The organism is uncultured Desulfobulbus sp. (assembly GCF_963662935.2).
Classification (GTDB): Bacteria; Desulfobacterota; Desulfobulbia; order Desulfobulbales; family Desulfobulbaceae; genus Desulfobulbus.
On the sequence record NZ_CAXXTL010000001.1, the window covers coordinates 1 to 230,686 of the forward strand.

The window sequence follows — 230,686 nt, forward strand, 5'->3', positions numbered from 1 at the left end:
AGAGGTTGTGCGGGCTTATATCCGCGAGCAAGAACAAGAAGACCATCGTGTCGAGCAACTACAACTATTCAGATAGTCGACCACCGAATGGTGGTCAGAGAATCTGTTGAATATACCGCTTTGAGCGGTTCACAATCTTTCAAGCCACCGGCTTTGCCGGTGGTCACTGACTTTTTAGCATTATTGAGCGAGATTGAATGCGTTGCAGCAAACCTCTCTGGCTCATTTTGCCACATTAATGCACCGCAATAATAACAACGGCCATTTTGTTTAAGATATGCATCAGAACGAAGTTTTTGGATTTTTGAAGACATGAGTAAGCTCCTGATAATTGAAATTATTAGAAGCCCGCTCTCTTTTGGGTGGGAGACTACGGGAACCAGTGCGGTTTGCAATCTGGCCGGAAAACGCTCCTTGTCTTGGAAGCGCACTATGGTACCACAGGATAAAGTTATGAGGTCATTGTGTCAATATCAATTTTGTAATTGACTGAAAAATATACGGCGATTCCTAAAATGATGACTTTGCAAGAGGTCTGTGAATATTTCCGAGTTGATAAGCGTGTTCTTCGCCGTTATCCGTTTTGAACGGATTGGAGGGGTACGCCTGGGGCCACGTTCTTGGAGATTTCCACGAAATGAGGTGTTGAAATATGGCGTACAAAAAACCGAACAGAAACAAGGACAAGTCCCCATAGATGGGACAGCGGTTCATCGGGAAAAGAAAGGAGAGAAAGTGTTTCGAAACCAAGAAAGAGGCTCTTCTGTGGGAGGTGGAGGACACAGGGAAGGTGCCAGTATTAAGGTTCCCCGCACGAAACGGTGCGTAAAACAGCTTAACAAATTTAAAAGCATGAGTTCTTTTAGGTAGATAAAGGCCGGCCAGCCAATAATCTATCTACAGAGGAACTCATGCTTGTTGAACAGATAATCAAACAGACGGTTGATTTGCAAGGTTTTCGAGTACATACGGTCACCAAAGACTCCGATGGAATAATCGCTGAAATTCGTCCTGATGCCCGCCACAGGGTGCGATGCGGGTCATGCGGACATCCTGCCGTCTACCGGGATCGGCGAGAGGTGCGATTCTTTCGCCACGTGCCTCTGTGGAATATACCTGTCTGGGTCAAATATGTACCTCGTCGGGTGTCTTGTTCTCGATGTGGAGGCGTCCGCACGGAGAAACTTCCCTGGGTGACGGGCAAGCAACGCTTTACTCTTGCCTACAGTTGCTACCTGGCCAAGTGGGCCGAGATGCTGCCCTGGTACTCTGTCGCCAAACTGTTCAGTTGTGCCTGGGGTACGGTTGCCACAGCAGTCAAAAGCGTAGTGAAATATGGCATGGAGCATCGCGATCTCAGCGGCATTACGCATATTGGTATTGATGAGATTTCGCGGAAAAAAGGTCATGTCTACCTCACCAATGTGTACGATCTCCGCTCAAAAACCTTGATCTGGAGCGGGGTTGAAAGAACCAAAGATACCTTGCGCAGCTTTTTCAACTACCTCGGGCCAGAGCGGACAAACAAACTCCAGGGCATCTGTTGCGATATGTGGAAGCCCTATGTCGAGGTGATCAAGGAATGTGCTCCGCAGGCAACTCTTGTTTTTGATAAATTTCATATCGTTCGCCACCTGATGGAAGCGGTTGATCAAGTCCGGCGAGATGAGATCCGAGAAAAAGGAAAGGAACACAAGGAGCTCATGAAGGACAGCCGGTATATCTGGCTTAAGAATCCTTGGAACCTTACGCCGAAGCAAAGGATCAGACTCAGCAGCCTTGAGCATATGAATCTGAAGATCAACAGGGCCTATCTCCTCAAAGAGCGCTTTCGAGATTTATGGTCCTATAAGACAAAAACCTGGGCCAGGAAGCACTTGAAGCAGTGGTTTTGGTGGGCAACGCATTCTCGCCTGGAACCCTTACGCGAGTTTGCCTGGATGGTCCGACGCCATGAAGAAAACATCCTGACCTGGTTCCACATGCCCATCAGCAACGGCACTGTCGAAGGGCTCAACAATAAAGCCAAAGTCGTCAGCCACAAGGCCTATGGGTTCAGAACAGCTGACCTCTTTATCTGCAACCTCTACCACTGTATGGGCAACTTACCGGCCATACCGCTCATGCACCGTTTCATGTGAGGAACCAGTATTAAAATTGATGACACCCACGGTATTTTTGGGTGAGTGGGCTGTCAAATACCTGGATTTTGTAAAAGAAAAACACTCTCAACGGATATACAATTCAAGAGTATTGTCTTGGTTCAACGGGAATAGGACTTTTGAGCTGTTCATGATAAACCATTATGAACGGAGGAAAGTCCATGCGAAAGAAACGTCACAACTACAGCCCTGAAGAGAAGGTAATCATCCTCAAGCGCCACCTGGTTGGCCGGGAAACGGTATCGGATCTCTGCGATGAATACCAACTGCAGCCGAATACATTCTACGGTTGGCAAAAGCAGTTTTTCGAAAAGGGAGCTGCTGCTTTTGCCCTAGAAAACAAAGACTCCAAGAAGGTACAAGAACAACGAATCCATCAGCTTGAAGATAAATTACGTCGGAAACACGAGGTTCTTTCCGAGTTACTGGAGGAGCATATCCAGTTAAAAAAAGAACTTGGGGAGCTCTGAATGGTAGCTGGGTTCCTCATGATACACGTGATACCGTTGTTGATTTCAGCAAGCATTGGAGCAAGAAAGCTGAAGTGGCCCTGCAAGAGATCATCGCTTGGCTGGCCGTTTCCAGGAGCAAGTTTTATGCATGGATCAAGCGGTACGGCAAGGCCAACGAACATAATGGGCTGATCCCCCGGGATTTCTGGCTTGAACCTTGGGAACGGGCAGCGATCGTCAATTTTGCTGTCAACAATTCCCTTGAGGGGTATCGGCGGTTGACGTTTATGCTACTGGATCAGGACATCGTTGCCGTCAGCCCCAGCAGCACCTGGCGAGTTCTAGGCCAGGCAGGGTTGCTGCAGAAATGGAACCGGAAGAAAAGCCTCAAGGGCACCGGCTTTGTGCAACCGCTCAGGCCCCATGACCATTGGCATGTGGACATTTCTTATATCAACATCTGCGGCACATTTTATTATTTGTGCAGCATTCTCGATGGATGCAGTCGTTTCATTGTCCACTGGGAGATCAGGGAACAGATGACGGAAATGGATGTGGAGATCATCCTGCAACGCGCCAAGGAGCACTTTCCCGAAGCCCGGCCAAGGATCATTTCAGATAACGGGCCACAATTTATTGCCAAGGATTTCAAAGAATTCATCCGTATCTCGGGAATGACGCATGTGCGGACATCGCCATATTATCCGCAGTCCAACGGCAAATTGGAACGGTTCCACGCAACCATCAAGGGGGAATGTATTCGTCCCGGTGTCCCGCTTTCCCTTGACGATGCCCGAAGAATGGTTGAAGGGTTTATCCATCACTACAACAACGTCAGGTTGCACAGCGCCATCGGATATATCGCGCCGATGGACAAATTGAACGGCAGAGAACAGGAAATATTCAAAGAGCGAGACAAAAAACTGGAAAAAGCCCGGGAACTGAGAAAGAAAAAACGACTTCGTGCCTACGGGCCAATCACCCCAAGGGGAGATAATACGGCTCCCCATAACCCCTTAATGCAAACAGCTTGAATGTCCATTTCCAACTGAGGCGGAACAGTATATGCGTTCAAAAAGTTTTTTGAATTGATTTCTAAAGATATCGAATGTGGGCATTTGACACTCTTTGATGCTCAAAAAGCGTTACAGCACCAGGCGAAAACCGGATCGGGAAATTCTGCCAACAAGGATTTGGCTCATTTTCGTACTGCTTGGAAATGGGGTGTTAAATATTTGGATATGCCGGATCGTAATGTTTTTCTCTCGATTGAAAGATTTCCATCTGAAAGATTTGACCGATATGTTCCTCCGCTTGATGATTTTTTGAAGGTTTATAATTCGGTTTCTGACGATCAAGATAAGCTGATGCTGTATTGCTTCTTGCAGACTGGTGCAAGGGCCAACGAGATGTGGCGTCTTACCTGGAACGATGTTGATTTTTCCAATGATCGAATCCGTTTGAGAAGTCGTAAAAACCGTCTTGCTGAATGGAAAAGTGACTGGATAAGCGTCAACAATGACCTTATGCAATGGCTGTTGCGTTACAAGAAGGCAACAAAAGGCGGATTCGGTGATTTTCTTTGGAAGTTTTTTTGCCTCGTCCGCAGAATTTGTGGGTAGCTCTTTGAAAATAAGCCCCAGAACCTGAGCCCCGCCGGAGGTGAAGGTGTGGGGCGCCTGTGAGGTGGTCGGGGTTTGTGAGACATCCTGAGGTGTGAAATAAGCAATGTTGCTTTTATTATACAGTTACAGGCCTCAGGCTGCCTTGCTCAATTGTTCGATTCGTTTTGAATAAGCCTCATTTGGAGTCTGCTTGTCAAGTGACGAATGTTTTCTTTTCTCATTATACCAGCCGAACCAGGAAGTCAGATCCTTGACAAGCTCAGTTCCCGTTTCGTATGACTTCAGGTAGATCCTTTCGTATTTCAGGGTGCGCCAAAGTCGCTCGATAAAGATATTGTCCTTGAATCGTCCTTTGCCGTCCATGCTGATTTTGACGTTCCAGGCCTTGAGGACTGAGGTGAACGCTTCGCTGGTGAATTGGCACCCCTGATCAGTATTGAATATCTCAGGAGCGCCATATTTAAAGAGAGCCTCTTTCAAAGCCTCAACGCAAAATCTGGTGTCCAGAGTGTTGGATAGTCGCCAGGCGAGAACCTTTCTGGTGGCCCAATCCATGATCGCGATCAGGTACATGAAACCCCGAGCCATAGGGATGTAGGTGATGTCAGTCGCCCACACCTGATCGGGCCTGTCAATGGTCACTCCCCGGAGCAGATAGGGATAGACCGGATGCTTCGGCTGTCGCCTGCTGGTGCCCGGCTTGGGAGCTAAAGACTCGATGCCCATGACCCGCATTAAGCGACGGACACGACCTCTTCCCACCACGAGTTCGGGAGTTGTGAGGTGATCAGCAAAGGAACGGCTCCCCATCCAGGGGTGCTCAATATAGAGTTTGTCTATCCGGGCCATCAGTTCCAAATCACCAACACGTAGACCGAAGCCAAGGCCGCGGTAATAGTTGGAACGAGGCAGTCCGAAAAGCTGGCAGCAACGCTGAACAGAAACTTCAGGATGTCCCATAGCGATCACCTGTTGTTTCTGCGCCCGGCCAAGTTCAGACCGGGCAGATTGGCTAAAAAATCGTTCTCAACCTTGAGCTTGCCGATCTGACGGTGGAGCTCGGCCACTTCGGCCTCATGGTTGACTTCTTTCTTCTTGCCCTTGCCAAAAAGCTCAGAAGCGTTCTTGGTCAGATCCTGCTTCCAGCGGGTGATCTGGGTCGGGTGAACCCGGTACTCAGTAGCCAGTTCAGCCAGAGTCTTGGACTCCGACAGTGCGGCCAGGGCTACTGTGGCCTTAAATTCTGCGCTGTGACGTGGACGATGAGGTGGGTTTGACATTGAACTTCTCCTTGCAAAATAGGTTGGTTCATTGCTTATACACCTGTCTCAATAATCGGCACCTCTTCACCTGTAGTTGGCGCGACTCCGGGCCACCGGCATTGGTGATAACGTTGCGGCCCCAAGCCGGCAGCAAGCCAATCTGCTCCAAGTGCGGTGAGAGGCGACCAGGGTACGACACCTTACGTGTCAGGACTTTTGCTTTTGTCCCATTATGGGCCATACCGGTTTTTTTTCTCTACGCTCCACGGCGGGTGCAGTGTCCAACCTGTGGCGTCAAAGTCGAAAAGTTGCCGTGGGCTGTGGGAAAAAGCCATCTTACAATCTCTTACGCCTGGTTTCTGGCCACTTGGTGCAAGCGATTGAGCTGGAAGGAAGTGGCCGAAGTCTTTAAAACCAGTTGGGACACTGTCTTCAGGTCGGTGGAAATGGCGGTCAACTGGGGCCTCGCACATCGTCAAATCAATGGGGTCACAGCCATTGGCATCGACGAGATCTGTTGGCGCAAACGCAAAGACAAGTTTGTCACCCTGGTGTATCAGCTTGACCAGGGGAAAAGACGCCTGCTTTGGATTGGCCCCGACCGTACATCCAAAACTTTCAGGGAATTTTTCGACTGGCTCGGCACGGCAAGGTCTCGGCAATTGCGGTTTATTTGTAGTGACATGTGGAAACCCTATCTGGCCGTTATTGCAGAAAAGGCAGCGGGTGCCGTCAATATCCTCGACCGGTTTCATATCATGAGTCACATGAGCAAGGCAATCGACGAGGTCAGGGCCAATGAGACCAAGGAACTGAAGAAAAACGGGAAAGAACCTCACCTGACAAAAAGCCGTTGGTGTCTATTAAAACGACCCGAAAACCTGACTGGGAAACAAATAGACCGGCTCAAGGATCTGCTCGCATGCAACCTCAGAACCGTCCGCGCCTACTTGCTCAAAGAGGATTTTCAGCGGTTCTGGGGCTACAGTTCTCCGGCTTGGGCTGGCAAGTTCCTTGATGCCTGGTGCACAAGAACCATGCGATCCAAAATCAAACCGATGAAGAAGGTCGCCAAAATGTTGAGAGCTCACCGTTCCCTCCTGCTCAACTGGTTTCGTGCAAAAAAAAATGCGATTGCCTTGGGCTGCGTGGAGGGTTTTAATAACAAGGCCAAGGTGGTCACGAAACGATCCTATGGATTTCGCACATACGACGGGCTAAAAATAGCTTTATATCATGGACTTGGTGATCTGCCGATTCCCAAGGCTACCCACAGATTCTGCGGAGGAACCGTTTTTTTCATGCCGAGGTGATAGAGACGTTGACCTTGCGCCTTCAGGTTATCGGTGATGTCCCGGAGACTTCTTCTGCCGGACATCTGCCCGATCAGCAGAGCCAGGAACTGACTCCACCGGTTGTAAGAGCGGAACTTCTGTCCTGCATGATGTACTTTGGCAAGAGCATCGAATTCATATCTCGGTACAAGTGCAATCAGTTGCTTCAGCGCGGTATCGCTATGGGCCATGGCTCGGATCTCATTGGTTTGTATGATCTTTTTCGCAAAATCATTATACCCCAAAGAGCTCTCTGAGCCTCTTTTTATTGATCATTTATGAGACAGCAGTGATCAAAAGTACATCAACTAAGGCGAGAACAAGGAGGTACAGCTATTTAACTCACTGCAAAAAGGTCACAATAAAAAACGTCTTCAAGGTTTGATGTAGGCGTAGCCATCCTGCTGCAGTTCGATCAGCGTCACCACCCCGGCCGGGACGATTTCGCAGCCTTCGATCAGATTGTCCGGGTCAACACTGAAGCGGTTGAGAGCATTGCGGCAGACCTTGAAGCTCACTCTGGCCTGCTGCAGCTGCCAGATCTCCTCGCGATACGGCGCACACTGCTCGGTTTGCAACAGGGTGACGGCCGGGCCGTTGAACAGGAGCACCAGGTCGGAATGCTTCTCCGGGATGGCGCGGAGCAGGTTGCCGACATTGGCCAAGGCGAGGCTGAAGGGTTTGACCTCGTCCAGATCGACGTGAAAGACGGCGCGATAGATCATGTGGGTTTCTCCATGCGTTCGGTGACGTGAAAAGCGGCATCAAACAACCGCTGGGTGTATTCCTGCTGCGGATCGGCGAAGATGGCGGCCGCCGGTCCGCTTTCGACGATGCGGCCATGGCGCATGACCGCCAACTGATCGGCCAGCGAGCGCACGGTCCGCAGGTCGTGGGTAATAAAAATGTAGGTCAACTTGTAGCGATCCTGCAGATCCTTCAACAATTCAAGGATCTGCTTCTGGATGGTCATATCCAGAGCACTGGTGGGTTCGTCGAGGATCAGCAGTTTAGGACGCAGGATGACAGCCCGGGCAATGGCAATGCGCTGGCGCTGGCCGCCGGAAAATTCGTGGGGAAAACGGCCGGCCAGGGCTGGATCAAGTTCGACGTCACACAGGGCCTGTTCCACCAAGGTTTGACGTTCTTCCTTGGTGCCGCCGAGGCCGTGCACCTGCAAACCCTCGGTGATGATCTGTTCGATGGTCATCCGTGGCGAGAGCGAGGAAAAGGGGTCCTGGAAGACGACCTGCAGTTCCTTGCGCAAGGAGCGGAACTGGCTGTTGGACAGATCAGAGAGGCAGTGGCTGGTGCCGGCGTCGGGGAAATAAAACACCTTGCCGTCGCAGCGGGTCAGGCCGAGCAGGCAGAGGGCCAGGGTCGACTTGCCCGAACCGGATTCGCCCACCAAGCCCAGCGTGGTGCCCTGGTTGAGGCTGAGGCTGACCCCGTCGACTGCTTTGATTACGGATTTGGTGCGCTTGAAAAAACCGCTCCACTTGGATTGCATGGTAAAGGCACAGGATATTTCCTTGAGCTCGATCAACTTCGGTCCACCGGGGCGGGTCGTCTGGACACCCTGGGGCACGGAGGCGAGCAGGTGGCGGGTGTAGTCTTCCCGAGGGTGGGTGAAGATATCGGTCACTGTCCCTTGTTCAACGATCCGGCCACCATGCATGATCGAAACCGTGCCGGCGATTTTGCGTACCATGGGCAGGTCGTGGGTGATGAGCAGCACCGACATGCCGTATTCGGCTTGAATATCACGGATGAGATGGAGGATCTGGTCCTGGATGGTGACATCAAGCGCTGTGGTCGGCTCGTCGGCGATCAGGAGTTTCGGCCTGCAGGCCAGGGCCATGGCGATGATCACCCGCTGGCGCTGGCCGCCGGACAACTGGTGTGGATAGCAGTTGATGCGGTACTCCGGGTTGTCTATACCGGTGCGTTCCAACAGTTGCAGGGCCCGCTCGTGGGCCTGGGCCTTATTTAGGGATTGGTGGAGCAGCAGCGGTTCCATTAACTGGTTGCCGATGGTGTAGACCGGGTTGAGCGAGGTCATCGGCTCCTGGAAGATCATGGCGATGCGGTTGCCGCGAATGGCCCGGATATCCTGTTTATTGAGGCCGGTCAGCTCCCGATCCTCGAAAACGATGGCACCGCTGCTCACCACCTGGTTGGTTTCCTCCAGCAGGCGGAGAATGGAGAGGGCGGTGACCGATTTGCCGGAACCCGATTCGCCGACCAGGGCATGAGTTTCGCCTTCCTCGATTCGCAGGTTGATGGTGTCCAGGACCGGGGACCGGTTGCCCTCGGCGTCAAAAAAGGTGAGGGAAAAGTTGTCGATGGTCAGTAAGGGGGCCATGGTTGTTCCGTCAAAAAAGTTGGGTAATGGCGGTACTCTACCCGAGGGGCGGCAGCAGGGCAACAGGAAGATGGCAGAGGCAATGGCGGTCGCTCTGCCTGGGCAAGAAGAGTAACATATTGAAAAAAAGAGAAAAGTTGGTGTGCATCCAGGAGGTGTGGTAGCCGAAGGCCTGTTTCCCGCCCGGTTGACGAGAACGAAAAACAGCTTTTCCATCTTCTTGCACTGCAAACTGCCCAGATTGCAACAGTCCGGATACTTTCACCTTTTGCTTTTTTCGCCCCCTTCAGGGGACAGCCCTGTTTTGGTGGGACCGGGATCGGTCTGGACTGGCTGGGCGGCGAGGGGCTGAACAACTCGGCTACAACTGTTGGATGAGTGCTGAGTTTTGAGGCGTTGGGATATCTGGCACCTGAAGTGAAGGAGAACGTGCCGAATCGATTTTGAGTGATAAAAACGGGAGAAGCGCGAGAATAGATGTATCAACGGTGTGTGATACATCTAATCTCGCGCTTCATTTATGGCAAAATATCCAATTGAATTTATAGGGTATTTTATGTGTATTGGTCGGGAAGAGAGGATTTGAACCTCCGACCCCAGCGTCCCGAACGCTGTGCTCTACCAGGCTGAGCCACTTCCCGAACCGTATAACGAATTTAAAAACATCGAGTACCAAGAAATGCGGCTACCATTTAGCACGGTTTTGCTTTTGTGTCTACCCCTTTTCCATACACTTCACAAAACGCTGCCGGACTAGCCGTGCAAGTCGAGCCTGTGTCCGCGATCGATTTTCAGGCTTGCTTTCGATGGGGCATGTCTACAAACAAAAACAGCTGGCCATTGGCCAGCTGTCCTCTCACCGGTGACGAAAGGTCGTTTTAGTTGACAGCGTCCGACAACTTGCTGCCCGGTTTGAACTTGGCGATCGTCTTGGCGGGGATTTCGATCAGAGCGCCGGTACGCGGATTTTTCGCCTTGCGTGCAGTGCGCTTGACAGTAGAAAATGTTCCGAAACCTATCAGGGTTACCTTGTCTCCTTTGGCCATTGCATCAGATACAGCCATAAGCATGCCGTTCAACGCCTTTTCAGCCGCGGCCTTGCTGATGTCTGCCGCCTCCGCCATGGATTCAACCAGTTCTTTTTTGTTCATTCTTCCCTCCCAGAGTTTTTAGCAGTGCCCAACAGCCAAGCGTTCACGCCCGACGCGGCATTTGTTAACAACGTCGAAACTAAAATAAAAAAAGAAATCTTTGTCAAAGGAAAAAAAAATGCTCATTCACTAGAAAGCCCAGTTGCACAAGCACTTTGTCGCTTATTGCGACTAGGCCGCCTACACTCTGCCCTCAAGATTCAATAGCACCTTTTTTACACCACGATCATTGAAAAATTGTAGTATTTCCAACCTTGTATCCGAGTTGGCGACAATATCGAAATTCTTTGTCGAGATTTCAAGACACACAACATCTTGATGAGAGCTGCTCAAACGAACCCGGCAACCAGGTAGGCCAAGCCGCCTTAATCCTTTTTCAAAAATTTCAATTCGCCGCAGTCGCTGACTGGTAATTTCCATCCCGACAGGGATTCGCGTTGCTAAACAAGAAGCAGACGGGCGATCCCAAGTGGTAAGACCAAGCTGTCGACTGAGACTGCGGACATCGATTTTATCAAACCCTGCTTCCACCAACGGCATCGTTACGCCTAATTCACGAATGGCACGGAGACCAGGTCGGTGGCCTTTGAGATCATCGGTGTTCGTGCCATCAATCAGGCAAGAAAATCCTCTGGTTTCCATGCGTTTACGGAATGTGGAATAAATCAAATGTTTACAGAGATAACAGCGGTCTTCTCCATTCATGACAAATTCTTTCCAATCAAGGGGGTGCAGCTGGACAAACTCTATTTCTACCCCCTGCGGATATCCATTTACCACCAGCCAGTTTTTCGCCAGCCAAATGTCTTCCTGTGCCAGCAACTCGGATCGGGCAAAAAGCACCAGCACATTACCTATGCCCAAAGTTTCGAGAGCACACTTCAACAAGAGCGAGCTGTCAACACCGCCGGAGAAGGCGAGGGCCACGCGACCACAGGACCGCAGTAAGGATTCAAGCTGTTCCACCTTGGCTTCAAGCTGCATTAGGAATTTCCTCGGCCTGCCCGACCATCACCCCAATCGGCTCCACCACACCGACTTGTTGGGAAAAATTTTTCAATCCTTGCAGTAGGGGTAAGGTTATGGTTTGACCTTTGGGAATGATCAGCACTCCATTTTTTGCCATCACATCTTTGGTGGCGACCATGCCAAGGCTGATCTGATTAACCAGCAAGCTGAGTTCCTGTTGTTCCCGCCTCTCTATTTTAAGACCAGAAATCGCCTCCAACATCTCATTATTATACACTTTTTTCTGATCTCGCATCAATTCGATCGCCGCTTGCCTCCCCATTCCACGAAACATGAGCCTGTCAAAATCGAGTGCCGCTTTCAGAACTTGACCGCCAACAAGGATTTCCTCAAATTCAGAACTGGCTATTTCATCAGTGTATTCATCAAATGGCTTGAGTTGCAGGCGAATCATTTTGGTCACATTCTCCAGGCGGGGTATTTTTTCCAACAGGGAAGCCCCTATCACCGGATGATTTTCATACATCTCTTTTTCTTCGGCGGTTAACTCCAGGCCGTTATAAATTTTATTCAATATATCGCCGGGAAGGGTGACACATCCTATCTGTGACATCATCGCGGCAATTTCGTATTGCCACAGATTAGGAAGGTTCAACACTTTCGCGATATTAACGACATAATCCTTGCATCGCAACCCCGCACTGAACGCCAAGGGATTGGCCACGGCCAGTAATTCCGAGAGAACCGTGACGCTGCCCATCAGTGTCTTTTGGAGCAACTCCTTTTCGGCGATGATGAGGCGATGTTGCCTCAAGGCAAGAGCAAGTGACGTGATAAACGTCGCCTGCGGGCAGGGTTTGGTGAGAAAACGAAAAATCTGCCCGTCATTGACGGCCTCCATGGCGGTTTCCTGGTCAGCGTTGCCGGTGAGCATCAAGCGAACCGTTTCCGGATAACTATCCTTGACTTTGCTTAACAACTCAACACCATTCATGCCGGGCATCCGCATGTCGGAAACGATGACGCTAAACGGCCCCTCCTCCTTGAGTATCCGTAAGGCTTCGTCGCCACTGCCGGCTGTCTGCAGGGTAAAACGATTGCGCAGTTGTCGTTGTATCGATTGAAGGATATTGGGTTCGTCATCGACAAAAAGGATCTTTTCCGTCGTCATATTCGAGACCTCATGATCGCATTTCACGGCAGATGTCAAGCCATTGCCCAAACTTTTCCCATAAACCGGCTTGTTCGAGATACACCTGATTGAGGACAGGTGGTGCGCCGACACTGCTCTTCGGATTGAGTTGATAGTAGATCACATCTGCCGCGTGAATGGCAACCGCCGGCGAAAAAGATGGCTCAGGATAGGCGTCAAGATGATGATGAAAAGCGATGGATTCCACCACTCCGCCGGGTAAACCCCATAACCCCATCAAGTAGCTCCCCACATTGCCATGATTGGCATTGAAGACCACCTGCTCGGCTTGACAGAGGGAAAGGCCTTGCTCAAGCGCCATGGCAACAGCACGTAAATAGTCGTCCTGCAGTGATGAGAATAAGAGCAATTTGCCCACGTCATGCATCATACCGGCAATGAACACTGTATCGACGAGTTGCTTGTTATCGGTTTCCATTGAGGCGATTTTTTTAGCAAAGGCTGCGGTCGTCACGCTATGGTCCCATAAGGCGCCTACTGAAAAGACCGCGGATGGTGTGGTTTTGAATTCCGAAAAAACACCCACCCCAAGAACGAGCGCCTTGACCGTGTCCAGCCCCAGCAAATTGACGGCATGAAGGATGCTATCCACGTTTTTGTACAAACCGAAGAAAGCGGAATTCACCAGCTGCAGGACCTTGGCGCTCATCGCCATATCCTTCTCAAGGATTGCCGCGACATCCCCGATTGCACACTCGGGGTTCATGAGTTTTTTTTGTAACTCAGCGTACACAGAGGGGAGGCTGGGAAGTTTCCCCAGGCTGGAGACCAGACTTTTCAATTGATCATTTTTCATTAAATCCTGCAGCGCACACGCTCTTGACAAGACAGCCTTGAGGGAATCAGGATCGACCGGTTTTGCCAGAAACTGATGGACAACGCCCACAGTCCTGAGAATTGCTTCTTCATCGGCGTGTCCGGTAAGCATGATACGAATAACGTGCGGATATTTCTCCTGCACGGCGGTCAGAAGCGACGCCCCATCCATACGCGGCATCCGCATGTCGGAGATGATCACGTCGATATGCTGACTGGCGAGTATATCTAAGGCCTCTTGGCCGTTCTCGGCGAAATGGAAGTCCATTTCTTGCCGCATGACCCGGAGCATTCTCTTGAGACCGGAAAGGATATTGGGTTCATCATCGACAAACAGAGCCGTTGTTTTCAAATGTCTCACTCCTTTAAGGTTTCTATGCATTGGGGCTTTCGCTCAGAGGCAGCCGAATGATAAAGGTGGTTCCCTCGCCCTCGGTCGAGACAAACTCGATCGTTCCACCGTGCTTGTTCACGATAATATCATGGCAAATGGTTAGGCCTTGTCCCGTTCCTCGCCCGACCTCCTTGGTGGTGAAAAAGGGATCAAAGATTTTGGTGCCAATGGCTTCAGGAATGCCGCCGCCGGTATCAGTCAGGGTGATCTCAATGGAATCATCAACTCGTCGTGACTCAATGGTTATTTTTCCTTTCACTCCATCCAGGCCTGCGCCGGTTTTATCTTTGATTGCATGGACAGCGTTGACAAGAAGATTGAGCATAACTTGCCCCATCTCATTGGGTAAACACGAAAAGAGCGGTAGGGTACGGTCGAGCTTCCGGTAGATATCAGCCACATATTTCCACTCATTGCTGGCGACCGTTATGGTGGTGTCAATGAGTTTATTGAGGTCTGTCGCCTGTTTTTCCTTGCATCCGGGATGGCTAAATTCCTTCATGGCGAGGACAATCGAACTGATCTTGGAGATGCCTTCCTTGGTTTGTTCAATGGCACGCGGTATTTCTTCTGCAAAATAGTCCCAGTCGGTTTGATTTTTCAGCTCATTGATCGTGTTTGCCAGTAATTCCGGCGATGCAGACACTTCTGGCAAGCTCAGGAGTTGATCGTATTTTTTTATGAGCGCATCAATTCCGGTAAAGGCTTCGTCTAGGAAATCGATATTGCTGCCAAGGTATTGCGCGGGTGTGTTGATCTCATGGGCAATACCTGCCGCCAACTGCCCAATGGAAGCCATTTTCTGCTCGCTGTTAAGCCGGGTCAGTAATTGCTCCCGCTCCTTTCGCTCCTCCATTCTCCGGGTGATGTCACGGACAATGGCCACGAACCTGCTTTTCTTGCCTTCCGGGGTGATATGCTGCAGAAACACCTCCACAGGCAAAAACGATCCATCTTTGCGTCTGTGTCGTGTTGTAAAGGTGAGTGTATCCTTGTTGGAAGCGTGCAAGGGAGAAAGCATCTCCTTGAATTGCGGCTCCGTCAAATCCGGCTTGATTGCCAGAGGCGTGAGCTGTTTCATTTCTGCCAACGTATACCCGATCTGATCCAGACCGCCTTGGTTGACATAGAAAAACAACAATGTATCTGGATCATACATAAAAACGGAATCTTGCACCTGGTCCAGCGTGATCTTGAACTCGTTGAGATCGGCCAGTGTTTTCTCTCGCTCCTGGTGCTCATGTCTTAGCTTGAGGGTGATTGCCGACAACCTTCTGTTCAGCAGAAAGACATGCATCATTGCCCCCAGGATGAGCACGAACAGACCCGTGCCGCCATAGACCCAATACCGGTACTGGTGGTACAACTGCCCTATGGTCACCGGTGGAGTATGGAGGAGATGCCGGTACGGCCCGGTTTTCAACTCCTGCAGACATTGATGCACCGGATAATAATCAAGGGGAATAGTCCAGCCTTGTATTCGTGCCGCGCGCGCCGCCGGGCTCGACGGGTCGATCTGCAGAAAGGCAAACATAACTCGCGCCGCCAGGTCATTATTCACATGATACACTTTTGCTAAAGCCCAGTGGGGATACAGTTCGGTCGTGCGGGCATAGGGGAAGGTGTCTTCCGTCTCTTTCTGGCCAATGATCGAATAGGCAGCAGCTGCAATCCTCCCGTCGTCTACCATTTCCTCAAGTGTGCCCGTACGGACCACTCCGGCATCAAATTTTCCCTGCAAAACTGCGGTAACAACACTTTGGCGCTGACCTAAAAATTCCAGCGCTGCAAAATCCTTAAAGGGATCAATTCCCGATTGCTTTAAAAGAAGCCAGGCTATTTGCCAGCCGCCAAAGGAGGCCTGATCAGACGCAGCAACGCGTTTCCCTTTGAGGTCAGCTACTGTTTTAATGTCATTCCGGCCGGACTTTGAGAAAATCACGCCCCCATATTGGCTGACAGAGGTTGGATCGCCAAGATCCTTGAGGGTGGCGATGCGAGATGCGCCGAAAATATATTCGAGATTGACATAGACAGCGGGATTGGTGACGGTGAAGTCAACTCGCCCCTCGAAAACTGCTTTTTCGATCTCATTATGCTCAAGGCACACCACACTGACGCCAAACTGGGGGAGGGCTTTTTGCAGATACTCACCGGTGGCGCGCCACCTATCAAAACACTGCTCCTTTCCGTCTATGGCGAGAATGCCGATATGGATGGTTGCAGGGTCATTGACCGTTGCCTGAAGCGTGGGAGTAAAAAGTAGGAATGCGCACAATGTCACAAGAAGACGGTGCAATAGAAGTGCATTGGTGGTCACAGCATTTCTCTTGGCAGGGAGATAATGAAAGTCTCGCTCTCGGAATGGCTCAAAAAATTCTCGACCGTCATGTCTAAGGGTGTGACAGCATGGGCAATCGGTAAGCCTTGACTGGTTCTGTAGTCTATCTTTTTGATGGTGAGAAAAGGGACATCAGCGGATTGAGTTGTTCATATTCTTGATTATCGCATGCAATTTGTTGAATGCAAGCAACTTTTCCGCCTTGTTTTCACTCCTCAATTCGGTCAACGCCTCACCGGAGCGAGCACAACCCCGGTAGTAGCGCCAAGACGTTTGCCGGCAGCTCTCAGCATTGATAACACTGAGTTATCTGATTATCGCGCTCCACTCTGAGCATGCAAAGGAACTGTCACTCTGCGACAAGTGCATTGGAGGGAACGGTAAGGCAGGAATCAATCGAGATAAAAGCGGGAGTGAAAAAGAAAGGCTCCTCACACAAATCTGTGCATGAGAGGAGAGGCGGCAAGTAGCCCATGCAGTGGTAGAGGTTGCATATATAGAGGTCAGTCGTTCGGAATCCGTGGGGACGAGATGGGTTCCTGAGCCATATCACGCCGGACTTCGCTGACAAGACATTGATACAATTCTTCTTTCCGATCTTGTTCTAACTCTGGGAACTCAACAGCGAACCGGTCCTCTGATAGCGAGACGACCTTAGCTTTCATGGCAAGGGATGACACCTCATGCTGTTCACGATATAGAGATATGGTCATGGACAATTCCTGATCAATGGCCAACGCTGTCGTTGCTCCCTGCACGGTACACCCGTTTGTCGAAATATCAACGAGCTGTCCTTTCTCGTTCTCCGAGGCTATCGAGTATTCGACATCGCGTCGATTGATCTGGAAACAGAGATCTTCCGGTTCAACTGGAACAAGAAGTGCCTTCTCGGCCTCTTGGAGAGTGGCCGCATACATCGGTTTATAGCTTTGAAATTTTGTTGCTATGGCAAGAAGCTGCTTGAACACGATGTTCGTGCCACCCACAATCCGAACGACTCTGCCCACCTTATTCACAACCAGATAATCCATGATCCTCTTAAAGATGGCGAGGCCGCTCAAGTGGCCGATGGTGCAGCGTGAAAGATCGGTAATCACGTCGAATCCAGGTTTCAGATCCGCGACGCAAAACCGGATATCAGTATACACTTTTTTCAGTTCAGTTTGAGTTGCGGTCGAGGCGATGGTGATACAAAGCCTATTTTTTTTCAGATCAGCCGTCACCTTGGATTGCAGTTTTTCGGCCATCGAATGGTACTCTTTTGAATTTAAACAGAAAAACTAAGCCTCCTCTTTATCCAATTATTGTATAGGGAATGTACTCTTCCCTCCAAGCAAATTCATCTTTTTTCTCCGCACCCCCTTCGTGCCAACCGAGGTCCTGAGCATGGAAGATCTTTGCCTGCTACTTCCGCTCGCCTGCTGAACATTCCTTATTAACCTGCCATGAAACCCACGCACCGCCTGCCGTATGCCCGACAGTAATAACAAGATAAGATCGGGATCAGTGACAGCGGCGGTGGTATGCCGGAAGCTATTGGGCATCGCATATTCGACCCGTTCTTTACCACCAAGAAGGTTGGTAAAGGGACCGGCCAGGGACTGGCCATCGCCCGCATCGTGGTAGTGGATAAGCACCAAGGTGCAATCCGTTTTGAATCAGTGGCTGGCCGGGGAACAACCTTTATTATCAAACTGCCGAATATCGAAGCAGCATCCACTTGCAGTTTTAGCTCACCTTGACTTCCTTTACCGTGGACATCGCTGTGGCGATAATGCCAGCGACGTCCGCTACATTGCTGGGCATAATGATCGTATTGTTTGTCTTGGCCAAGTTGCCGAATTGGGTGATGTACTGTTCGGCCAATCGCATGTTGAGCGCCTCAATACCGCCTTCTTCCTTGATGGTCGCGGCAACTTTATTGATACCCTCGGCCGTGGCTGTGGCGATGTACTCAATCCGTTTTGCATCCGCCTCGGCGATCAGCATGACCTGCGCCGCCTTACCGGAAGCCTCATTGATTTGCTTCTGCTTCTCGCCTTCGGACTGGTTGATCATGCTCTGCCGCAACCCTTCGGACGTGGCAATATCAGCCCGTTTCTGACGTTCAGCGGTCATTTGGGCCTCCATGGCCTGTTTCACCGATACTGGGGGCGTGATATCCTTGATCTCATAGCGAAGCACCTTGACTCCCCATGACATTGCCGCTTGGTCGATGGCATCGATCACCTCGGTGTTGATTTTGTCCCGCTCCTCAAAGGTTTTATCAAGATCGATTTTGCCGATGGCAGAGCGCAGGGTCGTCTGGGCGAGTTGCGTGGCAGCGCGGAGGTAATCGTCAATGCCGTAGGCAGCCTTGTGCGCGTCCTGGATTTCCAAATAAATAATGCCGTCCACCTCCACGCTCACATTGTCTTTGGTGATACAGATTTGTGCGGGGATATCAACGACCTGTTCTTTGAGACTGAAGACGTACGCGGCCCGATCAACAAAAGGGATAAGAATGTGGAAACCTGCTTCGAGTGTGCGGTCAAACTTGCCGAGACGCTCGATGATAAAGGCGCTCTTTTGAGGGACGATGACCGCACCTTTTACAAGCGTGATGATGACCAGGATCGCGACGGCGATAAGAGCAATGAGTGTTGGGGTCATAATGACGAATTCTCCTATGATTGTTCAAGATCTGGAAAGTAATGAAACATGACGGCTGTCCGAAAGAAGCACGGCCTTAAATAAGTAAGATGAAAAAAATGGCGGCAAATTTATTATTTAAAGATGATGGGCAATTCTGAGTTTAAGGCAAGACCTGTTGGCTTTGTCGACTCCAACGATTTCGGCTTCGGACCCAGCGGGGATACGCTCCTCCGAAATGGCGGTCCACATGGTGCCACGGTATCGCACCCGTGCTTCCTGCCCAGGTTCGATATCTTGATCTATTTTGATCCGTGTGCCGACGGACACGTTGCCAGTCTCATTGTTTTCTGAAACCTCGCTTCGGCCGACAAAGATGCGCATGGCTATTTTACGAAGAGTAACAAGCGAGGTCAAAGAGACGATTAAGAAGGCGATAAGCTGGGCGGTATAAGCATCCGGAGCGATGGCAGCCACAACCGCGGCACCCAAACAGCCCAACCCGAAAAAGATGATCACAAAGCCGGGAACGGCCAGTTCGGCGAGCATGATGGCGATGCCGGTTAAAAACCAGATCAGCCACGGGGAAAAATTGATGATCATGTGTTTGCTCCTTTCCATAACTGTGTTGGGTTACACGCATGTTGTAGATGTGTAACCCCTTTATTCGTCTCAAACAAGGTCAAAAACTCCGCTTCTAGGTGGATGACTCAGCCTTTTCATCCTGACTTGCTGGCTGTTGGAACGAAGTCGTTTTTTCTTTCTCAGCGCTTGAGCCTGTTCCAATTTTCTGCCCCGTTGTTCGATTTTTCAAGGTCTAAACGGTGAGATAAGAACTGTCCACATTTAACTTGAACAATACAGTGTCCATGGCTACGCTGTAAATATGCATACTCAGGCAGAAGTTGCGGTACGCGAAAAACTTGAATTGCCAGTCCCTCTCTTCGATAAGCAAACCAGTCGGTTATGGGCGGCGGCTGAAGCACAGGTCTTTGCCCGTAGTGGATTTTCACTTGTGGTAGGCGCGACAAATAACCGGTGTCAGGAGGTCTGAATCTATCGTGCCCAAGGGTTTGAAAATCCGTGTCTCCGTGACGCTGTTCATACTGCTTGCCGCGGCGACGGTGTTGACCTTTTTTGTCATCACCTCATTTTGGTTACGCGAATCTGCCTTGTCGCTGGCTCGCGAAAAAGAGTTGGAGTTGGCCTTGCTGGCGGAAAAGATGACCTTTCGCCACTTGGAACTCCCCGCGCAGGCCAGTTTTTTTGCTGACCTCGTAGCGGAAAGCCTCCGAAATACCGGTGCGGTTGCCGGTTGTTCGAAACCCGTTACCGGTGAAACAACCTGCAGAGGCAATGATCTGCCGGATCGTGAAAGTTTGAAGCAGGCAATGTCCACTGCCCACAATTCGGGAAATGGAGTCCGCACTTTGAGCGGTCTAACCTGGGTGGCTTGTGTCCCTGGAAAGAAGTATCTCGACATTGCCATGCGGCTGACCGGACCCGATCGGTCGACCGGCGTGGTAGCCCTGCGCTATTCACTTGAACCCCATTATAACAAGATCCGGGCCACGCAGCGGTATGTCGCCGGGTACCTTGGGGTCAATCTGATCGTTTTATTAATTATAGGTTTTTTTCGGTTCCGCCAGCGAATATTTCAGCCAGTGGAACATCTGATCCGGCTCACCGATTCCTACACCGATGAAAGCGGTGTGCCTTTTCTTGCATTGCAGGGCGGCGATGAGCTGGCGCAACTGGCCGGATCAATGCAGCAGATGCTGGGGCGCATTAAGACGGACCGGGAGAAGTTGCAACAGCATGTCGCTTCTCTTGAAAAAGCCAATCAGCAATTGATTGCCACCCGTGAGGAGATGGTGCGTACCGAAAAGCTGTCTTCGGTCGGCAGGCTGGCCGCCGGTTTGGCCCATGAAATCGGCAATCCGGTCGGCATTGTTCAGGGCTATCTTGGCCTGATCCAGCAACAGGACGTGAGTGAACAGGAAAAACAAGAATTCTGCGGCCGGGCGGAGCAGGAACTGCAGCGGATCAGTCAACTGGTCCGGCAACTCCTTGATCTTTCCCGGCCTGGCAGTGGCCTCAAAGAGAATGTCGATGCCCATCAAGTATTACATGAGGTGGTCGCTCTCCTCCGGCCTCAGCCTCTTATGGATGGTATTGATCTACGCACCCGGTTGGCATCAGAAGAATCTCTCGTTTTTGGTAATGCCGCCCAATTACTGCAAGTCTTTCTCAATTGCCTCATCAATGCCGCCGATGCTATCCATGCGGGGGAAACAAGCAGGGACAGCGTCATCGAAATTGCAACCGATTCCCTTAAAGACGAGACAGGCCGCATCATTCAGGTGACATTTTCAGACACCGGGGTCGGGTTTGGCCAAGAGGAACTAACCAACGCCTTTGATCCGTTTTTCACCACCAAGGAGCCGGGCAAGGGGACCGGACTGGGTTTGTCGGTTTCTTATGCTCTCATCAAGGCCATGGGCGGCAGGATAAGTCTGATGAACAGAGACAGCAGAGGTGCGGTAGTGACGATAGTCCTGCCCACGCTACAATCGGACAAAATTTCAAACTGATACCGTGAAATGCAAAGTAAACTCCGTGTTCTGATCATCGACGACGAGGAAAACATGCGGCACATGCTGTCGTCGGTTTTGGGCCGTCTGGGGTATGCCGTGCAATCGGCGGACAACGGTCGTTCCGGCCTCGATTTGTTAAAAAAAGAGGCCTTTGATGTTGTGTTGTGCGATATCAGAATGCCGGAGATGGATGGCATGGAGTTTCTCCGGCAGGCAGCCTCTGAGGGCATGACCGTCACCATTATCATGATGTCTGCTTTTGGTTCTCTGGACACGGCGATGGCCGCCTTACGGTTGGGGGCTTACGACTATATCTCCAAACCCTTCAAGGCCGACGAAATCGAACTGACCCTGCGCAAAGCTGAGGAGCGGGAAGGCTTGCGGCGGGATAATTGCAAACTTCGTCATCAGCTTGCCTCCATGGAAGGAGATTTTACTTTCGGTAAAATGGTGGCGAGAAGCAAATCAATGCAGGAGGTCTTTGCCCTTGCGGCCAAGGTGGCGCCGCATTCGACCACCGTGTTGATCACCGGAGAAAGCGGTACCGGGAAAGAGTTGGTTGCCCAAGGTATCCATCAGCTGAGCGGGCGGGATAAGGGGAGATTTGTGGCGGTCAACTGCGGCGGTCTTCCGGAAAATCTGATTGAAAGCGAATTGTTCGGCTACAAGAAAGGTGCCTTTACCGGCGCGGATAAAGATAAACAAGGGCTGTTTCTCGAGGCGGACGGCGGCACCCTGTTCCTCGATGAAATCGGCGAGTTGCCTTTGCCGCTGCAGGTGAAGCTGCTGCGGGTGCTGCAGGAAAACGAAATTCAGCCGATTGGGGCGGCCAAACCGCATAAAATCAATGTCCGTATTATTACCGCCACGGCCCGCGATTTGCCCCAAGAAATCAGCATGGGTCTTTTTCGCCAGGATCTGTTTTACCGGCTCAATGTGGTTCATGTCAGTTTACCGCCTCTTCGTGAACGAACGGGTGACATATCCTTGTTAAGCGAGTTCTTCCTCAAACGGTATGTTCGTCGGCTCGATTCTCCCGTGACAGGCATTGCGCCGGCCACCATGTCGCTCTTGCTCAACCACTCATGGCCGGGAAATGTCCGCGAGTTGGAGAATGTCATCGAGCGAGCGGTGGTTCTGGCGGAAAAAAGAGTGATCCTGCCGGAGAATTTGCCCTCAATGTTTGGTACGCGGCAGGGTGGTCGCCGGCTGGACGATTTTTTTGGCGGTTTTTCGATCAAGCAGGCGCAGAAGATTGTCGAAAGCTCCCTGATCAGGCGCGCCTTGGAAGCCACCGGCGGCAATAAATCCAAGGCGTCAGAGTTGTTGGAGATCAGCTATCCCTCCTTGCTCAGTAAGATTAAGGAGTATGGAATTGGTGACGTCTGTTGAGACATCGATTGGCAAATATTTTTTGTAATTTGCATTTTTTGTTAATTTTTTTTACAAACTTTTGTTGGGATGTGATTTTTTGCTCTGGCTGTCGCTTTGTCCCTATGCGCTATTTTCTTGTAGATAATAGAGTTGCTTCTTTTTCGACAAGCAGCTAGTTTTTGGCGTGGATTTTGTAAAAGATTTGGCGGAGGGTTCCTTATGAAAAAAACGCACCATCGGATATGTCATACTCAACAAGGGTTCACCCTGATTGAGCTCATGATCGTCGTGGCCATCGTCGGCATTCTAGGCGCTATTGCCATCCCCAGTTATTTGAGTTGGAAACCGGGATATGAATTCCGGGGCGCCGTCTCCAGGATTTCCAGTGATCTCAACAGGGCCAAGATGCGCGCCCTGGAAACCAGAAAGGAATGCCGGGTGATATTTTGCGGCACCTCGTATCAGATCGTTGACGGGAATCAGACCATGTTTTCCAACTGGAATGTCCCAGGGACTGCAACCGTACCAGGTTGTCCGATGACCGCCGCGCACGAGGCTGCATTCGAGGCTGCCAATCGTCGCGTCACCATAGTCTCCTTAACAGATTACCATCTAGGTGCCGGTGACGTGACCTCGACCGGCAATCCTATCTTTTCTCCCAAGGGCGTCGCAACAACATTGGCAACCGTTACGGTCAAGCACCCGAGGACAGCCGCCGAAGCTGATATTGCCACCAACATAACCGGAAGGGTCAGGGTGGAGTGGAAATGAAAACTTCAACAAAACAAGCTGGCTTCACTCTGGTGGAACTCATGATCGCCATGGTGATTTTTGGGGTGGTTCTTACCGGCGTGGTGCAAATGTTCACCAGTACCGGGCGTTATCATACCGCCCAGGAGATGATGGTTGATCTCTCCCAAGATTTGCGGGCCGTGAAGCAAATGATGGTTCAGGAACTCAGGGAAGCGGGTTGTAATCCCAATAACCCCCAGGTGACCATGGGGTTTCAAGTGGTCCCTCCTCCCCCTCTCGGCGCCAAAAGCATCATACATTTTACACGAGATATCGACAATGGGGATGGCGACGGTATAGCCGAACCGGATGGCGATGCTAACGATGCCAATGAAAATATCCGCTATTATCGGACAAATGACAACTGCACTGGTGCTGCAGGGGCAGTAATGGCTGCCGGTGTCAACAATCCGGGATGCCTGAGGCGAGACACCGGAGCACTTGGTGGCGGCCAGCCGGTCATTTCAAATGTAACCGAATTTCGACTTTTTTATTTTGATAGGAACGGCAATGGATTAACAGACGCACAACTCACGACCAAGGGAGACATGGAGGAGATTGATACCGTACGAGTCTTCATCCGGGCTCAGGTTGAATCCCCAACCAAGGTCAGCAGCGTCGAGGCTCAAACCCAGGAAATGGATTTCCGGGTGTTGATCAGGAACGGTTGAGCAATCCTTTTTTTCTTAACGATCTCTAAGGATACAGAAACATGCAGAACCCTTTCTCTAAAATGCGATCCCAGCAAGGTTTTACGCTGATCGAAGTTTTGATGGCCATGGTAATCCTCGGCATCGGGATCATGTCCATTGTGGCCCTGCAAACTCAGGACATGACCTTCAATAACAGCTCAAGGCGTCAGACCCAGGGCTCTACCTGGGCCATGGATAGAGTGGAGCGGTTAAGGAGTTTGCCCTATACCGATGCAGCCTTAAGTGTGGCTGGCAATCCACATACCGAAAACATACAAGTAGGTGGAAAAACGGTCTATTCATTGAGGTGGATCGTGAGCGATAACACGGCTAACGTACCGGACACCAAGAAGGTCGATGTAACCATTCAGTCAAATGGCCGTAATGTTTCGTCTCTCACCTTTATCCGAACTCTATCAGCAATTTAGACCAGAGAGCCTTTTATGCTTACTCGTATGCAATGGATGCCATCATCCCGGTTGCTCGGAAATGAGAATGGCACAGCAATCGTGACCGCGCTTCTTATCCTCATGCTCTTGACCTTTGTTGCTCTGACCGCAACCGATACCACGGTCAATGAGAAGGCCATGGTGCGTAACGAAGCAGTATTTGAACAGAATTTTGCTCAAGCGGAATCGGCCGCACTCGAGGGTTTGCAGAAGCTTGCCAGCAAGAAGAACGATGAGATGGAAGCTTTAGTTCCAAAAAGACTTAGCGGGACATCCGACAACAAAGATTTGTTGACGGATTCCGACAGTGATGAAGTTGCTGATATTATGGATGTACTTGATGTCAATGGCGACGGTGTTGTAGATAAAAATGACATTTATACTGATAGCAACGGGAATAAAAAATTTGATGCTGGCGAGGAATTGGCCACCGCTCAGTTTGAGCCGTCCAAGCAGGGCACCGAGGTTTTTCGTTCTGGTATGATGCTCCCCATAGCCATCGGCGACTCACTTAGTCTTACCACAGCAAAAAGTCGATTATATCGATACAACATGTTTGGCCTGGACGAAGAGCTCGGTGGTAAGGCAATGATAAAAATAGGCTACAAGAGAAGAATCGATCATTAATTGTCAGGATAATCAAGAGATAGGTGTTTTTATGAAAGTAGCTAGGTTCACGTCTCGTTTTCTCTGCACGTTGGTCCTTCTTCTCGGTGCAATAGCCGTTTGGACGCCCTTGGTCGAAGCCGCAGATTATGGCATCGCGGTGAGCAGTGTGGCTTCCATCAACGAAGGTACTGCTTCAGCCGAGGTTGTAACCGTCACCTTAAATCAAGCTGTTCAGGCTGGCGACACGGTGCTGGTTGACTGGCGGCTGGCGGCTGGAAGTGCCGTTTCCCCTGCTGATTATACAAATAACTCTGGGACGCTGTCATTTTCAGTTGGGGAGATCGAGAAAAAGATTTATCTCACCTCCATTGCGGATAGCTTGGTGGAGGGGGATGAAACGGTTGACATCGTACTCGAAAACCCCAGGTATGGGATGGGGAGCGGCACAATATCAGGTGGAACCGTTACAGAAACTGTCACCATTGTCAATACCGACGCTGCGGTATTGACGGTTGAGAGCAAGAGTGTGTCCGAGTCGGTAGGCACGGCCAGTTTTATCGTGACCTCAGACCTGGTGATCGCACCAGGTGCAACGGTGACGTTTGACTACGGGACGAGCAATGGTACGGCGACTTCAGGCAGTGATTACACAGCGACCACCGGGAGCGGTTCTATCACCAACGGCACAACGACAACAATCAGTGTGCCGATACTCCCCGACGTAATAGTGGAAGCGGATGAGGCATTTACGCTAAGCCTGAGCAATCCGAGTTCGAATGCCACCGTGGGTGGCAGTGGGACGGAGACGATAAAAAACGATGACGCTGCGGTCTTGACGGTTGAGAGCAAGAGTGTGTCCGAGTCGGTAGGCACGGCCAGTTTTACCGTGACCTCAGACCTGGTGATTGCGCCGGGTGCAACGGTGACGTTTGACTATGGAACGAGCAATGGTACGGCGACGTCAGGCAGTGATTACACGGCGACCACCGGGAGCGGTTCTATCACCAACGGCACAACGACGACAATCAGTGTGCCGATACTCCCCGATGCAGTAGTGGAAGCAGATGAGACCTTTACCCTAAGCCTGAGCAATCCGAGCTCGAATGCCACTGTGGGTGGCAGCGGGACGGAGACGATAACAAACGATGACGCGGCGGTCTTGACGGTTGAGAGCAAGAGTGTGTCCGAGTCGGTAGGCACGGCCAGTTTTATAGTGACCTCAGACCTGGTGATTGCGCCGGGTGCAACGGTGACGTTTGACTATGGAACGAGCAATGGTACGGCGACGTCAGGCAGTGATTACACGGCGACCACCGGGAGCGGTTCTATCACCAACGGAACGACGACAACAATCAGCGTACCGATACTTCCCGACGTAATAGTGGAAGCGGATGAGGCATTTACGCTAAGCCTGAGCAATCCGAGTTCGAATGCCACCGTGGGTGGCAGTGGGACGGAGACGATAACAAACGATGACGCGGCGGTCTTGACGGTTGAGAGCAAGAGTGTATCCGAGTCGGTGGGCACGGCCAGTTTTACCGTGACCTCAGACCTGGTGATTGCGCCAGGTGCAACGGTGACGTTTGACTATGGAACGAGCAATGGTACGGCGACTTCAGGCAGTGATTACACAGCGACCACGGGGAGCGGTTCTATCACCAACGGCACAACGACAACAATCAGCGTACCGATACTTCCCGACGTAATAGTGGAAGCGGATGAGGCATTTACGCTAAGCCTGAGCAATCCGAGTTCGAATGCCACCGTGGGTGGCAGTGGGACGGAGACGATAACAAACGATGACGCGGCGGTCTTGACGGTTGAGAGCAAGAGTGTATCCGAGTCGGTGGGCACGGCCAGTTTTACCGTGACCTCAGACCTGGTGATTGCGCCAGGTGCAACGGTGACGTTTGACTATGGAACGAGCAATGGTACGGCGACTTCAGGCAGTGATTACACAGCGACCACGGGGAGCGGTTCTATCACCAACGGCACAACGACAACAATCAGCGTACCGATACTTCCCGACGTAATAGTGGAAGCGGATGAGGCATTTACGCTAAGCCTGAGCAATCCGAGTTCGAATGCCACCGTGGGTGGCGGTGGGACGGAGACGATAACAAACGATGACGCGGCGGTCTTGACGGTTGAGAGCAAGAGTGTATCCGAGTCGGTGGGCACGGCCAGTTTTACCGTGACCTCAGACCTGGTGATTGCGCCAGGTGCAACGGTGACGTTTGACTATGGAACGAGCAATGGTACGGCGACTTCAGGCAGTGATTACACAGCGACCACGGGGAGCGGTTCTATCACCAACGGCACAACGACAACAATCAGCGTACCGATACTTCCCGACGTAATAGTGGAAGCGGATGAGGCATTTACGCTAAGCCTGAGCAATCCGAGTTCGAATGCCACTGTGGGTGGCAGTGGGACGGAGACGATCCTCAATGACGATTACGAAATAACCCTGACCTCCGGTGCGCAGGGTTCGGTCAGCACAACCTTCGGTCTTGGAGCTACTGCTCCCCCGAATGCGTCCGTCATCGTTACCCAAGGTGACCAACCTGTGTTTACCATCGCTTCTACAGATACCTGCTACCATATTGGTGGCGTACAGGTCAACGGGGTAGACATCCCGGGTGCGGTTGGAACAACAACCTATCCCTATACCTTTGCCCCGGTAACGGAAAACAAAACCATCAATGCTGATTTCGCCATTAACCAATATACGATCACGGCGACGGTTCTTGGTGGGCATGGGACATTGAGCCCCACCCAGACTGTTAGCTGCAACACGTCGGGTCAAGTGTATACCGCCACTGCGGATGCAGGATACACCATAACCTGGCTGAAGGTGAATGGGACGGACGTCACCGTCCCTGTTAATTCAACAACCATTTCCTATACCTTTAGTTCTGCCATTACAGCCAATCAAACCGTAGAGGTCGCTTTTTCCCAGCAGATTACTGTTCTGGAAGAGTCAGTGTTTGGGACTATCAACCCTGTAGGAGATGTGAATAATCTGCTGGGAGTTCCATACGGGAGCAATCAGATATTTGTTGCAACGGCGACCGATCCTTGCCCAAACGGTTTGACACATAATGGGAAGAAGCACCATATTTCGGATCTGATCGTTGATGGGGTTGTTGTTGCTGGAGCCGCCGGTCAGGATACCTATCCCCATACTTTTACCAATATCACGGAAAACCACACGATTGAGGCCCTTTTTACATCGTACGTCGATTTAACCGTCGGCGCTAACGGTCACGTGGAAACCAGTTCCGGCAATGTAAACGCCGGCACATCGGATTCCAAAGAGGTCAAAGCCCACGGATCGTTGGCGGTGAAGGCGGTCCCTGCTGCTGGTTTTTATATTTCTGACGTGAAGGTGAATGGTGTTTCCGTCGGCCATCCGGAGACGTATTCCTTTGAAGATATTATTGACAAAGATTCCACCTATGAAGTGACGTTTGGCATCAATAACTTCATTCTCGAGCCTGTTTCCCGTTTCAATACAATATTTAAAGAGGCGACCTTCTTAACGAAAGCGACGGCCCAAACCGTTGCATACGGCACGAGCGGTTCCTTCTTTGTGAGACTGAATGATGCAGCTCATGCGGTTTATGGTATTTTAGTTGATAATGTTACCTATCCGATACCAGCTTCTGGAGCGACGGTACCGTATGCTTCCTTTACCCTAATCAATAATGCGGCCACCTCCATGGAGGTGCGCTTTACCAATATAGTTGCCAACCATCGTCTTGAAGTGCAGGACTACGACACTAGCCCAATTTCCGATGTGCCGCTTGATGCCAAGCTGCGCCCAAAACCGGCATCTCTGATGTTTGTGTTGGACGATTCGGGCAGTATGGACTGGGAAGTCATCACCCCCGCGTCAACGGGCGACGGACTCTTTAGGGGCGATTACTATGTCTATTCGTATCCAAACGTCAGCAGGGCGCGTGTATATACTGATAACAGCCTAGAAGCCCATAACGAACAGCAATATTGGAAATCCCAATGGGCCGGCATGAACAAAATGTTTTATAACCCCGAGGTAGTGTATGTGCCTTGGCCGACGTTCACCGGGACTCCAAGTTCGCAACTTCCGGCGGTGGCTGCGGACGGCCTCGCCCATGCCAATACCTACCGGCCTCGTCTGCATCCATGGTACAGCCAGGATTGCACCGATGCTCTCAATCTGGCAAAAGGCCTTGCCGGTGATCTTTCGAATTGCAATAATGCAACTGACAATAATCATAATTTTCCCATGGATGATGTCTTTCTCCAGTTCGAGGAAATAACCAAGAGGATCATTGTCGACAACACTGATACCGCTTTTGCCAGAAGTGGAGATTGGAACGTCGCCACCCCCACCGGTCGATACGGAACGAACGCTCTGGTTAGAGCTGCCGGGGCGACGACGCCCGACACAGCCACATGGACCTTTACCCCGGTCGAGACTAAACAACACGAGGTTTTTGCCTGGTGGGCGGCTGCAACCAGTCGCAGCACGGCTGTGCCTTACACAGTCTCCTGTACCAACTGTGGTTCCAGTGGCACCACAATGAATGTTAACCAACAAAATAATGGCGGCCAATGGAACAAGCTTGGGGAATTCAATTTTGTGGCCGGAGAAACCGTTACGGTTCGGTTAGTCTCTCCAGGGACAAACGCAAACCTTAGCTGCGCGGACGCCGTCCGGATTAACCCCAAAGATGCCAATATCTCCATCATCAACGCCCATTACTACACTTGGAGCGATACCAACGGCAACGGCATTATCGATTTCACAGATGCCAACGGGAATAAACAAATCGATGAAGGGGAGACGGTACTTGAAGACATCTATCTGGTGAACCTGACCAATCCGATCGAATATTTCAAAGTGATCAATAACACACTGGTCGTGAGCGGAACCAATTTGTTGCGCGTCCCTGCAGCGTCCCTGCCGGCAACGGTCAAAACCTTTGTGCCACCCGCAGACCCAGATGCCTGGACAAAAGAACGGCAAAACTGGGCGGATTGGTTCTCCTATTACCGGAAACGGACATTGGCAGCGACCGGTGCAGTGGCGCAGGTTATCGACCGAATGGAAGAGGTGGAAATCGGCATCAGAACGATCAACTACAATAGTGGCGGTTACGAAGCAGGCGGTTACGGAATCAGTCAGGCGGTACTGCCGGTAAATGTTGCCGGGGTTGCCGATCAAACCAACCGGCTGCTGCAATTGCTCTATGGATTTCAAGTGCAGGCATACGGCACCCCTCTACAGCTTGGGCTGCAGGCTGTAGGTCGGTATTATGACGATACAGACGCGAGCAACGGTGGGATAGGAACCTCGCCTTACCATGCCAGAGAGGATGGTGACGAGTGCAAGCAAGTCTTCACGATTGTCATGACCGATGGGTATTGGAATGGAGGCAGCCCGGGCGTGGGCAATGTGGATAGTGGCAAAGGCATTCCCTATGCGGATACCTACTCGAACACCCTGGCTGACGTAGCCTCGTACTATTTCGATACGGATCTCTCCACGATGGACGATTTGGTGCCTGATGGTATTTATAATAATCAGCACATGGTCACCTATACCGTGGCATTCGGCGTGATTGGATCACTGAATCCCGCCGACTATGACTTCAACAAAGGCATCTATCCCACCTGGCCCAACCCGACAACAAATGATTTGCATAAGGTCGATGATCTCTGGCATACGGCGGTCAATGGCCGGGGCAAATTCATGAGTGCATCGCGGCCCGACCAGCTTGTCGACTCACTGCTCGATATCATGAATGATATCGGCACTCGTGTGGGATCTGGTTCATCGGTCTCTGTGAATGGCGATGAGATGTATGAATCGGTCAGCGGACAGACCCGAATGTTCCAGACCACCTATAACAGTGGAAACTGGCATGGAGATTTGAAAGCGTATCGGATTGACACAACAACGGGAGATGTTGTCAGCAGCGCCCCTGTCTGGTCTGCTGAAGCCAAGATGGCGACCAGATTGACAACGACCGGTTCCGGTCATGTCAGCAGGATAATAGCCTCATACAATGGAACTACTGGCATTCCGTTTCGCTGGTCGAATTTAACCCCACTTCAACAGCAACAGGTGGCGCCCTATTTCATAGCCTCGACAACTAGCGGGATGACAGGGGAGCATGTGGTAAATTATCTCCGTGGAGATAAAACTAACGAAACCACCGGCACTTTAGGAGAATTCAGAGTGCGCGATGCGGCGCACCCTCTGGGAGATTTCATCCATTCTCTGGCTCGGTTCCAAGACGATGTTCTCTATGTCGGCGGGAATGACGGTATGCTTCATGCTTTCCAGGCGACCGATACGGGAGGCGGCGAGGAGCTGTTTGCCTATGTGCCAAACCTTGTGTATCGCGACCTGCGAGAATTGGCTGACCCTGTGTATAGTCATAAATTTTATGTCGACAATACACCGGATACCCACAAAATGGGTGCGACCACGATGCTCGTCGGCGGATTAGGCAAGGGCGGCAAGGGGTATTATTGCCTCGATATCACCAATGCGAAGACCGCAATCACCAGTGAGGGCGATTTAGCTTCCCGTGTGAAGTGGGAGTATCCAGCGCCTCCGGCAACCTTGCTTTCCGGAACGACCTTCAGCTTTTCCAGCGGTACAGGCACAGGTGGAGATGACAGGATTTCCGATAGCCTCAAACGGTTTACTGCCGCCAATCAGTTTGTTGTCGGGAGGACCATCGCCGTTGTCGGCGCTAATTTTAACAATGGGCTGATCAGCGGAACCAATGACAAACTCTATAAAATAAAAAGGGTGGATGCTGCTGGTGCCTTCATCGAGGTGGAAGCCGGTAGTTTGGTAACCGGTTACGGGAACGGCAAGAATATCCTCATTACTAAATCAACCAGCGATACCGGTATGGGATACTCTTACAGCAAAGCTTTTTTTGTCGAGACCAACGACCTGTCAATAGGTACGGGAGACTTGAAGGGTTGGGTGGTCATCTTCGGCAACGGCTACGGCAGCGAGGATGGCACGGCTAGTTTTTATATTCTTAATCCGGCCGACGGGACAGTGTTGAAAAAAATTGATACTCATGTCGGACCGTTCAATGGACTATCAACGCCTAATGCCATCGATGTCAATAACGACCTGAGAACCGATTACGTGTATGCAGGTGATCTGCTCGGTAATATGTGGAAATTTGATTTGACCAGCACTGATCACACCAAATGGCAGGTCGCTTATTGCGACAACGCCAATGCAACGAACCATTGTCAGGATACGGTTGCCGGCATGATTCCCAAACCACTCTTTGCCGGTCTGGCCAATCAGCCTATCACTGCCGCACCCGATATCATGCGACACCAGAGCAAAGTCGGGTATATGGTAATTTTTGGTACCGGTAAGTACTTGGGGGAACCTGATCTTGCTTCCATGGATGTGCAATCGCTTTATGGAATCTGGGATTGGGCTCCGGATGCACTGGATGATGGCTATCAAGGAGTACGGGTCGATGTCGGCAGTGTCACTCCCAAAACTGCGACTTTGTCGAACTGGCCCGAAGTTGATATCTATGGCACCACTGTCCACACTCTGCTCAGGCAGGTGGCCTGGGTCGAAGGGGTGCTGACTGAGGATACCGACAAAGATAGTATCCTGGACGCTGGCGAGGATATCGATGGCGACGGTGTTTTGGATACCTATTCGTACTATCGTATTCCGTCAAACTACCCCGGTGATTGGTCGACTCAGAAAACCACTGAGCTTGAATCCGGGCATAGATACTTTAACAAGGATATCAATAAGGATGGCGTGGTTAATTCGAAGGATGTTGTGCCGAAGGGAAATGTTGGTTGGGTTTTCGACCTGCCAGGGAAGATCGATTTCCTCAAGGATAAACAGGATAACGACAAGGACGGCGTGGTCGATGAAACTGGCGAGAGAATTTTAGGCGAGCGGGTGGTCAACGATACCATCATCCGTGATGGCAGAGCAATCCTCATATCTTTTGGAGTGACCGGCTCCCGTTGCAATGCCGGTGCATACTCTTTCTTGAACGAACGTAACGCCCAAACCGGAGGAATGTTGTATTCGCCCGCATTCGATCTCAATGGCGACGGTAAGGTGAATGCAGATGATTATGTCAATATCCAGGCGCCTTATGACGCCAATAATGATGGTGTTATTGACTCAAACGATGTGATAGCCGGCATCCCTGGCGATATCGCCTACGACGGGAGACTATATAATCCCGCTATTCTCGGGCAAGATTCTTTGGGTAATAACGGCCAAGAGAAAAAATATTTCAGCACCTCTCAGGGGTCTATCATAGTCGTCGATGAAAAGGCTGAAAAACGAGGCATGTCTTTCTGGCAACAGATCGAATAGATGTGAAATTGGTGGAGAAAGATAAGGAGGCAGTATGAGAAAAATTAGTTTTCAGTTGTGTGCGGCCTGCGTGGCAGCCGGATTTCTACTGGCCGTGTCTTGGCAGTTGCGGATAGCGGCCGCCGAGGATGCAATGCCTTCAGATTTGCAACATGAAATCGAGTTTCAGATGACTAAAGGATGGGTCGACGCCGTTTCCGAGCAGGGGGTTGTAATCGATGATATGTCCCATTCCCTCTCTTCTCTGAAAGTTTTTGATCACAAAGGATTAGCCAAGGAACGGTCATCCTTGAAGCCAGGGCAGTACGTGGCTTTTATCCGGGAGGAGGATGGCACGAGAGTCTATTTACTTGAAGGTAAGGGCGACCGACCCGAACCGACTGAGTTGTCGACATCTTCCCGAACAGTAGAAACGAAAAAAGAGCCTTCCGTTCGGAAAGTGGATGGGGTCTGGAAGAATTGATAGATTCTCTTGCTTTCTAAAAAGATCAGTCACCCGGTCAACATATTGACCGGGTGACTTTTTCAAATCGATTTAGGCGAAGGGTTCCATCACTTTCCCTGATCATTCCTATGAGTTTTTTTTCTTGACTTCCGCTGTACTTCTATATAAATATCTGCCATGACTGAATGCTGGTTCAGTTTTTTCGCGTAGGACCGAATCCGGCACATCTAGTCGGAATTTATGCAGGTTAAATGTTCTCACAAGAATACAACCAGAGAGGGAAAAAAATTATGAGCTCAAAATTGGTAGCACCCCACGGTGGAAAAGGTCTTGTTTGCGCCTTGCTTGAGGGTGCCGCATGTGAAGCAGAGTTGAAAAAAGCCAAAGGCTTGAAGCAGGTTGAAGTTTCCGATCGCGCTAAAGGCGACCTCATCATGATGGGCATTGGCGGTTTTTCTCCGCTGTCCGGTTTCATGACCAAAGCTGATTGGAAGGGCGTTTGTGAGAGCTTCCAGATGGCTGATGGCACCTTCTGGCCGGTACCGATTACCCTGGACGTTAAAGCTGCCGTTGCCGCTGATGTTAAAGTAGGCGATGAGATTGCTCTGGTCAATAAAGGCGAGACCTACGCCACCATGAAGGTCACCGAGAAATTCGAGATGACCGAAGCCGACAAACGCTGGGAATGCGAGAAAGTATTCAAGGGCGAGGGCGAGGAGTCTGTAGGTGACAAGTTCTGGGAAATCGCACCGAAAGATCATCCCGGCGTTATCATGGTTTTTGCTCAGGGCGAATTCAACTTGGCCGGACCGGTTAAAGTTCTCTCTGAAGGCGAGTACAAAAAAGAGTACCCAGGTGTTTACCTGAAACCTGCTGAGACCCGCGCCATGTTCGACGAGCGTGGTTGGGCCAACGTTGCCGCTCTGCAGCTGCGTAACCCGATGCACCGCTCCCATGAGTATTTGGCCAAGATTGCAGTCGAAGTATGTGACGGTGTTATCATCCACAGCCTGATCGGTAACCTCAAGCCCGGCGACATCCCAGCCGATGTTCGTGTTGAAGCCATCAAGATTCTGATCGATAATTATTTCGTGAAAGAAAACGTCATCAACGCTGGTTATCCGCTGGACATGCGTTATGCCGGACCTCGCGAAGGCCTGCTTCATGCCACCTTCCGTCAGAACTACGGAGTCAACAACATGCTGATCGGTCGTGACCATGCTGGTGTTGGCGATTTCTACGGTCTATTCGAGGCACAGCAGATTTTTGATCGCATCCCCGTGACCGGTGATCCTTCCAAAGATCTGCTTTGCAAGCCGATGAAGATTGACTGGACCTTCTATTGCCACAAGTGCGACGGTATGGCCTCTCTGCGTACCTGTTGCCACACCAAAGACGACCGCGTTATCCTTTCCGGCACCAAGCTGCGTAAGGCTTTGTCCGACGGCCAGCCGGTTGTTGACCATTTCGGTCGCGAAGAGGTTCTGGTTCGCTTGAGAGCATACTATGCTAGCCTGACCACGAAAGTTGAAGTGAAGATGCAGGGTGCTGCTTCTGGCGCTGCCATGTAATTCTCGGCTCTACTGAGAAACTGTACTATCAAGGAGATGTCGCCTCGTGCGACATCTCCTTTTTTATTGGAAGTTGGAGGCCCTCTGTGCAACGCAGGTTGGACAGAGATGCCAATTGAACAAAAGCATGTTGCGAGGGAATGGTGGAACAAACGATTCAGGTAGGGCTGGGTGAGAGAAGTTACCCGATTACCATCGGCAAGGGGATCATCCGGCAGGTCGGTTCCTCTTTACAAACAGCCAAGGTTGCCAAACGCTACGGTATTATCAGTGACGACCGAGTGGGTGAGCTTTATGGCCCGCAGCTTCTGGAGTCCTTGCACCTTACCGGAATTGCCTGTGATTTATTTGTTTTTCCGCACGGAGAGGCCAGTAAGCACCTGCTCACCATAGGGCAGTTGGCCAGTACTCTTGCCGAAAAGGGCTTTGATCGTGGAGACGCCCTTATCGCTCTTGGCGGTGGGGTCACCGGCGATATTACCGGTTTTCTAGCCTCCATCTACATGCGCGGCATCCCTTTTGTTCAGATTCCGACCAGCCTGCTGGCCCAGGTAGACAGCTCGGTGGGTGGTAAAACCGGGGTCGATATTCCTCAGGGGAAAAATTTGATCGGCACATTTTATCAACCGCGTGCCGTCTTCATCGACACCGATGTGTTACAGACTTTGCCGAAAGAGGAGTTCCTCGGTGGCATGGCCGAAGTCATCAAATATGGAGCCTCCATAGATGCTGATTTCTTTACCTGGCTCGGGCAAAATAGGGAGGCTATCCTGGCGCTTGACCCTACGGTTATCGTACCGATGATTCGTCGTTGCTGTGAGATGAAAGCCTCGGTGGTGGAGCAGGATGAACGGGAAAGCGGTTTGCGCCGCATACTCAATTTTGGCCATACCATTGGGCATGCTGTGGAGGCTGCCTCCGGCTATCAACTCATCCATGGCTTTGCCGTTGCTATCGGTATGTGCGCTGTGGCCGAACTCGCTGTTCGTGGTGGCTATGCCGATCATGCGGTCGCTGATAGCATTGTTCAGATTCTGAGAACGTACAATTTGCCCACCGAAATTCCTCCCGGATTTGATCGGGAAACGCTGCGTAAATACCTCCTCAGCGACAAAAAAACCATTGGCGGCCGTGTCTTTTTCGTCTTGCCTGAGATTATCGGCAAGGTTCGTATCACCGATCAAGTTGAAGAGGCGGATATTGACGCGGTGCTGAGCAATCTGTACTCTTAAGTGCAACAGTACTTCGTTCTCATTTTTTTCCTGAGAGATGAACATTTTGTAAAAAAAACTCAGATTAATACTCGACATCTATGCCAATTTACGAATTTTTTTGCGACAAATGCAACACGATCTTTAATTTTTTCTCTAGTCGGCCAAATACAGAAAAACGCCCGGACTGCCCCAAGTGTGGTGAACATCATCTGCGAAAAATGATGTCCTCCTTTGCCACCATCGGCAAGGCGAAGGAGACAGTTGGAGACGATCCATTGGCTGGCCTTGACGAATCGAAGATGGAACAGGCTCTTGCCGGTCTGATGCGGGAGGCTGAGCACATCAATGAGGACGATCCCCGTCAGATGGCCAACTTGATGAGAAAGTTTGCCGACAAGACCGGCCTGAGCTTGGGAGCGCCGATGGAAGAGGCCATTGCCCGCATGGAAGCAGGGGATGACCCGGAGCAGATCGAGCGGGAGATGGGCGATTTAATGGACGGGGAAGAGCCGTTCAGTCTCGAGGCGATGAAGAAAAAGGTGCAATCCGGTTCCCGCCGCACCCCCCTTCGCGACGAGCGACTCTACGAATTATAGAAAATTCACTCTACAAATCCTCCAACAACCGGCGTCCTCTGATGTTGTCAGAGTTCGATTCGGTGTTGTTTCATTTTCTCCCACAGGTTTTTTCGGCTGATTCCTAAGGTGCCGGCTGCTCTGGTCCGATTCCCTCCGGAATGAGCGAGGGCGTTGACGATAAACTGCTTTTCGGCGGTGGCCATTGCCTCGCTCAGAAGCATGGCCGAGCCGTTGGCCAGTTGCCGCGCAGTTCGCAAGTCGGAGGGCAGATCATCCTGGGTAATGACCGGGCCAGGCGAAAGCACCGAAACCCGTTCGATAATATTTTTCAACTCCCGCACGTTGCCGGGAAAATCATAGCGCAGCAGGCACTGCATGGCTTCGTTCGACAACGACAAGACCATGCCGCGCTTCCGGCTGAATCCATGGAGAAAATGGTCGACCAGGAGCGAAATATCCTCAAGCCGTTCACGTAAGGCCGGAAGGTGCAAAGGGATAACGCTCAACCGGTAGAGCAGATCCTGGCGGAAAAGCCCCGCAGCCGCCTCCTTTTTTAGATCTTTGGCCGTGGAGCAGAGCAGTCGCACATCCACGCGGATCGTTCGCGTCCCCCCCAATCGTTCACACTCACCCTCCTCAATCACCCGCAGCAGTTTCGCCTGCAAACCCAGTGGCAGATCGCCGATTTCATCCAACAGCAAGGTGCCTCCGTCCGCGAGTTCAAAACGGCCCAGTCTTTTCGCATGGGCCCCGGTAAAAGCCCCTTTTTCGTGACCAAAAAATTCCGATTCCAGTAGGCCATCGGGAATGGCGGCGCAGTTAATGCGAATGTAGGGTTTGTCCGCTCTTGGGCTGGCCCGGTGCAGGGCGTTGGCCGCGAGTTCCTTGCCTGTACCCGATTCACCATTGATCAGGACCGTTGAGTCTGTCGGTCCGATTTGGTTGATCAGCGCGAAGATTTGGCGGATAGCCGCACTGTTGCCAATGATTTCCTGATGTTCCTGGCGGCAGCGATCCTCAAGCGAGGCGCAGCGGGCCCTTACGGTCTGCATTTCAAAGATGCGATTGATACGGATGATTAGATCGTCCATTTCAAAGGGCTTGAGGATGTAATCGGCGGCGCCATTGCGCAGGCAGGCAATGGCATCTTCAATCGAGCCGTAAGCGGTCATCATGAAGATGTCGATCAGGGGCGAATGACGCCGGGCGCGCTCCAGCAGTTCCATGCCACCCATGCCTGGCATGCGGATATCGGAGAGGATGAGATGATAATGTTTCTGCTCGAGGCGAGCCAAAGCTTCGCGGCCGTTGACCGCTGTGTCGACCTGCCACTGCTCACGGATCAGCCGGTCATAGACCGTGATCCGCATGATTTCATCGTCCTCAACCAGCAGTATTTGTTTCACGTTTTCAATCTCGCAGCGATGGGTTGTTGTTCTCGGAATTCAGACATTGACGGTCGATTGGCAAAGTGATGATGAAGGTGGAGCCCTTGCCCGGTTGACTCTGGACGTCGATTTGGCCGTTCAAGCGTTGCACCATGGCCAGGGTGACCGCAAGCCCCAGACCGGTCCCCTTGCCGACTTCCTTGGTGGTGAAAAAGGGATCAAAAATCCGGTCCAGTAGCTCCCTGGCAATGCCGATCCCGGTATCTTCGATGGTAAGCACCACCAATCTATTTTCCTCCCGGCTAGCGATATTGAGGTGGCCACCGTCCGGCATGGCCTGGGTGGCATTGAGGGCGATGTTCATCACAATCTGCTTGATGGCTTCACTGTCGATGCAACAGAGATTGTTGAAACGCAGGTCAAGATTGACCACGATGTCGCGCAACCTGTGACCCAGCAGTTCCAGGCAATCGAGGATGACCATATCAATATCGACCTGATGGATCTGCAAGGGTTCGACCCGGCCGTAGTTGAGCAACTGACGCATGGTCAGCTCGATTCGCTTGAGCCCCTTGTGGAGCAGGGGCAGGTACCGTTTCTGCAGATCCAGATTTTCCGGTTCTTCCTGCATCGATTTAACGCAATTGAGCATGCCGGCCAGAGGGTTATTGATTTCATGGGCGATACCGGCGGTCAGTTGCCCAAGAGCTGCCAGTTTTTCAGCACGGAACCCTTTCTCTCCAGCGGCGGCAAGGGCTTGTTGGGAAGCGGACAGCCGTTGGCAGAGAGCTCTGAAGCTGGTGCCAAGGCGGCCGATCTCATCCTTGGCCACTGGCAGATCCAGGGCTTCAACTGCCTGTTCGGGAAAAGCAGTCATGGCCTTTGCCAGTTGGTGCATCGGCCGGGCAACCAGCCGGTTGAACAGCAGCAGCATCACCGCTGCCGCAGTAAGCACGGAGAGCAGGCCAAGCAAGAAAATGGTTTGATTGTTTGTCTCGATGAAGGCGTCGGCCCAGGCAATGGGAATGGAAATGGAGAGTGCTCCCCGAATGTCACCCGGATGGTAGCCGTGTTCGCTGTGGCAGCTGAGGCAAGAGGTTTCCGTGATCAGCGGAGCGGCATAGCGCAGAACCCGGCCGTCGTTATTCCGGTCGATCGCCAGATGTTCGCTTTCCCCTTTGCTGAAGCTGTGCAGGCTCTCCTGCTCAAAGGCATCGGGAGCGTTGCCCGGATTGACCGGCCGCAGGCTGGTGACCCGGAACCAGCCCAGACCACTTCTGGCGGCGTACTCGGAAAGCTCGCGGGTGACCATGGCCGGGTTGCGTTTCACCAGCATCAAGCCGGTTTCCGTGGTCATCACCGGCTCATTGAGATAGACGTTGGGCCGGGTCGTTTCCGATTGCACTAAAAACAAGCCCTGATGATCGGCAACCCACTGTCTGGTTAGCAGGATTTGCTTGTACAGCATCCTGGCCTGCTGCTCGGCCTGTCCTATGACCAGCCGGTTCTGCAAATGGGAGGTGTAGATGAGTAGCAGTCCGTAGGACAGGGTCAGGATGGTAACAACGGCAAAGATGAATTTTCCCTTCAGTGTCATGGTCACCTCTGGAATAATTCCCAGGAGAGAGGTGCGCGGCTAGACGCCGACGCCCTTGTATGGCCGCACGGTAACATACTCCCTTTTGGATTGCTACCCTACGGTAACGTTTTTCCAGTCTTCTTTCTGTAATAGTCTGAAAGTATGCATATTAATCTTTGGAATAGATGTTGCAAAATATCTTGGGAGAATATCTGTCCTTATCGTGGAATGCCCAGAGCAAGCGAACCATCAGGAGGAACAACGTGAAGAGAAATGCACTATTGCTGTCCCGATGCCTACTCACCCTGCTGGTGCTGGCGGGGTGCTGCACCTTGGCCCTGGCCGCTGAAAAAAAGGGAAAACATCCGAAATTATCTGAGCAGGAAAAATATATTGCCTGTGATCAGTGTCATGCAGAGAACACACCGGATCTGCACAAAGAATGGTTCGACTCGCGTCATGGCGTGGCTATGGTCAAATGTTACCAGTGTCACGGTACCTTTGAGACCTTTCGGGTAACGCCCAAACGTCAAGTTTGCGCCGTCTGTCATGAGAACATGATGAAGAAATGTCCGCAAAATAAGGCCTGCTGGCAGTGTCATCTGCCGCATACCTTTAAAGCAAAGAAGTGAGGGTGGGGGCGGACAGGGGATATGCACAGATCCTGCCCGGATCTGCCGGATCATGCGAAGGCGGCACGCGGCAGCAAAAGTCGGGCGACTAACTTTATTGAGGAGATGGTCAGTATGGCTCAGACACGACGAGATTTTATGAAGAAAACGGCGGCGCTCTCCGCAGCCTCCTATGTGGGCATGCAACTGCCAGCAGATTGGCAGACTGGTGCCCTGGCTGAAGAAGCCGAAGCCTGGCATCGAGGAACCTGCCGTCTCTGCGGTGTCGGCTGCCGCGTGGAACTCGGCGTCAAGAACGGCGTGCCCTTTGGATTGCGTGGGGTAGCCGAATCACGCACCAACTTCGGCTACCTCTGCATGAAGGGTATGCACTTCTGGAAATGCATTGGCCACAAGGACCGGTTGAAAAAACCCCTGTACCGGGCGAAGAAGTCCGAAGCCTTCAAGGAGATCAGCTGGGACAAGGCCCTGGATATTGCGGCTGAGCGTTTTGCGTCAGCAGTCAAGCAACACGGCAGCAATGCCGTGGCCTACTATGGTTCAGGCCAGTGCCTCACCGAAGAGACTTACCTCTTTCAGAAGATCATGCGTGGTGGGCTCAAGACCAACAACGTCGAGGGCAATCCCCGCCTCTGCATGGCCAGCGCGGTCGGCGGCTACATGACCTCCTTCGGAGCCGACGAGCCCATCGGCGGCTATGCGGATCTCGAAAAGGCGCATTGCTTCTTCATCATCGGTTCCAACACCGCCGAGGCGCATCCGGTCCTGTTTCGCCGGATCATGCGGCGCAAATTGGACAATCCTGAGGTAAAGATTATCAATGCCGATCCGCGCGTCTCCCAGACTTCGCGCATCGCCGACAAACATCTGCAGTTCAAGCCGGGCACCGACCTCTCATTGCTCAACGCCATGGCCAAGGTGATCATCGACGAGAAACTTTATGACCAGCAGTTTCTCACCAATTATGCGGTGTTCAAGCAGGGGAAGGAGGGGAAGGATGCCAGCTTCGACGAATTAACCCAGTTTCTCGCTCCCTACACCCCGGAGGCGGCGGCCAAGACCTGCGGTGGCAGCATCACTGCCGACGATATCCGCCAGGTGGCCCGCTGGTTCGCCACCTCCAAGGGGACGGTCAGCCTGTGGTGCATGGGCATCAACCAGCGCAAACAGGGCGTCTGGGCCAACAATCTGATCCACAATCTTCACATCCTCACCGGCCAGCTGCTCAAGGAAGGCGCCGATTCCCTTTCCCTGACCGGTCAGCCCAATGCCTGCGGCGGCGTCCGCGAGGCCGGGGGACTGTGTCATATCCTGCCCGGACACCGGCCAGTGGAAAAAGAAAAGATGCGCAATCAGGTGGAAGAGGCCTGGGGTATCCCGTTGGGCCGCATTCCGGCCGATCCGGGGCTGCACACCATGGACCTCTTCACGGCCGTCAACAACGGCAAGGTCAAGGCCCTCTGGGTCAATTGCACCAGCCCGGCCCAGAGTTTGCCCAATTGCGATCTTTACAACAAAGGGCTGGCCGACGATGACTGCTTCATCGTCTGCACCGATATCTTCAAGACGCGTACCACCGAGTTCGCCAATCTCATCCTGCCGACTGCCTTCCATTTCGAGAAGACCGGCGTCTACGGCTGCACCGAGCGGCGTTCCCAACTGACCCGCAAGGCGGTCAAAGCGCCGGGAGAGGCCAAGCCCGAGGTCTGGATCGCCCGTGAATGGGCCAAACGGTTAGCGGTCAAATTGGACGATCCGGTCATCGCCCAATGCGTCAAACCCTTTGAAGGACTGGAAGAGGATTTTGCCCTGCCCAAGGCAATTTGGGAGGAGTACACCCAGGAATTGACCAAGAATCGCGATAACGACCTGCGCGGCGCCACCTACGCGGTGATGTCACGGATGGCCGACGGCCCTCAGTGGCCGGCGCCCACCGAGGAGTTCGCCCTTACCGGCGGCACGGTGAAAAAGTTCGTCAAGGGCATGGATCCCATGGCAGACAGCGAATCGAAAAACGAGCTGCCCTACCAGTTCTACGGTCCGGCCCACGAGGACCGTAAGCTCTGGATCTGGCTGCGGCCCCAGGCCGATCCCTCGGAGATCCCGGACGCGGAGTATCCGTTCTATCTTTCCACCGGTCGGATCATCGACCATTGGCACACCATGTCTATGACCGGCCGGATTCCGGAACTGCTCCGGGCCAATCCCTATGCCTATGTCGAGGTCAACCCTAAGGATGCGGACAAACTCGGCATCAAGCCGGGCGATATGGTCGAAATCAAATCCCGGCGCGGCGTCAATGTGCTGCCGGCCAAGGTCTACGAGGGACCGATCGAGGGCATGGTTTTTGCCTACTGGCACGACCAGGAGCAGACGCGGATGATCAACAAGGTGACTAAGGACGACTACGACCCCGCCTCCAAGGAACCGGAGTTTAAAATCTGCGCGGTCACCATCAAGCGTATTTCAGGGCCGCAGCCGCTCAAACCGTTCATCGTCTGAACTTGGCGGCCGGATGGAGTGACCGATCCGGCCTGCCGTCCGCCCCTGCGGTGAGGCGGAAAGGAAAGGGTTGTTTCTGTCCTTTCCGCCTTTTTTGTTGTTGGATGATCAACAGACCATGAAAAGGAGAAATCTTCGATGCCGATTGGCGGAGTAGTCATCTCGACCCGGCCAGGTGATCTGGAAGAGGTACGGAAGCAGCTTGCCAACCTGGCGGGCGTGGAAATCCATGGGGCGGATGAACGGGGGAATATTGTTGCCGTGTTCGATACCCGGACCAGTGAGGAGATGGAACGGCTGATGGAGGCGGTCAACGCCTGTCCCGTGGTCCTTCATGCCGGCTTGACCTATCTCAACATGGAAGATGTGCTGGGGGATACCGGGGCAGATCATCCTGCGGCATGTTCTGGCGAGCACGGGGCAGGGGAGTGAGACGCCGGAACCTCCTTAAACTGCTCGGCTCCTTGCTGGCCGCCTCGGTTTGTACTCGGGTGAAAGAAGGGTGCGCCGGATTGTTCCGCTCACCAGTCACCACCAACCGCTTGCGGCCGCCCGGAGCGGTTGCCGAGGAAAATTTTGCCGGCCGGTGCATTCGCTGCGGCCGCTGCGTGGAGAGCTGCCCCTACCGCTGTATCACCATGCTCGATATCCGTCAGGGCATTCATGCCGGCACGCCGCTGATCGCGGTGGAAGAGATTCCCTGCTATCTCTGCATGAAGTGCGTTGAGGTCTGTCCCACCGGCACTTTGAGCAAAATTCCGCAAGCGGCCACCCGGATGGGGACGGCGGTGATCAACAAATTCACCTGCGCCGCCTGGGCCGGAATCGCTCTGTGCCGGACCTGCTACGATGTCTGCCCCTTTAAAGGCCGGGCCATTGTCTTGCACGAATTGCTGCCTGCGGTGGCGAAAGAGGTCTGCACCGGCTGCGGCCTCTGCACCCACGCCTGCCCGGTCACCTCTACCAACGATTTAAAGGCGATTAACATCGAACCGCCGGCCAGCGGCAGACTCCCATGAACAGCCCGGAAGCCTCGTTCTTGGCAGCGCCGAACAAAGGATGGCGCTACTCCACGCTACGGCACCTTCTCCTGGCCGCTGCCTTTCTCCTCCTGCTCATCAACCCCCTGCTCAACTACTCTTGGGGCATTGCGTTTATTCAAGGATGGTATCAATCGTTGGGGATCGGCGAGTTGCGCCTGATTTCACCCCTGGAAGGACTGGAGAGCCTCCTGATCAGCCAGCAGGTGTATGTCCCGGCTCTGATTGCCATGGCCATCCCCCTGCTGATCGCCATTTTTCTCGGTAGGGTTTTCTGTTCCTGGGTTTGCCCGATCAGTTTTTTGGCTGAGTTGCTGGCTGGAATCAGGGGGCGCATCCAGAAAAAAGCCATACTCCGCGACCGGCTGATATTAGCCAGGCGACTGCTTTGGTTTGCCCTGATCAGCGAATTGCTTCTTTCCCTGATCCTCGGTGCACCCTTGTTTGTCTTTCTCTCTCCACCCGGTCTGGTGGGAAGGGAGATGATGATGGCCGTCTTTTTTCATAGCCTGGCATGGGAAGGGGTGCTGGTGATCGCGGTCCTGGCCCTGGAATTGGTGACGCGCCGATTTTACTGTCGCTATTTCTGCCCGTTGGGCGGGCTGCTGGCACTGCTGGGAATGGCCCGGAGGCTGGAGGTCCATCGGCGGACCGATAACTGCACTCATTGCGGCCGATGCGACCGCGCCTGTCCCTTGGGACTTGCACCCAGTATCGGCGAATCGCTCTCCCCTTACTGCTGGAACTGCGGCGTCTGCATCGACAGTTGCGATCATTCGGCCCTCCACTTCATTTGGCGGAGAGGGCTTAGGAGTAATGAAGCAGTCCGGGAAGTTGTTCCCCTTGCTGTGGATGTACATCGCGATGGGGGGGGCGCGAAGAGAATAAAATTGTTGACCTTGTGCGGAACTCTCGGGTTGTCGCGGCAAATTAAGCAAAGTCGGTCAGGCGATGGGTGCGGCCGATTTTGTTCCGCCAGTCGGCCGATATCCCCGCCTCCTCGGCATAATCGGGCCAGTGGGAAACCGCCTGGTGCACTTCTTCCAGGATCGTCTCGGCCCGGCCGCGCTTCATGGAAGCCGATTTGGCGCAGGTCCGAAAATCTTCCAAGGTGAAGTCGTCGCGCTTGCCGTTCACTGTCATCTGGTGGGTTGCCGTCCAGTGCCCGGTTGGCTGAAAGCTATAAGTCAGGTCAAAGGCCGGAGCCAGCGACCAGCTGCCGGTCTTGTCCATCAAAAAGGCGATGTTCTTGACATGATCGTCCTGGTTACGGGCCAGGATGTTGAAGGCCATCCGCCGGTACAACTCTTCGATGGAGTGCATCCCCATGCCCAGTTGTCGGATGACGAACAGGGCCTGCTCGTAGGAATAACCGCCCGCCAGGTTGAAATCGAAGTGTGCCAGGGCGCCGAGGGATTGCATGTGCATTTTTTCGCCGCCGGTGGAGCGGTCAAAACGTCGAGTCATGAAATGGGAGCGGCCGTTTTCCACAAGCAGCCTGCATTCGCTCATGGTGATGCCGGCATCCCTGGCCATCCGGTAATACGCATACTCAATGACGCCAAATCCTTTGGGATCTTCCAATTCCTTGTCCCGGTTGCCGGAAACGCCGTCGAATTTAAGCAACCAGTGCTCAAACCCCGGATCGGCCGGCACCTGCCCAGAACGAACCTCGTTGGTGGCCGGGTTCCAGGCAATGACCGCCTTGGCCCGCGCCCCTCCCGCCGAGGTGCCGACCCGGAGGATGTCCTTGAGGGCACCCGCTTTAACGTCCTCGGCAAAAGATCCGCTCAAGTCGGTGCGTTGGGTCAAGATGCTGGAGGCGAGCTCAACCAGGTGGTCGATACGGATGCGGCTAGCCTGCCGTGACCTGGGGCCAATCGTCGGGGCGTATTCGAGTGCACCCATGCCGCGGCTGCCGGTATAGCACAGACGTTCGACAGCATTGAAGGAATGGGGACTCCGGCCCTGGGTGGCTAGCCAGGCATCAATCAGGGCATGGCCGAACCGGTCCGGCAGGGAGTCGGCGAGCAGGCCAGGCAGGCCGGAAAAGGTTTCCGGGGCCAGGGCAGGGAAGGAATAGACGCGAGGTGCCAGCGGCATGGTCAGCGGCGCGATCTCAATGCCGCTGCGGGCAAAGGCCGGGTCGTACTCAAAGGAGGCTACTTGCGCACCTTCATCAAGGGCAACTGCGCCGATGGTGCGTCCCCAGAGCCGCACTTCAGCTACCGTGCTCATGTATCCTCACCCCATGTCCAGGGCTCGCCGCTCGACTTCGGGCTTTTCTTCGCAGAGGCTCGTTGCCGCTGTTTGCCTTTGAGCTTGAGCAAGTCGAGCGGCCGCGGTCCGGTTTCCGGGATCAGGGCGGCCAGGTTTTCGATAAGCCCCAGAACCCGGAAGATGCGGATCAGATTGGCGGTCTGGGTTGATAGCCCAGTCTCTATCCGTTCCACGGTACGCTTGGCGATTCCGGCTTGTTCCGCCAGCGCTGCCTGGGTCAATTCCAGTTCCACCCGCCGTCGGGCCAGGCTCCGGCCGATTCCCTGCAACACGGCTTCATCGCTCATGAATGTATTAATGGTCATTGTCGACTCCTTTGGCGAATTGTATCAATATTATAATTTTATTCGCCAAAAATTACGAATTAAAAGTAATATTTAAATTTGTTGTTAAATCACCAATTATGTCGAATTTAAAGGATTACATGTTTTAAATCGCCATTTTTGGCGAACTACTGTTTTTGTTGTTGGAGATCAGCATGAACTATTGCTTCCATGGCATATTAAGCTGCGTGACCCCTTTTGCTCCGATTACGGGAGAGTTAGATCCAAGGAATTAAACGCCGGTATTTTTCCATCATCATGGAAAAGTTTGACAACTGCCAAGGCTACCTTATATCCTGAATAAAAGGCTCCTTTTTCACCTCACCCTTTTGAGCGCTGAACAACCCGAATGGAGGTACCATGCTGAATCGATTTTCGGTCAAAGGAAGAATGTACTTGGTTATCTTTTCCATAGTTTTTTTGTTCAGCCTGATGATGTGGTTTGCGGTGACCAACAGTCACAAGGTCCGGGACATGGGATTGGCCAAAACTGGATCGGTGATGCTGGAGGACCAAAAGGCCAAGCTGCGGGTAGCTACCCATTCGGTGGCCCTTGCTGTTGGCCACGCCATCGAAAGTATAGCCGACAAACAACAGCAAGTTGACATTATCCGCAAACTCGTGGACGACATTCGTTTCGAGGAAGATCAATCCGGCTATTACTTTGTCTACGAGAACACGGTCAACGTGGCACTCCCTCCCGGCAAACCGAAGCAGGGTAAGGACCTGGGAGACCTCAAGGACAAAAACGGCATCTATTTCGTCAAGGAACTGATGGAACAGGCAGGCAAGGGCGGCGGATTTGTCCAGTACGTTTTTCCCAAGCCACCGGGGAACCAGGATACACCCAAGCTGGGGTATGCCGAGATGATCCCTGGAACGCGAATGTGGATCGGCACCGGGGTCTATATCGACAATATTGATACCTATGTTGAAGCCATGGCCGGCGAGATGAACAGCCAGGTCCGCTCATCTCTTCTAACCATGTCGGCGAGCGCGGGCACTGTTTTTGTGATTATTATTTCCGTCATCTTGGTCATTGCTTTCGGAATTGTTCGCCCTCTGCGTCATGTGGTCGAGAGCCTGAAAGATATCGCCCAGGGCGAAGGGGACCTGACCCGGCGGCTGGAGGTCAAAACTAAGGATGAGATCGGCGAATTGGGCATGGGTTTTAATATTTTTATCGAGAAATTGCAGGGGATTATCAAAGGCGTGGTTGCCAATAGCACTCAGGTAGAGGGGGCTTCCAACAGTTTAGCCAAGGTGGCCCGTGACATGTCGGAAAATGCCAGGGAGAGTTCGGAACGGAGCAATGCCGTTGCCGCCGCCACTGAGGAAATGACCACCAACCTCAACAATGTCGCCGCCGCCATGGAGCAGTCCTCCACCAATACCGCGATGGTCGCCAGCGCGGCGGAAGAAATGAACGCCACCATCAACGAAATTGCCGGCAACGCCGAACAGGCCAGGGTCATCTCCGAGCAGGCGGTGCGCAAAGCCGAGGTCGCCTCCGCCAAAATGACCGAACTCGGACAGGCCGCCCAGGCGATCAACAGGGTGACCGAGGCGATCACCGAAATCTCCGAACAAACCAACCTGCTGGCGCTCAATGCCACCATCGAGGCAGCCCGCGCCGGTGAGGCTGGCAAGGGCTTTGCGGTGGTTGCCAATGAAATCAAGGAACTGGCAAAACAGACCGCCGTTGCCACCCTTGATATCAAAGAACAAATCGCAGGGGTGCAGGGGACAGCCGGAGATACAATCAAGGAAATCAAGGAGATAACTGGGGTTATTGACAATGTTAACGCCATCGTGGCCACCATTGCTTCAGCAGTGACCGAACAGTCGGTTGCCACCGAGGAAATTGCCAAGAATATTGAACAGGCGAGTCAAGGACTGCAGGAGGTGAACGAAAACGTCAGTCAAAGCTCCCTGGTGGCCGACTCCATTGCCAAGGATATTGTTCAGGTCAATAATGCCTCGATCGAGATCTCAAAAAGCAGCGAGCACATTAAGGACAGTGCCGACGAAATGCTCAAGATGGCCCTTGAACTGAGCAAGTTGGTGGGTGTGTTTAAAATTTGAAGCGGCCCTGGACCTAATCACTGAAGCACTCAATGCGGGAAGCGGCCAGTATCGGCGATTCATGGAATTGGATTGACAAGCTCTCATTAATAAGGTGAGGCGGATGTACCTGAAAGCCTTGGGGCAAGCCCTGCCCCAAGGCTTTCGTCTAGTTACATCCAAAAGAGCCAAGTCCTCAATATCCTCATCTTATAACACCCCGCTGCAAGACCTGCCTTTGACTGTACCCCTTCATTGATCTCCTTCCAGCTTCTGGATCGATTCTTGCTACCACTATGTGGTCCATGTCTGTCACTTTAGGAACAGAAGGCAACAAGAAGCTGAGTTATTAATAAGGAGAAATGGTATGAAAATCGGCATGATCGGACTGGTTATCGTCATCTTGGCAATGGGGAGCGACAGCTACGCGGCTGCACGGTCAATCACAATGACGGCGACGCCGGCGAGTGTCATGGCTGGATCAACTGTAAATCTGCAGTGTACAGCTACCGGAGACTGGTTGTTTCCCCTGACGTCCGCCCGAGTCACCATTAAAAATCCTAGCGGCACGACCTTGGCCGCAGGCAAAACAATGGTAATCAACGGTGCTATAGCCAGTTACGGCTATACGACCCCTGCGGATGCCATCGAGGGTACTTGGAATTACAGTTGTGAAATTAGGGATCGCAGGACAAGTGTCACCAGATCCAGCAGCTTCACTGTCGCCAAAACACCTACACTGGTTATCGGCCCCATCCCGGCGCACAACACCATCACCAAGTATGAAGGTTCTGTAACATGTTTAAGTTGCCATGCCACGGAAGGCACGGAGATGGTGAATAGTTTACATGCCAAATGGAAAGCCCCGTCACTGGAACTGACTAATACCAAGGGTGAGGAACTTGGCAAGGCCAAAGGCGGCATCAATACTTTCTGCACCTATGCAATGTCGTCAAAAAGTGCCTGTTTTTCCTGCCATGTTCGTTCGGATGGCAATGCGCCGCATCCTGCTGAAGCAAAAGATGTCGATTGCCTGATGTGTCATAGCGACACCTATCAACGAAAATTTATCACCGATTCCAACAACACCCAGACGGTGACCAACATTTTAGGGCAAACCAAGACCTATGTCTTTGGCAAAGTCGACAGCTTGGGGAATTACATGATTGAGCCGGATTACAGCAAGATGCCGGCTGGAACCCTTATGGCCAATTTGGCACGAACTGTCCACTTGCCGACCAACAAATCGTGCCTGCGGTGTCATGCGACGGCTGGCGGCGGCGATTGGACAAAGCGCGGTGACATGGGGCTGAATTCGGTCAATCCGACCATTGACCAAGATGTTCACCTGTCGCAAAATGGAGCCAATTTAACCTGCGTTGATTGCCACTCTGCCTTGAATCATAAAATAGGCGGCCGCGGCATTGACTTGCGAGGAACAGAAGCTGGGCCTCCTACTTGCCAGGAATGCCATACTTCTGCGCCCCATACCGATGCTACGCTGAACAGGCATGCGGCCGGGCAGGTGAGCTGCCAGGTCTGTCACATCCGGGAATTTGCCAAGGGTGGCGCGACTGAAATGTCCCGAGATTGGAGAAAGCCGGTGTGGAATCAGGCATTCTGTTCGGGCCAGGGAGGATTTGTCGGCGAGGAGATCAAGAAATCTTTTGTCAAACCTGAATACGTCTGGTTTGACGGAACATCGTACGTTTACAACGTGGGCGAGACCATCAAGGCTGATGCCACTGGCGTGTATCACATGGCCAAGGCCAACGGTGCCCCCTTTGACGGCAAGTCGTCCATTGTTCCCATAAAGAGACATTTCTCGGTGATGCCTTTGCATGAAAGCGGCAAAATCGTCCCACCGGCTATTATGTGGATGTTCATGACCGGTAAATTCGATGTTGCTGTCCAGAAGGGTATGGAAGAGCAGGGCCTGACCGGCACTTACTCACTGGTTGAAACCGATGCTGAAATGTTGATTACCCACGGAGTTGAGCCGAAAGCAAAAGCGCCTTCTTGCATTGAATGCCACAACAATGCAGGCAACACCCCAGATGGCACCGGCATGGTTCCCTTTACCTCCTTGGGCTATCATACTGTCCCCAGTGCGGTGAAATCCTGCACCTTATGCCATGAGAAGAAAAGCCTCAGCTGGGCGTCAACCCATCAGACGCATAGAGGCGAGGTGTCCTGTTCAAGTTGCCATAGCAAAGAGCCGACCGGTTTGGTCAAAGCGCAGTCCACTCTGTGTAGCAGTTGCCATGAAAGAAAATCGTGGCAGGGTACGGAAAGCCATAAAAAACATTTGGAGAAGAACGTTAAATGCTCGACCTGTCATACGTTTAGCTGAAGGCAGAATAACGCGTTGTAAAAACATACAAGGTGCATCAACTTGCACGTTGATGCACCTTGTATGTTTCATTCCCACCTAAGCCGATGGTTTGAATTTACCCCCTCAAAGGGGGTACTCAACACCTATCCCCTGACTATTTTTCTCGAGCAGGCGACCCCTTCCCCATGGCCCGTTGCAACGGGCAGTCGGGACCGATCTCCCCACCCTCGCGGTAGGCGCGGAGCAGGTCGACCGAACGTTGGGCCAGCATCCGCCGCACCTGCCGCCGCTCCTCCTTGATCCGGGCGATTGCCATTGAATCATAGGCGGTAGTCCGGTGCCGCATCCAAGCGATGACTGCTTTTGCGGCGCGTTCTTCGATGGGGATCATCGCGGTGCGTGCTACTGTGCCGCTGCCCACGGGCACGGCATGGACGGTCACGGCCTTGGCTATGGCCTGTTCGAGTTCCAAGTAGTGCGGGGCAAAGGCAAGATAATCGCGCACCGCCTGAAAAAATTCGCCTTCGTATTCCGTCTGTTTCCGTTCCCGCCGCTGCTGGGCACCGGCCCGTTTCTTTTGATAGTCCTCGGTGGCACGTTGTGCCTCCACTTCCCGCCGCGCCTCGGCAATGATCATCGCCGGAGCCCAGATGCCCTTGGAGATCATCCTCCGCCCCATCCGTGCCTGCACTCGCCAGACCCCGGTCTTAGCCGTCACCTTGCGGGTCAATCCGGCATCTCCAGCCGGCAGAAACTCCCAGCCTTTGGGCGGTGTCAGTGCCTTGCCGTGGGTATCGATCAGGCTGCCGCCTGCTCCCTGTAACACAAGTTCGACTTTACCCTGGAGGACTGCTCCACCTCCAGACTCGATGCCGCCGAGAGGACCGGTTTGTCCATCCGCCTGTTCTTTTCCAGCCTGGGGTTGTTGATCTAACAGATTCATCAGTTACTGCATACTCCTTGAAAAAACAGCAGGGCGGTCGCAGCGGACCGCCCTGCGCTCTTGGTTCTATTCGTTGAGCGGGGTGGTCACTTCGTCTACTAGGGCGAAGATCGAACGGTAGGGGATGTGGCCATGGAGGGCCAAACCAACCTCGCAGGTTTTGCTGGTGGAATAGCCCGCCTCGCAGTCATGCACCTGATCCGCCAGGCCGTGGAGGGCCGATTGGTTCAATTCCGGGAAGTTGAAGCCCCGGTCGCCGGCAAAGCCGCAGCAGAAGATATTCTCCGGCACCACCACCTCGGTGGCGCAGAGCAAGGCCAGTTCCTTGAGTTTGGTGTCCAACCCCATCTTGCGGGTACTGCAGGTCGCATGGAGGGCGATTTTGGCATTCTTACGCTTGAAATTAAGCCGATCCTTGAGGAATTGGAGGACAAATTCCACCGGCTCAAAGAGCTGCAATCGTTTGTCGAGAGTGGCCCGCATCCGCATCAGGCAGGGGCTGGTGTCGCAGAGAATGGGGATCGCTCCATCCTGGGAGGCTTTGAGCAGGGCATCGCTCAACTCATCGGCCTTACGGTCGGCTTGCAGCCTGAATCCCTTGCTTTCAAAGGCCTGGCCACAGCAGAGGCTGTCGAGGTTTTCAGGCAGGATGACCGCGCAGCCTGCTTTTTTTAGTACGGAAAGGGTTTGCTGCGGCAGGCCGCGCCGTTCGGTTTCCTCCCGGGCTGGCCCCCCCATGGCCCGGCTGGCGCAACTGGGAAAATAGACCACGGATAAGGTTTGCCCAGCAGGTGCCGCTTCGGCCTTGATCTTAGGCGAACCGGTGGGCATGGCCCGGTTCCACTGCGGCACGACCCCGAGCGTCCCTTTATGCGCGGCTACGGTCACTGTCTCCATGAAGGGCGTGCCGGTGAGCTTATGCACCCGGTCGACCGTGTTGAGCACACCAGCCGCTGTTTTAGCCACCGGCTTAAAATGGTCGGCGGTCCAACAAGCCACAGCCGCCGCCAGTTGGCCATGTGCCTCTTCGCGCAGGGTCTTGATCATCTTGCCGGTATCGATGCCCACTGGACACAGCGTCGAACAGAGGCCGTCGGCGGCGCAGGTGTTCATGCCCTGATACCGGTACTCGCGCACCAATCCCTTCAATGGCGTTTCCCCTTTGCCCCCCGCCATCCTCCGGCTAATCTCCCGCCGGCCAACGATTCGTTGCCGGGGGGTGAAGGTCAGATTCTTCGAGGGGCAGATCGGCTCACAGAAGCCGCATTCGATGCACTTGTCCACCAACTCATGGGTCGGCGGCAAGGGCTTGAGATTTTTAACATGTGCTTCCAAATCGTTGTTAATGATCACGCCGGGATTGAGCAGCCCCTTGGGATCAAACAGCTGCTTGATTGTCTTCATCAGGCTGAAGGCGGCTTCGCCCCATTCTTTCTCGACAAAGGGGGCCATGTTACGGCCTGTGCCGTGCTCCGCCTTGAGCGACCCGTCGTATTTTTCCAGCACCATCTTGACCACATCGTCCATGAAATCGCGGTAGCGCACCACTTCGTCCTGAGTGGAGAAATCCTGGGTGAAGACGAAGTGGAGGTTGCCGGCCAGGGCATGGCCGAAGATGATGGCCTCGGTGTACTTGTAGCGCAGCAGCAGTTCCTGGAGATCGAGCGTGGCGTTGGCCAGGTGCTCGATGGGGAAGGCCACATCCTCAATGATGACCGTGGTGCCGGTGCGGCGGACCGCGCCCACCGCCGGGAACAGTCCCTTGCGGATCTTCCACAGCTGGTTGAATTCTGCTGGGATAGCAGTGAATTCGATGGGCCGCACCGTTTCCAGGCTCACCAGCGCCGTTTTGATCTGCTCGATCTGCCCAGCCAAAGTCTCGGCAGTTTCGGCTCTGGTTTCCACCAGGATGGCGGTGACACCCGGCGCTAATCCCTCAAGGAAATCGGGCATGCCCGGTTTACCGGTCACTGAGGCGAGACTCGCCCGATCCATCAGCTCAGCAGCGGACACCGGCTGTTGCTTCAAAATGATTGTCGCTTCACAGGCGGTGCGGATGTCCGGATAGAACAGCAGGCCGCTGGCCTTGTGGCGATGCTCGATCACTGTCTGGTAGACCACCTCAGCGATGAATCCGAGTGTCCCCTCCGAGCCGATCATCAGGTGCTGCATGATGTCGAAGGGGTCAGTGAAATCGACCAGGGCATTGAGGCTGTAGCCGGTGGTGTTCTTGATCTTGAACTTGTAGCGGATGCGCTCGGCCAATTCCCCATCGGCCAGAACCCGGTCGCGCAATGCGGCCAATCCTTCCAGCAGGGAACCGTGGCTGTGGTGGAAGGAGGCCCGGCTCTTGTCGTCGGCAGTGTCGACAACGGTGCCGTCGGCCAGAATGATGCGCATCGAGTCCAGGGTCCGGTAGCTATTCTGTTCGACGCCGCAGCACATGCCGCTAGCGTTGTTGGCCAGGATGCCGCCGATCTTGGCGCTGTCGATTGAGGCCGGGTCCGGGCCGATCTTGCGGTCGAATTCGGCGAGGATGCGGTTGGCGTGGCCGCCGATCATGCCTGGCTGCAACCTGATTTTGCCGGCATTGTCAAAAACCCGGTAGCCGTTCCAGCCCATGCCCATGCGGACTAAAATGGAATCGGTGATTGCCTGGCCGGAGAGGCTGGTGCCGGCCGCCCGGAAGGTGACCGGCAGCTCCAATGTGCCCGCTTCCCGCAGGATGCGTTGCACCTCCAGTTCGTTCTCGACATTGATGACGATTTTCGGAATAAGGCGGTAGAAGCTGGCGTCCGATCCGTAAGCGATGGTCCGGAGCGGGTCGGTAATGAGTCGTTCGGTTGGAATGGTGGTCTTGATCCTGCGAAAAAAGTCACGATATTTTCCTTTCAACATGGCGCACCTCCTCGGCTCGTTATTATGAGGGAATGATTATCAACCATACGGCATCCACAGCGAAAACGCCATGGGAAACAGGGAAGGGTTCATGCCTTCCGGATCGTTGACGGAGGGGGTCCTTTCAGCCGTTGGTTGGCCTTTTCCGCAGATCGGGAAGCAGGAGCGCCGCCACTCCCAAGAGAGGCAGCCAGGCACAGACCTGATACACCGAATCGATGCCGCGAATATCAGCGAGCTTGCCCAGGAGGGCTGCGCCGATCCCGGCCAACCCGAAGGCAAGACCGAAGAACAGGCCGGAGATCATCCCCACCTTGCCTGGAAACAACTCCTGGGCATAGACGACAATCGCCGGAAAGGCGGAGGCCATCAGTAGGCCGATGACAAAGATCAGGGGGCCGGTCCAGAACAGATTGGCATGGGGCAGGGCCAGGGCAAAGGGGGCGGTACCGAAGATCGACCACCAGATCACCTGTTTGCGGCCAATACGGTCGCCAATCGGTCCCCCGAGGATGGTGCCCAAGGCCACACCGAAGAGGAAAACGAACAGATGCAGTTGGGCCGACTGCACCGAAACCTGAAATTTATGCATCATGTAAAAGGTGAGATAGCTGTGCAGGCTGGTTGTATAAAAGAATTTGGAGAACATCAGCACCAGGAGAACGGCCACTGGCCAGGTCGCCGAAGGATGTCGCGTTGCCCCTCCAGCAGCCGGAAGGATCTTGAGCCGCTGTCGTTCCTGTTCCTGCTTCTTTTTATACCAGCCGCCGACCCGCCAGAGAATCATCATGGCCAAGAGGGCCACAAGCGAGAACCAGGCCAGGCTCTGCCGCCCTTGTGGGAGGACGATCAGGGCCGCAAGCAGTGGTCCGGCAGAGGTGCCGGCATTGCCGCCCACCTGGAAGATCGACTGCGCCAGGCCATACTGCCCGGCCGAGGCCATGCGCGCTACCCGGGAGGATTCCGGATGAAAGACCGACGAGCCTGCGCCGACCAGACCAACCGCAATCAATAGCAGGCCGTAACTGGGCGCCAGCGCCAGGGCAATCAATCCCAGCAGGGTGCAGCCCATGCCCCAGGTCAGGGAGTAGGGTTGGGGATGACGATCGGTATAGAAGCCAACCACCGGCTGCAGCAGGGAAGCCGACATCTGAAACGTCAGGGTGATCAGCCCGATCTGGGTGAAACTGAGTTGAAAGCTGTCCTTGAGCAGAGGGTAGATCGCCGGGATCAGCGACTGAATCAGGTCATTGAGAAAATGGGAAAAACTGATCGCCAACAGCACCTTGAGGCCAATGCGCTCCGGCCGGGCAGATGGTTGTTGATCGGTCTCGGCACGGCTTGCCATGAGTGCGTGCATCCTTGTAGCTTGAGGGGCTGGTTCCGATTCTACTCAGCCACCACGCCAGCCTTCGGAGGTTGTTGAGTTCCATGCAGATGTACCACACCCACCTCCTGTTTGCGCATAAAACCGAGCCTGTTCGTCAAACGGATCAGCACGTTGCCTGTGCCGGGGCGGCAAATCGGCAGGCGAAAACAGCATCAATCACATTCCCCTGATGCAACGACCACCTAGGAAAATAAAATAATGGCGGATGACCGATTGGTCAAAACTGGTTGTGCAGGCAGGCAATCTTGCCCAGAGAATTATCACTGTATCAAGTGTTAGCCCTCTGGTTCATCAGTTAACTAATACCCTCGGCACAGCTTCTCCCTTGCTCAATCTCAATCCGATTCCGCCCTTTCTTTTTGGCGGCATAAACCGCGTCATCGGCCGCCTTAAGGACTTGGTCAATTTCCGATTCCTGGCTGAATTCCGCCACGCCAAAACTCGCGGTTACCTCGATTTCTTCTCCGTTGGAAAAAAACGGGGCAACGGCAATGCGGCGGCGGATCTTTTCCGCCACCAGTCGTCCACGACACAGTTCGGTTTCAGGCAATAAGATGACAAACTCCTCCCCGCCCCAGCGGGCGATTGCATCCTGACTACGCAGCATGCTTTTCATGCGCACACCTGTTTCAACCAGAATACTGTCGCCAGCATCATGTCCTTTGGTGTCGTTGATTGATTTGAAGTGGTCCAGGTCAATGGCCAGTACCGTAAACGGGACCTGATTTCTCTGACTGCGGGAGATTTCATGCTCGAATCGCTCCATCATGGCCCGGCGGTTAAACAGTCGGGTCAGGGGATCAATGGTGGCTGCTTCCTGAAGGGCATGCTGGGCGATGATGCGTTGAGCGATTTCATGGCTCAATTTGTTGTTGACCTCACTTAAATCGGAGGTTCGCTGCTTCACCCGGATTTCAAGTTCGTCCTTGGACCGGCGCAGCGCTGTGAAGGCCTCGTGCTTCTTCAGTTCCGCAAGAGAAAGCGTGGCCGACATTTCATTAAAGGCCACCAGCAATTGATCGAGTTCGTCATTGGTGCGCAGTAGGATCTGCTCATCGAGTTTACCAGCGGCGATGGCCGTGCAACGGTCGATGGCCAATCGAATGGGCCCCGTGAAACGGGCAGCAAGATATTTGGCAAACAAAAAGGCGAGGACAATCGAGGCTATCAATGAGCAAAGTCCAGAAATCCTCAGATTTCTTGATTTGGTGTAGACTTTGTCAGCCCGCATGTCGACGCCCACCAAAAACTCACCTCGACTGTTTTTAATAGGCGCATATCCGGAAAGAAACGAGCCCCACTCGTCGGCAAGAATCTCCGTGTCAACGGAGACGCCGGTAAACCCCTTGACGAGGCTGGGAAGTTGCTGCGGATATTCTGTCCCAGGAAGGGCCTGCTTTTCTGTTTCATCCGAATCGACCACAAAGAGGATTTTCTCCCCCTCTTGCCGCATGACATACAAAAAAGCGATGTCGGGATTCATCCTCCTGAATGCCCGTAACTTTTGCAGAGTGTCGACATACGCAAGCTGAGAGACGTCCGAAGCGGTCAAAAGCGAGCGGAGCGTGTCGGCATCGATGGTCTGGCTGATCAGGGCGGCAGTGGCCTGGAGCCGCTCCTTCAATCCGTCCATCAGACTTTCGGCGGCACTGCCATAAAAGTAGGTACCGATGCTCCCGGACACCAGCAGCACCGCAAAAACATGACTCAGAAAGAGCTTAAGACGAATCGATTGTTTCAATGGCTAGTCTTCTCTGTTTGCGCGGCTTTGCCGTGGCCCAGGGGCAGTTCAACGATAAACACGGTTCCCGGACCGAAATGCTCGGATCTTTCGAAGTTTTCAGGCAGGTAGTCCGCCGTCGGAGGACTCAAGGCCGAGATGGTGCCGCCATGCTCCCTGATGATCCCAAAGGAGACGGAAAGCCCCAAACCTGTTCCCTTACCCACCTGTTTGGTGGTGAAGAACGGGTCAAACAGTTTGCTCAAATGTTCCTTTTTCACACCTTTGCCCGTGTCAGCCACGCTGACCTCGAGCCCGTTCCCGCGGGCGCCGCGCTTGGTTTGCACGAAGATGACCCCATTCTGACCAATGGCATCAGCGGCATTGTTGAGCAGATTCAGCCAGACTTGCTTGAGCCGTTCCTTGTCGCCGGTCAGAGGCGGGAGGCTATCATCGGGAGTGGAGGTTATTTTGATACGGTTCAAGAAAAAGGCATGCTCGACCAGTTGTATCACTTCCTGCAGGGATGCATTGATGTCCACCGTTTCCCTGACGGATTGAGAATGCCGCGAAAAGCCGAGGAGGTCAGCGACGATCTTCCGGCAGACCTTGGTCTGTTTTTCAATGATTTTCAAGTTTTCCAGCGGCTCTTCATCGTGAATGTCATCCATCAGCAATTGGGTATAGCCGAGGATAATACCGAGAGGCGTGTTGATCTCGTGGGCCACCCCCCCGGCTAGACGGCCGAGGTCTTCCATTTTCTGCGATTGGATCAACTGCTCCTGAAATTTCTTGAGCATGGAAATGTCTCGCGCGGTCAATAACAGACCCATGATGCTGCCGTCCTGATCATAGACCGGCACCTTAACGACATGAAACCACCTCTGCCCTTCGGGCCGTTTGAAGGTGATTTCCTTGGAGAGGGAGTGCCCCGTGATCAGGATCTGCTTGTCTTCGTGGAAATTCAGATCAGCCTGGCGCTCGGAAAAGAGATCGAAATCGGTCTTGCCGACTACTTCCTCTTCTTTGAGGCCAAGATGATCGCAGAACGCTTTGCCCGCGAATGTATAGGTCAGTTCCTTATCCTGTAGGGCAATGAAATCCGGGGTCACGTTCATGATGGTTTTGAGCAAGCCCTGCTGCCGGGCAATGGTCTTCTCCCGTTCGGTCAGCTCTTCAATATGATTTTTGATTGTAATGGCCATCACATCGAAGGCTTCGGCCAGATCCTGGAGTTCATCGCCAAAATTGTATTTGAACACTGGACACTGCCGGCAGCTCTCGATTTTGAGCGGATACTCCTTGCCCTGACAATGGGGACACAGGGTGCCGGCCAGGTACCAGCAGCGCCGCCCGGCATCACCGTAGGCCGGACATCCCTGCTTGCCGCATTCCATGATTTCCCAGCAGTTCTTTTCCAGAGAAAAGCCGGCTTGCACATTAAGATTGCCCTTGACGATTTCTTCCGCCGACTCTCTGAGCCGGTTGAGGCGGTAGGTGATCGTGCGGGCAAACCAGAGGGCCAGGACAATCCCTAAACTCACCACCCCCAGGGTGCTGATCAGGCTGATCAACCGTTGATGGTGAATTTGGGCGTCCATCTCACTTCGTGAGAGCCCCAGCCTGACACCGCCCAGATTCTTCTCCCCGAGGACGACTCTGGCGTTGAAGTCGTACACAAACCCTTGTTCGGTTGACAGGAGCAAGGGCTGGGGCAGTTGGCCGTTTGGATTAACCTGGAGAAGATCGGCAGGGAACCCGCCAGAAAAAGTATGGGACAGGATGTTGCCGCTGGTATCGGTCAGAAAAACATAAAGGATGTCGTCATACTGACTGTGGACATTGTCGATGAGGTTTTTCATCTGCAAGAAATCCATGGCCAGAAGGGGTTCTGCGAGGCGAAAGGCTAGGCCCGAGGTCAGGGCCATGCCCCTTTTTTTTCCTTCCTCAAGCAGGGCTTTTGAGGACATGGCGGAGAGGATCAGGCCGATGCTCAGGCCGCAGAAGACCAGCATCAGGGTCACACCCAGGGTGATTTTGGTCCTGAACCGCAGGCCATGGAGAACTTTCAACAGATACCTATTCAAGATCCAGCCCAACCTTTTTGCTCAGTTCCCGGACGGGGTCAAAGTCCCGGTCGTCGGAGGGGACAAAACCGATGAATTTTGCCGCATCAAGAATCGCCCGGTGGCGTGGATTATGCTGATAATCAAGTTTGAGCAGGGCGGCCCTGATTTTGTCGGCCGCCTCTTGAGGCATTCGTGGACTGTAAGCGTAGACCCAGCCCGGATACGATCTGGAGCTGGCAACCACCTTGATCTGATTGATGTCGATTTTGTTTTCCACCACCTTTAAGGAACCTTCACGGATTGAACCAAGGTCATGCAGCCCGGCATACACCCCCAGTATCACATTCTCCTGCCGGCCTCCGGCGAAGACCACCTCCTTGAAGTCACGAAGATTCAGTCCGTTATCGACAAAATGCCCAAGGGGAAACAGATACCCGCCGGCAGAGGACGGATCAACAGCCACCCACGACTTGCCCCGGCAATCCTTGATGGATTGGATGGCCTCGTTATCTTTACGGGCAATGATCTGACCACGGAATTCGGCGCGCCCGTCTTCCTCAATGATTCGGGCCATGGCCTTGGCACCGAAACGGTTAGCCAGCTTGACGTAAATAAAAGGGTTGGAAAACGAGATGTCGATCTTTCCCTGGCCGAACATGCTGATGTGATGGGTAAAGGTGTCCGGGAATACTTGCCGCATGGGCAGACCGGTCTGCTCGGCAAGATATTCCACCAGCCGGTGATGGCGTTGAAAAGATTCTGTATTCGAGTATTGGGGGAGGTAGGCGTAGGTTATTGCCGGCAATTGCGGCCTGAACGAAATTTCTTGGCGTTTATCCAGGGAGACTTTGACCGCCTCTTCGCCTTCCCCACAGGAGAAAAGGAGAAAGGCGGCTAGGAGCATAAAAAGGGAGAAGACGCTTTTAGGCATGGAGGCTGTTTGGTTGCAGTGCTCGATTCACAGCGTTTCTGGTCATACCCGTGTCCGGTCAAAGGTTGGGGGTGGATCTAGGAATCAACCACCACGGAGTAGACAGCATTCATACAAAAAAATTATACCCCGTTCTCAGGGGTGAACAAAGAATAAACCGATTGCCGAGAACATTCCGTCTCTGAAAGGAGGTGTACAGGTTTTAGCCGTACCCCAAGGCCTCTAAGTCAGCTTCGTTGAACCCGAGGAGATGGGCAATCTCGTGTACCACTGTGATCTCGATCTCCTCGAGCAGTTCTTCACGGCTGGTGCAAAAGGCCTCCAGAGGTTGCTGGAAGATAAAAATGGTGTCGGGATACAGCGGCGGATCGGCCAAGCTACGCTCGGTGAGCGGAACTCCCCAATAGATGCCAAACAACGGTTCATCGGGCGCCAGCCCCATCTCTTCCAGCATTTCGGTACTGGGTTGTTGTTTGACCGAGATCAGGATGTTCTCCATGCGTTTGCGAAGCTCTTCGGGGATGCGGGCGATGGCCTGTTCCACAATACGGGCAAAGGCTTCGGTGGAGAGTTTGGGGTGGCTGTTTTTCATTGTTTATGTCCTCACAGGGCCAAGATAAGGCCTTTATCGATACAGGGTAATAGAAACAATATCTAGGTTTTTTGTTCCCATCGAAACGCGGATGAGCCCAGTGCGCGATCGGCCCAACCACTGAGCGGGCCCGAAAAAAGCCGATATTGACGAAGGAAGTTTTCTTTTTCCCGAAATTATTTAATAAAATGCATCTCCAAATTTGATAATTCAGTTGCATCTCTTCTATAATGAAAAATACCCGGTTTTAAATGAGTCATTGCAGATTGATCGAGAGGCGTTCACCAGGGCTGGTTAGGCTGGAGCAGGCCACTTGATTACCCTTGTTCCGTTCCCCGTGTCTTTGGTTGAGAATAAGGAGTGAAATGCAGCAAAAGACAAAGGTTCCCACCGTTGGGTTCGCACCCATTGCGATGATGAATCGGTTGACCGGCTCGGTTGGTCCACCCGCCTTTCACCTTGTCCTGCCTGCGACCCGTCGTGTCGGAGGAATCCTGGGACTGACGTTCGTTCTGGTGGTTTTTCTGATGTCCGGAGGACCGGTCGTCGCCGCGCCGCAACCCAAGGTGCAGGTGCTGCTGCTCAATTCCTATCACCAGGGATTTCGCTGGACCGATGAACTCACCACTTCGATCGCCTCTACCTTGAGCGCCGGTTTGCCCGAGGTCGAGCTCCATATCGAATACATGGACACCAAGCGGCAATACGATGAGGCCATCATGGCCGTCATCCGGCAATCGTTGTCGTTGAAATACCGGGTCCAGCAGCCCGATGTCATCATCACCTCCGATGACGACGCCTTCAACTTCATTAAGCAGTTTCATGATGATCTTTTCCCCGGTGTTTCCGTCGTCTTTTGCGGAGTCAACAGTGTGCCCTCAGCGCTGCAGGCGCCCAAGGGTTTGTTTGCCGGTATTGTTGAAACCCTGGACATCAAGGATAACATCGGGCTGGCCCTGCATCTCTTTCCCCGCACTGCTGAGATTGTTTTTCTCAGCGACGGTACGCCGACTGGCCTCGGCACCCGCCAGATGGCGATCGAGGCTGAGCAAAGCTATCCCGGCGTGCGTTTCACCTATATGAATGGCGAAAATCTTGCGACCGAGGAGATGTTGACCCAGCTGATGGGGCTGGGCGAGGGCAGCGTGGTCCTTGCTCCAGCTTGGTACAAGGACGCTCGCGGCAAGGTCTTCGATAATATCGAGATTTACTCCCGAATCGCTGCGGCCTCGCCGGTGCCGGTCTTCATAACCTCCAGCGCTAACCTTGGTTTGGGCGTTTTCGGCGGCAAGGTTAACAGCGGCGCTGCCCAGGGGCATTATGCGGCGGACCTGGCCCTGCGCATCCTCCGAGGTCAGGTAATCGCGCGGGATATTCCGGTGGAAACCGGAAGCAGGAATAAGTACATGTTTGACAGCCGCCAATTGACTCGTTTCGGAATCGCGGAAAACGAGCTGCCCCTGGACAGCGTGGTTCTGTATCGGCCTTTTTCCTTTTATCAGACCTATCAATACCTGGTGTGGACAGTCGTCGCCGTCTTCGGTGTATTCACTGCGATGATTGTGGCCCTGCTGGCGAATGTCCAGCGATTGCGCGAGACCCGCTCCAGCCTAGCCCGCAGTGAGGAAAATCTGCGAATCACCCTGCATTCCATCGGCGATGCGGTTATCACCACCGATATCGGTGGCCGCATCACCCGCATGAACCCAGTTGCCGAAAACCTGACCGGATGGCCGTTCATCGAAGCGGCGGGCAAGCCGCTGGTCGAGGTGCTGCGGCTTATTGACGACGTTGCCAGGAAACCGCACCCCAACCCGGTGGACAAGGTCCTTGCGGTGGGGGCGATTGTCACTCTAGAGAAAAATACGCTCCTCCTGGCCAGGGACGGGACCGAATACCGCATCGCCGACTCCGGCGCTCCCATCCGCGACAGCAACGGCCAGGTGATGGGCATCGTCCTTGTGTTCCGCGACATCACCGAGGAATTTGCCCGCGAAAATCAGCACAACCAGAGCCGTAAACTGGAGGCCATCGGCCAGTTGGCCGGCGGCGTGGCCCATGACTTCAACAACATGCTAGGCGGTATTCTCGGCAGCGCCGAAATTCTGGGCATGCAGTTGGGCGCGGATAATCCTCAGCAGCGATATATAGATACCATCATCAGGGCCTGTGAAAATGCTGCCGGACTCACCCGCAAGCTGCTCGCCTTTTCACGCAAGGACGCCATGATATTTGCGCCCATGGACATCCATAGCGCTCTGGTCAACGCTCAGAGCCTCCTTGAGCACAGCCTGGACAAAAGCATCTCCATCGAGCGTTCTTACAAGGCCGGATCATCGATAGTCGAGGGTGATTCGTCACTGATTGAAAACTCGATTATCAACCTCTGTGTCAATGCAGCCCAGGCCATGGCAGGTGGCGGTGTCCTGACCTTGACCACCGATAACGTCGACTTGGATGAGGCCTTCTGTCAGAAGAGCCCCTTTGCCATTGAACCGGGTGCTTACGTGCAGATCGGCATTCAGGACACCGGTGTAGGTATGGAACCGGAACTGCTTAACCGCATCTTTGAGCCTTTTTTTACTACCAAGGGCGTCGGTCAGGGCACGGGACTCGGGCTGTCGGCTGTCTACGGTGCCATTAAGGAGCATCGCGGCTGCATAACGGTCTCCAGCGAGTTGGGGATAGGTTCACTCTTTACTCTGTACCTGCCGGTCGCAAAGGCTGCCCTCAGTACAACCACTGGGGTGGAAGACAGTGCGGAAAGCGGCAGCGGCTGCATCCTGGTGGTCGATGACGAGCAGATTATCCGCACCACCGCCGCTTTCATTCTTGAACAGCTCGGTTATCAGGTCCTTTTGGCCAAGGATGGCCAGGAGGGGCTGGAGCTGTATAAAAACCAAGGCATCCAGATCGACTTGGTCATCCTCGACATGATTATGCCGCGCATGGGCGGAGTCGCCTGCTTTAAGGAAATCCGTGCTTTCAATCCTGAGGCCAAGGTGCTTATTTCCTCAGGATTCACTCAGGAGGGGAGCATTGACGAGTTGTGGGAAGCCGGCATCATGGGCTTTGTCAGAAAACCGTATCATCGGGCTGAGTTGGCCCGGATTGTGGCCGATGCTCTGCGTCAATCCGCTCCAGGGAAGAAGTAATGGCCCCGTTCTATTGCTCACGATCAACCCGTTGCTAAATATCGAACCACCAAAAGGAGGACGGCACATGCTGAATTTCAAGAACATGAAGATCCGGAATAAATTGATCGCGACTTTCAGCCTGATCCTGCTGTTTATGGTCGGTATCGGTTGGATCGCCTATCAGGGGATGACCAAGATTGAGCGCAACTTGAACGACATTTTTTCGATCAGCCTGCCGAGCATTGATAAGCTCATCGAAGCGGATCGCGACATGCAGCAAATGCTGGTTGCGGAACGCTCGCTCATCTCAGCTGATCCTAAGGCGCCCATCTTTGTCACCCTGCAAAAAGACTATGAAAAAAATCTCAAACAGGTTTCTGAGCGATTCGACATTTTCAAAGGGTTGGTTGATTCTCCCGAGGAAAAGGAGCTTATCGCCAAGTTCGAACGCGATCGCGCCGCCTGGGAACCGGTTTCACGGCAGGTTGCTGAGGGCAGCAAATCCGGAGAGACCGAAGCCAGACGTCTGGCTCTGGAATTGTCGCTGGGCAAGGCGAATGAATTGTTTGAAACGACCAGGGGCAACTTGGACAAGCTGACCGATATCAGCCTGAAGAATGCTGAAAAAGCTCAGCAGGCAGCAGCCTCCAGCTACCGCCAAGCATTGATCACTCTCTTGGTGATTCTGATCGCCGCCGCCATTCTCTCGGCCTTCATGGCTGTTGTTCTGACCATGGCCATTGCCAAGCCCATCAATGCAGCGGTGGCCGGTCTGCAGGATATTGCCAAAGGCGAGGGTGACCTGACCAAACGGCTCTTGGTTCGTTCCAAAGATGAGATCGGCGAACTGGCCGTCTGGCAGAATGTCTTTATGGAAAAACTGCAGGGTATTATCGGCAAGATCAGCAACAATACCCAAGCACTGGAACTTTCTTCCAATGATCTTCTGGGGTTTGCTGATAAGCTTGCTGGCGGTGCGGGCGACACCTCCCGGCAAACCGAGAGTGTAGCCGCTGCTGCCGAGCAGATGAATGCCAACCTTACTAATGTTGCCGCCGCCATGGAAGAATCGACCACCAATATCGCCATGGTGGCCAGTGCCGCAGAGGAGATGACCTCAACCATCGGCGATATAGCCCATAATGTCGAACAGGCCAACCGTATAGCAGGCAGTGCGGTTGACCAAGCCGCCAAGACCGCCACCAAGATGGATGCCCTGGGCGATGCGGCTCAAGCCATCGGCAAGGTCACCGAGACTATCACCGAGATCTCGGAGCAAACCAATCTGCTGGCGCTTAACGCCACCATTGAAGCGGCCCGGGCCGGTGAGGCAGGTAAGGGCTTTGCGGTGGTCGCCAATGAGATCAAAGAATTGGCCAAACAGACAGCCGGGGCGACTCTGAACATTAAAGAGCAGATTGCCGGTGTTCAGCAGACCACCGCCGAAACAGTAGCCGATATCAGCGCCATTACCAAGGTCATTAACCAGGTAAGTACAATTGTCGGCTCCATTGCCGAAGCTGTCGCCGAGCAGGCTAAGGCCACCCAGGAGATTGCCACCAATATCTCCCAGGCCTCGCAGGGGCTTCAGGAGGTGAATGAGAACGTCAACCAGAGTTCGGCTGTCGCCACCTCCATTTCTCGCGAGATCGCGGGGGTTGGCGTCGCCTCCAGTGAAATCGCCGATAGCAGCAAAAAAGTTAAATCAAGCGCCGGTTCCCTGCAGAACCTGGCTGCCGAACTTAAGGGGGTCGTCAAGCAGTTTAAGATCTAAGCAGGCAAGAGAGCGAGGAAAACGGAAGAGAGGGAGAGGGGGAGATGGTGTTGAGTTGATCCTGCAGCACGGGAGCACCAATGAACGGGTGCTCCCGTTGCGTCAACGAGTTGTATCGGTGCCAGGAGCCAGAGCATTTTGTCCCCGGCCATCACTGCCCACCCCGTCAATCGCCGTTCTTGGCAGCATATGCTCCTCTGAACAGCATCTTCTTCATTGTGGTGGCGCTACGTCTTTTTTCCGGTCCCTTGGGGCGGCTGCATCCAGCACCTTGCGAACTTTTTGTGACATTTCAGCGATGGTAATCGGTTTCATCAATAACTCCTTTACTCCAAGGGCTGCGGCTTTTTCGCGCCCCATCATCTCGCTGTAGCCGCTGCAGATAATGATGGGTACCTCAGGATTGATCGCAATCATTTCTCTGGCAAGCTGTTCACCGCTCATCTGCGGCATTGTCAGGTCCGTGATGACCAGATCGTACGCTTCGTGATTGGTCCTGAACAATTCCACAGCTTCTGCGCTGCTCAGGCGAGAGGTCACTTGATACCCAAGACTTTCAAGGATCAACGTTGCTATTTCGACAATCATTTCTTCATCATCAACCAGAAGAATATGCTCGCTGCCGGTTGGATAGTTCTCCATGGTTCCCAGCACAACTTTTTCCACGAATTCTGTCGTTAACGGCAGGTAGACATTGATGGTCGTCCCTTTCCCCACTTCACTGTCGATTGTAATATCACCGTTGCGATCTTTGACGATGCCGTAAACGACGGCGAGTCCGAGACCTGTCCCTTTTCCCTGCGCCTTGGTGGTGAAATAGGGGTCGAAAATCTTTTCCCTGATAGCCGGATCGATGCCGCATCCCGTATCAGTAACGGAAAACAAGGCATATCGTCCCGGCGAGAGCGAGGTGTTGGCTACATCTTGTTTTTCCAGCACGGTTTCTTGCAGGCGAATGGAGATATCGCCCCCTGATTGTTCGACAGCGTGGTACGCGTTGATGATCAAATTCATCGCAATCTGATGCAATTGCGATGGATCCAAGAGAACTGTGGCGCAATCGTCTTGAATATCCTTCCTGATTGCAATAGTCGAAGGAATGGTTGATCGGCATAATTTGAACACCTCTTTGAGGATCGTCTGCATCCGAATCGGGATGATCTTGTGCTCCGACTGACGACTGAAGGCGAGGATCTGATTGACCAATTCCTTCGCTCGGAGGCCAGCTGTATACAGTCGATCAACATAACGCTGCTGAGGACTGTCCGGGGGGAGGTGGAGCCGCAACATCTCGCTGTAGCCGAGCATGGGTTGCAGGATATTATTAAAATCGTGGGCAATACCGCCGGCCAAGGTGCCGATGGCCTCTATTTTCTGCGATTGGTTGAGCCGAGCCTCAAGGCGGATTCGTTCCTCTGCGGCTCGTTTTTGTTCGGTGATATCCCGAATAATACCAACAATGAAGGGCTCACCGTTTTTATAGGTGTAGAGATTTTTTTTGGTAAGGATCGTATGCTTGTCCCCTAGGGCATCGGTGAAGGACTCCTCGTTGATGTTCTCCCGGCCGGTTGTCAGAACACGTTCATCCATTTCCTGGAAAACGTCGGCTTCTTCTTCCGGAAAATAGTCGTAATCGGTTTTTCCCAGAAGTTCACTGCGGGAACGGCCCATCAAGGTGCACATGGCGTTATTGACCAAGACCCATCGATGCTGCCTGTCCTTGACAAACATGGGATCGCCGAAGCTGTTGATGATTTCGTCCAGATAATTCCGCGACTCCTCCAGTGCCTCCTCCGCCCGTTTGCGGGTGGTGATATCAGTGATGAAGCCCTCTATGATATCAGGTTTTCCGGTCTCATCATATCGCAGGCGGGCACTGATGGAAACCCAGATTTTGAGGCCGTCCCGGCGATAGCACTGCACTTCAAACCCGAACGCCTTCTTGTGGTTTGCGATGGCTGTGAGCAGGATATCGCGGTCACTCGGGTCAACGTAGAATTGATGTCTGATGTCAGTTATGCTTTTGATGAGTTCTTCGGGCGAATCATACCCGAGGATATGCGCCAAGGCCGGGTTCGCGTTGAGAAAACGGCCGTCTTTCTCGAGGCTGCTTTGATAGAGCCCTTCAAGGGCGTGTTCAAAGATGCCCCGATATTTTTCCTCGCTTTCTCTCAAACCGTCCATGGAACTTCTGAGTTCATCGGTCATGAGGTTGAAGGTGCGGGCGAGAGCGCCGATCTCATCGCGGGAGGTCACCGGGACAACCTGGGTGAAGTCGCCGTCGATGATCTTTTCCGCGACTTCGGTCATCCGGCGGATAGGTCGGGTGATGGACCAAATGATGCACATGCAGAGTAAGCCGACCAGCACGGTAATGACGCAACCTGCAAACCCCATGATGCGCACCATCTGGATCCGGCCGTCTTTGAGCAGACTGCTGTAGGCCTGCAATTCATCCTCATAGACGCTCGTGCCGATGACCCAGTCCCAAGGCGCATAATAGGCGAGGCGGGCCACCTTCCAGCGAGGCACCAGCTCTCCCCGGTTTTGCCAGCGGTAGCGCACAGTGGTCATTTCCCCTGGTTTGAGCCGGGTCGCCTTGTTGATGATTTCCCGGATGACAAAGCGGCCGTCGCTATCCTGGTTTTCCCAGACATCCTCGCCGTCTCTTTCGCCTTTGTAGGAGATGATATACCGTCCGCGGTCTTCTCCGCCGCCGCCGAGAATATAGACGTAACCGGTCCTGCCGACACTGCTCTGCAGGATTGCCTGTCGTATGCGCGATGCCACGGTTTCCTGTTTGACGCCGACATACAGCATGCCCACCAAGTCGCCCAGGCTGTCATGTATCGGCTCGTAGGCTGTAAGATACCAATCGTTTACGACAAAGGCGCGGCCATGGTAAGCCGTGCCCTTAAGGATGGCGGAGATGACCGGATTCTTTGCGCCATCCGGACCGAAAGCAGGAATAAAGGTTCCTATGGCCCGTTCACGGACTGCCATCTTTACCGTGGTGGCTACGCGCAGCATATCGCCCTGCTCGTTCATCCGCTGGAAGATGGTGGCAGTTTCTCCGACCAGTTTGGTCACGGCATCAACAATCGGCGTCTTGACGGACAAATCCCGATTCGTGCCAATCCATTGTTCCCCGATAAGAAGCTTCGGTAAATCGATTTGAGTGGTGTCCTTGGTCAGCTGATTGATCGCCGTCCAGGTGATGGACTCTTGTGCCTGGCGCACTCCGCCAGCACCTGTCAAGAGGTGCCTGGCCACCTTGAGGCTGTTGTCAACCTGCAACTGAACGGCCTCATTTTCGGTGCGGACAAGGTTGTAAACACCTTGGGTGATGTGATCGAGGTCGGCATCAATTAAGGCATCGACCTCGCCTTGTGCCAGTGCGTTGTACTGGCCGCTTTGCCAGACGGAAAGGAGGACAAGAGCCGCCGCCGTAATAAAAACACTGCCCGCGCCCAACAGGGCAACCTTGACGCTCAGCTGCATATTTTGGAAAGGTTTAAACATATGTCCCGGGGTGGGGGTAATTTCAATGTATCGCTCTCTTCCGAGCTCTATGCAAACGTCGAACGAATGGTCATGGCAACAGGTTGTGAACCGGAATACAGATGATCCGTCCTTAAAGACTTAGCTGCCTTGCGCCAAGTCTCCAAGGATTATTCCCATGGTATGATTTTAGCTTTCAACTATATGCACAGTATAGGAGATGTGACCCGCGACCGTCTAGGTAAATTTACCTATTTGTCTTAGCGGTGCATTGGGAAACTTTCGGGGAAAATCGAAGGAATTGACTGCATTTTTCGACTCTTCTCAGGTCAGTGTGCGGAGGTGTTTTTTTCTGGAAGGAGAGAAGTAGGTTGCTTCGTGGCCATCTTTTGCGATCCCGGCGATATTGCAGCCTGCAATCTCCTGCTACCAATTTCCTCCCACCCTAGCCACGCCACAAAAGAACGTCCTTGACATATCCCATTCCTCACTATATATAGCCATATGTCAATATAGAAATATTCTTAATGATCTTTATGAAATTGTCCCTTCAGTCCAAACCGGATGTGGAGATTTAAACTCCTGGACGATTGGGAGTTGTTTGTCAAAGTTGCCGGAAAGTTGAGCCTAACCGTTACACTTAACCTATATAATCAAGATCACTGGAGTGTGAAAGCAATGCAAACAGGATGCGGGTGTACATGCAGTAGCGCAGGACCAAAGATGATATTTGCCTGTTCAGGGTGTGCTGATGTTGGAGAATTGGCGGACCAGGCGGCGCGAAAGTTGAGCCGCGAAGGAGTCGGCAAGATGTTCTGTCTGGCTGGTATTGGCGGCCGGGTCAGCGGCATTCTCAAGTCGGCTGAGGCAGCGCAATCCATTTTAGCCATCGATGGCTGCCCGCTTGATTGCACCCAAAAAACATTGGATCTGGCAGGGGTTGCCACAACTCAGCACCTGCGGTTGAGTGAACTCGGCTTTGAAAAAGGAAAAATCGAAGTGTCAACAGCTGCAATCGAGAAGGTGGTCGAACATGCAAAACGCTGTCTTTGAGCACAATGAGAGGGGGGTGAGAAGCTCTTGTATCCGGGATCTGTTCCCGGTTTTTGTGGTATTGACAGCCCTCAGCCTGCTGTTGACGACCTCAGCATCCCGGGTCCGGGCAGAGCAACTGCCGCAAGTGCCTGTTCCCGGCATGGTCACCATGGTGGATCTGGGAGCAGAAAAATGTATCCCCTGCAAGATGATGGCTCCGATCATCGAGGAGTTGGTCAAGGAATATCAGGGACGGGCTGCGGTGCTTTTTATCGATGTCTGGGAAAACCCCGATGCCGCTCCGAAATTCGGTGTACGGGCTATTCCCACCCAGATTTTCTACGATGCCCAAGGAAAAGAAATTTCCCGGCACGAGGGATTTATGGATAAGGCATCCATCGTTGCCGTCTTCCAGCAACAGGGGGTCAAGTAGGTCGTGGATCAGGTTTTTTTGACCATCAATGCGTGGATGAGCCAGGGTCTCTTGATACTAGAGAAGGCCCCCTGAGCACCCGGCGGACTATTCCGCTATAATGGGGGTATCAGCAACCCTTAGCAAGGAGGCCTTCTCATGCGATTGTACACCAAGCAACACAAGCATTACTGTGGAATCGACCTGCACACCAACAAAATGTACCTGTGCATCCTCAGCCAGGAAGGGGACATCCTGCTCCATCGCAACATCAAGACCGAGCCGGAAACCTTCCTCAAAACCATCGCCCCCTATCGGGATGATCTGGTGGTGTGCGCCGAGTGCATGTTCTCCTGGTACTGGCTGGCCGATCTCTGCGCCACGGAAAACATCCCCTTTATCCTCGGTCATGCGCTCTACATGCGAGCCATCCACGGCGGCAAAAGCAAGAACGACAAGATTGACTCCCAGAAGATCGCTGCCTTGCTCAGGGGCGGCCTCATTCCCATGGCCTACGTGTATCCCCAGCGGATGCGTGCCACTCGGGACCTGATGCGCCGGCGCAACCATCTCATGCGCAAGCGGGCCGAGCTCTTTGCCCACACCCAGAATACCGCCAGCCAGTACAACCTGCAGGTGCCTCTGGGCCGGATCGCCAAACCGCAAAACCGGGAAGGCTTGCTGGATCGGTTCGACGATCCCTCGGTGTGCATGTCCATGGCCGCCAATCTCGACATGATCGACGCCTATGACCGGGTGTTGGCCGTCCTCGAACAGGACATCATTGCCCACGCAAAGGAGCATGACCCGACTGCTTATGCCCTCTTGAAGAGCATCCCCGGCGTGGGCCGGATCAATGCCCTCAATCTGCTCTATGAGATCGAGGACATCAGCCGCTTTCCCAGGGTTCAGGATTTCGCCTCCTATTGCCGCCTGGTCACCTGCTCCAAGGAATCCAACGGCAAGAAATACGGCAGTGGCGGCAAGAAGATCGGCAACGCCCATCTCCGCTGGGCCTTTTCCTTGGCTGCGCAACTGTTCCTCAAAAGCAACGAACCGGGCCGGCAATTCCACGACAAGCTGGTGCGGAAACACGGCAAAGGCAAGGCGCTTTCCATCCTGGCGCACAAGCTCGGCCGAGCGGTCTATTTCATGCTGAAAAACCGGCAGGGGTTCAACATGCATACGTTCCTGGCCGTCTAATCGAGGGGACGGGCGAGCCCGACACCTAACTGGAGCTTTTTTCGAGCATATCCGCATGGCCCTCCGGAGCATATCCTCCGTCTGCCGTCAGCATTATGGGCCATGGTCTGCCGGTTGCACCGCAGCCAGAAGGCTTGATTGGCCGTCCGTCCCGCTCGTTGAACATCTGCTTGTTGATGTGGTTCTGCCCCTCACCCGAGCCCGGCTCTAACTCTGGCATGCCGCCGCATGACCAAGCCGTTTTGAATGGGACGGCACGAGGGTACGCGATTGTTTCTAGGACGCGACAACAAAATCCTTGCCGCAATCACCCGGCCTTCGTTCCCGGCGAGCCCGCGAATGGAACCCGGTCTCCGACGAGCAAGAGAGTGGCCCATTCTCGACCGGGTTCCATTCGCTCGTTGCTCTTGCCAGCATCGTCTTAACTGGCAAAGTGGTTGATCCTCGATAAGTGTTTGGCGCAGAGTCACTCTGTCGTCGAATATGAAACCCAAGTCAGGGCGCGCTTCATCGGGCAATTGGTCGGATTGTACCGACCACAGAGTGATAAGTTCATCGCTCCCGGATACCTTTATCCGTTGACAACCGGGGGCCTTCTAAGTGTTGGGTGGTCTTGGCTGTTTTCTCTGGGGCATGGTGAGTGTTCGGTGGTCTTGGCTGTTTTCTCTGGGGCATGGTGAGTGTTCTCTTCAGCCCCTGCCACCTGGCATCCATTCCGCTTATTGTCAGTTATGTGGCGGGGCAGAAGCAAATCATTGCCGGTCGCAAAGCGGTGCTCTATGCGGTGTTGTTCACCGTCGGCTTGTTTATCACCATCGCCGTCATCGGTTTTATCTGCGCACTCCTTGGCCGCATGCTCGGGGATGTCGGCCCCTATATGAGCATAGCCGTGGGAGCGATTCTGGTCTGGGTGGCACTCGATATTCTCGGGATAGCCTCCTGCTCGATGTCCAACGGCCAGCTCGCTAAAATTCAGGTCAAAGGCATGTTTGGCGCCTTTGTTCTAGGCTTGGCCTACGGCGTCCTCTCCGGCTCCTGCACCTTTGGCTTTATCGCTCCTATTCTTGCCATCATAACGGTGCAGCAGAAAATTGTCACCGGTGTGGTCTTTATTCTTCTGTTTGGCCTCGGCCACTGTATCCCGATCGCGGTGGCCGGAACCTCGACCGCTCTGGTGCAGCGGTTCCTGGACAACAATGCCTGGCAACGCAGCAGCACGCTCTTTCGCCGGCTGGCAGGGGTCTGTATTGGAGCGCTGGGCATCTATTTCATCAGTCAACCCCTGTTGGCTATCGTCTAACCATCCCATGATTGACCAAGAGGACGCATGAAACCATTGCTGCGCGTGATGAAAGCCTTGTCCGACCCTAACCGGGTCCGGGTGGTCAAGCTCCTGGAAGACCGGGCGCTGTGCGTCTGCGAGATCCAGAAAGTTTTGGGGCTGGCCCAACCCACGGTCTCCAGTCACATGAAAATTCTCGAGGACGCCGGGTTGGTCAATAAGGAGCGTCAGGGTACCTGGATGATCTACAGCCAGGCCGAAAACAGCGAATCCCCCTATGTGCGCACCATGCTGGGCGAGCTGCGCGGCTGGCTGGACGAGGATGTCCCGCTGCAAACCATGATCAAGGCCCTGCCTGAGGCGGCCTGCCTACGGGCTGCCACCTTGAAAAACTAAGGAACTACCATGGAACCCATCCAACCCTTCGGCTGTGGTTGCGGCAAACCTGCCGCCAAACAGTCCAACGCTCTTCCTGGTAATGGCTCATCCAGGATTAAGTTCGTTTTCCTGGGCACTCAGCCTTGGCCTCTGGTTTGCACTATACACAAATCTGCAGTCCTTTTCGGTTTTCTTCACCTATTCCCTGTTGGGCATTGAGCGGCCCAGTCGGCTCGGCGATGCCGTCCAGTTCTTCGTCTACGACACTCCTAAGGTGATGCTGCTGCTGACCTTGATTGTCTACGTGGTCGGAGTGCTCCGCTCATTTTTCACCCAGGAACGCACCCGCAAATACCTGGCAGGCAAGCGCGAATCTGCAGGCAATGTTATGGCCGCACTGCTGGGCATCGCCACTCCCTTTTGTTCCTGCTCGGCGGTGCCGCTGTTCCTAAGCTTCGTCCAGGCTGGGGTGCCGCTGGGAGTGACCTTCTCTTTTCTGATCTCCGCTCCCATGATCAACGAGATTGCCCTGGTGCAGCTCTACGGTCTTTTAGGCTGGAAGATCGCGGCCCTCTATCTGGGCACCGGCCTGTTGGTCGCCATTGTCGCCGGCTGGGTGATTGGCCGCCTCAAACTGGAGGCCTGGATGGAGGACTGGGGTCGGGAAATGCGGACCGGCGAAGCCTTGGTCTTCGAGCAGCAACTGACCTGGGCCGACCGGCTGGAGCAAGGGCGGGAGGCGGTGCGCGACATCGTCGGCAAGGTGTGGCTCTATGTGGTCGCGGGCATTGCGGTCGGGGCCTTGATCCACGGTTATGTACCGGAGGCTTTCATGGGCTCCATCATGGGCAAGCAGGCCTGGTGGTCGGTGCCGGCAGCGGTGGTGGTGGGTATTCCGATGTATTCCAATGCCGCCGGGATCGTGCCAGTCGTCGAGGCCCTGCTCGGCAAGGGTGCGGCCCTGGGCACAGTGCTGGCTTTCATGATGAGCGTCATTGCCTTGTCCCTGCCGGAGATGATTATCCTGCGCAAGGTGCTCAAGCCCCAATTGATTGCGGTGTTTGTGTTCGTGGTGGGCAGCGGGATTGTTTGTATCGGCTACCTGTTTAATATGATTGTGTAAAAAAGAGAGAACCTATGGAAGTCAAAGTATGCGGCCCAGGTTGCGCCTCCTGTGAAAAGACGCAAAAGATCGTTGAAGCGGCAGTCGCCGCCAAGGGCGTGGGCGCGGCCATCATCAAGGTGAAAGATTTTCAGGAGATCGCTAAGCTGGGGATCTTCTCAACGCCAGCGGTGGTCGTCAACGGCGTGGTCAAATGCGTCGGCCGGGTGCCGAAGCAGAGCGAGGTCGAGGAATGGCTGAGCTGATGCCGTTCGCCACCACAATTGTGCTTCTTTGATTGCACCGTTTTAAGAAATGATTATAAATTAAGCCAGGAAACAGGAATCATTCTCGTAAATGGCGGTCGTTTCCTCCGCCTCCAATCTCCTTGCGTGACAGGAGGTGCCTATCATGAAGACCAATACAGCATTTGCCCAAGGGCAACGTCATTTTCTTAGAGGCGAGTATGCCCGGAGCATTATGAGTTTTGGCACTGCCTTAAAATCCGGTATGGATGCGGTCAAAATCCATGTGCCGTTAGGGATGGCCTATTTCAAAAACGCCCAATTTCCCGAGGCGGTGGATGCGTTCAGCCATGCCTTGGAGCTTGATCCGAGGAACGACCATGTTTTGTTCCTGCGCGGCATGGCTTTGTTCAATAACGTCGAGTTAGACCGGGCGTTGGATGATTTCAATCTTGCCCTCCGCTTCAACCCCAGGCGTGCCGCGCCTTACATCGGTCGCAGTCTGGTTCTCCGAGCAATGCATCGGGATGCGGAAGCGGAATATGACCTGCAATCGGCCTTGGCTATCGGGATTGAGGTGGAACTCTTCATCCGCGAGTACTGTATCACTCCCCACTTGCATGGGCTGGCCCTCACCCTCTTTGACGTGGAAAAAGCGGCTTGGGGGCGTGAACTGCGGGCCGACAGATTAGGCCTCGCCCATTGACCTCCCGGAACGTGCACCTCAATAGAGAAGGCTCCCGAATGGGAGCCTTCTTTTATCCAGAGTCTGCCTGGAAGGGTTTTTGCCGGTTCCTTAAACCTTGCGTAACCGGCACATAAAGCTCCGGCTGGTGGAGGTGCCGGTGACCCGGCTACGCTTGTCGTCCTCGGTGAGAGCGTTCAGGTTGGCACGCGGATCGTAATCACCCCAGCCCCAGGCCAGCCGAACCATGCCGGGGCACACTGTGGTGGCAATGCGCGCCGTCATTTCGACTTCACCCTTGGGGGTTTCGATCCGTAGACGATCGCCCTCGGCAATATTCTGCCGCGCGGCGTCATCGGGGTGGAGGTCGACCATGCAGCCTGTCCCAGCCTTGAGCAAGGCAGGGATACGGCGAAATTGGGAATTGGTGAAACGAATATCGCGGCTACCGCTGATCCCCAGCAGGGGATAGTCTTCACTTTGGTCGGCAAAGCTGATCGGATTCTCGCCCAGTCCATTTTCGAAGGGTACGCCCGGAAAACCAGCCGCAGCGAGCTGGTTGGAAAAAAATTCGACCTTACCCGAGGGAGTCTTGAACGGCTGATCCCGGTATTTCTCGTAGCGCAACGCTTCAATTCGCAAACCCTGACCGTTGTCCCGGAGGTTCTCGACTGTGACTCCGGTAGGTTCCAACTGATAATCGATCGCCTCCTCCGCAGTCTGCCAGGGAAATTCGGCACTAAATCCGAGTCTTCGCCCCAACTCAAACACAATCTTCCAGTCCGGCCAGGAATCGCCGACCGGGGTGATGACAGCGTTCTGCAAAATAATCGGGTTGTTGCGGATGGAGGAGCGGTTGAGTTGGGTTTTTTCAAAACAGCTGGCTGCTGGAAGGATGACATCAGCCAATTGGGCAGTCTCGGTCATGAACAGATCGATCACCACCAAGGTCTCCACCTTGGTGAAGGCCTCCCGCGTCCGCTTTGAGTCAGCCATGGTCACCAGGGGGTTGCCGGATTGGACCACCACCATCTTCAGCGGATAGGGCGCCTCATCAAGGATGGCATCAACGACGCAGCCCTGCACCTGGTTGCCCCAGGTTTCGCTGAAGGTGTTGAATAGTGGGTATTGCTGGGTGATGGGGAGAACGCCTTCGGGGAGCCGATCTTTCATCTGGATGTTGCGTACCGCAATCGGTTGCGGCAACACATCGCCGCCCGGCTTGTCCAGATTACCGGTCAGGGCGCGGAGCATGGCAATCGCCCTGGTGGTATCGAAGACCTCCCGGTGCATATCCAGGCCGTTGCCATCGATGATGGCAGCAGGCTTGGTGGTGGCGTAGAGGTGAGCGACCTCACGGATCTGCTCGGCACTCAGCCAGAGCCTCTCAGCCACCTGGTCGGCGGGATATTGGGCCGCAACCTGTTGCAACGCAGCAAAGCCGACAGTGTAGCGTTCGACAAAGTCAGCATCATACAGATTTTCCTTGATGATCTCGTTGATCATGGCCATGGCGAGCAGACCGTCGTGACCGGGCTTGATCTGCAGCCAGATATCCGCCTTCCGGGCCAGCGCGGTCCGCACCGGATCAATGACGATCAGCTTCGCCCCGTGCTCCTTGGCCCAGTGGATTCCTTCGGCCGCACCCAGAGCGGTGTTGCCGTCATTTTTACCCCAGACGATGATGCATCGGGCGCTCTTGGCTTCTGGAAAGGCCATGGACCCGTAGGTGTAGGAATGGGCGAAATCGCGGGCCACAAAACAGATAGAGCCGTTGCCGATGGTATTGGGACTGCCAAAGAGATGCATCAGCCGGTTGGGATAATCCCAGGGCGCGCCCCAGTCGGCGGCCATGCCCCGCAGCCAGGCCACCGATTGCGGTCCAGACTCCTGCCGATGGCGGAAGAATTGCGCCGCCATCAAATCTAATGCCTCGTCCCAACCGGCTTCGCGGAAACCTGTACCGTCTTCTTTTTTAATCAGTGGCGTCGTCAACCGCGCGGGTGAATAGACGATATCAGCAGCAGCGGCCAGTTTGGCACAGGTCAAACGTTTATCCGGATCAAGAAAAGATTTGCGCCGGGCTCCGATCAGGCGGTTATACTGCACCTCGGCCTCGATGGGGCAGCAGGAGGAACAAAAACGGCACACGGTATCAACAATCATCGGCTTCTCCTATCGGCTGGCATGGACAAAACAACTGCGGATCAGTTCATAATGGTTGCTGTGGGTGCGGATCTTCCACCAGACACTGCCCGGTGCATCGACCTGCCATCCCGGCGCCAGTTCGCTTTGCCCGTTAGCCAGCAGTTCCGCCACATTGACCAGTCCCTTGCCCGCGAAGGTACCGTCGGCTTTGCCGCCCAGCCACTCCTTGACTGGCGCGGCCTCGGTGGACCAGGAAAAAGGATCGGAAAGCAAAAACTGAGCGTCCTTGTCGCGGGTCACCCGGTTCATTTCCCGCAGGTGCTGGATTGGTGAAGGCACCTTGTCCACCAGGTTGAGCGAGGAAAAGAGCGCCATCGATTTTTTTCTAAACGGCAGGGCCAGGGCATTGGCCACTACAAACTCGACCCGGTCGCTGCGCCAATCGTCAGGCAGGCGGATGGTGACTTCCCGGCGCAGCAGGCCTTCATCTTTCAGCGGCACAACCATGGAACGCTCACGCATCAACTGCCGGGCTGCCCGAATAAAGGCCAGCGAGGTATCGATGCCGACGGCAAAATCGCAGCGTGTGCTCATCTCAAAGGTAAACCGGCCCACCGCTCCCCCGGCATCGAGAGCAACACCCGCCTGGGGTTGGATCAATCCGGCCCAGGTGCTGTAGGCTTGCGAGGCGTTGTCATCGTCAAGCAGTTCCCCGTAATGGCTCCATAAATACGAAGAGACCACCTCGTCGGTTTCATACTTGTTGGTCGCCCGTTGGCTGTCGGCGGTGTGGGGATCGAGCAGGGCCACACCTTCGACAATGGGGAACAAGGCCGCGCAGTGCGAACACTTGAGTGTGCCGGTTTCGATATCGCCATCCTTTTCCTGGATGATATCGGCAACAAAGGCGTCTTCACGGGGCAGGCAGTGCGGACAAATGAGCAGTTCAAGGAGTTGTTTTTTCATATCTCTTCTGTTTGACAGGGAAGCAACAGTGCCACTACGTGAGAGTGAAAAATACGATAAAAAAGGATAACTAGCTAATTGGATAGAGATTATAGGTAGTTAAACTAACTTCCGAGCAATGGCGAGTCAACTCTTAATTGTGTTCGTAAGGCATTTTCTCTCAATTGAGACAAAGGGATCTTGGTCGGGCACATATATTTACAAGCAGGGCAGGATGGGCTAGGATGCGCTGTCAACCAAACCAGAATCTTTTTCAGGGAACAAACCATGAACAGACGGTTACCGGCGGAGTGGGAAGCGCAGGATGGGGTACTGCTCGCCTGGCCGCATGCGGACAGCGACTGGCGCGACGACCTGGCGGCCGTTGAAGCGGTCTTTGTCAATATTGCTCGAGAAATCAGCAGGTTCGAGCGGGTGCTGATCGTTGCGCCGAAAATCGAACCGGTCTTGGAACAGCTCATTCAGACCGGGGTCGACATGCAGCAGGTCAGCCTGTATTGGATGGGGACCAACGACACCTGGGCCCGGGACTTCGGCCCGATCACGGTGATAGAAGACGAGAGCCCGATGCTACTCGACTTCGGCTTCAACGCCTGGGGGCTGAAATTTGCCGCCGACCTGGACAACCAGATAACCGGTAACCTTGCCCGTGCTGGGGCATTCGGCCGGTGCGAAATCCGCATTCCCGGCCTGATTTTGGAAGGCGGCAGTATCGAAAGCGACGGCGCGGGTACGCTGCTGACCACCAGCCAGTGCCTGCTCAGTCCCAACCGCAATCCCCATCTTGCTCGCCAAGGCATCGAGCAGGTCCTCGGCGGACTGTTGGGTGTTACTCGTTTTTTGTGGCTGGAAAACGGCTACTTGGCCGGTGATGACACCGATTCGCATATTGACACACTGGCCCGCCTCTGCCCAAACGACACAATCGTCTATGTTCGGTGCGAGGATAAAAACGATGAACATTTTGCCGCATTGGCGGCCATGGAGAAGGAGTTGCGTACCTTCCGTACCGCCGAGGGGCACCCTTATCAACTCATCCCTCTGCCCTGGCCAAAAATCTGTTTCGACGCAGACGGCCAACGCCTGCCCGCAACCTATGCTAATTATCTGCTTATCAACGGCGCGGTGCTGGTTCCGACCTACCAGGATTCGCAGGATGCAGAGGCTCTTCGGATCATCGGCCAAGTTTTTCCCGAACGCAGGATTATCGGTATCGACTGCCGCCCCCTCATTGTTCAGCACGGTTCGCTCCACTGCGTGACCATGCAGATTCCCCAAGGAGTGCTGCCATGAACACCATCCGCGTTGGCCTGGTGCAGCAGCGTTGCACAAACGACCGCCAAGAGAACATCGATAAAAGTATTGCCGGCATCCGAGAGGCAAAAGCCCAGGGTGCCCGTTTGGTGGTCCTGCAGGAGTTGCACTTCGGCCCCTATTTTTGCCAGACCGAGGATACCGCCTGTTTTGATCTGGCCGAACTAATCCCCGGCCCATCCACCGAAGTGTTCGGATCACTGGCCAGGGAACTGGGACTGGTCATTGTCACCTCGCTCTTTGAGAGGCGGGCGCCGGGTCTTTACCACAACACCGCCGTGGTCCTGGAGGCAGACGGCAGTATCGCCGGCCGGTATCGCAAGATGCACATTCCTGACGACCCCTGCTATTACGAGAAATTCTATTTCACCCCCGGTGACCTCGGCTTCACCCCGATTGCCACCTCGGTCGGTTGTCTCGGGGTGCTGATTTGCTGGGACCAATGGTACCCGGAGGCGGCTCGGCTGATGGCTATGGCCGGGGCCGAGATGCTGATTTATCCCACGGCCATCGGCTTTGATCCCGCCGATGCCCCGGAGGAGCAGGCGCGTCAGCGCGAGGCCTGGGTGACCATCCAGCGCAGCCATGCCATCGCCAACGGTATCCCGGTGCTCAGTGTCAACCGGGTTGGCTTTGAGGCTGATCCTTCTGGGGTCGGATCCGGGGCTCAATTCTGGGGCAACAGTTTTGCCGCCGGCTGCCAGGGCGAGTTGCTCGCCGTGGCCGGTAACGACCAGGAGCAGGTGCTGATGGTTGAGCTGGACCGGCAGCGCAGTGAGGATGTCCGCCGCATCTGGCCCTATCTGCGCGACCGGCGGATCGATGCCTACACCGACCTGGTGCGCCGATACCGGGATTAGTCCGTAAGCACTGCCTGTACATTCGGCGCGGAGGAGGTCCGCTGTATCCTTCACGGCATGGCCGCCGTCCTCACCGCTGATCTGGCTAGCCTCTATCTGTTTAGCAAATAAAAGCCGGGGCGGCTCTATTGTTCGTCGCCTCATTCATTCCTTGGACAAGGCGACCCGTTTACCCTATAATTTGACGAATTGTTGTTGGTTTCCCTCGCTCAATAACGCACACAAGGAGAAAAGTATGAAACGGGTTGTAGTTACCGCCGCTCTGGTCGCGGCTATGTTTGGTGGATCGTCCGCTTGGTCGGCGGATGCGGAAAAGTGTAAGGACCATCCTTTGTTCACCCGGATGGCTAATTTTGAAATCCACGGGTGCGCGACCACCGAGTTTGATGCGGTTGGATTCCCTAAGCCTGAACTCAAGGAATGGAATAATCCGGAAGATTACTCCACTATCGAAGGCCGAATCCGCGCCATCAGCTACAAACTCAAAGAAGGCGCTACCCAGGTCAGTTCCCTACAGATCATCCGTAATTTCCAAAATGCCGTCAAAAAGGATGGTGGTGCGGTGCTCGGTGATTATGGACCTGAGGTCTATCCCATCTTGCCGCGGACCGCTGAAAAATTTTTAGCTGAATCCCCCAGCGGCACCTCATTTGACCGTTATACCATCATGACCCTGAACAAGGGCGGGAGCGAATTCTGGATCTACCTTTGCGCCAGCGAGTCCTATCAGGATTACATGCTGCTTATGGTTGAAAAGCAGGAGATGAAACAGGAAATCAGCGTCAACGAGCTCGAAAAACAGATCAACAAGGATGGATTCCTCACTTTTTACATCAATTTTGACACTGGCAAGGCGATCCTCAAACCGGAGAGCATCGGCAGTGTCGATCAAATCGCCGCCCTGCTCAAGGCATCGCCCTCGCTCAAGGTGAGCATCGAAGGCCACACCGATAACGTCGGTACTCCGGAGAGCAACAAAAAACTCAGTGAGGAACGGGCCAAAGCAGTGATGGATGCTGTGGTGACCAAAGGTATTGCCGCCGATCGGATGAGCGCCGTGGGGCGCGGCCAGGATGCACCTGTGGCTGACAACCGCAAGGAAGAAGGCCGGGCGCTTAACCGCAGGGTGGAAATGGTTAAAAAATAGAGGGTCCACCGCGTTCAAAGACCTTGAAACAATCATGGGCGGGGCGAAAACGTCCCGCTTTTTTTATCAGTTTTGCTTCGGCCAAAAAACGAGTATGGAGCTGCATGAAGCACTGGTTGCTTCGGCAGCGAGAGCCTCTCAACCTGATTGCCCGGCCGGAACGCCGTGGTACATATCCACTGATATGACGCTCGAAACGATCCGTTGCCCCAAATGTTCCCATGCGCAGACCAACCAGGTGGAGTGCGAGGCCTGCGGTCTGTTGTTTCGCAAATTTGAACAGGTACAGGCACGCGAGAAGGAAGAAAAAAGTGCACAAAGCGGGCAGTCAGGCTTAAAATCGGAGCGATCGGGTTCTGCTACGAAAATCGGTTCGGTCTTGGCCCTGGTGGTGGTAACCGCCGCCCTCACTTATGTCCTCGCCTCCAGCAACAGACCTGAGTCTGTGCCACCTCCTCCCACGCAGCCTGCGGAAACGGTGGTTGCAGAGAAAGTTACCCCAGATACGGCGGCTAAGCCTGCGCCGCAGCGTATCGAACAAACCCCGGCAATCAGCGCCGGCAGTCCCCTCGAGCAGGCGAAGAACGGCACCGTGGCCATTGAGACGCCTTGGGGGACGTTAGGATCGGGCTTTTTTCTCACCGATACCACCATCGTTACCAACAAGCATGTGGTTGTCCAGGATACCAGTCAATTGGATGAGTTCCGCCATAAAGTCAAAACCAGCCGTCAATTGATCACCCTTGAACAGGAATCGATTGTCGAGTTGCGCAACCGGTTGAACCGGATGGAAGACGGTCCGACTCGCCGTCAGTTGATCATCATCCTGCAGGAAAAGGAAAAGCTACTCACACGGGTCCTACCTATACAGAAAGAAGAAGAAGCTCGACTCAAGGAAATGGAACAGCCAAGATCGACCTCAGGCATCAAGGTCTTCCTCGCCGATGGCAGCGAGTACACCGCCCAATCCGTCCAGGTCAGCGCCAAACGCGACCTGGCTTTGTTGTCGCTTTATTCAGCCAAGGCAGTGGTGCTTAAAACCGCCGCCAAAGGCAGCGTTCTGCAGCAGGGGGACAAAGTTTTCACCATCGGCAATCCTTCGGGGTTGCGCAATACCGTCACCTCGGGCATTTTTTCCGGTTACCGCCAGGACAAGGAAACCGGCGAGGTCATACTCCAGACCGATGCGCCAATCAATCCCGGCAATAGTGGCGGTCCCTTGATTGACGCGCGTGGCCAGGTGTACGGCGTTAATTTTTTGAGATTACGGGACACCCAGGGCATCGGTTTTGCCATCCCCATCCAAGCGGTGTTCGAGGAGTTTTCGATCACCTCGCCAACGGGGCAGTAAAATATGGCGGGTACTTGCTCCGGTGGATCCGATCGTGTCGTCCACTCTTTTGGGTAGAGGTGGGCAGCAATAAAAGAGAGATGGGGTGTCGTTGAAGGATGTTACACGAAATAGACTCTGTTCAATCACTGGTATAAGGCTTATATTCTAAACATAAGTGATTCATTCCAGTAGAGAATAATGGGAGTTGGGCAGCTTCTTCCAGCTCCTGCAACCTAGAGGATGTTATCGTTCATGCAATTGGCTTTTGCCGCGCAGATGCGCGAACTCGACCGAAGAACCATTGAAGATATCGGCATACCCGGCATGGTCCTGATGGAAAATGCCGGCCGGGGCACGGTTGATCTGATGGAAAAAATCTTTGGGAAAGTAGCGGGGAAGACTGTGTGTATCTTCGCCGGACCAGGCAATAACGGCGGCGACGGGCTGGTTATTGCCCGAACGGTGCACGGCCTGGGTGCCTATCCTTTCGTTTTTTTTCTGCTCGATCCGGAACAGCTCAAAGGGGATGCCGCTCAGAACTTCGCCATTCTCAAGCGGTTGCATATTCCCTTTCAGGTTCTAGATTATTCCGAGAAAATGTTGACCTTGGTCGACACTGTTCTCACCTTGAACCGGATCCATCCTATCCACTGTCTGGTCGACGCTCTTTTTGGCACCGGCCTGGAGCGTGAGGTGGAAGGGCATTTTCTCGATGTGATCAACTGCCTCAACATTCTCCGGGAACGCCACCGGCTGCCGGTGGTCAGCGCCGACATTCCTTCGGGCCTCAGCAGTGACAATGGTGCTGTCTTAGGAGGCGCTGTTCAGGCAGATCTCACCGTGGCTTATGGCCTCCCCAAGCCCGGCCACTTTCACCACGGCGGCCCCTGCATTGGCCGCCTTGAGCAGGTCGACATCGGCATCCCCATCAAAGTGGTTGCTCAGATGAATTTGGACGGTTCAGTGCTGGACAGCAACATTGCCGGTCGGATGCAGCAACGGGCCAAGGCAGCGCACAAGGGGTCAAACGGGCACCTCCTCATTCTCGCCGGCTCCGAGGGCAAAACCGGTGCGGCCCTGCTCTGCGGCCGAGGCGCCCTGCATAGCGGCGCAGGCCTGGTGACTTTTGCGGTGCCTAGGGATCTCAACCCAATTTTCGAAATTGCCATCGCCGAATCCATGTCCGTTCCCCTGGTCGCCTCCCGCGGATTTTTCAGCGTTGACGATTATGAGCAGATTGCAAGCCTTGCCAAGGGAAAAAACGGTATTGTGCTTGGCCCCGGGATCGGCATAGAGAAGGCGACGGAGCAGCTGGTGCTTCGCCTCTACAGCGAAAACAGCAATCCGCAGGTGGTGGACGCCGACGCCTTGAACGTCCTCGCTGGGCATCCGGACATTCTCCGCAAACCAGCGGGTCCGAGAATTTTCACCCCCCACCCAGGGGAGATAGCCCGTCTGCTCGGTTTAACCATCGAGAAGGTTCAGGCGGATCGGCTGAAAGCGGCCCAATGGCTCAACGCAGAGGCCAACGCCGATTGGCCGCCGATGATCACCGTGCTCAAAGGGGCGGGCACGGTGGTGGCCGCAGCGAGCGGTCCCTGGGCGATCAATACCACCGGTAATCCGGGCATGGGGACCGGCGGCATGGGCGATGTGTTGGCGGGTATCATCGGGGGGTTACTGGTCCAGGGGCACGACCCCTGGAATGCCGCCTGCCTCGGAGTCTACCTCCATGGCTTGGCAGCTGATCGGATCGCCGCCTCCCAGCCTTACGGCTTCACTGCCTCGGAAGTGGCGCTGAGCCTGCCACAAGTGGTCGGAACTTCTCTCTTACAATCCAACAAGGAGACACTATGCTGAAAGCACAAGATATAATGACGCGCGAAGTGATCACGGTCAACGAAAACGCCACGGTGCGGGAACTGGCCGCACTCCTGCTTTCCCGCAGCATCAGCGGCGCCCCGGTGGTTGATGACGCGGGTAAGGTGATCGGCGTGGTCACCGAGAGTGATCTTATTTTCCAAAACAAGAAGGTGCATCTGCCCGCAGCCTTTGCCATCCTCGATGCCTTTGTCTTTCTGGAGCGTCCGGAAAAGATGGAGCAGGAACTCAAAAAGATGGCAGGGTCCAGGGTCGGCGACATCTGTTCGCGCAAACTGGTGGCGGTGACTCCGGAAACGGAGTTGGAGGAACTGGCGACCCTGATGGCGGAGAAGAAAATCCACACGCTGCCGGTCATGGCGGCAGGTAGCCTGGTAGGCGTGATCGGCAAGTCAGATATTATCCGGACGATTGCCCAGGGATTGTAGCGCTAAACGTTGTACAGCTGCCAGCAGTTGCGGCCTTTTTTCTTGGCCTCGTACATGGCGATGTCAGCGTGGCGGAGCATGGTCTCAGCATCGTCGCAGTCTTGGGGAAAGACCGAAATACCGATGCTGGCACCGATGAAACAGATGTGGTCGCCCGCCTCGATTGGCTCGTTGAGCGACTCGATGACCTTCTGTGCCACCAATGTGGCGCCTTCCAGGGTTTCGGTGCTCTCCAGGAGGATGACGAATTCGTCGCCGCCTAACCGGCAGACCGAATCCGAGGTTCGCAGAACGCTGCGCAAACGTTCAGCTACCTGGACTAAAACAATGTCGCCAACCCCGTGGCCGAACTGGTCGTTGATTGGCTTGAACCGATCCAGATCGATGAATAGCAGGCAGAGAATACGACCGTAGCGTTTGGATAGGGAAATGGCTTGGGGCAGGCGCCGCCGGAAATAGTTGCGATTGGGGAGGTTGGTGAGCGGATCGTGGTTGGCCATGTAGCGAATGAGTTCGGCCGCCTCCTGCCGCTCGGTGACGTCTTGAAAAACCAGAACACCGCCAACGAGCCGCTGCCCCTGGCGAATCGGGGTTGAACGAAAATCCACCGGGAAGCTGGTGCCGTCCTTGCGCAGCATCCTGGCCTCATCAAAACAGGTCGTGGCATTGATGTTGGGTTGCGCGAAAAAGGGACAGCAATCCTCGGAAAATTCCTCGCCGCCGGGCAGGGTGATTCTGAAAACCTTCCGGCAATCTCTCCCTTTGACCTCCTCGTTCTCGTACCCCAGCATTTTCAATGCGGCCGGGTTGATGTAGCTGATCCGTCCACTGTCATCGACACCACAGATGCCGTTGGCGGCGGCGTCAAGAATCATCTCATAGTTGCCCGACAGCAGTTCCAATTCCTGCTTGGCCCGGTGTGACCCCAGGATATAGCGGATACGATTTTTCAGCACCGGCCAGCGCAGGGGCTTACGGATATAATCGACGGCGCCGGCATTGTAGGAACGTTCTATACTTTTTTCGTCATCCAAAGCCGTCACCATCAGCACAGGAGGCGGATCGGCCATGGAGGAACGGATATGTTCGCAGACCCCTGGCCCATCGATACCCGGCATGGCAATATCGAGGATAACCAGATCAAACGACTGCTCCGCCAGTCTTTCCAACGCCGCATGACCATCTTCAGCCTCGATCACCGCATAGCCCTCGCTCTCCAGAAATTGGCGCATGAGCATGCGGATGACTTCGTCGTCATCGACAATCAGAATGTCAGGGGGGGAACCTGCCAGCAAAGATACCGTCATAACCAGAAAGAGGGGGGAAGAGGGAAAATGTCGTAACCGCCTTTTGCTATTGTATGAAAGACAGCGAGTTAATCAAGCTGTTCAGCAAAAAAATGTTTCACCCGGGCCACAGCCTGGACGATTTGGGTAAAAATTCGGTCAATTTGCTGGATATTGCCGCTCTTGCCCATGTGTTCCGCCAACAGGCAGAGCTGAGCCAGGTCCTCTGCCCCGAATTGGCTGCTGCTTCCTTTCATGGTGTGCGCCACCTTGTTGATGGCCTCGGCGTCCCTGGCCTGCACCGCCCTATCCAACTCGGTGACTCGCCGATCCAACGAACGAAGAAAAACCCCGACCACGGGGGTGATGTTGCCGACATGCTCACGCAAGCGTTGCAAAACCGCCGTATTGACAGCCATCTGGATTCCTGTCACTCCACCCTCGGCGTCGTTTTTGGCGAGTGATTTGGGAACAATGGACGGCCGCAGTTCCGGCAGCCAATGAGAGAGGACTGCTTGCAGTTTGTTGAAGTCCAGCGGTTTGATCAAGTAGTCGACCATACCCACCTCCTGGCACCGTTTTTGGGCAGCAAGGGTGGCATCGGCAGTGAGGGCAACAATGGGGGGCGCTTTCCGCTGATTGCTGGCAGCTTCCTCCTGGATGGCCATGGTCGCGACAAAACCGTCGACCACCGGCATCTGGCAGTCCATGAAAATCAAGTTAAACCGGTTCGTCCGGCATAGATCGACGGCCTCCTGCCCATTGCAGGCCATCATAATGTCAACGCGGGCATGGCGAAAGGTCTCGGCCATGACGATCCGGTTGGTTTCCTCGTCATCGACAATCAACAGGCGAAGAGTGTTCTCCCCTCCGGAGGAGGCAAGCGCGTCGATCTCCCCAAAAACCGGAAGGTGCTCCTCTGGTCCGATCTGCGCCGGGACCGCCTTGGATTCAGCAAAGCGTTTAACCGCTGGTAAAGGCACGGTGAACCAGAACGTGGCCCCTTTGCTATTGTCTGAACGGACACCAAGCTCACCACCCATAAGTTTGATCAGTCGGGCGCAGATCGAAAGCCCCAGGCCGCTGCCGCCATATCGACGGGTGGTGGAGCTGTCGACCTGGGTAAAAGGTTGAAAAAGCTTTCCTATCGATTCGGAGGGTATTCCCACCCCCGAATCCTCGACCTCGAATCTGAGCAAAGGCACTTTGCCGCCCGATTCTTCATTGCTCACCCGCAGGGCGATTGTGCCCTGTTCCGTGAATTTGACGGCATTACCGAGCAGATTCACCAGCACCTGACGCAAGCGATACGCATCACCCCGATATTGCAGGGACAAAGTCGGATCAATTTCGGCGGTGACGTTCAATCCCTTGCGCTTGCCGGTCACCTGATACAGTGAGATCAACTGGTCGAGCAAGGTTCGAAGGTCAAACGGCTCGATGTCCAACACCATCTTGTCCGCCTCGATCTTACTGAAATCGAGCAGGTTGTTGATCAATGTGAGGAGACTTGTCGCCGAGGTGCGAATAAGCTGGGCAAAATGCATCTGCCTGGGTTGCAGCTCGGTATCGAGTAGCAGTTCGCTGATTCCGATGACTCCATTCATCGGGGTGCGGATCTCATGGCTGATCATGGCGAGGAAATCGGATTTGGCCTGATTCGCGGAGTCGGCCTGCCGAGCCTTTTGCCGCAATTTCCGGTTTTCCCGATCTAACCGCTGCACTTCGGCTTCGAGTTCGGTAATTCGTGTCTGGAGAGGCGTCAGCTGATCCATATCTCAGGAGAAAAGGGAGAGTTGCCGGTGAGCCGGTTTTCGCTTCGCTGCCGGCCGGGATTCAGGCGGGGGCGAAAAAGAGGTTGACGGCAATTCGGCAAGCAGGGGTGAGGGCTGCCGGTTTTCAGCTCGACCACCGAAGACGGAGCGAGATTGACACCAGGTGAGGTAGAGCGTGGCGATGGCCCGAGTGATGCCGACATATAGCAGCCTGCGCTCTTCTTCCAGATGCTCAGCGTACGTAGCGGGTGCAAGTGGTAGGCGCGGCGTCAGCGGTACAAGATTTTCTTCCAATCCGGCGATAAACAACACGGTAAACTCGAGCCCCTTGGCGGCATGGAGAGTGGAGAGGGTCACCGCCTCGGCCCGCGCATCGTAGAGCACGGCATCACTAAACTTTTCGAGATGGGCGGCAAAGGCCGGAAGCGAACGATCAAAGGTCAGGGCCAGGTCACGCAAGCGCACCAGTTGGACATCCTGGGGATCGAGTCGGTAAGAGTCAATGAGGGTGCGTAAAACCGCTTCTAATGGTTGTTCTTGGGCAAGTGTCCGCAGCCGCGTATACAGAGAACGAAATTGTTCAAGGGCCGCGCCGGGGGGGCCTTCCAGTGCAATCGAGTCAAACAGCACCTCGTTTACTCCATGGGCGGATCGATGCAGTTGTGACTGCACCTTCCACAAGGAATTATTGCCAATCCCCTGCTCCCGGCCCAAGAGAAACAAGATGTGATTGGTTTCGGCCAGTCCGGCGAGCAGCAGCATCCAAGAATAAAGTAAGCGGCAATCACCTTTGGTGTAAAAGGCGTCGAGATCAACCAACTGAAAGGGGATGCCACGTTCAGTGAGCACCTTGCTGATGGCCTCGGCCTGGCGGGAGGTCCGGTAAAGAACGCCGATGTCGCGGAAGGAAACATGAGTCGTGCCGGTGTGATCGAACTGGTCCAGACTGCGATGCGAGGTCCCGCCCAGTTGCAATTCGATTTGGTCGGCGATGAAGGCCGCTTCCCGTTCAGGGTCCGCACATTCTAGCCGATGCATCTTTCCCGGTAGGTGGGCGCAGGGCTGCATCGCCGCGACTGGCAGGGGATGGGGATTCTGGCTGATGAGTTGTTCCGCGGCCCGAAGGATGGTCGCTCCGCTGCGGTAGTTGCGGACCAGTTGATGGACCTGGGGCTGCAACTCGCGGATAAACGTATGAAACCATTTCGGGTCTGATCCGCGGAATCCGTAGATTGCCTGATCGGGATCGCCGATGACAAAGACGGTCGACGTCTCGGCCAGCAGGGTGACCAGGGCATATTGGGCCTCGTTGACATCCTGAAATTCATCGACAAAAAGGTGGCCGGTGGCGGTGCGCACGGTGGCCGCGACTTCGCCCCCCCGACGCAGCAGTTCCACAGTGCGCGGCACCACGGCCTCGATGTCGATCAGACAACGCTCCTCCAGGGTCTGCAGATAACGGCTCGCCTCGGTCGAGAACACCGGATTGTGGGGCTGACGCATCAGAAGGGAGAGCTGACGTGAAAAGGCGACCCGTTCCTGTTCCTTCCAATCGGGGTATAATTCCGTGAGTATGGCGGCCCGTTCCTCGGGACCGGCTACGCCTAGGTCGGGTTGCAAACGCCGCAACTGGGTCAGGCAATAGCCGTGAAAGGTGGCGACCGTCACCGGTGAGCCGCATGCCGATGCCGCCTGCAACCGCTCCCGTACTTCCGCCGCCGCCTTGTTGGTAAAGGTAATCACCGTGCAAGGCAGGGGGGCAAGAGACGCTATCCGTTGCACCCGGCTGACCAGGGTGTGGGTCTTGCCGGTTCCCGGTCCTGCCTGCACCAGGATCAGGGGCGCTTCGCTGGCCACAATCCTCTGTTGCTCGCAATTGAGGCCCTTGATCGGTGCGACCGGCAAGGTTGTGTTGTTGCCTGGCAAGTCGATCCGGCTTCTTTCCTTGTTTTTTAGCCGCACTTTCCCCGCAACCGGCCCGAACAGGCTGCCTTGGCCGCAGAGGCTGGCGCGCTCACCCTCGGAAAAAACGGTGATGACGCCGAATTCTCCATCATAGCCCGCCCGGCGGATCACCTGGTTGCCCCGTATCCGGTCGATCGCTTCGGCCAGCAGAGAAAAGCCTTTGGTCCTGATTGCCTCGACCGGGGTGTCGAGAAGCAACCCAAATTCGGAGCCGAAAGCGTTGATCAGCCGGACATAACCCTCCACCGCTTTTTTGGTCGCCGGGCCACAGTCAAGCAGCTCGGCGACGATCTCCTGCAGGGGGATGAGGCTGTGGACCTGGGGACTGCCGGTGGGATAGACCGGTTCTGTCCGGTCGGCCAATGCCATCACCCGGTGCAGTACTCCGATGGTCAGGGGCTTACCGCAGACGGGGCAGAGACCGTTCACTTTTCGGGTTTCCGAAGGTTCCAGGCAGACCGCGCATTTACGGTGGCCGTCGCAGTGGTACTTGCCTTCCTCGGGGTAAAACTCGACGGTGGCGGTAAAGACCTGTTCCCCTGCGGCATTGACCGGGGAGCGGAGAGCCTCGCGCAGAGAAAAATAATCGAATCCGGTGGCAAAGAGGTTAGCTTCGCGTCCCAGTTTGCCGGGAGAATGGCAATCGGAGTTGGAAATGAGGGTGAACCGGTCCAGGCTCGAAATCAGCCGGTTCATCTCGGGGTCGGAGGAGAGGCCGGTTTCCAGGGCAAAGATGTGCTCGCTGAGATCGCCGAAGCACTCTTCAATGCGGTCAAACCCCGACTTGGAGCCGAACAGGGAAAACCAGGGTGTCCAGATGTGGGCTGGGACGAGAAAGCCCTGTGGCGCCTTTTCCAGCAGGATTTCGAGGAGGTCGCGCGAATTGAGGCCGAGAATCGGCCGGCCGTCGGAGGCGATGTTCCCGAGGGTAGCCAGAGTGGCGTTGATCTGCCGGACTGAGTCGAAATCAGGGGCATAGAGCAGGTTGTGCACCTTACGGACCTGACCGCCCCGTTTGTAGATGGAGCTGATTTCAGCGCTGAGAATAAAACGGATGGACTCGGGGTGGATGGCAGGCTGCATCCCTGGGGGCAACAAAGCGCGAAAGTCACGACCGGGTTCGGCTTTCAGCCGGAAAAAACCGGGTTCGGCTGGTTTAAGGCAGTCCTGGAGGTGGGCAAACCAGCCGGGGTGGGTGAAGTCGCCGGTCCCCACCACCCCGATGCCCTTGACCGCCGCCCAGGCCGCCAATCCATACAGATGGCTGGCCTTGCTTGTCGCCCGGGAATAGTGGGAATGGATGTGGAGATCGGCAATGTAGTTCACAAGGGCGCCCGCCAACCATAGAGATGATATTGCTTGATGTAGTCAAACACTGCCGGAGGCAGCATGGCCGGAACCTTACCCTGGGCCAGTTCTTCTCTGATCGAGGACGAGGAAACCGGCAGTTCGATATCGTCTAGATACTCCACCGTCCGTTCTCCCCGGCCGATCCACAGGCCATGCTGCGCGTCGAATTTGAAAGAGGCATCCAACGATCCGAGCGCCATGTCGACCTTGTCTGTGGTGATCCTATCCCGGTTGACTACAATTAGATTAACCAGGGCAAGGAGTTGGTCAATCCGGTGCCAATGGGGCAAATCAAGGAGCGAGTCGGCGCCGATGATCAAAAAAAAGCGGTGCCCACCCTGCGCCTTGATCAATGCCTCTACCGTATGGATGGTGTAGGAGGGAAGCGGCAGATTTTGTTCGACGCACGAGCAACGCAGGCACCCACTGTCCCCGGGGCATTCGGCCAGGGCCGCTTCGATCATGGCCACCCGATGGGCAAACGAGGCTGCTGGCTGTCGTTTATGCGGCGGGAGGGGCGCTGGTATGAACAGCAACCGATCGAGCCGGCAACGGTCGAGCACATGGCGGGCCAAATCAAGATGCCCCTGATGGACGGGATCAAAGGTGCCGCCGAACAGGCCGACGGCATGGCCTTCTTCAGACACAGACACGCTTCAGGCGCGGGTCTCACCCGCACCATAAACAATGAATTTTTTGGTGGTCAGTTCTTTCAAGCCCATGGGGCCGTAGGCGTGGAGCTTGGTGGTGGAGATGCCGATTTCCGCCCCCAGACCGAACTGGCCGCCGTCATTGAACCGGGTCGAGGCGTTGACCATCACCGCCGAGGCGTCTACCTCTCGGAGGAAACGCTGGCTGCGCTCGTACGAGCGGGTGAGAATAATTTCGGTGTGTTTGGAACCGTAACGGCCGATGTAGTCCATGGCCTCATCTATCCCGGCCACCACCTTGACCACCATGGCCAGATCAAGAAACTCGGTGCCCCAGTCGCTTTCCGCAGCTGGTTCGATCATCTCGCCGCCGAGCAGGAAACTGCTGGGGCAGCCGAGCAGACGCACCCCTTCCTTCTTGAGGGCTTGGGCCACTTTAGGGAGGAATTCGGCGGCGATTTCCCGGTGCACCAATAGCCCTTCCAGGGCATTGCAGGCACTGGGCCGCTGCACCTTGGCATTGAGGATGACCGGGATGGCCATGTCCTGATCGGCATCCTGGTCGACAAAGCAATGACAAACGCCCTTGTAATGTTTGAGCACCGGGATGCGTGATTTTTCGGTCACCGCCCGGATCAAACCTTCGCCGCCGCGCGGGATCACCAAATCGATATAAGCCTCCTGCTGGAGCAGGTAATCGATCCCTTCCCGGTCGGTGAAGGCCAGGACCTGGACGATGGCGGGGTCGGCCTTGTGTCTGGCCAAGACATCCTGCAGAATCTTGGCTAAAGCCAGATTGGAGCGCAGGGCCTCGGAGCCGCCGCGGAGAATGACCGCGTTGCCGGCCTTGAGGCAGAGGGCCGCGGAATCGATGGTCACATTGGGCCGGGATTCGTAAATCATCAGGATGACGCCGAGCGGCACCCGCATGCGGCCCACGGTGATGCCGCTGGGACGACGGCGCATCTCGCTGACCTCGCCGACCGGATCCTCCAGAGCGGCCACTTCGCGCAACCCTTGAACCATCTCGCCAATGACCTTTTCGGTGATCTGTAAACGATTGAGCATGGCGGCAGAGAGGCCTTTTTTTGCAGCATCGGCCAGATCCTTGGCGTTTTCGCTGATGATCACCTGCTGCTGGGCAACCAGTGCCTCGGCAACATCGAGGAGCATCTGGTTTTTAACCGAGGCGGGCAGGGCGCCGATGCTGCGAGTGGCGGCCTTGGCCTTTTTTACCATATCCAGGACTGCTGCTTCGATCTGTGCGTGTTCCATCCCCGTCTTCTCCTCTTCTCCGGCACTCGCCGGTTGGGACCGGCGGTTTTAGCTTTCCATCAGTACGTTACACCGCCCCACTATGACGCGAAGCACCTTGCTTGTAAAGTGACTTTATAACAGACCGTCCCGACCCATGACCACAAGGTTGTCGCGGTGAATGACCTCGTCGCTGTCCTTGCAGCCGAGGAGGGCGGCAATCTCAAGGGTCTTTTTTCCTTTAATCCGCTCAATGTCGGCGGCAGTGTAATTGCTCAGACCAGCGGCGATCATCGCGCCGCTGCGGTCGAGGCAGTGCACCGGAGCACCTACCGTAAAACTACCCCGAACCTCGGTGATTCCCGAGGGCAAAAGACTTTTACCCTGTTCGATCAGGGCGCGGCGGGCACCGTCATCGACCACTAGAAACCCCTGAGGCTTCAGCACATAGGCGATCCAGTGTTTGCGCCGGTTAATCTTGCCCTTGCCAGGGAGAAAAAAGGTGCCGACCAGTTCGCCACTGAACAGAGCCTGCAGGATTTCGGGATGCCGGCCCGGCCCGATAAAGGAGCAACCGCCGCAGGCCGCTACCATCTTGGCTGCCCGAATTTTGGCAATCATGCCGCCGGTACCGAGCAGGCTGGTGGATTGGCCCGCCATCCGTTCAATTTCCTTGGTTATACTGGCAACGGTGTAGATCGGGCGGGCCGAAGAATCCTCCGAGGGATGACCGGTATAGAGGCAGTCGACATCGGTGAGGATGATGAACATGTCAGCTCCGATCATGTTGGTCATCAGCGCCCCCAGAGTATCGTTGTCGGAAAAACGCAACTCTTCTGCTGAAACCGTGTCGTTTTCGTTGATGATAGGGACTACCCCGAACTCGAACAGGGTGAGGATGGTGTTGCGGACGTTGAGGTAGCGGCCCCGGTGGGAGAGGTCGGCATGGGTCAGTAGGACCTGGGCAACCGGCTGCTCGAAATCGGCAAAGGCCTGTTCATAGGCCTGCATCAGTAGACCTTGACCGGTGGCGGCCAGGGCCTGTTTGACCTTGAGTTCTTCGTGGGGAGTTTTGACGACGCCCAAACGCTTGCGCCCGGCGGCTACAGCGCCGGAGCTGACCAGGATCACTTCGCGGCCGGTGGATTGCAGGAAAGACACCTGGCGGGCAATGTTGCCGATGATTTTGAGATCGAGGCCATTGTCATCGGTGAGGACAGCGCTGCCAACCTTGAGCACCACCCGTTTGGCCTGATCAAAAAGGGTTTGACGGTAAAAAAGGCCGTCGTCCTTAGTCACCTGAAAGGTCATGGCGTACCTCCGCGCGCTGCTTCTCCAGCAGATCGGCGAGCAGCTCTTTGAGTGATTCCAGCCCATCACCCTCTTCTGCCGATATGGCGACTATCGGGAGATTGAGGCCTGTAAACTGCTGCTGCACTTCCGCCAGCCGCTCTTCGTCGACCAGATCGATTTTATTGAGCACCACCAGATGCTTGCGGTCGAGCAATTCACGCTTGTAGGCGGCCAGTTCCCGGGCCAGCACCTGGTAATCTTCGTAGGGTTGATCGTCGTCGCTGGAGACGTCAATCAGATGGAGCAGGATGGAGGTTCGTTCAATGTGGCGGAGAAATTGATGGCCTAGTCCCACGCCCTGATGTGCTCCTTCAACCAATCCAGGGATATCGGCAATGATGCAGGGGTCGGTGTATTCGAAATGCAGCACCCCCAATTGCGGCTCCAGGGTGGTGAAAGGGTAGGGGGCAATTTTGGGATTGGCTGCCGAGAGTTTCGACAAGAGGGTTGATTTGCCGGCATTGGGCAGACCGATTAGGCCAACATCAGCCAACAGCTTGAGTTCGATCACCAGCCAGCGTTCCTCTCCCGGCTTTCCAGGCGTGGCCTTGCGCGGCGCCCGGTTGGTGGAGGTGGCGAAGCGGGCGTTGCCGAGCCCGCCTTTGCCGCCCTCGGCTGCGCAAAAGACCTGCTCGGGCTCGATCAGATCAACATACACCGCCCCGGTTTCCGCGTCTTTGATGACTGAGCCGAGCGGTACCCGAACCTCACAATCCTTGCCGCCCCGGCCGTGCTTGTCGCTGCCTTGGCCGCCGACCCCTGACTCAGCTTTAAAGTGCGAATGATAGCGGAAGTCGATCAGTGAGTTGAGATTACGGTCAGCCACCAGGTAGACGTCGCCGCCTTTGCCGCCATCGCCGCCGTTGGGACCGCCCTTGGGGACATATTTTTCTCGCCGGAAACTGACGCAGCCGTTCCCGCCGTCGCCGGCCTTCACGTAAAATTTTGCTTCGTCGATAAAACCCATACTTTAATCCGGAGGTCATACAAGGGGGGATACTACGAAAAAACCCGGCATCAAGATATCTTGATGCCGGGTCCGCAACTTGACGAGCGGGCTGTGCCTCAAGGAGGCGCGAACATCCTCCCTGGCGGGAGGCGAACAGCCCTATTCGACAGGATAAACAGAAACTCGTTTTCGATCCTTGCCGAAATCTTCGTACTTGACTGTTCCATCAATTTTGGCAAACAGGGTGTAATCACGCCCGCAGCCGACGTTAGTTCCAGGGTGAATGACCGTTCCCAGTTGCCGGACCAGGATGCAGCCGGCAGTGACCACCTGCCCGCCAAACCGTTTTACCCCGCGTCGTTGTCCTGCACTGTCGCGGCCGTTGCGTGAACTGCCGCCTGCTTTTTTATGTGCCATGGTGTGTTCTCCAGAATATCAGTTTGTCACTTACGCTGAAATCGTCTCAATGGTCAGGGCGGTGTACATCTGACGATGCCCCTTTTTTACTTGATACCCTTGACGTTTTTTCTTCTTAAAGACGATGACCTTTTTATGCCGGCCTTGCTCAACGATCTTGGCGACCACTTTGGCGCCGTCGACCATGGGCTGGCCAATCTTAACGGTTTCACCCTCGACCACCAGAAGAACTTCCGACAACTCGACCGTATCGCCTACTTCGCCCGTTAGTTTTTCGACGCGAAGCGTGTCGCCGGCTTCTACCTGATACTGCTTGCCGCCGGTTCGAACTATTGCATACATGCGACTCCTCCTCACTATCCTCAAATTGAAAGCATCAATGGAAATACTTTATCGTAGAACGCGCCACTTAACCCGATTATGCCAAGCTCTGTCAAGAGGAATGTTCAGACCGGGGCCATTTCCTTCGGCTGACTGGAGCGATTTTACCGGCAGAAGCGGTATCCCAGCCTCTGTGCTGTTGCTTGGTCTAAGGAAAAGGATAATTTTTCCTAAACCGCCGTCTTCCCCTTGTCGGGCCGATGAAAAAATTATAGGGTAGGGTCAAAGTATCAACATCCCTCGCCTGATATTCCCATGGGAATAAGCGGGGAACTGTCATCCGTTCAACTTTTTTCAGGAGAAATCTGCCATGCAGAAAATGGAATGCCCTTGCGGTTATGTGTACGACCCGGCTGAAGGTGATTATGAAAACGGCGTAGCCGCCGGGACCGCCTTTGCCGATCTGCCAGATGAATGGGTCTGTCCCAAATGTGGCGCGGAAAAGGAGTATTTTTACGCTGTCGATTGATTTGCAAGCCACCGGCCACCAAGTTTAGGGTGACCGGTGGCTCTCCCCTCGCTCGTCTTCTCTTTTCCCACTCATGCCGCGCATCCCCTGACGAATTTTTCGTCGACAACTCCGGCACCCCCCGGAACAGGGCTTTGCCATTTTTCTCTTGTGCAAAGATGGTTGATACCATATCATCAATGATTCCGACAGGAAGAAACCCGTAATCCGTTTTCTCCACAAGGAGGTTTCCGCATGTCTTGCCCGCATCGTCTTGTTGTTGCCGCGCTGTTTGTTGTCCTTTCCTCGCTATGTTTCCTCGGTCCGGCCTACGCCGACTATTATGGAGAACCCGCTGACCTGGTGGATCGGTCGACCACAGTGTACAAAGGTTTTATGGCCGACCCCAACATGGAGTGGTTTCAACGCAATGTCGATCGGGCCAGAGGCATCTTCATTGTACCCCAGATGTTACGCGGTGGTTTTATCATCGGTGGATCAGGCGGCCGCGGTTTACTCCTGGCCCAAGATGCGACCACCGCCAAGTGGAGTTCTCCGGCTTTCTACAACATGGGATCGGTTTCCTTTGGGTTTCAAGCCGGGGCCGACGCCTCAGAAATTATCTTGCTGATCATGACCGACCGAGGACTGAACGCCATGCTGTCCACCGACTATAAAATCGGCGCTGATATAGCGGTGGCTGCTGGCCCGATAGGGGCTTCCGCCAAGGCGCAAACCGCCGACATTCTTGCCTTTGGCCGATCCCAGGGCCTGTACGGCGGGGTCAGCCTCGAGGGGGCGGCCATCTCGCCGATAGACGACTGGAACCGGCAATACTACGGCCAGCCGGTGCAGGTGTTCGACATCCTCATCAACCAAAAATGGAACAACCGCCAGGCCGATCCGTTGCGCCAACTCCTGCCCAAGCCTGGGCGCAATGTCCAACCGATCGGCAGATAGATCGACGGTGTTGCTACCATGACACCACAACGCGTTGAGCCTTAGCCTCATGGCTCAACAACCGATTTTCACCCTCCAGCGCCCGCAAACGGAGCAGCTTGTCGTTCAACTCGGCGGCGCCTGGACCCTGCACACCGATCCGCCCGCCCCAACTGAATTGCTTGCGGCGATGGACGGCACTCTCCTTCACCTGGCCTTTTCCTGCGAACAACTGGAAGACTGGGACACCCGATTGCTGATCTTTCTCAAAACCGTCATTACCGCTGCCCGGCAACACCAAGTCGAGATCGACTGCACCGGCTTGCCGCCAGGGGCTGAGCGGCTGCTGTTGCTCTCCGAGGCGGTTCCCGAAAAAACGACTTACTCGACTGCCGCTCACGATTTCTGGGTGACGCGGATCGGCCGCGCTGCCATCGGCCACTTCTCCCAGATTCGGGAGACGGCTACCTTCACCGGCGAAATCATCCTGGCCTTTGTCAGCCTCCTCGTTGGCAAATCTCCGTTTCGGGCCCGCGATTTTTTTTATTTTGTTCAGACCTGCGGGGCGGAATCGCTGCCGATCGTCAGCCTCATCTCCGTTCTGGTGGGCGTTATTCTCTCCTTCGTTGGCGCAGTGCAGTTGCAGATGTTCGGAGCGCAGATCTACGTGGCCAACCTGGTCGGGCTGGGTATGGTGCTGGAGATGGGCGCCCTGATGAGCGGGGTCATCGTCGCCGGTCGCATCGGCGCAGCCTATGCGGCCCAACTGGGCACCATGCAGGTCAACGAAGAAATCGACGCCCTGCGTACGATCGGTATCTCGCCGGTGGGTTTTCTGGTCCTGCCTCGGATGCTCGCCTTGATGCTCATGCTGCCGTTGCTCTGTGTCTATGCTGACATTATGGGCATTCTCGGCGGCTCGGTGATCGGGGTGACCATGCTCGATCTGTCGCTGGTGGAATATTTGGAACAGACCCGAAAGACCCTTCACCTCAGCCAGTGCGGCCAGGGTCTGATGAAGAGTTCGGTGTTCGGGGTGCTTATCGGTTACGCGGGCTGCCTGCGCGGCATGCAGTGCGGCCGCAGTGCCCTGGCCGTGGGTGAGGCCACCACTTCGGCGGTGGTGACCTCGATTGTTTTGATCGTGGTCTCGGACTCGATCATCACCTTCATCATCAACATGTAGCCTGATGCCATGACCGCCTCCACCCCGGCAATCACCGTTAAGGCGCTGACCATGGCCTACGGCAGTTTCGTTCTCCAGAGGGATCTGGACTTCACCATACCTCAGGGCGATATCTTCGTGATCATGGGGGGCAACGGCTGTGGCAAATCCACCCTGCTTCGCCACATGCTCGGCTTGAAAGCACCGGCGAGCGGCTCCATCTGGTACGGCGAGGAAAACTTCTGGGAACTCCCCGATGAAGGCCAAGCCAGGATTCTCCGCAAGACCGGCATCCTCTACCAGACCGGTGCCCTGTGGAGCTCGATGACGCTGGCCGAAAACATTGCCCTGCCGCTGTTGCACTATACCGACCTGCCGCCCGCGATCATCCTGGAGCTGGTGTCTTTCAAGCTGTCACTGGTCGGTTTGGCCGGATTTGAAGAATTCTATCCGGCCGAACTTTCCGGCGGCATGCGCAAACGGGCCTCTCTGGCCCGAGCGATCGCCCTTGATCCGGATATTCTTTTTTTTGACGAACCTTCGGCAGGGCTTGATCCGATCAGCGCCCGCATTCTTGACGAGTTGATCCTGGAACTCCGGGAAAGCCTGGGTGCAACACTGGTCGTGGTCACCCATGATCTGGCCTCGATCTACACCATCGCCACCAACTCGGTTTTCCTTGATGGTGACAGTAAAACCATGCTGGCAACAGGGGATCCCAAGACCTTGCTGCGGGAATGCACAGATGCAACGGTGCTCAATTTTCTCACCCGGGGGACCGGAAATCGGGAGGTCAGAACGGTTTGAGCAAAAAAGCCAATCCCACCATCGTCGGCGCCTTTGTATTGGTCGCCATCGTCCTGACGGTTGCGGCCATCATCGTTCTGGGTAAGATCAAACTCAAGGATGACAAATTGCGCTGTGTCGCCTTTTTCACCGGCTCCCTCTATGGCCTCGATATCGGTGCGCCGGTCACATTCCGAGGAGTCACCATCGGCCGAGTCAGTCAAATCCGGATCAATTTCGACAAAGAGCAAAACAACTATATCATTCCGGTGTACGTCGACATCGAACAGTCACCAGAACTGGATGGCAACCGGTCTGAAAGCCGGCAACCAGAAAATATTCGCAAAATGATGCAGGAGCTGATTGGTCAAGGATTGCGGGCGCAACTTAAAATCAGCAGCTTGCTGACCGCCAAACTCTATATTGACTTGGCCATTTATCCGAACACCGAGCTCCAGTTGCGCGGCAAAAACTCTGGCCTGATCGAAATTCCGACCATGCCCTCGGGCATGGAACAGATCACCCAGAAGCTGGAGAGTCTACCGCTCAATGAAATTCTCAATAAAACCGCCATCGCTCTCGACGGTATTAACAGCATCATTAACTCCAAGGAGACTAGGAACGTCCTGGGTTCTCTGGAATCCACCCTGGGGCGGCTCAACACCCTCCTAGGGCACGCTGATGCTGAATTTCCCGCCCTGGCCGCCGAATTGAAGAAAGGGCTGACCAATTTTGCCACGCTCTCTGTCACGGCCAACACCCTCCTGCACACTGCGGACAAGGAACTGCCGGGCATGAGCGCCGAGCTCAAACACCTCTTGACGGGCCTCAACGCCACAGCCGGCTCCTTAACAAAAACATTGAACAATGTCGAACAACTGACCGCGAAGGATTCCCTCCTTGCCTACCAGGTTGCCAGTTCTCTGCGGGAGATCGAACGGGCGGCCGCTTCCATCAGGCAACTGACCGATTACCTGCAGCAAAAACCCAATGCCCTGCTCTTCGGTCAGGGGGAGGACACACCATGAACTTCAGCCTGCCCGCCGCGAGTACCCTGTGGCCGCTTCTTGTCTGCGCTCTTTTGCTCAGCGGTTGCCTTGCGCCAACGACCACCAACACCCTCTACACCCTGCAACCGATCCGTCAGCAGCCCTTGGGGCGCGAATTCAGTGACTTCAAGGAGATTATCCTGCTCATGCCGGTCCAGCTAGCACCGCATCTCCAGGGACGCGGCCTGATCAATCAACGCTTTTCCGGTGAAGCCAGCGCCTCAGCCAACCACCTTTGGGCCGGACCGCTCGATCAGCAGATTGGGCAGCAGGTTGTATCCAATCTCAAGGATTTATTGGCCACCGACAATGTCGCCGTCTATCCCGGCCCGCGTTTTGGGGTCATCGGCTATCAATTGGAGGTTGAAATGAACGAGTTCAGCGGCAACGACGGCTCCTTCACGACCACCGCCGTCTACACCCTGAGCAACACCACCAATAAGGCCATCCTCCAGCGAAAAACATTTCGGCAGACGCAGCCCATCGACAAGCGAGATTATTCCGGCTATGTTACAAGCGCGTCCCAGGCAATTGCCGATCTGAGCAAAGAGGCCGCCACCGCCCTGCTGGCTGCTCGCCGCTCCCAACCCACACTTCCTGTACGCCCATGAAAACTGCTCGCGTTGCCCTGTTCGTTTATGTCCTGCTGGCCCTCACCCATCCGGCGACGGCTGATGTCTTATCCAAATGGCTCAACCAGACCGTTTATGTGCCCATCTATTCGCACATCTACGCCGATGACCGCTACCGCGACACCCCCTTTCTCCTGACCGCAACCCTCAGCATCCGCAACACCGATCCGAACCGGCCGTTCACCTTGAAGAAGGTGAGCTATTACGATTCCAACGGTGCGCTTCTCAAAGAGTACCTGGAGAAACCCACGACCATCGAACCACTGGGATCCACCCGGTATATCGTCCCGGAATCCGAGTCCAAAGGCGGCTCAGGTGCTAAATTTCTGGTGGAGTGGGAGGCCGGGTCCGCGGTTGTTGAACCAATCATCGAGTCCGTGATGATCGGCACCAAGATGCAGCAAGGCATCTCCTTTATCTCCACCGGCCGGGTGATCAAAGGGACCCCGGCTCGTTAAAGGAACGCGTAAATCTTGAGCAAAATTTTATTTTAGCAAAAGTGCGGTACAGCCCAAGCCCCTACCAAGGAATATCCATGTCTCGTTTGTCCCGCTCCCTACTCTTACTCGCTGCTGTCGTTGCCCTGAGCGGTTGCCATCCCGCCAAAACAAAGGGGCTGCTCGGCACTCTCATGGATTCGGACCACCTCAGGGTGGGGATTGCTGTAGATTCTCCGCCGCTGGCTTATAAACAAGACGATGTGATCACCGGCCTGGAAGCTCGATTTGCCGCCGGCCTGGCCACGTTTGCCGGTAGAAAGCTGAAATTGGTGGAGTTGCCGCGTGAAGGGTTGGCCAAGGCCCTGCTGGAAGGGAAGGTTGACATCGTTATGGCCGGAATGACCGAGACCGAAGTGCACAAGCAACAATTGGCGGCCACCAACCCATATCTGATCTCCGGCCAGGTTGCGCTTGTTCACCTTGATGATTTCAAACAGTTGGGCACCGGCCCTGCCAACCTCAGTGGGAAAAACGTGCGGCTCGGCGTTGTCGGTGACAGTTCCGGTGAAAACCTGATCCGGGGTCTCAAGCCCAAAGGCACTACCAACCGTTTTGCTGCAGCGCCCGAGGCCGTGCAGGCCTTGATTGCCGACACCATCGATGCCTTTATCTTTGATCTGCCCGCCAATTTCTATTACGCCTCGCTCTACGTCGACAAGGGGCTGACCCCCGGCGCCACGCCCATGACCCGCGAACCGCTGGTTTGGGCCGTTCTTCCCGACGATGTCGAGATGCGAAAGACAGCCAACGCCTATCTGGACGAGATCGAAAAAAGCGGCGCCCTCCAGATTATAATCGAACGCTCGATCCCCTTCTACCGCAACACCGCTTACAGCCCCAAGCTGTAACCTCCTGGCGGTGGGCTGATGCGAATGGCCGTGGGCGGCCCCGGACAACAAGAAGAGACTGCCTCGCTCAGCGGTCCGCTGATCAAGTCAGACCATAGCGCGGTCGAAAAAAAAGGGGTTAAGCACTTTGTGCAGTGCTTAACCCCTTGATTTTACTGGTCGGAACGAGAAGATTTGAACTTCCGGCCCCCTGAACCCCATGCACTTGCCACCATGTTTCTCCTCTGTTTTTCCCTTCCCGTAACGTTTCAAAAGTAATTGACTTGTCGATAAAATATTGCTATTTATCTGTTCATATCTATTCGCTGTTTTTTGCCTCAAATGGAAGCGATTTTGTACCCCATTTTGTACCCCGAATTTTAAAGAATAGACAGGTGATAGCATGGCACTCAGCGACCTCCAAATTAAGAAACTGACCCCTAAGGCAGAGCGTTTTGAAGTGGCGGATGGTAACGGGCTTTCCCTGCGAATCATGCCGACAGGGACCCGCTCATGGATTCTAAGATATATGGTCGACGGGAAAGCCCGTCGGCTCACCCTGGGAACATATCCCGCACTTTCGCTATCTGGTGCCCGTGAACAGGCAGCAAAGGAACACCTGAATATTCAACAGGGGATCGATCCCGTGGAGAAGAAAAAGGAAGCCAAGGCCACCAGGAAGGCGGCCCCCACTGTAACAGACCTCTTCAATGAATTTTGGGAGATTGAGTTGCAGCACAAGAAATCAGGGCAGGAACAAAAACGGCTCATTGTCAAAGACGCCTTGGCCGCCTGGGGAACCCGCAAGGCTGGGACCATCACCCGGCGGGATGCCGTTCTATTGGTGGATGATGTGCGGTTACGCGCACCCATTACGGCGAACCGCTTGCAAGGTGTCCTTGTGCGAATGTTCAACTTTGCCGCTGAGCGCGGTGTACTGGAACATTCCCCCTTGACCGGCATGAGGAAGAAGGCGGAACAGGCCCGGCAGCGTGTTTTGAACGATGAAGAGATAAAGCTCTTGTGGCAGGCCCTCGACCTCGACAACAAGACGATGGACGCTTACCGGGTAACAAAGCTGGCGTTAAAAATGATACTGCTTACCGGCCAGCGGCCCGGGGAAGTCTGCGGCATGACCTGGGCAGAGATCGACGCGGCAGGCTGCTGGAACATTCCCGGCGAACGGAGAAAGGGCAAGGACGCACAGAGCGTGCCGCTTACTGACATGGCCCTTAAGGTCATCGAGCAGGCCCGGGTATATTCCGGTCAAAGTCCGTTCGTGTTCACCAGCTCGTACAAGCCCACTGAACCCATGACTTCACATGCCCTTTCCAAGGCCATATTGAGACATTGGGAGAAGATTGGTATCGAAGTGTCTTTCACCCCGCATGATTTGCGCCGAACCCTACGCACCCGGCTTGCCGAGCTGGGAATCGACGACGTGACAGCCGAGCAGGTTCTAGGCCATAAGATTATGGGTATTGCCGGGGTTTACAACCGACATGGGTACGACAACGAGAAGCGCCAGGCCCTTGAGAAATGGGCGCGGAAGTTGCGGCAGATCGTCGGGATTGAAGAGCCGGAAACGGGTAAGGTTATCCCTCTTCGGCGGGCGGTGGGGTGATTGTTTTTAAATATTGATCCACGGATTTCTGGAATGATCCTTCACCAAAATATTGTTCATAATATTCAACAGACAATTTCTGACCATATTTTTCAAAAACCCTTAACACCTCTAACCCTTCACTTTGGTTATTTGCTGGGATAGCAAGAAAAGCATCAACTAGCCTCTTGTAATTCACCATTTTCCCCAGCGTGGTAAGTTCTCGCTGTGTGGTTTTATGCGCTGAAAGCATCTCATCCCAGGCGAGGCCTAATTTTCTTAAACGCTCGATTTCTTCTTCATAGCTTAAGTTCTTCACGCCATCCGGCAATTGTGGATTTCCACATAACCAATGGGCACTTACCCCCAAATACTCCCCCATTTTGACCACAAAGTTCTCCCGGAGCGGTTTGCTTCGACCGAAAACCTGCCCGACGTAAGCAGGCGTAAACCCGGTTTGCTTGCCGATACGGGTGAACACCCCATGCTGGCCCCATTCCCCACGCACGCGCAGTGCTTCGATTATTTTTTCGAGCACAATATTCTGATTTTCTTCATCATTTAAAAATTCAGGTAGTGTTTGCATGTTTTTTCGTTGCAATCCGTCTCAGTTTATCTTAGTTTTAAAACAGTCTCAGCTTAGATTTGTTTTTCATGTTGATTTTTTTTTACCCTATAGCGGCCAATGGCGCAATCTAAACCACAACACAAAGAGGAACCAAAAATGACCAAGACCATCACACACGAAGCAGTGGAACCGCAACAAAAGGGGTCCCGGGTATTACGCCGGGCAGCAGAACGCGGAAAGGCGACCCCGGCAGAATCAGACCGGATTGTCAGAAAGCCCGAGTTATTTGGTATCGTCGGCATGAGCGACACCAGCGTATGGAGGATGGAGGCGGCCGGCCAATTTCCCAAACGCCTTCGCCTTGGGGGGAGTGCCTGCGGCTGGTTGCTTTCCGAAATCAACGAGTGGCTTGCTGAGCGAGCAGCAGCGCGGGGTTGAACCATGACAGCAAAAACAAACAATGTCGATTCTGCATCAATTCAATCTTCAACAGCTCACCGCCAGCGGCAACGCATTCTTGAACATCTCAAGTATTCGACGTTGACCACCTTGCACGCAAGGGAACAGCTCGACATCATGCATCCTTCAATGCGTGTTCTCGAATTGAAACGGCGGGGCCACAACATCCGAACCGAATGGACAACCGAACATTCAGCCGGCGGGTCACGTCATCGTATCGCCCGGTACATCCTTGAGGCCGCTGCAGATGAATAAACCCTGCGGCGGTTCGCATCACCAGCCCCAAACAGAAACCCCTCGAGTCTCAAAGAGAACCCACCCGGACCTTGCATGGTCCGGCCGGGAAAAGGGGTTTTGGGTTTTTGATGAACTCCCGCAGTCTGATGCTTTCCGGACTCTCTCGAAGACGGAAAGCGACATTCTCCTTTTTATCCTGTCACGGCGAAAATATCCCAGCAAGAGAGCCAAGAAAGCCCCCCTTGATTTTTGGGCACCATTGAACGGCCATGACATGAGAATCCCCCAAGTTGCCATAATGGAATTTTTCGGCAGGATGAAGGAACCTCCGCCGGTATCAAGCACGATCACCAGGGCGATCAATAGCCTTATGCATCGTGGATTTCTGGAGCCTGTAACCATCGGTGGCCGGGGAAAGGGTGACATGAGTGTTTACCGGCTGACACATGATTGGCGAATCTGGAAAAAGGGAGATCCGCCAGTCTACACTAAGGCCGGGATGAGCAACGCAAAAGGGTTTTGCATTCCCGGCAGTGGGACGTTCTGCCCAGCTCGAAAATTAGAAAAGGGGTGCGAACTCGCATGAGAACCTTACATGCGAACTCGCACGAGAAGGACCATGAAATTCTATTCTTCTCATGCGAACTCGCAGTAGTAAGAAAATGGACGAAAACCAAGGCGGGGCAAAGGATTGCGGGCAGATTTGCACCTAAGTGCAAAAACACCCCTTACTACTGCGAACTCGCATGTACTTAATTTAAGCCATACCATGAAGATTTCCAGCAGGCCTTTCAACCCTTTCAATGGTGAGAAAATGAGGGTGAAAACGCGGGCGGCCCTTCATCGGTAAAAATTTGTTGAGAAGATTTGGCCGCAAGGATGGGAGAAAACGAGATGAACTACATCAATGAAACGAAGCTCGCCGGAACAGTAGACCGCATCCGCCCAATATCGACAAAGACCGGCGCTACCATGTGTGAAGTCATCCTGAAGATTCGCCAGGACCGGTTCAGGGTGACCGCTTTTAAGAATGTGGCTGAGTCCATCCTTTCCCGAATCAGTGCCGGGGATCGACTGAGCGTCACCGGTACGCTGTCGCCCTCGAGTTGGAAGGATGAGTCGACCGGCGAGTGGCGCAACTCTTTTGCTGTCCAGGCGTGGGCGGTGGAGATCGATGGTGAGAAGATCACTTATCAGCGAGAAGAGCGCCAAGGTGAACCCGCAAACCGAGACAAAGAGGCATTCACGGCGCAAGACGGCGATCCGTTTTGACAGCAAGAAATCTATCAACACCCAGTGCAACCGGGACAATCAATCAATAAGGAGATTTTGAACATGGAAGCAAAAATCGGTACCGCCATCGTAGATAGAAAATTCGACAACACCGATTTCCGTAACAGGCTTGACTTTGCCAAAAATGTGGCTTGGGGATTTGCAGCGGCAGAAAGGGAGGGAACCCCGCCCACAGATACGGCCCTTGATGTCTTGGGTTTCTTCTTGGCGGAGCTGCAGGAAGAGTTTGAACTGATAAGAACCGAAAAACAAGAGGTGTCGGCATGACAAACGAAACGGCTAGGGAGGCAGCACAAAAAGCCTATGACATCGTAAACGATCAAAAGTTCCTACTCGGGCTGATGAAAGACGCGGCCTTAGCTTTCCGTGACTTCCGAGACTGGGAAGGGGTGAAGGGTATAAGCGCCAGCATTGGCCACACTGAGGAAGCCCTTGCCACCGTCCTGGAAACCCTGAAACCATTAACCGAAAATAATCAACCAACTGGCGATCCCGCGCCCGGGCTAACCTCTTGAGGATATGATGGCAAAAAAAGAAGCCTTACCCCAACCTGAAGAAAAGCAGGAGGTGGCAAAATACGAACCGACAGCCCAAGAACGGGAAGCACGGGCGGCTTTGCGGAAAGCTATACGTTCAAAACTACCAGCACCAACAGTCAAAGTCACAGGAAACAAGTGGGAAGTTGACCACCCGGATTACATAACGGGCCTTGTTCAATTATCAAGCTCCATGGGGACCACTTCTTTTATTTTTGCCCATGGCATTGTGGATCAACTCATAAACGCCGCTTCACATGGGAAAGAAATAGACCAGAGCTCGGTGAATTTCGCCCTTGCGGTAATTGATGGGATCAAGCCGAAGGATGGGCTGGAAACCATGCTTGCGGCACAGATGGCAGCCGTTCACGCGGCAGTGATGACCCAAGCCCGGCGCATGGCCAATTCGGAAACCATCCCCCAGCAGGACAGCAACGAGCGGGCATTGAACAAGCTGGCCCGAACATTCACCACTCAAATGGAGACCTTGAAGCGATACCGCACCGGCGGCGAGCAGAAAGTGACCGTTCACCATGTGACAGTCAATGAGGGCGGCCAAGCGATCGTAGGGACTGTGGAGCGAGCCGGGGACAGGGGGGAGGGGTGAGTATGGAAAACAACCTTTACCCCATGCCACGGGCATTCTGCGGTGCAAAGACGCGCTCAGGAGGCTCATGCAGGCAACCCGCCATGCAGAACGGACGGTGTAGGCTCCACGGCGGCAAGAGCCTATCAGGCAAAGACCATGGCCGGTACAAGCACGGGCGGTTTACCAAGGCAGCGAAAGAAGAGAGGCGACGGCTTGCGGCGCTTCTGCGGGAAGTGAAAGGCACAATGAAGCTGTGTGATACTCAACAGCGAATCACGGACGAAATCGACAAATGCACAACCTTAAAAGGCCACCATACCCTTTCAAAGATCATCCTGGCGGCAAAGGAAAATTTGCTTTGAACAGCACCACAAAAACGAGAAGAGGTGAACAACTATGTCACAAACAGAAGTAATAAGAGAATTTTTAGTGCGGCTCGGATTCAAAGTCGATCAAAAAAGCCTTAACGATTTCTCATCCGGCGTCGAAGGCGCGACCAAGGCTGTCGAGGCGCTGGTGAGTACAGTTGTGGGAGCATCCCTTGCCATTGGTGCCGGGGTGACGGCGTTCGCCGCGGGCCTCGACCAGATGTATTTTTCATCCAAACGGGTGAACGAAAATATCTCCGACCTAAAAGCCTTTGGCAATGCGGCCAAGAATTTTGGTGTTGATGCGGGCGAAGCCGCGTCCAATATCGAGAGTTTTGCAGGGAAGATGCGGAACCAGCCGGGGTTTGAAAGCTGGTTGCAAAGCCTGGGAATCAACACCCGGAACAACGGGGTACTGCGAGACACCGCCGACCTGATGGTTGACTTGGGCCGGTCGCTCGAAAAGTACGATCCGTACATGCGCAAGCAGTTTTCCGATCAGGCCGGGCTGTCCGAGCGCATGATGCTCGGTTTAGTCAATCCTGAGTTTAAGGGAGAGTTCAACAAGCAGCGGGGCATGACCGGCGACCTGGACGAAGCAGGAGAAGCAGCACGCAAGTTCAACGTCGAACTGCAAGACCTCGAAAACACCATCAAGAAGGCGCTGTTGCCGGTCATGGTGAGCTTGACCAAGATCACGGGGGAACAGTTCGCCGACGCTTCCGGATGGGCGACAAAAAACGCTGACGGCCTTGCCAATGCGGCCAATGGTGTTGCTGAAGCAGTTGTAAACGCCGGGAAAATAATTATCCCCATCCTTGGGGCTATCTATGATCTTTTTAAGGGAATTTACGACATGGGGTACAAGACGGGTGAAGTAATCAATAACGCTTTGCCTACCGGGTGGGGCGACAAGATCGGAGAGGGTACGAACTGGTGGTTTGAGAAGTTGGGCATCGCCGACACTGTTTATGACATGGCAACCGGCAGCAAGACCGCCCCAGCCAATGCCGCCCCATCCAGGACCACCACGCAATCAGACAAGGCCGCTTACCTTGAGGGGCTGGACAAGAAATATGGGCTTCCCCCTGGCACCCTCTATAAATATTGGATGGCCGAATCTGCCGGTGGGCAGCGTATGCTTTCCCCCAAAGGGGCCGAGGGCCATTTCCAGTTTATGCCAGGAACAGCCAAGGAATACGGAGTCAATAACCCGTACAACTTTGAGGAGTCAGCCGATGGCGCGGGCCGGTATATCAGCAACCTGAAAAAGAAGTACGGCGGCGACATGCGCACGGCAGCGGCGGCGTGGAATTGGGGGCCGGGGAATGTTGACCGGTACGGCCTGGGCCACGCGCCATCTGAAACCAAAGGGTTTATGGACAAGGTGGCCGGTGGCGTGAACGTCAACCAGACCACCACCATCAACGTCAATGGCGCGGGCGATCCGGCAGCAGTCGGGCGAGAGGTGGCACGCCAGCAAAACTATGTAAATGCCGACATCCCTCGAAACATGAAAACAGCGGTGCAATAATGGAGAACAGCATGAGTGACCAGATTACCGTCACGTTGACCAAGGAGCAGGCCACGGCAATCAATGAATTTAGAAGAAAGACGGTGTTGGAGGTGGAAGATAAGCTGGCCTTTTTGGCCGATGTTTATAAAGAGTTGCCGGAAGGCTTTACACTGTCCGGGCCGGGGCAGGCGGGGCTTGGGTTTATACTCAGCGGAATGAGTGTGGAAGTATGCCAAGCCGAAGAAATTCTATGGCCGATCTTCAACCAATTGCCGGGAGGGAAGTGGCAACCAGCCAGCAACATATAACCGGGCGGGCCTTCTCGGAAACGGGTGAACCTTTTTTATTTTTGTGGCCATGTGGTATGATCCACACCATCAAAGCAACCCAAGTTCCTATTGCTCGATAGTAATAGGAACTTGGGCAGTACACTCCAAGGTAATTCCACTGAAATGAAAGGATCAGGCTAAAATGAAAAAAATATCAGCAATTTTTCTCACTTTCTTGTTAACCATCATTATTTGCAGCGCGGCTGTATCTGGTCAAAAACCGAAGATAGTTTACAAATACGACAACTTTGCTCAACCAACCGGAGTGAAGGCTATTATAGATATAGAAGAGACAGATACGCAGTGCGATCAAAGAATAGCGTTGATTACAGTTGAAGAGGTTCTCTATGAAGGATCGAGCGAACAGGTAGAAGGGTTCAGGGCAAAATTAAGTTCAGACAAAATTGATTATTTGTTTTCAATATACAACAACAAAGCTATTTATGAGAATCTCCCAAACGCTGCCAGAAGAGATGTTTTACAATTAATAAACAAAGGTTCAAATCTGTTGGTTGACTATCAGGTGTGTGGGAGTGGAGGTTTTTTTTCTGTTAGGAATATCTTCTCAGCCAGGTTTGTGAATAAATAAAAAGGCGGCAAAAAAATGATGGCCTCGTAAACCACCCGGAGTCACGCAGAAAATCCCCACCCCCCGACCGGCTTGCTGGCGGGGGATTTTTTTTTGTCCCAAGCGGGGACGATTTTGTACCCCATTTTGTACCCCGTCAAAACTAGAGCATAAAAAAAGGGCTACGAGAATATCGTAACCCTTTGATTTTACTGGTCGGAACGAGAAGATTTGAACTTCCGGCCCCCTGAACCCCATTCAGGTGCGCTACCAGGCTGCGCTACGTTCCGAAAAATGTGAAGAGTATGTAGCATTTAACACTATCAGCTGTCAACCCTTAGTTACGAATGTTTAGTCTGCCCCGGAGAGTCGCGTTAATATTTCTCGCAGTTCATGTTTAATCTGCAGGAGAATGGAGTCGTCCTTCGGCAAAGAGGCTTGGTAAGCTTTTTTCTCTAGTTCGCTCTGTGAATCCCTGTTCAGATTTTTGAGGTATTTTTTCGCACCGGAAATGGTATACCCTTCGTCATGGAGCAACCCCTTGATTCGAAGGAGGTTTTCCACGTCCTGCCGCCGGTACAACCGCTGCTTGGATTTGCCTCGAAACGGTTTGATCAACGAAAACTCCGATTCCCAGTACCGCAGCACATGAGTATCCACGCCTACCAGATGACTGACCTCGCCTATCCGGAAGTACACCTTGTCAGGTATCTGTGGGGAATCTGGAGTCGATCGTTTCACATCAAAGAGTTGACCTTGTCCACGTCGCTATACGCGTATTTACCCCTTAGCCACTGAACAGAAAAATGAATGTCGACGATCAAACCTAGTCTTTTCCTACTTGTTCAGGCGTTCGCGCAATCGTTTACTCGGTCTGAAGGAAACCATTTGCCGTTTGGTGATAGTCATAGACTCTCCCGTTCGCGGATTACGCCCGCGGCGCGGACTCTTATCGCGAACGGTCAAAGTGCCGAACTGCACTAACTTGATGGATTCACCGGCCACCATGGTGTTTTTCATGGTGGCGAAAACTGTATCGACGATTTCCGCAGCATTTCGCTGGGAAACGCCTAATTTTTCATTTACGGAAACAGCTAATTCTTTACGGGTTACATTCTTTTTTTTCATGTTTCATATCCTTCTCGATAACGGGCATTAAATTCAGCCATCAATGAATTGACAATTTTGTCATGTACCTTATCCACGGATTGATCGTCCAGCGTGTCGGTTGCAGAGCGATAGGTTACGGAAAGAGCAACGCTCTTGTGTCCTGCCTGGATCGGTTTGCCACGATATACATCAAAAATCTCAACTGATTCAAGATATTTCTGTTGCTGGGTTTGGATTGCACGCAGCAGATCGCCTGCTGGAAGAGTATCCGGTACAACCAGGCTGATATCACGTTTGACCGATGGATATTTTGGGAGGGCGGCAAATTGTTTTGGGGTCTTCTTAAGAATCAGCAACTGCTGGAGATCGATCTCCAGGAAGTAAACCGGTTGCTTGATACCGAAATTCTTGAGTATTTCAGGATGGACCGCACCTAGAGAACCTATCATATTTTCGCCGTCCCTGATAACAGCAGCACAAGCCGAATCGCAGTAGGGTTGCACATGGAGTTGGGCATCTCCGAAAAGCGATCCCCCATTGGTGCCGGTAACTCGAAGCACCTGGAAGAGATTGGCCACTGCGCCCTTGATATCGAAGAAATCTGCCTCTTGCTCGGAATAGTACAATGATTCCGCATCGGGATAGCGGTGGCCGCTGATAACCGCGCAGAGATGCATGTGCTCCTCCGGCAGGGTGTCTGCCTGATGCTGAAGAAAGATTTTTCCGGTCTCAAACAGGCGAATATCAGAGCGCTGAAAATTAATATTGCGGCGGACATTTTCCAGCAACCCGGGCAACAGCATGGAGCGCATGATTTCCTGCTCTTCCGAAAGCGGGTTAAGCAGCCGGGTAACCCGCCGCCGGGGGTCATCTTCGGCCAGCCTGCACCAGGTGAGATGCTGTTCGGCGACAAAGCTGTAGTTGATCGCCTCGAAAAAACCTTGCGCTGTCAGGATGCGAGCAACTTCCTGGCGCAAGACTCGCTGGTCATCTCGTTCAGGATAATCCATACGGATAAAGGGCTGTGAGGTGGGGATCTCATTGTAACCGATCAACCGGGCAACTTCTTCGATCAGGTCGATCTCGCGCTCAATATCGATGCGAAAACTCGGCACTTCGACTTGCAGGGTCGCGTCCTCAAGGGCAGCGACCTGAAACTCGATACTTTGCAGGTAACGAGCCACCTCCTCGCGGCTGATGCTCATCCCCAGCAGGCTGCACACGCGTTCGGTTCGCAGGTTGAGCCGCAGAGGCGTTTTATTTCCTGGGTAAACGTCAATACCGTCGGGATCTGCTTGGGCGCCGGTGTATTCGACAATCAGATTGACAGCGCGCTCAAGAGCACTATCGGCCAGGTTGGGATCAACGCCGCGCTCGAACCGGTATGAGGCTTCAGAAGGGATCCCGAGTTTTCGAGCTGTGCGTCGGATGGACACAGGGTTGAAGCAGGCTGATTCCAGCAAGATGGAAGTGGTCGCCTCGGTGATTTCTGTGGCTAGCCCGCCCATGACACCGGCGACAGCCACCGGACGTTCGGCATCGCAGATGAGCAGCATTTCGGGGTCGAGCTGCCGCTGGCTACTGTCAAGAGTGGTGAGGCTCGTCTCCTCTGCCGTTGGTCGCCGCACAATAATCTTGCTGCCAATGAGCGTAGTGAAATCAAAGGCGTGCAAGGGTTGCCCCGATTCGAGCATGACGTAGTTGGTGATATCAACAATGTTGTTGATCGGCCGCATACCAACAGCGTTCAGCCGTTGCTGCATCCACAGAGGAGAGGGCCCAATGGTGACATTGGTCAGCTTGCGGGCGGAATAACGGGAACAGAGGTCAGGAGCTTCGATAATGACTTCGTATCCGACATCTTTCCCGGTCAGTGGGGTGACCTGGGGGACGAGCGGCTTGAGCGTGCCGCCGGTGAAACTGCCAACTTCACGAGCGATGCCGCGCACACTGGCGCAATCGGAACGGTTGGGTGTCAGGTCGACTTCAATAACAGTATCGCGTAGGCCAAGGGCATCCACCAGGGGCAATCCCGCAGCCAATTGACCGTCAAGTTCAAGAAGTCCACCATGGTCATTGCTGAGTCCAAGTTCTCGTGCGGAACAGAGCATACCTGCGGAAGCGACACCCCTGACTTTGGATTTCTTTATTTTTGTACCGTCAGGCAGTTTGACGCCGGGTTGCGCAATCGCGGTCAGCATACCGGCGCGGACATTGGGGGCGCCACAAACCACTTGAATGATCTCCGCACCGGTATCAACGCAACAGACCGTGAGTTTATCCGCATCGGGATGCTTGCTGACCTCCGTGACCCGGGCCGTGGTGATCGGTTCAAGCTCAGCGAACAGCGTCTCAACACTATCGACTTCCAAACCCAGCATGGTGAGTTTATCGGCAATCTGGGCGGCGGTCAGCCCTGCGGTGGAGATAAATTGATTCAACCAACTCAATGTGAATTTCATGGAATCCTACCTGCGACAACGTGACGGTGATGTGGTGTCTGGTCGTACAAACTGCCGGTTGCCAAAGAAAACTTTGAGGGGCAATCGTCAATTATGAGCAGCATCATGCATGCAAAGAAAAAGAACGGTATCGCATAGAGTGCCGTTCTTGAGCAATTAACAGGCTGTTTCTTCCCGCTCGTTCACCAACGGAACGCAGTTGAGCGTGAAACGAGAGGATAGCCTTTTTAAAACTGGGAAAGAAAGCGAAGATCGTTCTCGTAATACAGACGAATATCGTCAATGCCGTATTTCAACATGGCGATGCGTTCGACACCAAGGCCGAAGGCAAAACCGGAGTAGACATCGGGATCGTATCCGACCATCTTCAAGACTTCTGGATCGATAAGGCCGGAGCCGAGGATTTCAAGCCAGCCTGTCCGTTTGCACACCCTGCAGCCCTTGCCGCCACAGATAACACACGCGATATCGACTTCGGCGCTGGGTTCGGTGAATGGAAAGAAACTCGGTCGGAAACGAAGCGCCAGTTCCCGTTCAAACATCTTATGGGTGAAACTGGTCAAGACTCCTTTGAGGTCGGCAAAAGAAACCTGCTTGTCGACAAGAAAGCCTTCAACCTGATGAAACATAGGGGTATGAGTGATGTCGGAATCGCAACGATACACCTTGCCCGGCGCAATGTATCGCAGCGGCGGATCCTGTCGCTCCATGATTCGCGCTTGCATAGGCGAGGTGTGGGTGCGCAGAAGGATCGAGTCCGTGACATAAAAGGTGTCATGCATGTCGCGGGCGGGATGATGTTTGGGGATATTGAGGGCTTCGAAGTTGTAATAGTCGGTTTCGACATCCGGCCCTTCGGCAACGGCAAAGCCGAGTCCCTCAAAAATCGAACAGATTTCCTCCATCACCTGGGTCACCGGATGCAGTTTGCCAAACGGTAGATATCGTCCAGGTAGGCTGTAATCGGTTGCACCGGCAACGGTCCCGGGCTGAGTTACGGTCAACTGTTCCCTTTTCTCTTCAAGCCGGGTCTCAATTTCCTGTTTGACATCATTGGCCAGTTGTCCCAGTCTCGGTCGGTCAACTGCTGCCACCTTGCCCAGTTGGCGCATGATGCCCGTCAGCAGACCCCCTTTCCGGCCGAGATATTTGACCCGGAAGGCTTCAAGTTGAACCGCGTCGGCAACGTTCCTTAATGCTTCTTCGGCTTCCTGCTTGAGCCTGAGCAGCTCTTGTTCCATGGTATCCAGAAATTAGGACGGCTGACCGGAAGCCCTGACCACGGCGGAAAAGGCGTTGGGGTCGACGATGGCGAGATTGGAAAGGACCTTGCGATCCAGCTCAATCGAATTCTTACTGAGACCGTTGATCAGGCGACTGTAGCTGATGCCGTTCTGTTTGGCAGCAGCATTGATGCGAGCAATCCACAATTGACGGAACTCGCGTTTTTTAACGCGGCGATCCCGGTAAGCGTAGCAGAGTGCCCGATCGACTGCTTCGGCGGCGGTTTTGAAAAGACGGTGTTTACCACCACGAAAACCTTTTGCCAGACTCAGCACTTTATTTCTTCTGCGGCGTGCTTTAAAACCGCGGGTTACACGAGGCATTGTTTTCTCCGTTCATACTAATGAGTTATGCGTCAACCTGATCAGGTCGAACAATCTTTCCGCTGCAGCGCGCCTTCCAGTCACGGGAAAGCACCTCGCGGCGGGCTAGTGGGGGTTTACATGTAGGGCAGCATCCGGCGGACGGCGCGTTGATCGACATCGGCAATCAAGGTCGATTTGCGCAGATTCCGTTTCCGTTTAGTGGATTTCTTGGTCAGTATGTGAGAGGAAAAAGCCTTGCTGCGACGGATTTTACCGCCACCGGTTGCTTTGAACCGTTTGGCGGCACCTCTGTTCGTTTTCATTTTCGGCATAATTGTGCTCCTTGCACCACACCGGACTGACGTTCTCCGGCACTCTTGGTTGTTAGAATACGTACTTTTGTTTTCTCAGGCTTTCGGACCAACAAACATAACGAGTTGCCGACCTTCCATTTTTGGTTCCTGAATTATTACACAGTCTTCACGCAGGGTGTCAGCAATTTTAGTCAAAGCGTCGAGACCAATGGTTTGCGCATAGATAATCTCGCGGCCCCGGAATCGCATGGTAACCTTGACCTTGTTTTTCTCTGCCAGAAATTCCTTGATCTTGCGGATTTTAAAGGCGAGATCGTGCTCATCGGTTTTGGGCCGGAATTTGATTTCCCTGGTTTCGATGACGGTCTGTTTTTGTTTGGCTTCCTGCTGCTTCTTTTTCAGCTCGTACCGGAATTTGTCAAAATTCATGATCCGGCAGACGGGCGGATCAGCTTTGTCGGAAACCTCGACCAGATCAAGTCCCTGCTCTTGGGCTGCTTCTAAGGCTGCCCTGGCGCTGACAACGCCGCGCTGTGTCCCATCGGAATCAACGAGTCGAACCTCACGGTAATCGATGTCCTCGTTGATTTTAATTTTCAGATCCTGCTGTGGGGAAAGTTTTCTGCTGCCTCGTTTTTTAATGTTCGTTCCTCCAGTTGGCTTTTTTCCGTTCAGGCAACATTCCGTTTGCACTTATCGACAACGAGATCGAAGAATGCTTCCGGGGTCATTGCCGGCAAATTCTGTCCGTCTCGCCTGCGCACGGTAACCGTTCCCTCTTCTTTTTCACGCTCACCAACGATGAGCATATAAGGAACCTTCATTAATTGCGCTTCACGGATCTTATAGTTCAATTTTTCATTTCTGACATCCTTTTCAATACGGACGCCGAGGGTGCGCAGCTGAGCATAAACTCGTTCGCAGTATTCGTTCTGGTCATCAGTGATGTTCATGATTCGGGCTTGCTCGGGTGCCAACCACAAAGGGAAGGCGCCGGCATAGTGCTCAATGAGCACACCGATAAAGCGCTCCAATGAGCCCATCAGGGCCCGGTGAATCATGATCGGCTGATGTTCGCCGCCATCGACGCCGGTATAGGTCATCTGGAACCGTTCCGGCAGATTAAAATCAACCTGAATAGTGGAACACTGCCAGGAGCGGCCTAACTGGTCTTTGATTTTGATGTCGATTTTGGGGCCGTAAAAAACGCCTTCACCTGGGTCGACCTGATAGGCCAGCCCTTTCTTTTCCAGGGCGTGTTTCAGGGCCTGGGTCGACAGTTCCCAATGATCGTCGGAACCGACATATTTTGCCGGCCGGGTGGAAAGATACACATCATACTGATCAAAGCCGAAGGTCTTGAGAATATGCAGGTTCAGATCGATGATGTTGAAAATTTCATCTTCCAGCTGCTCGGGACGGCAAAAGATGTGAGCATCGTCCTGGGTGAAGCCCCTGACCCGCATCAATCCATGCAGGGCGCCGGTCCGCTCGTAGCGGTACACCGTTCCCAGTTCGCACCAACGGATGGGGAATTCGCGGTAACTGTGCTTGTCGGCCCCATAGACGCCGATATGGAAGGGGCAATTCATCGGCTTTAACTGGTACATCACCTCGTCGATTTCCATGGCGGAATACATGTTCTCGCTATAAAAATCGAGGTGTCCCGAGGTCTTCCACAGGTCTTGCCGGGCTATGTGCGGGGTGTACAGCAACTGATAGCCGTTGCGGTAGTGCTCGTCCTTCCAGTAATCCTCGATCACCCGGCGGAGCTGAGCACCACGCGGTTGCCAGAGAATGAGTCCGGGGCCGATCTGGTCTTGGATGGTGAACAGGCCAAGTTGTTTGCCGAGCCTACGATGATCACGCTTGCGCGCCTCCTCGAGCCGGGTCAAATACTGCTGCAACTCTTTTTTATCAGCAAAGGCGGTCCCGTAGATCCGGGTCAGCATCTGCCGTTTTTCATCGCCCCGCCAGTAGGATCCGGCCACCCGCAGGAGCTTGAAGACCTTTATCCAGGAGGAGTCGGGCACATGTGGCCCTCGACATAGATCGACGAACGTACCGTGCGTGTAGAGGCTGACTGTTTCCGCCTCCATGTCTTGCAGGAGTTCAACCTTGTAGGGTTCGCCCAGTTGTTCGAAGAAACGAATGGCTTCCGCCTTTGTCATCTCCTGACGGACAAAAGGCAGGCGGGCCTCGGCGATTTCTGCCATTTTGTTTTCGATTTGTTCGAAATCTTCTGGTGAAAAAGGTTTATCCCGATCAAAATCGTAGTAAAAACCGTCCTCAATCGAGGGGCCGATAGCCACCTTAACCCGATCGCCGAAAACTTCTTTCACGGCTAAAGCCATGATGTGCGCCGTTGAATGCCGCAAAATCTCAACGCCTTCCTCGGATTGGACAGAGATTGGCGTAAAAATAATGTCGCTCATGATCGGCGTTGACAGGTCAAGCAATGAACCATTGACCTTCACGGCAACAGTCTGTTTGCGCTGCTTACCGGAAACCAGTTCCTTGAGCATTTCCGCCACGCGAGTTCCGCTCGGAAACGACTTACTTTCACCCTCTTGTACGGAAACTGATATCTCTGCCATTGGACCTGTAAAAAGGAAAGGCTAATGAGCAGAAGATCTCTTCTGCATCCTAGCCTTTGTAAAAAATTGGTAGGCACGGACGGGGTCGAACCGACGACATCTACCACGTCAAGGTAGCGCTCTCCCACTGAGCTACGCGCCTACAACACTTTGTTTGTCATTCGTAGCGAGGGACTATAAAGTATCCCGCGAAAAACCGCAAGTCTAATACCAGCAAACATAGAGAGTGTCAAGGAAAATCAAGCCAAATCCATGGGCCCTGATTGGCTGCGACCAGCACGCTTTGAACGTATTATTGCCTGGCTGATATTTTTTCTGTGATCTATTTATCCGATGTGGCGCCAATTTTTTATCCCTCTCTTAGAGGGGCGTGATTAGGTTCTTTTCGCCGTATCCGATCAAGCGGCGGAGATGGCGGCAATTTTACAAGAGTCAAGGCGGCTGGAAACCCGTTCAATGCAGCGATTTTTCGACAACTTCCCTGACGTCATCGGAGAGCGACTCTTGGTTGCCGATGCGCTCCAACTGCTGCCGCATCAACTGTTGCCGGGCGGCGTTGTAACGTCGCCACTGGGTCAGCGGGGTGATCATTCGTGAGGCGATCTGCGGATTGAGTTCATCAAGCAGACAGACCTGGTCACCGAGGAAGGTGTAGCCGGAGCCGTCGGCGGCATGAAACTGGCCGTGGTTGGTCGCACAGAAGGTGGCGATCAGCGAGCGGACCTTGTTGGGATTTTTGTAGGTAAAGCTGGGGTGCGTGGTCAGGACCTTAATCCGGTCGAGCGTACCGGGCAGCGTGCAACCTGCCTGAAGGATCAGCCATTTGTCCACCACCAGCGGATCGTACTGCCATTGGGTATGGAAATCGGCGAGCAAGGCGGTCCCCGCGTCGAGGTCGGCGTTGATCACGCAACTCAGCGCGGCAATGGAGTCGGTCATATTGTCCGCTTCGCGGTACTGCTGCAACCCTTTCTGCAACAGGCTGGGCTCGACGAAACCGTCCAGGTTGGGAGCGAGCAGGTAGGCGAGGCACCCGTTACGCAGAGCCCGTTTACCGGCATCGAAGGCGCTGTAGCGATAGGGGCCGGCGAGGCGGAGGGATTCATAGCGCTGGAGGAGGTCTTGACGCAAGGATTGGGCGATCAGGGCGCGGAACTGCTGCCGGACCGTAAAGATCGCTACCGGATCGATGACCTCCATCTGCTGGCCGATCCAGTTTTCCGAGGGCAGGACCAGGGCCATGGCAAGGAAGGCCGGATCGGAGTCCTGATCGAGCAGCAGATTGCGCAAGCCGCGCACCAGTTGTTCCTGGACGTCGATACTCTCGCCGCGCTGATGGCGCTCGATCTGTTCGAGGAGGTGATGGAGGGCCAGTTTTTGGCCAGCATCCCAGCGGTTGAAAGGGTCGGGATCGTGGGCCATCATGAGGCTCAGTTCCACGTCGGATTGTTCGAAAACAACCTTCACCGGTGCCGAAAAATCGCGAAGAAAGGAAACGGTCGGTCGAGCGGCAATCTGCGGGAAGACAAAGGCTTGCTTTTTTTCTGTTAGGATCAACACCTTGGTGCTTGAATTTTCTGAAGCGTCGAGAATCATCGAGTTGCCCGTCTCATCCAACAGACCCACAGCCAGGGGCATGAAGAAGGGTAATTTCTCCGCCGATTCCCGGGTGGGCGGGCAGGTCTGCACCACCTGCAGGGTCACCTGCTGCTGAGTGTGGTTATATTCGGCCGCAACCGTCAATTCTGGCGTTCCAGCTTGGCTGTACCAGCATTTGAACTGAGTCAAATCTTTACCCCAGGCAGTCTCCATGGCGGCGACGAAATCGTCGCAGGTCACGGCCTGGCCATCGTGGCGCTCGAAATAAAGATCCATACCCCGGCGGAAAGTCTTCGGCCCAAGCAAGGTGTGGAGCATGCGGATGACCTCGGCACCCTTGTTGTAGACCGTGAGGGTATAAAAATTGTTGATCTCGACAAAAGAGGGCGGCCGCACCGGGTGGGCCATGGGACCGCCATCCTCCCGAAACTGAAAGGAGCGGATGATGTTGGCATCCTGGATGCGCTTGACCGGCCGAGAGGTCATGTCGGCGGTGAACTCCTGGTCGCGGAAGACGGTTAAGCCTTCCTTGAGGCTTAATTGAAACCAGTCCCGGCAGGTGATGCGGTTGCCGGTCCAGTTATGGAAATACTCGTGGGCAATCACCGCCTCGATACCCTCGTAATCAACATCGGTGGCAGTTTCGGGAAGGGCCAGCACGTACTTGGAGTTGAAGACGTTGAGGCCTTTGTTTTCCATGGCGCCCATGTTGAAATCGTCAACCGCCACGATCATGTAGGTGTCGAGATCGTACTCGCGGCCGAAACGCTCCTCATCCCACTGCATCGCCTTTTGCAGGGAGCGCATGGCATGGTCGCATTTGCTTTGGTTGCGCTTTTCGACATAGATATGCAGGTCGACTTTCCGGCCGGAGTGGGTGGTGAACGTATCACTGATACGCACCAGATTGCCGGCCACCAAAGCAAAAAGGTAGCAGGGCTTGGGAAAGGGGTCGTGCCAGGTGGCAAAGTGGCGACCGTCGCCCAAGTCACCGCTGTCGATCAGGTTGCCGTTGGAGAGCAGCACCGGGCAGGCGGTCTTGTCGCCAATCACCGTGGTGGTGAACACGCTCATCACATCCGGGTGATCGGGAAAACAGGCGATGGTGCGGAATCCTTCCGGCTCGCATTGGGTGCAGTAGTTGCCTGAGGAGAGATACAAGCCCTCCAGGGCGGTGTTGCCGGCCGGATTGATGCGGGTCTCAATTTCGACCGAAAAGGGCGTGTCCGGCACCTGCGGGATTTCAAGCAGGCCGTCGGCGAAACGAAACTGTACCGGGGCAAGTTCAGTGCCGTCGAGCATGACTCGCACCAGTTCCAATTTCTTGGCGTTGAGCACCAGTGGTTGTTTGCCGCCGGTATTGGGGCGGCAGTGTAAGGTTGCCTGCACTCTGGTCGCCTGGGGTTCGAGCTCGACCCGCAAGTCAATACGATCTACCAGGTGAGTGGGAGGGGCGTAATCCTTGAGAAATGTCTCTTTCTTATGTGTTGTCACGGGAGAACCTTGGGGAGAAAAAAGATTAATCGAATAAGTCGGGTTCGAAAAAGAGGAACTGCACCTGGGGAAAGGCGGCTTTTAGGGCTTGTTCGCAGGTGTTGATATGGGCAATTAATTGTTGTTCCGAGCCGGCCGGGTGCATGCGGACCTTGACCGCTACCATGACGTCGTCGCCCAGTTGCAGGGTAAGGAAGTTAAGCACGGTTTCAACCTCGGGCCGCTCACCCAGCAGTGTGATCATCTCTTGCCTGATCCTCGGGTCCACCCCCTGGCCCACCAGCAGGGCTTTGGTTTCCAGGCCAATAAAAAAGGCGACGACCACCAGGAGCAGACCGATGACTATTGAACCCAGGGCGTCGAAAAGCGGATTGCCGGTGAGGATGGTTAAGATGATGGCAGCTGTGGCAAAGGTGAGGCCGAGCAGGGCGGCTAAATCCTCACCGAAAACCACCAGTAGCGCCGAATTGCGGGTCTCGCGGAACCAGCGAACAAAGGAGCGGCCGCCGCGTTCCTTGTTGACCTCGCGTACGCACCCCCAGAGGGACATGGACTCGGCCCCCAGGGAAAAGAGCAGGACCAGCAGGGCGATGAAGGGGGATTTCAGGGGTTCCGGATCGTGGAGTTTATGGTATCCTTCGTAAATGGAAAAAAGGCCGCCCATACTGAAAAGAATCAGGGCGACAATAAACGACCAGAAGTAGATTTCCTTGCCGTGACCCAAAGGGTAATCGGGCGAAGACGGTCGTTTGGCCCCACGGATGCCGAGTAGCAGCAGGCCCTGGTTGCCGGTGTCGGCCAGGGAATGGATGGCCTCGGCCAGCATGGCCCCCGATCCGGTGAACAGGGCGGCGGCCAGTTTGGCCAGGAAAATGGCGAAATTGGCCGCCAACGCGTAGAGGATGCTTTTTAATGAATCAGCGCCATGCGCCATGAAGGGCTCCTGGTGAAGAACCAGCGTAAACGGACAGCAAACAGTAACTGGGCCGAATTGTTCAATTGGCCAAAACTATCGTAAAGGCCTGATGAAAGCAAGCAGAAGAGCTCTTTCTTTCCCATTCTGGACGCCGCCGCTCTCTTGCAGAAGATGGATGTCTGGTGTTCCCTCTTGGCAATCCGGAGATTGATTCGGATGGGAAAAAGCACGGACATCCTGGTTGTTGGCGGCGGTCCCGGCGGTCTGGCCTGCGCGACCTTGCTGGCGCAACAGGGGGCCAAAGTGGTGCTGGTGGAACGAAAGCCTGTCATCGGTCCCAAGGTCTGTGCCGGCGGTATCACCTGGCACGGCCTGATTAAGCATGTCCCCACGCACCTGATCGAGCGGGAATTTCCCCGTCAGGTCATCGTCAGCCCCAGGCAGCGAATCGTGGTCGCCGAAAAGAATCCGATCATCGCCATCATCAACCGGGAACGGCTTGGGCAGTGGATGGCCGAGCAGGCTGAGGCGGCAGGCGTTACCCTCCTGGCCGGCACAAGGGTAGCGGGGTTTGAACATGGTCGGGCAACGCTGGAGCGGCCGGATGGGCAGCGCATGCGTTTGGGCTTTGGGCATCTGGTGGGCGCGGACGGATCGAACAGCCTGGTGCGCCGCGCTCTTGGCCTGCCGTCCACAGCCATGGGTATTGGCCTCAACTGCATGCTGCCCGGTCGCCACCCGCAAATGGAATGGCATCTGCACCCCGAACTGTTTGGTTCCGGTTATGGCTGGGTCTTTCCCCATAACGAGGTCTGTTCCATCGGTGCCTATGGTGAAACTCGGTTGTTTACCGCCCGGATGTTAAAACAGCGGCTCATCTGTTGGGCGGATCAACAGGGTTTCCGGCTTGATCTGCCCACCATCCGCGCCGGTCTGGTCAACTTTGATTATCGCGGCGTGCGCTTTGCCAACCAAACCTGGCTGATCGGAGATGCTGCCGGGTTGGCCTCCGGCCTCACCGGTGAAGGTATCTATCCGGCCCTGGTCTCCGGACTAGCGGTGGCCCGGATGATTCTCGACCCCCAGTATCCCGGCTATGAATTAAAGGCGCTCGCCAAAAAACACCGCCGGCATAGCCGGATTGTGGCGCTGGCGGGCAGGCATCAACGGCTGTGCGCGATGCTGATGGAGGTGCTGGTAATGCTTTTGCGCATGAAAGTCATTGATTTTCACAGTCTGGAAATGGCAGAGTAGGAGACTGTTGCCAGCCTGGTTCCCACTTCCCTTTTCCCATGGGACAGCATGACCACCAAACAAAAGCATATTCTGTACAATACAGTGTTTGTCGCGGGGTGCGCTGCGCTCCTGCTTTTCCTGCTCTACGCACCTCCCGAGACCACCACCCCGCTTCCCCACGACCAGAATCACGAGCGGTTCATGACTATGGGCAAAAAGGAGGCGGAGAAATTCTGCGAGAGCTGCCATGCGCCGGGGAAAGAAGCGCCACTGCCCGAGACCCATCCGCCTAAATACCGTTGCCTCTTCTGCCACAAGCGCAAATAAACACGCCTATGACCACTACGCAAGACGTCTATTACGTTTCCGGTTCCACTGCCATCCTCGCCGAGGATATGGGCAAGGCCCTGTTGGCTCAGTTTCAGGGAATCCGTTTCCGCGAGGAAAAAATTCCGTTTATCTACACCCCAGACGACGCCCGCAAGGCACTGGACCACATCCTGCAGCAGTCGGCAGGCAACCAGCCTCTGGTCTTTTGCACCATCATGGACCAGGAAACCAGGGATGTCTTCAATTGTCCGGAGGTCAAATTTTTCGACATCTTTCTCAATACCCTGGAACTGCTGGAAGGTGCTCTGGGCGCCAAGGCCCTGCGCGAGCCCGGTTATTCGCGCCATTTCACCATCTCCAAGATGGACAAGCGGGTTGACGCCATCCATTTTTCCCTGGAACACGACGACGGCACCAGACCGGCGGAGTACGACGATGCCGAGATTATTCTCATTGGTGTGTCTCGCTCGGGCAAGACGCCGGTCAGCATCTACCTAGCCACCCACATGGAGCTGAAGGCCGCGAATTTTCCTTTGACCGCTGACCATCTCGACAAGCACGAACTGCCCAAGGAGATTGTTCGCAACCGCAAGCGGGCCGTGGGGCTTACCTGCTCCCCCAATTACCTGCACAACATCAGGGAGAAGCGCTACGCCGGTTCCACCTATGCCAGTCTGGCCAACTGTACCCGTGAGTTGCAGCAGGCCAAGCAATTGTATATGCGCCATAACCTCAAGATCCTCAACGTGGAGGGCCGCTCCATTGAAGAACTCGCCGTCCAGGCAATCCAGGCCATCGGTCTGACCAAAAAAAATCAACCAAGGTTGCGGGCCCGGGATATCTCCGGACATTCCTCCTGAGCGCAAGGAGCGTTCCCCGGTTTATGAGCCTATTGACGGCGTTGTTGTTGAACAATGACATGTAATCGAACCTTATTTCGGGAGCTACTACTTATGGATCATCTCTTTCAGCCCCTCCAGGTCGGCCCGCTGACCTTGCCCAATCGCATCCTCATGGCGCCGCTCACCCGCTGCCGGGCGGATCGTGCTCATGTCCCCACCGCGCTCATGGCCGAGCATTATGCCCAGCGAGCGAGCGCCGGGTTGATCATTGCCGAGGCCACCATGGTGATGGAAGGCCACTGCGCCTTCCAGACCGAGCCTGGGATCTATAACCAAGCCCAGATTGCAGGCTGGCGCGCGGTGACCGAGGCTGTGCACACCAAGGGCGGCCGCATCTTTCTCCAGCTCTGGCATGGTGGCCGCGCCTGCCATCCGCTGCTCAATAACGGTGACCAGCCGGTATCGGCCAGTCCCCTGGCGATCACCAATGACATTACCCATACCTCGGAAGGAAAACAGAACTACGTGGTACCCCGCGAGCTGCGAGATGACGAGTTGCCCGGAATTGTCGAAGGGTTCAAGAACGCTGCGGTCAATGCCAAGGCGGCCGGTTTTGACGGCATCGAAATCCATGGCGCCAACGGTTACCTGCTCGATCAGTTCCTCCGCGACGGCTGTAACAAGCGCAACGGCCGGTATGGCGGCGCCATCGAAAACCGGGCCCGTCTGTTGCTGGAGGTGTTGGCAGCGGTGAGCGGTGTTTGGGGGAGCGATCGGGTGGGCCTGCGCCTGTCGCCGATCTCCAGTTTCAATAGCATGGGCGACAGCGACCCGGTGGCCTTGGCCTGTTGGCTGGCCGAACGCCTCAATGAGTGTCATCTGGCCTACCTGCATCTGATTCGCGGTGACGTTATGGGCGAGCTGCAGGGCGAGGTGCTGGCGCCGGTGCGGGAGCGCTACCAGGGCGTGCTGGTCGCCAATTTACGCTATACCGCTGCCGAGGCGACTACGGCCATTGGAGCTGGGCAGGTCGATGCCGTGGCCTTTGGCACCGCCTTTATCGCAAATCCCGATCTACCGGCGCGAATCAAGATTGGCGCACCGCTCAACGCCCCCGACCCCTCGACTTTTTATAAAGGGGGGCCGGTGGGATATACCGATTATCCTTTTCTGACAACTCCCTGAGATGGAAGAGGAAAAGAGAGCGCCCGCTTTTTCCTTGGCGGCACGGGCTCAGAGTTTTCGCTATGCCCTTGCCGGTTTTCCGGTCTTGCTGAGCACTCAGCACAATGCCCGGATTCACGCCGTCGCCACCATCTTGGTGGTGATCGCCGGCCTGATTGTTCGGGTCTCGCCGCTGGAATGGGCGCTCCTGTTTCTGGCGATTGGCATGGTCTGGGCCATGGAAGCCATGAATACCGCTCTTGAATTGCTCGCCGACGAAATCTCCCTGGAACAACGGCCACGGATCGGCAAAGCCAAGGATGTAGGGGCCTTTGGCGTGCTGGCGGCGGCAATTGTGGCGGTGCTGATCGGGATTTTTGTGTTTTTGCCCCATCTTTGGCCGTAACGGGAAGCATTTTTTTAGGCTGACCAGTGGACGCCGCACAGGGCAACCCATCAATAAACTCAAGCAGGAAGAGCAACGATGAAGACCACAAAACGGGATTTTAATCAGGCCGCCGCCACCTGGGATGAGCAGCCGCAGCGGGTCAAGCTGGCCGGAGATGTCGCCGATGCCATCATTCGGGAGGTGGAGCTCACCCGCGGCATGAACGTCTTGGATTTTGGCTGCGGCACCGGATTGCTGACGCTTCGATTGCAACAGTTTGTCCGGACCATCATCGGCGCCGACAGTTCCCAGGGGATGCTTGATGTCTTCAACGCTAAAATCGCGGCTGCCAAACTGGACAACGCTTGTTCCATGTTCTGTGATCTGGCCAAGGGTGATACGCTGAAAGGCACGTATCATCTGATCGTCAGCGCCATGACCCTGCACCATGTCAAGGAGATCGAACCACTCCTCGGCGCCTTTTATGCCGCCATGAACCCCGGCGGCATCCTTTGCCTTGCCGATCTCGATCTGGAGGAAGGGCGATTCCACGACGACAACACCGGCGTTTTTCATTTCGGGTTTGATCGGGCCGCATTGCGCGCCGCCCTGAGTAAGGCCGGATTTGTCGATGGATGCGACCTGACCGCTGCTGAAATCGTCAAACCGGTTGGCGACGGCACCGCCCAAAACTTTTCCGTCTTCCTCATGACTGCGAGAAAATAAAGAGCCAATGTGCGGTGGTTCTATCGCTTCTGCTTCAGGTTTTCGTTCTGGCCGGGAGGAACGAGAAAGGGTCGGAAATAGTGTAAAAGGGCGGCGATGGGCAGTCTTCTCAGAGTTTGGGCGGGAGGATGGTGCGCTCCAATTCCGGATGCCAGGCTTTCTCCTGATGGTTGAAGGTTCGGGCAACGACTTTGTCCGGGTAGAGATACAGGGAGTTGGTCCAGATGGTCTCGCGTTTCATGTCCGTGTTGTGGATGTTGGTGACCTGCCCGGCGTAGATATTGATGGGCGAGGCGTAGCTTTCTTCCGTCGGCGGCGTGTGGGTGTGACCGGAGACCCAGAGGAACACCTGCGGGTTGGCGGTGATGAGAGCGTGGATTGTTTCCGCCGGTTGGGCAATGGCATGGGGACGGTTGATGTACTGCTTGAAGGCGTGCTGGGTTCCTTGCAGTGGTCCGTGAAACACGATGATCGTCGGCGTTGCGGGATGACGGCCCAACTCCGCGCGCAACCAGCCGAGCTGCGGCTCACTCATCCCGGTGGCAAAGCTCTCGTGATCCGTGGAGAGGAAGATCAGCAAGTAACCACCGATCATCCGGCTGTAAAAGTGTTCGGCAAGACCGAAGGTCTCGCGAAAGAGTTTGAGCTTGGCTTCCCGGGTGGCGCTTGCAGCGCCTAGGTAGCCGCCGCCCCCCGGCCAGGAAGGGGTTTCGTAGATGACGTCGTGATTGCCGGCAACCGCTGCCAACGGCTTGTCCAGCTTGGCGAAAAACGCCCGTGCCGCCGCATACTCGGCCTCGGTGCCGTACTCGGCGCAGATGTCGCCGACGGCTATCACCAGATCAACATCCTTCCATGAGTTGATCGTCTTCCGGACACTTTTTTTATGAGCCAGATGCTGCCCCGGAAGATGGGGATCTCCCAGAATTACCAGGTGGTGGTAGGTCTTCTCCGCGACCTCCGGGCAAGACTGACTGCAACCATACAGGGTCACAACCAGAGCAAGGGCGGCCAGGAAAATTGATCGTCGAATTGTTCGTTGTTGCGTGCTCTTCATTCCATTCCCATCCCCCTGTGCTGTTGCATTCCTCCCCCCGCACCGTACTCTTCTCGCCTGCACCCGACAAGTGAAAGGAGAAGTTTTGCCTTACCTTGGTCGGAATCGAAATCGTCCTCACCCATCTCTCCAGTACGCAAAGTAGGGAAGACCAGAGAGGGGGTGGTCACTCTAGCTGTACGTTCATTGAGTTGAGCGGGTAACCTTGCCCCATGACTCTCCTTTGCTGGAGAGTTCTTTCATTCTCTCCGCAACACCTTTCCATGCAGCATCATTCTCCCCACCATTTCCCACAAAGACAGTGTGGCGCAAAGGTTGTTGGATTATTCCGCCTTGAATTGAGCATGAGTCTGTAGGAATTTTTACCTAAATTCGAGTGTATAAGAGAGCAAGTCTGTCTGTTTTATCCCTCGGCCCTTGCGCAAATTTTTTTTCTGGTTGCTCTCCCTGAAATCCGTTGCGGCACAATGATTTTGTCATTTTTACACGTTAATCCGACGAGATGAGTGGAAATTATTTTTTGCGGGAGAAGGAAAACCCTTGGTAGAAGAGCCCGGTGGAAATGGAGTCGCTCAAAGCGTCAACTTGCATTGTTGCAAGACTCGTCCTCTCGCTCCCGAGGGGATCGGCACATCATTTTCGTTGGCTCCCAATAGTCTCTGGCATTATCGAGTGAAGCCATGAAAAGGTAGGCGAATAATGGGTCAACTCAGAAATCAGCAAGATCGCCCCTGTGGTCATGCACCAAAAGGGACAAACCTGTGAGACTCCGCTTGCGCCAGGCTGAGCGTTTCAGCCTAATTCTCTGTCGCCGATTGCTCGCCCTCACCGTGCTGGTGGGCCCCATGGCTTCTTCGTGGCTACACGCTGCCACACCTATAGAAAGCGCCAGTCAGGAGTATCTGCGGCAGCAGGAACGTGAACGGCTCTTGCGGCAGCAACAGGAACAAGCACCCAACGTACGCCTGCAGGCACAAGCGCCACAAGAGGCGGGTCGTTTGCCCAGTGATGAATCGCCCAGCTTCATGATTGAACGCATTGTATTGACAGGCGACACCGCCGAACAATTTCAGTGGGCCTTGGCGTTTGCCGATCAAACCGCCGAAGGCGAAAGTGATCCCGCCCTGCAGCGCAGCCTGGGCACACGCGGCATCAACCTGGTAATGCGACGTATCCAGAATGCCATTGTAGGGCGCGGATTTGTCACTACCCGTGTGCTGGCCGAGGCCCAGGATTTGTCGACAGGTTCGCTTCAACTGACGGTGATTCCCGGTCGCATTCGCACCATTCGTTTCGCTGCAGAGAGCGATACGCGGGCCACAGGGTGGAATGCGGTGCCGGCCAACCCCGGTGATCTGCTCAATCTGCGCGATATCGAGCAGGCCCTGGAGAATTTTAAGCGAGTTCCCACGGTTGAGGCCGATATCCAGATCACGCCTGCCGAGGGCGATGAGGCACTCCCCGGCGAAAGCGACCTGGTCATTGCCTGGAAGCAGCGCTTCCCCCTCAGGTTGACCCTTTCCGCCGATGACTCTGGCACGAAAGCCACTGGCAAATATCAAGGCAGCACCACGCTTTCCGGGGATCATTTGCTGGCCCTGAACGACCTGCTGTATGTGAACCTCAATCACGATTTGGGCGGGGGGGGGGGGGGGGGGGGCCGGAGAAGGCGGTACCAATGGTTATGTCGCCCACTACTCGCTGCCGTTTGATGACTGGCTGCTCGGTTTCACCACCAGCCGCAACGACTATCGCCAATCAGTCGCGGGCGCCAATCAGACCTATCTGTACAGCGGCGAAAGCGAGAATAGCAATCTCAAACTCTCCCGTCTGGTGTATCGGGATGCCGTCCGCAAGACCACCGTCTCGTTGGGGGGATGGGAACGCTCTTCCAAGAATTTTATCGAGGATACCGAGGTGGAAGTCCAACGTCGCCGGATGGCGGGGTGGGAACTGGGTGTGAACCACCGCGAATTCATCGGCACCGCCACCCTGGATTTTACCATCAACTACCGGCGGGGCACAGGTGCCATGAATGCCTTGCCCGCTCCCGAGGAATCGTTCGACGAGGGAACATCCCGGCCCAAAATATTCACCGCAGACGCCCAACTGCGTAAACCGTTTGCGCTTGGTACCCAGCAGTTCCAGTATACTGCCAACTGGCGGGCGCAATGGAACGATACCCCATTGGTGCCGCAAGATCGCTTTGCCATCGGCGGGCGCTATACCGTGCGTGGTTTTGATGGGGAGAGCAGCCTTCTGGCCGACCGGGGCTGGCTGATTCGCAACGATCTGGGCTGGGCTCTCGGACAAAGCGGGCAGGAGCTCTATCTTGGCCTGGACTACGGCGAGGTGGGCGGGGCGAGCAGCGACTACCTGGTGGGCAAGCGGTTATGCGGCGCGGTGCTCGGTTTGCGGGGTGGGTTTATGGGAGGCACCTATGATCTTTTCATCGGCGAACCGCTCAGTCATCCCGATGGCTTCGAAACCGCCGATATTGTGACCGGTTTTATGTTGAGTTGGTCCTCTGATACGAAGCATGGATTTAATCGAATAAAGAAATCCTTGGCCTCCGGCCAAGGTCAGAGTTCATAGGCTTTGCCGCATGAACGACTCATTGCTATTACCCTGTTGAGTTGTCCCCACAACGCAACGGAGGAGAAGCAATGAGCCGTTTTCGGAAGTTATCACAAACGATATGGCACTGCCAGTATCATATAATCTTTGTCCCGAAGTACCGATTCCGAATATTGATTGGCGAAGTAGCGCAAGAAACTGAGCATTGTATACGAGCTTTTGTCGAGCAACAAAAAGGGGGAGGTGGTTGAGCTGAACATTCAAATTGACCATATCCATTTGCTTGTATTGGTTTCCCCGAAAGTTTCGATATCAAATTTTGTTGGAACGCTGAAGGGTCGAACAGCGATCCGAGTGTTTAACAAGTTTCGGAAGCTGAAGCAAAAACCCTATTGGGGTAATCATTTTTGGTCCAGAGGATATTGTGTTGATACCGTTGGACTCGATGAAGGGATGGTGCGGAAGTACATAAAGTATCAAGAAAAAGAAGAGCGTCGGCAAGAGCAACAAGGACGACTATTTTGACAAAGGATGGGGACAACTCCCTTTGCCCCTTTAAGAGGCAAAGCAATTTATCCCCTTTTAGGGGTTAATCAATACCGGCCCCTCCGGGGTCGGTTGTTTGTTAATATTTTCAAGTCGTTAGCGTGTTATCCGCTGGCGTGCGCCATGCTCGACCATGGATACTGGCGAAATTGACCAATAGAACCAAAAAGTTACGAAGACTGGCTCTCTATCGCCCCTTTAAATAGGGGTTCAGGGAGGCGCTGGGAACTGCTGACCAGATTCTAAAGCTGGAGGGTCCCTAACAAAAAAACCTTTTTCTCACTAGAGAAAAAGGGGTGCAGAAGATTCTTGTGACTAGAAAAAGGCGTCAGCCGTGATTCTTGTATTTGGAGCGAACATTGCCGGTCCGCCGTTTCATTAGGATAACAGCACCCGCAAAAATTCCAAGAAACAGGAGGAAACCTATCCCTAGGCCGATAAAAAAATTGCCCCAACTGTCATCGCCGCCTTTCGCGGGTAGAACAGACGCAGCCGCTTGCTGCCCTTCCGTTCCAACCGGGGCATTTGTATTGACGGTCTTGGACGCGGAGGTATCAAAGGTTACCGCAGTTGAAGCCGACCGAGGTTGCACCATTGCGGGTTTGGATGTCTCGCCTGCCAATTCAGGCTTGGGCGGGATAATGGTAAATCCTTTGGCCAACAGTTCGACGGCCTTGGCGTCACGAACTTTGCGATCCTTGCTGCCCATGACCAGCGTAATGATGCGCACGCCGCCTTTTTTGGCAGTAGCGGCGATGGAAAAACCGGCGGCCTGATAATACCCGGTCTTGAGACCGTCGCAACCGGCCACCTGGCCTAGGAGTTTGTTGTGGTTGCGCATAATAAACTTTTCGTCGCGAAAACCCTTGCTCTGGGTGCCGGTGTATTTCAAGGCCTCGGGTCGCTTGACCAGGGACCTGCAGAGGATCGCGAGATCACGGGCTGTGGTGACATCCGGTTCCTGTCCCTCCGAAGGCGGCAGACCGTGGACTGAATGAAACTTTGAATTTTTCATTCCTAATTCCTGGGCCTTCTGATTCATCAGGGCAACGAATCCCTCTTTGGAACCACCAATATGGGTGGCTAGGGCGACGGCGGCATCGTTGGCCGATTGCACCATCAGAGCATAAATCAGATCCTCCACTGGAAATTGTTCTTTGGGGTCGAGATAGACCTGGGAGCCGCCGGTTTTCATAGCCTCCGGAGTGACTTGGACCATTTCATCCAACTTCAAGGCACCCTGCTCGATTCGATCAAGAATAACATAAAGATCCATCAGCTTGAGCACGCTTGCCGGATAGACCTTGGCATCGGCATTGGCTTCAAAGAGCACCTTGCCGCTGTCAGCTTCGATCACCAAAGCGGAAACATACGGATCCTGCGTGATGGCGGTCAGGGGCGTGCGAGCAGCCAAGGCATGAGGAACGATGAAAAACAGGATGAAGACACAGAGGGAAAGACGTTTCATAATTTTCTCAGCTCCCGATCAATCGACCGTTATGGACATTCGATGAAAGAACGGTTCAGGCAGGTTGGATGGATGGTTAAAAAAAGGAAAAACAACAGGGGGCGCGACACTCGATCATACTCCCAGCGCATGCAAAGCTTTGGTCGGGTACAGTGTTCGTTTCCGTCAGTTGCTTGCTGTTTCTTCCTTGTTTCCTTAGGGATATGCCACCTAAATGTAGCTCAGTTATTACTGCCGAAGCGGTGGCCTGTCAAACATTTCTTCCCCTCTGAGAGAAACTTTAGAGGCCAACCATTCCTATCAAATGGAATAGGTTTTCCGCCCGAGAGTGTCACGGAGAAAGTCTTGTCGAGCGTCAAGGTTTGCGGTACAGTGGCCGCCTATTCTCAGGGCAGGGTGTAATTCCCTACCGGCGGTATGCCTGTTTGACAGGCGAGCCCGCGAGCGCCTGCTGGTTATCAGCAGGGTTAAGCAGATCCGGTGAAAGGCCGGAGCCGACGGTGACAGTCCGGATGGGAGAGAATACGGTTGAGGCAGAGTTCCCGTCGACGATCGTGACACCGGAGGTATGCGCACAGCTTGTAGGCTGTCTGCTCTCGTGTAGAGTTTCTTGTTGTCCGCTCGGTTGGACCGTGTGTACCCCTGCAAAAGGCCTAAGAACCGGCAAAGGGCCGGTTTGTTCCCGCATGCCCTGATTCTGGTCACTGATATTTTAGGAGACAACATGAATCAGATCCCAGATGTTTCACTCTTATCTCGCTTCGGCAATCCCCAGCAACGCGTGAAAACCGCCCTGACCGCCCTCGGCCGCGGGCACGGCATTCTTCTGGTCGATGATGAAGACCGGGAAAATGAAGGCGATCTCATTTTCGCCGCCGAACACCTGACCGCCGAACAGATGGCCCTGCTCATTCGCGAATGCAGCGGCATTGTCTGCCTCTGCCTGACCGATGAGCACATCCGCCGCCTTGAGTTACCGATGATGGTCAGCAACAACACCAGCCAAAACGGTACAGCCTTCACCGTGACCATCGAGGCAAAGGACGGTGTATCCACCGGTGTTTCCGCCCAGGACCGGGTCACCACCATCCGCACCGCTATCAACAAGCATGTTCGGCCTGCGGACTTGGCCCATCCTGGCCATGTCTTCCCCCTGCGCGCCCAACCGGGCGGTGTCCTCACCCGGCGCGGTCATACCGAAGGCACGGTGGACCTGATGCTGCTGGCAGGCCTCCAACCGGCGGGTGTCCTCTGCGAGTTGACCAACCCGGACGGTACCATGGCCCGGTTGCCAGAGGTGGTCGAGTTTGCTGAACGGCACGACATGCCCGTTCTTTCCATTGAGGATCTGGTCAGTTATCGCCAAACCCGGGAAGCGACCGCCTAAGATCGCCTGCCACGGGTGCCCTACCCAGTCTTCATAAACAAAGGCCAAGGAGAGCTCCTTGGCCTTTGTCCCTATCAAATCCCTTTACAATCAATATTATCCTTTCGGGGGATCGCCACCCATCAGGTAGCGGTGCATGGCCAGGGCCGCCATCTTGCCCTGACCCATGGCGCTGATCACCGTGGCCGCGCCAGAGACGATGTCGCCGCCGGCAAAGACGCCGGGCTTGGAGGTCATCATGGTCACCGGGTCGGTGGTGATGGTGCCCCACTTGCTGGTGTTGATCTCGGGCGCGGTCTGCGGCACCAGCGGATTGGGCTGATTGCCGATGGCCACGATCACGGTGTCTGCTGGAATGACAAACTCGCTACCCTTGATAGCCACCGGCCGCCGCCGACCCGAGGCGTCGGGCTCGCCGAGTTCCATCTGCAGACATTCAACCCCGGTAACCCGGTTCTGGGCGTCGGTGACGATTCGCACCGGGTTGGTGAGCAGATGAAACACCACGCCCTCTTCCTCGGCATGATGCACTTCCTCAGCTCGTGCCGGCATCTCGGCTTTGCTGCGACGATAGACAATGGTGGACTCGCCGCCCAAGCGCAAAGCGGTGCGCGCTGAATCCATGGCCACGTTGCCGCCGCCCACGGTCACCGCCCGGCGGGGCCGGATGGGCGAGGTGGCGAAACGGGGAAAATCGATCGCCCGCATCAGATTGGCGCGGGTAAGAAATTCGTTGGCGGAAAAGACGCCGATGGCGTTTTCATTGGGGATGCCGAGGAAGACCGGCAGTCCGGCGCCGGTGGCGATGAACACCGCGTCGAATGTTTCCATCAACTGGACGACGGTCTCGGTCTTGCCAATCACATAGTCGGTGTGAATGGTCACGCCCAGACGTTTGAGGTTATTGACCTCGTACTGGACGATCTCCTTGGGCAAACGAAACTGGGGAATGCCGTACATCAGCACCCCGCCGGCCAGATGCAAAGCCTCGAACATCACCACCTCATGGCCCCAGCGGGCCAGTTCGCCGGCCACGGTAATGCCTGCCGGCCCGGCCCCGACCACCGCCGCCCGCTTGCCCGTGGGCGCGGCCTTGACCGGATCGGGCACGCCGCCGTGCTTGCGGGCGTAATCGGCGGCAAATCGCTCCAGACGGCCGATAGCCACTGCCTCGCCCTTTTTGCCCAGGATGCAGCGCGCCTCGCACTGGCTCTCCTGCGGGCAGACCCTTCCGCAGACCGCAGGCAGGGCGGTTTGTTCCTTGAGCTTGAGCAAAGCGTCGATGAATTTTCCTTCAGCAATCAGCTTAATAAAGGCCGGAATGTGGATGTTGACCGGGCAGCCTTCGACGCAGCCGGGCTTCTTGCACTGGATGCAGCGCGAGGCTTCAAGCATGGCGGTTTCTTCGCTGTAGCCCCGGGGTACCTCCTCAAAATTAGTGCGGCGGCGGCGTGGGTCCTGCTCCGGCATGGGCTGGCGAGGCGTTTTCACCCGGCCTTTTTTGGGGGCTGCTTCAGTTTGTTCGGGCATAGGTTCTTGGGTCGTCATTAGCGGACACTCCGGAAAAACAATCGTTTGAGCGATTTTATCGATCTATCGGCCGCAACCACATCCGCCGCCGTGGCTGTGTTCATGGGGCTGGTGCATGAGCGCATTCAGATCCACGCTCTGCGACAGGGCCTGGACCTCTTCGCGGGCATAGGCGCTGCGCCGCGAGGCCAGTTCGTCCCAGTCCACGCCGTGGCCGTCAAAGATCGGGCCGTCGATGCAGGCAAAGCGGGTCTTGTCGCCCACGGAAACGCGGCAGGCGCCGCACATGCCGGTGCCGTCGACCATGATCGGGTTGAGGGCCACCAGGGTGGGAATGTTCAGGGTGCGGCTGATTTCCGTGACCATGCGCATCATGAAGGTGCAGCCAACGGCAATGAACTGGTCGACTGGTTCCTGGGCGGCAACCTGCATCAAAACTTCCTGAATGCCGCCGCGCACGCCTTCGGAGCCGTCCTTGGTGGCGATGATCAGCTGGTCGCAGACCGTGGCCAGTTCCTTTTGCATGTAGAGCAGGTAAGCGGACGAGGCCTCGATGGCGCAGATCACCCGGTTGCCGGCCTGACGCAGGGCCCGGGCCAGCGGGAAGATGGCGCCGATGCCGTAACAGCCGCCGCCGAGCAGCACTGTGCCTTTGTTTTCGATGGTCAGGGGCATGCCAAGGGGGCCGCTGACATGGGCGATCCTGTCGCCCGCCTTGAGCGACGCCAGCTCGCGGCTGGAACGGCCCACCTCTTCGATCACCAGCGAGATTGTGCCCTCGGCCGCATCCCAGTCCACCAGGGTAAAGGGCGAACGCTCCGAGGTTTCCTTGGTCATGAGAATGACGAACTGGCCGGGCAGGGAGAATTGGGCCACCTTCTCGGCTTTGACCTTGAAGAAATGCATGTTGGGGGCGATTTCCCGTTTCTCGATGATGGGGAAACCAGCGCCTGCGGTCTCTTCAATGGTCTCCGCCGGAGTTGTCGGCAGTCCAAAGGCGGCCAGCGCGGGCACGACGTCGGCAAGCAGATGGCCGCGAAACCGGGGCGTCAGATCGCGGACGTTCTGGCGCGGATCGCCGCTGACCGGCGCCGGCGCAGGATCGTCCGTGATCAGCGGGGTGACGGCCTCCACGCTCTCAAAGTCAAAACCCGTCAGGCCAAGGGCCTGGGCGAGATCGCAGACAATCCGCCATTCCGGCAGGGCGTCGCCGGGGGCCCGGCTGCTGATCGCCAGTTGTTTGACCGAGCCTGCGGCCGTGCGGAAGGTGCCGCCGGATTCGCTCAGGACCGCTGCGGGCAGGGCCACGCTGGCGCAATTGGAGGCCGGGGAGTGCAAACAATCGATAATCAGCAAAAAGGGAACTTTGGCCGTCACTTCCTGCGGCAGCAGGTTGCCGTTGGCAATCACGGCGCGCACGGTTCCGTCCTTCACCGCTGCGGCCAGGGCCTGCGCCTGCGGGTCGTCTTCGCCTGCCTCTGCGGGCAGAAGCACCATCCGGCCTTGCAGTTGCTCGGCCAATTGCGCGTACAGAAAACGGTCTTCGCGCGAGGTCGCGCTGCTGATCACCAGGGCAACGGCACCGGCGCAATCCTTCAACCCTTCGGCGGCTGCACCAATCGCGACCTGCCAGTCATAGGGAATCAGATCCTCGCCCTCCCGGACCAGGGGCCGGATCAGGCGTTGGTTGGATGCTACGATCTGGGCGACGCCGAAACGGCCCAGGGCGCATAGCCCGGCCTCTTTGTTGAACCCGGTCATGGTGTAAGCCAGCAGCTGGCCACCCTTGCTCTGGGCGACAACCGAACAGCCTTCGGAACAGAGGATGCAGGCAGAGGGCGTGTCGGCCTCGGCCTTGCCCTGCCAGCGGGCGAAGCGGTCGGTCAGGGTGCCGGTGGGGCAGATGTCGATGCAGGCGCCGCAGAAGGTGCAGCCGGAAAAGACGTGGCTCTTGTCAAAGGCCGTGCCGATCCGCGCCCATTTGCCCCGATTGATGATTGAAATTGCTGGCTTGCCGTGAATTTTCTCACAGATCCGCCAACACTTGCCGCAGAGCACGCACAGGTTGTAGTCGCGATCCATGAAGGGATCGTCGCGCTCCAGGTTGTAGGACGCGTACAGGGTGGGCAGGCTCAGTTCATTTTTTCCCGCACTCAGGGCCATGGTCCGCAGATCGCATTCGTCGCGGTTGGCGCAGAAGCCGCAGCGGGTGGAACGCGCCGCCTTGGTGACCTTGGGCCGGTACTGCTCGCAGGCCTCGCGGTGGATGCAGACCAGGCAGCTGTTGGGATGCCCGGAGAACATCAGCTCAAGGGTGCGGTTGCGGAGTTCGGTCAGCCGCGCCGATTGGGTGACGACCTGCATCCCCGGCGCGGCCGGGGTGGTGCAAGAGGTGGGAAAGCCGCGCACGCCGGCGATCTCGACAATGCACATCCGGCAGGCCCCGTAGGGATTGAGGTCCTTGTGGTCGCAGATGGTGGGAATGACGATGTCCGCCTTGCGTGCGGCCTGGAGGACCGTTGCGCCTTCTTCGACCTCGACCGGTTGGCCGTCAATGGTCAAACTGATGTTGCCCATGTAATCTCCTTGATAAAAAAACCGTTGGCTCCTAGGGCCCGGCGTTGTTTTGCCGGTGGTCAGGCGACCAGCACAGCCGCGAATTTGCAGGCCTGACGGCAGGAACCGCACTGGATGCAGAGCTCCTGGTCAATCGCGTGCGGCTGCTTTTTCTCGCCGCTGATTGCCGCCACCGGGCAGGCGCGCAGACAGGCGCCGCAACCGGTGCAGCGGGCCGGATCAATGTCGAAGCGGATCAGGGCCCGGCAGGCCCCGGCCGGACATTTTTTTTCGACAATGTGGGCCCGGTATTCGTCCTCGAAATACTGGAGCGTGGTCAGCACCGGATTGGCCGCCGTCTGGCCCAGGCCGCAGAGCGAGGCGTTTTTCATGGCGTCGCCGATCTTGCGCATGATCTCCAGCTGTTCGAGCGTGCCCCGTCCTTCGGTGATGGTGGTGAGCATCCGGAGCAAATGCTGGGTGCCCATGCGGCAGGGCACGCATTTGCCGCAGCTCTCGTTTTCGGTGAAGCTGAGGAAATAGCGCGCCATGTCGACCATGCAGGATTCTTCGTCGATCACGATCATGCCGCCGGAACCCATGATCGAGCCGACCTCGGCCAAGCGCTCGTAATCAACCGCCAGATCGATGAACTGGGCTGGGATGCATCCTCCCGAGGGGCCACCGGTCTGTACCGCCTTGAACTGCTTGCCGTCGAGCACGCCGCCGCCAATCTCGTCAATAATGGTGCGCAGGGAGATGCCCATGGGCACCTCAATCAGGCCGGTGCGGGTGATCTTGCCAGCCAGGGCAAAGGTCTTGGTGCCCCGGCTTTTTTCCGTGCCGTAGCCAGCATACCAAGCTGCGCCTTTTTCCATGATCGCGGACACCGCCGCCAGGGTTTCGACATTGTTGATGTTGGTCGGCTTGCCGAACAGGCCGGAAACAGCGGGAAAGGGCGGTTTAGAGAGCGGCATGCCGCGCTTGCCCTCAATGCTTTGCATCAGCGAGGTCTCTTCGCCGCAGACAAAAGCCCCGGCGCCTTTCTTGATTTTGATCTCAAAGCCAAAGCCCGAGCCCAGGATGTCGGCGCCCAGGAACCCGAGTTCGCGCATCTGACCGATGGCGGTCTGCAACCGTTCGATGGCCAGGGGATATTCGGCCCGGCAGTAGACGTAGCCAACGCTTGCGCCGATGGCGTAACCAGCGATCAGCAAGCCTTCCAGCACGGCGTGGGGGTCGCCTTCCAGCACCGAGCGGTCCATGAAGGCGCCTGGGTCGCCCTCGTCGGCGTTGCAGATTACGTATTTCTGTTCAGCCGCTGAATTGCGGGCAAAACCCCACTTGACCCCGGTGGGAAATCCTGCGCCGCCGCGCCCGCGCAATCCGGATCCTTTCATCTCCTCGATCACCTGATCCGGGCCCATGGCAAAGGCGCGGTTCATGCCCTGGTAGCCGCCGCGCGCCAGATAATGATCGATGTTGGTCGGGTCGATGACGCCGCAGTTGCGCAGCACAATCCGCACCTGGGGCTTGATCATCGGCAGGTCGGCAAAGGTCGGGACCGCTTCGTCGGCGCCGGTCATCACCGCCAGGGCCAGCGGCAGATAGACCTCGCCGCGCACCAGCTGCGCCTCGATCAGGGCGGCCGCATGTCGCGGTTCCACGCCCTGGTAGAGCACCCGCTTGCCGTCCCGGCCGCGAATCTCCACCATCACCTCGGCGTAGCACATGCCCAGACAGCCCACCTCAACCATGTCGACGGCCTCGGTCAAACCCTGTTTGGCCAGTTCGTCGGCAAACGCCTGCATCACCTCAAGCGATCCCGCCGCCCGGCCGCAGGTGGCCGAACCAACGAGGATGCGCAGCCGGTCCGGCTGCTCGAAGGTCTGCCAAGCGGCCTCGGCCTGTTGTTGTCGCGCTGCGAAACTCATTTCTTATCCTCAATGAGCTTGTTGGTTTTGGCGGCGGTCATCCGGCCATAGACCTTGTCGTCCACCACCACCACCGGGGCCAGGGCGCAGGAGCCAAAACAGGCCACCCGCTCCAGGCTGAATTGGCCGTCGTCGCTGGTCTGGCCAGGTTTCAGGCCGGTCGAACGGCTGATGGCGTCGAGAATCCGGTCGCTGCCGCGCACATGGCAGGCCGTGCCCTCGCACACCTTGATGTGGTGCAGACCGGGCGGCACAAACCGGAACTGGGCGTAAAAGGTGGCCACGCCGTAGACGTCGTTTTCGGAGAGTTCCAGATGGTCGGCAACCGCTTGCACCGCCTCGGGGGAGAGAAAATGAAACCGCTCCTGCACCTCCTGCAGCAAAGGAATGAGATTGTCTCGTTCTTGGCCGTAGTGGGCGAGGATGGCTTCCAGGGGGAATTGTTCAGACATTATGCGGGCTCCATGGCGGCATGTCGGGTAATTCGCTGTTGCATTTGGAAAAAACAGATAGACGGCCCTTTCCTTATCCTTGTGGGGAAAACTTGTCAAGAACGGAAAAAAGGGCAAGGGAAGAGCGCAAAGCAAACAGGCCGGAGCCGCAACTCTTTTGCCGCATGCCAACTCGCTCGCGGCACGATCCGGCCTCGTTTATGCCGCCAAGGTCTTTCGGGATGTGCGGCCAGACCGGCCGAAGGGCGGCTTGGGACCGCCACTCTTCCCAATTGCAAGTAAGTATAGTGTCCCCTGAATTTACGGATTCCACCCAAACTTCGTAGTTTTGATCGCCTAGACAACGGAGGGCATGAATCTCCTTGAGCCAAGTAGTGGCCAAATCACCACCGGCAGGAATACCGGAACTGACAGAGGCCCGAGCCCCGAGCACAAAGGCCAGGGCTCGGGCGGGCATGTGAGTCATGCAACCGCTTGATTTCGGTAATCAGGCCCTTGAGTGTCCACTCTTCACATGTTGTCAGCGCGGGTTCCAATGATTGTGGGAGTCAGCGCAAACCGTTCAAAGAACGCAACGATCCGATCTGGCGAAAAAAATCCCCAATTCTTTCTCCTACAACCCTACAGGGGTTCGGTCAACAAGATCTTGCCAGCAATAAAACTCCCCTACGAGCAAAGAAGACAGGGTGAAGTGAGAAAAAGCGAAGGGAGTCACAACACCTTGCAAGTCAGATGCAAGGCGAATAATGAATGGCCAGCCAGATTGAAGGTGATCGGGATCGGTCCTGGCAATCCGATTGCGGCGATTGTTTCATGGCAAATTCAACCCATCTACACATAGAGCATTTTGAACGGCATACCTGAGTCGGCTTCGGCAACTTTCATACATCGCGCCAAAAATCCGTTGATTTATCGATGAATAATCTTTTCAGCCAGCAGAGAAAGTTCAACCTTGTTATGACGAGGCGAATCCCTCGATTTGCAAAAACAGATGAACTGCCAAAAGATACATCAATAAATAATAGATAAAATGACTATCTACTTTTTACCCAATAATTATCCAGAAATGCAATGACAAATCATTGCACCCAGAAGAAAATGATTTTAAATTCGTCGTCAACAAAGCAAAAAAAAAGACAAAACAAGTAGTTCAATAAAACAAAATCAGGGAAGTCGAGAATGAGCATCCCGTCGCATACCCTTCCAAGCACCTTTGTTCTCGAATTAACCCGAGGCTGCAACAATCGTTGCCTGCACTGTTACAATGCCTGGCTCTCTCCTGAACTTCATTATCCGAGTTCTGGGCAAGGGGAGATGAGCATTGATGAGATCAAGTGGACGATTAAAAAGCTGCTCCAAGACCTCCCTGCAACAACCGTGGCGCTCAGCGGTGGAGAACCGACACTTCGCCCCGATTTCCCTGAAATAGTACACTTCATCAACTCTCTCGGCCTCTCGGCGCAAATCATCACCAACGGCACCAACCTCACGGAACCACTGGTAGAATCGACAGTGAGAGGAAATTCGTTCCAGATCTCTGTCCTGAGCCACCAACGCGAAGTGCATGACCGCATGACTGGGAACAACGGCGCATGGGACGCCATGATCGACGGCATGTCCAACGTCCACCTCGCCGGCGGACATCTGATCGCCGTCTTTGTCGCAACCCGCCAAAATTATCGTGATCTCGGACCGACCGTTCACCTTGCGATGATGCTCGGTGCCAACTCTTTTCTCTATAACAGAATCAATGTCGGTGCCGCCAATACACTCCATGCTGAGGCGCTCTTTCTGACTCCGGAAATGGTCGAAGAAAATCTGCAGACACTCAACGACATCGCTGCGGAAACCGGTTTCCCCATCTCAACCGGGGTCGTCATCGAGCCATGCATGGTCGACATCACACGTTATCCGCATGTTCGCTTTAACTGGTGCTCTCTCGCCGGCGAGAACTCCACCCTCATCGTCGACCCAGCCGGCAACTTTCGAATCTGCGAACACTCATCAACAATCCTTGGCAATATCAAACAGGATCCGATCCGCGACATCTATGAACATCATGCGTATGTGGAGAATTTCCGTACGGTATGGCCTGTTGAATGTCTCAGTTGCAGCCATCCATTGAAAGAATCGTGTCGCGGCGGATGCAAAGCGGCGGCAGAGCAGGCCTATGGCACCTTTTCACGCGTTGAACCCTTTGTGAAACCGATGCAATGAAAGTCACCCTGAGCTTGACCCACCGATGCAATCTGGCCTGCCGTTACTGTTATGCCGGCAACAGCCAAAAGCCGGACATGCCGTTAGCCACTGCAAAACAATGCATCGATGTCGCACTGGCACGGATACAGCCGGGTGAATCGCTCGATCTGGGGTTGTTTGGCGGCGAACCCTTGCTGCGGTTCGATCTGATCAAGGAAATCGTCGAATATATCCATCGTCGAGCCCTTCAGACATCCACGCCTGTTCGTATCGGCATCACCACTAACGGTACCTTGCTGTCTCCAGAGATCCTCGATTATTTCGCAGACCAAGGAATCAACCTGTGTTTCAGCATCGACGGGCCCCAGAAGATTCATGAGCGCAACCGTCTTTTTCGCAATGGCAACGGCAGCTTTGCAGAGGTTGTCCGCAACCTGGAGTTGGCCCTCAAACGGCTGCAAAAGGTTGAGGTCAATGCGGTTATTGGACCAGACACCCTTGCCGATGCGCCCGACAGCCTGGATTTTTTCATCCAAACGGGGGTGCCGGTGATCCATTTCAATCCGAACATCAAGGCAATTTGGCCGCACGAATCCTTTGCCCATTTCAAGGATGTCTACGACCGGATGGCCGAGCAGTACATAACCTGCTTCCGAAACGGCGAGGAGATCGCCTTAAATGTGATCGACAGCAAAGCCGTTCTTTTTGTGAAGGGCGGTTATTCGCCCAGCGACAAATGTGCAATGGGAGATGGCGAATGGGGGATAGCGCCGAGCGGGAACATCTATCCCTGCGAACGCTTTATCGGCGAGGACGACGATCACACCTTCTGTCTCGGGAACATTCAGAGCGGATGTGATCAAACGTTGCAAAACGCCTTACGAGGCAAACGGGGAAACCACCGGAACGATTGCACGACATGCAGGTACAATCGTTTTTGCATGAGTTGGTGCGGCTGCACCAACTGGTTCATGTCGGGAGCAAGCGATATGCCTGCTCCGGTCTTGTGCGCCATGGAGAAAGCGACGATTGAGGCGGCGCGACGTGTCTTCGAAACGCTCGTTCGAGAGAACAACGACCTGTTTGCGGACCATTTGTTCAACTATGTGAATGTCGGCGACCAACGATGCAGGGCCTGCCGAAAACGTGAAAAGCCGCTCCGTGATCAATTGGGGCACACAACCCTTTAGGAGGTAACTGTCATGACTGCACAAAAAACCATCACCTGGAAAGCGCAAGTCGAATTCACCGGCAAGCCGGAGGAGTTCGTGAAATTGTCAGAGGCGCTTTTCGCCGCAAATGCCAAAATAGATTTTGGCACCTTCAAACCAGGACCTGGCAATGGCTACGTCGCGCCACGTTTACTGGACGGCGCCGTGCTGGCTGGGTTAAAGGAAAGCAATTCCCAACGTATTGTGGGGCTCATCAACGGGGGCATTCGCACGCCGCATTTCCATGTTGGCAAAGAGATTGTCCTGGTGGATCGAACCCAGTTTAAAAACATCTTGGGTGAAATAGCCCGCGACGTGTTTGAACAGCGGGCACTCCAGAAGGATGACTATCTTGAAGCCATAGCTCCTCTGGTGGAACCCGAGGTCTAAACTTCAACAAGCAGTTCCTCTCGTCGTTTTGCATAGAATTTATGTGTTAACATTCCTTTCTGAAACGACGAGGAGCCTAGGAATTTCAAGCTAATAGAACACTGCCAACCAGACAGTAGGTTGATCGGGATCGGTCCAGGCCACCCGATGGAGGCAATGGGTGGGGATGTTGATCCAGTCGCCGGGTTGCAGGCGGCGGGGCCCGGGTTCGTCTTCAAAGTGGAGTTCGGCGGCGCCAGCAAGGAGCGTCACCCACTCATTCTCGTCCTGATCGTACCAGAAGCCGGGCGGGCTTGCCTGCCCGGTGGAGACGATCCGCTCGATCCGCACGGTACCAGAGGAGAGCAGTTGGTCAAAGCGTTCTTCCGGCCCTTTTGCCATATCACGATAGGCCAGCAAATTGCCTTGATCCATTCCCTTTCTCCCAAAACATTCTTCCGACTAGCCAGTTCCCTTCACTCCAGCCGGGCCACGTCGACCTCGACCGCCAGGGTGTGGGTGCCGCCGCCCATGAACACGCCCTTGACCGGGGCCACATCGCTGTAGTTGCGCCCCCATGCCAGGGTGAGGTGCGATTCGCCGGGTACGACGCAAGAAAAGGGGTCAGATCTATTTTTCTTTTAGAGCGCATTCTTTCGCGGACGACCCGGCCCTCTTGGCTCCAAACGTCTCCCCAGTTTCTCGGAAAGCTCTTAGGCAAAAGCCCCGTTCGCAATCAACTGGCCTCGCTGGACAGCCTCCCGAATACGTTGCAACTCCCACTCGGGTACGGTTTCCTTAAGCCAGGCGGCGTAGTTTTTCGCCCGCTGCACCAACAAATTCCCCATGCTCAGGTAAAACAGATCAAGGTCGAGCCATGGTTGGTGCGACCGACCTTTGCCGGACAACTTGACCAGCGGTAGTTTGCTGGGGCATCAACCATACCAGCTCGGAGCGGGTTCAACTCCACATAGCGACAACAGGCCAGCAAGTTCCTCGTCATGGATAAGGCTTAAAGTGGGTATGCAGTTTACTCAACCGGCCGCAACCTGTAGTATAGGTTCATGGACGCTACAATTCACCCAGTTGCCGGGGCTGACTACCCACGAACGTTTCAAGAATTTGATGACTGGTTTTGCAGCGAAGACAACTGCCTCCAATATATTGCTAAACTTCGATGGCCTCAAGGTTTCCGGTGCCCTGCCTGCGGGGTAGCACCTGAAAATCCATCCCTGATGGGGAGAGGCCTTTTCCTGTGCAGACAATGCAAACGCCAAACTTCCATTACTGCAGGAACATTGTTTCACCAGACTCACAAACCGCTTCGTATTTGGTTTCTCGCCGTGTGGTTTGTTACCAGTCAAAAGCACGGAACCAGCGCTCTTGGCCTGAAGCGAGTTCTTGGCCTTGGGAGCTACAACACTGCATGGGAGTGGCTACACAAACTGCGGCGAGGGATGGTTCGAGCTGGACGGGACAAGTTGCATGGACCTTTCGAAGTTGATGAAACCTATATAGGTGGAGTTGGAACACAAGCCAGAGGGCGTGGGGCTGAGAGAAAGACGATTGTTGCGATAGCCGCCGAAGTCCGAGGAAAAGGACCTGGCAGAATACGCATGGCTGTGGTGCCCGATGTTTCGTCGGAAAGTCTCCATGGATTCGTCTTGGACAACGTTCAGATTGGTTCCGAGGTCCGGACTGATGGTGGAGCGGATATAAAGGCTTGGATGACCGAGGATTTTTGCATAAAGCCATCAATATCTCGGCAAGTGGAGATCCTGCTTATGTCGTCATGCCAAGAGTTCATAGGGTGGCTTCTCTCTTTAGTCGCATGTGGATTGGAATTCACCAGAGGGTGCGATACGGTCATCACATCTGGCATATTACCTTGATGAATACACATTTCGATTCAATCGCCGAAAATCAAAGGCCCGAGGTTTACTGTTCTATCGCTTGATGGAACAGGCTGTAGATTGCGCCCCATCCCCCGAAAAGTCTTGGTTGGGGGAACAAATACAACAGATGGTGTGTAGTTGAGCAAACTGCATACCCACTAGGCTTAATTTGTACCGCCCCTCCCACAGCCATCTGCTTCGCTTTTCCATTCGATTGACGTAACGGGTCTGCCTGCCGGCCACTCGCTTCATGAGCCTGCCGAGATTGTCGGAGTCATCACCAGGGTCAATGACCATGTGTACATGGTTAGTCATCAGGCAGTATGCATTTTTTATTCGACTAAAACAAAGGGGCGCCGCAGTACAGCTGCAGCGCCCCTTACCATTTTCAGGGTTACTGCGATTCAGCCTTTCTTCACTTTGGGAATGAAGATTTGATCAGGATCGAGGACCTCATGAATAAAGTACAATTCATCGCGGGTCGGTGGTGGGGTCTCGCCCGCAACGCGCGAGATATCGAGATCAAACTGGCACAGCTCCTTGATCTCCGCCGGGGTCTTGCCGGGATGACAGGTGTCGAGGTACATGTGGCCGTCCTGCTCATCGAAGCGGAACACCCCGACGGTGCTGATGACGGCGGAAGGGCCACCGCGAAAGGCTGCGCCGTACAGTTCGCGCCGATGCACCCATTCGCCGCCTGGCCATTTCTTGACCCGCCAGCCGGGGCTGGTGATGTAGCTGACGTGCTCGACAAAACGCCGTTTCTCGTGGACCATGATAAACACCGTCCGCTTGGCGAACGAGTTGATGTCCGGGTTGCCGCCGCTGCCGGTAAGGCGGAGTTCGGGGTTGAGATAGTCGCCGATGCAGGTGGTGTTGAGATTGCCGTACTGGTCAACCTCGGCGCCGCCCAGAAAGCCCAGGTCAACATAGCCACGCTGGGCGATGCTGAAGGCGTCGAACAGCCCGGAGGAACGGCTCGCCCCAGATTCGCAGCGGGCGTCACCAACCGAGGTCGGCAGCTCCGGCGGCCTGCCGTCAAGTGTCCCGGCCTCGAAGATCAGTTTCAAATTCGGTGCATGGGTTTTCTGGGCCAGCATGATGGCTACCATTGGCAGACCGGTGCCGGCAAATACGATCTCGTGATCCTGAACCTCCCGTGAGGAGGCGCAACAGAGCAGATCGGCCAGATTATATTCTTCAGGCAATGCGTAATTGCTCATTTTTCTCCTCCCTTCTATTTGCGGGGTCTGTAGTTGAGGGCAGTGTTGGCCCGGAGATTCAGCATGCGCTCCCAGCCAAGTTTCTCTAGAAAGCCGATGTGATCAAGGCCGAAGATCCACTCTTTGGCAAAGGCGTCAAATCCTTCCTGAGTTCTAGTGTTCGCATAAAAATCTTTGAGAAAGGCGCCGTCGACGTCGTACTTACCGAACATGCCGGTGGGATGAGCGCCGAACGGGCATTCCAAGATGTGATCTACCTCAAAGGAGGTGATGGTGTTCTGGTCGGCGTTACGACGCAAATATTCTTCGGGCACAATCTCTTCCGCCATAACGATGGTGATGTCGGCGGCCCGGGCGACCTCGGGATCGGAGTATATCTGGCCGCCTACCCGCACCGTGCCTTCTTCTCCCACCTGCTGAACACAGAGGATAGCCACATCGACCTTGGCCGCCGGGATCAGCACCTGGGCACCGGCGTCGTAGAAAGGATCTTCGGTGAAGATGTATTTGTGTTTGGCGATGCGTTTACCGTCCCGCTTGCCGGCTTTACCGAGCATGTCGTACTCAGGATTGTGAATATCGGTACCGAGTGAGGTCTGGGTGATCGCATAGGGGGCGCCGGAGGCTGCGGCAGTGAAGCGAAACAGCATTTCGGCATGGCTGTAGTCCTCGACCAGAATCTCTTTCTTCCCAACTCGGCGTGACAGGTTAGCCCCGTACTTGCCGTAGAGTTCATGACCGACCCAGCAGGATTCCCAGATGTCGACGCAGCCGGCACCCACCAGAAACTCGGTTTGGGGACCACCGTTGACTTCGATTAGATGCAGACCGCGCTTCTGTTGGCGGATCAGTTCAAAAATGACGGCAAAAGGACGCCGCCAGATGGTAAAACCGGAAAAGGTCAGGCTGGAGCCGTTCTTGACGATCTCGGCCGCCTGCTGCAGGGTGATGCGTTTATCCGTGCTCATGTATTTCCTCCTTACGGTTCAGGCCGACAGTCCCCGGAGAATCTCGCGGGCGATGATCAGACGCTGGATTTCACTGGTTCCTTCGTAAATGGTGGTGATGCGGACATCGCGGGTATAGCGCTCAATGGGGAAATCCTGGGTGTAGCCGTAGCCGCCCAGCATCTGTAGGGCGCTGTAGCAGGCGCGGTTCGCGCTCTCGGTGGCGTACAACTTGGCCATAGAGGCTTCCTTGGCATACGGCTTGCCGTTTTCCTTGCGATGGGCGGCGCTCATCAGCAGCAAGCGGGCCGCTTCCAGCTCGGTGTAAGCATCGGCAATCATCCATTGAATAGCTTGAAAATTACTGATTTTTTGATTGAACTGGACACGCTCATTGGCATAGCGGGTGGCATGATCCATGGCCGCCAAACCAATACCGAGGCCAAGGGAGCCGATACCGATCCGCCCGCCTGCCAACTCGGCGACAGCGATGCGAAAACCGTCGTTGAGCTTGCCCATGAGCGCCGATGCCGGAATCCGGCAATTATCAAACACCAGTTCATTGGTGGCTGAGGCGTGCTGGCCCATCTTGTGCTCTTCCTTGCCGATGGTCAGGCCTGGAGTCCCGGCCTCGACCAGGAAGCAGCTGATGCCCTTGCCTTTGGGCGCTTCCTTATCGGTCACCGCCCAGACGACAAACACCCCTGCATAGGGAGCGCTGGTAATGAAGATTTTGGAGCCGTTGAGGACATAAAAGTCGCCGTCCTTGACTGCGGTGGTCCCCATGCCAGACGGATCAGAACCGGCGCAGTTTTCGGTGAGGCCGAAACTGCCGGCGGCATATTCACCCGAACAAATCTTGGGAATATACTTGGTTTTCTGCTCTTCGGTGCCGATGGCCTGGATAACCTCGCAGACCATATTGTTGACCGAAACCGTCACTGCTGTCGAGGCGCAGGCCCGGGCAATCTCGGTCATGGCCACGCTAAAGGCAATCACACCCGCCTCGGAGCCACCGTACTCTTCCTTGACGTTGAGCCCCATGAATCCCAGCTCGGCCAGCTTCTTCAGGTTGGTGAGCAAGGTAGCCCGATCTTTTTCCTGGTCAAGTTTGGCGGCAACCGGCTCCAGCTCAGCCCTGGCAAAGTCGCGGGCCGTCTCCTGGATCAGTTTTTGTTCCTCGGTTAAGTCTAAATCCATACCTACTCCTCTAATTTATAATGTCGTGTTCAGTGTGGCTGTTTGACCGATGACGGCAGCCTCTCTTGTCGCTGGTGCCGTCATCGGTCAAAAATCAATGTTCGTGGACGTAAAAGGGCCATTTATGGAAGAACCATTCGTTCCAGAGCAGGGGAATGATCCACCAGAAGTTCCAGATCAGGGATTCGCCGTGGGAAAACCGTTCCGCCAGTTCGGTCATGTGGTGGTTGCCCAACCCCCAGTGGCCGAAATTGCCATAGTAGAAAATCCAATAGAGGATTGCGGCAAACAAGAACACGCCGATGGTGCGGAAAAAGAAACCGCCCCAACTGTCGACATTGCTGCCCGGGGCCATGTCATCGAAATAATGGTGCCAGATGAGAAAGGGAATGAGGGTGAACCCGGCGATTTCCGCTGAATGAATCCAGAAAAATCGCTGTACTTCGGAGGCACCCTTAGCCGCCTCAAGATGGTGCAAGGTGTCGGCCGGGACCCAGAGCGGTATAAGTTCACGACAGAGCAGCGCAATGGCGTAGGCAGCGATAAAGGAGATGGCCGTGGAAACGAGACCCTTCCAGGGCTGCGGCAGGGTAATGGCGCTCCAGGGTTTCATCCGCCAGACATTGGGGGTCATGAACAGAATAACGATGGCCCACTCCCACCAGCCGAAAACCCAATGGACATGTGAGGTGCCCGCAATTTCAGTCCACCAGGATGGATTGAGCACCGCGCCGGGAAAAACCACGCCGAAAAAAGGCGCGATCAGCACCGCATAGCAGAAGAGCGTGATCATTGAGGCCCAGCCGATTTCCGCCAGTCCTTTGGCCGGTTGTTTGAGATCGGACGGCATGTGTGGCCATTTACCAAAAAAGATGGTGAACACCGGATAGGAGTAGAAGCCGATAAGAACAAAGCAGACCACAGCGATCTGCGCGAGTTTGCCCGAGGCCCCGGCTGCGGCCACTTTGGGCAGCTTGCCAGCCGCGTTCGCCGCCTCGAGTCCGTAATAGCTGAGGAAATTAAACCCGGTGCCAAGGACACGGTAGAAAAGCACATCAATCACAAACCAGACGATGACCAGGTTGGCGATGGTCATAATGACGCCGCGCAGGGGCTGGCCGATACTTTGGAATGGCCAATCGCCGAGAAACATGTGCTGCCACAGCCCGACGAGAATCATCATGGCAAGATACATGACAAACGGATACGGGAACCACCCAATCGGTCCGCGCGGATCGCTGAAAATAAACCATGTGATCATGGCCATGACGAAAAAAAAGCAAAATGAAATAATGCCGGTCAGGGGCTGGCCCCAACGTGGTTTTAATGCTCCCACTGCCATACTGTGTTCCTCCTTATTGGAATGATGTTGAACTCTCTTCTCTTCGTACAACGGGCGGGCAGTACTTCCTCTCCCCCGAGCCTGCCACCGCTGAAAGCCCTCCTTTTTGGTTGTATTGTTGATGAGTCTGTTTTCTTCATCAGAGATTGCTCCCCTTGATCGAAAGGACAGTAAAAAAATGTTTCTGCCAGAGAGACATTCGTTTTGTTCTTGCTTCTGTCATCTCGACCGTGGGAGAGATCTCAATCCCCCCAGAACTTCTGACTTCGGGCATTGCACGTCATCCATCCTTGCAATGTCAGGAGATCTGAATTCACCCTGCCTCTGTGTTGATCGAAAATGCGTACGTTCTACCGCTTGACAATCAAGGCCACGGCCTCGCCGCCGCCGAGGCAGAGCGAGACCAGACCGCGTTTTTTGTCCTGGCGAACCATCTCGTGCAACAGGGTCACCAGCAAACGGCAACCGCTGGCGCCGATGGGGTGCCCCAGGGCGACACTGCCACCGTTGACGTTAACCTTGGCTGGGTCAAGTTCAAGGGTTTTGAGCGCTGCCACGGTGGAGCCGCTGAAGGCCTCGTTGATTTCAAAAAGATCGATATCATCTTTGGTGATGCCTTCTTTTTCCAGGCATTTGGGCACGGCCCAGATCGGGGCCACCAGCACGTATTTCATATCGATGCCGTAGGAGGCTTGGGCGCCGATGATGGCCATGATGGTGCAGCCCAGAGTCTCAGCTTTTTCGCGGCTCATCACCACCACGGCGCATGCGCCGTCGCTGATGATCGAGGCGTTGCCAGCGGTGGTGACGCCGCCCGGCTTGAAGGCGGGTTTCATCTTGGCAAGCATCTCATAGGTGGTCTCCTGGGAGCATTCGTCCTGCCAGAAGACCTGAGGGTCGCCCTTTCTCTGCGGAATCTCCACGGCGACGATCTCTTCCTCGAATTTGCCGGCGGCCTGAGCAGCCAGGGTTCTCCGATACGATTCGGCGGCATAGTGGTCTTGATCCTCACGGCTGACCTGGTAGCGCTCGGAACACAGTTCGTTGGAAATGCCCATGTGAAAATCGTTGACGATATCCCACAACCCGTCATGGACCATGTGATCGTGCATGGTCGCATCGCCCATCCGGTAACCAAACCGTGCTTTTTTAAGGAAATACGGGGCCATGCTCATACACTCCATGCCGCCGGCGACAACAACATCGGCATCGCCGGTCTGCACGGCCTGCGCCGCCAGCATCACCGCTTTCAACCCGGAACCGCAGACCTTGTTGATGGTCAACGCCTCGACTTCCCAAGGCATGCCCGCCTGTACCGCCGCCTGCTTGGCCGGGTTCTGGCCGTAGCCGCAGGGCAGGACGATGCCCATGATTGTTTCGTTGACCTCTTCCTTGGCAATACCCGCCCGACGAACCGCTTCCTCAATGACAATGGCCCCCAATTTGGTAGCACCCATGGTCGCCAGGACACCGTTGAAGCTGCCCAACGGGGTCCGGACCGCACTGACAATCACTGCTTCTCGCATACCTTCTCTCCTTCTCTTCAACTCACATTTAGAATAATGAATGGATGGGAACGCCGGCTCTATTCACAGAGGGGGGTCTGTTTGCCGGCGCTCCATCCTCTTGGCAATTTATCTGTTTTTGAAAACCGGTTTTCTCTTTTCCATGTAGGCCATTACCCCTTCCTTCTGATCTTCGGTTGAAAAAAGAAAATCAAAACAGCGGGCCTCATAGGCTATTGCTGACTGTATATCCAAATTGCGGCCGCCGTTGACAGCAAGTTTAGCTGCTTTCAGGGCGGTTTGGGGTTGACTGGCAATTTTTAATGCCATGCCTTTCGCCTCATCCATCAGCGAAGCAGGCGCCACAACCTTGTTCAGTAAACCGACCCGATAAGCCTCCTGGGCATTAATATGGTCACCGGTGTACAATAATTCCTTGGCCTTAGCCAGGCCAATGAGACGCGGAAGTCTCTGGGTGCCACCACCCCCGGGAATCATCCCAATCTTGATCTCCGGTTGACCAAAGGTGGCGTTGTCGGCGGCAATCCTGAGATCACAGGCCAAGGCCAGTTCACAACCACCGCTCAAGGCAAATCCGCTGATGACCGCAACTACCGGCTTCTCCAGCTCCTCGATGCGATCGAAGACACCGTGCGCCTCCCGGAGAAATCGTCGCGCTTGGGCCAGCGTCGCCAACGCATTGATTTCCTGGAGGTCAAATCCGGCGGAGAAGCAGTGTTCGCCGCCGGTAAGAAGCACCACTTTGACGCCGTTATCCCTTTCCGCTTCGTCCAGTACCGCTGCCAACTCGCAGAACGTCTGACCGTTGAGCGCATTTAGGTTGTCGGGCCGATTCAACGTAATGGTGGCCAGGCCGCCTTCTTTCCGGAAATAAATTGTCTTGTATTTCATTTCTTCATTCTCGTGCAACTGGACCGAAACATTGGCAACAGTTGCTCCCCCTTGCCGGTCACATGGAAAAAATAAAGAAAAAATTGGCCATGCAAATGCGCGGACGGTGTACAAGCTCGAGGAGCAGGAGCGCGATTCTGGATACCGGATATCTGCATGTACTGTACCAGCCGGAACAACACATGCTATCGATTTGAAATTTGGTTATTTAAAAAAAAGAAGTGAAAAAGAGAACCGAAGCAGGTGCAGCAAATGATGCATCCGAATTCGTACATACGGGTGGAAAATGGAGACATATTCTGCAGCATCGGCAAAGAAACAGTATGTTAGATAAACTGAAGGATATCCTTCAGTTTATATTTCACTGCGCCATCAAGTTGGGAGAGTCTGGGAAAACAGAAAAAAAATGCGAAAATTGATCATAGAATCAGGGGTTGTCCCCCTCTTTCACCCAAACGAAACAGGTGAGCTTTGACTCGACGTCAACTCTCACAGTGCCATGATTTTAAACCGACGAGCAGGGCTGGGTGGCCGAGGACGACGCGGCCACCTAAGAAAACGTTCCGCGGCAAACTACTGGAATATCGTCATTTCACCGGGCTTGAGGGGGTCCGTTCTTTGATCAGGGTTGCGATCTCCTCACTGAGTCGACTGATATTGCCCCGCTGCGCTTTCACCCAGGCTTCATGACCACTATCTGCCGCCTGTTGGCTGAAGGTGCTGTGCCGGGTGATCGGTCTAGTTTTCCCTTTGGGGTCGATCAGGGTCCAGCGCACGCTCAGCTTGACCTCCTTGCCCAGTTCACCGTTCATTTCCAGGATATCAAGGAGCACCTGACAAGTTGGCTCAAGATGCTGATCTCCTGGAAAAATATACACCTGCTCCGTTCCGAGTCGACCAGCTAACTGTTCAAGCAGGGCACGGCCGAATTCCCGGTCAACCTCTCCTGCCCAGCGATGATATTCACTGAGCCGGTAGCGTCCCTCTATCCCGTCGGTGGCGATTTGCGATTTTTTGAGGACATCGGGGATGTTGACCGGGCCGACGCTTACGACCAACTGATCATGACGTTGCCCGGTTGTCTTCACACTCTCCGCCCCGAGCAGGCTGTAATAGGCAACTTGAGGCGGCGTAGCGGTGCAACCGATCAAGGCTGTGCTGAAAAGGGAAAACAGCACCGTACTCCGCAGGGATTGGGTCAACTTACTCATGGTTTTTTTCTCCTTCCTTACCGAAGATGATCGACTGCGGGCGGTTTTCTAAAGTATCGGCCAGATCACGAACCGCGCGAAGGGTCTCGCTCAGTTCTGTTAGGGCCTTTCGGGCATTGTAATTCAAAGGTGAATCCTTGCCGATGGCCTGCTGTAGGCCAATTAGGGTATTTTGCAGCTCCTTGATCGTTGCCTGCGCCTGGGGAGCAGTCTCCTTGTCGAGCTTTCCGGCCAAGTCACCCACTTGTTTCAGGGTGTTTCGCGCTTCCTTGAGCATCAGTTCCAGCTCGCCGCCGATCTTGTCAAACGGAACCCTGCCGAGGTTGGTGATGATTTTGTTCAAATTTTCCTGCAACTGCTCGAAGTTACCGGGGATGGTCGGCACCACCATGTACTCTCCACGTTGGGAAAGGGTGGCTTTCTGAGCAGTTGGAACAAAGACCAAATTCACCATGAGTTGCCCGGTCAGCAGGTTACCGCTTTGCAATTGGGCTCGCAAACCTTGCTGTTCGACCAGCAACTTCATAAAGCCAACACGATCATCGTTGACCGCCTTCTGCGCCTCCTCCCGATTAGTGACACCAATCCGTTCCGGCTCGATGGCGATGATTACCGGTACCTGGAACTTCTTGGTGCGGGGGTCGAAGACCAGATTGAGATCGACGACTTCTCCGATCTTGATGCCGTGAAGTTCCACCGGGGCACCGATACTGAGCCCCCGCACCGATTCATCGAACAGGAGCATCCAGTAATTGCGAACAGCGGAGAATTTTTTTTCCTGGATGTCGGCACGATCGGCATACAGATGGAATATTGTGTTTTCCTTTACCGCATCGCCGGCCGGCAAGTCCTTCGGCGTGTCGAAGGCAATGCCGCCACTGAGAATCGAAACCATCGACTGGGTGTCGACCTTGATTCCCTGGGCATTGAGGGTGACATCGAAGCCGCTGGCGTTCCAGAAACGGGCATTCTCCGTGACCCGGGTGTGATGCGGCGCCTCAATGAAGATTTTAAGATCCACCGCCTTGCCAGACGGATCAAAATTGTAGCTCACTACCTGCCCTACCGGGATCTGCCGGAAATAGACCGGGGACCCGATGTCGAGAGAACCAAGGGTGTCGGATTGCAGGTTGAAATGCCTTCCCGGCTGACCAACGGTCACCACCGGCGGGATCTCAAGACCGATGAAAGAATGAGCGGGCGAACCAGTCTTACTACCGTCAATGCCGATATACGCGCCGGAAAGCACTGTGCTCAGGCCAGAGACTGAGCCACCGCTGATCCGCGGGCGGACCACCCAGAACTTGGTCTGATCGGTCAGATAGGGCTCGCTGCCCTTGATCATTTTGGCCGTCACCACCACCTTGGAGGCATCCTCGTTCAAGGCAATCTGTTCGACCTGACCGATCTCGACATCTTTGAATTTAATTTTTGTTTTCCCGGCCTCCAGGCCATCGGCCGTGGTAAAGGTGATGGCAATGACCGGCCCTTTTTCACTGATTGCTTTAAAGGCCAGCCAGCCGCCAATCACCAACGCCACGATCGGCACGATCCAGACAAGAGAAAAACCCCGTTTCACCTGGATTTTGGCGGGTGTGGCATGGTGCTCGGCTTGTGAGCGGTCGGTCATATATCCTCCTCGATAACATCCCAAATAAGTCGTGGATCAAAACTTTCAGCGGCAAACATGGTGATGACCACCACGCTTGCGAAATAGACGGCGGCCGGACCGGCCTCTATGGTGGCAATAGCGCCGAGCTTGACCAGGGCTACCAGGATGGTCACCACGTAGATGTCGACCATCGACCAACGGCCGACCAGCTCGGTCAATCGGTACAGGGCTGTTCGGTCCTTGGGTCGCCAGGTTGAGCGAAAACGCACGCTGAGCACCAGGAAAATCAGAATACACAGTTTAACGAAGGGTACAAAGACGCTGGCGATAAAAATCACCATCGCAATCTCCCAGGAACCATTCTGCATGAAATAGATAACGCCGCTGATGATGGTGTCAGCCTGCTTGCTGCCCAGTGCGGAGGTGATGGTCATGGGCAGGACGTTGGCCGGAATATAGAGGATAATAGCTGCACAGACCAATGCCCAGGTGCGTGCCAGGCTGTTGGGTTTGCGCAGATGCAGATGGGCGCCGCAACGGGGGCAGAGAAGAGCGGCATGGGCATGCGGGATCTCGACCAGAAGGTGACAGTCATGGCAATTGACCAGGCCGAGCTGATAGGCGGTGGTGGCGATTTCTTTCATCGGCGGAGATCCAGACGGTCCCATAGCAGATGGGGGTCAAGGCAAGAAAAGGCGGCGGCCATAACAAAAATTAAAGCACCGAAGGAAAAAACCGAGATACCGGGAACAATGGTTGCCATATGACCAAGCTTGACCAGGGCGACCAGAATACCCATCATAAAAACCTCCATCATTCCCCAGGGCGCGACTTCCTGGACAAGGCGGAAAACCCGGGCAGCGCCCAAGGCTGGGCGGCGGCCCAATTTGAGCGGCAACAGAATATAGAGCAATCCAAGCATCTGAGCCAACGGCACCAGCACACAGGTGAGCAGAACAAGGATCGCCAACCCCTGTAATTCTTGTTTCCACAATTCACGAATACCGGTCAGCAGGGTCGTTTCCTGGATAAAGCCACCGCTTTTCATGGCCAGAAAGGGAAAACTGTTGGACAGCAGAAAAAGAACGAGCGCGGCAAGAGTCAACGACAGGGAACGGTCGATGCTGTTGGGATGGTGCCGGTACAAGACAGCCCCGCAGCGGCCGCAGAGCATGGTAGCATGGATATTCTCCGGTAAATGATTCAGCAAGTCGCAGTCGGGACAGGCCGTAATTATTTGCTTGCTCGGCTCGGAGAATTCGGTGGCAACTGTAGCGTTGTCAAGACGAGGAGCATCGTTGGCTGCTGCTTGCGGCAGCTCTGGGTCACGGGGTAAAGTCATTGATATTGCATCGAAAAACAAAAAAAGTTTCATCCATGAAATCGACCGGGGCCGGGCGGCTCGACTCTGTGGTGCTTGTTTTACTCTACTCATCCCCGTCTGCAACTTTTATTTTTTCACCGGCAGGATTTCGATTTCTCCAGCGATAATCGAGGGGTTGGGAGGATGTCCGGCACTTGTCCCGAGGGAACAATCGAGATATTTTTTTTATTCGCCTTCCTTGAACAGCTTGCGGCGAATTGTTGCGCACCGTTGCGCCTGGGGGGCAGTGGTTGATGGCTCGCCCATCGATTCGTTGCCCTCCATGCATTGAGCCGATTATCGATCCAATTCGAACAAGGCAAAGCTGCATCTTGGGTTCGATCGCAATCACGGCTTCCCAGTTATCGTTTTGCACTCGGTCAGGAGATGTTCGGCTACTACGTACTATTGATAAGTAAAAGCGGCCTCATAGTTACTTATGTATTCTAAATCAGGATGATAACATCGGTTTCAGCGGCGCCATTGGTGTGAACCGGAAGGAGGTTATTGATGCCGAATGAAAATCTTTGCCGGGATATCCCGTGTATGCTTGACATTCAAAGGAGCTTTCTGTATATAAAATGGTTTAAATTTTCAATCTTTCATCATTGATGCTTTTTATAAGGAGTTAAGAGTCCTCATGGCAAATCATAAATCAGCAGCAAAAAGAGATCGTCAGGCTAAAATGGCTCGTTTGCGGAACCGGATGAATAAATCCGCAATGAAGACCGCTATTCGTCAGGTGGAAGATGCCCTTACCGCAGGCTCAGAGGAACAGGCCAAAGCCGCTCTGAAGGCCGCCATCCCGGTGATTTGCAAGACCTCCACCAAGGGAACCATCCACAAAAAAACCGCTGCTCGTAAGGTGTCTCGCTTGACCAAAAGGGTCAACAAGATGCTGCCCCTTACCTAAGGTGAAACTTTTTTTTTATTTTAATTTACGGTAAGCCATGGCCGTGGGTGCATTTCTGCCTCCACGGCCTTTTTTTTCGAGTGAAGAATTGCGTTTCGGAAAAGAGCTGCACTCACAGAGTTCATCGGAGCATTCAGCGACCGTAACCGGAATTTGAGAAGATGCAGGCGCACCTGCGTCCATCTATCTTTGGCAAAGTGGCCGCAGCCTCACCTGAGCAAATCTATCCTCTTGCCATTGAAGCCCCACAGGTCTCTTTCATGTATTTTCCCGAGCCGCATACCTTTGCACAAATGATCGGTTCCTCCGATCTTGTTCCGGTTCATCGAACCATCATTGCCGATCTCGACACTCCGCTGACTATCTTCGCCAAGGTTGCCGGAGATGATCCTCATGCTTTTCTCTTTGAATCCATGGAGGGCGGTGAAAAATGGGGCCGTTATTCGTTTATCGGTCTCAGTCCGCTGCTCACTTTCACAAGTGTCCGTGATCTGGTGCGAATAGAATATCCCGGGCAGACCGGCGGTATCGAAGAACGCTCCGGTGTCAATCCCCTGGTTGAACTCAGAAAACTGCTTGCCTCGTTCTCGGTGAGCAATGCACCCGGCCTCCCAAGATTCTACGGTGGCGCTGTCGGCTTTCTTGGCTACGACATGGTGCGGTTTATGGAAAGGCTGCCGGACCGACATCCACCGCTTGATTTGCCCGACAGTTCTTTCATGGTACCCGGTATCGTCCTGATTCATGATGCGGTGCAGCAGAACCTGACCATTGTCTGCAATGTCTGGAAAAATGGTGATGACGACTCCGAGCTTCTCTACACCCAGGCCTGCCGGCGCATCGAAGAGATTATCGATCAGCTCAATGAACCCATCTCCCGCCATTTTGTCGCCCAAGACCAGCCGGTTGAGGCGCATCGGTTCTCTTCGAACATGGACGAGGCCAGCTTCGGCGCCATGATCGAGCAGGCCAAGGAATACATTCTCTCCGGGGATATCATTCAGGTGGTACTTTCCCAGCGGTTTCACACTCAATCCGCGCTCAAACCCTTTGCCCTCTACCGCGCCCTGCGGCACATCAATCCGAGCCCCTACCTTTTTTACCTCCGCCAGGGAGATATGGTGCAGATCGGCTCCTCGCCAGAGATTCTGGTGCGTTTGGAAGAGGGGAATATCGAGTTGCGCCCCATTGCCGGCACGAGAAAACGGGGCGCTACTCCGGAAGAAGATCAGACCATGGAACTGGAACTGCTGGCCGATCCCAAAGAACGGGCTGAGCACCTGATGCTGGTTGACCTGGGACGGAACGATGTCGGCCGGGTGGCTGAGTACGGTTCGGTGGTCGTCCGGGACCTGTTGGTAATCGAACGCTACAGTCATGTGATGCACATCGTTTCCGGGGTGCACGGCAAGTTGCTGGCAGGCCGGGATCAGTTCGATGTCATGGAGGCCTGCTTTCCGGCAGGCACCGTGAGCGGCGCCCCCAAGATTCGGGCCATGGAGATCATCGACGAACTCGAAGTCAGCCGCCGGGGCCCCTATGCCGGTGCGGTTGGTTATTTCGGCTTCTCCGGCAACATGGATTTCTGCATCACCATCCGCACCTTCATCTTCAATGGGCAAGATCTATGGATTCAGGCCGGCGCGGGTATCGTTGCCGATTCCGATCCGAAGAAAGAGTATGAGGAAACCATCAACAAGGCCATGGGCCTGCGCCGGGCGGTGGAGCTGGCGGAAAAGGGGTTTTAAGCCGTGATAGTCATCATCGACAACTACGATTCCTTCACCTATAACATCGTCCAAACTCTGGCTACTGCCCCTCCTTGGGCTGCGGCGGATTGGCAGGCCCCGGAAATTCTGGTCTTTCGCAACGATGCCATCACGATCGCCGAGATCGAGGCTCTTGGACCCGACCGGCTGCTGATTTCTCCCGGTCCCTGCACCCCCAAAGAGGCTGGTATCTCCATGGGGTCGATCCTTCATTTCAGTGGCCGCATTCCGGTCCTCGGGGTCTGTCTTGGTCACCAGTCGATCGGCGAAGCCTTCGGCGGCACGGTGATCCGGGCCACCCGGCTGATGCACGGCAAGACAAGTCCCATCCATCACGACAATCTTGGCGTTTTTACCGGGATGATCAACCCCTTCGACGGGATGCGCTACCATTCATTGGTGGTGGAAGAACCCTTGCCTGATTGCCTTGAGGCCTCCGCCCATACCGATCAGGGGGAACTGATGGGGCTCCGGCATAAAACCCTGCCAATCGAGGGCGTTCAGTTTCACCCCGAATCGATCATGACCGAGCCGGGCAATATCCTGCTGCATAATTTTCTCCGGCCTGAATATGAACACCTGCTCCGCCGCCGCCCATGATTTTTTTTGAGGAGAAGAGGTCGAACCATGATTAGAGAAGCTATCGCCAAGGTTGTCGCCCTTGAGCACCTGAGCGAACCGGAAATGATCGGGGTGATGCGGGAAATCATGAGCGGCGAGGCCACCACCGCTCAGATAGGTTCCTTCATCACCGCCCTGCGGATGAAGGGTGAAACCATTGATGAAATCGTCGGTGCGGTCAAGGTGATGCGAGAAAAGGCAACCTTCATCGACACTGGCGTCAATACCGCCGCCGGTGAGGTGCTGATGGACATCGTCGGTACCGGCGGCGATGGTTCTGGCAGTTTCAACGTCTCGACCACCACCAGCTTTGTGGTGGCTGCAGCTGGCATTCCGGTGGCCAAGCATGGCAACCGCGCCGTCTCCTCGCATTGCGGCAGCGCCGATGTGCTTGAGGCCTTGGGCGTTGATCTGAGTATGCCATCGGAAAAGGTGGCGGCCTGTGTTCGCCAGGTAGGCATCGGCTTTCTCTTTGCCCCCATGCTGCACGGTGCCATGAAGTATGCTATCGGTCCGCGACGCGAGATCGGCATTCGTACCCTGTTTAACATCCTCGGTCCGATGACCAACCCCGCCGGGGCTAATGTGCAACTGACCGGGGTCTTCTCCCGCGAACTGACCACGGTGCTGGCCGAAGTCTTGATGCGGCTGGGCATGAAGCGGGCCGTGGTTGTCTGGGGTGAAGGCAATCTCGACGAAATGACCATCACTGGAACCACGCACATTGCCGACGGCCATCAGGGTAAAGTGACTGTTTCAACGCTGACTCCGGAGGAGGTAGGCTTGCAGACGGCTGACTTTGCCGCCATCAAGGGGGGGAAGACTGCCGGGGAATCGGCCCTTCAGGTGCGGGCGGTCTTGGGCGGCGAGCCCGGCCCGAAACTGGACATGGTTCTACTCAATGCCGGTACGGCCCTGATGGCCGCCGGTTCAACTGAAAATATCCTCTCAGGTATCGCCCTGGCCAGGGAAATGATCGACTCGGGCGCGGCTTTGCACAAGCTGAAGCAGCTGGTCGACTTCAGCCGAACCTGATTGCGGACTACCCTATGATTCTCGATACCATTGTTGCTCGAAAATATGAGGAAGTCGCGGCCTTAAAAGAGCGAGGGCTCCCCATAATGGACCGGCCGGTTTCTCCGCCGCGTGGCTTTCTCCAGGCCCTGACCCGTGCCCCCGGTGTGGCCATCATAGCCGAGGCCAAAAAGGCTTCCCCGTCCAAAGGTGTTATTCAGCCCGATTTCGATCCGATCCGCATCGCGCTCAATTACCGCGAGGGTGGAGCGCACTGCCTTTCAGTGCTCACCGACGCCGATTTTTTTCAAGGATCGCTCGCCTACATTCCACTGGTCCGCGAAGCGGTTGAACTGCCGGTGCTGCGCAAGGATTTCATCATCGATCCCCTGCAGATACAGGAGGCCCGTGTCGTCGGGGCTGACGCGGTACTTCTCATTGCCGCCATTCTCGAAGTTGAGCAGTTGCGGGATTTTCGTTTGTTGGCCGAGTCTCTGGGTATGGATGTGCTGGTTGAGGTCCATGACGAACGGGAGTTGGACGACGCATTGGCCGCGGAGAGTCGGTTGATCGGCATCAACAATCGCAATCTTAATGATTTTTCGGTAAGTCTCGAAACCACCTTTCGTCTGCTGCAAAAGATGCCGCACGGCATTCCCGTGGTCAGCGAATCCGGGATCACCACAGTCGAGGATATGAAGCGATTGAAGGCAGCCGGGGTTAAAGCGGCCCTGATCGGCGAAAGCCTGATGCGGGCTGGACGGCAAGATCAGTTGTTGCGGGAATTTCTTGCCATATGAGTACGGGCCAGCGAATCCGAATCAAGATCTGCGGCACGACCCGCCTGGCGGACGCCCTCTGTGCCGTTGATGCTGGGGTCGATGCCCTGGGATTTATTTTTTACCAAAAAAGCCCCCGCGCCATTCAACCGCAGGCGGCAAGGGCGATCATCAAGCAACTACCGCCCTTTGTCGATGCGGTGGGGGTTTTTGTCGATGAAGAACTGCAGCGGGTTGCGGGAATCGTGCACGAGTGCTGTTTGGGCTATGTCCAACTGCACGGTTCGGAATCACCTGCCTACTGCAGGGAGTTGGCCACGCTCGTTGCCCCCTGTCAGATACTCAAAGCCATTCGGGTCGGAGAGCAGACCACGGCCGAGGATGTGGCTTTTTATCACAATTGCGTCCGGGGGTATCTCCTCGACACCTATCAGAAAAACAACGTGGGTGGCACGGGTCAGACCTTTGACTGGGCAATAATCGACCGCCTGCAGATCAAAAAAACCTTCCTCTTGGCCGGTGGCCTTGATATCGACAATATCCGTGCAGCTCTCGAGCGAGTCCGGCCCTACGGTGTCGATGCCAATTCAGGTTTGGAGGATGCGCCTGGCCTGAAAAACCACACTCTTATCCAACGGTTTATTACCACTGTCCGTGCCTTTGAAGCTGATGGCCCGTCATCTGGCCAGCAGTAAGGCATAACGGAACCCCTCCGCCTCCAACTGTTTCTCGTAGACCTTGGCCTTGGCCAGTGAGGTGCTGGCAAAGATCATCACCCGGTACAGATTCATGCCGGCTGCCGGATACTGCTGGATGATGACGTCGCGTCCTCGTTTGGCAAAGGCTTTGGCCAGCGTCCTGGCGTTTTCGATCTTGATGAAAGCCCCCACTTGCACATAGAAATTTCCCTTGTCAAAATCAGGGATTGGCGGCGCTTTAGGTGGCTTGGGCTTGGGCTTGGTTCCTTCCACCGGTTTTCCCGTAGCAGTCGCTATCATCGTCTCTTCTTCGACCGCCTGCGCGCCAAGGGCGACTATCTCTACCTTGGCGGTTCCCTTGCCGATAATGCCCAGGTCCTGTGCCCTAGTGTAGGTCAGGTCGATGATCCGCTCTTGCACAAAGGGTCCCCGGTCGTTAATCCGCACTACGGTTGATCGGCCGTTTTCCAGGTTTTTCACCAGCAGCATGGTGTCCATGGGCAGGGTCTTGTGGGCCGCTGTGTCGCCATACATGTTATAGGTTTCGCCATTGGAGGTCTTTCTGCCGTGGAATGGTTCACCATACCAGGAGGCGACCCCTTGTTCAGCATAGCCGACGGAAGAAGGAAGGGGATAATAGGTAATGCCTTTGATCACATAAGGCCGCTGTGTTGCCTTGCTTTTTGTTTTTTTCTTTCCTGTTTGGGGAGCGTCTTCCCGACCTTGGGGCTCCGGCGTTTTGGATGCGCAGCCAAAACTGAGGCATAGTAGCAGCGCAAGCACCACCACCGAGGCTGTTCGTGCCCGAAAAGGGAATACGTCCATGGAAAATTACTTGCCGTCGGAAGGGAGGAGGTGTTTGAACCGATCGAGGTAAAAGAGCCCCGCGTGGCCAGTGGTGTGCGGTGTGTAGGGGCGAAGTCCTGATCCTTGACCGCTGACGCTGTCAAAAGGAACCAGGCCGTCGGCTTCAACCATTGACAGGTGAAGGTCGAGAATCGGTCGAAAAACCTTGATGACGCCGTCCGTATCCTTTTGGATGATTATTTGCTCCCAGCGGCGTTGTCCATATCCTTGATACCAGATTCCCGGTCGCGACTCGCCGTTGAGGCCGTCGCGCATGGCCAACGGTAACTCTTTGGAAGATTGCAGGTTATGATCCAGCAGCGACTCGACCTCGGAACTACCCTGCACGGTCAGCCGCTCCCAGGGCTCGTATTCGGCAACCTTGGAGAGCAATAAATGGGTGGGTGCATCGTTGAAGCTCCATTGTCCATGGCAGACCTGACAGGCGACTTTTTGCCCGTATTGCCGGTGAGCCGGGTGTTGCAGCGACGGCACAACATGTTCCTTGCCGTCTGCCTTGGTGGTGAGAATCAACGATTTATCTCGGCTCCGGAGATTGGGTAAAGAGGGCGTCGGTTGTCCTGGTTGCCAGCCATGGCAGGTTCCGCAGGTGAGTGCAGCCTTTGGGCCATGGCCGCTGTTCCGATGGCAGTCAATACACAGGAAACCGTGCTGCTGGTGGATATCCCCAACCAGATCATGCGACTCAACCCCGTAGGGGCGAGGTATAATGTTCTGGCGAGTTTGGGTGGTGTAGGGGGTGCGGTATTCCCAGCTGAAATCATGTTCGTATCGGCCATGGTAATCGCTGCCCACATAGTTGCCGTAGTGACAGCTCAGGCATTGCTTGTCCGTGGGAGCACTAAAGGCGTGGCTTTGCATTTTGCCATCCTTGAATGCCAGGTGGCACGCGCTGCACCCTGTGCCATGGGTGACGGCGGTATAATCGTCACCTTTGGCATAAACATGGCAACGCAGACATCGGCGGCGGAGCATGTCGTCGGCCAGGGCAAGCGCAGTGGTGAACGAGGTGGCAACCGGGATTTCCCCCGGCACACTCAGGTGGTTCTCTGCTCCGAAATGGCGCCGGATTGTGTTGATTTTATTCTCAAGAGTGAAATGCAGGGAATGGGTGGCAGACGCTATCTGTTGGGGATGGCAGGAGCCGCAGGTTGCCGCCATTCGTTCCGGGTGACTCGGCTGGACGATAAGACCGGCATGGGACTTTTCGATTTGGCCTTCATTATCGACCCCTTTGTGGCAGGAAATACAGGTCAATTGGTGGGCCGGATCAAGCTTGATAGCATCATGACACCCCGTGCAGCCGACTTTTGCTGGGGGCGTGATCGCTGGCTGGGTTGCCTGCGGTTGCTGGGATTTGGGAAGCGCAGCCTCCTCTGTCCGGCAACCGCTTAGCAGCAGAAGAATCATGAGGAACGAGACGAAAGAGCAATTCATAATCTTGACACTGTACCATAAAATTGCTACATCAAGAAGCCTCAAACCGCATCCTGCGGGCGCAAAACCTGCCTCAATGCCGATATAGCTCAGTTTGGTAGAGCGGCTGATTCGTAATCAGTAGGTCAGCGGTTCAAGTCCGCTTATCGGCTCCAGTAAAAACAGGCACTTACCTTATTCAGGTAGGTGCCTTTTTTCGTCTGGCGACAATCTGGCGACAAATCAGTCGATAAATGGATAATATTTAAAGGTTAAATTAAAATATTTATTTTCAATTTATCCAAAATATTCCTTTGCACGGTTCATCGCATCTTCGATAGTCGGAAAATAATTGACATTAAAAGATCCATATCCGAAAGATATTATAAAGCCGTTGGCTATTTTATTTATGGTTATGTTATCTTTTTTTTGTGGTGTTTGAGACTCACCAGTTGATGTTCCTTCCATAAATTTAATTTAATTCTTAGGTCTCGGCTCGGCCGATTGGCTGTTTGAAGCAGACGCCTTCTGATATGGCATCCAATCCCATTGACCACCTTCCTGGCCGTTCTTCACGTTCTGGTTGAAAAAGAAACCAGTTGGGTTAAGAACACAGATGTCAATAATGCCAGCCTCGGCGTCTTTGACCGCGGTGATGATTGCCGCTCTGTCCTCTGGTTTATATTCTCCGTTTGGTGTGCCGTATGATTTGTAGTAGACGACACGTCCTACTGTTGGAATGATTGTTCCCATACATTTTTATTTAGGTTAATTATACACACAGTTTAGCATTTCCTAAAAATATGTGAAGTGGATAACATTATGGCTAAACTTAAAATAATTTACAAAATTATCTACCCGAACGGAAAAATTTACATCGGCAAGGATTTGGTGTTCAGCGCCAACTATTTTGGGAGCGCTAATAAAATGTTAATCGAAGAAGATTTTACGATAGAAGAGTTGCGAGACTTTACCATTCGTAAGCAGATTTTGTGGGAATCAGACAACGCCACCGACCAAGAGGTCAACCAGAGAGAGATTGAGTTTATCAACCAGTACCAGTCAAATGACCCTGCAATCGGATATAATCGGTGGCCGAGATACAAAGGCAATACATTCGCTGGCGACAAAATGGCGACAAAGAATATAGAAAATAGCCCAAAATAAGACAGGGGAAGGAAGAGAAAAGGAAGAATAATTTTCAACGAAATCAGTAATATAAAGACAAATCAACTACTTGCAAAAATAGCCTGTAGCTTATTCGTAATCAGTAGGTCAGCGGTTCAAGTCCGCTTATCGGCTCCAGTAATTTCAAGCAGTTGAAGATATGTGCGATCAGTAAAAAAAATTACTGGTCGCACATTGGTCGTAGCGTTCATTGGGCAGTGTTCCCTTTGAGATAGCTATTTTCCCATGTTTCAACCAAAGAAATCGGGTAGAGAACGTGTTTCCCGAATTTTATATACCTCGGACCAAAACCTTTTGTCCTCCAATTTTGCAGTGTACCAGGTGACATTCGTAATCTTTCGGCGAGTTCCTGAGATGTCAGGTGTGTTCGCGTAGAAAAATCTGTCTGTTGAAAGGTCTGCTGTTCTGCTTCTTGTTGTTCTATCATAATATACCCAATTGACTTTTAATAATTCGATAGTTGAATATTAATCTCCTCTCAAAATTTCACCATCGCAGTGCGTAATCTGATATTTTTCTTCAACGCTCCAGGTCAGGGTGAAGAGGTGCCGATTATTGAGACAGGTGTATAAGCAATGAACCAACCTATTTTGCAAGGAGAAGTTCAATGTCAAACCCACCTCATCGTCCACGTCACAGCGCAGAATTTAAGGCCACAGTAGCCCTGGCCGCACTGTCGGAGTCCAAGACTCTGGCTGAACTGGCTACTGAGTACCGGGTTCACCCGACCCAGATCACCCGCTGGAAGCAGGATCTGACCAAGAACGCTTCTGAGCTTTTTGGCAAGGGCAAGAAGAAAGAAGTCAACCATGAGGCCGAAGTGGCCGAGCTCCACCGTCAGATCGGCAAGCTCAAGGTTGAGAACGATTTTTTAGCCAATCTGCCCGGTCTGAACTTGGCCGGGCGCAGAAACAACAGGTGATCGCTATGGGACATCCTGAAGTTTCTGTTCAGCGTTGCTGCCAGCTTTTCGGACTGCCTCGTTCCAACTATTACCGCGGCCTTGGCTTCGGTCTACGTGTTGGTGATTTGGAACTGATGGCCCGGATAGACAAACTCTATATTGAGCACCCCTGGATGGGGAGCCGTTCCTTTGCTGATCACCTCACAACTCCCGAACTCGTGGTGGGAAGAGGTCGTGTCCGTCGCTTAATGCGGGTCATGGGCATCGAGTCTTTAGCTCCCAAGCCGGGCACCAGCAGGCGACAGCCGAAGCATCCGGTCTATCCCTATCTGCTCCGGGGAGTGACCATTGACAGGCCCGATCAGGTGTGGGCGACTGACATCACCTACATCCCTATGGCTCGGGGTTTCATGTACCTGATCGCGATCATGGATTGGGCCACCAGAAAGGTTCTCGCCTGGCGACTATCCAACACTCTGGACACCAGATTTTGCGTTGAGGCTTTGAAAGAGGCTCTCTGAAGAGGTGCCGATTATTGAGACAGGTGTATAAGCAATGAACCAACCTATTTTGCAAGGAGAAGTTCAATGTCAAACCCACCTCATCGTCCACGTCACAGCGCAGAATTTAAGGCCACAGTAGCCCTGGCCGCACTGTCGGAGTCCAAGACTCTGGCTGAACTGGCTACTGAGTACCGGGTTCACCCGACCCAGATCACCCGCTGGAAGCAGGATCTGACCAAGAACGCTTCTGAGCTTTTTGGCAAGGGCAAGAAGAAAGAAGTCAACCATGAGGCCGAAGTGGCCGAGCTCCACCGTCAGATCGGCAAGCTCAAGGTTGAGAACGATTTTTTAGCCAATCTGCCCGGTCTGAACTTGGCCGGGCGCAGAAACAACAGGTGATCGCTATGGGACATCCTGAAGTTTCTGTTCAGCGTTGCTGCCAGCTTTTCGGACTGCCTCGTTCCAACTATTACCGCGGCCTTGGCTTCGGTCTACGTGTTGGTGATTTGGAACTGATGGCCCGGATAGACAAACTCTATATTGAGCACCCCTGGATGGGGAGCCGTTCCTTTGCTGATCACCTCACAACTCCCGAACTCGTGGTGGGAAGAGGTCGTGTCCGTCGCTTAATGCGGGTCATGGGCATCGAGTCTTTAGCTCCCAAGCCGGGCACCAGCAGGCGACAGCCGAAGCATCCGGTCTATCCCTATCTGCTCCGGGGAGTGACCATTGACAGGCCCGATCAGGTGTGGGCGACTGACATCACCTACATCCCTATGGCTCGGGGTTTCATGTACCTGATCGCGATCATGGATTGGGCCACCAGAAAGGTTCTCGCCTGGCGACTATCCAACACTCTGGACACCAGATTTTGCGTTGAGGCTTTGAAAGAGGCTCTCTTTAAATATGGCGCTCCTGAGATATTCAATACTGATCAGGGGTGCCAATTCACCAGCGAAGCGTTCACCTCAGTCCTCAAGGCCTGGAACGTCAAAATCAGCATGGACGGCAAAGGACGATTCAAGGACAATATCTTTATCGAGCGACTTTGGCGCACCCTGAAATACGAAAGGATCTACCTGAAGTCATACGAAACGGGAACTGAGCTTGTCAAGGATCTGACTTCCTGGTTCGGCTGGTATAATGAGAAAAGAAAACATTCGTCACTTGACAAGCAGACTCCAAATGAGGCTTATTCAAAACGAATCGAACAATTGAGCAAGGCAGCCTGAGGCCTGTAACTGTATAATAAAAGCAACATTGCTTATTTCACACCTCAGGATGTCTCACAAACCCCGACCACCTCATGTTGATGTCTCCCTATTTCATCGAACCCAATCGGACGGATCCAATGCGTGAGCGCATGGATGCGTACGGGAAGGTAGTGGCACGACTGTCTGGCGAGTTCGATGCGATATTTGTCAATGTCCAGGTTGCATTTGATCGTTACCTTCAACACCGACCCACACAGTCTCTCTGTGATGACCGTGTGCATCCAAATAAAACCGGCCACATGATTATCGCAACGGCCTTTCTAACCATGATCGAATTCGACTGGAATTTGGCCAACACTTAGAAGGCCCCCGGTTGTCAACGGATAAAGGTATCCGGGAGCGATGAACTTATCACTCTGTGGTCGGTACAATCCGACCAATTGCCCGATGAAGCGCGCCCTGACTTGGGTTTCATATTCGACGACAGAGTGACTCTGCGCCAAACACTTATCGAGGATCAACCACTTTGCCAGTTAAGACGATGCTGGCAAGAGCAACGAGCGAATGGAACCCGGTCGAGAATGGGCCACTCTCTTGCTCGTCGGAGACCGGGTTCCATTCGCGGGCTCGCCGGGAACGAAGGCCGGGTGATTGCGGCAAGGATTTTGTTGTCGCGTCCTAGAAACAATCGCGTACCCTCGTGCCGTCCCATTCAAAACGGCTTGGTCATGCGGCGGCATGCCAGAGTTAGAGCCGGGCTCGGGTGAGGGGCAGAACCACATCAACAAGCAGATGTTCAACGAGCGGGACGGACGGCCAATCAAGCCTTCTGGCTGCGGTGCAACCGGCAGACCATGGCCCATAATGCTGACGGCAGACGGAGGATATGCTCCGGAGGGCCATGCGGATATGCTCGAAAAAAGCTCCAGTTAGGTGTCGGGCTCGCCCGTCCCCTCGATTAGACGGCCAGGAACGTATGCATGTTGAACCCCTGCCGGTTTTTCAGCATGAAATAGACCGCTCGGCCGAGCTTGTGCGCCAGGATGGAAAGCGCCTTGCCTTTGCCGTGTTTCCGCACCAGCTTGTCGTGGAATTGCCGGCCCGGTTCGTTGCTTTTGAGGAACAGTTGCGCAGCCAAGGAAAAGGCCCAGCGGAGATGGGCGTTGCCGATCTTCTTGCCGCCACTGCCGTATTTCTTGCCGTTGGATTCCTTGGAGCAGGTGACCAGGCGGCAATAGGAGGCGAAATCCTGAACCCTGGGAAAGCGGCTGATGTCCTCGATCTCATAGAGCAGATTGAGGGCATTGATCCGGCCCACGCCGGGGATGCTCTTCAAGAGGGCATAAGCAGTCGGGTCATGCTCCTTTGCGTGGGCAATGATGTCCTGTTCGAGGACGGCCAACACCCGGTCATAGGCGTCGATCATGTCGAGATTGGCGGCCATGGACATGCACACCGAGGGATCGTCGAACCGATCCAGCAAGCCTTCCCGGTTTTGCGGTTTGGCGATCCGGCCCAGAGGCACCTGCAGGTTGTACTGGCTGGCGGTATTCTGGGTGTGGGCAAAGAGCTCGGCCCGCTTGCGCATGAGATGGTTGCGCCGGCGCATCAGGTCCCGAGTGGCACGCATCCGCTGGGGATACACGTAGGCCATGGGAATGAGGCCGCCCCTGAGCAAGGCAGCGATCTTCTGGGAGTCAATCTTGTCGTTCTTGCTTTTGCCGCCGTGGATGGCTCGCATGTAGAGCGCATGACCGAGGATAAAGGGGATGTTTTCCGTGGCGCAGAGATCGGCCAGCCAGTACCAGGAGAACATGCACTCGGCGCACACCACCAGATCGTCCCGATAGGGGGCGATGGTTTTGAGGAAGGTTTCCGGCTCGGTCTTGATGTTGCGATGGAGCAGGATGTCCCCTTCCTGGCTGAGGATGCACAGGTACATTTTGTTGGTGTGCAGGTCGATTCCACAGTAATGCTTGTGTTGCTTGGTGTACAATCGCATGAGAAGGCCTCCTTGCTAAGGGTTGCTGATACCCCCATTATAGCGGAATAGTCCGCCGGGTGCTCAGGGGGCCTTCTCTAGTATCAAGCCGTAGGACCTTACGCGCTGAAACGCGCCGGTGATCAGCACATCTGTTCCGCCTCAGTTGGAAATGGACATTCAAGCTGTTTGCATTAAGGGGTTATGGGGAGCCGTATTATCTCCCCTTGGGGTGATTGGCCCGTAGGCACGAAGTCGTTTTTTCTTTCTCAGTTCCCGGGCTTTTTCCAGTTTTTTGTCTCGCTCTTTGAATATTTCCTGTTCTCTGCCGTTCAATTTGTCCATCGGCGCGATATATCCGATGGCGCTGTGCAACCTGACGTTGTTGTAGTGATGGATAAACCCTTCAACCATTCTTCGGGCATCGTCAAGGGAAAGCGGGACACCGGGACGAATACATTCCCCCTTGATGGTTGCGTGGAACCGTTCCAATTTGCCGTTGGACTGCGGATAATATGGCGATGTCCGCACATGCGTCATTCCCGAGATACGGATGAATTCTTTGAAATCCTTGGCAATAAATTGTGGCCCGTTATCTGAAATGATCCTTGGCCGGGCTTCGGGAAAGTGCTCCTTGGCGCGTTGCAGGATGATCTCCACATCCATTTCCGTCATCTGTTCCCTGATCTCCCAGTGGACAATGAAACGACTGCATCCATCGAGAATGCTGCACAAATAATAAAATGTGCCGCAGATGTTGATATAAGAAATGTCCACATGCCAATGGTCATGGGGCCTGAGCGGTTGCACAAAGCCGGTGCCCTTGAGGCTTTTCTTCCGGTTCCATTTCTGCAGCAACCCTGCCTGGCCTAGAACTCGCCAGGTGCTGCTGGGGCTGACGGCAACGATGTCCTGATCCAGTAGCATAAACGTCAACCGCCGATACCCCTCAAGGGGATTGTTGACAGCAAAATTGACGATCGCTGCCCGTTCCCAAGGTTCAAGCCAGAAATCCCGGGGGATCAGCCCATTATGTTCGTTGGCCTTGCCGTACCGCTTGATCCATGCATAAAACTTGCTCCTGGAAACGGCCAGCCAAGCGATGATCTCTTGCAGGGCCACTTCAGCTTTCTTGCTCCAATGCTTGCTGAAATCAACAACGGTATCACGTGTATCATGAGGAACCCAGCTACCATTCAGAGCTCCCCAAGTTCTTTTTTTAACTGGATATGCTCCTCCAGCAACTCGGAAAGAACTTCATGTTTCCGACGCAATTTATCTTCAAGCTGATGGATTCGTTGTTCTTGTACCTTCTTGGAGTCTTTGTTTTCTAGGGCAAAAGCAGCAGCTCCCTTTTCGAAAAACTGCTTTTGCCAACCGTAGAATGTATTCGGCTGCAGTTGGTATTCATCGCAGAGATCCGATACCGTTTCCCGGCCAACCAGGTGGCGCTTGAGGATGATTACCTTCTCTTCAGGGCTGTAGTTGTGACGTTTCTTTCGCATGGACTTTCCTCCGTTCATAATGGTTTATCATGAACAGCTCAAAAGTCCTATTCCCGTTGAACCAAGACACATCGTTCAGCGTCAAACTCTCTCTGTCTCACCTATCCAGAGCTTACCATCAGTTTTGACTGAGATTACAAAACCCAGCAGGTTGAAAATGCGAATTGCGCCTTCATCCTGAAAAGCTAATTATTACTAAGGGAAATGATTATGAAAGATAGAGACTATCTTGAACAAGCTGTCGAATTAATGGAACGAATAAAAAAAGGCGCATTTCTGACAGTTAAGGCGGACGGTATCGTCAATACCATGACAATTGGTTGGGCAACAATTGGATATATATGGCAAAGACCTGTTTTTATGATTGCCGTCAGAGATTCGAGATATACTTTCACATTGCTTGAAAAAACGGACAATTTTACCGTTACGATTCCATCTGGTGACGAACACAACAAGGCTGTTGCTTATTGTGGCACAAAATCAGGTAGAGATTTTGATAAGTTCAAAGAATGTAATTTACTACAAAAACAGGCAAAGTGTACGGAATCTCCCATTGTCGACATTCCCGGTATTCACTATGAATGCAAAATTGTCTACAAATCGGCAATGGATAACGCTTTTCTCGATAGTAAATTAGAGAAACTGTATCCAAAAAAAGATTACCATACGCTCTATTTCGGAGAAATTTTGGCCAGCTATGAAACTGAATAATAAAAAACAAGTTGTCTCGGGGGCAATCCCCGGCAAAACTCCTCACATGCAGAACTCTGCCAGAGAGGCTAACCATCTTAAATATGGGCACAATTGTTATAATTCAGCTTGACGCTAACGTATTCATTAATATCTACGGAAAGCAAGGCTGAATTGGAGGGGAGGAGAAGTTAGTTGAAGAGTTGGGGCGTACCTTTTCTTTTCCCGGTTATTTTGATTCATGGTCTCTGTAGCGCCGAGGTTGTAACTAGGCTGCCGGATACTAACAACAAGGTTATTGCTCTGACCTTCGATGCCTGTGAAACTAGAACTCCTTCATTTTTGGATCAAAGAATTGTTGCGTATCTGCTCGAGGAAGGTGTTCCCTTTACGGTGTTTGTCAGTGGCAAATTTGCCAAGCATAACGCCGATGCCTTGAGGGCATTGGTGCAGAACCCGATCGTTGAGTTAGAAAATCATTCTATGAACCATCGTCAACATATGGAAGGGCTCGAAAAAAACGAGGTTATCCGTGAGGTTGTTGAATGTGAACGACTCTTGACTGACATTACCGGTCGCACGCCATTCTTTTTTCGGTTTCCGGCCGGGAATTACGATCAAAGGACTTTGCGCATAATAGAAGGGCTTGGCTATCAGGTAGTCCATTGGACTTTTGCTAGCGGCGATCCGGACAAACGAATCACCCCAAAACGGCTGTCGACATGGATCTTGGGCAGAGCAAGACCCGGAAATATTCTCATCTTCCACATTAATGGCCGAGGCTACAGCACTGGAGAAGCACTTCCCGAAATTGTCCAGGAATTGCGTCAAAGGGGATACCGTTTTGTCTTGCTCCGTGAAGTCATAACCAGTCCAGATAAAATTTACTAATAAAAAATCATTCAGTTGGAATCGTCTGGGGCTGTTTGCTCAAGGACTTTCCTGAGCAGAATTTCGTTATACCCATTGGCGACAAGATTTTTCAGAGGGGCGATTTCAACGAAATTGGCTGCCCTGTAAAACCGTCGTGCCCTCGTGTTGAACTCCGAAGTCACTGCCCAGATGTTGTTTGAGGTCAGTAGGGCTTGTTTCTCGATCCAGTACAAAATCGTTTGTCCTATCTTCCGACCCTGGGCGGTGGGAAATACTGCCAGCAATTCGAGATATGGTCCACGAAGCCAGGGAGAGCGCATGCAGACCACTCCAACCGTCTCTTGCGAATCTTGTACAGTAAAGCGGTTGAGAGCGGGATCGGGGCCAATGAGGTAGCAGTGAAGTGCGCTGGCGGAAAAACCCAGCCTTTTCCAGGGATCCATTGCTGCTAACGTCGTGCTGATCAATCCCGCCTCCGATAGTTGCAGGCTTCGTAGGGTGAGAGGAGGAAATGAATAAGTGTCTTCGGAAAAAGGGGAAACGGTGGTGTTCATGGATTGCTCCAATGGCAGGTTGAAAGCGGAATGGTATTGAATAACTGCCTGTATTTGTAACTCTTATTTTTAATAACCGTTTGATTTTTTTGAATTTTGAAGCGACCCCCAGTGCAAGTGGAGCAGTATTTGTAGGTTCATGCGAGAGATCCACGTCCGAATACCTGTGATCTTGAATCAAGGAGCACTGGCCGCCTGGCTTGATCATGGCACAGGGCAGAAAGAGGCGTTGGAGATGCTGGCGCCGTACCCGGATGAATCAATGGAGGCATACCGGGTGAGCAGCCAGGTGAATAGCCCGCGAAACAACACTCCTGAGTGTGTGGCACGGGTATCGCCATAAGAATAGGAAATTCGACATCACCCCTTGGCGTTTAACTCAACGCTGCTCGCATCTGTTCTTGAAAATCCTTCTTAACTACAAGGTACGGATGCGGGTTGCGAGAGCTCACTGTTCGGGAATGCCTCAACCTGACCACAATTTCACCTCAAGATGATTTTTCCATTCAATGCCATGAAAATACTGATATCATGCGTTTTGGAGGTATGACTCATGCAGGAGTACAGGGTTCTGAACAGCGAGGTCCCCGTCGAGGGCAGGGAGTTAACCAGCACGGAATGTGCTCAATTGCGTCTTCATGGTGTTAAATGCTCTGGTCGCTACAAAGTAATGCCAAGCCAAAAGAACGGTAACCATTGTGGCATTGTGCACCGACCACAAGGGAATCAGGATGGTTATGCCAGTATTGGTGTAATAGTCACGATAAAATAAGATTGGCAGCAGTGACGGCGGTACGTTTCGCCGCGTCGTAGCGATTCGTTAAGGTCATGGTGGCCTTGATATTGGAAAGCTTTTCCCTGTAGTTCTGCAACCCTCATCGATGGCATCAGATGTGTCCATGCCCCCAGTTCATGGAATCCAAGACACACATTTTGGTGATGGAATAAATATGGATCGATAACAAAGGTATTTTGACACCATCAAGCAGGGATAACAAGAAAGAGGGCAAGCAATGTCAGAGGAGAAACGGCGGTTCACTCGAGTTCAGTTCAACATGGCAGCGGATTTGACAGTGAACTGCAATGTCATTTCCTTTTCTAATATTGAGAATCTCAGTGTTGGAGGTTGCCTGTTGGTAACGAATGTACGCTTGGAAGTTGGTACTACCTGCCGGTTTTGGCTTCCTTTGGAACAAGCAAATCCTGACTTGGGGGTAGAGGTCTACGGTGAAATCGCTCGATGTGATGGGGAATCAGTGAGTGTGCGATTTACCAAGATCACACCTGAAAGCCTGTTTCATCTACAGAATATTATACGTTTTAACGCGCCTGATCCTGATGGGATTGATAATGAGATCAGCGAACATCCCGGATTAATGTGAGCATTAGACAGTTTCCTTCTCTTTTGTTTTAATTCAGAAAAAATTTCCAGAATGATGGTGGAAACATAAAAGAAGCCGGGCCATCTGGCTTCAGGGTAGGCACTTCTCGCCACCCCCTATCTGGTAAGGAGAGTCACCAGTGAGAGCCAAACGACTCGACTTATATCAGCCAAATCATTCTGACCTTACCGGATGGCTTCCATTTGTACGTCCGATCAATACTCGGCACGCCCCGAACAATCGTCGGGCATCCGTTTGGGGGAGGTCAGAATTTTAGTGGCTGTACTTAAAATATATTGCTTGAATGTGACACTGACAAGACCTGTCGGGGATTGCATAAAACAAAAAAGAAAAGCCGGGTCACTCTGGCGTAGCGGATGGCTGTTTACCCGCCTACCTCTTCTGGAGGATTCTCCATTGAGAGGCCAGATGACTCGACTCTTTTAGCTTCGTCATTCCCTCGTGACTCGATGACTCTATTGCAAGTTCGATTATTAATCGAACTGCCCCGAGCGATAGTCGGGCACCGGTGCGAGGTCAGATGACTTGGCTGTACTTAAATTATATGGCCGGCAGATGTCATTGGCAATGCCTAAGACTGGATTATTCAACTGATCACTTTCCGTCCGAGCAAACAATTACGCGAGAGGTTGAATGAACCAAAATAGCGAGGACAAATAATGAAAACCATAGCTGGAATAGAAACAAGCATGGCAGTGTATGAAAAATGGAGCAAAGATATTCCTGGTAACATCAATAAGTCGGATTGTCTTGGTTCAACGGGAATAGGACTTTTGAGCTGTTCATGATAAACCATTATGAACGGAGGAAAGTCCATGCGAAAGAAACGTCACAACTACAGCCCTGAAGAGAAGGTAATCATCCTCAAGCGCCACCTGGTTGGCCGGGAAACGGTATCGGATCTCTGCGATGAATACCAACTGCAGCCGAATACATTCTACGGTTGGCAAAAGCAGTTTTTCGAAAAGGGAGCTGCTGCTTTTGCCCTAGAAAACAAAGACTCCAAGAAGGTACAAGAACAACGAATCCATCAGCTTGAAGATAAATTGCGTCGGAAACATGAAGTTCTTTCCGAGTTGCTGGAGGAGCATATCCAGTTAAAAAAAGAACTTGGGGAGCTCTGAATGGTAGCTGGGTTCCTCATGATACACGTGATACCGTTGTTGATTTCAGCAAGCATTGGAGCAAGAAAGCTGAAGTGGCCCTGCAAGAGATCATCGCTTGGCTGGCCGTTTCCAGGAGCAAGTTTTATGCATGGATCAAGCGGTACGGCAAGGCCAACGAACATAATGGGCTGATCCCCCGGGATTTCTGGCTTGAACCTTGGGAACGGGCAGCGATCGTCAATTTTGCTGTCAACAATCCCCTTGAGGGGTATCGGCGGTTGACGTTTATGCTACTGGATCAGGACATCGTTGCCGTCAGCCCCAGCAGCACCTGGCGAGTTCTAGGCCAGGCAGGGTTGCTGCAGAAATGGAACCGGAAGAAAAGCCTCAAGGGCACCGGCTTTGTGCAACCGCTCAGGCCCCATGACCATTGGCATGTGGACATTTCTTATATCAACATCTGCGGCACATTTTATTATTTGTGCAGCATTCTCGATGGATGCAGTCGTTTCATTGTCCACTGGGAGATCAGGGAACAGATGACGGAAATGGATGTGGAGATCATCCTGCAACGCGCCAAGGAGCACTTTCCCGAAGCCCGGCCAAGGATCATTTCAGATAACGGGCCACAATTTATTGCCAAGGATGAGGTGGTCGGGGTTTGTGAGACATCCTGAGGTGTGAAATAAGCAATGTTGCTTTTATTATACAGTTACAGGCCTCAGGCTGCCTTGCTCAATTGTTCGATTCGTTTTGAATAAGCCTCATTTGGAGTCTGCTTGTCAAGTGACGAATGTTTTCTTTTCTCATTATACCAGCCGAACCAGGAAGTCAGATCCTTGACAAGCTCAGTTCCCGTTTCGTATGACTTCAGGTAGATCCTTTCGTATTTCAGGGTGCGCCAAAGTCGCTCGATAAAGATATTGTCCTTGAATCGTCCTTTGCCGTCCATGCTGATTTTGACGTTCCAGGCCTTGAGGACTGAGGTGAACGCTTCGCTGGTGAATTGGCACCCCTGATCAGTATTGAATATCTCAGGAGCGCCATATTTAAAGAGAGCCTCTTTCAAAGCCTCAACGCAAAATCTGGTGTCCAGAGTGTTGGATAGTCGCCAGGCGAGAACCTTTCTGGTGGCCCAATCCATGATCGCGATCAGGTACATGAAACCCCGAGCCATAGGGATGTAGGTGATGTCAGTCGCCCACACCTGATCGGGCCTGTCAATGGTCACTCCCCGGAGCAGATAGGGATAGACCGGATGCTTCGGCTGTCGCCTGCTGGTGCCCGGCTTGGGAGCTAAAGACTCGATGCCCATGACCCGCATTAAGCGACGGACACGACCTCTTCCCACCACGAGTTCGGGAGTTGTGAGGTGATCAGCAAAGGAACGGCTCCCCATCCAGGGGTGCTCAATATAGAGTTTGTCTATCCGGGCCATCAGTTCCAAATCACCAACACGTAGACCGAAGCCAAGGCCGCGGTAATAGTTGGAACGAGGCAGTCCGAAAAGCTGGCAGCAACGCTGAACAGAAACTTCAGGATGTCCCATAGCGATCACCTGTTGTTTCTGCGCCCGGCCAAGTTCAGACCGGGCAGATTGGCTAAAAAATCGTTCTCAACCTTGAGCTTGCCGATCTGACGGTGGAGCTCGGCCACTTCGGCCTCATGGTTGACTTCTTTCTTCTTGCCCTTGCCAAAAAGCTCAGAAGCGTTCTTGGTCAGATCCTGCTTCCAGCGGGTGATCTGGGTCGGGTGAACCCGGTACTCAGTAGCCAGTTCAGCCAGAGTCTTGGACTCCGACAGTGCGGCCAGGGCTACTGTGGCCTTAAATTCTGCGCTGTGACGTGGACGATGAGGTGGGTTTGACATTGAACTTCTCCTTGCAAAATAGGTTGGTTCATTGCTTATACACCTGTCTCAATAATCGGCACCTCTTCAGGATTTCAAAGAATTCATCCGTATCTCGGGAATGACGCATGTGCGGACATCGCCATATTATCCGCAGTCCAACGGCAAATTGGAACGGTTCCACGCAACCATCAAGGGGGAATGTATTCGTCCCGGTGTCCCGCTTTCCCTTGACGATGCCCGAAGAATGGTTGAAGGGTTTATCCATCACTACAACAACGTCAGGTTGCACAGCGCCATCGGATATATCGCGCCGATGGACAAATTGAACGGCAGAGAACAGGAAATATTCAAAGAGCGAGACAAAAAACTGGAAAAAGCCCGGGAACTGAGAAAGAAAAAACGACTTCGTGCCTACGGGCCAATCACCCCAAGGGGAGATAATACGGCTCCCCATAACCCCTTAATGCAAACAGCTTGAATGTCCATTTCCAACTGAGGCGGAACAGTTGCACTATACCCAGGTTCTGGAACTGCGGCCCGAGGACGAATCCGTTCGCTACCTGTTGGCCTCATTGCTCGGCACTCCGCTCGACCAGGCCCCGGATGCCTATGTCCGCAACTTTTTTGATACCTATGCCGAGGGGTTTGAGCATAGCCTGGTGGATGAACTGGGCTACGACAACCCGCAAAAGCTCTTCGAGTGCCTGTGCAACAGCTCCGCCCGTAGCTCTGCGTATGAGCACGGCCTTGATCTTGGTTGCGGCACCGGCCTCAGCGGCCTTTCCTTCAAGGGAGTGGTCAACGTGCTCGACGGCGTCGATCTTTCCCGCAACATGCTGACCCAGGCGGCTAAAAAGGGCTGTTACACCCTGCTCCACCCGGACAGCATCAGCCATCATCTCGATGCAACCGGCGAGACCTATGACTTTTTCCTGGCCACCGATGTTTTTATCTATGTTGGTGATCTACTTAAAATATTTACAGCTGCCCAAGCCCTTGCCCGACCGGAAGCACTCTTTTGCTTTTCCACGGAACATTTGGCTGCGGGCGGCTTTCAGCTGCTCCAAACCGGTCGGTTTGCCTATTCCCACGACTATATCCGCCAGATCGCCGCATCCACGGGTTGGACGGTCCTGGCCCTGGAACCGACCCTCCTGCGCAAGGAACGAGAGGCCTGGATTAGCGGTGATCTGTGGATTTTGCGGATCGATCCGCCGCCCTCCTGATCGCTTTACCCAAGCCCACTCGTCAATCTAGCCGCTCCCGGACGAGCCGGGTCACGGCAAGGGTTGGGCATAGGGGCCGCGTTTGTTGGCACAACTCCTGCTGACTTGCTGATTGAGCTGGTCGCCCGATGCTTGGGCATACGACTGATCGAAATAGACCAGTTCTACAGTTTCCCGGATTCGTTCTATGGTGATTTCGGGGAACTGGTCGGTCTGGTACCAGATTAACTCACCCTCGGCGATCTGTGGTTCAACGCCGTTGTTCCGCATCTCCGCCGCTGAGGTAAAAAGTTCGCCGATCTGTCGACACAGTTGGTTTCTCGCATCGTTTGGGGGTGCGGCTTGGGGAATCGCCTGTTGTGCTGCCGCCTCAGGCAGCATTTGCGATGTCCCCTGGGGGATCGGCTGCGGGCTTACTTGAACTGTCGATTGCGGTGCTGCCGCAGCTGCCGGTCCGCACCGTCGCCAGACGATCTCCGTCCCCGATGGCCCCGAAGCGCCTGGCACTACGCACAATCCCATGGCTTTAAGCCGGTCCATATTATCGCGCATCTGCACACAGGCAGCATCGGCGGCCGGACCGGCCGTTTCCCAGCACAGTTGGGTTAATGCCTGATCGCGGTCGATCAGGCCCTGGATTTCAGGGGGGAAAGTCTCGACGGCCCCTTGCTGGGGGAGAGGCGGCGCCCTGTCCAGAGCGGTTTCCAGGTCAGCCGGGCTGGTTGCCGGCCGCGTTGCCGGGACTTTGGGTGGTGGTGCCTTGTCTAGAGCTGTTTCCAGATCGGCCGGACTGGCTGTTTTTCGTTTCTCCGCAGCTTTGGTCGGCGGCGGCATCTTTTTGGGCTTCATGAACAAAAAACCGGACTGGCTTTTTTGGTTGTAGGAAAGAACCGTGTTGGTGATGGGACCTGCCCAGTTGTACATCTCCTCGCCGGTTAGTTCTATTTTCGTGCTTTCGCCGAACTTGGCTATGGCCTCTGCTTTCATCGCCGCAAAATTTTTGCCCCCCGTGAACAGCAGGATGACGCCGTGGAGCCTCTCCTTGGTAAACGAGTACTGAATGCCGGTGAGCGTCGCTTTGCCAAAGCGTAGCTCCTCGTTTTCGAGGGCGTAGAGGGCGGAGCCGCTCTTGCCGCCTTCCTTGGTCAGGACCAGTTTTTTAGTCTGTTGCAGGTCGGAAAGGTTACTGCCCCAACGCATGCCTTTGAACCCGTCGATGTCTGCCTTGGCAAAGAGCAGCGTCGGTAGGAGGAGGAACAGGAGAAAAAGCCAACGGCTATTGAAAGGATGGATTTTCATGGTCGGTGCGCCTGTCGCTTATCTAGCGGCTACTGTCTTTGGTAGGAGTGACAACCAGAGCAATCCGCTCGGTCGCCGCCTTGGAAAGCTCGGGATGCTGCTGCCGCAGCCATGCCAGGATGTCGGCTTTTTTGATGCCCGGATTCTCCGCCTCTGCCTGGGAAAAATGGGCGTTCCAGCAGTTTTCAGCCACATGAAGCTCTAAGGCAAAGCAGGGATGGTCCTTCGGGTTTGCGGGCGTCTTTTTTTGCTGGAGCGGTGCCTGTTGACCCTGCTCCAGAAGACCGGCCGTTTCCGGACCGATGCCGTGCTTGCGTTCAAATTGAATCACTTCGTCCAATCGGGCAAAAAGCGTATTAGGTTTGAGTCCGATCATGCTGGTTTCTCCCCACTCTTCCCCCACCGAATTGGTAACCATGACCGCCTTGTTGTCGGCATCCAGACAGGGAAATTCGGCCCCAATCAGCATCCGGTCGCATCGGCCCTGGATCATCGTCAACACCTCTGCCTGGGGCTTCACCACAGCCTGAACCTGCAGTTGCGGGGCCGGGGTCTTTTTCTTTTTACCGCCGCTGACCTTGCCCATCTTCTGCAAGAAGACGTTAGGGAACTCTATCCATAATGCCACCGTGCCGCTGATGGCCATCTCCAAAATTTGATCCGCGCTTTTCTGCCATCGCTTACCCAGATCGTCCAGATAGACGCGCTGATTATCCTGTGTCGTCATTGGGTTTCCTTGTGCATTTTTTAAAGTGCAGCGAGGGGCGATTGCCGCCCCGTCTTTTTAAACCCCTAAGGTAGCAAGGCCGGGCCGGGAAGAGCAACTAAAATCAGCCCTGCGTTTCTTGCCTCGCATCCCCCATCGCCCTAGAAAGCCGCCATCCGCTGTACCGTTTCGCGCAGATCGTTGACCAACTCGATCGGAGCCAGCACCTGGGCCGCATCGCCCCAGGACAGAATCCACCGTTTTAACTCCAGCAGATGGTTGACCGTCATGGTCATGATTAACGAGCCGTCCGGCTGCTCCAGGATGGTCTGCGACGGATGCCAAAGGCGCTCCCGCACATAGGCGGCGGCGTGGGCGGCAAACCGAATTCGGACTTCGGCTTCCCCCTCACCCCAGTGAATGCCGAAATGGCTGCCGAAAAGGCGGCGGAAATCGAAGTGGGCGGGCAGCGCGAACCGCTCCCGGCCCTTCCTCGCCGTGACCATGCGGGCCAGGCTGAAGGTACGGATCGCGCCGCGCAGGTGGCAGTGGCCGACCACATACCAATCCCCCTCAAACCGCACCCCGTGATAGGGATCGACCTGCCGCCATTTGGGCTCGCCGCCGGGACTGCGGTACTCGATCTCGAGCCGGGCCGAGGTCCGCAGACAGTCGAACACCGTGGCAAAGGGCGGCAGGACGGTGAACAGCGGCTGGTCGTTGCCCGGTTTGGTCGCCACCTTGTCCGGCAGGCTTTCCTCGATTTTGCGGAACACCGAGCGGAGGCTATCATAGACCGGCGTGCCCTCGTACTGCCCCAGCAGCTTGTCAGCCAGGTAAATGGCAAACAGATCGCTTTCCCGGATGTTGATGGCCGGCAGCTGGTACTGCTCCTCGGTGTAGTAGTAGCCGCGATGTTTGGCCGAATAGGCCAGGGGCGCATCCAGCTCATAGCGCAGATAGTCGAGGTCGCGCTGGATGGTCTTGTAGCTGGTCTCCCATTCTTCGGCAAGCGAGTTGCGGTTAGGAGAAACCGTTTTTCCCGTATCTTCCTATCGATGAACAGCAAGCGCGTATGCTGGGGTTTGTATTTTGCCATCGGTGCCCGTCTCGTGAAAAATCAACTACTCGTTTTTACCGTCGTCCCAAGCAGGAGTGAATCACTCAGTCGTGGCCCGGATGCAGGGTAACGGAATCCAGGAATATCCCGTGCCGCCCTCCTGATTTCCCCGGATTACGCTTCGGCTTCTCCGGGCGACTCGCTCCCCTACCATTCATTTCGACCAAAGGGAGAAATCTAAGCCCTGTCCTCTTTCATTTTCCCTGGGTGATGCTTTGGCTTTTCCAGGCTTCTCGTTGCCCTGTTGTCATCTACCATGTTCTTCACGCAGGTAAGAGATTTTTCTATCGCGGAGTTTAGCGTTAAGGATAACTATAAGTTTGCGCATAACGGCAGCCAGGGCGACCATCTTTTTCTTGCCGTCAAGAACGAGTCGTTTGAAAAATACGCTGAGCTGGGTGTTGGAACGACAGGCGCTTAAAGAGGCCATAAACAAAGCGGTTTTGATTTTATGACGACCACCCCAAACCTGCCTGTAGCCGCTCTTTTTGCCGCTGTCTCGCGCGTGGGGGGCGCATCAGGCTCGCTGCCTGCCTCCTAGTCAATTCGCCCAGTTCAGGCATCAGGCCTAGAAGCGTGCAAGCCGTTTGCGCACCGATACCCTTGACGCTGGTTAGAACATCCATCTTTTTCGTCAAAGCGAGCGACGTGGTGACCAGTTTTTTATCTGCGTTTCGATGATATGAATTTGCTCGTTGACATAGGGGAGGTGGGATTCGACGTCCTGTTTCAAGCTGGCATAACGAGGATGTTTGACACGATTCATCTCGGCTTTTTTCATAGCCATATAATCTTCACGTCGCTTCAAAAGATCACTCAACCCCTGTATTTCATGGGTTTTCTCGACGAAGAGAGGCAGCGTCTCGTTACGCTCAAAAGCGTAGCGAGCTAACGCCAGTGCGTCTAACTTGTCCGTTTTGGCGATTTTTCCAAGTTAGCGGATAAAGTGTTTGGCCTGTAATGGCGTGGCACGGTTAACCGCGACGCCCTACTTGCACAAGGCTTTCAGCAGGGCTGTTTCATAGCCGCCTGTAGCCTCAAGGACGACAAAGCTTTCAGAGAGTTTGGTCTCATTGTCGCCACAAAAAGCTGCGAAGCCTTCGCTGCTGTTTGGATAGCGCTTCGGCTTCGCAGCCTTAGCGAGCTGTGCGATGTCGATATGATCTTTACTAACATCGATGCCAAAAAAGTGTAAATATGACATGCGAATCCTCTTGCTTTCGGGTTCCCCGCACGAAACGGTGCGTAAAACAGCTTAACAAATTTAAAAGCATGAGTTCTTTTAGGTAGATAAAGGCCGGCCAGCCAATAATCTATCTACAGAGGAACTCATGCTTGTTGAACAGATAATCAAACAGACGGTTGATTTGCAAGGTTTTCGAGTACATACGGTCACCAAAGACTCCGATGGAATAATCGCTGAAATTCGTCCTGATGCCCGCCACAGGGTGCGATGCGGGTCATGCGGACATCCTGCCGTCTACCGGGATCGGCGAGAGGTGCGATTCTTTCGCCACGTGCCTCTGTGGAATATACCTGTCTGGGTCAAATATGTACCTCGTCGGGTGTCTTGTTCTCGATGTGGAGGCGTCCGCACGGAGAAACTTCCCTGGGTGACGGGCAAGCAACGCTTTACTCTTGCCTACAGTTGCTACCTGGCCAAGTGGGCCGAGATGCTGCCCTGGTACTCTGTCGCCAAACTGTTCAGTTGTGCCTGGGGTACGGTTGCCACAGCAGTCAAAAGCGTAGTGAAATATGGCATGGAGCATCGCGATCTCAGCGGCATTACGCATATTGGTATTGATGAGATTTCGCGGAAAAAAGGTCATGTCTACCTCACCAATGTGTACGATCTCCGCTCAAAAACCTTGATCTGGAGCGGGGTTGAAAGAACCAAAGATACCTTGCGCAGCTTTTTCAACTACCTCGGGCCAGAGCGGACAAACAAACTCCAGGGCATCTGTTGCGATATGTGGAAGCCCTATGTCGAGGTGATCAAGGAATGTGCTCCGCAGGCAACTCTTGTTTTTGATAAATTTCATATCGTTCGCCACCTGATGGAAGCGGTTGATCAAGTCCGGCGAGATGAGATCCGAGAAAAAGGAAAGGAACACAAGGAGCTCATGAAGGACAGCCGGTATATCTGGCTTAAGAATCCTTGGAACCTTACGCCGAAGCAAAGGATCAGACTCAGCAGCCTTGAGCATATGAATCTGAAGATCAACAGGGCCTATCTCCTCAAAGAGCGCTTTCGAGATTTATGGTCCTATAAGACAAAAACCTGGGCCAGGAAGCACTTGAAGCAGTGGTTTTGGTGGGCAACGCATTCTCGCCTGGAACCCTTACGCGAGTTTGCCTGGATGGTCCGACGCCATGAAGAAAACATCCTGACCTGGTTCCACATGCCCATCAGCAACGGCACTGTCGAAGGGCTCAACAATAAAGCCAAAGTCGTCAGCCACAAGGCCTATGGGTTCAGAACAGCTGACCTCTTTATCTGCAACCTCTACCACTGTATGGGCAACTTACCGGCCATACCGCTCATGCACCGTTTCATGTGAGGAACCAACTTTTCTGGGAACATCCAGCAACGCAGTGTTGACCCAGGTGTGGATAGCCCTATGCGTGTACCTCTTGGTCGCTTATCTCAATTTTAAAGCAAAATTGAGTAGTTCCATGCAGCAGATCCTCCGGGTGCTGCAGCTCAACCTCTTCACCAAGAGGAATTTAATCGAACTTTTTAAACCAACCGTTGCTCAACGTACTGTTTCTCCTCAGATTTTATTGTGGAAAAATCTATAAGACAGCAATGAATATAATCGAGTTTTGTTTGGATGATTATCTGTGCCAGATATGAGTCAACTGAAAATGTTAATGACTTAATCTTTTCTATGATTTCAAAAAGAGAAAGATTTGGCAGATCGATGACATCAAAAACGGCATCAAATTTCTGATAAAAATTTTCTATATAATCTTTTTTCGATGACATTTTGAGTTCGAATCCGATATCAACAGCAGTATTCATGGCATCATCTCCTTTGGTGAAGTGACGATACCAAAAAAAATGCAACAATTTACAGTATTTTCTGTTTCAACATTCTGTTTTTATAACATTTTATATCGATCTGGATTGAGCGTTATTGACGCATAAGTAGCGGATGCTCCCTCCTTGCTGTTGCTTACATTAAGCTTCGACAGCTCCCTTTGCCCCTTTAAGAGGCAAAGGGAGCTGTCCCCTTTTAGGGGTTAATCAATACCGGCCCCTCCGGGGTCGGTTGTTTATTTCTGGAGCGTATGCAATCAATCATTCGGCCTGCAGCAAAAAAGGCCATCTTGTAGCTTGAGGATGGATGTTGCTTACCTGAGCTATGATCGAAAGTGGTGTTTGAGAGAGCCATAAAAAACAAATGACGTATCCTGTTGAAATGAGTTCGCCAAAACTTAATTCCAACAAAAAAGGATACGTCATGAGTAAGAGTAAAATTATTGCCTTTAAAAAGCCAGGGGATATTTCCGAGGATCCATTAACCGAGTTGCTCCGCACCGGAGCCAGGCAACTGATCGCCAACGCTGTTGAAGCTGAACTCTATGGATATCTCCGCCAATTTATCGGCCTCAAAGATGAGAACGGCCACCAGCAAATTGTTCGCAATGGATATTTGCCGGAACGGGAGCTCCAAACTGGTATCGGCCCTGTTGCCGTCCGGGTTCCAAAGATTCGCGATAAACGTGGACAAGGCATCAAATTCAATTCGACGCTGTTGCCGCCCTATGTCCGGAAAACCAGGAGCATTGAGGAGGTGTTACCTTGGCTTTATCTCAAAGGCATCTCCACAGGCGATTTTCAAGAAGCATTACAGGCTCTTCTAGGCCGGGATGCAAAAGGGCTGTCAGCCTCCACGATCAGTCGCTGCAAGCAAATATGGGAGGAAGAGCACGACGCGTGGAACCGGCGGAGGATGGAAAACAAACGGTACGTGTATATCTGGGCAGATGGCGTGTACTTCAACATCCGCAGTGATGACGCCAAGCAATGCATTCTCGTCATTATCGGTGTCACCGAACACGGACGGAAGGAATTTGTCGCCATTGAAGACGGCTATCGGGAATCCGAACAGAGCTGGTCGGAGCTGCTGTTACGCCTCAAAGCGCAAGGACTCGGACATGCTCCCAAGCTGGCGGTCGGCGACGGTGCTCTGGGGTTTTGGAAAGCGTTAAGTAAGGTATTTCCCAAAACAGTCCAGCAACGCTGTTGGGTTCATAAGACGGCCAATGTGCTCAACAAAGTTCCGAAGTTGGTGCAGCCCAAGGTGAAGCAGGCGTTGCATGAGATCTGGATGGCCCCAACGAAACAGGATGCCTTCAATGCCTTTGACGTTGCTCTTTCGACCTACTCGGCAAAATACCCAAAAGCCATGGAATGCCTGGAAAAGGATAAAGAGCAGATGTTGGCTTTTTATAATTTTCCTGCCATTCATTGGCAACATATACGGACATCCAACCCCATTGAATCAACCTTTGCCACCGTGCGCCTGAGGACGGCAAAAACAAGGGGATGTATTGCCAGGCATACGATCTTGGCCATGGTGTACAAGCTCGGCCAAAGTGCTCAAAAAAGGTGGCGTAAGTTGAGAGGCTTCAAGCTACTGGCTGAGGTAATACGAGGTGTTCAATTCAAAGATGGAGAATCTGTCACCTCATTAACTGATAGCGAGCTCAACAGGGCCATCGTTTGAGATTGTTTCCTAAACACCAGACTTGACCATAACTCTGCTTACCTTGCAAAAGGTGAAATGGGCGTAAATCCAGGGGGGAAAGGTTAGGTATACCGATTTCCCCTATAATGATTTTTAAACTGTAAGGTGAATCTTCCCGGGGAGCTGAGTCTATCTAGTTGATAAAACGGTTAATTGTCATGTGCGAGAGAATGCATTGACTTTAGTTTTCGGGGTGTATAAAATAACGATTAGGAATTAATATTAATTTTTCACATAGGGTATGCACATGCAGATCACACCCTTCGCAAATGCTGGTTCAATTGCCAGTCTTTCCGTGCTGAAATCGGCGAATGAACAACCTGCCTTGGCTGGTGAACTGATTAGCAAATCCGTTGAAGGCTTGATCCAGGCACAAGTTGCCCAAGCGCCGGTCCAGCCGGTCAATCTGGCCGCAACATCTGGAAGCGGAACGCTTATCAACACCACTGCTTAATCGCACAACCAAGAGGCCACGAATGGAGAAGTTTACATTTCCAGTAACCAATAGGAGGGTGACATGGGCATAAGTGGAGTAAGCGGATCAACGACCAGTCAATTGTACCAGATACCACCTCAGAAGAGTGCGGGGCAAGTCATTCAACAGGCCAAACCGATTCCAGCGCAGGGACCGGCCGAAGAGGGCAAGGAAAGCAGCGCCATGCAGACTAAAGAGGGCAGTAGCGGCGGAGAAGCTATGGAGTCAACCTTGATCGATACCTATGCCTGACCGGCATGGTTGGCGGGAACTGAATTGTGTTCGTTTGGTAAGCAAGCCGTCCCTCGCACCCTTTGGTGTGAGGGACGGCTTTTTTTATGGCAATCCGCCACCGGGGACGAAGGGATTATAGTTGTTGGCCGCCATCAGCATCCAGGCGGTGGCGCAGGTGCTGGGGATCGGGTTGGCGTACCAACCGAAGGGAATGAAGTAACGTTTGCTGGCGTAGAGATAGGGCTTGGTCGAAAGCTTGAACAGTTGATCGTAGTGCTTCAGCTTTCCATTAAAATCTGAATCGGCATAGGTGTCAACCCGCAGCTTATCCATAGCCGCCAGCATGGAGCGTTCGTCGCGCCGGAGGTCTTCGGTAAAACGCCCCGCCTCCTCAACGTGCGGCGATGGGGGCGAAATGGTCTGGTAATGAGCGATCATGGTCCGGATCATGGTGATGGCGCCAGCGGTCCATTCAACCGAGGCGATTCCTTGCCGAAAGGTGCCGTTCGCGTCACTGCCATTGCCGTCTTGATCGGAAAAACCCACACCCCACAGTACTGAACCCGCGCCGTATCCGCCCCAGCGTTTCACCTGCTGCCAGTTGCGATAACTGGCGCCAAAACCGAACCAGCCATCAATCGTTTCTGGGCCCAGCGCCGCAATTCCCCAAGTGTTGACATCAACCGCCTTGGGGGCCAGCGTCGGCAACCAGTTGCTTGCGGCAGCGGGTTTGTCGGCAATACCCCCCTGAATAAACTCGCCATCGTGCCAGGCAAAGTTTTTGAAAAAGGCAAGCAGTCCAGCAGTTTTCCGGTTGGCACCGATGGTGCCGCCGTTGATCATGGCCCCACTCAGCTGCAGGGCGTTGGTGATTGTTGCCCGGTCAGCTGATGAGAGATCCTTGTCCCGGCTAAGGATGTGCTCAAGGGTCGTTCGCAGAATTTTCAGGCCTGCGTAGAGGCTGATGTTGTTTTCAACTGCTATGAAATAGGGGTCAACCAGTTGATCGCCCTGATTGGCGACCGTCCCTGCTGGGGCATAGTAGACCGCGCCCAGTGGTGACTGCATCGCGGCAAAGGTAGGGAGGATTGCCAGCGCGTTTTGCACCGCCGATTCCTGAAAGGGTACATGGGCGGCTTTTTTGTTGAGGCGATATTGGATGTCAGCAGCTTGCAGCGGTCCTATAAGAAAGGCCCAGGCGTTTTCGCCGGTGATCGGCTTCCAGTCGGTCCAGCTCATCTTGCCCGGCTGGTAGGCGGCATTATGGGGCGGCAAATCGGCGGTTTTGATAAACCGGGCGTAGGGCGTAGTGACAAAGGGATCGGTTGATAGCCAGCTGCGCGGCAGCATGCGAAAGCTGTAGGCTTGGGCTGGATCGGTGATAACGTGCTGATTGTAGACGAAGACCGGACCGGCCGTGGCCGCTCTCGTTTCTCCGGTTATAGGGTGGCTGCTGTTGCCGCTGTAGCCTTCACGCAGCAGCAGGTTCTGATTGCTGGCCAGTCCATAGGCATCCTGACCGGGGCCAAGCGGAAGTTTATTGACCACCTTACCCAGCATGACGGCAATCTGCCAAGTGGCCGCGTCGTAAATGTTTGCGCCGTCATGGCTGTTGACCCGTTCAGTTTGCAGGTCTCCGCCGACCGATGTGCGCGGAGTCAGGGTGTAGGTTTGCGGGTTGTAGGTATCAATGACCGTGCAGTCGGCTGTCGAACAAACATGCTCGCCCCAGTAGGCGGCGCTGTCATAAAAACTCAAAGGGAGTTGCTGGCCCTGAAGATTTCCGGCAGTAGCGGTGTAGAGGATGCCGCCGGCGGTGCGATCGCTGATCAAAAAACGGTAGCTTGCAGCCAGATCAATGGCTCTCGTTTGAGCAAAGGTCGGGAGAGGTGCCACTATCACTAAAAGGAGCACGAAGCCGATGATGCTCCACCAGCAACCATGTCGTCGACGGCACCGGGAAGTGGTTGGTGGTGGCGGTACGGTGGGCTCCTCGGTACACTTGGGTGCAAGGGGTGCATACCTGTGCGCAGAAACAGCCATTTTCAGGACTTGCGGCAAAGGTCCAACCCAAGTTGCAATGCTGCCTCCATGGTCTCGGTTTTTTCGACGACGCTGCCTTTAGCGTCCACCCCCTGGGCCAGCAGTTCACCGCTGTAGCTGAACTCCATGGCGTCAAAGGCATAACGGACGGTCAGGCGAGCACCGTCAAAAATTTTGCCGCCGTCGGTGGCAGCTACACTGACCATGTAGCCACGCCGGTATTCACGTTCCGGTTTGATCGCGCCAAGTAGATATTTCCGACTCCACAGGACCTGGCAGCGGTCAATGAAGGCTTTCGTCTGGGCTGTGACCCCATAAAAATAGATGGGCGATCCGATGACAATTCGGTTGGCCGCGTCAATCTTCTCGTACAGAGCGGTCATGTCGTCATTGAAGATACACTGCCCCTCAGTTTCGCAGTGGCCGCAACCGGTGCAGGGATGGATGACCAAGTGGGCTAGGTTGATATGCTCGGCCTTGTGGCCGGTGCGGTGAATACCTTCCTCTATTTGTTCCAATAACAGATCGGTATTGCCGCGTTTGCGCGGGCTACCGTTGAAGAGGAGTATGTTCATGGTCATACCGTCGTGGTTTTTGGGTTAGGGGTATCAGTCCCTATTGAATATTGAATACGAGTTGTTTCTGCCATTTTTTAAAAACTTATCCGGACTCCATTTCAATCGTGGACCCTGAAGGATATGCCTCATAAGCTCTCATGTGCCATGTGTGTTTCGACAGCCTTGAGAGCATCCGCGGCAGAGCTCGTTATTCCACCCGTGTATCCGGAACCTTCGCCTATCGGATAGAGATTTTTAACATTGACTGATTCAAATCGTTCGTTGCGTTTGATTCGGACAGGAGATGACGTTCTCGTTTCCGCACCTAACAAGAGAGCTTGGTTGGAAACAAATAAGGGGACTTCTTTTTTCCATTTTCCAAATGCTGCCACCAGCTGCTCGACCACAAATGTTGGAAGAATATCTTTCAAATCTGCAGGCACCACCCCCATTTTATAGGAGTTTTCATGTAAGCCTACAACGCTGCTCTCACCTAAAAAATGCATCAAATTCTGCGCAGGAACTTTCCAATCTCCTCCACCGGCGCAAAAGGCCTTTTGTTCTATCTTCTTTTGAAACGCCAAGCCTGCCAATGGGTCGTCTGATTGATAATCGTCTGCATGGCAGTTGACAACCAGCGCTGCATTTGAGAAGGGAGATGACCTCTGTGAATAACTCATCCCGTTCACAACCAGCATGCCTTGGCCAGAGGAAGCATTGACCACTTCGCCTCCAGGGCACATGCAGAAGGTGTAAACGCCCCTTCGAATTTTTTGATTGGTGTAATTCAACGAATAGGTAGCCGCACCTAATCCTCTGAAATTGTGATACTTATACCCGTATCGCATAACATTGATTGTTTCAACGGGATGCTCAATTCTCACCCCAACCGAGATTGGTCGTTGCTCAAGTTCGACCCCTTTGTCATGCATCATTTGAACGGTATCACGGGCAGAATGACCCAAGGCGATATAGATACTTGATGAAAGGTATTCCTTCTCATTGTTGATGATAATACCTGAAGCCCTTTCCCCTGAGATCAGGATGTCCGTCATTTTTGAACTGTAATAGATTTCACCCCCGTTCTCGAGGATGTACTTTCTTATATTCCTCACTATTTTACACAATACATCGGTCCCTAGGTGGGGTTTGCTGATGTATCCTATTTCTTCAGGTGCGCCAAATTTTATGAACGTCTGCAACACGTTGTTTACAGAACTTGTATTGTTCTCTCTCCGAGAAAACAGCTTACCATCCGAGTATGAACCGGCGCCGCCTTCCCCAAATTGAATGTTTGATTCAGTATTGAGAAGCTTATTTTGAATAAATTGTTGAACATCAGCGGATCGTTCGGCTATCTTTTTCCCCCGTTCAAAAATAATCGGCTTTAATCCATAATCAATCAACGCAAGAGCGGCAAACATTCCGGCGGGGCCGAATCCTACTATTATCGGTCTCTCTTTTATTTTTGATACTTTTTTTTCTGCTTCTTTCTCTTCTTTATAAATGGAAAATTTATTTTGGTTTTCAAAATAACCGATTATTGTAACTACAATGGATAGATTGTAGAAAAATTGATCTTTTGAAAGAATCTCTATTGATTTACTCAATATTTTAAAAATTTTTATATTTTCAACTGTAACTTGTAACTGATGGGAAGAAACTTTCAGGTATTCATCAGCCCCATCTTTTTCAAGAGGTATTTGAAGATTTTTCAATATTATTTTCAATAAAATTACCTGGAGATATATATCCGATGAATCTCGATTAGGATGTGCATGCGCATCTTAAGATGTCCTCCCTGGAGAGGGCCTTTCACATAGCTATAATTCTCGCTTTTGTCATTTGCAAAATCATCCGGAAAATTTTGAGAATTTATTTTTTGGTTGGAATCAGAAATCAGGCCAATCCTTGGTCAGGGCCCGGAGTCTTTTTGTTCAAATTGCGGCCGGTCGATCCAATAGGGAGAGGCGATGCCGGTTCTGTAGGCTTCGAGAGCCTCAGGTGAAGAATTAACCCGGAGGTTGCTGTAGCTGCCGTCCTTGTTTTCCCAGCGTTCATGCCAGAAGACAGCAACTTTGACCCGCGGGTACTTGCTGGGCATAAGGCTGAAAGCCTCAGCGATGAACCCGGCCTTGTTGCCCGGTGGGAATTCACCGACCCCCCACTCCGCGAGGAAGACGGGTTTGTTCGGATCCAGCTTGCAGATGTCGGCATAAGGTTCGGCCATCATACTGTCAAAATCCGCCCAGCCCTCGGACTTGCTCATTTTGCCGTACACGCTCAGTCCAAGCCAGTCGACATAGTTTGGGCCTGGGTAATAACTGTTCATGCGATTCCAGGCGGAACGCGGTGAGCTGTAATTGTTGGCATGAAATCCCCAGAGGATGTTGGTGGCTTTTTTAGCCCGGACCCGATCAACCACATAGCGGTAGGCCTGCTTGTACAACTCCGGCCCTTCATAGAGCGGATGACCGTCCTTGTGCCCGATGACTTTGTTGCCGCCGTAAAAACAACCGGACCAGGGAAACCAGGTGCCATTCATCTCCAGACCCCAGGTTACCAGCAGAGGTTTGCCGTATTGCCGGGCTGAATCGGCCCAGGCGTCGATATAACCGTCCCACTTGCCGGCAAGAATTTCGTGCAGTCCGAACCGGTCAGGCCCCTTGGCTTCCTCGTAGGGCTTGTCCCAGGGTGACCAGAAAATGAGCGGCACAGCTCCATAACCAGAGATGATGCGCACGGTTTTTTCGGGAAAGGCCTGGTCACCCCAGAAATTGCCAAAGGCAACCGTGGCCAGAGGTTTGCCCGTCAATTGTTCAAAACCAGTCAGGGCATCATAAGTCACCTGGGCCTCGCCCTCACCGAAATCGACATAGGCTCCGGTATAGGCACCATTTTTTGGGATGACCAATTTGACCGGACGGTCCATCTTGACAGTGGCAGTTTTCTCCTTGGTCTTGGCCTCTGATTGCTCCCTACAACCTGAAACGAGCGTCGCAAGAACGAGCACCATAGAAAAGATAATCGGGATGATCCGGTGGAGAGAAGAGGGGGAAACGGATGTCATTTGGGTTCAATTCCTGGTTGATTAAGCCCTGTAGAGGACCGAAGCGGTGCGGTCGAGTTTACCCCAGCCAACCCAGACGCCTTTCAGCGCCCTGAGGATTGCCCGAACGACCACGATGTTAAGGACGGGTCGGTAGATAAACCGCATTGGCAGGACCAGCCAGATCTGGAACAGCGGCTCGCGTTCGACAAGGCAGGCGACTGCGGCAAGCACTAAATCAGCTGCAAGAAAGACGAAAAAATAGAAATAGAGAATCGAATTAGCCGGGCTGACTACCAGGGACAAGAGGAGCAACAGATCAATGATCGAGCCGAAGGCCACTAAAAAAATGTTGAAAAACCAAGCACTCGGCAGGCTGAACCAGCCCAAAGCCTTGTAATGGGGATTGAACAGCAGTTCGCGGTGTTTCCACAAGCATTGCAGAGTGCCAAAAGCCCAGCGAAAGCGCTGTTTAGCAAAGGTTCGCATGGTTTCGGGGGCTTCGGTCCAGGCAACGGCTCGGGGAGCATAGTGGATGGCATATCCGCATTTGTGCAGAGCCAGGGTCAGGTCGGTATCCTCAGCCAGAGTTTCGGTGCTGATGCCGCCGGCCTTGTTGATCGCCTCTACTCTGAGAGCGCTAACCGCTCCCGGAACTACGGTGATGCAGTTCAACTGGTGATAGGCTCTCCGGTCGAGATTGAAACCGCAGGTGTACTCCAGCGACTGAAAACGGGCAAACAGGGTTGTGGAATTACCCACCCGCGCCCGTCCCGAAACCGCGCCAACGGCGGGATCGGCAAAAGGTTGGATCAGGTGGCCAATGGTCTGAGGGGTGAACTGGGTATCGGCGTCCAAGCTGACCACAAACTGGTGAGTGACCGCTTGCAATCCGTTCCGCAGGGCATTGGCCTTGCCGAGATTGTTCTGGCGGATCAAACGGATGCGAGGATCGTCCTTCGCCATGGTGGTCACAATGGCTGCAGTAGCATCCTGGGAGCCGTCGTCCACTACGATGACTTCCATCGGGCCGGAATAGAGGGTATTGAGCACCGATCGCAAGGTGTCGCCAATGACTTTTTCTTCATTGTAGGCGGCAATCAAGACGCTGATCGGCGGACAAAATGCGGCGGTTTCGTCTGCATCCACGGCTGCTTCGTCATCCCGACGGCTGCGAATTGCCAGCCAGGAGACAGCCAGGGTTTTGAGAATAGTCAGACCGGTGGCAACAATCATGAAGGCCCAAAAAAAATTGGTCACCTCGTGAATGGCGGTGAAGCCGCTCTCGCTGATCATGCGGGTCAGGGGTTGCTGGCTGGCGGGCAGGACCGGCATCAGCTGTTCGGCCGGGATTTCGAGAAGTTGGGGCAGCGGCAGGATCCGGTCGCCCCGGGCGGTGAGATAGTCGATAATTTGGGGGAGGACCTCGACCGTCTGGCTGCGATCGCCACCGGCATCGTGGAGGAGGACTACATTGCCTCCCCGCATTCGACCCCGTTTGACGCGTTCGAGCATGGTTTTGACACCGGGTTCCTCCCAATCCTCCGGGTCGATATCCTCGGTCACGCTCACATAGCCCATGGCTTGTGCCAGCTTGATCGGGACCAGTTCTTCCGCATCATGGGGGTTGGTGTCAGCGTTGTACGGCGGCCGGAAGATGATGGTAGAATGGCCGGTGATGGATTCAATCAGCCGTTGGGTGGCGTTGAATTCCAGGTGAGCGCGCTCCTCGGAGACCAGAGCGATGTTGGGATGACTGTAGGTGTGGACCCCAATCATGTGTCCTTCGGCGAGTATCCGGCGGACAATTTTGGGATGGTTCTCCATGTTGGAGCCGATCATGAAGAAGGTGGCTTTGACGTTTTTGGCCTTGAGGATGTCGAGGATCTGCGGGGTCCACTCGCTGTCCGGGCCGTCGTCAAAGGTGATGGTGACACCATCCTCCGCTCCTTGGCCCTGGTGGAGAATAGTCAGGTAGCTGGGAAATTTTTCGTAGGTGGCGCTGGCCATGGCCCCCGGCGCAGCCTTTTTGTCGATCTGGATGCGGCGGTTCCCCTCACTGCGCTCGTCGACAATGGTGATCAGGTTGCCTTTACCGATATGAGCAATGGCTTCACCGGGGCGGATGATTTCAAGTCGGGCGAGATCGTCGAAGTGGGGTGGTTTTTCGAGAGGAAAATCGAGAACATCCCAAATCCCTGGATCCTCGGTGCCCAGCCGGTTGACGGCAATGCCACCTACATGGTGTGCCCTGGCCGCTGTTAGTTGGTTAAGGAAGGTAATAGCGTCCAGAAACCAGACAGTATGGACCGAGTTGCCCTCACCGTAGACAAAGTGGGGATTAAGGGAGGGGCGGTGGAAATCGCTGGAGGCTTGGGCGGAACGTCCGGCCCGGCTCATCACGTCAGGAAAACTGATGAGTTCGGCAGACTCCTGACCCTCAGTCCAATCGTAGCCGTAGGATCCCTGCGAAATGACCCACTGGGAAGGTTTGCCGTAGCCATCGACTAGTGAAGAGAGCCAGCCGTTGAAAAATTGTTGTGAGGCAATAGGTCCTGGCGGGTCAAGTTCGGCGTGTTCGTCGTGGAGCATGGCGACGAAGCGATCGATGTGTTGGGAAAGGACATCGAGATCAAAAATTTTTAGATCCCGGCCGGTGGAGACGCAGAGCCAGAGTTCCATGTTTTCACGATGCAGGGCATCGGCTATCCGGGCAAGGAAGGTACTCATGTTGCCGCGATAGCTGGGGTCGACCTGCTGCCAGTCGAGCACGACCCCGCCCGCCTGCATATTGCTCAGGGTGACAGTGAGATGGGCGATGAACTGTTCTTGCCGCTCGACCGGACCGTTGATCAGCCCTTCCACTGCTTCAGCCATCCAGACATCGGCCTCTCCTAAATTGCGCAGCAGCGGCATGAGAACGAGATCCTGTTCCTTAACCAGGTCAAGAATCTTTTCTTCTTGCATAATTTTTAGGTGACCGATTTCGGCATCAAAGGTCAGCCAGTCTGGGCAAAGGTGGGTCAGTTTTTCGGCATTCGCCTTCAGCGAGTCAAAACTGTCTGGATCCCAGCTCTCATAAAATCCCAGCCTGATTTCCTTGGTCCCGTCAGGTGGCATGGCCATGGATTCTTTTTTTGGCGGAGAATCCGGCTGGTGCCTCTGCTTATCGTGTGCAGATTCGGCAACCGTGGTGCTCTTATGCTTCTTGGCATAATCCAGCCAGAGGGGCTTGGTGGCCGTCATCTGGTTGTTAGCCATTTTCTTTTCCTGCAGGGCCTTGATCCGGGATTTCAACTGTTCAACTGCCGGGGGCATGACGAGATACGACGGCAGTACCAAGGTCTGGATGAACAGAATCGTCGCGATGAAAAAAAGCAGACCGCCTGCGAACATCAAGCGCCTGAAGCGGGGCCAACGTTTGCCGCGTTTATCGAGAAAAACAAAAGAATCCCTGCTGTCGATGCTGTCGGCGGTCAGGGGAGGGGAGGGTTCGGTGCCCAAGGGCGTCTGGTTCATATCAGTTGAGGAATGCCGTGTCACACCTTGTGGTGCTTGGGCCGGTTTATTGTGTATCTGTCTGCCCGGTGATGCAGGGCCGGCGGGCACAGCAAAGGTGGCAGGCTAAGAGAAAAATATCATACCTTTCCTCCGCTAATATTTCAATGGCGCTTTGCAAGGAAAAACAAGGAAAAGCAAGATGCTTGAAGTGCCGGATCAGTTGAAGGAAAAGAGGCGGGAGGCAGGCCAAATACCTCTGGCTCCAGGAAGAAAAGAGTGAGCGGACAGATTGACGGTCAGCCTATTTCTTTTCGAATCTTTTGGCCAAGCTGATCACCTCTTCTCTGCGTGGAAAATAAAGGGTCATGGCGGCGGCGGAAAGTGCTGTTAGCAGGTAGAGGTCGACCTGGTTTTTCCCAAGGAGGAAAAGAATGAGCCCATAGATGCCGATGGCTTCGGACATGGCCAGGGCAATGATCATGGCCGTGGTATAACGCTGGATGGCAGGATGCTGCTGGGATTTCCTCTGTTTGGGCGCTGGTGCGGCCAGGACCATCCTGCGGACGAACCAGGTGACGGCCAGCGTGACAAAGGCGATGCTATAGAGCGCTTTTCTCAGGGTGTCGTAGGCTTCGGGCGGAAAGGTGATCCGGGATGTCTCCAGCATCATGGGCGCAATAAAAATATACACCAGCAGCGATGCCACGAGGGCGCCCCAAATCATTTTCAACATCGATATTCCTTTTTCGAGTTCTTGTCCGGTCAACATAATGCGCCTCCAAACCTGCGGGCTGTTGGTTGCCCCATGTGCCTTCGCCCTTTGATGGACGGGGCAGCGTAAACAAAAGGTGAATTTTCTTGTTTCTTGTATCATTTGCGCGGCGCATTGGCAACCATGGACCGAGCCACGACGAATTCTACATCAACCGTTCCGGCTTGGCCCTGGTTGGCGCGTGCACCAATCACTGCAGAGGGCAGGGCGATCCTGTCAGGTTGGAGTCTGGTCCTGGACAGAGGCCACTGCGACAATCGACAGAGTTTTGAGAACGCCGCTGGCGAGAATGAGGAAGCAGCCGCTGATTTGCAGCCACGACAACGATTCGTGGAACAGTGCCCAGCCAAAGCAAATGACGGCAATGGGTTCGAAGTAGGCCAGGGTGCCGAAGGTCGCGGCCGGTAAGCGGCTGAGGGCTATCACCGCGCAGAGGATGGCAAGAAAGCCGGGAATCAGGCCGATTCCAGCCAGCCATGGCCAGACCTGCGGTGGCAGTTCGGGGCGCTTCCATAGACACAGCGGCAGCATCACCACCGCTCCGGTCAGCAACTGGTAGAAGGTGCGGGTATAGACGTGAATGGAGACGTCGATCACCCGGTTGATGAGGATGAAGGCGGCGTAGCAGATCATCGAGACAAGCCCTAAGCCGATCCCTCGAAGATGACGACTGCCCCCGGCAAGATCGATGTGAAATTCCATCATCATCGCAAAGCCTAAGAGGGCAAGACCAATGAGGGCCGCACTGGTTCGGGTCAACCGTTCACCCAAAAAAAAGTGGGCGTAGATTGATGCGGCAAGCGGTGCCAGGTAGACGAGCATGATGGCGTTGGCCATGGTTGTGTATTCCATGGCCTGGACGTAAAAAATGATAAATCCCGCCAGTATGGTGCCATTGAGGAGAATCGGCCAAGAAGGACGGTTGAACAGGCGTTGGCCCTGGCCGGTGGCCAGGAGAAAGAGCAGCATGAAACCGGCACCCAATCCGAGGCGGAAAAAGGTGATCACTTCGGCCTCCAGTCCGGTGATTTTGGCGAACACGCCCACTGTGCCCATGAACAGGGCCGAAAGGATGGCGGTGATAATGCCGGTCAGGTCCATGCGTGCTGTTATTTGTTTCTCTTATTTTGTGGGAGAAAGGGTCAACTCGAAAAGGCGAACTCAATGGAATATAGTGTGTTCGACCGAAATTGGGAACCTGGGAAAAGATGTTAGTGCTCCGGTTGTTCCTCTTGGATGTTCGAGGTATCACAACCATGAAATGTATTCATTTGGGAATCGTTACTGCTCGCTAGCTGATACTCCTACTGTCACAAGGGGATACAACGATTTATCTTCAAAATTGCGCTTGCATTGTTAGTTGACGGAGCTATGTTACGCGACTTTCGCGGAGAGGAAGAAATTAACTGCTTTCCCAAAAGTGTTTTCTGACGATTTCGCACCGTTCATGTCGAGTTTCTGATTCCTTGTTTGCTTTTCTGGGTTCATGTTCTGAAGAACGAAACCGTTCAACACCATCCTATTACCAAACCTGCCGGCCCGAAGGATGAGCGCAGGTGTCGGCTTCACTTCCTCCGCCAGGACGCCCAACTCCTCGTTGTAACTATCGGTTTAGGTGTCGTCTTTAACTTGCTGTTGATCCGCGCCGATTATATTTTTCTCCGGGGGACGGTGACCTTTCAGTGGCTTCTGGTCCTCCGTATCGGATTGACCGGACTCTCCGTTTGGGCAGGAGCAGTCGCCTGGCGCACCAGCGATCCTGACCGGTTCGACCAGTGGAGTTTTCTCTGGGCCATGGCCTGCGCCTTGGCCAATAACATGATCATACTCTCCCGGCCTGCCACTTATACCGGCCATGTCATCATTGAGCTGTTCATCATCATTGCCCTGTATGCCGTTCAACCGGGGCTTGGGTACCGTCGAATCCTGCCACCCCTTTTTCTCAGCCTGAGCAGCCTCTATCTCTATTTTACGGTCAAGGTAGCCATGGGGTATGTTGCCTCGTTGTCCACGGTTAGCGCGTATATTGGCGCGAACACCATCGGTTGGCTTGTTGCCGCCAACTGGTTTCGCTATCGACGGGAATCTTTTTTTGCCAACGAGACACTGGAGAAACTCTACCGGCAAGCAGAGGCAGGCCGTCTCGCCGCCGAAGTTTCGGAGCGAGCTTGGGAGAGAATCATCGACACCTCGCCGGACATGCTTTTCGTCATCGATAAACAGCACTGCATTACCCGCGTCAACCATACCTTTGCCGAGCGTCTCGGCATCAACCGGCGCGAGGCGCTCGGCCGGCGCTGTTGTGATCTGCTGTGCGGCTTTGCCTCACTGCCTGAATTCTGCCTGCTCCATAAGATTCTCCGCAACAGGCAACCCCATACCATTGAGGCGCGTTTCCTTCCCCTCGGTATCGACAGCCGTATCATGGCGGCCCCACTTTTTGATCAATTTGGCGATCACGAGGCTACGGTTTTTATCATTGAGGATATAACCGAGCAGAAGCATTCGGAACAGAAGCTGAAATCGACACAGGAGCAGTATCGTTCCCTGGTGCAGAACAGCCATGGAATTATTTATACGATCAGGCCGGATGGAGTTATCACCTATGCTTCTCCCAGTTATACCAAACTGGTTGGGTATGATCCGACTTTTATTGTCGGAAAGCAATTCCAGGATGTTGTTCATCCAGATGACATTCAAGCCTGCGAAGCTTTTCAACGGGAGATCCTGGAAAGCGGTGAGAGTCGGAGTCGCATCGAATACCGCATCTTTCATCGCGATGGTTCTCTTCGCTGGCACCTTTCAATTTTCACTCCTTGCCGCGATGAGGAGGGGAGGATCCATTCATTTGTTGGCAACGCCATCGATATCACGGAGTTGAAACACTCTCAATTTGAGCTGGGCGCTGCCTGTAAGGTTGCTGAAAAAGCCAACAACACCAAATCCGAGTTTCTGGCTATGATCAGTCACGAGATTCGCACCCCGCTGAACGCAATGGTTGGGTTTAGTGCCTTGGCATGCCAGACAACCGATGTTGCGATGTTGAAGGAATATGTCAATATCCTTGATCGATCTTCTCGATTGCTGATGGATTTGGTCAATAATATTCTCGATATGTCCAAGGCGGAGGCCGGTCAATTGCATCTTGACCCCATCCCTTTCAGCCTACTGGATGCCATTGATCTTCTGCAATGGCAATATGTACCTGTTGCCAATCAGAAAAAGATCAAATTTACAGTAGTAAAAGAGCAGGATCTGCCAATTTGGATTAATGGTGACCCCCTTCGGTTTCGTCAAATTGTTTCCAACCTGCTCAGTAACGCCATGAAATTTACTGAAACAGGGCAGGTGGTCTTGTCCATTTCAGCGCCAAAATCACATTCCCAGGATGAAGGCTGTTTGATTCGCCTGGAAATTCAAGATACCGGCATCGGTATTGAAGAGGCCAACCTCACCTTGATGTTTCAACCCTTTCTCCAACTCAATCCAGGAACGACACGGAAATATGGAGGGAGCGGTTTGGGGCTAGCGATCGTCCAAGGTCTGGTCGATTTGATGAAAGGACACATTGAGGTGACCAGTCAGGTCGGCCGGGGGAGTTGCTTTACGGTCGAGCTGCCTTTTTTTCCGGCCACTCCTCCCCAACACAAAGAAATTACTGGGTTGAACGCCGAGTCCCTCGAAATTCTGGTGGTTGAGGATAACGCTTTTAATCGAAGACTCCTTCGAGATACGCTCCGGACCTGGGGGCATGAGATCACAGAGGCGGAAAGCGCCATGCAAGCTTTGGAATTGCTCGATGTATCTCGCTATGATTGTGTTATTCTCGATATCAGGATGCCGGATGTGGACGGAGTTGAGCTGACACGTCGCCTGCGACAACTCGAACGGCTCTCGAATCTCGAACCTACGCCTATCATTGCCTATACCGCAGATATGGAAGGAACGACAACGGAGCAGTGTCTGGCAGCCGGGATGCAGGCCGTTCTCTTCAAGCCCCTTGATGCCCGGCTCCTGGCCTTAGCCCTTGACAAACACTGTCGCCCGACGGTGGGGGGGCAAAAACCCGCATCTCCACAATCCCTGCCAAGCCTAGGGTTGGCCGACCGCACCCAGGCCGACATGGAACATGATCCTCAACGAATTCGAGCATATTTGCAGTTGTTGCGCGAGGATATTGAGAGTGAACTCAACCGCCTCGATCAGGCCATTATCCTTGAGGATCGCATCCTGTTCAAGGAAGCTGCGCATAGTCTGAAAGGATTGTGCGGTTATTTACAGGGCCGCCGTCCGGGAGACCTGGCTTTGAAGCTGCACGAGAGTGCGTCGACCTTATCCTTTTGTAAGCTGCATGACCTGGCAAAACAGTTGCGTTCCGTCAGTCCATGGTGCGGGCCGGATGCATGACCGGAGAAACGAAATGAATATATCCGTCGCCAAGATACTGATTGTTGACGACAAACAGAGCTTCCGGTTTTTACTGGAGGGATACCTCAAGGATGCCGGATTTGAAACCAGTAGTGTTGCCGGTGGCAAAGCAGCTTTGGAGGTATTGGAAAGAGCCGATTTCGATCTGGTGCTCTCTGATTTGGTTATGCCGGAAATGGATGGCGTGACCTTGCTTCGCCAGATCCATAGCCGTTTTCCACAGCTGCCATTTTTGGTGATTACTGCCCATGGAAGTGTTGAAACAGCGGTCGTTGCCATGAAAGAAGGGGCTGCCGATTACCTGCTGAAGCCGCTGCATCGGGACGAGTTGCTCCTCACCATCGAAAGAACCCTGGAAAACGCCCGCTTGCGGCAACGCTGCGACCAGATGGAAAGCCTGTTCAATGAAAAGTTCAGCTTTCAAAACATCAAATCCGTTTCTCCGGCCATGGGGGTTGTTTTGATGGCCGCGCGACAGGTGGCGGCTCATCCTCGGACAACGGTCGCTTTGTATGGGGAAAGTGGTGTGGGTAAGGAGGTGCTGGCTCGAGCCATTCACTTTGCATCCGGCTGCTCGCCGGCCACTTTTATCGCGGTCAACTGTGCCGCTATTCCCGAGACCCTGCTTGAGTGTGAACTTTTTGGCCATGTCAAAGGTGCCTTTACCGGTGCGGACAGTCCCCGAGAAGGCAAGTGTCGCCGTGCGCTCGGGGGGACCCTTTTTCTCGACGAGATCGGGGATATGCCCCTGGCCTTACAGGCCAAACTCCTCAGGGTGCTGGAGGAAAAAGTTTTTGAAAGCGTTGGTTCCGACATCCCGCAGGCAGCGGATTTCCGGATAATCGTTGCCACCCATCGCGATTTAAAAGAGCTCTCCCGGCTAGGGCAGTTCCGCACGGATCTCTTCTATCGGCTCAATGTTTTTCCGCTCACTATTCCTCCCCTTCGCGATCGCAAGGAGGATATTCCTTCTTTGTCTGACCATTTTCTTGCGGATTTTCGACACCATCAAGGGAAATCCTTGCCCGGTCTTTCCAAAGCCGCTCTTGATTTTCTTGTGTCCCACGATTGGCCCGGCAATGTGCGTGAACTGCGTAACCGCCTGGAATATGCCACAATTATCAGCAATAGCGAGCTGATCCAGCCGGATCATTTGCAACTGAAGAACTCTGTATTCCCTTATCCTGCCACCACCGCCGATACCGTTTCCCTACATTTTGAATTCACGCCGGATGATTTTTCCTATGACGAAGTGATTCATCGTCTTATGGATTGGGCCTTGCAGCAAAGCGGCAACAACAAATCGGCTGCAGCCCGTCTGCTCAAAACTTCCCGCAAGCTATTTTATTAATCCAACCCACACCCTCCGTTATGTCCGAAATGGGACGATCCTGTCTGCTGACGGACAGTCAGCGGATGTCTTGATTGTTAACATTCCGTAATAATACAATATAATTATTGGTACGTTTTATGCGTCCCTTGTATTGGTAACGTGTCTTTCTGACTCGCTTTGTCCCAAGTGGGACAGGGTTTCGTTAAATGCAAAGGAGGGGAATGGTGCACATGCTGTCGACCAAGGAAAATGTTTGCTGGGTTACTCCATCGCTTATCCAGCCAGTTCCCGTCTCAAGCCGGAATAACATTTCCCTGAGTGTGTCATCAGGCAGATCCGCGTTTTCTTCTGGTAATCAATCTCCCGTCCCAGTCTTTTCGGTGGCCGCTCCAGGGTTTTTCTCCTCGGTTTTTTAATGCTCTCCTTCTCCTTTGGGCCGGAATTCAGTTTACCAGCTAAACGGTTACAGTGAGCGGAACTGATGACGCACCGTTCCTCACCCAAGACAGCAGGCGCTGTTTGCATGTTTTTTTGACAGGGCTTCCCTCATGTCCATCCTCCCACAGCGGTATTCCATCAAATATCACATAATTTGCCATTTTTCAGTGGTGGTAGCCCTGGTATTGATAGTCTCGGGTGTAACCATTTTTTCCTTTGTGTACGAAAATGTCCGGCAGAACATGATGGAAAAACTCGCCATTGCGACTACATCGGTCAAGGATGTGGTCGAAAATGCCGCCCGCCTCGCCGTCCGCAATCACCTGCAGGCCATCGCCCAGATGAATATTGCTCTTCTTGATGGTCTCGAACAGCAGGTCCGCACGGGCCGGATTTCAAAACTCGAAGCAATGAAAAGGGGAGAAGAGATTCTCCTCCAACAACCAATCGGCGATCACGGATACATTTATGTCCTCTCCAGTCAGGGGGTTGTGCAGGTTCACCCTCATGCAGCGGTCAAGAATTCGGATTTGTCCGAACAATGGTTCGTCCGTCAACAAATGTTCAACAAAAATGGATACCTGGAATACGATTGGAAGGGCCCCGGGGAAGAACAGGCGCGCGCCAAAGTTCTCTATATGCTCTATTTTGAACCATGGGATTGGATTGTCTCGGTGTCGAGTTACCGGCAGGATTTCAATTTTCTCGCCAATGATCTTCGCCTGGGCTTGAAATCACATCGTTTCGGAGAGACGGGCTATGCCTTTATCATCAGCGACCACGGCGATATTATCCTGCATCCTTGGCTCAGCGGCAATGTCCGCTCATTTGAGAATGAGGACATCAAATCGGTGTTTGATCGTCTTGTCGCCCAAAAAAAAGGGCACTTCTTTTATGACTGGGAAGATCAGGAAACAAGCGAGAGCAAAAGGAAGATAGTGTTCTTCGATTACATTCCAGGGCTTGACTGGATTGTGGCCTCGACGGTGTATGAGGAGGAAATTTTCGCTCCTTTGACCAAACTCGGTTGGATCATCGTTCTGATAGTCCTCTGCTCAATGGCCTTGACCATACCCCTCAGCCTGTATCTCGGCACCGCGATCACCGGCCCTCTTGCACGCTTGGCGCAGCAGATGCAGCGTGCCACCGAAGGTGACATCAGTCTGTGCGCTGAAGAGAATGCCCTGGGCGAGATCGGTATTCTGTGTTCCCACTTCAATTATTATGTCGAGTGGTTACGTCAGTCAAACCAAAAAATTCTCACGGAAATAACCGATCGTATTCAGGCTGAACAGCAACTGATTATTTATCGCAAGGCGGTCGAGAATGCCTTGGAAGGGATCGTGATCACCGACCCCTCCGCCACCATCCTTACCGTTAATCGAGCGTTCTCCGAAATCACCGGATATTCGCCCGAGGAAGTTATTGGGCAAAATAGCCGTGTTTTGCAATCGGGCAGACATGACCGGGCTTTTTACAGTCAACTCTGGAGTTCGTTGCTGCAAACCGGACGCTGGACCGGAGAGATTTGGAATCGACGCAAGTCCGGCGAAATCTATCCTGAAATACTGAGCATCAGTGCGATCCGCGATCAAGAGAATACCCTCACCCATTATGTGGCCGTTTTTCATGACATCACCGAGATGAAGCAGCAGGAAGAGCGGATTGTCCACCAGGCGTATCACGACGCCCTCACCGGTTTACCCAACCGCAGATTGGCCCATGACCGGATCGAGGTGTCCATTGCCCATGTCAAAAGGGGGGGGACCAAGCTGGCAGTGCTTTTTCTTGATCTCGATAATTTCAAGAACGTCAATGACACCCTGGGCCATGAATGGGGCGACAAACTGCTGCTGCAGGTGGCGAACCGCCTGGTGGCAATGGTGCGGGAAGAGGATACGGTGGCCCGTCTTGGGGGAGACGAGTTCCTCATCCTGGTTGCCGCCGTGGCCTCGGAAGAGATGGTCATTGACCTGACAAAACGGCTGTTGCGGTGCTTTGCCGCCCCATTTAACGTCGATGGTAACGATCTGTTCATCACTGCCAGTATCGGCGTGGCTTTCTACCCCGACGATGGCCACGATCCCGGTATCCTCACCAAACATGCCGACATTGCCATGTATCAGGCCAAAGCTCGGGGTAAAAACAACTCTTGTCTGTTTACTTCCGATTTGAGTGAGCGCATTTCCTATTTGCGGCAGTTGGAAAATAACCTCAGGCAGGCAGTGATGAATAGGGAGTTTACCGTGTTCTATCAGCCGAAGATGGATCCTTATGCAAAGACGATAATCGGTGCCGAGGCCTTGGTGCGTTGGCAAAAAGAAGATGGGAGCATCGTCAGTCCGGCCGATTTCATCCCGCTGGCGGAAGAGACGGGCCTGATTATCCCCCTGGGGGAACTTGTTTTGGAACAAGCGTGCCAGGTCCTCAACACCCTCAACAGGTTGGGACATACGGACCTCTCCATTTCGGTCAATTTGTCGCCGTTGCAGTTCGTTCAGGTCAATCTGGTTGACCGGATCCTCGCCATTCTGGCCAAACACGCGGTCCCCCCTTCGCAACTCGAGCTGGAAATCACTGAATCCGCGATGATGACCAACCTGGAAAAAACCGTGGCCACACTCAATCAACTGGTGCAGGCCGGCATCTCTATCTCTATTGATGATTTCGGCACCGGTTATTCCTCTCTTTCCTATCTTAAAAAATTTCCCATCCGAACCTTGAAAATCGACCGCTCCTTTATTCGCGATCTGCCCCACGATCTCAGTGATTCGCAATTGGTGGAAACAATCATTCTCATGGCACACAACCTCGCAATCAGTGTGGTGGCGGAAGGCGTTGAAACCGAGGAACAACTCGAATGGCTCAAGCGCTGCGGTTGTGAGCAAATTCAAGGCTATTTTTACAGCAAGCCCCTGCCTAGAGACGATTTCTTGGCCTATGTCGAAGCTGGCAGACCTGTTCCGCTGGCAACAGTCCCTTCCCATTCCACCTAGACATCTCGCCACCATCTATCGGACAGGTTTCATATAGCGGGAAGTCGAGAAATAATACAAGCCGGTGAAGAGCGTTCACCAAAGAATAGACCCAATACAACAGAAGGAGAAAGAATGAACATTCGATCTATCGGTTTTCGGCTCATTGTCGGCGGCTGTCTTGCTGTGGCAGTTCCCTTGGTTCTGGTCGGCTATTTAGCTGTTTCCAAATCAGCTTCAGCGCTTGCCGAAATCGCCCGCAACAATGCGGCCTCCCAGGCAGAAAAACTGGCCCTGGTTATTGAATCCACCCTGGATGCCCAGTCGAAAACCGCCGCCGCGCACGCTGTCGACACCAACGTCCGTTTGATCAGTCAGAAGGTCAAAGAGTTGGGCCTGGAAGGAGCGGCAACGGACATCGCCAGCCTGCGGCAGCAGATGAAAGCGAAGTTTAAACAGTTGGATACCAGTTATCTCGGGATCTTCGTCACCGACGCCAACGGCTTCATGTACACCGGCGAACTGGCCAGCGGCGAGGAGTACAAAGGGGTCAACCTGGCGGATATGGACTATTTTCAGAAGGCCAGGAGCAGCGGCAAGGCAGTGGTCGGCGATATCGTCTCCTCCAAGGTGACCGGGGATGTGATTTATGTCCTCTGCGCACCCATTCTTTCGTATTCCGGCGATTTTCTCGGGGTTTTTGGGTTGTCGCTCAAGGCGCAGCCCCTGATCAGCCATGTGTCGTCGGTTAAAGTCGGTTCCACCGGTTATGCCTTTATGTGTGACCGGAACGGTCTGATTGTCGCGCATCCAAAGAAAGAACTGGAAATGAAGCTCGATCTCAAGACCTTGGCGGGAATGGAAGAGATCACCAAACAAATGGTGGCCGGCGGTAAAGGAGCGCAAGATTATGTGTTTAAGGGAGTACCGAAAATAGCAGGTTATGCATCAGTCCCTTTGAAAAATTGGAGCATCGCGGTCACTCAAGATGAGGCGGAGTTTTTAACAGCGGCGCATTCTATCCGCGACAGTGTCCTGATGATCACCTTGATTGCGGTGGTGCTTGTCTGTGGTTTAGTGCTGTTTTTTTCTCGCAGCATCACCGTTCCGTTGAAACGGGCGGTTGCAGGATTGCAGGACATTGCGCAGGGCGAAGGCGATCTGACCATGCGTCTCCAGGTGAATTCGAGGGATGAGATCGGCGAACTGGCACGATGGTTCAACATCTTTATTGAAAAATTGCAGGGTATTGTCGGGCAGATTGCCGATAACACCCGGTCCATCGATGCCTCGTCCAATGATCTTACCAAGATTGCCTCAGACCTTTTCACCAGTTCGGAAGACACTTCTCAAAGGGCCGATAATGTCGCCGCTGCCTCAGAGGAGATGACCGTCAATCTTAACAATGTTGCCGCCGCCATGGAGCAGTCGACTACGAACACCTCGATGGTGGCCAGTGCCGCCGAAGAGATGACCGCCACCATTGGTGAGATCGCCAATAACGCTCAACGAGCCCATTCCATTTCTCTCACGGCGGTGGCGCAGGCCGGGTCGACCTCGATCAAAATGGCGGAGTTAGGCAAAGCGGCGCAGGCTATCAGCAAGGTCACCGAGGCAATCACTGAAATTTCGGAGCAGACCAATCTACTGGCACTCAACGCCACCATCGAGGCGGCCAGGGCCGGAGAGGCGGGCAAGGGTTTTGCCGTTGTCGCCAATGAAATAAAGGAACTTGCCAAGCAGACGGCCGCCGCCACCCATGATATCAAGAAACAAATCGAGGAGGTGCAGTCAACCACCACGACGACAGTGGAGGAGATTGATCAAATTTCACAGGTTATCAACAATATCAACGAGATTGTTGCGGTTATTTCGACTGCTGTTGGTGAACAGAGTTCGGCTACCCAGGAAATCGCGACCAACATCGCCCAGGCCTCCCAAGGCATGAGCGAGGTGAACGAGAATGTCAGTCAGAGTTCGGTCGTGGCGGCCTCAATCACCAAGGATATCGCTACGGTCAATACCGCCTCAAGCGAAATTTCTCAGAGCAGTTCGCAGGTGAAGGCCAGTGCAACTGACCTGCAGGGGCTAGCGGCCAAATTGAAGGATATTGTCGACGCATTCAAAATCTGAGATTCCTGGACAGAATGGGGTGCCCTTCATTGTTTGACAATGAAGGGACAAGGCATTGGACGGCCCCGGTTGTTCGAGAAGTGAGGGGGCCCATAATGCTGATCAGGGAAATGGAACAACGGCTAACCTGAAAATGGCGAAGGCAAAGATCGAGACAAAAATGTTTTCCATCTGGAGGGCGACAGTGCTGGCAGTTTTTTTGCTGGCACTGCTTTTCGGTGGGCTCTGGTTTTACCAAGCCGAAAAGACCTCCGCACGGTTGAAAGCGGAGCAGCAATTGGCGGCTATCGCCCATCTCAAGGTGGACCAGTTGGTTGCCTGGCGCCAGGAGCGCTTGGCTGACGCGGTCTTGCTCACGGATAATCCCCTTTTAATCAAGAGCATCACAGCTTTTTTTATCGATCCAGATGGAGGGAGAGGCGAGGAACTTCGTCGTCAACTGCAAAGGATCCAGGAGCATGGTCATTACGCGGACCTTTTGCTGGTTGATTCGGATGGCCGAGTGCGGTTGAGCTTGAATGGCCACCAAGAGATACACAAGGGGTACGCAGAAGCCCTTGAAGAAGCCCTGCGCAAAGATCAACCGGTCTTCACCGAGTTGCATACCGAACCGCAGTACCCTGAACCCCATATCAGTCTGGTTGCTCCGATTTTTGCCTTCAATCAGCGGACTTTCTCGCCTCTGGGTGCAATTGTCCTGATCAACGAAGCCGCTCAATTTCTTCACCCCTTAATCCATACCTGGGTGAAGCCGAGTACGACCATGGAAGTGATGGTGGTGCGCCGTGAGGGAGAGATGGTGCGGTATCTCAGCGAGTTGCTTCATCAACCAGATGCGGCCATGAGACTGTCAACGCCGCTGCACCATGCCGGTTCACTTGCAGCCATGGCTGTATCTGAAAAGGAGGGGTTTGTTGAAGGCAGTGATTATCGAGGCGTTGAGTCGCTGGCTTTTCTAATGCCTGTGCCCAATTCCAACTGGCGTCTGATTGCCAAGGACGAGGCCTCTGAAATTTTTGGTGTCTGGCGTTTTCGTGCGGCCCTGATCATCTTGCTGTTCGCGGTAATGGCTGGAGCGGTAGGCGTTCTTGGGCTGTTTTTCCGGCAATATAATCAGAAGGCTTATTATAAGGCGTTATATGGAGCCGAGGCTCGACTGCGTCAGAGCATGGAGCGCCACAGTAGTACTTTGCAGGCTGTTGGTGAAGGGATCATCGCCACCGATGACCGTGGTCGGGTCGAGCTGATGAATCCGGTTGCCGAGAGTCTGACCGGCTGGAGCCATGAGGCGGCATTTGGCAGGCCACTGGAAGAAGTTTTTTGCGTGGTCAATGAAGAGGGGCGAACAAGGGGCGAAACGCCTGCGCCCATGGTACTTCAGCACGAGCTGGCGGATGTTTGCGGCAGTTCCGTATTGATTGCCAAGAACGGGATCGAACGCGCCATTGCCGACTCGGTTTCTCCCATACACGATGAGCAGGGGAGGGTGACCGGCATGGTGCTGGCCTTTCGAGACCAGACCGAAGAACGCAGGACACAGCGGCTAGTCCGGACTCGGCTTATTCTGCGGGAATATGCATTTACCCATACCTTCAATGAATTGTTCACCAGGGCGCTGCAAGAAATTTCAGCCTTGGTGGACAGCCCTATCGCTTTTTGGCAGTTTACTGATCCGGATGGAAAGACTGTCAGGCTGTTGAGCGGGGCAACCCCGGGGGTAACAGAATTTCACTGCGCCGAATACGGTGAAGAGGGAGTGGATGGCCTTGATCAGGCAGGAGACTGGCTTGATCATATGCGCGATGGGCGGCCGATTATACGGAATGATCTCGATTTGGTGCTGGACGGCGAGAAAAACGCGGCAGACCGTTTCGGAACAAGACGGGAATTGTTGGTGCCCGTGCTGCGAACCGGCAAAGTGATCGCTGTCTTAGGATTCGCCGACAAGGCAGAAAATTATACCGAAAAGGATATCGACATCCTCTCCCAAGTTTCTGAGGATATCTGGCGCCTGGTTGAACAGAAGAAAGTGGAGGAGGCTTTGCTTGCCAGTGAACGGCGCTACCGGACCTTATACCAAAGCATGATGGATGCCTTTGTCGTTACTGACATGGATGGAACTATCCGGGAATGTAACGACGCTTATAGCGCCATGCTGGGTTACACGACTGAAGAACTGAAACGGTTGAGGATCAAAGACCTAACTCCTGATCAATGGCTGATCTATGAAAATGACGTTGTGAAGAAGCAACTGATGCATGAAGGATGTTCAAGTCTTTATGAAAAAGAGTACCGGCGAAAGGATGGGACTCTTTTTCCCGTGGAACTGCGGACATTTCTAATTACCAACAATGACGGTCTGCCGGAGGGCATGTCAGCGGTGGTTCGTGACATCTCCGAGCGCAAGCTGGCCGACGAAGAACGGGAGAAATTGCGGGAGCAGTTGAACCAGTCGCATAAAATGGAATCCATCGGCCAATTGGCCGGTGGCGTGGCGCATGATTTCAACAATATGCTCAGCGTTATCCTCGGCTATGCGGAACTGGCGTTACGCAAGATCGAGCCGGCGAACGCTCTGTATAAAAATCTCCAGGAAATTGTCAGGGCCGGCCGGAGATCAGCTGATATGACCCGGCAACTGCTTGCCTTTGCCCGTAAACAGGCCATTGTTCCCAAAATGCTTGATTTAAATGAGACCATGGGAGGCATGCTGACCATGCTGCAGCGTCTCATCGGTGAGCATATCGAGTTGAAATGGCTTCCGGGAAACAATCTGTGGCCGGTTCTGATGGACCCGTCGCAGGTGGATCAGTTGCTGGCCAATCTCTGTGTCAATGCCCGGGATGCCGTTGCCGGTGCGGGAAAAATCACTATTGAAACGGGCATGGTGTCTTTTGATGAAATCTACTGCCTCGAGCGCGCCGGTTTTATCCCCGGTGATTTTGTGATGTTGGCGGTCAGTGACAATGGTTGCGGTATTAAAAAAGATATTGTGGAGAAGATTTTCGAGCCCTTTTTTACCACCAAGGAGGTCGGCGAAGGCACCGGCCTCGGGTTGGCGACGGTGTATGGGATAGTCAAACAGAATAATGGTTTTATTAACGTGTACAGCGAGCCAGGAGAGGGCACGACTTTCCGGATTTATCTGCCCCGCATGGAAGGCCCGGTGGAAGAGCGCCGGGTGGGCAGTGCTCCGGAGATTCCCAGGGGCCATGGTGAAACCGTTCTGGTGGTGGAGGACGAAGAGGCCATTCTCGCGTTGAGCAGGACCATACTGGAACATTTGGGCTACACCGTACTTACCGCGAGCTCTCCCCGGCAAGCACTTCGTCAGGCGGTGATGCTGCATGACGACGGCATCGATCTCTTGATTACCGATGTGGTCATGCCGGAGATGAATGGTCGTGATTTAGCCAAAGAGTTTCAGGCAGTCTACCCAAAAATCAAGGTGCTGTTTGTGTCGGGCTATACAGAAAATGTCATTGCCCATCGGGGGGTGCTGGACAAGGGCGTGTGTTTCCTGCCAAAACCGTTTTCGCTGGAGGATCTGGCCGCCAAGGTCAGAGAGACCTTGGCGGCGGAAGCCTAATGGGTGGACCGGCAGTGTTCAGGGTTTCTTGGCCTGCATCTCCCGGTAAATGGTCCTGGTCATGAAAGCGAGCAGGACCACTCCGGCGACCAGCACCACCCAGAGCAGGATTTTTTTCCAGGAGATAGCAGGGAGACGTGCCTTCAAGGCCTGATCGCCGCCAAGAGTGAGCAAAGGGCCGGGTTCGACCCGCTGGATGTGCGATTCGGTTTTGGTGTCGCGCAGGGCTGCCAACACCAGGTTGTCCTGGAGTCCACTGGCTTCCTCGGCAGCCTTGCTGCTGCCGAAGGCCAGGATATAGGGGCCATTGCCCCGGCCAAGAAAGACGACCTGCTCCTGTCGCCAACCCAGTTCAAGCCGCGGTATCTGCGTGTTGCCGCTCAGGCCGGCCCCATCGGCGATTACTCTGATTCGCCAATAGGTATCAGAGTTTGGCGGGCAGTGGACTAGGGCATTGACCAGGGATTGACCTTGGAGATCAAGGCGGTAAAAATCGGCGTGGGCCACCTGTCGCCAAGGGGCGTCGGTTTTCGATCGTGATTCGATCGTGGCCCGCAGGAGGGAATTGGCCGCTGGAAAACCCAGTTGCAGGGCGGTGACTGTGATTTTTGCATCCAGGCGGTACTCGATTACCCGCTCTTCTTTCTCCTCTTTGGCTGGGGTACCGCTCAACCGCTGCCATTGCCATTGACCGGCGGTGGCGGGTTTTCCAGAAAGAGCGCTCACTTCAGTCAATTGCACCGGCTCACGGCAATCAATGCAGTCAAGGCGGATATAGGGCAGAGTTTTGCCCGGCAGGAGGATGCGGCGCGAGGTGACATTGCCGCCGTTGTAGGTGAGATCGGCAAGCACGGCCCTGTCGACCAGGGGCGACCAGTGGGCCAGGTCGCTGCTCTGAGCAAGGGAAACGCTCAGGATGCTTGCCGAGCTCTTCCACTGCAGCTCAAGCTCTGTTGGCCGTGCCGCAAGTGCGGTGGTGTCAAATAGATACGAAGAGGTGGGCAGCGGCTGGGTTGGGGCGATATTGCCGGTCTCCACGGTGACCACCGCGCCTTCGGCATTGCGGACAACGCGCAGGGAGAGATCCGTCGGCTGGGCTTGCCGTTCGCCGGGCAGGGGAAAGAAAGGCACGGTCTGCCGGGTTTGACTTGTCTCTTGTGCAATGCGACGGACAGCGTGGGGCACAACCTCGCCGGCGCTGTTGAAAACCCGCAGGTCGCCGAGATCAGGCCGCACCGCCTTTTCATAGACCGCCAGCGGAAGGTCGAGGGCGTGAATGCCGGTATCATCAATTACTGGCAGGGAGTAGCCGTAGGCAAAGTCGGCGGGCACGAGCGAGGCGGCCATTGCCGGGTGGCCCGCTGCGAGGAAGCACAAAAGGGCTGAAAAAACATATCTCATTGGGACGATTCCTGGGTTTTGGGGGGCAGGGGAGCAAAAAAACCGATGATCAACATCAGCAGGCCGACCACGAGAAAGGAGACGATGCGACCGATGGTACCAGCCCCAGAGAGGTCGATCAGGAAAAGCTTGGCAACCACCAGGGTCAACAGACCCGCCCCGGTCAGCCAGAGGGTGCGTGTTTCTCTCCTTGCTCCCCAGACGGTGAGAGTCAGGGACAGCACCGACCAGAGGGCGGCGATGGCAGCCTGAAAGATCGGAGAGGCAAAGAGAGCGTCAAAAGAATACGAGACATCGGTGAAGAAATGGACACTGCGGCCGGTGACTACGTTGAGCCAGAAGAAGAGCAGGGTCGCAATCAGGATAATCCGTCCCTTCTTGCTGGGGCCGGTATATTTCCCATGGACGGCACGGATGGACGCCAGCAGGAGGATGGCCAGTTCGATCAGCTCAAGGGGATTGAATACGGGAATATAGGGCAGGGGGGCCGGATCGCCGACGAACGCAAAGGAGGCTAGATTCCACAGCAACAGGCCGAACAGGGGCACATCGGTGCCGATGCCGTGGTAGGTCGGGGCAAAGTGCGGCACCGGCCAGGTCAGGCGATCGCCCCGGAATTCCAGGGCAAAGAGCAGGATGGTGGGCACAAGTCCCCAGATAGCAAGCGACCAAGCCTCGGTGAGTCCAGGGATCTGGTCGACACGCCAGGCTATTTCCACGGTGATCGCCAGAATCAGCAGCCAGAGACTGAGGCTGTGCCAACTGGGGAGTAACCTTTGCGGCAGATGCTCCTCAAAAAGAGCCAACAGGCCATACTGCAAGGCAAAGGCCAGCGGCCAGGCCAGCCAGCCGTAACTGAGCAGCAACGGACCGTTGTTCCACCATACGGTTTGAACTGCCAGGGTCAGCATCATGACCGGCAGGAGAATCAGCAGACCGGTGGTCAGCCGTTGCCAGGTGAAGCGATGCACCAGCCCTGCCAAGCAGGCCGTGGTCACACAGGCGTAGAGGAGAAAGGCCGGTGGTTGCGCATGCCAGTTGAGATGGCGCTCCAGGTCCTGGAAACCACCGCCGTACCACCAGATCAGGCCCCAGGCCAAGAGAATTTGCGGTAGCAATTTTTCCCAACGTCGCTCCTGTCCACGATTGCGATCCAGCCAGAAGCTGGAAAAGAGCGCGGCTGTGGCGATCAAAGCGCTGCCGAGGAAGGCACGGTTGGCAAACAGCAGACTCTCCGGCGGCAGGTAGATGTAATCAAAAAAGGGCACGACAGCTCCAGCTTGCAACAACAGACCGAAGAATCGGGCACCTGGCCGGTTCTGCCGGACGCCGACCCAAACCATGGCCGCCCCTTCCATGGCCCAGGCCGCTGTGGTCCAATGCGGGTCCAGTCCCAGGGGGATGGCCAGACTGGCAAAGACCACGCCCAAGGCCAGGAACGCCTCGGTCAGCAACCGCATTTCGTCTGCCATCCGTTTCCATAGCAGCCGGGCCAAGCCAATATACCAGAAGCCAAGGGCCAGAGCACTCAAGGCCATGCCGTAGCGGAAGTCGTGCACCAGATAGGCCTGGAGCCCACTGGTGACAATCGGCAGGCCGAAAACCAGCGGTCCGTCGATAAAGCCGCGCAGTTGCAGGGGCTGGCGATGGGCCAACAAGACTGAGATCAGGCAGAACATCAGGAAGAAGAGGATAAGAAAGGGCTCGGTGGTGGCAAAATGGGCCGGAACATAGGCTGAGGCCCCCCAGAGGGTGGCGATTCCGAAGGTGAAGACAAAACCGACCAGGTTCAACTCGCGCCAGGCTTTGAACCAGGCGATACCGAGGATGCCGCTGTTGAGCAAGGCGTAATAGGAAAAGAGCATGACATGGCTGCCGCCGCCGGTGGACATCAGCACCGGCGCGAGAAATCCACCGATGGTGCCGGAAACGGCCAACCCTTTGGATTCCTGCAAGACCGCCAGGGCGCAGGACAGGCCAACCAGGCCGACCATCACCGCCAGGGCCAGCGGCATGGGCAGTAAATGATACAGCTTGGCTGCGGCAAAGACCGCCAGATAGAGAATGCCAATGCCGCCACCTTCCAGGCCAAGGCCATAGGTGGTGTGTTTGCGCCGCAGTAACCAACCGGTCACCAGGAGGGCCAGACCGGCCAGCACCACGCCGATCAGGCGCAGTTCGATGGGAATCATGTTCCGTTGGGCCGCATATTTCAGCAGAAAAGCCACCCCGAAAAACAGGATGATAATACCGATTTTAAGCACCGGATTACCGCTGGTGAAAAAATGCAGCACCGCTGAAAACAGGTTGAAGCCTTTGCTTGTTGGCTGTTGCAGCAAATCATCCGCCGCTGGCCGTTCTTGTGCCGGCGGTTGAGGAGATTGGAGGGGTTCTGTGGAGGAGGCGGAGAGAATAGGCGGCGGGGTCAATCGCGTCCATGTGGTTTCTGCCGCAACCTCGTCCTCCTCCAGGTCGAAGGCAAGAACCGGTTCGGGCGTTGTTGCGCTCCTTTGGGCATGGGGTTGCTCGGTGAAAGCCTTCTCCAGTTTGGCAATGCGGCGACGCAGAGAAAATACCTCGAAGAGTAGATACGCAACCGCTCCGGCAAACAAGCCGTTGATGGGGTCGTGGGGATAGGGGCTCATTCCCGCCGCTACGGCAAGGAGCACCACCAGGATGGAAAGGGCTGTGCGCATCCGAGGTCCTTGAAGGGTTGAGGGTTTATGCAAGATCACTCCCCAATGGGAGGGGATTGCCAGTAAATGTTGATGGTTGCTGACCTTGATGGTCCTGGTGGTTGTCGAGAAAGCGCCGGTAAAGCAGCAGTTACCGTTCGGCATTTTGATTACCCCTTATTTTATGGGAGGCAATGGCGCCAACTCAATGCCTTCACTGGTTACAGGCTTCAGTGGTGCCAGTTCAGGTTCCTCATTTTTAAGGGGCTCCAAGGGAGCTAATTCAGGTTCCTCGCTTGTTACAGGTTTCAGTGGAGCCAGTTCCGGCTCTTCATCGTTTATTGGTGGAAGCGGCGCTAACGGTTCTAAATCAGAGGGGTCCACCTTTGGTTTAGATTTTGGTTTTGCGGCGGCCTGTTTTTCTCGTTTGGTCTTTTCCCGTTTTTCTTTCTCAACCTTTGCTTGATGGGTTCCCTTGCCCTCGCCAATGATATAGCCATGAAAGGTCACTGTTCCGGTGGGGTAGGTCACCACCATTTCGACCTCGGTATTCTTCACGGTGAAGGAGATCGGATGGGGAGGGAATTCACGAGTGCGGCTCCGGGTTTCTCCATCAACAGTGGCTGTCCCCATCGTCACCATGGCCATCTTGCCTTGGCCTGCATACTCGGGCTGAACCTTGGGGTCGGGTGTATTGACCAACGGCGGAACATAGGGTCCCAAGCTGAAATTCAAACTTTTGCTGGTGGAAACAACTTTTGCGGACACATCGCCTAGGTCTTTACCAAACGACAGAGTCGCGGAACCGGTGTATTCACCCAAGATGTCGCCAGAGGTGTTGACCGCCTCAAGGTTGATGGTGAGAGGCTCCTTGAGAGGCCCTTTCATCATCTGGGTGTCCTTCACATAGATGACCCAGTCAAAATTGTTCATGTCGTGCTGAGATTGAGCAGCTGCCACAGAATACTCTGAAACCGCACAAGCGAGATACGCCACTGCGGAAAAAACGATCAGCTTGAACCAATGTAGGGAAAAATGATGCAAGATGTTCATGAAAGTATCCTGTTGGAGTGTGTAAGGGAAGGTCCCAACGCGCTTCTAGCGGTTGGCATGAGGATGGCGTTTTGACCCCGATGCACGGTGGGCGTTCGGGAAACCGGCACTGAAGGCGTAATGTACAGTCGGCTATTCTTGAGCCCCCGCTTCGATGAGTATCTTTTCGATTTCCTTGTGCCCTCTTGTTCGAGCAAATTGCAAGGCGTTGGCAGACGGCTTGGCACCTTTGGCCAGTAAGAATTTGACCATTGCAATCTGGCCTCTGCCCGCTGCCAATCCAAGAGCCGCACTGCCGCCAGCGTTCACATCCATGCCAGCATCAAGGAAAAGTTTGACCGATGTCAGGTCTCCAGCCCCGGCAGAGGTTGCGAATTGCTGCTCGGTGTACTCGACACCTATTTCCTTAAGATCTTTCCTCGCCGTTGCAGGATCTCCAGCATATAACGGGCTAGCCCATAAGAGGGCAAGCAGCGAACATGCGGCAATCAGTGAGGAAAAAAAGCTATAACGTTTGCACCCTATTCCCTTGGCCATTCCTTTCTCCTCTAGGGTTGATTGTTTCACTTTTAACTCCATTTATATGCACACCATCAGAGAAGGACAAAAAATAAGGTGGTGCGTGCGAGAGTTCCACCAATGATCGTCCTGAGGCGTATTTTCCGAAAAATCAGAGTTGATTGAAGGGGAAATCCTGTCGTTCAGCGAGCAAGTGATGCGAATTTTTTCCTAGGATTATAAAGGACGACCTGGTTTCTTCCCTGCCTTTTCGCTTGGTAGAGGGCCTGGTCAACCTGGTCAATGAAGTCGTTGGGGTTGAAATCACTCGAGGTGGGCGAGGCGCTGGCCACACCGATGCTGACACTCACCCGGTAGTGCTGCTGCCCGTCGAAGAAGTCATGGTTGGCTATGGATTGGCAAATTCTGTGCGCTACGGTCATGGCTGCCACGGCATCAGTTTCCGGCAGGACAAAGACAAACTCCTCGCCGCCGTAGCGTGCCATCAGATCGTAATCTCGGATAGCAGCCTTGGCGACCAGGCACAACTCCTTAAGGATGAAATCGCCGGTCTGGTGTCCATAGGTATCGTTGAATTGCTTAAAGTGATCGATATCAGCCAGGAGCAGGGTGAGGCCACCCTTGTTGCGGATGGTCCGATTCATTTCCGAATGGAGAAAATTTTGAAAATATCGATGGTTGTGGACCTCGGTGAGGCCGTCGATGTTGGCAAGCGTCTCCAGTAGACGATTTCTTTCAACCATTTGTTGGCGCAAGTTTTCCAACTCTTTTTTTGCGTGCGTCAGTTCCCGGTTCATCGCCTCATAGCTGAGGTGCAGGAGGCTGAGCCTGATATTGGCCTCCTGGATGATTTCCGCCACCGGCCTGACCGGATTGATGGAGATATCGAAGAATCGGGCCGCATGGTCGATCTCTCGGTCGATTCTTTTAAGGAAACCCTTGATGACCAAGCCATCGAGACCGAGCAGTTGCTGTGCCTCATTGTGCAGTTGCTTGTAATGGCACTCGGGTGCACAGGAGTAGAATATTTTGGTCACCAGGTCTGCCAGATAGATGATCTTAACAGTGAGCAGCTCCTGCTGGTTGTCGTCGGGATAGGCGGTCGGGTCATGGTGGTACCGGATGGCGGTCAGGATGGCCGGCGGCAGCCCCCATATCCTGGCAACCTCGTAGCCCGAGGTGGTATGCGCCACAGCGAGAAATTCCTCTTCCAGCGATACCTCGCAGACATCTTTGTCGCTGACCACCAACAGTTCGAGGATATGGTTGTATCTCGATGGCACGGTCAAGGCGAAAATAAATTGGCCGATATTCTGCAGTAGGCCGATGGTGAACATCTCATCGGTGTCAACCTGGGGCACGAGTTCAGCTATCAGTTTTGCTGCCGTGGCGCCGACCAGCGAGCGTTCCCAGAAGAGATCAAAATTGAACAGGCTATTCTCCTGCGGTTCTCCCATGGACAGGAAGGTGAAGCTCAGCACTAGGCTTCGCACCGCTTTGATACCGAGCAGTGAAACAGCCTGGTTGATCGAGACAATTTGCTGCGGAAAGCTGTAAAAAGAGGAGTTGGCAACTTTCAGGAGTTTGGCTGAGAGGGCCATGTCCTGGGCGATGAGGTTAACGATATCGGTGAGCGCGGTGTCTTCCTGGGCGGTCAGTTCCAGCAGCCTGGCAGCAACGGCCGGCAGAATAGGCAACTGTGCCGAGGTGAGAATGTTATTGAGCGCTGTATCCAGGGGTTTCGACATGATTGAACTGGAAAGTTTAAATCATAGGTTGGGGCAATTGTATCAGAGAGTAAAAAAAAAATACAAGTTTCATTCCTATTAATTGGTCGCTTTGACCTCTTATCCCTTGGGCCGGTAACGAAACTGCTTGTTCTTTTGGTCGAGCAATTGGGTCACCAGGAACGCGTTGCCTTGGTGGTTGAAGGCCTCGTACCCCTCGCGCTCGCAGGCCGGGCAACAGTCAATGGGTAGTTCGACACCCAGGCAGGATTGGATCTGACTGCTGCTGGTTTTGATCAATCGCAGACCTCGGCACTGATCGCAGTCCTTGAGTTCTTCCCGCTGTTTTTCCAGGATACCGTCGGTGTCGTAATAGATTTTACGCTCGCGGATAAAATACTCGCCCTGCTTCTCGAAATCGCCCATGGCCGGATGGAAATAGCCGTCCAGCAATGGGCCGCAGCTCTGCTTGATATACTCCATGGTGTCCGGTTCCTCACGGAGGGCAGCGGCATTGAAATCCGGTTCGCGCACTGCCGAGTAGTCGCATCCAGCCATGGCCAGGCAGATGCCGAGGTTGACGTAGGGCAGAGCGCCCTTAATCGAATAGCCGCCCTCCAGCACCGCGATATCTGGCTTGAGCAACTCGTTGAGCCGGGCATAGCCCTGGGCCGAGAACTGCATGTTGGTGATTGGGTCGGAGTAGTGGTTGTCCTGACCGGCGGAGTTGATCACCAGATCCGGTTTGAAGTCAGCCAGGATCGGCAGGACCACATTCTCCAGGGCGTAAAGGTAACCTTCATCCCCGGTGCGCGGCGGCAGGGGAATGTTGATCGTCTTGCCCAAGGCCCTGGGACCGCCGTTTTCGTAGGGAAAGCCTGAACCCGGATAGAGAGTGCGACCGTCCTGGTGCAATGAGATAAACAAGACATCCGGGTCGTGCCAGTAGACATCCTGGGTGCCGTCGCCGTGGTGGCAGTCGGTGTCAACGATGGCAATGCGTTTGCGGCCGTAGTGCTCGCGGATCCACTCGACCATCACCGCCTCGATGTTGATATTGCAGAAGCCGCGGTTACCGTGGACTACCTTCATCGCATGATGGCCGGGCGGGCGCACCAAGGCAAAGGCGCGCCGGGTTTCCTGTTCCATGACCAGCCGGGCCGCCTGAATGGCACCGCCGGCCGAGATGCGGTGCGATTCGGTGCAGATGGCGTCCACCGAGGGAAAGCAGAAATGGGCCCGCATGATGTCCTGATCGGTGGCAAACAAGGGGCGGTGCTCGGTGATGCCTCCGACATCGAACAGTCCTTCCTCGCGGAACTGGTCTTGGGTATACAAGAGCCGCTCCTCCCGTTCCGGATGGGTAGGGGAGATGGCCCAGTCAAAGGCGGGGAAAAAAATAACTCCAAGGGAAGAGGCGGCTTTCAGCATGGCGTGACCTGTGGGGCGGAAGATTGGTTGGGGAAGACAGTTGCGCCGGTCATGACTAACCTGCAAGATGGATGGTGGCGCTACCGTTTTCCAGGCGGGCAACGACCGCTGGCCGGACCTGGGCCACAACGCGGATATTCTTACCGCTGGTGTACGAACCATCGATCATGTTGAAAGAATCAGCCTGGGTAATCTGGATTTCGTCGGCGGCGATAGCCACCCCCGCCTTTTCCAAGTCGGCTTTGAGCAGGTTTTTGGCCTCGTCGGTTGCGTCCTGCAAACTGTATCCTCTTGGGATTGTACGAAAGATGCCGAGCATTGGTACCGAGAGTTGGCCGCGAGCAGTGTTGGCAGTCAGGGCGAGGTGGCTGGTGGTCCGGGTCAGGGCGGCACCAATGGCGTTGGCCACGCCGTGCAGGGGTGGAACAATGACTTCCATACCCAGGCGCGTGGCCAGAAGTTCTTTAAACACGGCTGCCGGCCCACCGATGACAATCAGCTTTTTGGGCAAGATTTCCCGATCCGCCAATATTTCATGGATGGTGTAGACCGGCTTTGTATTGACCATCCGGATCAGGGCCTCGATTTTGGCGGCAATGGCGTTGACCGCTTCCTCTACTGCCTCTCGGGCCAATTGGTCGGCCTTCAGTTGATGCTGTGCCGCCAGGGTCATCATGCCTTCATGGGAGCGTTGGACCTCGCCGAACTCGGCCAAACCAAGGACATTGAGCGCATCCATCAGACTGGGCACCTGGCCGCCGGTGGCCATGCAGGGTCCGAGCCGTTGCGGCCCGGTTTTGACACCGTTGTTCTCGACGTGAATCAAGGAGTCGCCACCGATGCCGATGGATTCAACATGGATAGCCCGCACCAGGGTGGGACGGCCTTCAATGGCAATCCCTTCCCGTTCCAAAAGTGGCTCGCCGCCGGCAAAGAGGGCGATGTCCGAGGTTGTGCCGCCGATGTCGAGCATCAGCAGATCTTCATCCGCCGGACAAGTAGCGAGAATGCCCATGACCGAGGCGGCTGGCCCGGAAAAGATCGACTGCACCGGTGCGTCCAGGGCGCGGGACAGCGGCATGGTGCCGCCATCGGCCTTGAGAATATTGACTTCGGCTTGGAGGTCAAAGCCCCTGAGGCTGGCGGTCAAAGCGCCAGCAAAGCTGCGAAAGGTCCGCCAGACAGCGGAGTTGTAGTACACGGTGTGGATGCGACGGCCAAAGTTGAGCTGTCCCGATACCAGATGCCCCAGCGAGATAAAGTCGGCCTGGTCACACAAGGCCTCGTGGATGCGGTTTTCATGGGCCGGATTGCGCGGCGAGAATTTGGAGGCCACTCCGAAACATTTTACTCCCTGGTCGCAGCAGGAGGCGATAGCCTCTTCCAGGTCCTGCTCGTCCAGGGCCGAGGTCTCTGTGCCGAGATGGTCGAGGCTGCCATAAATTTGGTGGAAGTGCTCGCCAATCCGGTAATGCTTGGGCGCGATCCCCGGCCCGCCCACCACCAGCATGCCCACCGGATCAATCCGGCCGGTGATGATGGCGTTGGTGGTCAGGGTAGTGCTCAAATTCAGGGTTTGCACCCGGACCGGATCTTGACCGGCAAGGATCGAATGCAGCACCTGGCTGATCGATTCCAGTAAATTATCGTGATGGGTGGGGGCCTTGGCGGCAGCGACCAGTCGGGTTCCGTCGATAAGGACACCGTCGGTGTGGGTGCCGCCGATATCGATTCCTATGCGCATGGCAACTCCTTGCCTGGGTAGAGGGGAGGGGAGTGAATCATTAGTTTTTTTACCGCGTTTATTGTCAGTCAACAATAAGTGACTTATAGCCGCAATACTGTTGCTGAAAAAGCGCTTTGCCGCCCTTGAGAAAGGCCGCGTAGTCCCATTCGGTCGCGGTCAGCCGATGGGAAAATTCTGGCCGGAAGATATAGCAGTGAACCAGAGCATGGGAGCCGTTCTTATAACAAACGCTCACCGGCCTCCGGTCATACATCTCGCCTTCGAAACGATCGAGCCGTAACCAGCCTTCCGGGGTGATGTCGTGATACACTCTCCCCGCCACCATTCCTGCCGCCTCGGCGACCAAGCCTGGATACTGCTCATCTTTGACGAGAAAACGGCGATATCCTGCAAGGATGGCCGGAGTGCAACGTAATCGTGCCTCAGCCACTTCGGCCATGATATCCTCGCACATCAGAGAGCCATAGGTAAACAGATCTTGGGAAGTAAGCATCGGTACAATAATCAGCGTCGATATTCTTTATCTCATAAAACCGATCGGATCAACGCCGACGTTGGTGTCAATCTCATTAATACTACGCCCGTTGTTTGTCGTTTTCAGAAGTCAATATTCGAGCAACATAAACAGTCTATATACGTAACAGATCCTATTTTTCCTTTTAGATTAATCTGTTACTTGCGTCTATTCTCTACCCTTCACATATGATCTGTCAAGATTATTTGCCACCTCGATGGTAGCTCTGTCAAAGTCTGATTCCGAGAATGGGCCTCTACTTATTGCTCGTCGGAGGAATTGGGCTTTGGCAGAGCGGATTATGACCTCGAACTCTCTTCTAGCGGATTGCCCAAAGCCCTTTCAGTGATCACTTCCATGGCTGTGAAGTAATCTTGCTGTACTTTCAGATTTGACAACTTACTGTAACGCTGAGTGGTTTTGATCTTAGTATGACCTAGAATTTCCTGAATGCTCACCAAGTCTGCGTCGGCATTGAGAAGCTGTGTTGCCATAGTATGCCGAAACCTGTGACAGGTAACAGGAATCTCACTAATTTTTGCGTAGTATTCTACTCGTTTCTGTATCGCGCGAACCGATATGGGCTTGCCACGACACCGACCTTTTTCAGCCAGGAATATTCGACTTTCCTTTGTCACAGACCTGTGTTGCAAATAGACCGCCAAAGCACTAGCTGCATCGTTACTGATGAAAACTATCCGATCTTTTGCGCCCTTACCATTTCTGACCATTATCCGGCTGCGTCTGTAATCAATGCAATCGAGAGATAAATTCGCAATTTCGTTAACCCGTAAACCACAACGGAGCATCAGCATAAAAATTGCAAAATCCCGCTTATTGGAAACGAATCTAAAAAATCCCTCTACCTCATTATCGGTTAAATATCTGGGAAGCGGTCGTGATTCCTTGAGCAGGAGACCTCCGATAACTGGATTTTCTAGGATGATATTCTCCTCATCTACCAGATAATCATAAAACAGCCGGATACTCGACAGGTGACAGTTGATGGTACGTGGGGCTACACGTTTTTCAAGCAAGTAGTCAATATACAATCTAATCTCCGCCACAGTCGTCAATTCAACAGCCGTTGAAACCCAACTGAAAAATCGCTGCAAGCGGTGAAGATAGTTTTTAATCGTGAGAGGAGAAAAATTTTTTCTCTTCAAATACTGCCTGTAATTCAGGATTGACTCTGTCATATTCATGGCGACCTCCCTGCTCAATAACTGCCATAGCTTTGAAGTAGGCTTCTTCCTGTGTAAAGTTCGATATCCTTGCATATCGCAGTGTCATGTCAATGTTCAGATGCCCCAGAAGTTGCTGTAAAACTTCCACTCGTAATCCAGCATTCAGCATATTAGTTGCGTAGGTATGTCGCAAAGAATGGAGGCTGTACCCTTTGTGTTCAAGTCCGGCTTTGTGAATAACGCTTTTCATCATCTTCCGCGCTCCTGCATAGGACAGTGATTTCCCCTTGTAACCGTAGAAAAGGTATTCATTAGCCGGGTCTCTGATCGACAGCCACGCGTTCAGTGCCTTCTCTGCTGTGTTGCCGTAATAGACAACCCTACCGTGTAAATTTTTCTCGCCGACGTACAATAAAATTTTTCGTTCTGATTGTACGATATCTGGCAACCGGAGGTTGAGGAGCTCGCCTATTCGCATCCCTGTATGAAGGAGTAAAAGGATAAGAGCTCGATCCCTGGTGTTAGTTACAGTTTGGAGAATTTTGTCCACATCTTCTGCTGGAATTGCTTTGGGGAGAATCTCTGGCAGTCGCAACCGGATCTTTTTCAGCAGTATATCTGCGGGAAGTATATCGTTTCTGACCAGATAATTGAGGAAGGAATATACCGTATGCAGGTGCTGACGGACTGAGTTGATCTTTAACCCACGCTCCTGCTCCCGCTCGACGTATTGAGCAATATCTTTCCTGCTGATCTGCTCAATATGGTGCCGTCCTAACCCATTGAAAAACAACAAAAAGGAATAAAGAGTCCTGCCTGTCTGCCTGATCGAGGATATCGAGTGATTACTACGGTATTTGCTGTAAAGATACGAAACGACGTACTCAAAACCAGGGAGGCTACTTGCTTCTAATCTGTCTGCAGCCCTGTTGAGTGCTCTCCGTCTTTCACTGGGTTGGTGAAAATAGAGAGCGCCGGCGCTAGGAAAGGAGAATGTTTGTAATGATTCAGCTTCAAAAATGGGGCTATCCTGAAGCGGAATGAATAAAGAATGGTTGGTTGAGTAAACCGAACTAAGCCATTCAGTGGGGTAATAATTGTTCGAAAAATCGAGTGAATTGGCCATCACATCCTCCTTCTCTCTTCGAAAAAACAGGATTTTGACAACCGTATTTTATCACTTTCTCGGTCTCAATTTTATTACGTATATACAGGAGATATCGTGACTCCTCACGCCGTTCTTCAGCGACCAGAACATGCTGGCGCGATTTTATTCACGCGAGATGCATGACTGCGAGTTCTGGTCCGGCGGCAAAACTTTATTAGCTCTTCGCATTTTCCAGCCTCAAAAAGTGTTTAACAAATGAGCTATTCAACTCATGTCCAAACTTGACTTTACAACCCCAATAATTTGGAAGAACCTATTAGGAATAGGTCCAATCGATCATGGGTGTTGATTTAAATCCATCCTTTGTTGATCCCAACAAACACTAGTAGCCTTTCGATAAATATACTGATACATTGATTAACCTTGGCTTTCAATACCAAGCAGCAATTATTTTGTATCAACTATCTCAATTCTATTGATTGTTTCTTTTTTTATTGAAATTGAACAGTTCTACATACCGGCAAGGACGACGTATTTCACCTCAAGGTACTCATCCAGCCCTTCCTTGGCCCCCTCACGGCCTAATCCAGATTGCTTGACACCGCCAAAGGGTGCCACCTCCGTTGAGAGCAGACCGCTGTTCACACAGACCATTCCGGCCTCGATTGCTTCAGCGACGCGCAAGATCCGCCCAATATCGCGGGCATAAAAATAGGCGGCCAGCCCGAATTCGCTTGCGTTGGACATACTGATGGCCTCTTGTTCGCTCTTGAACCGAAACAAGGGGGCAACCGGGCCAAAGGTCTCCTCGCGGGCCACTTTCATCTGCTGGGTCACACC

At 54.0% G+C, this 230,686-nt stretch carries 197 protein-coding genes, 4 tRNA genes, 8 pseudogenes and 1 riboswitch (1 of these 210 cut by a window edge); of the genes and pseudogenes, 104 read left to right on the plus strand and 105 right to left on the minus strand.

From position 1 onward, the window contains the following. Window positions 1–68: 68 nt before the first annotated feature. Entirely contained in the window at window positions 69–314 is a 246-nt protein-coding gene (locus tag ACHZCX_RS00005; protein WP_319585206.1) for a hypothetical protein, read from the minus strand. 597 nt (window positions 315–911) lie between these two features. On the opposite strand from ACHZCX_RS00005, the gene ACHZCX_RS00010 reads away from it, so the two are divergent. From ACHZCX_RS00010 to ACHZCX_RS00025, 4 genes are all read left to right on the plus strand, one after another. Continuing rightward, window positions 912–2,141: an ISL3 family transposase gene (locus tag ACHZCX_RS00010; RefSeq protein ID WP_319585207.1), complete on the plus strand. Its 1,230-nt coding sequence runs from the start codon at window positions 912–914 to the stop codon at window positions 2,139–2,141. Between the two features lie 164 nt (window positions 2,142–2,305). Beyond that, window positions 2,306–2,632, plus strand: coding sequence for a transposase (locus ACHZCX_RS00015; protein WP_319585208.1), 327 nt, complete (start codon window positions 2,306–2,308; stop codon window positions 2,630–2,632). A 74-nt stretch (window positions 2,633–2,706) separates the two neighbouring features. After that, window positions 2,707–3,648 carry an IS3 family transposase gene (locus ACHZCX_RS00020; RefSeq protein WP_319585209.1) on the plus strand — a complete coding sequence of 314 codons (942 nt, stop codon included), beginning with the start codon at window positions 2,707–2,709 and terminating at the stop codon, window positions 3,646–3,648. A gap of 54 nt (window positions 3,649–3,702) precedes the next feature. Further along, window positions 3,703–4,236 (plus strand): site-specific integrase, encoded by a 534-nt coding sequence (locus ACHZCX_RS00025; protein WP_319585210.1) that lies wholly within the window; start codon window positions 3,703–3,705, stop codon window positions 4,234–4,236. Between the two features lie 135 nt (window positions 4,237–4,371). Here ACHZCX_RS00025 and ACHZCX_RS00030 read toward each other — a convergent pair. Then, a protein-coding gene (locus tag ACHZCX_RS00030) for an IS3 family transposase (RefSeq protein ID WP_319585211.1) occupies window positions 4,372–5,519 on the minus strand; the annotation gives its coding sequence in 2 pieces (ribosomal slippage) (window positions 4,372–5,261 and window positions 5,261–5,519; 1,149 coding nt in all). Window positions 5,520–5,623: 104 nt separating this feature from the next. Here ACHZCX_RS00030 and ACHZCX_RS00035 point away from each other — a divergent pair. Then, window positions 5,624–6,814, plus strand: a complete 1,191-nt coding sequence (locus ACHZCX_RS00035; RefSeq protein WP_319586047.1) for an ISL3 family transposase — start codon at window positions 5,624–5,626, stop codon at window positions 6,812–6,814. On the opposite strand, the pseudogene ACHZCX_RS00040 reads toward ACHZCX_RS00035, so the two are convergent. From ACHZCX_RS00040 to ACHZCX_RS00085, 10 genes and pseudogenes are all read right to left on the minus strand, one after another. Further along, a pseudogene (locus ACHZCX_RS00040) lies at window positions 6,799–7,026 on the minus strand (DUF4372 domain-containing protein); the annotation flags it as partial. The gene ACHZCX_RS00035 and the pseudogene ACHZCX_RS00040 sit on opposite strands and share 16 nt — an antisense overlap. 183 nt (window positions 7,027–7,209) lie before the next feature. Beyond that, a complete protein-coding gene (locus ACHZCX_RS00045) occupies window positions 7,210–7,560 on the minus strand; it encodes a DsrE family protein (protein ID WP_319585212.1) in 351 nt (116 codons plus the stop codon). Then, complete coding sequence (locus ACHZCX_RS00050; RefSeq protein ID WP_319585213.1) at window positions 7,557–9,200, minus strand: dipeptide ABC transporter ATP-binding protein; 1,644 nt, start codon at window positions 9,198–9,200, stop codon at window positions 7,557–7,559. The genes ACHZCX_RS00045 and ACHZCX_RS00050 overlap by 4 nt, the downstream gene beginning before the upstream one ends. Before the next feature lie 564 nt (window positions 9,201–9,764). Next, a tRNA-Pro gene (locus tag ACHZCX_RS00055) sits at window positions 9,765–9,841 on the minus strand. A gap of 237 nt (window positions 9,842–10,078) precedes the next feature. Next, window positions 10,079–10,351, minus strand: coding sequence for an HU family DNA-binding protein (locus ACHZCX_RS00060; RefSeq protein WP_319585214.1), 273 nt, complete (start codon window positions 10,349–10,351; stop codon window positions 10,079–10,081). 180 nt (window positions 10,352–10,531) lie between these two features. Further along, window positions 10,532–11,335: an ATP-dependent sacrificial sulfur transferase LarE gene (larE, locus tag ACHZCX_RS00065; RefSeq protein WP_319585215.1), complete on the minus strand. Its 804-nt coding sequence runs from the start codon at window positions 11,333–11,335 to the stop codon at window positions 10,532–10,534. Then, window positions 11,325–12,491, minus strand: a complete 1,167-nt coding sequence (locus ACHZCX_RS00070) for an HD domain-containing phosphohydrolase (protein WP_319585216.1) — start codon at window positions 12,489–12,491, stop codon at window positions 11,325–11,327. Before ACHZCX_RS00070 ends, larE begins: the two co-directional genes overlap by 11 nt. Before the next feature lie 10 nt (window positions 12,492–12,501). After that, a complete protein-coding gene (locus ACHZCX_RS00075; RefSeq protein ID WP_319585217.1) occupies window positions 12,502–13,731 on the minus strand; it encodes a response regulator in 1,230 nt (409 codons plus the stop codon). Next, entirely contained in the window at window positions 13,724–16,063 is a 2,340-nt protein-coding gene (locus tag ACHZCX_RS00080; protein WP_319585218.1) for a PhnD/SsuA/transferrin family substrate-binding protein, read from the minus strand. Before ACHZCX_RS00080 ends, ACHZCX_RS00075 begins: the two co-directional genes overlap by 8 nt. A gap of 524 nt (window positions 16,064–16,587) precedes the next feature. Next, complete coding sequence (locus ACHZCX_RS00085) at window positions 16,588–17,331, minus strand: PilZ domain-containing protein (protein WP_319585219.1); 744 nt, start codon at window positions 17,329–17,331, stop codon at window positions 16,588–16,590. Window positions 17,332–17,586: 255 nt separating this feature from the next. Here ACHZCX_RS00085 and ACHZCX_RS00090 point away from each other — a divergent pair, with 255 nt between their 5' ends. Beyond that, on the plus strand, window positions 17,587–17,826 hold the full coding sequence (locus tag ACHZCX_RS00090) for an ATP-binding protein (RefSeq protein ID WP_319586048.1): 240 nt from the start codon (window positions 17,587–17,589) through the stop codon (window positions 17,824–17,826). On the opposite strand, the gene ACHZCX_RS00095 is transcribed toward ACHZCX_RS00090, so the two are convergent. Beyond that, window positions 17,813–18,736 carry a stomatin-like protein gene (locus tag ACHZCX_RS00095; RefSeq protein WP_319585220.1) on the minus strand — a complete coding sequence of 308 codons (924 nt, stop codon included), beginning with the start codon at window positions 18,734–18,736 and terminating at the stop codon, window positions 17,813–17,815. The genes ACHZCX_RS00090 and ACHZCX_RS00095 overlap by 14 nt on opposite strands. A gap of 117 nt (window positions 18,737–18,853) precedes the next feature. After that, window positions 18,854–19,318, minus strand: coding sequence for an NfeD family protein (locus ACHZCX_RS00100; protein ID WP_319585221.1), 465 nt, complete (start codon window positions 19,316–19,318; stop codon window positions 18,854–18,856). A 458-nt stretch (window positions 19,319–19,776) separates the two neighbouring features. On the opposite strand from ACHZCX_RS00100, the gene ACHZCX_RS00105 reads away from it, so the two are divergent. From ACHZCX_RS00105 to ACHZCX_RS00155, 11 genes and pseudogenes are all read left to right on the plus strand, one after another. Beyond that, complete coding sequence (locus tag ACHZCX_RS00105) at window positions 19,777–21,309, plus strand: ATP-binding protein (RefSeq protein WP_319585222.1); 1,533 nt, start codon at window positions 19,777–19,779, stop codon at window positions 21,307–21,309. 9 nt (window positions 21,310–21,318) lie between these two features. Next, window positions 21,319–22,704 carry a sigma-54 dependent transcriptional regulator gene (locus ACHZCX_RS00110; protein ID WP_319585223.1) on the plus strand — a complete coding sequence of 462 codons (1,386 nt, stop codon included), beginning with the start codon at window positions 21,319–21,321 and terminating at the stop codon, window positions 22,702–22,704. A gap of 201 nt (window positions 22,705–22,905) precedes the next feature. Continuing rightward, a pseudogene (locus ACHZCX_RS00115) lies at window positions 22,906–23,019 on the plus strand (type IV pilin protein); the annotation flags it as partial. Window positions 23,020–23,453: 434 nt separating this feature from the next. After that, on the plus strand, window positions 23,454–24,149 hold the full coding sequence (locus ACHZCX_RS00120; RefSeq protein ID WP_319585225.1) for a prepilin-type N-terminal cleavage/methylation domain-containing protein: 696 nt from the start codon (window positions 23,454–23,456) through the stop codon (window positions 24,147–24,149). A gap of 41 nt (window positions 24,150–24,190) precedes the next feature. Beyond that, entirely contained in the window at window positions 24,191–24,598 is a 408-nt protein-coding gene (gene pilV, locus ACHZCX_RS00125) for a type IV pilus modification protein PilV (RefSeq protein ID WP_319585226.1), read from the plus strand. Window positions 24,599–24,613: 15 nt separating this feature from the next. Next, window positions 24,614–25,246 carry a pilus assembly PilX N-terminal domain-containing protein gene (locus tag ACHZCX_RS00130; protein WP_319585227.1) on the plus strand — a complete coding sequence of 211 codons (633 nt, stop codon included), beginning with the start codon at window positions 24,614–24,616 and terminating at the stop codon, window positions 25,244–25,246. A 109-nt stretch (window positions 25,247–25,355) separates the two neighbouring features. Beyond that, on the plus strand, window positions 25,356–33,620 hold the full coding sequence (locus tag ACHZCX_RS00135) for a PilC/PilY family type IV pilus protein (protein WP_319585228.1): 8,265 nt from the start codon (window positions 25,356–25,358) through the stop codon (window positions 33,618–33,620). 34 nt (window positions 33,621–33,654) lie between these two features. Beyond that, window positions 33,655–34,083: a hypothetical protein gene (locus ACHZCX_RS00140; protein WP_319585229.1), complete on the plus strand. Its 429-nt coding sequence runs from the start codon at window positions 33,655–33,657 to the stop codon at window positions 34,081–34,083. 272 nt (window positions 34,084–34,355) lie between these two features. Next, a complete protein-coding gene (gene sat / locus ACHZCX_RS00145) occupies window positions 34,356–35,636 on the plus strand; it encodes a sulfate adenylyltransferase (protein ID WP_394708749.1) in 1,281 nt (426 codons plus the stop codon). Window positions 35,637–35,776: 140 nt separating this feature from the next. Next, window positions 35,777–36,868 (plus strand): 3-dehydroquinate synthase, encoded by a 1,092-nt coding sequence (gene aroB, locus ACHZCX_RS00150; protein ID WP_319585231.1) that lies wholly within the window; start codon window positions 35,777–35,779, stop codon window positions 36,866–36,868. An 80-nt stretch (window positions 36,869–36,948) separates the two neighbouring features. After that, window positions 36,949–37,446: a zinc ribbon domain-containing protein gene (locus ACHZCX_RS00155; RefSeq protein ID WP_319585232.1), complete on the plus strand. Its 498-nt coding sequence runs from the start codon at window positions 36,949–36,951 to the stop codon at window positions 37,444–37,446. A 47-nt stretch (window positions 37,447–37,493) separates the two neighbouring features. On the opposite strand, the gene ACHZCX_RS00160 is transcribed toward ACHZCX_RS00155, so the two are convergent. Beyond that, complete coding sequence (locus tag ACHZCX_RS00160) at window positions 37,494–38,834, minus strand: sigma-54 dependent transcriptional regulator (protein ID WP_319585233.1); 1,341 nt, start codon at window positions 38,832–38,834, stop codon at window positions 37,494–37,496. Window positions 38,835–38,838: 4 nt separating this feature from the next. Then, the gene (locus ACHZCX_RS00165) at window positions 38,839–40,413 is read right to left on the minus strand and encodes an ATP-binding protein (RefSeq protein WP_319585234.1); all 1,575 of its coding nucleotides are present in this window, start codon (window positions 40,411–40,413) and stop codon (window positions 38,839–38,841) included. A gap of 245 nt (window positions 40,414–40,658) precedes the next feature. Between ACHZCX_RS00165 and ACHZCX_RS00170 the strand changes: the two genes are divergently transcribed. The 5 genes and pseudogenes from ACHZCX_RS00170 to ACHZCX_RS00190 form a co-directional block, all read left to right on the plus strand. Continuing rightward, a complete protein-coding gene (locus tag ACHZCX_RS00170; protein ID WP_319585235.1) occupies window positions 40,659–41,027 on the plus strand; it encodes a multiheme C-type cytochrome in 369 nt (122 codons plus the stop codon). Between the two features lie 114 nt (window positions 41,028–41,141). After that, window positions 41,142–43,529: a molybdopterin oxidoreductase family protein gene (locus tag ACHZCX_RS00175; RefSeq protein ID WP_394708750.1), complete on the plus strand. Its 2,388-nt coding sequence runs from the start codon at window positions 41,142–41,144 to the stop codon at window positions 43,527–43,529. 138 nt (window positions 43,530–43,667) lie between these two features. Continuing rightward, window positions 43,668–43,961, plus strand: a complete 294-nt coding sequence (locus ACHZCX_RS00180) for a chaperone NapD (protein WP_319585237.1) — start codon at window positions 43,668–43,670, stop codon at window positions 43,959–43,961. Beyond that, a complete protein-coding gene (locus tag ACHZCX_RS00185; RefSeq protein ID WP_319585238.1) occupies window positions 43,958–44,548 on the plus strand; it encodes a 4Fe-4S dicluster domain-containing protein in 591 nt (196 codons plus the stop codon). The genes ACHZCX_RS00180 and ACHZCX_RS00185 overlap by 4 nt, the downstream gene beginning before the upstream one ends. Continuing rightward, a pseudogene (locus tag ACHZCX_RS00190) lies at window positions 44,545–45,183 on the plus strand (4Fe-4S binding protein); the annotation flags it as partial. The gene ACHZCX_RS00185 and the pseudogene ACHZCX_RS00190, both read left to right, overlap by 4 nt. 316 nt (window positions 45,184–45,499) lie before the next feature. On the opposite strand, the gene ACHZCX_RS00195 reads toward ACHZCX_RS00190, so the two are convergent. Both ACHZCX_RS00195 and ACHZCX_RS00200 read right to left on the minus strand, forming a co-directional pair. Further along, window positions 45,500–46,807: a type II toxin-antitoxin system HipA family toxin gene (locus tag ACHZCX_RS00195; protein WP_319585239.1), complete on the minus strand. Its 1,308-nt coding sequence runs from the start codon at window positions 46,805–46,807 to the stop codon at window positions 45,500–45,502. Further along, window positions 46,804–47,154: a helix-turn-helix transcriptional regulator gene (locus ACHZCX_RS00200; RefSeq protein WP_319585240.1), complete on the minus strand. Its 351-nt coding sequence runs from the start codon at window positions 47,152–47,154 to the stop codon at window positions 46,804–46,806. Before ACHZCX_RS00200 ends, ACHZCX_RS00195 begins: the two co-directional genes overlap by 4 nt. A gap of 378 nt (window positions 47,155–47,532) precedes the next feature. Here ACHZCX_RS00200 and ACHZCX_RS00205 point away from each other — a divergent pair, with 378 nt between their 5' ends. Together ACHZCX_RS00205 and ACHZCX_RS00210 are read left to right on the plus strand one after the other, a co-directional pair. After that, window positions 47,533–49,257, plus strand: a complete 1,725-nt coding sequence (locus ACHZCX_RS00205; RefSeq protein ID WP_319585241.1) for a methyl-accepting chemotaxis protein — start codon at window positions 47,533–47,535, stop codon at window positions 49,255–49,257. A 346-nt stretch (window positions 49,258–49,603) separates the two neighbouring features. Further along, window positions 49,604–51,589 (plus strand): multiheme c-type cytochrome, encoded by a 1,986-nt coding sequence (locus tag ACHZCX_RS00210; RefSeq protein ID WP_319585242.1) that lies wholly within the window; start codon window positions 49,604–49,606, stop codon window positions 51,587–51,589. A 136-nt stretch (window positions 51,590–51,725) separates the two neighbouring features. Here the strand turns inward: ACHZCX_RS00210 and ACHZCX_RS00215 are convergent, their stop codons facing one another. The 7 genes from ACHZCX_RS00215 to ACHZCX_RS00245 all read right to left on the minus strand — a co-directional run bounded on the left by ACHZCX_RS00215 (window position 51,726) and on the right by ACHZCX_RS00245 (window position 62,114). Beyond that, window positions 51,726–52,514 (minus strand): DUF2293 domain-containing protein, encoded by a 789-nt coding sequence (locus ACHZCX_RS00215; protein WP_319585243.1) that lies wholly within the window; start codon window positions 52,512–52,514, stop codon window positions 51,726–51,728. Between the two features lie 66 nt (window positions 52,515–52,580). Continuing rightward, window positions 52,581–55,412, minus strand: coding sequence for an FAD-binding and (Fe-S)-binding domain-containing protein (locus ACHZCX_RS00220; RefSeq protein WP_319585244.1), 2,832 nt, complete (start codon window positions 55,410–55,412; stop codon window positions 52,581–52,583). Window positions 55,413–55,536: 124 nt separating this feature from the next. Then, on the minus strand, window positions 55,537–56,760 hold the full coding sequence (locus ACHZCX_RS00225; RefSeq protein WP_319585245.1) for an MFS transporter: 1,224 nt from the start codon (window positions 56,758–56,760) through the stop codon (window positions 55,537–55,539). Between the two features lie 337 nt (window positions 56,761–57,097). Next, window positions 57,098–58,543, minus strand: coding sequence for a diguanylate cyclase (locus tag ACHZCX_RS00230; RefSeq protein ID WP_319585246.1), 1,446 nt, complete (start codon window positions 58,541–58,543; stop codon window positions 57,098–57,100). Further along, complete coding sequence (locus ACHZCX_RS00235; RefSeq protein ID WP_319585247.1) at window positions 58,540–60,609, minus strand: ATP-binding protein; 2,070 nt, start codon at window positions 60,607–60,609, stop codon at window positions 58,540–58,542. The genes ACHZCX_RS00230 and ACHZCX_RS00235 overlap by 4 nt, the downstream gene beginning before the upstream one ends. Further along, window positions 60,602–61,522, minus strand: coding sequence for a phosphate/phosphite/phosphonate ABC transporter substrate-binding protein (locus ACHZCX_RS00240; protein WP_319585248.1), 921 nt, complete (start codon window positions 61,520–61,522; stop codon window positions 60,602–60,604). The genes ACHZCX_RS00235 and ACHZCX_RS00240 overlap by 8 nt, the downstream gene beginning before the upstream one ends. Before the next feature lie 202 nt (window positions 61,523–61,724). Further along, entirely contained in the window at window positions 61,725–62,114 is a 390-nt protein-coding gene (locus tag ACHZCX_RS00245; protein WP_319585249.1) for a metallopeptidase family protein, read from the minus strand. Between the two features lie 365 nt (window positions 62,115–62,479). Between ACHZCX_RS00245 and ACHZCX_RS00250 the strand changes: the two genes are divergently transcribed. Together ACHZCX_RS00250 and ACHZCX_RS00255 are read left to right on the plus strand one after the other, a co-directional pair. Beyond that, window positions 62,480–65,269, plus strand: a complete 2,790-nt coding sequence (locus ACHZCX_RS00250; RefSeq protein WP_319585250.1) for a response regulator — start codon at window positions 62,480–62,482, stop codon at window positions 65,267–65,269. A 67-nt stretch (window positions 65,270–65,336) separates the two neighbouring features. After that, on the plus strand, window positions 65,337–67,025 hold the full coding sequence (locus ACHZCX_RS00255) for a methyl-accepting chemotaxis protein (RefSeq protein WP_319585251.1): 1,689 nt from the start codon (window positions 65,337–65,339) through the stop codon (window positions 67,023–67,025). 213 nt (window positions 67,026–67,238) lie between these two features. Here the strand turns inward: ACHZCX_RS00255 and ACHZCX_RS00260 are convergent, their stop codons facing one another. After that, complete coding sequence (locus ACHZCX_RS00260) at window positions 67,239–70,547, minus strand: Cache 3/Cache 2 fusion domain-containing protein (protein ID WP_319585252.1); 3,309 nt, start codon at window positions 70,545–70,547, stop codon at window positions 67,239–67,241. Window positions 70,548–71,249: 702 nt separating this feature from the next. Here ACHZCX_RS00260 and ACHZCX_RS00265 point away from each other — a divergent pair. From ACHZCX_RS00265 to ACHZCX_RS00275, 3 genes are all read left to right on the plus strand, one after another. Beyond that, window positions 71,250–71,579, plus strand: a complete 330-nt coding sequence (locus ACHZCX_RS00265) for a putative zinc-binding protein (RefSeq protein WP_319585253.1) — start codon at window positions 71,250–71,252, stop codon at window positions 71,577–71,579. Further along, window positions 71,560–71,994, plus strand: coding sequence for a thioredoxin domain-containing protein (locus tag ACHZCX_RS00270; RefSeq protein WP_319585254.1), 435 nt, complete (start codon window positions 71,560–71,562; stop codon window positions 71,992–71,994). Before ACHZCX_RS00265 ends, ACHZCX_RS00270 begins: the two co-directional genes overlap by 20 nt. Before the next feature lie 138 nt (window positions 71,995–72,132). After that, window positions 72,133–73,176, plus strand: coding sequence for an IS110 family transposase (locus ACHZCX_RS00275; protein WP_319585255.1), 1,044 nt, complete (start codon window positions 72,133–72,135; stop codon window positions 73,174–73,176). 25 nt (window positions 73,177–73,201) lie between these two features. Here the strand turns inward: ACHZCX_RS00275 and ACHZCX_RS00280 are convergent, their stop codons facing one another. Next, a complete protein-coding gene (locus tag ACHZCX_RS00280) occupies window positions 73,202–73,396 on the minus strand; it encodes a hypothetical protein (protein ID WP_319585256.1) in 195 nt (64 codons plus the stop codon). Between the two features lie 453 nt (window positions 73,397–73,849). On the opposite strand from ACHZCX_RS00280, the gene ACHZCX_RS00285 reads away from it, so the two are divergent. The 5 genes from ACHZCX_RS00285 to ACHZCX_RS00305 all read left to right on the plus strand — a co-directional run bounded on the left by ACHZCX_RS00285 (window position 73,850) and on the right by ACHZCX_RS00305 (window position 76,889). Beyond that, entirely contained in the window at window positions 73,850–74,476 is a 627-nt protein-coding gene (locus ACHZCX_RS00285) for a cytochrome c biogenesis CcdA family protein (protein WP_394708751.1), read from the plus strand. Between the two features lie 27 nt (window positions 74,477–74,503). Then, complete coding sequence (locus ACHZCX_RS00290; protein WP_319585258.1) at window positions 74,504–74,854, plus strand: metalloregulator ArsR/SmtB family transcription factor; 351 nt, start codon at window positions 74,504–74,506, stop codon at window positions 74,852–74,854. Window positions 74,855–74,936: 82 nt separating this feature from the next. Further along, window positions 74,937–75,959 (plus strand): permease, encoded by a 1,023-nt coding sequence (locus ACHZCX_RS00295; RefSeq protein WP_319585259.1) that lies wholly within the window; start codon window positions 74,937–74,939, stop codon window positions 75,957–75,959. A 14-nt stretch (window positions 75,960–75,973) separates the two neighbouring features. Further along, window positions 75,974–76,204: a thioredoxin family protein gene (locus tag ACHZCX_RS00300; RefSeq protein ID WP_319585260.1), complete on the plus strand. Its 231-nt coding sequence runs from the start codon at window positions 75,974–75,976 to the stop codon at window positions 76,202–76,204. Between the two features lie 145 nt (window positions 76,205–76,349). Next, window positions 76,350–76,889 (plus strand): tetratricopeptide repeat protein, encoded by a 540-nt coding sequence (locus ACHZCX_RS00305; protein WP_319585261.1) that lies wholly within the window; start codon window positions 76,350–76,352, stop codon window positions 76,887–76,889. Between the two features lie 90 nt (window positions 76,890–76,979). On the opposite strand, the gene ACHZCX_RS00310 is transcribed toward ACHZCX_RS00305, so the two are convergent. Together ACHZCX_RS00310 and ACHZCX_RS00315 are read right to left on the minus strand one after the other, a co-directional pair. Beyond that, window positions 76,980–79,034, minus strand: a complete 2,055-nt coding sequence (locus ACHZCX_RS00310; protein WP_319585262.1) for a molybdopterin-dependent oxidoreductase — start codon at window positions 79,032–79,034, stop codon at window positions 76,980–76,982. A gap of 9 nt (window positions 79,035–79,043) precedes the next feature. After that, entirely contained in the window at window positions 79,044–79,982 is a 939-nt protein-coding gene (locus ACHZCX_RS00315; protein ID WP_319585263.1) for a methyltransferase domain-containing protein, read from the minus strand. Window positions 79,983–80,249: 267 nt separating this feature from the next. On the opposite strand from ACHZCX_RS00315, the gene ACHZCX_RS00320 reads away from it, so the two are divergent. The 6 genes from ACHZCX_RS00320 (at window position 80,250) to ACHZCX_RS00345 (ending at window position 86,945) form a co-directional block, all read left to right on the plus strand. Further along, window positions 80,250–81,275 carry an agmatine deiminase family protein gene (locus ACHZCX_RS00320; RefSeq protein WP_319585264.1) on the plus strand — a complete coding sequence of 342 codons (1,026 nt, stop codon included), beginning with the start codon at window positions 80,250–80,252 and terminating at the stop codon, window positions 81,273–81,275. Beyond that, window positions 81,272–82,156, plus strand: a complete 885-nt coding sequence (locus tag ACHZCX_RS00325) for a carbon-nitrogen hydrolase (protein WP_319585265.1) — start codon at window positions 81,272–81,274, stop codon at window positions 82,154–82,156. Before ACHZCX_RS00320 ends, ACHZCX_RS00325 begins: the two co-directional genes overlap by 4 nt. A 235-nt stretch (window positions 82,157–82,391) precedes the next feature. Continuing rightward, window positions 82,392–83,303 (plus strand): OmpA family protein, encoded by a 912-nt coding sequence (locus ACHZCX_RS00330; RefSeq protein ID WP_319585266.1) that lies wholly within the window; start codon window positions 82,392–82,394, stop codon window positions 83,301–83,303. A 94-nt stretch (window positions 83,304–83,397) separates the two neighbouring features. After that, entirely contained in the window at window positions 83,398–84,654 is a 1,257-nt protein-coding gene (locus tag ACHZCX_RS00335) for a trypsin-like peptidase domain-containing protein (RefSeq protein ID WP_319585267.1), read from the plus strand. Between the two features lie 234 nt (window positions 84,655–84,888). Then, window positions 84,889–86,496, plus strand: a complete 1,608-nt coding sequence (locus tag ACHZCX_RS00340) for an NAD(P)H-hydrate dehydratase (RefSeq protein WP_319585268.1) — start codon at window positions 84,889–84,891, stop codon at window positions 86,494–86,496. Next, window positions 86,490–86,945: a CBS domain-containing protein gene (locus ACHZCX_RS00345; RefSeq protein ID WP_319585269.1), complete on the plus strand. Its 456-nt coding sequence runs from the start codon at window positions 86,490–86,492 to the stop codon at window positions 86,943–86,945. Before ACHZCX_RS00340 ends, ACHZCX_RS00345 begins: the two co-directional genes overlap by 7 nt. Before the next feature lie 2 nt (window positions 86,946–86,947). Here ACHZCX_RS00345 and ACHZCX_RS00350 read toward each other — a convergent pair whose 3' ends face one another. From ACHZCX_RS00350 to rplU, 9 genes are all read right to left on the minus strand, one after another. Continuing rightward, window positions 86,948–88,240, minus strand: coding sequence for a diguanylate cyclase domain-containing protein (locus tag ACHZCX_RS00350; protein ID WP_319585270.1), 1,293 nt, complete (start codon window positions 88,238–88,240; stop codon window positions 86,948–86,950). 80 nt (window positions 88,241–88,320) lie between these two features. Then, a complete protein-coding gene (locus ACHZCX_RS00355; RefSeq protein WP_319585271.1) occupies window positions 88,321–90,006 on the minus strand; it encodes an ATP-binding protein in 1,686 nt (561 codons plus the stop codon). Between the two features lie 3 nt (window positions 90,007–90,009). Continuing rightward, complete coding sequence (locus tag ACHZCX_RS00360) at window positions 90,010–93,297, minus strand: UvrD-helicase domain-containing protein (protein ID WP_319585272.1); 3,288 nt, start codon at window positions 93,295–93,297, stop codon at window positions 90,010–90,012. After that, window positions 93,294–93,974, minus strand: a complete 681-nt coding sequence (gene nadD / locus ACHZCX_RS00365) for a nicotinate (nicotinamide) nucleotide adenylyltransferase (protein ID WP_394708728.1) — start codon at window positions 93,972–93,974, stop codon at window positions 93,294–93,296. Before nadD ends, ACHZCX_RS00360 begins: the two co-directional genes overlap by 4 nt. A gap of 3 nt (window positions 93,975–93,977) precedes the next feature. Further along, complete coding sequence (locus ACHZCX_RS00370; protein ID WP_319585274.1) at window positions 93,978–95,246, minus strand: glutamate-5-semialdehyde dehydrogenase; 1,269 nt, start codon at window positions 95,244–95,246, stop codon at window positions 93,978–93,980. Window positions 95,247–95,360: 114 nt separating this feature from the next. Next, window positions 95,361–96,536: a glutamate 5-kinase gene (proB, locus tag ACHZCX_RS00375; protein ID WP_319585275.1), complete on the minus strand. Its 1,176-nt coding sequence runs from the start codon at window positions 96,534–96,536 to the stop codon at window positions 95,361–95,363. Beyond that, complete coding sequence (gene obgE / locus ACHZCX_RS00380) at window positions 96,517–97,545, minus strand: GTPase ObgE (RefSeq protein WP_319585276.1); 1,029 nt, start codon at window positions 97,543–97,545, stop codon at window positions 96,517–96,519. The genes proB and obgE overlap by 20 nt, the downstream gene beginning before the upstream one ends. A gap of 141 nt (window positions 97,546–97,686) precedes the next feature. After that, window positions 97,687–97,944: a 50S ribosomal protein L27 gene (gene rpmA / locus ACHZCX_RS00385; protein WP_319585277.1), complete on the minus strand. Its 258-nt coding sequence runs from the start codon at window positions 97,942–97,944 to the stop codon at window positions 97,687–97,689. A 30-nt stretch (window positions 97,945–97,974) separates the two neighbouring features. Beyond that, entirely contained in the window at window positions 97,975–98,286 is a 312-nt protein-coding gene (gene rplU, locus ACHZCX_RS00390; protein WP_319585278.1) for a 50S ribosomal protein L21, read from the minus strand. Between the two features lie 349 nt (window positions 98,287–98,635). Between rplU and ACHZCX_RS00395 the strand changes: the two genes are divergently transcribed. The 9 genes from ACHZCX_RS00395 (at window position 98,636) to ACHZCX_RS00435 (ending at window position 106,295) form a co-directional block, all read left to right on the plus strand. Then, a complete protein-coding gene (locus tag ACHZCX_RS00395; RefSeq protein WP_319585279.1) occupies window positions 98,636–98,794 on the plus strand; it encodes a rubredoxin in 159 nt (52 codons plus the stop codon). 234 nt (window positions 98,795–99,028) lie between these two features. Next, window positions 99,029–99,733, plus strand: coding sequence for a lipid-binding SYLF domain-containing protein (locus tag ACHZCX_RS00400; protein ID WP_319585280.1), 705 nt, complete (start codon window positions 99,029–99,031; stop codon window positions 99,731–99,733). A 49-nt stretch (window positions 99,734–99,782) separates the two neighbouring features. Beyond that, a complete protein-coding gene (locus tag ACHZCX_RS00405; protein ID WP_319585281.1) occupies window positions 99,783–100,898 on the plus strand; it encodes an ABC transporter permease in 1,116 nt (371 codons plus the stop codon). A gap of 9 nt (window positions 100,899–100,907) precedes the next feature. Continuing rightward, window positions 100,908–101,684: an ATP-binding cassette domain-containing protein gene (locus ACHZCX_RS00410; protein WP_319585282.1), complete on the plus strand. Its 777-nt coding sequence runs from the start codon at window positions 100,908–100,910 to the stop codon at window positions 101,682–101,684. Further along, on the plus strand, window positions 101,681–102,691 hold the full coding sequence (locus ACHZCX_RS00415) for an MlaD family protein (RefSeq protein WP_319585283.1): 1,011 nt from the start codon (window positions 101,681–101,683) through the stop codon (window positions 102,689–102,691). Before ACHZCX_RS00410 ends, ACHZCX_RS00415 begins: the two co-directional genes overlap by 4 nt. Beyond that, window positions 102,688–103,323 (plus strand): PqiC family protein, encoded by a 636-nt coding sequence (locus ACHZCX_RS00420; protein ID WP_319585284.1) that lies wholly within the window; start codon window positions 102,688–102,690, stop codon window positions 103,321–103,323. Before ACHZCX_RS00415 ends, ACHZCX_RS00420 begins: the two co-directional genes overlap by 4 nt. After that, window positions 103,320–103,802, plus strand: a complete 483-nt coding sequence (locus ACHZCX_RS00425) for a DUF3124 domain-containing protein (RefSeq protein ID WP_319585285.1) — start codon at window positions 103,320–103,322, stop codon at window positions 103,800–103,802. The genes ACHZCX_RS00420 and ACHZCX_RS00425 overlap by 4 nt, the downstream gene beginning before the upstream one ends. Before the next feature lie 77 nt (window positions 103,803–103,879). Beyond that, a complete protein-coding gene (locus ACHZCX_RS00430; protein ID WP_319585286.1) occupies window positions 103,880–104,692 on the plus strand; it encodes a transporter substrate-binding domain-containing protein in 813 nt (270 codons plus the stop codon). Between the two features lie 382 nt (window positions 104,693–105,074). Next, entirely contained in the window at window positions 105,075–106,295 is a 1,221-nt protein-coding gene (locus ACHZCX_RS00435) for a tyrosine-type recombinase/integrase (RefSeq protein WP_319585287.1), read from the plus strand. Here the strand turns inward: ACHZCX_RS00435 and ACHZCX_RS00440 are convergent. Beyond that, a complete protein-coding gene (locus tag ACHZCX_RS00440) occupies window positions 106,267–106,860 on the minus strand; it encodes a hypothetical protein (protein ID WP_319585288.1) in 594 nt (197 codons plus the stop codon). The two genes, ACHZCX_RS00435 and ACHZCX_RS00440, sit on opposite strands and share 29 nt — an antisense overlap. 138 nt (window positions 106,861–106,998) lie before the next feature. Between ACHZCX_RS00440 and ACHZCX_RS00445 the strand changes: the two genes are divergently transcribed. From ACHZCX_RS00445 to ACHZCX_RS00490, 10 genes are all read left to right on the plus strand, one after another. Continuing rightward, window positions 106,999–107,280, plus strand: coding sequence for an AlpA family phage regulatory protein (locus tag ACHZCX_RS00445; protein WP_319585289.1), 282 nt, complete (start codon window positions 106,999–107,001; stop codon window positions 107,278–107,280). Between the two features lie 3 nt (window positions 107,281–107,283). Beyond that, window positions 107,284–107,556, plus strand: a complete 273-nt coding sequence (locus ACHZCX_RS00450) for a helix-turn-helix domain-containing protein (protein ID WP_319585290.1) — start codon at window positions 107,284–107,286, stop codon at window positions 107,554–107,556. A gap of 876 nt (window positions 107,557–108,432) precedes the next feature. Next, window positions 108,433–108,810 (plus strand): OB-fold nucleic acid binding domain-containing protein, encoded by a 378-nt coding sequence (locus ACHZCX_RS00455; protein ID WP_319585291.1) that lies wholly within the window; start codon window positions 108,433–108,435, stop codon window positions 108,808–108,810. 63 nt (window positions 108,811–108,873) lie between these two features. Then, window positions 108,874–109,098 (plus strand): hypothetical protein, encoded by a 225-nt coding sequence (locus ACHZCX_RS00460; RefSeq protein WP_319585292.1) that lies wholly within the window; start codon window positions 108,874–108,876, stop codon window positions 109,096–109,098. Beyond that, window positions 109,095–109,346, plus strand: coding sequence for a hypothetical protein (locus ACHZCX_RS00465; protein ID WP_319585293.1), 252 nt, complete (start codon window positions 109,095–109,097; stop codon window positions 109,344–109,346). Before ACHZCX_RS00460 ends, ACHZCX_RS00465 begins: the two co-directional genes overlap by 4 nt. Window positions 109,347–109,350: 4 nt before the next feature. After that, entirely contained in the window at window positions 109,351–109,974 is a 624-nt protein-coding gene (locus ACHZCX_RS00470) for a hypothetical protein (protein ID WP_319585294.1), read from the plus strand. Window positions 109,975–109,976: 2 nt separating this feature from the next. Continuing rightward, window positions 109,977–110,318 carry an HGGxSTG domain-containing protein gene (locus ACHZCX_RS00475; RefSeq protein ID WP_319585295.1) on the plus strand — a complete coding sequence of 114 codons (342 nt, stop codon included), beginning with the start codon at window positions 109,977–109,979 and terminating at the stop codon, window positions 110,316–110,318. 34 nt (window positions 110,319–110,352) lie between these two features. Next, on the plus strand, window positions 110,353–111,858 hold the full coding sequence (locus tag ACHZCX_RS00480) for a lytic transglycosylase domain-containing protein (protein ID WP_319585296.1): 1,506 nt from the start codon (window positions 110,353–110,355) through the stop codon (window positions 111,856–111,858). Window positions 111,859–111,869: 11 nt separating this feature from the next. Beyond that, on the plus strand, window positions 111,870–112,148 hold the full coding sequence (locus ACHZCX_RS00485; protein ID WP_319585297.1) for a hypothetical protein: 279 nt from the start codon (window positions 111,870–111,872) through the stop codon (window positions 112,146–112,148). A 163-nt stretch (window positions 112,149–112,311) separates the two neighbouring features. Next, window positions 112,312–112,758, plus strand: a complete 447-nt coding sequence (locus ACHZCX_RS00490; protein ID WP_319585298.1) for a hypothetical protein — start codon at window positions 112,312–112,314, stop codon at window positions 112,756–112,758. Between the two features lie 192 nt (window positions 112,759–112,950). On the opposite strand, the gene ACHZCX_RS00495 is transcribed toward ACHZCX_RS00490, so the two are convergent. From ACHZCX_RS00495 to ACHZCX_RS00550, 12 genes are all read right to left on the minus strand, one after another. Continuing rightward, window positions 112,951–113,027 (minus strand) — tRNA-Pro (locus ACHZCX_RS00495). Between the two features lie 61 nt (window positions 113,028–113,088). Then, window positions 113,089–113,478 (minus strand): MerR family transcriptional regulator, encoded by a 390-nt coding sequence (locus ACHZCX_RS00500; protein ID WP_319585299.1) that lies wholly within the window; start codon window positions 113,476–113,478, stop codon window positions 113,089–113,091. 96 nt (window positions 113,479–113,574) lie between these two features. Continuing rightward, window positions 113,575–113,865: an integration host factor subunit alpha gene (locus tag ACHZCX_RS00505; RefSeq protein WP_028319495.1), complete on the minus strand. Its 291-nt coding sequence runs from the start codon at window positions 113,863–113,865 to the stop codon at window positions 113,575–113,577. Further along, window positions 113,862–116,309 (minus strand): phenylalanine--tRNA ligase subunit beta, encoded by a 2,448-nt coding sequence (gene pheT / locus ACHZCX_RS00510; RefSeq protein WP_319585300.1) that lies wholly within the window; start codon window positions 116,307–116,309, stop codon window positions 113,862–113,864. The genes ACHZCX_RS00505 and pheT overlap by 4 nt, the downstream gene beginning before the upstream one ends. 227 nt (window positions 116,310–116,536) lie before the next feature. Then, window positions 116,537–117,550, minus strand: a complete 1,014-nt coding sequence (gene pheS, locus ACHZCX_RS00515) for a phenylalanine--tRNA ligase subunit alpha (RefSeq protein WP_324292474.1) — start codon at window positions 117,548–117,550, stop codon at window positions 116,537–116,539. Window positions 117,551–117,562: 12 nt separating this feature from the next. Next, window positions 117,563–117,916 (minus strand): 50S ribosomal protein L20, encoded by a 354-nt coding sequence (rplT, locus tag ACHZCX_RS00520; protein WP_319585301.1) that lies wholly within the window; start codon window positions 117,914–117,916, stop codon window positions 117,563–117,565. A 116-nt stretch (window positions 117,917–118,032) separates the two neighbouring features. After that, window positions 118,033–118,230, minus strand: a complete 198-nt coding sequence (gene rpmI / locus ACHZCX_RS00525) for a 50S ribosomal protein L35 (protein ID WP_319585302.1) — start codon at window positions 118,228–118,230, stop codon at window positions 118,033–118,035. Between the two features lie 75 nt (window positions 118,231–118,305). Next, window positions 118,306–118,905 carry a translation initiation factor IF-3 gene (gene infC, locus ACHZCX_RS00530; RefSeq protein ID WP_319585303.1) on the minus strand — a complete coding sequence of 200 codons (600 nt, stop codon included), beginning with the start codon at window positions 118,903–118,905 and terminating at the stop codon, window positions 118,306–118,308. Further along, complete coding sequence (gene thrS / locus ACHZCX_RS00535; RefSeq protein WP_394708729.1) at window positions 118,884–120,809, minus strand: threonine--tRNA ligase; 1,926 nt, start codon at window positions 120,807–120,809, stop codon at window positions 118,884–118,886. The genes infC and thrS overlap by 22 nt, the downstream gene beginning before the upstream one ends. Window positions 120,810–120,876: 67 nt before the next feature. Next, a tRNA-Val gene (locus ACHZCX_RS00540) sits at window positions 120,877–120,951 on the minus strand. Window positions 120,952–121,262: 311 nt separating this feature from the next. Continuing rightward, window positions 121,263–123,902, minus strand: a complete 2,640-nt coding sequence (pepN, locus tag ACHZCX_RS00545) for an aminopeptidase N (protein WP_319585304.1) — start codon at window positions 123,900–123,902, stop codon at window positions 121,263–121,265. Between the two features lie 25 nt (window positions 123,903–123,927). Further along, the gene (locus ACHZCX_RS00550; RefSeq protein ID WP_319585305.1) at window positions 123,928–124,836 is read right to left on the minus strand and encodes a cation diffusion facilitator family transporter; all 909 of its coding nucleotides are present in this window, start codon (window positions 124,834–124,836) and stop codon (window positions 123,928–123,930) included. 198 nt (window positions 124,837–125,034) lie between these two features. Between ACHZCX_RS00550 and ACHZCX_RS00555 the strand changes: the two genes are divergently transcribed. The 6 genes from ACHZCX_RS00555 to ACHZCX_RS00580 all read left to right on the plus strand — a co-directional run bounded on the left by ACHZCX_RS00555 (window position 125,035) and on the right by ACHZCX_RS00580 (window position 129,504). Then, window positions 125,035–126,072 carry an NAD(P)/FAD-dependent oxidoreductase gene (locus ACHZCX_RS00555; RefSeq protein ID WP_319585306.1) on the plus strand — a complete coding sequence of 346 codons (1,038 nt, stop codon included), beginning with the start codon at window positions 125,035–125,037 and terminating at the stop codon, window positions 126,070–126,072. Window positions 126,073–126,120: 48 nt separating this feature from the next. Beyond that, window positions 126,121–126,381, plus strand: coding sequence for a hypothetical protein (locus tag ACHZCX_RS00560; RefSeq protein ID WP_319585307.1), 261 nt, complete (start codon window positions 126,121–126,123; stop codon window positions 126,379–126,381). 8 nt (window positions 126,382–126,389) lie between these two features. Beyond that, entirely contained in the window at window positions 126,390–127,244 is an 855-nt protein-coding gene (ppsR, locus tag ACHZCX_RS00565; RefSeq protein ID WP_319585308.1) for a pyruvate, phosphate dikinase/phosphoenolpyruvate synthase regulator, read from the plus strand. Between the two features lie 93 nt (window positions 127,245–127,337). Then, window positions 127,338–128,411: an alkene reductase gene (locus ACHZCX_RS00570; RefSeq protein WP_319585309.1), complete on the plus strand. Its 1,074-nt coding sequence runs from the start codon at window positions 127,338–127,340 to the stop codon at window positions 128,409–128,411. Window position 128,412: 1 nt separating this feature from the next. Continuing rightward, window positions 128,413–128,796 (plus strand): diacylglycerol kinase family protein, encoded by a 384-nt coding sequence (locus ACHZCX_RS00575; protein WP_319585310.1) that lies wholly within the window; start codon window positions 128,413–128,415, stop codon window positions 128,794–128,796. Window positions 128,797–128,874: 78 nt separating this feature from the next. Then, window positions 128,875–129,504, plus strand: coding sequence for a class I SAM-dependent methyltransferase (locus ACHZCX_RS00580; RefSeq protein ID WP_319585311.1), 630 nt, complete (start codon window positions 128,875–128,877; stop codon window positions 129,502–129,504). Between the two features lie 109 nt (window positions 129,505–129,613). On the opposite strand, the gene ACHZCX_RS00585 is transcribed toward ACHZCX_RS00580, so the two are convergent. After that, window positions 129,614–130,561 (minus strand): metallophosphoesterase, encoded by a 948-nt coding sequence (locus ACHZCX_RS00585; RefSeq protein ID WP_319585312.1) that lies wholly within the window; start codon window positions 130,559–130,561, stop codon window positions 129,614–129,616. Window positions 130,562–131,406: 845 nt separating this feature from the next. Here ACHZCX_RS00585 and ACHZCX_RS00590 point away from each other — a divergent pair. Together ACHZCX_RS00590 and tnpA are read left to right on the plus strand one after the other, a co-directional pair. Further along, a pseudogene (locus ACHZCX_RS00590) lies at window positions 131,407–133,087 on the plus strand (ShlB/FhaC/HecB family hemolysin secretion/activation protein); the annotation flags it as partial. A 140-nt stretch (window positions 133,088–133,227) separates the two neighbouring features. Continuing rightward, window positions 133,228–133,663, plus strand: a pseudogene (tnpA, locus tag ACHZCX_RS00595) (IS200/IS605 family transposase). Between the two features lie 349 nt (window positions 133,664–134,012). Here tnpA and ACHZCX_RS00600 read toward each other — a convergent pair. Next, complete coding sequence (locus ACHZCX_RS00600; RefSeq protein WP_319585314.1) at window positions 134,013–135,152, minus strand: D-alanyl-D-alanine carboxypeptidase family protein; 1,140 nt, start codon at window positions 135,150–135,152, stop codon at window positions 134,013–134,015. Window positions 135,153–135,530: 378 nt separating this feature from the next. Next, window positions 135,531–135,680, plus strand: a riboswitch (FMN riboswitch). 196 nt (window positions 135,681–135,876) lie between these two features. Here ACHZCX_RS00600 and ribB point away from each other — a divergent pair. Then, entirely contained in the window at window positions 135,877–136,539 is a 663-nt protein-coding gene (gene ribB / locus ACHZCX_RS00605; protein WP_319585315.1) for a 3,4-dihydroxy-2-butanone-4-phosphate synthase, read from the plus strand. Window positions 136,540–136,635: 96 nt separating this feature from the next. On the opposite strand, the gene gltA is transcribed toward ribB, so the two are convergent. From gltA to ACHZCX_RS00630, 5 genes are all read right to left on the minus strand, one after another. Next, entirely contained in the window at window positions 136,636–138,087 is a 1,452-nt protein-coding gene (gltA, locus tag ACHZCX_RS00610) for an NADPH-dependent glutamate synthase (protein ID WP_319585316.1), read from the minus strand. 45 nt (window positions 138,088–138,132) lie between these two features. Beyond that, window positions 138,133–140,646, minus strand: coding sequence for a sulfide/dihydroorotate dehydrogenase-like FAD/NAD-binding protein (locus tag ACHZCX_RS00615; protein ID WP_319585317.1), 2,514 nt, complete (start codon window positions 140,644–140,646; stop codon window positions 138,133–138,135). Window positions 140,647–140,705: 59 nt separating this feature from the next. Next, window positions 140,706–142,559, minus strand: coding sequence for an NADH-quinone oxidoreductase subunit NuoF (gene nuoF / locus ACHZCX_RS00620; RefSeq protein ID WP_319585318.1), 1,854 nt, complete (start codon window positions 142,557–142,559; stop codon window positions 140,706–140,708). Next, complete coding sequence (gene nuoE / locus ACHZCX_RS00625) at window positions 142,556–143,011, minus strand: NADH-quinone oxidoreductase subunit NuoE (RefSeq protein WP_319585319.1); 456 nt, start codon at window positions 143,009–143,011, stop codon at window positions 142,556–142,558. Before nuoE ends, nuoF begins: the two co-directional genes overlap by 4 nt. A gap of 73 nt (window positions 143,012–143,084) precedes the next feature. After that, window positions 143,085–143,477, minus strand: a complete 393-nt coding sequence (locus tag ACHZCX_RS00630) for a hypothetical protein (protein WP_319585320.1) — start codon at window positions 143,475–143,477, stop codon at window positions 143,085–143,087. Window positions 143,478–144,190: 713 nt separating this feature from the next. On the opposite strand from ACHZCX_RS00630, the gene ACHZCX_RS00635 reads away from it, so the two are divergent. From ACHZCX_RS00635 to ACHZCX_RS00645, 3 genes are read left to right on the plus strand one after another with little or no spacing between them, the layout of a single operon-like run. Next, window positions 144,191–145,228, plus strand: coding sequence for a radical SAM/SPASM domain-containing protein (locus tag ACHZCX_RS00635; protein WP_319585321.1), 1,038 nt, complete (start codon window positions 144,191–144,193; stop codon window positions 145,226–145,228). Continuing rightward, the gene (locus ACHZCX_RS00640; RefSeq protein ID WP_319585322.1) at window positions 145,225–146,400 is read left to right on the plus strand and encodes a radical SAM/SPASM domain-containing protein; all 1,176 of its coding nucleotides are present in this window, start codon (window positions 145,225–145,227) and stop codon (window positions 146,398–146,400) included. Before ACHZCX_RS00635 ends, ACHZCX_RS00640 begins: the two co-directional genes overlap by 4 nt. A 12-nt stretch (window positions 146,401–146,412) precedes the next feature. Beyond that, window positions 146,413–146,811 carry a hypothetical protein gene (locus ACHZCX_RS00645; protein WP_319585323.1) on the plus strand — a complete coding sequence of 133 codons (399 nt, stop codon included), beginning with the start codon at window positions 146,413–146,415 and terminating at the stop codon, window positions 146,809–146,811. A 90-nt stretch (window positions 146,812–146,901) separates the two neighbouring features. On the opposite strand, the gene ACHZCX_RS00650 is transcribed toward ACHZCX_RS00645, so the two are convergent. Both ACHZCX_RS00650 and ACHZCX_RS00655 read right to left on the minus strand, forming a co-directional pair. Next, window positions 146,902–147,225, minus strand: coding sequence for a cupin domain-containing protein (locus tag ACHZCX_RS00650; RefSeq protein WP_319585324.1), 324 nt, complete (start codon window positions 147,223–147,225; stop codon window positions 146,902–146,904). Between the two features lie 278 nt (window positions 147,226–147,503). After that, window positions 147,504–147,698, minus strand: a complete 195-nt coding sequence (locus ACHZCX_RS00655; RefSeq protein WP_319585325.1) for a hypothetical protein — start codon at window positions 147,696–147,698, stop codon at window positions 147,504–147,506. Window positions 147,699–147,854: 156 nt separating this feature from the next. Between ACHZCX_RS00655 and ACHZCX_RS00660 the strand changes: the two are divergent. After that, window positions 147,855–148,827 (plus strand): annotated as a pseudogene (locus ACHZCX_RS00660) (IS1595 family transposase). A 14-nt stretch (window positions 148,828–148,841) separates the two neighbouring features. Here the strand turns inward: ACHZCX_RS00660 and ACHZCX_RS00665 are convergent. The 11 genes and pseudogenes from ACHZCX_RS00665 to ACHZCX_RS00715 all read right to left on the minus strand — a co-directional run. Next, window positions 148,842–149,012, minus strand: a pseudogene (locus ACHZCX_RS00665) (transposase); the annotation flags it as partial. Between the two features lie 77 nt (window positions 149,013–149,089). Further along, window positions 149,090–149,908, minus strand: coding sequence for a CoA-transferase (locus tag ACHZCX_RS00670; protein ID WP_319585326.1), 819 nt, complete (start codon window positions 149,906–149,908; stop codon window positions 149,090–149,092). A gap of 14 nt (window positions 149,909–149,922) precedes the next feature. Next, the gene (locus tag ACHZCX_RS00675) at window positions 149,923–150,876 is read right to left on the minus strand and encodes a CoA transferase (protein ID WP_319585327.1); all 954 of its coding nucleotides are present in this window, start codon (window positions 150,874–150,876) and stop codon (window positions 149,923–149,925) included. An 18-nt stretch (window positions 150,877–150,894) separates the two neighbouring features. Beyond that, window positions 150,895–152,055 carry an acyl-CoA dehydrogenase family protein gene (locus ACHZCX_RS00680; RefSeq protein WP_319585328.1) on the minus strand — a complete coding sequence of 387 codons (1,161 nt, stop codon included), beginning with the start codon at window positions 152,053–152,055 and terminating at the stop codon, window positions 150,895–150,897. Between the two features lie 94 nt (window positions 152,056–152,149). After that, window positions 152,150–153,397 carry a hypothetical protein gene (locus ACHZCX_RS00685; RefSeq protein ID WP_319585329.1) on the minus strand — a complete coding sequence of 416 codons (1,248 nt, stop codon included), beginning with the start codon at window positions 153,395–153,397 and terminating at the stop codon, window positions 152,150–152,152. Window positions 153,398–153,747: 350 nt separating this feature from the next. Next, window positions 153,748–154,923, minus strand: a complete 1,176-nt coding sequence (locus tag ACHZCX_RS00690) for an acetyl-CoA C-acetyltransferase (RefSeq protein WP_319585330.1) — start codon at window positions 154,921–154,923, stop codon at window positions 153,748–153,750. Window positions 154,924–155,031: 108 nt separating this feature from the next. Continuing rightward, window positions 155,032–155,814, minus strand: coding sequence for an enoyl-CoA hydratase-related protein (locus ACHZCX_RS00695; protein ID WP_319585331.1), 783 nt, complete (start codon window positions 155,812–155,814; stop codon window positions 155,032–155,034). A 587-nt stretch (window positions 155,815–156,401) separates the two neighbouring features. After that, window positions 156,402–157,025 (minus strand): PqiC family protein, encoded by a 624-nt coding sequence (locus ACHZCX_RS00700; RefSeq protein WP_319585332.1) that lies wholly within the window; start codon window positions 157,023–157,025, stop codon window positions 156,402–156,404. Then, a complete protein-coding gene (locus tag ACHZCX_RS00705; RefSeq protein ID WP_319585333.1) occupies window positions 157,018–158,655 on the minus strand; it encodes an MlaD family protein in 1,638 nt (545 codons plus the stop codon). Before ACHZCX_RS00705 ends, ACHZCX_RS00700 begins: the two co-directional genes overlap by 8 nt. Continuing rightward, window positions 158,652–159,281 (minus strand): paraquat-inducible protein A, encoded by a 630-nt coding sequence (locus ACHZCX_RS00710; RefSeq protein WP_319585334.1) that lies wholly within the window; start codon window positions 159,279–159,281, stop codon window positions 158,652–158,654. The genes ACHZCX_RS00705 and ACHZCX_RS00710 overlap by 4 nt, the downstream gene beginning before the upstream one ends. Then, entirely contained in the window at window positions 159,278–159,979 is a 702-nt protein-coding gene (locus tag ACHZCX_RS00715) for a paraquat-inducible protein A (RefSeq protein WP_319585335.1), read from the minus strand. The genes ACHZCX_RS00710 and ACHZCX_RS00715 overlap by 4 nt, the downstream gene beginning before the upstream one ends. Window positions 159,980–160,640: 661 nt before the next feature. On the opposite strand from ACHZCX_RS00715, the gene rpsT reads away from it, so the two are divergent. From rpsT to ACHZCX_RS00745, 6 genes are all read left to right on the plus strand, one after another. Further along, window positions 160,641–160,913: a 30S ribosomal protein S20 gene (gene rpsT / locus ACHZCX_RS00720; RefSeq protein WP_319585336.1), complete on the plus strand. Its 273-nt coding sequence runs from the start codon at window positions 160,641–160,643 to the stop codon at window positions 160,911–160,913. Between the two features lie 260 nt (window positions 160,914–161,173). Next, a complete protein-coding gene (gene trpE, locus ACHZCX_RS00725) occupies window positions 161,174–162,661 on the plus strand; it encodes an anthranilate synthase component I (RefSeq protein ID WP_394708752.1) in 1,488 nt (495 codons plus the stop codon). A 3-nt stretch (window positions 162,662–162,664) separates the two neighbouring features. Beyond that, a complete protein-coding gene (locus ACHZCX_RS00730) occupies window positions 162,665–163,282 on the plus strand; it encodes an aminodeoxychorismate/anthranilate synthase component II (RefSeq protein ID WP_319585338.1) in 618 nt (205 codons plus the stop codon). Between the two features lie 27 nt (window positions 163,283–163,309). Further along, window positions 163,310–164,338 (plus strand): anthranilate phosphoribosyltransferase, encoded by a 1,029-nt coding sequence (trpD, locus tag ACHZCX_RS00735; protein WP_319585339.1) that lies wholly within the window; start codon window positions 163,310–163,312, stop codon window positions 164,336–164,338. A 14-nt stretch (window positions 164,339–164,352) separates the two neighbouring features. Beyond that, the gene (gene trpC / locus ACHZCX_RS00740; protein ID WP_319585340.1) at window positions 164,353–165,117 is read left to right on the plus strand and encodes an indole-3-glycerol phosphate synthase TrpC; all 765 of its coding nucleotides are present in this window, start codon (window positions 164,353–164,355) and stop codon (window positions 165,115–165,117) included. Further along, on the plus strand, window positions 165,114–165,791 hold the full coding sequence (locus tag ACHZCX_RS00745; protein ID WP_319585341.1) for a phosphoribosylanthranilate isomerase: 678 nt from the start codon (window positions 165,114–165,116) through the stop codon (window positions 165,789–165,791). The genes trpC and ACHZCX_RS00745 overlap by 4 nt, the downstream gene beginning before the upstream one ends. Here ACHZCX_RS00745 and ACHZCX_RS00750 read toward each other — a convergent pair. After that, entirely contained in the window at window positions 165,774–166,619 is an 846-nt protein-coding gene (locus ACHZCX_RS00750) for a septal ring lytic transglycosylase RlpA family protein (RefSeq protein ID WP_319585342.1), read from the minus strand. The two genes, ACHZCX_RS00745 and ACHZCX_RS00750, sit on opposite strands and share 18 nt — an antisense overlap. 6 nt (window positions 166,620–166,625) lie before the next feature. Beyond that, on the minus strand, window positions 166,626–167,522 hold the full coding sequence (locus ACHZCX_RS00755) for a hypothetical protein (RefSeq protein WP_319585343.1): 897 nt from the start codon (window positions 167,520–167,522) through the stop codon (window positions 166,626–166,628). Between ACHZCX_RS00755 and ACHZCX_RS00760 the strand changes: the two genes are divergently transcribed. Both ACHZCX_RS00760 and ACHZCX_RS00765 read left to right on the plus strand, forming a co-directional pair. Then, entirely contained in the window at window positions 167,511–168,056 is a 546-nt protein-coding gene (locus ACHZCX_RS00760) for a hypothetical protein (RefSeq protein WP_319585344.1), read from the plus strand. The two genes, ACHZCX_RS00755 and ACHZCX_RS00760, sit on opposite strands and share 12 nt — an antisense overlap. A gap of 120 nt (window positions 168,057–168,176) precedes the next feature. After that, a tRNA-Thr gene (locus ACHZCX_RS00765) sits at window positions 168,177–168,253 on the plus strand. Between the two features lie 121 nt (window positions 168,254–168,374). Here the strand turns inward: ACHZCX_RS00765 and ACHZCX_RS00770 are convergent. Continuing rightward, a complete protein-coding gene (locus ACHZCX_RS00770; RefSeq protein ID WP_319585345.1) occupies window positions 168,375–168,545 on the minus strand; it encodes a hypothetical protein in 171 nt (56 codons plus the stop codon). Between the two features lie 9 nt (window positions 168,546–168,554). Further along, a complete protein-coding gene (locus ACHZCX_RS00775) occupies window positions 168,555–168,830 on the minus strand; it encodes a hypothetical protein (protein WP_319585346.1) in 276 nt (91 codons plus the stop codon). A 69-nt stretch (window positions 168,831–168,899) separates the two neighbouring features. On the opposite strand from ACHZCX_RS00775, the gene ACHZCX_RS00780 reads away from it, so the two are divergent. Continuing rightward, a complete protein-coding gene (locus tag ACHZCX_RS00780; RefSeq protein ID WP_319585347.1) occupies window positions 168,900–169,244 on the plus strand; it encodes a hypothetical protein in 345 nt (114 codons plus the stop codon). A 208-nt stretch (window positions 169,245–169,452) separates the two neighbouring features. Here the strand turns inward: ACHZCX_RS00780 and ACHZCX_RS00785 are convergent, their stop codons facing one another. After that, window positions 169,453–169,692, minus strand: a complete 240-nt coding sequence (locus ACHZCX_RS00785) for a helix-turn-helix transcriptional regulator (protein ID WP_394708730.1) — start codon at window positions 169,690–169,692, stop codon at window positions 169,453–169,455. Between the two features lie 180 nt (window positions 169,693–169,872). Here ACHZCX_RS00785 and ACHZCX_RS00790 point away from each other — a divergent pair, with 180 nt between their 5' ends. The 4 genes from ACHZCX_RS00790 to ACHZCX_RS00805 all read left to right on the plus strand — a co-directional run bounded on the left by ACHZCX_RS00790 (window position 169,873) and on the right by ACHZCX_RS00805 (window position 172,819). Then, window positions 169,873–170,187, plus strand: a complete 315-nt coding sequence (locus ACHZCX_RS00790) for a transposase (protein ID WP_319585348.1) — start codon at window positions 169,873–169,875, stop codon at window positions 170,185–170,187. Between the two features lie 5 nt (window positions 170,188–170,192). After that, on the plus strand, window positions 170,193–170,690 hold the full coding sequence (locus tag ACHZCX_RS00795) for a DDE-type integrase/transposase/recombinase (RefSeq protein WP_319585349.1): 498 nt from the start codon (window positions 170,193–170,195) through the stop codon (window positions 170,688–170,690). Window positions 170,691–170,756: 66 nt separating this feature from the next. Further along, window positions 170,757–171,904, plus strand: a protein-coding gene (locus ACHZCX_RS00800) for an IS3 family transposase (RefSeq protein WP_319585211.1) whose coding sequence is annotated in 2 segments (ribosomal slippage) — window positions 170,757–171,015 and window positions 171,015–171,904 — 1,149 coding nt in all. Because the reading frame shifts where the segments join, the coding sequence is not laid out codon by codon here. 720 nt (window positions 171,905–172,624) lie between these two features. Beyond that, complete coding sequence (locus tag ACHZCX_RS00805) at window positions 172,625–172,819, plus strand: hypothetical protein (RefSeq protein ID WP_319585256.1); 195 nt, start codon at window positions 172,625–172,627, stop codon at window positions 172,817–172,819. Window positions 172,820–172,844: 25 nt separating this feature from the next. Here the strand turns inward: ACHZCX_RS00805 and ACHZCX_RS00810 are convergent, their stop codons facing one another. From ACHZCX_RS00810 to ACHZCX_RS00820, 3 genes are all read right to left on the minus strand, one after another. Further along, window positions 172,845–173,888, minus strand: a complete 1,044-nt coding sequence (locus tag ACHZCX_RS00810) for an IS110 family transposase (protein ID WP_319585255.1) — start codon at window positions 173,886–173,888, stop codon at window positions 172,845–172,847. 159 nt (window positions 173,889–174,047) lie between these two features. Beyond that, the gene (locus ACHZCX_RS00815) at window positions 174,048–174,989 is read right to left on the minus strand and encodes an IS3 family transposase (protein WP_319585350.1); all 942 of its coding nucleotides are present in this window, start codon (window positions 174,987–174,989) and stop codon (window positions 174,048–174,050) included. A 74-nt stretch (window positions 174,990–175,063) separates the two neighbouring features. Beyond that, window positions 175,064–175,390 (minus strand): transposase, encoded by a 327-nt coding sequence (locus tag ACHZCX_RS00820; RefSeq protein WP_319585208.1) that lies wholly within the window; start codon window positions 175,388–175,390, stop codon window positions 175,064–175,066. Window positions 175,391–175,582: 192 nt separating this feature from the next. Here ACHZCX_RS00820 and ACHZCX_RS00825 point away from each other — a divergent pair, with 192 nt between their 5' ends. After that, complete coding sequence (locus tag ACHZCX_RS00825; RefSeq protein WP_319585351.1) at window positions 175,583–176,083, plus strand: flavin reductase family protein; 501 nt, start codon at window positions 175,583–175,585, stop codon at window positions 176,081–176,083. A 174-nt stretch (window positions 176,084–176,257) separates the two neighbouring features. Beyond that, a complete protein-coding gene (locus tag ACHZCX_RS00830; RefSeq protein ID WP_319585352.1) occupies window positions 176,258–176,953 on the plus strand; it encodes a polysaccharide deacetylase family protein in 696 nt (231 codons plus the stop codon). Between the two features lie 11 nt (window positions 176,954–176,964). On the opposite strand, the gene ACHZCX_RS00835 is transcribed toward ACHZCX_RS00830, so the two are convergent. After that, window positions 176,965–177,489: a GNAT family N-acetyltransferase gene (locus tag ACHZCX_RS00835; RefSeq protein ID WP_319585353.1), complete on the minus strand. Its 525-nt coding sequence runs from the start codon at window positions 177,487–177,489 to the stop codon at window positions 176,965–176,967. 139 nt (window positions 177,490–177,628) lie between these two features. Here ACHZCX_RS00835 and ACHZCX_RS00840 point away from each other — a divergent pair, with 139 nt between their 5' ends. From ACHZCX_RS00840 to ACHZCX_RS00860, 5 genes are all read left to right on the plus strand, one after another. Next, window positions 177,629–177,832, plus strand: coding sequence for an SOS response-associated peptidase family protein (locus tag ACHZCX_RS00840; protein WP_319585354.1), 204 nt, complete (start codon window positions 177,629–177,631; stop codon window positions 177,830–177,832). A 670-nt stretch (window positions 177,833–178,502) separates the two neighbouring features. After that, window positions 178,503–178,871, plus strand: a complete 369-nt coding sequence (locus ACHZCX_RS00845; RefSeq protein ID WP_319585355.1) for a PilZ domain-containing protein — start codon at window positions 178,503–178,505, stop codon at window positions 178,869–178,871. Between the two features lie 680 nt (window positions 178,872–179,551). Continuing rightward, entirely contained in the window at window positions 179,552–179,680 is a 129-nt protein-coding gene (locus tag ACHZCX_RS00850) for a hypothetical protein (RefSeq protein WP_319585356.1), read from the plus strand. Window positions 179,681–179,689: 9 nt separating this feature from the next. After that, complete coding sequence (locus ACHZCX_RS00855; RefSeq protein ID WP_319585208.1) at window positions 179,690–180,016, plus strand: transposase; 327 nt, start codon at window positions 179,690–179,692, stop codon at window positions 180,014–180,016. 74 nt (window positions 180,017–180,090) lie between these two features. Further along, window positions 180,091–180,675 carry a DDE-type integrase/transposase/recombinase gene (locus ACHZCX_RS00860; RefSeq protein ID WP_319585357.1) on the plus strand — a complete coding sequence of 195 codons (585 nt, stop codon included), beginning with the start codon at window positions 180,091–180,093 and terminating at the stop codon, window positions 180,673–180,675. Window positions 180,676–180,719: 44 nt separating this feature from the next. Here ACHZCX_RS00860 and ACHZCX_RS00865 read toward each other — a convergent pair. Next, window positions 180,720–181,867, minus strand: a protein-coding gene (locus ACHZCX_RS00865) for an IS3 family transposase (RefSeq protein ID WP_319585211.1) whose coding sequence is annotated in 2 segments (ribosomal slippage) — window positions 180,720–181,609 and window positions 181,609–181,867 — 1,149 coding nt in all. Because the reading frame shifts where the segments join, the coding sequence is not laid out codon by codon here. Window positions 181,868–181,976: 109 nt separating this feature from the next. Here ACHZCX_RS00865 and ACHZCX_RS00870 point away from each other — a divergent pair. Next, the gene (locus ACHZCX_RS00870) at window positions 181,977–182,327 is read left to right on the plus strand and encodes a transposase (RefSeq protein WP_319585358.1); all 351 of its coding nucleotides are present in this window, start codon (window positions 181,977–181,979) and stop codon (window positions 182,325–182,327) included. A gap of 28 nt (window positions 182,328–182,355) precedes the next feature. Continuing rightward, the gene (locus ACHZCX_RS00875; protein ID WP_319585359.1) at window positions 182,356–183,075 is read left to right on the plus strand and encodes a methyltransferase domain-containing protein; all 720 of its coding nucleotides are present in this window, start codon (window positions 182,356–182,358) and stop codon (window positions 183,073–183,075) included. A 51-nt stretch (window positions 183,076–183,126) separates the two neighbouring features. Here ACHZCX_RS00875 and ACHZCX_RS00880 read toward each other — a convergent pair whose 3' ends face one another. From ACHZCX_RS00880 to ACHZCX_RS00900, 5 genes are all read right to left on the minus strand, one after another. After that, a complete protein-coding gene (locus ACHZCX_RS00880; RefSeq protein WP_319585360.1) occupies window positions 183,127–184,374 on the minus strand; it encodes a hypothetical protein in 1,248 nt (415 codons plus the stop codon). A 22-nt stretch (window positions 184,375–184,396) separates the two neighbouring features. Beyond that, window positions 184,397–185,101, minus strand: coding sequence for a hypothetical protein (locus ACHZCX_RS00885; RefSeq protein WP_319585361.1), 705 nt, complete (start codon window positions 185,099–185,101; stop codon window positions 184,397–184,399). Between the two features lie 140 nt (window positions 185,102–185,241). Continuing rightward, window positions 185,242–185,856, minus strand: a complete 615-nt coding sequence (locus ACHZCX_RS00890; RefSeq protein WP_319585362.1) for a WYL domain-containing protein — start codon at window positions 185,854–185,856, stop codon at window positions 185,242–185,244. 978 nt (window positions 185,857–186,834) lie between these two features. Further along, window positions 186,835–186,981, minus strand: coding sequence for a hypothetical protein (locus ACHZCX_RS00895; protein WP_319585363.1), 147 nt, complete (start codon window positions 186,979–186,981; stop codon window positions 186,835–186,837). Window positions 186,982–187,188: 207 nt separating this feature from the next. Beyond that, window positions 187,189–187,404, minus strand: coding sequence for a hypothetical protein (locus ACHZCX_RS00900; protein ID WP_319585364.1), 216 nt, complete (start codon window positions 187,402–187,404; stop codon window positions 187,189–187,191). A gap of 127 nt (window positions 187,405–187,531) precedes the next feature. On the opposite strand from ACHZCX_RS00900, the gene ACHZCX_RS00905 reads away from it, so the two are divergent. Together ACHZCX_RS00905 and ACHZCX_RS00910 are read left to right on the plus strand one after the other, a co-directional pair. After that, window positions 187,532–188,761: an ISL3 family transposase gene (locus ACHZCX_RS00905; RefSeq protein ID WP_319585207.1), complete on the plus strand. Its 1,230-nt coding sequence runs from the start codon at window positions 187,532–187,534 to the stop codon at window positions 188,759–188,761. A 7-nt stretch (window positions 188,762–188,768) separates the two neighbouring features. Continuing rightward, window positions 188,769–189,002 (plus strand): annotated as a pseudogene (locus ACHZCX_RS00910) (IS4 family transposase); the annotation flags it as partial. Here the strand turns inward: ACHZCX_RS00910 and ACHZCX_RS00915 are convergent. Continuing rightward, entirely contained in the window at window positions 188,941–189,225 is a 285-nt protein-coding gene (locus tag ACHZCX_RS00915; protein WP_319586062.1) for a hypothetical protein, read from the minus strand. The pseudogene ACHZCX_RS00910 and the gene ACHZCX_RS00915 overlap by 62 nt on opposite strands. A gap of 442 nt (window positions 189,226–189,667) precedes the next feature. Here ACHZCX_RS00915 and ACHZCX_RS00920 point away from each other — a divergent pair, with 442 nt between their 5' ends. The 3 genes from ACHZCX_RS00920 to ACHZCX_RS00930 all read left to right on the plus strand — a co-directional run bounded on the left by ACHZCX_RS00920 (window position 189,668) and on the right by ACHZCX_RS00930 (window position 191,684). Then, window positions 189,668–190,936: an IS256 family transposase gene (locus ACHZCX_RS00920; RefSeq protein ID WP_319585365.1), complete on the plus strand. Its 1,269-nt coding sequence runs from the start codon at window positions 189,668–189,670 to the stop codon at window positions 190,934–190,936. A gap of 268 nt (window positions 190,937–191,204) precedes the next feature. Beyond that, window positions 191,205–191,411, plus strand: coding sequence for a hypothetical protein (locus ACHZCX_RS00925; RefSeq protein ID WP_319585366.1), 207 nt, complete (start codon window positions 191,205–191,207; stop codon window positions 191,409–191,411). Between the two features lie 63 nt (window positions 191,412–191,474). Beyond that, entirely contained in the window at window positions 191,475–191,684 is a 210-nt protein-coding gene (locus ACHZCX_RS00930) for a hypothetical protein (RefSeq protein ID WP_319585367.1), read from the plus strand. An 84-nt stretch (window positions 191,685–191,768) separates the two neighbouring features. On the opposite strand, the gene ACHZCX_RS00935 is transcribed toward ACHZCX_RS00930, so the two are convergent. The 7 genes from ACHZCX_RS00935 to ACHZCX_RS00965 form a co-directional block, all read right to left on the minus strand. After that, complete coding sequence (locus tag ACHZCX_RS00935; RefSeq protein ID WP_319585368.1) at window positions 191,769–193,580, minus strand: hypothetical protein; 1,812 nt, start codon at window positions 193,578–193,580, stop codon at window positions 191,769–191,771. A gap of 131 nt (window positions 193,581–193,711) precedes the next feature. After that, a complete protein-coding gene (locus ACHZCX_RS00940; RefSeq protein WP_319585369.1) occupies window positions 193,712–194,284 on the minus strand; it encodes a flavodoxin family protein in 573 nt (190 codons plus the stop codon). 128 nt (window positions 194,285–194,412) lie between these two features. Then, entirely contained in the window at window positions 194,413–195,996 is a 1,584-nt protein-coding gene (locus ACHZCX_RS00945; RefSeq protein WP_319585370.1) for an FAD-dependent protein, read from the minus strand. Between the two features lie 185 nt (window positions 195,997–196,181). Beyond that, window positions 196,182–197,336 (minus strand): glycosyl hydrolase, encoded by a 1,155-nt coding sequence (locus ACHZCX_RS00950; protein ID WP_319585371.1) that lies wholly within the window; start codon window positions 197,334–197,336, stop codon window positions 196,182–196,184. Between the two features lie 21 nt (window positions 197,337–197,357). After that, a complete protein-coding gene (locus ACHZCX_RS00955) occupies window positions 197,358–200,834 on the minus strand; it encodes a polysaccharide deacetylase family protein (RefSeq protein WP_319585372.1) in 3,477 nt (1,158 codons plus the stop codon). A gap of 283 nt (window positions 200,835–201,117) precedes the next feature. Continuing rightward, window positions 201,118–201,585, minus strand: coding sequence for a hypothetical protein (locus ACHZCX_RS00960; RefSeq protein ID WP_319585373.1), 468 nt, complete (start codon window positions 201,583–201,585; stop codon window positions 201,118–201,120). 219 nt (window positions 201,586–201,804) lie between these two features. Continuing rightward, complete coding sequence (locus tag ACHZCX_RS00965) at window positions 201,805–202,689, minus strand: DMT family transporter (RefSeq protein ID WP_319585374.1); 885 nt, start codon at window positions 202,687–202,689, stop codon at window positions 201,805–201,807. Window positions 202,690–203,217: 528 nt separating this feature from the next. On the opposite strand from ACHZCX_RS00965, the gene ACHZCX_RS00970 reads away from it, so the two are divergent. The 5 genes from ACHZCX_RS00970 to ACHZCX_RS00990 all read left to right on the plus strand — a co-directional run bounded on the left by ACHZCX_RS00970 (window position 203,218) and on the right by ACHZCX_RS00990 (window position 216,484). After that, complete coding sequence (locus ACHZCX_RS00970; protein ID WP_319585375.1) at window positions 203,218–205,995, plus strand: PAS domain S-box protein; 2,778 nt, start codon at window positions 203,218–203,220, stop codon at window positions 205,993–205,995. A gap of 13 nt (window positions 205,996–206,008) precedes the next feature. After that, a complete protein-coding gene (locus tag ACHZCX_RS00975) occupies window positions 206,009–207,367 on the plus strand; it encodes a sigma-54 dependent transcriptional regulator (protein WP_319585376.1) in 1,359 nt (452 codons plus the stop codon). A 530-nt stretch (window positions 207,368–207,897) separates the two neighbouring features. Next, the gene (locus ACHZCX_RS00980; protein ID WP_319585377.1) at window positions 207,898–210,783 is read left to right on the plus strand and encodes an EAL domain-containing protein; all 2,886 of its coding nucleotides are present in this window, start codon (window positions 207,898–207,900) and stop codon (window positions 210,781–210,783) included. Between the two features lie 114 nt (window positions 210,784–210,897). After that, window positions 210,898–212,895, plus strand: a complete 1,998-nt coding sequence (locus ACHZCX_RS00985; protein ID WP_319585378.1) for a methyl-accepting chemotaxis protein — start codon at window positions 210,898–210,900, stop codon at window positions 212,893–212,895. A 184-nt stretch (window positions 212,896–213,079) separates the two neighbouring features. Continuing rightward, window positions 213,080–216,484, plus strand: coding sequence for a PAS domain S-box protein (locus ACHZCX_RS00990; RefSeq protein WP_319585379.1), 3,405 nt, complete (start codon window positions 213,080–213,082; stop codon window positions 216,482–216,484). A gap of 18 nt (window positions 216,485–216,502) precedes the next feature. On the opposite strand, the gene ACHZCX_RS00995 is transcribed toward ACHZCX_RS00990, so the two are convergent. The 11 genes from ACHZCX_RS00995 to ACHZCX_RS01045 all read right to left on the minus strand — a co-directional run. Continuing rightward, a complete protein-coding gene (locus tag ACHZCX_RS00995) occupies window positions 216,503–217,885 on the minus strand; it encodes a DUF3999 domain-containing protein (RefSeq protein WP_319585380.1) in 1,383 nt (460 codons plus the stop codon). Beyond that, a complete protein-coding gene (locus tag ACHZCX_RS01000) occupies window positions 217,882–220,581 on the minus strand; it encodes a DUF2339 domain-containing protein (RefSeq protein ID WP_394708731.1) in 2,700 nt (899 codons plus the stop codon). The genes ACHZCX_RS00995 and ACHZCX_RS01000 overlap by 4 nt, the downstream gene beginning before the upstream one ends. A 156-nt stretch (window positions 220,582–220,737) precedes the next feature. Beyond that, window positions 220,738–221,604 (minus strand): hypothetical protein, encoded by an 867-nt coding sequence (locus ACHZCX_RS01005; protein WP_319585382.1) that lies wholly within the window; start codon window positions 221,602–221,604, stop codon window positions 220,738–220,740. A gap of 141 nt (window positions 221,605–221,745) precedes the next feature. Continuing rightward, a complete protein-coding gene (locus ACHZCX_RS01010; protein WP_319585383.1) occupies window positions 221,746–222,150 on the minus strand; it encodes an ankyrin repeat domain-containing protein in 405 nt (134 codons plus the stop codon). A 164-nt stretch (window positions 222,151–222,314) separates the two neighbouring features. After that, complete coding sequence (locus ACHZCX_RS01015; RefSeq protein WP_319585384.1) at window positions 222,315–223,880, minus strand: GGDEF domain-containing protein; 1,566 nt, start codon at window positions 223,878–223,880, stop codon at window positions 222,315–222,317. Window positions 223,881–223,979: 99 nt separating this feature from the next. Continuing rightward, the gene (locus ACHZCX_RS01020; protein WP_319585385.1) at window positions 223,980–225,290 is read right to left on the minus strand and encodes a histone deacetylase; all 1,311 of its coding nucleotides are present in this window, start codon (window positions 225,288–225,290) and stop codon (window positions 223,980–223,982) included. 55 nt (window positions 225,291–225,345) lie between these two features. Next, on the minus strand, window positions 225,346–227,034 hold the full coding sequence (locus tag ACHZCX_RS01025) for a hydantoinase/oxoprolinase family protein (protein ID WP_319585386.1): 1,689 nt from the start codon (window positions 227,032–227,034) through the stop codon (window positions 225,346–225,348). Window positions 227,035–227,098: 64 nt separating this feature from the next. Continuing rightward, window positions 227,099–227,530 carry a gamma-glutamylcyclotransferase family protein gene (locus tag ACHZCX_RS01030; RefSeq protein WP_319585387.1) on the minus strand — a complete coding sequence of 144 codons (432 nt, stop codon included), beginning with the start codon at window positions 227,528–227,530 and terminating at the stop codon, window positions 227,099–227,101. A 320-nt stretch (window positions 227,531–227,850) separates the two neighbouring features. Continuing rightward, the gene (locus ACHZCX_RS01035; RefSeq protein WP_319585388.1) at window positions 227,851–228,756 is read right to left on the minus strand and encodes a tyrosine-type recombinase/integrase; all 906 of its coding nucleotides are present in this window, start codon (window positions 228,754–228,756) and stop codon (window positions 227,851–227,853) included. Then, complete coding sequence (locus tag ACHZCX_RS01040) at window positions 228,683–229,864, minus strand: tyrosine-type recombinase/integrase (RefSeq protein ID WP_319585389.1); 1,182 nt, start codon at window positions 229,862–229,864, stop codon at window positions 228,683–228,685. The genes ACHZCX_RS01035 and ACHZCX_RS01040 overlap by 74 nt, the downstream gene beginning before the upstream one ends. Window positions 229,865–230,356: 492 nt before the next feature. Then, window positions 230,357–230,686, minus strand: partial view of an NAD-dependent succinate-semialdehyde dehydrogenase gene (locus tag ACHZCX_RS01045; RefSeq protein WP_319585390.1) — the 3' end only. Its footprint extends 1,137 nt past the window's final position; 330 of the gene's 1,467 nt are visible here — the last part of the coding sequence; its start codon lies off the right edge, out of view; the stop codon is at window positions 230,357–230,359.

Excerpts from the sequence above, each read along its gene's own strand:
- ACHZCX_RS00005 (WP_319585206.1), bottom strand. The coding sequence starts at position 314 with ATGTCTTCAAAAATCCAAAAACTTCGTTCTGATGCATATCTTAAACAA.
- ACHZCX_RS00010 (WP_319585207.1), top strand. The coding sequence starts at position 912 with ATGCTTGTTGAACAGATAATCAAACAGACGGTTGATTTGCAAGGTTTT.
- ACHZCX_RS00015 (WP_319585208.1), top strand. The coding sequence starts at position 2,306 with ATGAACGGAGGAAAGTCCATGCGAAAGAAACGTCACAACTACAGCCCT.
- ACHZCX_RS00045 (WP_319585212.1), bottom strand. The coding sequence starts at position 7,560 with ATGATCTATCGCGCCGTCTTTCACGTCGATCTGGACGAGGTCAAACCC.
- ACHZCX_RS00050 (WP_319585213.1), bottom strand. The coding sequence starts at position 9,200 with ATGGCCCCCTTACTGACCATCGACAACTTTTCCCTCACCTTTTTTGAC.
- ACHZCX_RS00060 (WP_319585214.1), bottom strand. The coding sequence starts at position 10,351 with ATGAACAAAAAAGAACTGGTTGAATCCATGGCGGAGGCGGCAGACATC.
- larE (WP_319585215.1), bottom strand. The coding sequence starts at position 11,335 with ATGCAGCTTGAAGCCAAGGTGGAACAGCTTGAATCCTTACTGCGGTCC.
- ACHZCX_RS00070 (WP_319585216.1), bottom strand. The coding sequence starts at position 12,491 with ATGACGACGGAAAAGATCCTTTTTGTCGATGACGAACCCAATATCCTT.
- ACHZCX_RS00075 (WP_319585217.1), bottom strand. The coding sequence starts at position 13,731 with ATGCATAGAAACCTTAAAGGAGTGAGACATTTGAAAACAACGGCTCTG.
- ACHZCX_RS00085 (WP_319585219.1), bottom strand. The coding sequence starts at position 17,331 with ATGGCCGAAAAACTGCAATCCAAGGTGACGGCTGATCTGAAAAAAAAT.
- ACHZCX_RS00095 (WP_319585220.1), bottom strand. The coding sequence starts at position 18,736 with ATGACCCCAACACTCATTGCTCTTATCGCCGTCGCGATCCTGGTCATC.
- ACHZCX_RS00100 (WP_319585221.1), bottom strand. The coding sequence starts at position 19,318 with ATGATCATCAATTTTTCCCCGTGGCTGATCTGGTTTTTAACCGGCATC.
- ACHZCX_RS00110 (WP_319585223.1), top strand. The coding sequence starts at position 21,319 with ATGCAAAGTAAACTCCGTGTTCTGATCATCGACGACGAGGAAAACATG.
- ACHZCX_RS00120 (WP_319585225.1), top strand. The coding sequence starts at position 23,454 with ATGAAAACTTCAACAAAACAAGCTGGCTTCACTCTGGTGGAACTCATG.
- pilV (WP_319585226.1), top strand. The coding sequence starts at position 24,191 with ATGCAGAACCCTTTCTCTAAAATGCGATCCCAGCAAGGTTTTACGCTG.
- ACHZCX_RS00130 (WP_319585227.1), top strand. The coding sequence starts at position 24,614 with ATGCTTACTCGTATGCAATGGATGCCATCATCCCGGTTGCTCGGAAAT.
- ACHZCX_RS00140 (WP_319585229.1), top strand. The coding sequence starts at position 33,655 with ATGAGAAAAATTAGTTTTCAGTTGTGTGCGGCCTGCGTGGCAGCCGGA.
- sat (WP_394708749.1), top strand. The coding sequence starts at position 34,356 with ATGAGCTCAAAATTGGTAGCACCCCACGGTGGAAAAGGTCTTGTTTGC.
- aroB (WP_319585231.1), top strand. The coding sequence starts at position 35,777 with ATGGTGGAACAAACGATTCAGGTAGGGCTGGGTGAGAGAAGTTACCCG.
- ACHZCX_RS00155 (WP_319585232.1), top strand. The coding sequence starts at position 36,949 with ATGCCAATTTACGAATTTTTTTGCGACAAATGCAACACGATCTTTAAT.
- ACHZCX_RS00165 (WP_319585234.1), bottom strand. The coding sequence starts at position 40,413 with ATGACACTGAAGGGAAAATTCATCTTTGCCGTTGTTACCATCCTGACC.
- ACHZCX_RS00175 (WP_394708750.1), top strand. The coding sequence starts at position 41,142 with ATGGCTCAGACACGACGAGATTTTATGAAGAAAACGGCGGCGCTCTCC.
- ACHZCX_RS00180 (WP_319585237.1), top strand. The coding sequence starts at position 43,668 with ATGCCGATTGGCGGAGTAGTCATCTCGACCCGGCCAGGTGATCTGGAA.
- ACHZCX_RS00195 (WP_319585239.1), bottom strand. The coding sequence starts at position 46,807 with ATGAGCACGGTAGCTGAAGTGCGGCTCTGGGGACGCACCATCGGCGCA.
- ACHZCX_RS00200 (WP_319585240.1), bottom strand. The coding sequence starts at position 47,154 with ATGACCATTAATACATTCATGAGCGATGAAGCCGTGTTGCAGGGAATC.
- ACHZCX_RS00205 (WP_319585241.1), top strand. The coding sequence starts at position 47,533 with ATGCTGAATCGATTTTCGGTCAAAGGAAGAATGTACTTGGTTATCTTT.
- ACHZCX_RS00210 (WP_319585242.1), top strand. The coding sequence starts at position 49,604 with ATGAAAATCGGCATGATCGGACTGGTTATCGTCATCTTGGCAATGGGG.
- ACHZCX_RS00215 (WP_319585243.1), bottom strand. The coding sequence starts at position 52,514 with ATGAATCTGTTAGATCAACAACCCCAGGCTGGAAAAGAACAGGCGGAT.
- ACHZCX_RS00220 (WP_319585244.1), bottom strand. The coding sequence starts at position 55,412 with ATGTTGAAAGGAAAATATCGTGACTTTTTTCGCAGGATCAAGACCACC.
- ACHZCX_RS00225 (WP_319585245.1), bottom strand. The coding sequence starts at position 56,760 with ATGGCAAGCCGTGCCGAGACCGATCAACAACCATCTGCCCGGCCGGAG.
- ACHZCX_RS00240 (WP_319585248.1), bottom strand. The coding sequence starts at position 61,522 with ATGCCTAAAAGCGTCTTCTCCCTTTTTATGCTCCTAGCCGCCTTTCTC.
- ACHZCX_RS00245 (WP_319585249.1), bottom strand. The coding sequence starts at position 62,114 with ATGAAAAACAGCCACCCCAAACTCTCCACCGAAGCCTTTGCCCGTATT.
- ACHZCX_RS00250 (WP_319585250.1), top strand. The coding sequence starts at position 62,480 with ATGCAGCAAAAGACAAAGGTTCCCACCGTTGGGTTCGCACCCATTGCG.
- ACHZCX_RS00255 (WP_319585251.1), top strand. The coding sequence starts at position 65,337 with ATGCTGAATTTCAAGAACATGAAGATCCGGAATAAATTGATCGCGACT.
- ACHZCX_RS00260 (WP_319585252.1), bottom strand. The coding sequence starts at position 70,547 with ATGTTTAAACCTTTCCAAAATATGCAGCTGAGCGTCAAGGTTGCCCTG.
- ACHZCX_RS00265 (WP_319585253.1), top strand. The coding sequence starts at position 71,250 with ATGATATTTGCCTGTTCAGGGTGTGCTGATGTTGGAGAATTGGCGGAC.
- ACHZCX_RS00270 (WP_319585254.1), top strand. The coding sequence starts at position 71,560 with ATGCAAAACGCTGTCTTTGAGCACAATGAGAGGGGGGTGAGAAGCTCT.
- ACHZCX_RS00275 (WP_319585255.1), top strand. The coding sequence starts at position 72,133 with ATGCGATTGTACACCAAGCAACACAAGCATTACTGTGGAATCGACCTG.
- ACHZCX_RS00280 (WP_319585256.1), bottom strand. The coding sequence starts at position 73,396 with ATGCCAGAGTTAGAGCCGGGCTCGGGTGAGGGGCAGAACCACATCAAC.
- ACHZCX_RS00285 (WP_394708751.1), top strand. The coding sequence starts at position 73,850 with ATGGTGAGTGTTCTCTTCAGCCCCTGCCACCTGGCATCCATTCCGCTT.
- ACHZCX_RS00290 (WP_319585258.1), top strand. The coding sequence starts at position 74,504 with ATGAAACCATTGCTGCGCGTGATGAAAGCCTTGTCCGACCCTAACCGG.
- ACHZCX_RS00295 (WP_319585259.1), top strand. The coding sequence starts at position 74,937 with ATGGCTCATCCAGGATTAAGTTCGTTTTCCTGGGCACTCAGCCTTGGC.
- ACHZCX_RS00300 (WP_319585260.1), top strand. The coding sequence starts at position 75,974 with ATGGAAGTCAAAGTATGCGGCCCAGGTTGCGCCTCCTGTGAAAAGACG.
- ACHZCX_RS00305 (WP_319585261.1), top strand. The coding sequence starts at position 76,350 with ATGAAGACCAATACAGCATTTGCCCAAGGGCAACGTCATTTTCTTAGA.
- ACHZCX_RS00310 (WP_319585262.1), bottom strand. The coding sequence starts at position 79,034 with ATGATTGTTGATACCGTGTGCCGTTTTTGTTCCTCCTGCTGCCCCATC.
- ACHZCX_RS00315 (WP_319585263.1), bottom strand. The coding sequence starts at position 79,982 with ATGAAAAAACAACTCCTTGAACTGCTCATTTGTCCGCACTGCCTGCCC.
- ACHZCX_RS00320 (WP_319585264.1), top strand. The coding sequence starts at position 80,250 with ATGAACAGACGGTTACCGGCGGAGTGGGAAGCGCAGGATGGGGTACTG.
- ACHZCX_RS00325 (WP_319585265.1), top strand. The coding sequence starts at position 81,272 with ATGAACACCATCCGCGTTGGCCTGGTGCAGCAGCGTTGCACAAACGAC.
- ACHZCX_RS00330 (WP_319585266.1), top strand. The coding sequence starts at position 82,392 with ATGAAACGGGTTGTAGTTACCGCCGCTCTGGTCGCGGCTATGTTTGGT.
- ACHZCX_RS00335 (WP_319585267.1), top strand. The coding sequence starts at position 83,398 with ATGGAGCTGCATGAAGCACTGGTTGCTTCGGCAGCGAGAGCCTCTCAA.
- ACHZCX_RS00340 (WP_319585268.1), top strand. The coding sequence starts at position 84,889 with ATGCAATTGGCTTTTGCCGCGCAGATGCGCGAACTCGACCGAAGAACC.
- ACHZCX_RS00345 (WP_319585269.1), top strand. The coding sequence starts at position 86,490 with ATGCTGAAAGCACAAGATATAATGACGCGCGAAGTGATCACGGTCAAC.
- ACHZCX_RS00355 (WP_319585271.1), bottom strand. The coding sequence starts at position 90,006 with ATGGATCAGCTGACGCCTCTCCAGACACGAATTACCGAACTCGAAGCC.
- ACHZCX_RS00370 (WP_319585274.1), bottom strand. The coding sequence starts at position 95,246 with ATGGAACACGCACAGATCGAAGCAGCAGTCCTGGATATGGTAAAAAAG.
- proB (WP_319585275.1), bottom strand. The coding sequence starts at position 96,536 with ATGACCTTTCAGGTGACTAAGGACGACGGCCTTTTTTACCGTCAAACC.
- obgE (WP_319585276.1), bottom strand. The coding sequence starts at position 97,545 with ATGGGTTTTATCGACGAAGCAAAATTTTACGTGAAGGCCGGCGACGGC.
- rpmA (WP_319585277.1), bottom strand. The coding sequence starts at position 97,944 with ATGGCACATAAAAAAGCAGGCGGCAGTTCACGCAACGGCCGCGACAGT.
- rplU (WP_319585278.1), bottom strand. The coding sequence starts at position 98,286 with ATGTATGCAATAGTTCGAACCGGCGGCAAGCAGTATCAGGTAGAAGCC.
- ACHZCX_RS00395 (WP_319585279.1), top strand. The coding sequence starts at position 98,636 with ATGCAGAAAATGGAATGCCCTTGCGGTTATGTGTACGACCCGGCTGAA.
- ACHZCX_RS00400 (WP_319585280.1), top strand. The coding sequence starts at position 99,029 with ATGTCTTGCCCGCATCGTCTTGTTGTTGCCGCGCTGTTTGTTGTCCTT.
- ACHZCX_RS00405 (WP_319585281.1), top strand. The coding sequence starts at position 99,783 with ATGGCTCAACAACCGATTTTCACCCTCCAGCGCCCGCAAACGGAGCAG.
- ACHZCX_RS00410 (WP_319585282.1), top strand. The coding sequence starts at position 100,908 with ATGACCGCCTCCACCCCGGCAATCACCGTTAAGGCGCTGACCATGGCC.
- ACHZCX_RS00420 (WP_319585284.1), top strand. The coding sequence starts at position 102,688 with ATGAACTTCAGCCTGCCCGCCGCGAGTACCCTGTGGCCGCTTCTTGTC.
- ACHZCX_RS00425 (WP_319585285.1), top strand. The coding sequence starts at position 103,320 with ATGAAAACTGCTCGCGTTGCCCTGTTCGTTTATGTCCTGCTGGCCCTC.
- ACHZCX_RS00430 (WP_319585286.1), top strand. The coding sequence starts at position 103,880 with ATGTCTCGTTTGTCCCGCTCCCTACTCTTACTCGCTGCTGTCGTTGCC.
- ACHZCX_RS00435 (WP_319585287.1), top strand. The coding sequence starts at position 105,075 with ATGGCACTCAGCGACCTCCAAATTAAGAAACTGACCCCTAAGGCAGAG.
- ACHZCX_RS00440 (WP_319585288.1), bottom strand. The coding sequence starts at position 106,860 with ATGCAAACACTACCTGAATTTTTAAATGATGAAGAAAATCAGAATATT.
- ACHZCX_RS00445 (WP_319585289.1), top strand. The coding sequence starts at position 106,999 with ATGACCAAGACCATCACACACGAAGCAGTGGAACCGCAACAAAAGGGG.
- ACHZCX_RS00450 (WP_319585290.1), top strand. The coding sequence starts at position 107,284 with ATGACAGCAAAAACAAACAATGTCGATTCTGCATCAATTCAATCTTCA.
- ACHZCX_RS00455 (WP_319585291.1), top strand. The coding sequence starts at position 108,433 with ATGAACTACATCAATGAAACGAAGCTCGCCGGAACAGTAGACCGCATC.
- ACHZCX_RS00460 (WP_319585292.1), top strand. The coding sequence starts at position 108,874 with ATGGAAGCAAAAATCGGTACCGCCATCGTAGATAGAAAATTCGACAAC.
- ACHZCX_RS00465 (WP_319585293.1), top strand. The coding sequence starts at position 109,095 with ATGACAAACGAAACGGCTAGGGAGGCAGCACAAAAAGCCTATGACATC.
- ACHZCX_RS00470 (WP_319585294.1), top strand. The coding sequence starts at position 109,351 with ATGATGGCAAAAAAAGAAGCCTTACCCCAACCTGAAGAAAAGCAGGAG.
- ACHZCX_RS00475 (WP_319585295.1), top strand. The coding sequence starts at position 109,977 with ATGGAAAACAACCTTTACCCCATGCCACGGGCATTCTGCGGTGCAAAG.
- ACHZCX_RS00480 (WP_319585296.1), top strand. The coding sequence starts at position 110,353 with ATGTCACAAACAGAAGTAATAAGAGAATTTTTAGTGCGGCTCGGATTC.
- ACHZCX_RS00485 (WP_319585297.1), top strand. The coding sequence starts at position 111,870 with ATGAGTGACCAGATTACCGTCACGTTGACCAAGGAGCAGGCCACGGCA.
- ACHZCX_RS00490 (WP_319585298.1), top strand. The coding sequence starts at position 112,312 with ATGAAAAAAATATCAGCAATTTTTCTCACTTTCTTGTTAACCATCATT.
- ACHZCX_RS00505 (WP_028319495.1), bottom strand. The coding sequence starts at position 113,865 with ATGAAAAAAAAGAATGTAACCCGTAAAGAATTAGCTGTTTCCGTAAAT.
- pheT (WP_319585300.1), bottom strand. The coding sequence starts at position 116,309 with ATGAAATTCACATTGAGTTGGTTGAATCAATTTATCTCCACCGCAGGG.
- pheS (WP_324292474.1), bottom strand. The coding sequence starts at position 117,550 with ATGGAACAAGAGCTGCTCAGGCTCAAGCAGGAAGCCGAAGAAGCATTA.
- rplT (WP_319585301.1), bottom strand. The coding sequence starts at position 117,916 with ATGCCTCGTGTAACCCGCGGTTTTAAAGCACGCCGCAGAAGAAATAAA.
- rpmI (WP_319585302.1), bottom strand. The coding sequence starts at position 118,230 with ATGCCGAAAATGAAAACGAACAGAGGTGCCGCCAAACGGTTCAAAGCA.
- thrS (WP_394708729.1), bottom strand. The coding sequence starts at position 120,809 with ATGGCAGAGATATCAGTTTCCGTACAAGAGGGTGAAAGTAAGTCGTTT.
- ACHZCX_RS00550 (WP_319585305.1), bottom strand. The coding sequence starts at position 124,836 with ATGGCGCATGGCGCTGATTCATTAAAAAGCATCCTCTACGCGTTGGCG.
- ACHZCX_RS00555 (WP_319585306.1), top strand. The coding sequence starts at position 125,035 with ATGGGAAAAAGCACGGACATCCTGGTTGTTGGCGGCGGTCCCGGCGGT.
- ACHZCX_RS00560 (WP_319585307.1), top strand. The coding sequence starts at position 126,121 with ATGACCACCAAACAAAAGCATATTCTGTACAATACAGTGTTTGTCGCG.
- ppsR (WP_319585308.1), top strand. The coding sequence starts at position 126,390 with ATGACCACTACGCAAGACGTCTATTACGTTTCCGGTTCCACTGCCATC.
- ACHZCX_RS00570 (WP_319585309.1), top strand. The coding sequence starts at position 127,338 with ATGGATCATCTCTTTCAGCCCCTCCAGGTCGGCCCGCTGACCTTGCCC.
- ACHZCX_RS00575 (WP_319585310.1), top strand. The coding sequence starts at position 128,413 with ATGGAAGAGGAAAAGAGAGCGCCCGCTTTTTCCTTGGCGGCACGGGCT.
- ACHZCX_RS00580 (WP_319585311.1), top strand. The coding sequence starts at position 128,875 with ATGAAGACCACAAAACGGGATTTTAATCAGGCCGCCGCCACCTGGGAT.
- ACHZCX_RS00585 (WP_319585312.1), bottom strand. The coding sequence starts at position 130,561 with ATGAAGAGCACGCAACAACGAACAATTCGACGATCAATTTTCCTGGCC.
- ACHZCX_RS00600 (WP_319585314.1), bottom strand. The coding sequence starts at position 135,152 with ATGAAACGTCTTTCCCTCTGTGTCTTCATCCTGTTTTTCATCGTTCCT.
- ribB (WP_319585315.1), top strand. The coding sequence starts at position 135,877 with ATGAATCAGATCCCAGATGTTTCACTCTTATCTCGCTTCGGCAATCCC.
- gltA (WP_319585316.1), bottom strand. The coding sequence starts at position 138,087 with ATGACGACCCAAGAACCTATGCCCGAACAAACTGAAGCAGCCCCCAAA.
- ACHZCX_RS00615 (WP_319585317.1), bottom strand. The coding sequence starts at position 140,646 with ATGGGCAACATCAGTTTGACCATTGACGGCCAACCGGTCGAGGTCGAA.
- nuoF (WP_319585318.1), bottom strand. The coding sequence starts at position 142,559 with ATGAGTTTCGCAGCGCGACAACAACAGGCCGAGGCCGCTTGGCAGACC.
- nuoE (WP_319585319.1), bottom strand. The coding sequence starts at position 143,011 with ATGTCTGAACAATTCCCCCTGGAAGCCATCCTCGCCCACTACGGCCAA.
- ACHZCX_RS00630 (WP_319585320.1), bottom strand. The coding sequence starts at position 143,477 with ATGACTCACATGCCCGCCCGAGCCCTGGCCTTTGTGCTCGGGGCTCGG.
- ACHZCX_RS00635 (WP_319585321.1), top strand. The coding sequence starts at position 144,191 with ATGAGCATCCCGTCGCATACCCTTCCAAGCACCTTTGTTCTCGAATTA.
- ACHZCX_RS00640 (WP_319585322.1), top strand. The coding sequence starts at position 145,225 with ATGAAAGTCACCCTGAGCTTGACCCACCGATGCAATCTGGCCTGCCGT.
- ACHZCX_RS00645 (WP_319585323.1), top strand. The coding sequence starts at position 146,413 with ATGACTGCACAAAAAACCATCACCTGGAAAGCGCAAGTCGAATTCACC.
- ACHZCX_RS00650 (WP_319585324.1), bottom strand. The coding sequence starts at position 147,225 with ATGGATCAAGGCAATTTGCTGGCCTATCGTGATATGGCAAAAGGGCCG.
- ACHZCX_RS00670 (WP_319585326.1), bottom strand. The coding sequence starts at position 149,908 with ATGAGCAATTACGCATTGCCTGAAGAATATAATCTGGCCGATCTGCTC.
- ACHZCX_RS00675 (WP_319585327.1), bottom strand. The coding sequence starts at position 150,876 with ATGAGCACGGATAAACGCATCACCCTGCAGCAGGCGGCCGAGATCGTC.
- ACHZCX_RS00680 (WP_319585328.1), bottom strand. The coding sequence starts at position 152,055 with ATGGATTTAGACTTAACCGAGGAACAAAAACTGATCCAGGAGACGGCC.
- ACHZCX_RS00685 (WP_319585329.1), bottom strand. The coding sequence starts at position 153,397 with ATGGCAGTGGGAGCATTAAAACCACGTTGGGGCCAGCCCCTGACCGGC.
- ACHZCX_RS00690 (WP_319585330.1), bottom strand. The coding sequence starts at position 154,923 with ATGCGAGAAGCAGTGATTGTCAGTGCGGTCCGGACCCCGTTGGGCAGC.
- ACHZCX_RS00695 (WP_319585331.1), bottom strand. The coding sequence starts at position 155,814 with ATGAAATACAAGACAATTTATTTCCGGAAAGAAGGCGGCCTGGCCACC.
- ACHZCX_RS00700 (WP_319585332.1), bottom strand. The coding sequence starts at position 157,025 with ATGAGTAAGTTGACCCAATCCCTGCGGAGTACGGTGCTGTTTTCCCTT.
- ACHZCX_RS00705 (WP_319585333.1), bottom strand. The coding sequence starts at position 158,655 with ATGACCGACCGCTCACAAGCCGAGCACCATGCCACACCCGCCAAAATC.
- ACHZCX_RS00710 (WP_319585334.1), bottom strand. The coding sequence starts at position 159,281 with ATGAAAGAAATCGCCACCACCGCCTATCAGCTCGGCCTGGTCAATTGC.
- ACHZCX_RS00715 (WP_319585335.1), bottom strand. The coding sequence starts at position 159,979 with ATGACTTTACCCCGTGACCCAGAGCTGCCGCAAGCAGCAGCCAACGAT.
- rpsT (WP_319585336.1), top strand. The coding sequence starts at position 160,641 with ATGGCAAATCATAAATCAGCAGCAAAAAGAGATCGTCAGGCTAAAATG.
- trpE (WP_394708752.1), top strand. The coding sequence starts at position 161,174 with ATGTATTTTCCCGAGCCGCATACCTTTGCACAAATGATCGGTTCCTCC.
- trpD (WP_319585339.1), top strand. The coding sequence starts at position 163,310 with ATGATTAGAGAAGCTATCGCCAAGGTTGTCGCCCTTGAGCACCTGAGC.
- trpC (WP_319585340.1), top strand. The coding sequence starts at position 164,353 with ATGATTCTCGATACCATTGTTGCTCGAAAATATGAGGAAGTCGCGGCC.
- ACHZCX_RS00745 (WP_319585341.1), top strand. The coding sequence starts at position 165,114 with ATGAGTACGGGCCAGCGAATCCGAATCAAGATCTGCGGCACGACCCGC.
- ACHZCX_RS00750 (WP_319585342.1), bottom strand. The coding sequence starts at position 166,619 with ATGGACGTATTCCCTTTTCGGGCACGAACAGCCTCGGTGGTGGTGCTT.
- ACHZCX_RS00755 (WP_319585343.1), bottom strand. The coding sequence starts at position 167,522 with ATGCAAAGCCACGCCTTTAGTGCTCCCACGGACAAGCAATGCCTGAGC.
- ACHZCX_RS00770 (WP_319585345.1), bottom strand. The coding sequence starts at position 168,545 with ATGGAAGGAACATCAACTGGTGAGTCTCAAACACCACAAAAAAAAGAT.
- ACHZCX_RS00775 (WP_319585346.1), bottom strand. The coding sequence starts at position 168,830 with ATGGGAACAATCATTCCAACAGTAGGACGTGTCGTCTACTACAAATCA.
- ACHZCX_RS00780 (WP_319585347.1), top strand. The coding sequence starts at position 168,900 with ATGGCTAAACTTAAAATAATTTACAAAATTATCTACCCGAACGGAAAA.
- ACHZCX_RS00785 (WP_394708730.1), bottom strand. The coding sequence starts at position 169,692 with ATGATAGAACAACAAGAAGCAGAACAGCAGACCTTTCAACAGACAGAT.
- ACHZCX_RS00790 (WP_319585348.1), top strand. The coding sequence starts at position 169,873 with ATGTCAAACCCACCTCATCGTCCACGTCACAGCGCAGAATTTAAGGCC.
- ACHZCX_RS00795 (WP_319585349.1), top strand. The coding sequence starts at position 170,193 with ATGGGACATCCTGAAGTTTCTGTTCAGCGTTGCTGCCAGCTTTTCGGA.
- ACHZCX_RS00805 (WP_319585256.1), top strand. The coding sequence starts at position 172,625 with ATGCCAGAGTTAGAGCCGGGCTCGGGTGAGGGGCAGAACCACATCAAC.
- ACHZCX_RS00810 (WP_319585255.1), bottom strand. The coding sequence starts at position 173,888 with ATGCGATTGTACACCAAGCAACACAAGCATTACTGTGGAATCGACCTG.
- ACHZCX_RS00820 (WP_319585208.1), bottom strand. The coding sequence starts at position 175,390 with ATGAACGGAGGAAAGTCCATGCGAAAGAAACGTCACAACTACAGCCCT.
- ACHZCX_RS00825 (WP_319585351.1), top strand. The coding sequence starts at position 175,583 with ATGAAAGATAGAGACTATCTTGAACAAGCTGTCGAATTAATGGAACGA.
- ACHZCX_RS00835 (WP_319585353.1), bottom strand. The coding sequence starts at position 177,489 with ATGAACACCACCGTTTCCCCTTTTTCCGAAGACACTTATTCATTTCCT.
- ACHZCX_RS00840 (WP_319585354.1), top strand. The coding sequence starts at position 177,629 with ATGCGAGAGATCCACGTCCGAATACCTGTGATCTTGAATCAAGGAGCA.
- ACHZCX_RS00845 (WP_319585355.1), top strand. The coding sequence starts at position 178,503 with ATGTCAGAGGAGAAACGGCGGTTCACTCGAGTTCAGTTCAACATGGCA.
- ACHZCX_RS00850 (WP_319585356.1), top strand. The coding sequence starts at position 179,552 with ATGAAAACCATAGCTGGAATAGAAACAAGCATGGCAGTGTATGAAAAA.
- ACHZCX_RS00855 (WP_319585208.1), top strand. The coding sequence starts at position 179,690 with ATGAACGGAGGAAAGTCCATGCGAAAGAAACGTCACAACTACAGCCCT.
- ACHZCX_RS00880 (WP_319585360.1), bottom strand. The coding sequence starts at position 184,374 with ATGAAAATCCATCCTTTCAATAGCCGTTGGCTTTTTCTCCTGTTCCTC.
- ACHZCX_RS00885 (WP_319585361.1), bottom strand. The coding sequence starts at position 185,101 with ATGACGACACAGGATAATCAGCGCGTCTATCTGGACGATCTGGGTAAG.
- ACHZCX_RS00895 (WP_319585363.1), bottom strand. The coding sequence starts at position 186,981 with ATGAAAAAAGCCGAGATGAATCGTGTCAAACATCCTCGTTATGCCAGC.
- ACHZCX_RS00900 (WP_319585364.1), bottom strand. The coding sequence starts at position 187,404 with ATGTCATATTTACACTTTTTTGGCATCGATGTTAGTAAAGATCATATC.
- ACHZCX_RS00905 (WP_319585207.1), top strand. The coding sequence starts at position 187,532 with ATGCTTGTTGAACAGATAATCAAACAGACGGTTGATTTGCAAGGTTTT.
- ACHZCX_RS00915 (WP_319586062.1), bottom strand. The coding sequence starts at position 189,225 with ATGAATACTGCTGTTGATATCGGATTCGAACTCAAAATGTCATCGAAA.
- ACHZCX_RS00920 (WP_319585365.1), top strand. The coding sequence starts at position 189,668 with ATGAGTAAGAGTAAAATTATTGCCTTTAAAAAGCCAGGGGATATTTCC.
- ACHZCX_RS00925 (WP_319585366.1), top strand. The coding sequence starts at position 191,205 with ATGCAGATCACACCCTTCGCAAATGCTGGTTCAATTGCCAGTCTTTCC.
- ACHZCX_RS00930 (WP_319585367.1), top strand. The coding sequence starts at position 191,475 with ATGGGCATAAGTGGAGTAAGCGGATCAACGACCAGTCAATTGTACCAG.
- ACHZCX_RS00940 (WP_319585369.1), bottom strand. The coding sequence starts at position 194,284 with ATGAACATACTCCTCTTCAACGGTAGCCCGCGCAAACGCGGCAATACC.
- ACHZCX_RS00950 (WP_319585371.1), bottom strand. The coding sequence starts at position 197,336 with ATGACATCCGTTTCCCCCTCTTCTCTCCACCGGATCATCCCGATTATC.
- ACHZCX_RS00955 (WP_319585372.1), bottom strand. The coding sequence starts at position 200,834 with ATGAACCAGACGCCCTTGGGCACCGAACCCTCCCCTCCCCTGACCGCC.
- ACHZCX_RS00960 (WP_319585373.1), bottom strand. The coding sequence starts at position 201,585 with ATGTTGACCGGACAAGAACTCGAAAAAGGAATATCGATGTTGAAAATG.
- ACHZCX_RS00965 (WP_319585374.1), bottom strand. The coding sequence starts at position 202,689 with ATGGACCTGACCGGCATTATCACCGCCATCCTTTCGGCCCTGTTCATG.
- ACHZCX_RS00975 (WP_319585376.1), top strand. The coding sequence starts at position 206,009 with ATGAATATATCCGTCGCCAAGATACTGATTGTTGACGACAAACAGAGC.
- ACHZCX_RS00980 (WP_319585377.1), top strand. The coding sequence starts at position 207,898 with ATGTCCATCCTCCCACAGCGGTATTCCATCAAATATCACATAATTTGC.
- ACHZCX_RS00985 (WP_319585378.1), top strand. The coding sequence starts at position 210,898 with ATGAACATTCGATCTATCGGTTTTCGGCTCATTGTCGGCGGCTGTCTT.
- ACHZCX_RS00995 (WP_319585380.1), bottom strand. The coding sequence starts at position 217,885 with ATGAGATATGTTTTTTCAGCCCTTTTGTGCTTCCTCGCAGCGGGCCAC.
- ACHZCX_RS01000 (WP_394708731.1), bottom strand. The coding sequence starts at position 220,581 with ATGCGCACAGCCCTTTCCATCCTGGTGGTGCTCCTTGCCGTAGCGGCG.
- ACHZCX_RS01010 (WP_319585383.1), bottom strand. The coding sequence starts at position 222,150 with ATGGCCAAGGGAATAGGGTGCAAACGTTATAGCTTTTTTTCCTCACTG.
- ACHZCX_RS01015 (WP_319585384.1), bottom strand. The coding sequence starts at position 223,880 with ATGTCGAAACCCCTGGATACAGCGCTCAATAACATTCTCACCTCGGCA.
- ACHZCX_RS01020 (WP_319585385.1), bottom strand. The coding sequence starts at position 225,290 with ATGCTGAAAGCCGCCTCTTCCCTTGGAGTTATTTTTTTCCCCGCCTTT.
- ACHZCX_RS01025 (WP_319585386.1), bottom strand. The coding sequence starts at position 227,034 with ATGCGCATAGGAATCGATATCGGCGGCACCCACACCGACGGTGTCCTT.
- ACHZCX_RS01030 (WP_319585387.1), bottom strand. The coding sequence starts at position 227,530 with ATGCTTACTTCCCAAGATCTGTTTACCTATGGCTCTCTGATGTGCGAG.
- ACHZCX_RS01035 (WP_319585388.1), bottom strand. The coding sequence starts at position 228,756 with ATGAATATGACAGAGTCAATCCTGAATTACAGGCAGTATTTGAAGAGA.
- ACHZCX_RS01040 (WP_319585389.1), bottom strand. The coding sequence starts at position 229,864 with ATGGCCAATTCACTCGATTTTTCGAACAATTATTACCCCACTGAATGG.